This window comes from Oceanicola sp. D3, assembly GCF_006351965.1.
In the GTDB taxonomy this organism is placed as follows: Bacteria; Pseudomonadota; Alphaproteobacteria; order Rhodobacterales; family Rhodobacteraceae; genus Vannielia.
Genome location: NZ_CP040932.1, coordinates 1,497,391 through 1,720,670, shown reverse-complemented (window position 1 = coordinate 1,720,670; position 223,280 = coordinate 1,497,391). Strand labels below are relative to the sequence as shown.

The 223,280-nt window shown below is 65.0% G+C and carries 213 protein-coding genes and 1 tRNA gene (2 of these 214 only partly in view); 89 read left to right on the top strand and 125 right to left on the bottom strand.

Features of this window, described 5'->3' with window-relative positions; all coding sequences use genetic code 11:
• Both glp and lexA read left to right on the top strand, forming a co-directional pair.
• Positions 1-304, top strand: partial view of a gephyrin-like molybdotransferase Glp gene (glp, locus tag FHY55_RS08725; RefSeq protein ID WP_140013819.1) — the end only. The gene continues 866 nt to the left of window position 1, outside the view; 304 of the gene's 1,170 nt are visible here — the last part of the coding sequence; its start codon lies off the left edge, out of view; its stop codon occupies positions 302-304.
• A 96-nt stretch (positions 305-400) separates the two neighbouring features.
• Positions 401-1,096, top strand: coding sequence for a transcriptional repressor LexA (lexA, locus tag FHY55_RS08720; protein ID WP_140013818.1), 696 nt, complete (start codon positions 401-403; stop codon positions 1,094-1,096).
• Between the two features lie 63 nt (positions 1,097-1,159).
• On the opposite strand, the gene FHY55_RS08715 is transcribed toward lexA, so the two are convergent.
• A complete protein-coding gene (locus FHY55_RS08715) occupies positions 1,160-3,187 on the bottom strand; it encodes a ComEC/Rec2 family competence protein (RefSeq protein ID WP_140013817.1) in 2,028 nt (675 codons plus the stop codon).
• 99 nt (positions 3,188-3,286) lie between these two features.
• On the opposite strand from FHY55_RS08715, the gene gltX reads away from it, so the two are divergent.
• The 4 genes from gltX to FHY55_RS08695 all read left to right on the top strand — a co-directional run bounded on the left by gltX (position 3,287) and on the right by FHY55_RS08695 (position 8,480).
• Positions 3,287-4,687 carry a glutamate--tRNA ligase gene (gene gltX, locus FHY55_RS08710; RefSeq protein WP_140013816.1) on the top strand — a complete coding sequence of 467 codons (1,401 nt, stop codon included), beginning with the start codon at positions 3,287-3,289 and terminating at the stop codon, positions 4,685-4,687.
• 109 nt (positions 4,688-4,796) lie between these two features.
• The gene (gltA, locus tag FHY55_RS08705; protein WP_140013815.1) at positions 4,797-6,092 is read left to right on the top strand and encodes a citrate synthase; all 1,296 of its coding nucleotides are present in this window, start codon (positions 4,797-4,799) and stop codon (positions 6,090-6,092) included.
• 197 nt (positions 6,093-6,289) lie between these two features.
• On the top strand, positions 6,290-7,753 hold the full coding sequence (locus FHY55_RS20915) for a calcium-binding protein (protein WP_168222961.1): 1,464 nt from the start codon (positions 6,290-6,292) through the stop codon (positions 7,751-7,753).
• 172 nt (positions 7,754-7,925) lie between these two features.
• Complete coding sequence (locus FHY55_RS08695; RefSeq protein WP_140013813.1) at positions 7,926-8,480, top strand: hypothetical protein; 555 nt, start codon at positions 7,926-7,928, stop codon at positions 8,478-8,480.
• A gap of 5 nt (positions 8,481-8,485) precedes the next feature.
• Here the strand turns inward: FHY55_RS08695 and FHY55_RS08690 are convergent, their stop codons facing one another.
• The 3 genes from FHY55_RS08690 to FHY55_RS08680 all read right to left on the bottom strand — a co-directional run bounded on the left by FHY55_RS08690 (position 8,486) and on the right by FHY55_RS08680 (position 11,774).
• The gene (locus tag FHY55_RS08690; protein ID WP_140013812.1) at positions 8,486-9,262 is read right to left on the bottom strand and encodes an enoyl-CoA hydratase-related protein; all 777 of its coding nucleotides are present in this window, start codon (positions 9,260-9,262) and stop codon (positions 8,486-8,488) included.
• Positions 9,263-9,333: 71 nt separating this feature from the next.
• Positions 9,334-9,801 carry a cytochrome c-type biogenesis protein gene (locus FHY55_RS08685; RefSeq protein ID WP_140013811.1) on the bottom strand — a complete coding sequence of 156 codons (468 nt, stop codon included), beginning with the start codon at positions 9,799-9,801 and terminating at the stop codon, positions 9,334-9,336.
• On the bottom strand, positions 9,798-11,774 hold the full coding sequence (locus FHY55_RS08680; protein WP_140013810.1) for a heme lyase CcmF/NrfE family subunit: 1,977 nt from the start codon (positions 11,772-11,774) through the stop codon (positions 9,798-9,800). Before FHY55_RS08680 ends, FHY55_RS08685 begins: the two co-directional genes overlap by 4 nt.
• A 151-nt stretch (positions 11,775-11,925) precedes the next feature.
• Here FHY55_RS08680 and FHY55_RS08675 point away from each other — a divergent pair, with 151 nt between their 5' ends.
• The gene (locus tag FHY55_RS08675; protein WP_140013809.1) at positions 11,926-13,140 is read left to right on the top strand and encodes a GTP-binding protein; all 1,215 of its coding nucleotides are present in this window, start codon (positions 11,926-11,928) and stop codon (positions 13,138-13,140) included.
• A 59-nt stretch (positions 13,141-13,199) separates the two neighbouring features.
• Positions 13,200-13,394, top strand: a complete 195-nt coding sequence (locus FHY55_RS08670; RefSeq protein WP_140013808.1) for a DUF6525 family protein — start codon at positions 13,200-13,202, stop codon at positions 13,392-13,394.
• On the opposite strand, the gene FHY55_RS08665 is transcribed toward FHY55_RS08670, so the two are convergent.
• From FHY55_RS08665 to FHY55_RS08640, 7 genes are all read right to left on the bottom strand, one after another.
• Entirely contained in the window at positions 13,391-13,816 is a 426-nt protein-coding gene (locus tag FHY55_RS08665) for a hypothetical protein (RefSeq protein WP_140013807.1), read from the bottom strand. The two genes, FHY55_RS08670 and FHY55_RS08665, sit on opposite strands and share 4 nt — an antisense overlap.
• Positions 13,813-13,938: a hypothetical protein gene (locus tag FHY55_RS20875; protein ID WP_256377578.1), complete on the bottom strand. Its 126-nt coding sequence runs from the start codon at positions 13,936-13,938 to the stop codon at positions 13,813-13,815. Before FHY55_RS20875 ends, FHY55_RS08665 begins: the two co-directional genes overlap by 4 nt.
• Positions 13,935-14,144: a hypothetical protein gene (locus FHY55_RS08660; RefSeq protein ID WP_140013806.1), complete on the bottom strand. Its 210-nt coding sequence runs from the start codon at positions 14,142-14,144 to the stop codon at positions 13,935-13,937. Before FHY55_RS08660 ends, FHY55_RS20875 begins: the two co-directional genes overlap by 4 nt.
• Positions 14,144-14,710 (bottom strand): holin family protein, encoded by a 567-nt coding sequence (locus tag FHY55_RS08655; RefSeq protein ID WP_140013805.1) that lies wholly within the window; start codon positions 14,708-14,710, stop codon positions 14,144-14,146. Before FHY55_RS08655 ends, FHY55_RS08660 begins: the two co-directional genes overlap by 1 nt.
• Positions 14,701-15,312 carry a holin-associated N-acetylmuramidase gene (locus FHY55_RS08650; protein ID WP_140013804.1) on the bottom strand — a complete coding sequence of 204 codons (612 nt, stop codon included), beginning with the start codon at positions 15,310-15,312 and terminating at the stop codon, positions 14,701-14,703. The genes FHY55_RS08655 and FHY55_RS08650 overlap by 10 nt, the downstream gene beginning before the upstream one ends.
• A gap of 171 nt (positions 15,313-15,483) precedes the next feature.
• Positions 15,484-15,876: a cell division protein ZapA gene (locus FHY55_RS08645; protein ID WP_140013803.1), complete on the bottom strand. Its 393-nt coding sequence runs from the start codon at positions 15,874-15,876 to the stop codon at positions 15,484-15,486.
• Positions 15,869-16,231, bottom strand: coding sequence for a hypothetical protein (locus tag FHY55_RS08640; protein ID WP_140013802.1), 363 nt, complete (start codon positions 16,229-16,231; stop codon positions 15,869-15,871). The genes FHY55_RS08645 and FHY55_RS08640 overlap by 8 nt, the downstream gene beginning before the upstream one ends.
• A gap of 231 nt (positions 16,232-16,462) precedes the next feature.
• Here FHY55_RS08640 and tkt point away from each other — a divergent pair, with 231 nt between their 5' ends.
• Positions 16,463-18,478 (top strand): transketolase, encoded by a 2,016-nt coding sequence (gene tkt / locus FHY55_RS08635; RefSeq protein ID WP_140013801.1) that lies wholly within the window; start codon positions 16,463-16,465, stop codon positions 18,476-18,478.
• Positions 18,479-18,742: 264 nt separating this feature from the next.
• On the opposite strand, the gene FHY55_RS08630 is transcribed toward tkt, so the two are convergent.
• Together FHY55_RS08630 and FHY55_RS08625 are read right to left on the bottom strand one after the other, a co-directional pair.
• Positions 18,743-19,105, bottom strand: a complete 363-nt coding sequence (locus FHY55_RS08630) for a DoxX family protein (RefSeq protein WP_140013800.1) — start codon at positions 19,103-19,105, stop codon at positions 18,743-18,745.
• A 64-nt stretch (positions 19,106-19,169) separates the two neighbouring features.
• Entirely contained in the window at positions 19,170-20,123 is a 954-nt protein-coding gene (locus FHY55_RS08625) for a DUF808 domain-containing protein (RefSeq protein WP_140013799.1), read from the bottom strand.
• A gap of 197 nt (positions 20,124-20,320) precedes the next feature.
• On the opposite strand from FHY55_RS08625, the gene gap (FHY55_RS08620) reads away from it, so the two are divergent.
• The 5 genes from gap (FHY55_RS08620) (at position 20,321) to FHY55_RS08600 (ending at position 23,837) form a co-directional block, all read left to right on the top strand.
• On the top strand, positions 20,321-21,319 hold the full coding sequence (gap, locus tag FHY55_RS08620) for a type I glyceraldehyde-3-phosphate dehydrogenase (RefSeq protein WP_140013798.1): 999 nt from the start codon (positions 20,321-20,323) through the stop codon (positions 21,317-21,319).
• 111 nt (positions 21,320-21,430) lie between these two features.
• Positions 21,431-21,772, top strand: coding sequence for a hypothetical protein (locus FHY55_RS08615; protein ID WP_140013797.1), 342 nt, complete (start codon positions 21,431-21,433; stop codon positions 21,770-21,772).
• A 68-nt stretch (positions 21,773-21,840) separates the two neighbouring features.
• Positions 21,841-22,395, top strand: a complete 555-nt coding sequence (locus tag FHY55_RS08610) for a hypothetical protein (RefSeq protein WP_140013796.1) — start codon at positions 21,841-21,843, stop codon at positions 22,393-22,395.
• An 8-nt stretch (positions 22,396-22,403) separates the two neighbouring features.
• Entirely contained in the window at positions 22,404-23,651 is a 1,248-nt protein-coding gene (locus tag FHY55_RS08605) for a DUF2235 domain-containing protein (RefSeq protein ID WP_140013795.1), read from the top strand.
• 42 nt (positions 23,652-23,693) lie between these two features.
• Positions 23,694-23,837: a glyceraldehyde-3-phosphate dehydrogenase gene (locus FHY55_RS08600; protein WP_140013794.1), complete on the top strand. Its 144-nt coding sequence runs from the start codon at positions 23,694-23,696 to the stop codon at positions 23,835-23,837.
• A gap of 70 nt (positions 23,838-23,907) precedes the next feature.
• Here the strand turns inward: FHY55_RS08600 and FHY55_RS08595 are convergent, their stop codons facing one another.
• Positions 23,908-24,366 carry a hypothetical protein gene (locus FHY55_RS08595; protein ID WP_140013793.1) on the bottom strand — a complete coding sequence of 153 codons (459 nt, stop codon included), beginning with the start codon at positions 24,364-24,366 and terminating at the stop codon, positions 23,908-23,910.
• A 273-nt stretch (positions 24,367-24,639) separates the two neighbouring features.
• Between FHY55_RS08595 and gap (FHY55_RS08590) the strand changes: the two genes are divergently transcribed.
• The 3 genes from gap (FHY55_RS08590) to FHY55_RS20480 all read left to right on the top strand — a co-directional run bounded on the left by gap (FHY55_RS08590) (position 24,640) and on the right by FHY55_RS20480 (position 26,727).
• Positions 24,640-25,641 (top strand): type I glyceraldehyde-3-phosphate dehydrogenase, encoded by a 1,002-nt coding sequence (gap, locus tag FHY55_RS08590; RefSeq protein ID WP_140013792.1) that lies wholly within the window; start codon positions 24,640-24,642, stop codon positions 25,639-25,641.
• A gap of 118 nt (positions 25,642-25,759) precedes the next feature.
• Complete coding sequence (locus FHY55_RS08585; RefSeq protein ID WP_140013791.1) at positions 25,760-26,389, top strand: MarC family protein; 630 nt, start codon at positions 25,760-25,762, stop codon at positions 26,387-26,389.
• 179 nt (positions 26,390-26,568) lie between these two features.
• Positions 26,569-26,727, top strand: coding sequence for a hypothetical protein (locus FHY55_RS20480; RefSeq protein ID WP_168222959.1), 159 nt, complete (start codon positions 26,569-26,571; stop codon positions 26,725-26,727).
• A 263-nt stretch (positions 26,728-26,990) separates the two neighbouring features.
• Here the strand turns inward: FHY55_RS20480 and FHY55_RS08580 are convergent, their stop codons facing one another.
• Entirely contained in the window at positions 26,991-28,154 is a 1,164-nt protein-coding gene (locus FHY55_RS08580; RefSeq protein WP_140013790.1) for a M20 aminoacylase family protein, read from the bottom strand.
• Between the two features lie 6 nt (positions 28,155-28,160).
• Positions 28,161-29,324: an acetylornithine deacetylase gene (gene argE / locus FHY55_RS08575; RefSeq protein ID WP_140013789.1), complete on the bottom strand. Its 1,164-nt coding sequence runs from the start codon at positions 29,322-29,324 to the stop codon at positions 28,161-28,163.
• A 406-nt stretch (positions 29,325-29,730) separates the two neighbouring features.
• Here argE and FHY55_RS08570 point away from each other — a divergent pair, with 406 nt between their 5' ends.
• The 4 genes from FHY55_RS08570 to FHY55_RS08555 all read left to right on the top strand — a co-directional run bounded on the left by FHY55_RS08570 (position 29,731) and on the right by FHY55_RS08555 (position 34,794).
• A complete protein-coding gene (locus FHY55_RS08570; RefSeq protein ID WP_140013788.1) occupies positions 29,731-31,449 on the top strand; it encodes a peptide ABC transporter substrate-binding protein in 1,719 nt (572 codons plus the stop codon).
• A 71-nt stretch (positions 31,450-31,520) separates the two neighbouring features.
• Entirely contained in the window at positions 31,521-32,528 is a 1,008-nt protein-coding gene (locus FHY55_RS08565; RefSeq protein WP_140013787.1) for an ABC transporter permease, read from the top strand.
• Positions 32,521-33,522: an ABC transporter permease gene (locus FHY55_RS08560; RefSeq protein WP_140013786.1), complete on the top strand. Its 1,002-nt coding sequence runs from the start codon at positions 32,521-32,523 to the stop codon at positions 33,520-33,522. The genes FHY55_RS08565 and FHY55_RS08560 overlap by 8 nt, the downstream gene beginning before the upstream one ends.
• A gap of 195 nt (positions 33,523-33,717) precedes the next feature.
• A complete protein-coding gene (locus FHY55_RS08555) occupies positions 33,718-34,794 on the top strand; it encodes a YeeE/YedE family protein (RefSeq protein ID WP_140013785.1) in 1,077 nt (358 codons plus the stop codon).
• On the opposite strand, the gene FHY55_RS08550 is transcribed toward FHY55_RS08555, so the two are convergent.
• Positions 34,742-36,028 (bottom strand): DUF3422 family protein, encoded by a 1,287-nt coding sequence (locus tag FHY55_RS08550; protein ID WP_140013784.1) that lies wholly within the window; start codon positions 36,026-36,028, stop codon positions 34,742-34,744. The genes FHY55_RS08555 and FHY55_RS08550 overlap by 53 nt on opposite strands.
• Before the next feature lie 184 nt (positions 36,029-36,212).
• On the opposite strand from FHY55_RS08550, the gene FHY55_RS08545 reads away from it, so the two are divergent.
• From FHY55_RS08545 to FHY55_RS08520, 6 genes are all read left to right on the top strand, one after another.
• Entirely contained in the window at positions 36,213-36,527 is a 315-nt protein-coding gene (locus tag FHY55_RS08545; RefSeq protein WP_140013783.1) for an EF-hand domain-containing protein, read from the top strand.
• Positions 36,528-36,542: 15 nt separating this feature from the next.
• Positions 36,543-36,623, top strand: coding sequence for a hypothetical protein (locus tag FHY55_RS20965; RefSeq protein WP_140016056.1), 81 nt, complete (start codon positions 36,543-36,545; stop codon positions 36,621-36,623).
• Positions 36,624-36,662: 39 nt separating this feature from the next.
• A complete protein-coding gene (locus tag FHY55_RS08535) occupies positions 36,663-36,950 on the top strand; it encodes a hypothetical protein (RefSeq protein ID WP_140013782.1) in 288 nt (95 codons plus the stop codon).
• 83 nt (positions 36,951-37,033) lie between these two features.
• Complete coding sequence (locus FHY55_RS08530) at positions 37,034-37,591, top strand: RNA polymerase sigma factor (RefSeq protein WP_140013781.1); 558 nt, start codon at positions 37,034-37,036, stop codon at positions 37,589-37,591.
• Complete coding sequence (locus FHY55_RS08525; protein ID WP_140013780.1) at positions 37,584-37,859, top strand: hypothetical protein; 276 nt, start codon at positions 37,584-37,586, stop codon at positions 37,857-37,859. The genes FHY55_RS08530 and FHY55_RS08525 overlap by 8 nt, the downstream gene beginning before the upstream one ends.
• Entirely contained in the window at positions 37,859-38,248 is a 390-nt protein-coding gene (locus tag FHY55_RS08520; RefSeq protein ID WP_140013779.1) for a periplasmic heavy metal sensor, read from the top strand. Before FHY55_RS08525 ends, FHY55_RS08520 begins: the two co-directional genes overlap by 1 nt.
• Positions 38,249-38,253: 5 nt before the next feature.
• Here FHY55_RS08520 and FHY55_RS08515 read toward each other — a convergent pair whose 3' ends face one another.
• The 3 genes from FHY55_RS08515 to FHY55_RS08505 all read right to left on the bottom strand — a co-directional run bounded on the left by FHY55_RS08515 (position 38,254) and on the right by FHY55_RS08505 (position 40,673).
• Entirely contained in the window at positions 38,254-39,423 is a 1,170-nt protein-coding gene (locus FHY55_RS08515) for a type III PLP-dependent enzyme (RefSeq protein ID WP_140013778.1), read from the bottom strand.
• A gap of 229 nt (positions 39,424-39,652) precedes the next feature.
• Entirely contained in the window at positions 39,653-40,360 is a 708-nt protein-coding gene (locus FHY55_RS08510) for a helix-hairpin-helix domain-containing protein (RefSeq protein ID WP_140013777.1), read from the bottom strand.
• 130 nt (positions 40,361-40,490) lie between these two features.
• Complete coding sequence (locus FHY55_RS08505; protein ID WP_140013776.1) at positions 40,491-40,673, bottom strand: hypothetical protein; 183 nt, start codon at positions 40,671-40,673, stop codon at positions 40,491-40,493.
• A 129-nt stretch (positions 40,674-40,802) separates the two neighbouring features.
• Between FHY55_RS08505 and FHY55_RS08500 the strand changes: the two genes are divergently transcribed.
• Positions 40,803-41,312, top strand: a complete 510-nt coding sequence (locus tag FHY55_RS08500; RefSeq protein WP_140013775.1) for a pyridoxamine 5'-phosphate oxidase family protein — start codon at positions 40,803-40,805, stop codon at positions 41,310-41,312.
• Positions 41,313-41,355: 43 nt separating this feature from the next.
• Here FHY55_RS08500 and FHY55_RS08495 read toward each other — a convergent pair whose 3' ends face one another.
• From FHY55_RS08495 to FHY55_RS08475, 5 genes are all read right to left on the bottom strand, one after another.
• Entirely contained in the window at positions 41,356-42,231 is an 876-nt protein-coding gene (locus tag FHY55_RS08495) for an esterase family protein (protein ID WP_140013774.1), read from the bottom strand.
• Between the two features lie 170 nt (positions 42,232-42,401).
• Complete coding sequence (locus FHY55_RS08490; RefSeq protein WP_140013773.1) at positions 42,402-43,829, bottom strand: NAD(P)(+) transhydrogenase (Re/Si-specific) subunit beta; 1,428 nt, start codon at positions 43,827-43,829, stop codon at positions 42,402-42,404.
• 13 nt (positions 43,830-43,842) lie between these two features.
• Positions 43,843-45,414, bottom strand: a complete 1,572-nt coding sequence (locus FHY55_RS08485; protein WP_140013772.1) for a Re/Si-specific NAD(P)(+) transhydrogenase subunit alpha — start codon at positions 45,412-45,414, stop codon at positions 43,843-43,845.
• A gap of 116 nt (positions 45,415-45,530) precedes the next feature.
• Positions 45,531-46,019 carry an isoprenylcysteine carboxylmethyltransferase family protein gene (locus tag FHY55_RS08480; RefSeq protein ID WP_254695461.1) on the bottom strand — a complete coding sequence of 163 codons (489 nt, stop codon included), beginning with the start codon at positions 46,017-46,019 and terminating at the stop codon, positions 45,531-45,533.
• 71 nt (positions 46,020-46,090) lie between these two features.
• Complete coding sequence (locus FHY55_RS08475) at positions 46,091-46,870, bottom strand: gamma-glutamyl-gamma-aminobutyrate hydrolase family protein (protein WP_140013771.1); 780 nt, start codon at positions 46,868-46,870, stop codon at positions 46,091-46,093.
• Between the two features lie 594 nt (positions 46,871-47,464).
• Between FHY55_RS08475 and FHY55_RS08470 the strand changes: the two genes are divergently transcribed.
• Positions 47,465-48,025 (top strand): hypothetical protein, encoded by a 561-nt coding sequence (locus FHY55_RS08470; RefSeq protein WP_140013770.1) that lies wholly within the window; start codon positions 47,465-47,467, stop codon positions 48,023-48,025.
• A gap of 391 nt (positions 48,026-48,416) precedes the next feature.
• Here FHY55_RS08470 and FHY55_RS08465 read toward each other — a convergent pair whose 3' ends face one another.
• Both FHY55_RS08465 and FHY55_RS08460 read right to left on the bottom strand, forming a co-directional pair.
• A complete protein-coding gene (locus FHY55_RS08465) occupies positions 48,417-50,591 on the bottom strand; it encodes a malate synthase G (protein WP_140013769.1) in 2,175 nt (724 codons plus the stop codon).
• Positions 50,592-50,719: 128 nt separating this feature from the next.
• Complete coding sequence (locus FHY55_RS08460; RefSeq protein WP_140013768.1) at positions 50,720-50,908, bottom strand: hypothetical protein; 189 nt, start codon at positions 50,906-50,908, stop codon at positions 50,720-50,722.
• Between the two features lie 135 nt (positions 50,909-51,043).
• Here FHY55_RS08460 and pepN point away from each other — a divergent pair, with 135 nt between their 5' ends.
• The gene (gene pepN / locus FHY55_RS08455; protein ID WP_140013767.1) at positions 51,044-53,584 is read left to right on the top strand and encodes an aminopeptidase N; all 2,541 of its coding nucleotides are present in this window, start codon (positions 51,044-51,046) and stop codon (positions 53,582-53,584) included.
• A gap of 119 nt (positions 53,585-53,703) precedes the next feature.
• Here the strand turns inward: pepN and FHY55_RS08450 are convergent, their stop codons facing one another.
• Positions 53,704-54,429, bottom strand: a complete 726-nt coding sequence (locus FHY55_RS08450; RefSeq protein ID WP_254695460.1) for a transglycosylase SLT domain-containing protein — start codon at positions 54,427-54,429, stop codon at positions 53,704-53,706.
• Between the two features lie 251 nt (positions 54,430-54,680).
• Here FHY55_RS08450 and gatB point away from each other — a divergent pair, with 251 nt between their 5' ends.
• Complete coding sequence (gatB, locus tag FHY55_RS08445; RefSeq protein WP_140013766.1) at positions 54,681-56,192, top strand: Asp-tRNA(Asn)/Glu-tRNA(Gln) amidotransferase subunit GatB; 1,512 nt, start codon at positions 54,681-54,683, stop codon at positions 56,190-56,192.
• Positions 56,193-56,409: 217 nt separating this feature from the next.
• Complete coding sequence (locus tag FHY55_RS08440) at positions 56,410-56,907, top strand: DUF4177 domain-containing protein (protein ID WP_140013765.1); 498 nt, start codon at positions 56,410-56,412, stop codon at positions 56,905-56,907.
• A 97-nt stretch (positions 56,908-57,004) separates the two neighbouring features.
• On the opposite strand, the gene FHY55_RS08435 is transcribed toward FHY55_RS08440, so the two are convergent.
• Positions 57,005-57,250 (bottom strand): BolA family transcriptional regulator, encoded by a 246-nt coding sequence (locus tag FHY55_RS08435; protein ID WP_140013764.1) that lies wholly within the window; start codon positions 57,248-57,250, stop codon positions 57,005-57,007.
• Positions 57,251-57,342: 92 nt separating this feature from the next.
• Here FHY55_RS08435 and FHY55_RS08430 point away from each other — a divergent pair, with 92 nt between their 5' ends.
• Positions 57,343-57,972 carry a J domain-containing protein gene (locus FHY55_RS08430; protein WP_140013763.1) on the top strand — a complete coding sequence of 210 codons (630 nt, stop codon included), beginning with the start codon at positions 57,343-57,345 and terminating at the stop codon, positions 57,970-57,972.
• A 61-nt stretch (positions 57,973-58,033) separates the two neighbouring features.
• Here the strand turns inward: FHY55_RS08430 and FHY55_RS08425 are convergent, their stop codons facing one another.
• A complete protein-coding gene (locus FHY55_RS08425) occupies positions 58,034-58,534 on the bottom strand; it encodes a hypothetical protein (protein ID WP_140013762.1) in 501 nt (166 codons plus the stop codon).
• Positions 58,535-58,823: 289 nt separating this feature from the next.
• On the opposite strand from FHY55_RS08425, the gene cobS reads away from it, so the two are divergent.
• The 4 genes from cobS (at position 58,824) to FHY55_RS08405 (ending at position 61,121) form a co-directional block, all read left to right on the top strand.
• Entirely contained in the window at positions 58,824-59,795 is a 972-nt protein-coding gene (gene cobS, locus FHY55_RS08420; RefSeq protein WP_140013761.1) for a cobaltochelatase subunit CobS, read from the top strand.
• Positions 59,795-60,178: a hypothetical protein gene (locus FHY55_RS08415; protein ID WP_140013760.1), complete on the top strand. Its 384-nt coding sequence runs from the start codon at positions 59,795-59,797 to the stop codon at positions 60,176-60,178. Before cobS ends, FHY55_RS08415 begins: the two co-directional genes overlap by 1 nt.
• Before the next feature lie 175 nt (positions 60,179-60,353).
• A complete protein-coding gene (locus FHY55_RS08410) occupies positions 60,354-60,728 on the top strand; it encodes a hypothetical protein (RefSeq protein ID WP_140013759.1) in 375 nt (124 codons plus the stop codon).
• Positions 60,729-60,752: 24 nt separating this feature from the next.
• Entirely contained in the window at positions 60,753-61,121 is a 369-nt protein-coding gene (locus tag FHY55_RS08405; RefSeq protein WP_140013758.1) for a hypothetical protein, read from the top strand.
• Positions 61,122-61,287: 166 nt separating this feature from the next.
• Here the strand turns inward: FHY55_RS08405 and FHY55_RS08400 are convergent, their stop codons facing one another.
• Positions 61,288-61,872 carry an NADPH-dependent FMN reductase gene (locus tag FHY55_RS08400; RefSeq protein ID WP_140013757.1) on the bottom strand — a complete coding sequence of 195 codons (585 nt, stop codon included), beginning with the start codon at positions 61,870-61,872 and terminating at the stop codon, positions 61,288-61,290.
• Positions 61,873-62,029: 157 nt separating this feature from the next.
• Between FHY55_RS08400 and cobT the strand changes: the two genes are divergently transcribed.
• From cobT to FHY55_RS08385, 3 genes are all read left to right on the top strand, one after another.
• The gene (gene cobT, locus FHY55_RS08395) at positions 62,030-63,904 is read left to right on the top strand and encodes a cobaltochelatase subunit CobT (RefSeq protein ID WP_140013756.1); all 1,875 of its coding nucleotides are present in this window, start codon (positions 62,030-62,032) and stop codon (positions 63,902-63,904) included.
• Between the two features lie 68 nt (positions 63,905-63,972).
• Entirely contained in the window at positions 63,973-65,769 is a 1,797-nt protein-coding gene (locus FHY55_RS08390) for an aminopeptidase P family protein (RefSeq protein WP_140013755.1), read from the top strand.
• Between the two features lie 82 nt (positions 65,770-65,851).
• On the top strand, positions 65,852-66,193 hold the full coding sequence (locus tag FHY55_RS08385) for a DUF427 domain-containing protein (RefSeq protein WP_140013754.1): 342 nt from the start codon (positions 65,852-65,854) through the stop codon (positions 66,191-66,193).
• A 164-nt stretch (positions 66,194-66,357) separates the two neighbouring features.
• On the opposite strand, the gene FHY55_RS08380 is transcribed toward FHY55_RS08385, so the two are convergent.
• The gene (locus FHY55_RS08380) at positions 66,358-68,022 is read right to left on the bottom strand and encodes a chloride channel protein (protein WP_140016053.1); all 1,665 of its coding nucleotides are present in this window, start codon (positions 68,020-68,022) and stop codon (positions 66,358-66,360) included.
• Positions 68,023-68,172: 150 nt separating this feature from the next.
• Between FHY55_RS08380 and FHY55_RS08375 the strand changes: the two genes are divergently transcribed.
• The 3 genes from FHY55_RS08375 (at position 68,173) to FHY55_RS08365 (ending at position 70,414) form a co-directional block, all read left to right on the top strand.
• Complete coding sequence (locus FHY55_RS08375) at positions 68,173-69,576, top strand: FAD-binding oxidoreductase (protein WP_140013753.1); 1,404 nt, start codon at positions 68,173-68,175, stop codon at positions 69,574-69,576.
• A gap of 83 nt (positions 69,577-69,659) precedes the next feature.
• Positions 69,660-69,956, top strand: coding sequence for a hypothetical protein (locus FHY55_RS08370; RefSeq protein WP_140013752.1), 297 nt, complete (start codon positions 69,660-69,662; stop codon positions 69,954-69,956).
• Positions 69,957-70,123: 167 nt separating this feature from the next.
• On the top strand, positions 70,124-70,414 hold the full coding sequence (locus FHY55_RS08365) for a hypothetical protein (protein ID WP_140013751.1): 291 nt from the start codon (positions 70,124-70,126) through the stop codon (positions 70,412-70,414).
• Positions 70,415-70,454: 40 nt separating this feature from the next.
• Here the strand turns inward: FHY55_RS08365 and recN are convergent, their stop codons facing one another.
• The 16 genes from recN to ftsW all read right to left on the bottom strand — a co-directional run bounded on the left by recN (position 70,455) and on the right by ftsW (position 87,882).
• Entirely contained in the window at positions 70,455-72,098 is a 1,644-nt protein-coding gene (recN, locus tag FHY55_RS08360; RefSeq protein ID WP_140013750.1) for a DNA repair protein RecN, read from the bottom strand.
• 26 nt (positions 72,099-72,124) lie between these two features.
• Positions 72,125-72,967: an outer membrane protein assembly factor BamD gene (locus tag FHY55_RS08355; RefSeq protein WP_140013749.1), complete on the bottom strand. Its 843-nt coding sequence runs from the start codon at positions 72,965-72,967 to the stop codon at positions 72,125-72,127.
• A gap of 155 nt (positions 72,968-73,122) precedes the next feature.
• A complete protein-coding gene (gene lpxC, locus FHY55_RS08350; protein WP_140013748.1) occupies positions 73,123-74,046 on the bottom strand; it encodes a UDP-3-O-acyl-N-acetylglucosamine deacetylase in 924 nt (307 codons plus the stop codon).
• Between the two features lie 241 nt (positions 74,047-74,287).
• A complete protein-coding gene (gene ftsZ, locus FHY55_RS08345; protein WP_140013747.1) occupies positions 74,288-76,036 on the bottom strand; it encodes a cell division protein FtsZ in 1,749 nt (582 codons plus the stop codon).
• Between the two features lie 202 nt (positions 76,037-76,238).
• A complete protein-coding gene (gene ftsA, locus FHY55_RS08340) occupies positions 76,239-77,573 on the bottom strand; it encodes a cell division protein FtsA (protein WP_140013746.1) in 1,335 nt (444 codons plus the stop codon).
• Positions 77,573-78,472 carry a cell division protein FtsQ/DivIB gene (locus tag FHY55_RS08335; RefSeq protein ID WP_140013745.1) on the bottom strand — a complete coding sequence of 300 codons (900 nt, stop codon included), beginning with the start codon at positions 78,470-78,472 and terminating at the stop codon, positions 77,573-77,575. The genes ftsA and FHY55_RS08335 overlap by 1 nt, the downstream gene beginning before the upstream one ends.
• Positions 78,460-79,374 carry a D-alanine--D-alanine ligase gene (locus FHY55_RS08330; protein WP_140013744.1) on the bottom strand — a complete coding sequence of 305 codons (915 nt, stop codon included), beginning with the start codon at positions 79,372-79,374 and terminating at the stop codon, positions 78,460-78,462. The genes FHY55_RS08335 and FHY55_RS08330 overlap by 13 nt, the downstream gene beginning before the upstream one ends.
• 90 nt (positions 79,375-79,464) lie before the next feature.
• Positions 79,465-80,403: a UDP-N-acetylmuramate dehydrogenase gene (gene murB, locus FHY55_RS08325; protein WP_140013743.1), complete on the bottom strand. Its 939-nt coding sequence runs from the start codon at positions 80,401-80,403 to the stop codon at positions 79,465-79,467.
• Positions 80,404-80,474: 71 nt separating this feature from the next.
• Positions 80,475-81,917, bottom strand: coding sequence for a hypothetical protein (locus FHY55_RS20475; protein WP_168222897.1), 1,443 nt, complete (start codon positions 81,915-81,917; stop codon positions 80,475-80,477).
• Positions 81,918-81,985: 68 nt separating this feature from the next.
• The gene (locus tag FHY55_RS08310; RefSeq protein ID WP_140013740.1) at positions 81,986-82,255 is read right to left on the bottom strand and encodes a hypothetical protein; all 270 of its coding nucleotides are present in this window, start codon (positions 82,253-82,255) and stop codon (positions 81,986-81,988) included.
• 48 nt (positions 82,256-82,303) lie between these two features.
• Positions 82,304-82,561 carry a DUF2484 family protein gene (locus tag FHY55_RS08305; RefSeq protein WP_140013739.1) on the bottom strand — a complete coding sequence of 86 codons (258 nt, stop codon included), beginning with the start codon at positions 82,559-82,561 and terminating at the stop codon, positions 82,304-82,306.
• Positions 82,558-82,803, bottom strand: a complete 246-nt coding sequence (locus FHY55_RS08300) for a DUF2484 family protein (RefSeq protein WP_254695459.1) — start codon at positions 82,801-82,803, stop codon at positions 82,558-82,560. Before FHY55_RS08300 ends, FHY55_RS08305 begins: the two co-directional genes overlap by 4 nt.
• On the bottom strand, positions 82,800-83,996 hold the full coding sequence (locus FHY55_RS08295; protein ID WP_140013738.1) for an APC family permease: 1,197 nt from the start codon (positions 83,994-83,996) through the stop codon (positions 82,800-82,802). Before FHY55_RS08295 ends, FHY55_RS08300 begins: the two co-directional genes overlap by 4 nt.
• Positions 83,997-84,083: 87 nt before the next feature.
• Positions 84,084-85,481 carry a UDP-N-acetylmuramate--L-alanine ligase gene (murC, locus tag FHY55_RS08290; RefSeq protein WP_210410558.1) on the bottom strand — a complete coding sequence of 466 codons (1,398 nt, stop codon included), beginning with the start codon at positions 85,479-85,481 and terminating at the stop codon, positions 84,084-84,086.
• A 27-nt stretch (positions 85,482-85,508) separates the two neighbouring features.
• A complete protein-coding gene (locus FHY55_RS08285) occupies positions 85,509-86,639 on the bottom strand; it encodes a glycosyltransferase (RefSeq protein WP_140013736.1) in 1,131 nt (376 codons plus the stop codon).
• Between the two features lie 76 nt (positions 86,640-86,715).
• Entirely contained in the window at positions 86,716-87,882 is a 1,167-nt protein-coding gene (gene ftsW / locus FHY55_RS08280) for a putative lipid II flippase FtsW (protein ID WP_140013735.1), read from the bottom strand.
• A gap of 288 nt (positions 87,883-88,170) precedes the next feature.
• Here ftsW and FHY55_RS08275 point away from each other — a divergent pair, with 288 nt between their 5' ends.
• Both FHY55_RS08275 and FHY55_RS08270 read left to right on the top strand, forming a co-directional pair.
• Entirely contained in the window at positions 88,171-88,761 is a 591-nt protein-coding gene (locus tag FHY55_RS08275) for a DUF6151 family protein (RefSeq protein WP_140013734.1), read from the top strand.
• Positions 88,754-90,067: a cytochrome-c peroxidase gene (locus FHY55_RS08270; RefSeq protein ID WP_140013733.1), complete on the top strand. Its 1,314-nt coding sequence runs from the start codon at positions 88,754-88,756 to the stop codon at positions 90,065-90,067. Before FHY55_RS08275 ends, FHY55_RS08270 begins: the two co-directional genes overlap by 8 nt.
• 51 nt (positions 90,068-90,118) lie before the next feature.
• Here FHY55_RS08270 and FHY55_RS08265 read toward each other — a convergent pair whose 3' ends face one another.
• The 11 genes from FHY55_RS08265 to FHY55_RS08215 all read right to left on the bottom strand — a co-directional run bounded on the left by FHY55_RS08265 (position 90,119) and on the right by FHY55_RS08215 (position 103,779).
• Positions 90,119-91,177 (bottom strand): 2Fe-2S iron-sulfur cluster-binding protein, encoded by a 1,059-nt coding sequence (locus tag FHY55_RS08265; RefSeq protein ID WP_140013732.1) that lies wholly within the window; start codon positions 91,175-91,177, stop codon positions 90,119-90,121.
• 13 nt (positions 91,178-91,190) lie between these two features.
• Complete coding sequence (paaD, locus tag FHY55_RS08260; RefSeq protein ID WP_140013731.1) at positions 91,191-91,664, bottom strand: 1,2-phenylacetyl-CoA epoxidase subunit PaaD; 474 nt, start codon at positions 91,662-91,664, stop codon at positions 91,191-91,193.
• On the bottom strand, positions 91,661-92,422 hold the full coding sequence (paaC, locus tag FHY55_RS08255) for a 1,2-phenylacetyl-CoA epoxidase subunit PaaC (RefSeq protein ID WP_140013730.1): 762 nt from the start codon (positions 92,420-92,422) through the stop codon (positions 91,661-91,663). The genes paaD and paaC overlap by 4 nt, the downstream gene beginning before the upstream one ends.
• Positions 92,422-92,706 (bottom strand): 1,2-phenylacetyl-CoA epoxidase subunit PaaB, encoded by a 285-nt coding sequence (gene paaB / locus FHY55_RS08250; protein WP_074255158.1) that lies wholly within the window; start codon positions 92,704-92,706, stop codon positions 92,422-92,424. The genes paaC and paaB overlap by 1 nt, the downstream gene beginning before the upstream one ends.
• 87 nt (positions 92,707-92,793) lie before the next feature.
• Positions 92,794-93,780, bottom strand: coding sequence for a 1,2-phenylacetyl-CoA epoxidase subunit PaaA (paaA, locus tag FHY55_RS08245; protein WP_140013729.1), 987 nt, complete (start codon positions 93,778-93,780; stop codon positions 92,794-92,796).
• Between the two features lie 3 nt (positions 93,781-93,783).
• Positions 93,784-94,992: a 3-oxoadipyl-CoA thiolase gene (gene pcaF / locus FHY55_RS08240; RefSeq protein ID WP_140013728.1), complete on the bottom strand. Its 1,209-nt coding sequence runs from the start codon at positions 94,990-94,992 to the stop codon at positions 93,784-93,786.
• Positions 94,993-95,235: 243 nt separating this feature from the next.
• Positions 95,236-96,630, bottom strand: a complete 1,395-nt coding sequence (gene lpdA, locus FHY55_RS08235; protein ID WP_140013727.1) for a dihydrolipoyl dehydrogenase — start codon at positions 96,628-96,630, stop codon at positions 95,236-95,238.
• Positions 96,631-96,753: 123 nt separating this feature from the next.
• On the bottom strand, positions 96,754-97,350 hold the full coding sequence (locus FHY55_RS08230; RefSeq protein WP_140013726.1) for a DUF924 family protein: 597 nt from the start codon (positions 97,348-97,350) through the stop codon (positions 96,754-96,756).
• Between the two features lie 51 nt (positions 97,351-97,401).
• The gene (locus FHY55_RS08225; protein WP_140013725.1) at positions 97,402-98,691 is read right to left on the bottom strand and encodes an MFS transporter; all 1,290 of its coding nucleotides are present in this window, start codon (positions 98,689-98,691) and stop codon (positions 97,402-97,404) included.
• Positions 98,692-98,769: 78 nt separating this feature from the next.
• Positions 98,770-99,825, bottom strand: a complete 1,056-nt coding sequence (gene queA / locus FHY55_RS08220; protein ID WP_140013724.1) for a tRNA preQ1(34) S-adenosylmethionine ribosyltransferase-isomerase QueA — start codon at positions 99,823-99,825, stop codon at positions 98,770-98,772.
• Between the two features lie 264 nt (positions 99,826-100,089).
• Complete coding sequence (locus FHY55_RS08215; protein ID WP_140013723.1) at positions 100,090-103,779, bottom strand: AsmA-like C-terminal region-containing protein; 3,690 nt, start codon at positions 103,777-103,779, stop codon at positions 100,090-100,092.
• A 109-nt stretch (positions 103,780-103,888) separates the two neighbouring features.
• On the opposite strand from FHY55_RS08215, the gene FHY55_RS08210 reads away from it, so the two are divergent.
• From FHY55_RS08210 to FHY55_RS08190, 5 genes are all read left to right on the top strand, one after another.
• Complete coding sequence (locus FHY55_RS08210; RefSeq protein ID WP_140013722.1) at positions 103,889-104,350, top strand: peroxiredoxin; 462 nt, start codon at positions 103,889-103,891, stop codon at positions 104,348-104,350.
• A gap of 213 nt (positions 104,351-104,563) precedes the next feature.
• Positions 104,564-105,370, top strand: coding sequence for a ferritin-like domain-containing protein (locus FHY55_RS08205; protein ID WP_140013721.1), 807 nt, complete (start codon positions 104,564-104,566; stop codon positions 105,368-105,370).
• 232 nt (positions 105,371-105,602) lie between these two features.
• Positions 105,603-106,925: a M23 family metallopeptidase gene (locus FHY55_RS08200; protein WP_140013720.1), complete on the top strand. Its 1,323-nt coding sequence runs from the start codon at positions 105,603-105,605 to the stop codon at positions 106,923-106,925.
• Complete coding sequence (locus tag FHY55_RS08195; RefSeq protein WP_140013719.1) at positions 106,915-107,460, top strand: polymer-forming cytoskeletal protein; 546 nt, start codon at positions 106,915-106,917, stop codon at positions 107,458-107,460. Before FHY55_RS08200 ends, FHY55_RS08195 begins: the two co-directional genes overlap by 11 nt.
• 240 nt (positions 107,461-107,700) lie before the next feature.
• Positions 107,701-108,672 carry an AEC family transporter gene (locus FHY55_RS08190; protein WP_140013718.1) on the top strand — a complete coding sequence of 324 codons (972 nt, stop codon included), beginning with the start codon at positions 107,701-107,703 and terminating at the stop codon, positions 108,670-108,672.
• Here the strand turns inward: FHY55_RS08190 and FHY55_RS08185 are convergent.
• The 9 genes from FHY55_RS08185 to FHY55_RS08145 all read right to left on the bottom strand — a co-directional run bounded on the left by FHY55_RS08185 (position 108,620) and on the right by FHY55_RS08145 (position 120,670).
• Complete coding sequence (locus FHY55_RS08185) at positions 108,620-109,444, bottom strand: DUF2189 domain-containing protein (RefSeq protein ID WP_140013717.1); 825 nt, start codon at positions 109,442-109,444, stop codon at positions 108,620-108,622. The genes FHY55_RS08190 and FHY55_RS08185 overlap by 53 nt on opposite strands.
• Before the next feature lie 80 nt (positions 109,445-109,524).
• On the bottom strand, positions 109,525-110,118 hold the full coding sequence (locus tag FHY55_RS08180) for a hypothetical protein (RefSeq protein ID WP_140013716.1): 594 nt from the start codon (positions 110,116-110,118) through the stop codon (positions 109,525-109,527).
• A gap of 62 nt (positions 110,119-110,180) precedes the next feature.
• Positions 110,181-111,572, bottom strand: coding sequence for an amidase (locus FHY55_RS08175; protein WP_140013715.1), 1,392 nt, complete (start codon positions 111,570-111,572; stop codon positions 110,181-110,183).
• Positions 111,572-112,696 carry a peptide chain release factor 2 gene (prfB, locus tag FHY55_RS08170; RefSeq protein ID WP_140013714.1) on the bottom strand — a complete coding sequence of 375 codons (1,125 nt, stop codon included), beginning with the start codon at positions 112,694-112,696 and terminating at the stop codon, positions 111,572-111,574. The genes FHY55_RS08175 and prfB overlap by 1 nt, the downstream gene beginning before the upstream one ends.
• 241 nt (positions 112,697-112,937) lie before the next feature.
• Positions 112,938-115,457, bottom strand: a complete 2,520-nt coding sequence (locus tag FHY55_RS08165; RefSeq protein ID WP_371707558.1) for a penicillin-binding protein 1A — start codon at positions 115,455-115,457, stop codon at positions 112,938-112,940.
• A 209-nt stretch (positions 115,458-115,666) separates the two neighbouring features.
• Positions 115,667-116,899, bottom strand: a complete 1,233-nt coding sequence (locus FHY55_RS08160; protein WP_140013713.1) for an N-acetylmuramoyl-L-alanine amidase — start codon at positions 116,897-116,899, stop codon at positions 115,667-115,669.
• A 206-nt stretch (positions 116,900-117,105) separates the two neighbouring features.
• Positions 117,106-118,563 (bottom strand): ribosome biogenesis GTPase Der, encoded by a 1,458-nt coding sequence (der, locus tag FHY55_RS08155; RefSeq protein ID WP_140013712.1) that lies wholly within the window; start codon positions 118,561-118,563, stop codon positions 117,106-117,108.
• A 51-nt stretch (positions 118,564-118,614) separates the two neighbouring features.
• Positions 118,615-119,946, bottom strand: a complete 1,332-nt coding sequence (locus FHY55_RS08150) for a PQQ-like beta-propeller repeat protein (RefSeq protein WP_254695458.1) — start codon at positions 119,944-119,946, stop codon at positions 118,615-118,617.
• A gap of 70 nt (positions 119,947-120,016) precedes the next feature.
• Positions 120,017-120,670, bottom strand: coding sequence for a hypothetical protein (locus FHY55_RS08145; protein WP_140013711.1), 654 nt, complete (start codon positions 120,668-120,670; stop codon positions 120,017-120,019).
• Positions 120,671-120,963: 293 nt separating this feature from the next.
• On the opposite strand from FHY55_RS08145, the gene FHY55_RS08140 reads away from it, so the two are divergent.
• Both FHY55_RS08140 and FHY55_RS08135 read left to right on the top strand, forming a co-directional pair.
• Entirely contained in the window at positions 120,964-122,220 is a 1,257-nt protein-coding gene (locus FHY55_RS08140; RefSeq protein WP_140013710.1) for an efflux RND transporter periplasmic adaptor subunit, read from the top strand.
• Complete coding sequence (locus tag FHY55_RS08135) at positions 122,217-126,023, top strand: efflux RND transporter permease subunit (protein ID WP_140013709.1); 3,807 nt, start codon at positions 122,217-122,219, stop codon at positions 126,021-126,023. The genes FHY55_RS08140 and FHY55_RS08135 overlap by 4 nt, the downstream gene beginning before the upstream one ends.
• A 94-nt stretch (positions 126,024-126,117) precedes the next feature.
• Here the strand turns inward: FHY55_RS08135 and FHY55_RS08130 are convergent, their stop codons facing one another.
• Entirely contained in the window at positions 126,118-127,920 is a 1,803-nt protein-coding gene (locus FHY55_RS08130; RefSeq protein ID WP_140013708.1) for an ABC transporter ATP-binding protein/permease, read from the bottom strand.
• A 92-nt stretch (positions 127,921-128,012) separates the two neighbouring features.
• Positions 128,013-129,677 (bottom strand): LysM peptidoglycan-binding domain-containing protein, encoded by a 1,665-nt coding sequence (locus FHY55_RS08125; protein WP_168222958.1) that lies wholly within the window; start codon positions 129,675-129,677, stop codon positions 128,013-128,015.
• A 134-nt stretch (positions 129,678-129,811) separates the two neighbouring features.
• On the opposite strand from FHY55_RS08125, the gene FHY55_RS08120 reads away from it, so the two are divergent.
• Entirely contained in the window at positions 129,812-130,360 is a 549-nt protein-coding gene (locus FHY55_RS08120; protein ID WP_140013706.1) for a TIGR00730 family Rossman fold protein, read from the top strand.
• Here FHY55_RS08120 and FHY55_RS08115 read toward each other — a convergent pair.
• The 3 genes from FHY55_RS08115 to FHY55_RS08105 form a co-directional block, all read right to left on the bottom strand.
• The gene (locus FHY55_RS08115; RefSeq protein WP_140013705.1) at positions 130,357-130,812 is read right to left on the bottom strand and encodes a host attachment family protein; all 456 of its coding nucleotides are present in this window, start codon (positions 130,810-130,812) and stop codon (positions 130,357-130,359) included. The two genes, FHY55_RS08120 and FHY55_RS08115, sit on opposite strands and share 4 nt — an antisense overlap.
• Positions 130,809-131,015, bottom strand: coding sequence for a hypothetical protein (locus FHY55_RS08110; protein WP_140013704.1), 207 nt, complete (start codon positions 131,013-131,015; stop codon positions 130,809-130,811). Before FHY55_RS08110 ends, FHY55_RS08115 begins: the two co-directional genes overlap by 4 nt.
• A gap of 137 nt (positions 131,016-131,152) precedes the next feature.
• Positions 131,153-131,752 carry a superoxide dismutase gene (locus tag FHY55_RS08105; RefSeq protein WP_140013703.1) on the bottom strand — a complete coding sequence of 200 codons (600 nt, stop codon included), beginning with the start codon at positions 131,750-131,752 and terminating at the stop codon, positions 131,153-131,155.
• A 301-nt stretch (positions 131,753-132,053) separates the two neighbouring features.
• Between FHY55_RS08105 and FHY55_RS08100 the strand changes: the two genes are divergently transcribed.
• From FHY55_RS08100 to FHY55_RS08090, 3 genes are read left to right on the top strand one after another with little or no spacing between them, the layout of a single operon-like run.
• Positions 132,054-133,574: a glycosyltransferase family 2 protein gene (locus FHY55_RS08100; RefSeq protein ID WP_254695457.1), complete on the top strand. Its 1,521-nt coding sequence runs from the start codon at positions 132,054-132,056 to the stop codon at positions 133,572-133,574.
• 20 nt (positions 133,575-133,594) lie between these two features.
• A complete protein-coding gene (locus tag FHY55_RS08095; RefSeq protein ID WP_254695456.1) occupies positions 133,595-134,674 on the top strand; it encodes a glycosyltransferase family 2 protein in 1,080 nt (359 codons plus the stop codon).
• Positions 134,671-135,501 (top strand): sulfotransferase domain-containing protein, encoded by an 831-nt coding sequence (locus FHY55_RS08090; RefSeq protein WP_140013701.1) that lies wholly within the window; start codon positions 134,671-134,673, stop codon positions 135,499-135,501. Before FHY55_RS08095 ends, FHY55_RS08090 begins: the two co-directional genes overlap by 4 nt.
• Here FHY55_RS08090 and FHY55_RS08085 read toward each other — a convergent pair.
• The 6 genes from FHY55_RS08085 to FHY55_RS08060 all read right to left on the bottom strand — a co-directional run bounded on the left by FHY55_RS08085 (position 135,477) and on the right by FHY55_RS08060 (position 141,734).
• Positions 135,477-136,052: a sarcosine oxidase subunit gamma gene (locus FHY55_RS08085; RefSeq protein WP_140013700.1), complete on the bottom strand. Its 576-nt coding sequence runs from the start codon at positions 136,050-136,052 to the stop codon at positions 135,477-135,479. The two genes, FHY55_RS08090 and FHY55_RS08085, sit on opposite strands and share 25 nt — an antisense overlap.
• Positions 136,045-139,056: a sarcosine oxidase subunit alpha family protein gene (locus FHY55_RS08080; RefSeq protein WP_140013699.1), complete on the bottom strand. Its 3,012-nt coding sequence runs from the start codon at positions 139,054-139,056 to the stop codon at positions 136,045-136,047. The genes FHY55_RS08085 and FHY55_RS08080 overlap by 8 nt, the downstream gene beginning before the upstream one ends.
• The gene (locus FHY55_RS08075; RefSeq protein WP_140013698.1) at positions 139,053-139,370 is read right to left on the bottom strand and encodes a sarcosine oxidase subunit delta; all 318 of its coding nucleotides are present in this window, start codon (positions 139,368-139,370) and stop codon (positions 139,053-139,055) included. The genes FHY55_RS08080 and FHY55_RS08075 overlap by 4 nt, the downstream gene beginning before the upstream one ends.
• 258 nt (positions 139,371-139,628) lie before the next feature.
• On the bottom strand, positions 139,629-139,967 hold the full coding sequence (locus tag FHY55_RS08070; RefSeq protein WP_254695455.1) for a hypothetical protein: 339 nt from the start codon (positions 139,965-139,967) through the stop codon (positions 139,629-139,631).
• 136 nt (positions 139,968-140,103) lie between these two features.
• The gene (locus FHY55_RS08065) at positions 140,104-140,490 is read right to left on the bottom strand and encodes a hypothetical protein (protein ID WP_140013697.1); all 387 of its coding nucleotides are present in this window, start codon (positions 140,488-140,490) and stop codon (positions 140,104-140,106) included.
• Positions 140,490-141,734: a sarcosine oxidase subunit beta family protein gene (locus FHY55_RS08060; RefSeq protein WP_140013696.1), complete on the bottom strand. Its 1,245-nt coding sequence runs from the start codon at positions 141,732-141,734 to the stop codon at positions 140,490-140,492. The genes FHY55_RS08065 and FHY55_RS08060 overlap by 1 nt, the downstream gene beginning before the upstream one ends.
• 214 nt (positions 141,735-141,948) lie before the next feature.
• Between FHY55_RS08060 and ccmI the strand changes: the two genes are divergently transcribed.
• Genes ccmI through FHY55_RS08045 form a run of 3 tightly spaced genes read left to right on the top strand, consistent with a single transcriptional unit; the run spans position 141,949 to position 143,875 of the window.
• Positions 141,949-143,169 carry a c-type cytochrome biogenesis protein CcmI gene (gene ccmI, locus FHY55_RS08055; RefSeq protein ID WP_140013695.1) on the top strand — a complete coding sequence of 407 codons (1,221 nt, stop codon included), beginning with the start codon at positions 141,949-141,951 and terminating at the stop codon, positions 143,167-143,169.
• Positions 143,166-143,639, top strand: a complete 474-nt coding sequence (gene ruvX, locus FHY55_RS08050) for a Holliday junction resolvase RuvX (RefSeq protein ID WP_140013694.1) — start codon at positions 143,166-143,168, stop codon at positions 143,637-143,639. Before ccmI ends, ruvX begins: the two co-directional genes overlap by 4 nt.
• Complete coding sequence (locus FHY55_RS08045) at positions 143,639-143,875, top strand: DUF1289 domain-containing protein (RefSeq protein WP_140013693.1); 237 nt, start codon at positions 143,639-143,641, stop codon at positions 143,873-143,875. The genes ruvX and FHY55_RS08045 overlap by 1 nt, the downstream gene beginning before the upstream one ends.
• Positions 143,876-144,018: 143 nt before the next feature.
• Here the strand turns inward: FHY55_RS08045 and dusA are convergent, their stop codons facing one another.
• The 6 genes from dusA to dctP form a co-directional block, all read right to left on the bottom strand.
• On the bottom strand, positions 144,019-145,041 hold the full coding sequence (gene dusA, locus FHY55_RS08040) for a tRNA dihydrouridine(20/20a) synthase DusA (RefSeq protein WP_140013692.1): 1,023 nt from the start codon (positions 145,039-145,041) through the stop codon (positions 144,019-144,021).
• An 85-nt stretch (positions 145,042-145,126) separates the two neighbouring features.
• Complete coding sequence (locus tag FHY55_RS08035) at positions 145,127-146,644, bottom strand: malonyl-CoA synthase (RefSeq protein WP_140013691.1); 1,518 nt, start codon at positions 146,642-146,644, stop codon at positions 145,127-145,129.
• 14 nt (positions 146,645-146,658) lie between these two features.
• On the bottom strand, positions 146,659-147,906 hold the full coding sequence (locus FHY55_RS08030) for a malonyl-CoA decarboxylase (RefSeq protein WP_140013690.1): 1,248 nt from the start codon (positions 147,904-147,906) through the stop codon (positions 146,659-146,661).
• Positions 147,903-149,219 (bottom strand): TRAP transporter large permease, encoded by a 1,317-nt coding sequence (locus tag FHY55_RS08025; RefSeq protein ID WP_140013689.1) that lies wholly within the window; start codon positions 149,217-149,219, stop codon positions 147,903-147,905. Before FHY55_RS08025 ends, FHY55_RS08030 begins: the two co-directional genes overlap by 4 nt.
• On the bottom strand, positions 149,219-149,809 hold the full coding sequence (locus tag FHY55_RS08020) for a TRAP transporter small permease subunit (RefSeq protein WP_140013688.1): 591 nt from the start codon (positions 149,807-149,809) through the stop codon (positions 149,219-149,221). Before FHY55_RS08020 ends, FHY55_RS08025 begins: the two co-directional genes overlap by 1 nt.
• A 72-nt stretch (positions 149,810-149,881) precedes the next feature.
• Positions 149,882-150,865 (bottom strand): TRAP transporter substrate-binding protein DctP, encoded by a 984-nt coding sequence (gene dctP / locus FHY55_RS08015; RefSeq protein ID WP_140013687.1) that lies wholly within the window; start codon positions 150,863-150,865, stop codon positions 149,882-149,884.
• A gap of 138 nt (positions 150,866-151,003) precedes the next feature.
• Here dctP and FHY55_RS08010 point away from each other — a divergent pair, with 138 nt between their 5' ends.
• Positions 151,004-151,657, top strand: coding sequence for a GntR family transcriptional regulator (locus FHY55_RS08010; protein ID WP_140013686.1), 654 nt, complete (start codon positions 151,004-151,006; stop codon positions 151,655-151,657).
• Between the two features lie 23 nt (positions 151,658-151,680).
• Here FHY55_RS08010 and FHY55_RS08005 read toward each other — a convergent pair whose 3' ends face one another.
• From FHY55_RS08005 to FHY55_RS07960, 10 genes are all read right to left on the bottom strand, one after another.
• Positions 151,681-152,622, bottom strand: coding sequence for a DUF4123 domain-containing protein (locus FHY55_RS08005; RefSeq protein ID WP_210410547.1), 942 nt, complete (start codon positions 152,620-152,622; stop codon positions 151,681-151,683).
• Complete coding sequence (locus tag FHY55_RS08000) at positions 152,619-152,894, bottom strand: PAAR domain-containing protein (RefSeq protein ID WP_210410546.1); 276 nt, start codon at positions 152,892-152,894, stop codon at positions 152,619-152,621. The genes FHY55_RS08005 and FHY55_RS08000 overlap by 4 nt, the downstream gene beginning before the upstream one ends.
• A gap of 3 nt (positions 152,895-152,897) precedes the next feature.
• The gene (locus FHY55_RS07995; RefSeq protein WP_140013684.1) at positions 152,898-153,206 is read right to left on the bottom strand and encodes a hypothetical protein; all 309 of its coding nucleotides are present in this window, start codon (positions 153,204-153,206) and stop codon (positions 152,898-152,900) included.
• On the bottom strand, positions 153,203-155,287 hold the full coding sequence (locus FHY55_RS07990) for a type VI secretion system Vgr family protein (RefSeq protein ID WP_140013683.1): 2,085 nt from the start codon (positions 155,285-155,287) through the stop codon (positions 153,203-153,205). Before FHY55_RS07990 ends, FHY55_RS07995 begins: the two co-directional genes overlap by 4 nt.
• A gap of 193 nt (positions 155,288-155,480) precedes the next feature.
• Entirely contained in the window at positions 155,481-156,626 is a 1,146-nt protein-coding gene (locus FHY55_RS07985; RefSeq protein ID WP_140013682.1) for an acetate/propionate family kinase, read from the bottom strand.
• Positions 156,623-158,008 (bottom strand): bifunctional enoyl-CoA hydratase/phosphate acetyltransferase, encoded by a 1,386-nt coding sequence (locus tag FHY55_RS07980; protein WP_140013681.1) that lies wholly within the window; start codon positions 158,006-158,008, stop codon positions 156,623-156,625. Before FHY55_RS07980 ends, FHY55_RS07985 begins: the two co-directional genes overlap by 4 nt.
• 254 nt (positions 158,009-158,262) lie before the next feature.
• A complete protein-coding gene (locus tag FHY55_RS07975; protein WP_140013680.1) occupies positions 158,263-160,683 on the bottom strand; it encodes a peptidoglycan DD-metalloendopeptidase family protein in 2,421 nt (806 codons plus the stop codon).
• Between the two features lie 50 nt (positions 160,684-160,733).
• Positions 160,734-162,356, bottom strand: coding sequence for a caspase family protein (locus tag FHY55_RS07970; protein ID WP_168222956.1), 1,623 nt, complete (start codon positions 162,354-162,356; stop codon positions 160,734-160,736).
• 55 nt (positions 162,357-162,411) lie between these two features.
• A complete protein-coding gene (locus tag FHY55_RS07965) occupies positions 162,412-164,523 on the bottom strand; it encodes a caspase family protein (protein WP_140013678.1) in 2,112 nt (703 codons plus the stop codon).
• Between the two features lie 129 nt (positions 164,524-164,652).
• Positions 164,653-165,087, bottom strand: a complete 435-nt coding sequence (locus FHY55_RS07960) for a DUF1036 domain-containing protein (RefSeq protein WP_140013677.1) — start codon at positions 165,085-165,087, stop codon at positions 164,653-164,655.
• Positions 165,088-165,199: 112 nt separating this feature from the next.
• Here FHY55_RS07960 and FHY55_RS07955 point away from each other — a divergent pair, with 112 nt between their 5' ends.
• The 6 genes from FHY55_RS07955 to FHY55_RS07930 all read left to right on the top strand — a co-directional run bounded on the left by FHY55_RS07955 (position 165,200) and on the right by FHY55_RS07930 (position 169,768).
• Positions 165,200-165,724 (top strand): hypothetical protein, encoded by a 525-nt coding sequence (locus tag FHY55_RS07955; RefSeq protein WP_140013676.1) that lies wholly within the window; start codon positions 165,200-165,202, stop codon positions 165,722-165,724.
• 194 nt (positions 165,725-165,918) lie between these two features.
• Positions 165,919-166,362, top strand: coding sequence for a hypothetical protein (locus FHY55_RS07950; protein ID WP_254695454.1), 444 nt, complete (start codon positions 165,919-165,921; stop codon positions 166,360-166,362).
• 33 nt (positions 166,363-166,395) lie between these two features.
• On the top strand, positions 166,396-167,046 hold the full coding sequence (locus FHY55_RS07945) for a MotA/TolQ/ExbB proton channel family protein (RefSeq protein ID WP_140013675.1): 651 nt from the start codon (positions 166,396-166,398) through the stop codon (positions 167,044-167,046).
• Positions 167,047-167,062: 16 nt separating this feature from the next.
• On the top strand, positions 167,063-167,605 hold the full coding sequence (locus tag FHY55_RS07940) for a biopolymer transporter ExbD (protein WP_140013674.1): 543 nt from the start codon (positions 167,063-167,065) through the stop codon (positions 167,603-167,605).
• Between the two features lie 49 nt (positions 167,606-167,654).
• Positions 167,655-168,071 (top strand): biopolymer transporter ExbD, encoded by a 417-nt coding sequence (locus FHY55_RS07935; protein ID WP_140013673.1) that lies wholly within the window; start codon positions 167,655-167,657, stop codon positions 168,069-168,071.
• Complete coding sequence (locus FHY55_RS07930; protein WP_140013672.1) at positions 168,068-169,768, top strand: hypothetical protein; 1,701 nt, start codon at positions 168,068-168,070, stop codon at positions 169,766-169,768. The genes FHY55_RS07935 and FHY55_RS07930 overlap by 4 nt, the downstream gene beginning before the upstream one ends.
• A gap of 12 nt (positions 169,769-169,780) precedes the next feature.
• Here the strand turns inward: FHY55_RS07930 and FHY55_RS07925 are convergent, their stop codons facing one another.
• From FHY55_RS07925 to FHY55_RS07875, 11 genes are all read right to left on the bottom strand, one after another.
• The gene (locus FHY55_RS07925) at positions 169,781-171,250 is read right to left on the bottom strand and encodes a mannitol dehydrogenase family protein (protein ID WP_140013671.1); all 1,470 of its coding nucleotides are present in this window, start codon (positions 171,248-171,250) and stop codon (positions 169,781-169,783) included.
• 1 nt (position 171,251) lies between these two features.
• The gene (locus FHY55_RS07920) at positions 171,252-172,265 is read right to left on the bottom strand and encodes an ABC transporter ATP-binding protein (protein ID WP_140013670.1); all 1,014 of its coding nucleotides are present in this window, start codon (positions 172,263-172,265) and stop codon (positions 171,252-171,254) included.
• Positions 172,266-172,277: 12 nt separating this feature from the next.
• Entirely contained in the window at positions 172,278-173,108 is an 831-nt protein-coding gene (locus tag FHY55_RS07915) for a carbohydrate ABC transporter permease (protein ID WP_140013669.1), read from the bottom strand.
• A gap of 15 nt (positions 173,109-173,123) precedes the next feature.
• A complete protein-coding gene (locus FHY55_RS07910; RefSeq protein ID WP_140013668.1) occupies positions 173,124-173,990 on the bottom strand; it encodes a carbohydrate ABC transporter permease in 867 nt (288 codons plus the stop codon).
• A gap of 206 nt (positions 173,991-174,196) precedes the next feature.
• Positions 174,197-175,501 carry a sugar ABC transporter substrate-binding protein gene (locus FHY55_RS07905; RefSeq protein WP_140013667.1) on the bottom strand — a complete coding sequence of 435 codons (1,305 nt, stop codon included), beginning with the start codon at positions 175,499-175,501 and terminating at the stop codon, positions 174,197-174,199.
• A gap of 162 nt (positions 175,502-175,663) precedes the next feature.
• Positions 175,664-176,620 carry a sugar-binding transcriptional regulator gene (locus FHY55_RS07900; RefSeq protein WP_140013666.1) on the bottom strand — a complete coding sequence of 319 codons (957 nt, stop codon included), beginning with the start codon at positions 176,618-176,620 and terminating at the stop codon, positions 175,664-175,666.
• Positions 176,621-176,632: 12 nt separating this feature from the next.
• On the bottom strand, positions 176,633-177,304 hold the full coding sequence (locus tag FHY55_RS07895) for an HAD family phosphatase (protein ID WP_140013665.1): 672 nt from the start codon (positions 177,302-177,304) through the stop codon (positions 176,633-176,635).
• Between the two features lie 66 nt (positions 177,305-177,370).
• Positions 177,371-178,690: an aspartate aminotransferase family protein gene (locus tag FHY55_RS07890; RefSeq protein ID WP_140013664.1), complete on the bottom strand. Its 1,320-nt coding sequence runs from the start codon at positions 178,688-178,690 to the stop codon at positions 177,371-177,373.
• Positions 178,691-178,753: 63 nt separating this feature from the next.
• The gene (locus tag FHY55_RS07885; protein WP_140013663.1) at positions 178,754-179,662 is read right to left on the bottom strand and encodes an AEC family transporter; all 909 of its coding nucleotides are present in this window, start codon (positions 179,660-179,662) and stop codon (positions 178,754-178,756) included.
• Complete coding sequence (locus tag FHY55_RS07880) at positions 179,659-181,017, bottom strand: aminotransferase (protein ID WP_140013662.1); 1,359 nt, start codon at positions 181,015-181,017, stop codon at positions 179,659-179,661. The genes FHY55_RS07885 and FHY55_RS07880 overlap by 4 nt, the downstream gene beginning before the upstream one ends.
• Before the next feature lie 63 nt (positions 181,018-181,080).
• Positions 181,081-181,587, bottom strand: a complete 507-nt coding sequence (locus FHY55_RS07875) for a MarR family winged helix-turn-helix transcriptional regulator (RefSeq protein WP_140013661.1) — start codon at positions 181,585-181,587, stop codon at positions 181,081-181,083.
• 226 nt (positions 181,588-181,813) lie between these two features.
• Here FHY55_RS07875 and ectA point away from each other — a divergent pair, with 226 nt between their 5' ends.
• The 4 genes from ectA to FHY55_RS07855 are packed head-to-tail and all read left to right on the top strand — an operon-like array spanning position 181,814 to position 185,534.
• Positions 181,814-182,347 carry a diaminobutyrate acetyltransferase gene (gene ectA, locus FHY55_RS07870; RefSeq protein WP_140013660.1) on the top strand — a complete coding sequence of 178 codons (534 nt, stop codon included), beginning with the start codon at positions 181,814-181,816 and terminating at the stop codon, positions 182,345-182,347.
• A gap of 49 nt (positions 182,348-182,396) precedes the next feature.
• On the top strand, positions 182,397-183,689 hold the full coding sequence (gene ectB / locus FHY55_RS07865) for a diaminobutyrate--2-oxoglutarate transaminase (protein WP_140013659.1): 1,293 nt from the start codon (positions 182,397-182,399) through the stop codon (positions 183,687-183,689).
• 5 nt (positions 183,690-183,694) lie between these two features.
• The gene (locus FHY55_RS07860) at positions 183,695-184,099 is read left to right on the top strand and encodes an ectoine synthase (RefSeq protein WP_140013658.1); all 405 of its coding nucleotides are present in this window, start codon (positions 183,695-183,697) and stop codon (positions 184,097-184,099) included.
• A 1-nt stretch (position 184,100) separates the two neighbouring features.
• Positions 184,101-185,534 carry an aspartate kinase gene (locus FHY55_RS07855; RefSeq protein ID WP_140013657.1) on the top strand — a complete coding sequence of 478 codons (1,434 nt, stop codon included), beginning with the start codon at positions 184,101-184,103 and terminating at the stop codon, positions 185,532-185,534.
• 62 nt (positions 185,535-185,596) lie between these two features.
• Here the strand turns inward: FHY55_RS07855 and FHY55_RS07850 are convergent, their stop codons facing one another.
• Entirely contained in the window at positions 185,597-186,919 is a 1,323-nt protein-coding gene (locus tag FHY55_RS07850) for an aspartate aminotransferase family protein (RefSeq protein ID WP_140013656.1), read from the bottom strand.
• Between the two features lie 109 nt (positions 186,920-187,028).
• On the opposite strand from FHY55_RS07850, the gene FHY55_RS07845 reads away from it, so the two are divergent.
• The 4 genes from FHY55_RS07845 to FHY55_RS07830 all read left to right on the top strand — a co-directional run bounded on the left by FHY55_RS07845 (position 187,029) and on the right by FHY55_RS07830 (position 192,025).
• Positions 187,029-187,889 carry a MurR/RpiR family transcriptional regulator gene (locus tag FHY55_RS07845; RefSeq protein WP_254695453.1) on the top strand — a complete coding sequence of 287 codons (861 nt, stop codon included), beginning with the start codon at positions 187,029-187,031 and terminating at the stop codon, positions 187,887-187,889.
• Positions 187,890-187,923: 34 nt separating this feature from the next.
• Positions 187,924-188,889, top strand: a complete 966-nt coding sequence (locus FHY55_RS07840) for a TAXI family TRAP transporter solute-binding subunit (protein WP_140013655.1) — start codon at positions 187,924-187,926, stop codon at positions 188,887-188,889.
• 101 nt (positions 188,890-188,990) lie between these two features.
• Positions 188,991-191,597: a TRAP transporter permease gene (locus tag FHY55_RS07835; protein ID WP_140013654.1), complete on the top strand. Its 2,607-nt coding sequence runs from the start codon at positions 188,991-188,993 to the stop codon at positions 191,595-191,597.
• Positions 191,594-192,025 (top strand): universal stress protein, encoded by a 432-nt coding sequence (locus FHY55_RS07830; RefSeq protein ID WP_140013653.1) that lies wholly within the window; start codon positions 191,594-191,596, stop codon positions 192,023-192,025. The genes FHY55_RS07835 and FHY55_RS07830 overlap by 4 nt, the downstream gene beginning before the upstream one ends.
• A 103-nt stretch (positions 192,026-192,128) precedes the next feature.
• On the opposite strand, the gene FHY55_RS20870 is transcribed toward FHY55_RS07830, so the two are convergent.
• Positions 192,129-192,263 carry a hypothetical protein gene (locus FHY55_RS20870; protein WP_256377577.1) on the bottom strand — a complete coding sequence of 45 codons (135 nt, stop codon included), beginning with the start codon at positions 192,261-192,263 and terminating at the stop codon, positions 192,129-192,131.
• 2 nt (positions 192,264-192,265) lie between these two features.
• Positions 192,266-192,412, bottom strand: a complete 147-nt coding sequence (locus FHY55_RS20745; RefSeq protein ID WP_254695452.1) for a hypothetical protein — start codon at positions 192,410-192,412, stop codon at positions 192,266-192,268.
• Positions 192,413-192,625: 213 nt separating this feature from the next.
• Between FHY55_RS20745 and FHY55_RS07820 the strand changes: the two genes are divergently transcribed.
• Entirely contained in the window at positions 192,626-193,699 is a 1,074-nt protein-coding gene (locus tag FHY55_RS07820; RefSeq protein ID WP_140013652.1) for a DUF475 domain-containing protein, read from the top strand.
• A 214-nt stretch (positions 193,700-193,913) separates the two neighbouring features.
• On the opposite strand, the gene FHY55_RS07815 is transcribed toward FHY55_RS07820, so the two are convergent.
• A tRNA-Leu gene (locus tag FHY55_RS07815) sits at positions 193,914-194,000 on the bottom strand.
• Positions 194,001-194,122: 122 nt separating this feature from the next.
• On the opposite strand from FHY55_RS07815, the gene lipB reads away from it, so the two are divergent.
• Positions 194,123-194,773, top strand: coding sequence for a lipoyl(octanoyl) transferase LipB (gene lipB / locus FHY55_RS07810; protein WP_140013651.1), 651 nt, complete (start codon positions 194,123-194,125; stop codon positions 194,771-194,773).
• 4 nt (positions 194,774-194,777) lie between these two features.
• On the opposite strand, the gene FHY55_RS07805 is transcribed toward lipB, so the two are convergent.
• Positions 194,778-195,305 (bottom strand): hypothetical protein, encoded by a 528-nt coding sequence (locus tag FHY55_RS07805; RefSeq protein ID WP_140013650.1) that lies wholly within the window; start codon positions 195,303-195,305, stop codon positions 194,778-194,780.
• Positions 195,306-195,697: 392 nt separating this feature from the next.
• Between FHY55_RS07805 and FHY55_RS07800 the strand changes: the two genes are divergently transcribed.
• Entirely contained in the window at positions 195,698-197,596 is a 1,899-nt protein-coding gene (locus tag FHY55_RS07800) for a PhoX family phosphatase (RefSeq protein ID WP_140013649.1), read from the top strand.
• A gap of 81 nt (positions 197,597-197,677) precedes the next feature.
• Here the strand turns inward: FHY55_RS07800 and FHY55_RS07795 are convergent, their stop codons facing one another.
• A complete protein-coding gene (locus tag FHY55_RS07795) occupies positions 197,678-199,027 on the bottom strand; it encodes a helix-turn-helix transcriptional regulator (protein ID WP_140013648.1) in 1,350 nt (449 codons plus the stop codon).
• A 225-nt stretch (positions 199,028-199,252) separates the two neighbouring features.
• On the opposite strand from FHY55_RS07795, the gene FHY55_RS07790 reads away from it, so the two are divergent.
• The 7 genes from FHY55_RS07790 to FHY55_RS07760 all read left to right on the top strand — a co-directional run bounded on the left by FHY55_RS07790 (position 199,253) and on the right by FHY55_RS07760 (position 207,716).
• On the top strand, positions 199,253-200,641 hold the full coding sequence (locus FHY55_RS07790; protein ID WP_140013647.1) for a substrate-binding protein: 1,389 nt from the start codon (positions 199,253-199,255) through the stop codon (positions 200,639-200,641).
• 196 nt (positions 200,642-200,837) lie between these two features.
• Positions 200,838-201,848 carry a branched-chain amino acid ABC transporter permease gene (locus FHY55_RS07785; protein WP_140013646.1) on the top strand — a complete coding sequence of 337 codons (1,011 nt, stop codon included), beginning with the start codon at positions 200,838-200,840 and terminating at the stop codon, positions 201,846-201,848.
• A 4-nt stretch (positions 201,849-201,852) separates the two neighbouring features.
• A complete protein-coding gene (locus tag FHY55_RS07780; protein ID WP_140013645.1) occupies positions 201,853-203,064 on the top strand; it encodes a branched-chain amino acid ABC transporter permease in 1,212 nt (403 codons plus the stop codon).
• A gap of 12 nt (positions 203,065-203,076) precedes the next feature.
• A complete protein-coding gene (locus FHY55_RS07775; RefSeq protein WP_140013644.1) occupies positions 203,077-203,832 on the top strand; it encodes an ABC transporter ATP-binding protein in 756 nt (251 codons plus the stop codon).
• A gap of 17 nt (positions 203,833-203,849) precedes the next feature.
• Positions 203,850-204,605, top strand: coding sequence for an ABC transporter ATP-binding protein (locus FHY55_RS07770; RefSeq protein ID WP_140013643.1), 756 nt, complete (start codon positions 203,850-203,852; stop codon positions 204,603-204,605).
• A gap of 109 nt (positions 204,606-204,714) precedes the next feature.
• Positions 204,715-206,661: an acetate--CoA ligase gene (acs, locus tag FHY55_RS07765; protein ID WP_140013642.1), complete on the top strand. Its 1,947-nt coding sequence runs from the start codon at positions 204,715-204,717 to the stop codon at positions 206,659-206,661.
• Positions 206,662-206,891: 230 nt separating this feature from the next.
• Positions 206,892-207,716, top strand: a complete 825-nt coding sequence (locus FHY55_RS07760) for a hypothetical protein (protein ID WP_140013641.1) — start codon at positions 206,892-206,894, stop codon at positions 207,714-207,716.
• Positions 207,717-207,751: 35 nt separating this feature from the next.
• On the opposite strand, the gene FHY55_RS07755 is transcribed toward FHY55_RS07760, so the two are convergent.
• The 3 genes from FHY55_RS07755 to FHY55_RS07745 form a co-directional block, all read right to left on the bottom strand.
• Positions 207,752-208,201 (bottom strand): YtoQ family protein, encoded by a 450-nt coding sequence (locus FHY55_RS07755; protein ID WP_140013640.1) that lies wholly within the window; start codon positions 208,199-208,201, stop codon positions 207,752-207,754.
• Positions 208,202-208,211: 10 nt separating this feature from the next.
• Positions 208,212-209,696: an inorganic phosphate transporter gene (locus FHY55_RS07750; RefSeq protein WP_140013639.1), complete on the bottom strand. Its 1,485-nt coding sequence runs from the start codon at positions 209,694-209,696 to the stop codon at positions 208,212-208,214.
• Between the two features lie 76 nt (positions 209,697-209,772).
• A complete protein-coding gene (locus FHY55_RS07745) occupies positions 209,773-210,231 on the bottom strand; it encodes an NUDIX hydrolase (protein ID WP_140013638.1) in 459 nt (152 codons plus the stop codon).
• A gap of 161 nt (positions 210,232-210,392) precedes the next feature.
• Here FHY55_RS07745 and FHY55_RS07740 point away from each other — a divergent pair, with 161 nt between their 5' ends.
• From FHY55_RS07740 to FHY55_RS07725, 4 genes are all read left to right on the top strand, one after another.
• Complete coding sequence (locus FHY55_RS07740; protein WP_140013637.1) at positions 210,393-211,241, top strand: carbohydrate ABC transporter permease; 849 nt, start codon at positions 210,393-210,395, stop codon at positions 211,239-211,241.
• Entirely contained in the window at positions 211,238-212,026 is a 789-nt protein-coding gene (locus tag FHY55_RS07735) for a carbohydrate ABC transporter permease (protein ID WP_140013636.1), read from the top strand. Before FHY55_RS07740 ends, FHY55_RS07735 begins: the two co-directional genes overlap by 4 nt.
• A 203-nt stretch (positions 212,027-212,229) precedes the next feature.
• Positions 212,230-212,670 (top strand): hypothetical protein, encoded by a 441-nt coding sequence (locus FHY55_RS07730; RefSeq protein ID WP_140013635.1) that lies wholly within the window; start codon positions 212,230-212,232, stop codon positions 212,668-212,670.
• Between the two features lie 163 nt (positions 212,671-212,833).
• Positions 212,834-213,322 (top strand): hypothetical protein, encoded by a 489-nt coding sequence (locus FHY55_RS07725; protein ID WP_140013634.1) that lies wholly within the window; start codon positions 212,834-212,836, stop codon positions 213,320-213,322.
• A 78-nt stretch (positions 213,323-213,400) separates the two neighbouring features.
• Here the strand turns inward: FHY55_RS07725 and FHY55_RS07720 are convergent, their stop codons facing one another.
• From FHY55_RS07720 to FHY55_RS07685, 8 genes are all read right to left on the bottom strand, one after another.
• The gene (locus tag FHY55_RS07720) at positions 213,401-214,390 is read right to left on the bottom strand and encodes an ABC transporter substrate-binding protein (RefSeq protein WP_140013633.1); all 990 of its coding nucleotides are present in this window, start codon (positions 214,388-214,390) and stop codon (positions 213,401-213,403) included.
• Positions 214,391-214,446: 56 nt separating this feature from the next.
• A complete protein-coding gene (locus FHY55_RS07715) occupies positions 214,447-215,295 on the bottom strand; it encodes an ABC transporter permease (protein WP_140013632.1) in 849 nt (282 codons plus the stop codon).
• On the bottom strand, positions 215,292-216,170 hold the full coding sequence (locus FHY55_RS07710) for an ABC transporter permease (RefSeq protein ID WP_140013631.1): 879 nt from the start codon (positions 216,168-216,170) through the stop codon (positions 215,292-215,294). Before FHY55_RS07710 ends, FHY55_RS07715 begins: the two co-directional genes overlap by 4 nt.
• Positions 216,171-216,254: 84 nt before the next feature.
• A complete protein-coding gene (locus tag FHY55_RS07705; protein ID WP_371707533.1) occupies positions 216,255-217,076 on the bottom strand; it encodes an ABC transporter ATP-binding protein in 822 nt (273 codons plus the stop codon).
• Positions 217,076-218,530, bottom strand: coding sequence for a dihydropyrimidinase (hydA, locus tag FHY55_RS07700; protein WP_140013630.1), 1,455 nt, complete (start codon positions 218,528-218,530; stop codon positions 217,076-217,078). Before hydA ends, FHY55_RS07705 begins: the two co-directional genes overlap by 1 nt.
• Before the next feature lie 16 nt (positions 218,531-218,546).
• The gene (locus FHY55_RS07695; RefSeq protein WP_140013629.1) at positions 218,547-219,293 is read right to left on the bottom strand and encodes an endo alpha-1,4 polygalactosaminidase; all 747 of its coding nucleotides are present in this window, start codon (positions 219,291-219,293) and stop codon (positions 218,547-218,549) included.
• Between the two features lie 9 nt (positions 219,294-219,302).
• Positions 219,303-219,560: a hypothetical protein gene (locus FHY55_RS07690; RefSeq protein ID WP_140013628.1), complete on the bottom strand. Its 258-nt coding sequence runs from the start codon at positions 219,558-219,560 to the stop codon at positions 219,303-219,305.
• Positions 219,557-220,807 (bottom strand): Zn-dependent hydrolase, encoded by a 1,251-nt coding sequence (locus FHY55_RS07685; protein WP_140013627.1) that lies wholly within the window; start codon positions 220,805-220,807, stop codon positions 219,557-219,559. The genes FHY55_RS07690 and FHY55_RS07685 overlap by 4 nt, the downstream gene beginning before the upstream one ends.
• 221 nt (positions 220,808-221,028) lie before the next feature.
• On the opposite strand from FHY55_RS07685, the gene FHY55_RS07680 reads away from it, so the two are divergent.
• Positions 221,029-221,652 (top strand): TetR family transcriptional regulator C-terminal domain-containing protein, encoded by a 624-nt coding sequence (locus tag FHY55_RS07680; RefSeq protein ID WP_140013626.1) that lies wholly within the window; start codon positions 221,029-221,031, stop codon positions 221,650-221,652.
• Between the two features lie 9 nt (positions 221,653-221,661).
• Here FHY55_RS07680 and FHY55_RS07675 read toward each other — a convergent pair whose 3' ends face one another.
• Entirely contained in the window at positions 221,662-222,213 is a 552-nt protein-coding gene (locus FHY55_RS07675) for a hypothetical protein (RefSeq protein ID WP_140013625.1), read from the bottom strand.
• Between the two features lie 157 nt (positions 222,214-222,370).
• A protein-coding gene (gene preA / locus FHY55_RS07670) for an NAD-dependent dihydropyrimidine dehydrogenase subunit PreA (RefSeq protein WP_140013624.1) crosses the window boundary here: on the bottom strand, positions 222,371-223,280 show its 3' portion. 395 nt of this gene lie beyond the right edge of the window; the window shows 910 of its 1,305 coding nt (coding positions 396-1,305); its start codon lies off the right edge, out of view; the stop codon is at positions 222,371-222,373.

The following is a 223,280-nucleotide window of genomic DNA, read 5'->3' as shown; positions in this document are numbered from 1 at the left end:
CGGAAACCCCGTAAGTTCAATCGTCTGCGGCCATATTTTCATCCGCCCGATGATCCGCAAGATGCTGGGGCTTGGCGAGGCACCGGCCCCGCGCCGCAGCCTGCCGCTCAATGCGCCCCTGCCTGCCAATGGCCCGCGCGCCCACTACATGCGTGGCGTGATTTCCGAAGGCTCCATTTCGGCCTTCGAGCGGCAGGATTCCAGCCTGCTCAGCCTGCTCGACAGCGCCAATGCCCTCCTCCTCCGCCCGCCGAATGATGGCCCCCGCGCGCCGGGCGAGATGGTCGAGGTGATCGACCTCTGAAGCGCGGCACCCGGTGTCATCCCGTGTCAGGAGGGTTGACACAAAACGTGAACACTGCCAGAACATCTGCAACCGAGGCCGAGCATGGAGAGCCCGATGCTGACCAAGAAGCAGTTGGATTTGCTGAAATTCATTGACGCGCGCCTGCGCCGCGACGGTGTTCCTCCCTCTTTTGACGAGATGAAGGATGCACTCGATCTGCGCTCCAAGTCAGGCATCCATCGCCTGATCACGGCGCTGGAAGAGCGCGGCTTCATCCGGCGGCTCGCACACAAGGCCCGCGCCATCGAAATCGTCAAGCTGCCCGAGGCGCTCGACAGCAAACGCAGCACCGGCTTTCAGCCCCACGTGATCGACGGCAACCGCCCCGATGCCGCCCCACCCCCCGGCGCCATGCCGGTTGAGGCGGCAGCGATGGAACTGCCGGTAATGGGCCGCATCGCCGCCGGTGTGCCGATCGAGGCAATATCACAAGTCAGCCACACGGTTGCCGTTCCCGGTGCCATGGTGGGGCGTGGCAAGCACTATGCGCTTGAGGTCAAAGGCGATTCCATGATCGACGCCGGCATCAACAACGGCGATGTGGTGGTGATCCGTGAGACGAACACCGCTGACAACGGCGATATCGTGGTGGCGCTGGTCGAGGATCACGAGGCCACGCTCAAGCGCTTCCGCCGCAATGGCCAGTCTATCGCACTGGAGGCCGCCAACCCGGCCTATGAAACCCGCGTTTTCCGCGATGATCAGGTGAAGGTGCAGGGCCGTCTTGTCGGTCTGATCCGCATCTACTGAGACGCACGGTCATCCTCGGGCCTGACCCGAGGATCTCCTGCAAGCGAAACCCGCCGCCCCGCCCTACGGGCTCCACGGGCGGCGCCCGGCCACCTCTGCGGCGGTCACGAGCCGCCCGTCCTCCATCACCGCCAAAGCACCTGTGCGCCGCATCCGGGCAGGGCTCCACAGGTCACAAGCGCCCTGCGCCGCCGGTTTGGGCTCCACGCTGACAATCAGCAGCCCCTCCGCACAAAGCCCCGAGGCTTTCGCCGCCGCGCCACGGCCCGAAACATGGGTCACCGGCAGCCCGGCGACCTCAAACCGCAGCACCCCCGCGTCAGCCGCCCCCATCCGCGCTGCCGCCTGCACCTGCGTTGCACCGTCCCCGTCATTCTCCAGCCAGACCTCGGCGGTAAAGCTCTCTCCCCTGTCCTTTGAAAGCGCCCGCCCGTCTGGCCCCATGACGCCCACCAAGCCGCCCCGGTCCGAAACCAGCAGCACCGGGCGTTCTGCCTGTGTCCAGAGCCAGAGCGAGGCCGCAACGCCCGCCAGCCCCAGCCAGCGCCCGCCGCCGCGCCAAAGCACCAGCCACAGAGCCCCCAGCGCCAGCAGTGGCAGCACCCAGGGCCCCGGCCCCACCACATGCGTTACTGCGCCCTCCAGCCCAGCCACCCATGCCGCAACCCCGAGGATCCACGCGCAGCCCCAGCCCATGATGTTCAGCGGCAGCCAGCTCAGGCCCAGCGGCGCCAGCACCCCCGCCACCAGCGCCCATGGCATCACCCAAAGCCCCATCACCGGCACCGAGGCGAGGTTGGCGATCAACCCGTAATCCGCGATCCGGTTGAAATGCGCGGCGGCAAAAGGAGCCGTCGCCGCGCCCGCCACCGAAGAAGAGATCACCAACGCCGCCGCGCCCTTCAGCACCGCAGGCCAGCGCGCGCCGAAGCCGCCTGCCTCGCGCACCGCGCCAAACACCGCCACCAATGCCGTCGTCGCCGCAAAAGACATCTGGAACCCCGGCGAAAGCAGCGCCTCCGGGCGACGCACCAACACGATCATCGCCGCCAGCGCCACCGCCCTGAGCGATATCGCCCGCCGCCCGATCAGCACCGCCCCCAGCATCACCGCCACCATGATGAAGGCCCGCTCGGTGGCGATGTTGCCGCCCGAAAGCCCGAGGTATCCCGCGCCCGCCACCAGCGCCACCACCGCCGCCGCCTTGCGGGTGTCAAACCGCAGGGCGATCCATGGCAGCAACGCCAGGGCGGCGCGGATCGCGGCAAAGATCGTGCCGGTCAGAAGCCCCATGTGCAGGCCCGATATCGCCAGCAGATGCGCAAGGTTCGAGGCGCGCAGGTTGTCCAGCGTGCCCTGTGACACCGCCGAGCGATCCCCGGTCAGCAGCGCCGCCGCAAAGGCCCCCGGCTGGCCCGCAAGGCGCTCGCGGATCGCCGCCGAAAGCGCCACCCGCGCGCGAAACAGCGCCAGCCCGGCATGCCCCTCATCAGCCGGGGCCAGCGCAAACACCGGCGTCCGCGTATAGCCCACCGCACCGATCCGGTCGAACCAGGCTTGCCGGCGAAAGTCGTAGCCCCCCGGTTCCACCGGCCCCGGCGGGGGCGAGAGGTTGGCTGTCAGCATCACCTGCAGCCCCGGCTCCGGCGCCACCCAGCGCTGATCCCCGTGGAGAGACACCCGCACCCGCGCCGGAAGCCTTGCCGGGGCCATATCGCCCAGCCGCACTTGGTCGAGCGTCAGTCGCACAGCGTCGGATTGTGAGCGGTCAATGTCGATGATCCGCCCTTCCACCGGCCCGTAGTAGCGAAATTCCAGCACCGGTGCGGCCACCATCGCCGTGCGCAACCATCCCAGCGCCCCGCCGCAAAGCACCAGCGCGAGCGCCAGAAAGAGCGGCCCGGCCATCTCGCCCGCCAACCGCGCAAGGATCAGCGCGGCAAAAGCCGCAGCTACAGCAACAGAGATTTGCCCCCCCGTCGGCTCACTCAGCAGCGAGAAATAGCAGCCAATCCCCAGCCCGAGGCAAACCGGAGACCACAGCAGCAGGTGCCCCCTTTGGGCGAGGAACGGCAGGGCCAGCCTCCCCAAAAGTGGTGGCCTTGCCCTGCCTGAGCCGATTGCATACACGTCTCCCAACAGAGACAAATTATCCTTTACAAAAGGTTAACGCGCCCCATGCCCTCGGACATGCCATCTCAGGTCGTCACCCGCATCGCCCCCTCGCCCACCGGTTACATGCATATCGGCACCGCACGGACGGGGCTGTTCAACTGGATCTTCGCCCGCAAGATGGGGGGTAAGTTCCTGTTACGCATCGAAGATACAGACCGCGCCCGCTCCACCCCCGAGGCGACCGATGCCATCTTTCGCGGCATGCGCTGGCTCGGACTCGACTGGGATGATGAGCCAGTAAGCCAGTTTGAGCGGGTCGCGCGCCACGCCGAGGTGGCCCAGCAGATGCTCGAAGCCGGCACCGCTTATAAGTGCTTCGCCACACAGGAAGAAATCGCAGCCTTCCGCGAAGAAGCCAAGGCCGAGGGCCGCTCCACGCTCTACCTCTCCCCCTGGCGCGATGCCGATCCCTCAACCCATCCCGATGCCCCCTTCGTCATCCGTCTGAAGGCCCCGCGCGAAGGCGCGACGGTGATTGAAGATGTCGTGCAGGGCAACGTGACCTTCAAGAACTCCACGCTGGATGACATGATCCTCCTGCGCTCGGATGGCACGCCCACCTACATGCTCGCCGTGGTGGTGGATGATCACGACATGGGCGTCACCCATGTGATCCGGGGCGACGACCACCTCAACAACGCGGCGCGCCAGTGCCACATCTACACCGCCATGGGCTGGCCTCTGCCGGTCTACGCCCACCTGCCGCTGATCCTCGGGCCAGACGGCAAGAAGCTCTCCAAGCGGCACGGGGCGACCGGCGTGGAAGAGTATCAGAAGATGGGCTACCCGGCCCCGGCGATGCGCAACTACCTCGCCCGCCTCGGCTGGAGCCACGGCGATGACGAGTTTTTCTCCGATGCGCAGGCCCGCGAGTGGTTTTCGCTGGAAGGTATCAACAAGGCCGCCGCACGTTTCGACTTCAAGAAGCTCGACAATCTGTCCGGCCAGCACATCGCCGCGATGGATGACATGGGCCTGATGGGCGAGATCGAGGCCTACCTCACCGCCATCGACGCGCAGGAACTTACCGAAACCCAAAAGGACGGGCTGCTGCGGGCCATGTATTGCCTCAAAGGGTCAGCCCGAACGCTTCCGCAACTGCTCGAAAAAGCGGCTTTCGTTCTGGGCGAAAGGCCCTTTGTGCCCGATGAAAAGGCAGCGAAGAACCTCGATACGGTATCCCGTGGTATGCTGAACGAATTGACGCCGCACCTGCAAAGTGTTAGCTGGAACCGCGAAGCGCTGGAGGCTACTCTGGGTGAATTCGCAGAGAGTAAGAACAGCAAGTTCGGACAGCTTGCAGGGCCACTCCGCGCAGCGCTTTCCGGCCGCGCGGCCACCCCGAGTGTGTTTGACATGATGCTGGTGATCGGCCGTTCCGAAACTTTGGCACGGCTGCAAGACGCGGCGACTTGAGATCGGTTTACCCAACCCTAACTCTGTCGCCGGTATGAGAGGAACAAACTCCCGCACCGGCCTTTGTAACAAGGGCCCTACGTGCGCGTGACCACTGAAAGGGACGTTCATGGCAGAGACCTCCAAGACGGCGACACTGACGTTCGACAACAAGTCGATCGAGCTACCGATCCACTCGCCCACCGCCGGTCCGGATGTGATCGACATCCGCAAACTCTACGGCCAGGGAGATGTGTTCACCTACGACCCGGGCTTCACCTCCACCGCCGCTTGCGAAAGCACGATCACCTTCATCGACGGCGAAAAGGGCGAATTGCTGCACCGCGGCTATCCGATCGACCAGCTCGCCTCCAAATCGCATTACCTTGAGGTCTGCTACCTGCTGCTCTACGGCGAACTGCCCTCCGCCGAGCAGCTCGAAACCTTCGAAACCACGATCACCCATCACACCATGCTGCACGAGCAGATGCAGTATTTCTTCCGTGGTTTCCGGCGTGACGCGCACCCGATGGCGATCATGGTTGGCGTAGTCGGCGCAATGGCCGCCTTCTACCACGACAGCACCGACATCTCCGATCCGCACCAGCGCGAGGTCGCCTCGCACCGGCTGATCGCCAAGATGCCCACCATCGCCGCATGGGCCTACAAATATTCCATCGGTCAGCCCTTCGTCTATCCGCGCAACGATCTGACCTATGCAGAGAACTTCCTGCACATGTGCTTCGCGGTGCCTGCCGAAGAGTATAAGGTAGACCCGATCCTGTCGCGCGCGATGGACCGGATCTTCACCCTCCACGCCGACCACGAGCAAAACGCCTCCACCTCCACGGTGCGGCTGGCCTCGTCCTCGGGCGCCAACCCCTTTGCCTGCATCGCCGCCGGCATCGCCTGCCTCTGGGGTCCGGCCCACGGCGGCGCGAACCAGGCTTGCCTGGAGATGCTCAAGGAAATCGGCTCGCCCGAAAACATCCCCGAGTACATCGCCCGCGCCAAAGACAAGGAAGACCCGTTCCGCCTCATGGGCTTTGGCCACCGCGTCTACAAAAACTTCGATCCCCGCGCGACGGTGATGAAGCAATCCGCCGACGAGGTGCTCGACCTGCTGGGCGTCGAGAACAACCCGATCCTGGCCACCGCCAAGGAGCTGGAAAAGCAGGCGCTCGACGATCCCTATTTCGCCGAGAAAAAGCTGTTCCCGAACGTCGACTTCTATTCCGGCATCATCCTCGAGGCGATGGGCTTCCCCACCTCGATGTTCACGCCGATCTTCGCACTCTCGCGCACCGTCGGCTGGGTCAGCCAGTGGAAAGAGCAGCTCGGTGATCCGACCATGCGCATCGGTCGCCCGCGCCAGCTCTACACCGGGGCCCCCTGCCGCGATTACGTCGAGGTCGAAAAGCGCTAACGCCAGCGCCTCCTACAGAACAGAAAAGGGCCGCCACGTGCGGCCCTTGTCATTGGGTCTCGGCGCACAGCCGGTTGTTACCCAACTGGAAACAATGGATTTCCAAACTTCCAACTCCGTAGACTCACCCCCTTCACCTGTTAACCTAAGGTCATGGGTTTCGCCGGATTCGGCGGATATTACTGGGGGAAATGGTGATGTGGATTTACATCCTACCAGCACTGCTGGGCTTCGGCCTTATCGCAGCGTTGATCAACGACGATGACGACAACAGCAACGATACGGGCGAGCCTGAGCCGAATCCCAACGAGGGAACGGACGGCCCCGATGACGTGACGCTCACCGACGGCGCCGATATCTTTGACGCGCTCGGCGGCAACGACCGGGTCGATGGCGGCGACGGGTTTGACAATCTCTCCGGCGGTGACGGCAACGACATCCTGATCGGCGGCAACGGGCAAGATACCCTGAACGGCAATGCCGGAAACGACCTCCTGCAGGGCGGCGACTGGAACGATACGCTGGATGGCGGAGAAGGCGACGACACCCTCGAAGGCAACAACGGGGCCGACACCCTGCTGGGTGGCGACGGCGCCGATAGCCTGAGCGGCGGCCTCGGCGGCGACTTCCTCAATGGCGGCGCGGGCTTTGACACCCTGCTCGGCGGCGAAGGCGACGACGAGCTTTATGGCGGCGAGGGCAAGGATTCGCTCGAAGGCGGCGTTGGGGCCGACTATCTCGACGGCGGCGTTTGGGACGATACCCTCGACGGCGGCCCGGGCCAGGATACCCTCATCGGCGGCGGCGGGCAGGATACCCTGCTTGGCGGCGATGGCCCCGACATGATCGACGGCGGCGACTGGCACGACACCATTGATGGTGGCGCGGGCTTTGACACCATCCTCGGCGGTGCTGGCAATGACATCATCACCGGCGGCCTCGGCAAGGATGAGATCGACGGTGGCTTGGGCGATGATACCATCTCCGGCGGCATCTGGGATGACACCATCTCCGGTGGCGATGGGTCCGATACCATCACCGGCGACGAAGGCAACGATGTGATCGACGGCGGCACAGGCGCCGACACCATCGACGGCGGCAGCGGTGCCGATATCGTCACCGGCGGCGCGGGCAACGACATGCTCGAAGGCGGCGAGAACACCGACCTGCTGTTCGACACCGAGGGCAACAACACCCTCTCGGGCGGCGACGGCAACGATGTGCTCTTCTCCGAGGCCGGCATGGTCACCACCCTGCCCTCCGCCAGCAATGTCGACACCCGCGACGCGCTGGTTGACGGTCTGGTCGACGGGCTCATCACCTCCGGCGGCAACGGTCTGGCCGATACGCTGGATGGCGGCGAAGGCGATGACACGCTCTTCATCGGCGAAAACGACGTCGCCACCGGCGGCGCCGGGGACGACAGCTTCATGGTTGGCGACTGGCAGGACGGCGCGGCAGAGATCGCCGATTTCGACCCGTCAGACGATGAGATCGTGGTGCATTACGATGCCGACGCAGCCGCCGCGCCCACGGTGACCACCGCACTCACGGCAACCGGTGGCACCGTCTCGCTCGACGGCACGGTGATCGCCACCGTCACCTCCCCCGGCCTCACCCAGGCCGAGCTGGATGCAGCGGTGTCTCTCGTCGCCGTCTGACCCTAAGCAATTCGGACCGCCCCGCAGAGGGCGGTCTGTTACCGGTACATCACATCGCTCTGCTGCAGTCATCTTGAGGTTGGAGACGACCAAGAATTGACCGATTGCAACCGGTACGCGAAGAGACAGCGGCACTCTTTTCTTAATTCCGGGAAAGCCCTAGCATCGCGTCATGTTGAAATATATCCGCGCGCTTGCACCCGCTCTTCTCAGTCTCACCCTCTCTGCGGCTCCTTCAAGCGCGCAAGATGGCCCCCCCGTGGATGCTACATTCCAGCACCACATCGTAACCACAAATACCTTCACGCCCCGAGGCATCCTGCGAGACGTACCAGTGGGAATCTTCTATGGCAGGTTGTTCAAATCCGGCAACAACACGGCGTTATGCGGTGCCTTCTCCAGCCCAGCATTTCACGAAAGGCGCAACAAAATCTATCTGCGCGGTAGCAAGGTCTTGTTTGCCGCGCATTCCGTGAATGACCTTCGATTCTTCGAAGATCTGATCTCACGCCAACCTTCTCTTGCCGCGCGTTGGCAAGGCCACGCGCAGGCGCTGCTCAGCGGGCGCAAGCCCGACCTCGCTAGCCTCACAAAGGCCGCTTATGGCTTGCCTACAACGTGCAAGCTCGTCCGCGGAGGCGGCAAGATGGCATGGCGAGACAGCTCCGCACGGACCACCCTGTACTTTCAAATCTCATTGACGCGTTCGGTCCGCCGAAAATACTAGCTCCGTCACCGCCCCTCGTACTTCGCCGGACGCTTCTCCAGAAAGGCAATCACCCCCTCCTGAAAGTCCCGGCTCTTGCCGCAGTCGCCCTGAAACTTCGCCTCCAGCGCCAGCTGGTCGTCCAGCGTATTCTCGAAGCTCGCGCGCATCGCCCGCTTGATCCGGCGGTAGGTATAGGTCGGCCCCTGCGCGAGGTGCTGCGCACGGTTCCACCAGTGGTCGGCAAAGCCCTCATCCGGCACCGCCTCCCAGATCATGCCCCACTCTGCCGCATCCTTCGCGCTGACCGGCTCGGCGAATAGGGCCGCGCCCATCGCACGCGGGAAGCCAACCTGACGCGGCAGCCACCACGTCCCGCCCGCGTCGGGGATCAGGCCGATCCGGGCGAAGGCCTGCAGGAACACGGCGCTTTCGGCGGCGATCACCACATCGGCGGCCAGCGCAAGGTTCGCCCCGGCCCCCGCCGCATGGCCGTTCACCGCCGCGATGGTGGGAACGCGGCACTCGTAGATGGCCTTCAGCATCGGCTCGTATTCGTCGATGAGCATCCGCTCCATGTCGGCCTCGCTTACCGAGGCCCCCTCGCCAAGGTCTTGCCCCGAGCAAAAGGCAGGGCCCGCGCCTGTCATCACCACAACCCGCGCCTCCGCCTCCGCAGCCTTCACGGCATGGAGGATCTCGGCCCGCATCTGGGTGTCGAGGCAGTTCATCTTCTTGGGATTGTTGAGCGTGATCACCGCCACGTGGTCGCGCACGGAATAGCGGATCGCTTCATAAATCATCTGTCGGGCTCCCTGACTTGGTCAGGCACAAGATACTGAACTTCCCGGTTCAGAAAAGCCCAAACGGCACGTCAATCCTGCTCGCCCAAAAGCTCCTTCAACCGGGCTTCCTCGTCAGGTGCCAAGGCATCCGGCCCCCGCCGTGCGTTGCGCTGGCGTTGGGCGGCCACGGCCACCCCGATCCCCGCCAGCAACAGCGCCGGGCCAGCGAGCCACAGCGCAAGGTTCCAGCCGGTGGCAGGCGGGTTCATCAGCACAAAGGGGCCGTAGTTTTCGAGGAAAGCCGCCTTCACCTCTTCATCCGTCGCGCCACCGGCGATCATCTCGCGCACCTGCCTGCGGGCGTCCTTCGCCCAGTCGGCATTGGAAGAGGCGATGGATTCGGCCTGGCATTTCACGCAGCGCAGCTCATGGTCCAGCGCACGGGCGCGCGCCTCCAGCGCCGGGTCGTCCAGCATCTCTGATGGGTCCAGCGCAAGGGCCGGGAGCGCGAGGGCGAAGGCGAAGAGCGCCGCGATGAACCATCTCGCCCGCTTCATTCCGCCGCCACCGCCGCCTTGCCGGGCGCACGCCGCGCGCCCGCCGCCAGCCGAAAGCGCCGGTCGGAGAGTGACAGGAAGCCGCCGAACGCCATCAAAATGGCCCCGCCCCAGATCCAGTTGGCGAAGGGCTTGATATAGGTCCGCAAGGCCCATCCCCCGCCCGCCTGCTCATCGCCCACCGCAAGGTAGATGTCACGCCACAGCCCATTGCGAATGGCCGCTTCCGTCGTCGGCATCGCCTGCACCGGATACACCCGCTTTTCCGGGCGCAGCACCGCAATCTGCTGCCCATCCTGCGAAACGGCCACCGCTGCCATGGTGCTGAAGTAGTTCGGCCCCTGCACCCGCTCGACGCCCTGCAACTCAATGGTGAAACCGGCCACCTCATAGGGCTCGCCGGGCTTGGCCACGCGAATATCCTCCACCTGCCACGCCGTGATGGCGGCCACCCCAAGGATCGTTATCCCAAGGCCCGAATGGGCAACAAACTTGCCCCAGTCGGCGCGCGGCAGCCGGGTAAGCCGCCCCAAGCGGCTGCCAAGGCTCCCACGCCCGGTGCGACTGAGCAGGTCGATGATGCCACCGGCCACAATCCACACCGCAAGCCCAATGCCAACCGGCGCCAACAGGCTCCGCCCGCTCTGCACCGCCCAGACAAGGCCCAGCACCGCCAGCGCCAGCACCGCCGCGGGCCAAACACTGCGCAGCGCCCGCCCCACCTTCGCCCGCTTCCACGGCAGCATCGCGCCCACCGGCAGGATCACCGCCAGCGCCACCATGAAGGGGGTAAAGGCGGTGTCGAAGAAGGGCGCCTGAACGCTCAGCTTCTCGCCCCAGATCAACTCCGCCACCAGCGGCCAGACGGTGCCGACGAACACCAGCAGCGAGGCCACCGAAAGGAGCACATTGTTCAGCACCAACGCCGTCTCGCGGCTCACGGTCGAAAACAGCCCCTTTGCCTCCATCGCCCCGGCCCGCACCGCAAACAGCAGGAAGGCCCCGCCAACGAAAAAGGCGAGGATGGCAAGGATATAAACACCCCGCTCCGGATCATTGGCAAAGGCATGCACCGAGGTGATGACGCCAGAGCGCACGATGAAGGTGCCGATGAGCGAAAAGCCAAAGGCGGTGATCGCCAGCAGGATCGTCCACGCCTTCAGCGCCTCGCGCTTTTCCACCACGATGGCAGAGTGCAACAGCGCGGCGGCAAAGAGCCACGGCATGAAGCTGGCGTTCTCCACCGGATCCCAAAACCAAAAACCGCCCCAGCCCAGCTCGTAATAGGCCCACCAAGAGCCCAGCGCGATGCCGATGGTGAGGAACACCCATGCCGCCAGCGTCCAAGGCCGCACCCAGCGCGCCCATGCGGCATCCACCCGGCCCTCGATCAGCGCTGCAACGGCGAAGGAAAAGGCCATCGAGAGGCCCACGTAGCCGAGGTAGAGAAATGGCGGATGAAAGGCGAGGCCCGGGTCTTGCAGGAGCGGGTTCAAATCCTGCCCGTCCAGCGGCGGATTGCCCAGCCGGGTGAAGGGGTTGGAGGTAAAGAGGATAAAGCCATAAAAGGCCACGCCCACGCTTGCCTGCACCGCCAGAACCCGCGCGCGGAAGGTGTCAGAAAGGTTGCTGCCAAAGACGGCGGCGGCAGCGCCAAAGCCCGCAAGGATCAGCACCCAGAGCAGCATGGAGCCCTCGTGGTTCCCCCAAACGCCGCTGATCTTGTAGATCATCGGCTTGAGCGTGTGCGAGTTGAGGGTGACGAGCCGCACCGAGAAATCCGAGGTGACGAATGCCCATGTGAGTGCCGCAAAGGAGAGGCCCACAAGGACAAATTGCATCACCGCCGCAGGCTCGGCCATGGCCATCCAGCCCGCCCATCGCTTCTGCGCACCGACCAGCGGCACAACGGTTTGCACAACCGCCAGAACGGCGGCGAGGATCAGGGCGAAATGGCCAAGCTCTGCTATCATGAGAGCCCTTGTATGCCATCCGCCCGCCGCCGCCAATTCCCTGCGCCCACCCGTCGCAGGGAGTTGACCGAGGCCACCTCGCCGCAGGCGGTTGCAACCCTCCGCCCGGGGGTGTAGCAACGTGTTATGTTATAACATACGCGAGGATCCCATGCCCGACACCCGCCTCCCCGTCACCGTTCTCTCCGGCTTCCTCGGCGCTGGCAAAACCACCCTGCTCAACGCGGTGCTCTCCAACCGCGAGGGCCTGCGCGTGGCGGTGATCGTCAACGACATGTCCGAGGTGAACATCGACGCCGACCTCATTCGCGACGGCGGCGCCAACCTCTCGCACACCGATGAAACGCTGGTCGAAATGACCAATGGCTGCATCTGCTGCACCCTGCGCGACGACCTGCTCACCGAGGTCCGCCGCCTCGCCGAGATGAACCGCTTCGATTATCTGCTGATCGAAAGCTCCGGCATTTCCGAGCCGCTCCCCGTGGCCACCACCTTCGAGTTCCGCGACGAGGCGGGCGCCAGCCTCTCCGATGTCGCCCGGCTCGATACCATGGTCACAGTGGTCGATGCCGCCAACCTGCTGCGCGACTACGCCAGCCACGATTTCCTGCGCGACCGGGGCGAAAGCCTCGGCCCCGAGGATGAGCGCACCCTTGTCGATCTGCTGGTCGAACAGATCGAGTTTGCCGATGTGGTCGTGCTCAACAAGGTCACCGCCGCCGGAGAAGACGCCCGCCTTGCCGCCCGCCTTATCATCACCTCCCTCAACCCCGATGCGAGGATTATCGAAGCCGACTACGGCCTCGTCGCCCCCTCCGCGATCCTCGGCACCGGGCTCTTTGACTTTGAAACCGCGCACGAGCACCCGCTCTGGGCCAAGGAGCTTTACGGTTTCGCCGACCATGTGCCGGAGACGGAGGAATACGGCGTCAGCGCCTTCACCTACCGCGCCCGCGCGCCCTTCCACCCCGAGAAGATCCATGCCGTGCTCAACGGCCCCCTGCCCGGCGTGATCCGCGCCAAGGGGCATTTCTGGATCGCCACGCGCCCCGACTGGCTGGCCGAGTTCTCCCTCGCCGGAGCGCTGAGCACGGTCAAGCCGATGGGCCGCTGGTGGGCCTCGGTGCCAGAAGAGCGCTGGCCGAACCACCCCGAGGCGCGCCGCTACATCGACCACCACTGGCAGGCGCCCTTCGGCGACCGGCGGCAGGAGCTGGTGTTCATCGGTGCGGGGCTGGATGAGGCCGGTATCACCGCCGCGCTCGATGCCGCCCTCATGCCCATGGCCCACGGCCTCGCAGACGCCTGGTCCACCCTGCCAGATCCCTTCCCCGGCTGGCGCATGGCGGCTCCGGAGGCCGCATGAGGCGGCGCAACGCAAGAAGCAGCCTGCCCCGCACCCGCAGAGGGCGCGGGGCCAGCCCGATGTCGGTCTATGATGGCCTGCCGGTCGAGTTGCGCCGCTGGCTTGCCTCCGCCGCTCTGCCGTGGTGCCCCCGCGCCGTTCACCGCGCGTTCCGCAAGGCGCTGGCGGCGGCGGGCGGCAACCCCGAAGCGGCACTGGCGCGGCTCGATGACATCGAAAGCCGCCTTCTCGCGCGCGACAGGCTCTCCGCCTAGCGCAGCAGCGAAAGCACCAGCACCACCGTGCCCAGCGTGCCGCCCAGCAGAAAGACGAGCGCAACCTGCCCCAGCCCGAAGGCGCGGCGGATTGCTTCCACATGCAGCAGCGTGCCGGTCAGGTAAACGCCGAGCACCCCCAGCAGCATCGGGCTTTCCTCCATCCACGCCGGACGGCCCAAAACATCCTGCGCCACGCGCCAGCCCATCAAGGCCGAGGCCCCCGCCCAGGAGAAGGTCATCGCCAGCGCCAGCGGCGTCGCCTTCTCGCGCCAGAGCCACAGGAAGGTGCCCGCCAGCGTGGCCGCCATCGTGGCCAGCGCCGCGCGGGCCAGATCCTGCGCAGTGACAAGGCCAAAGGGGCGGGCCAGCAGCCCGAGAACTAGCAGAATGGCGGCCAAAAGGCCCAATGCACGTATCATCTTCCCAGCATCTCCTTCAGCGTCGCATCGAGCGCGTCGGCAGCGGCGCGGTTTCGGTCGGTCTCCCGCTGCATCCGTCGGCCCAGCAGAAGCCGCGCCACGGCCCGGCGCAGCCAGTTCATTCGCCGCTCCCCCCGCCGCGCGTGTGGCCCTGCCCCGGCAGGCGCTCGCGGATCAGCGTGGTCAGCTCGATGATGATTTCGGTGTTGCGATGCAGGGCGGCGCGGGTGGTTTCGTCTTTCTTGTGGTCCTTGAAGAGCAGGAAGAAGACGAGCAGCACCCATGGCCCATGTTCCGTGAGCAGGCTGATCCAGACATTCGTGGGCATCAGTGCTTGCGCCCCTCACGCCAGGCCTCCAGCGCCGGGTTGTCACCCGTCTCCTCGGCGACGTCCCCTGCCGCTTCGCCGCCCGCGCCCGAGGCCCCCGCTTCCAGCGCCCTGAGGGCCGCCACATTGGCCTGCACCTGCGGCGCCAACGCCACCGTCGATGCGATCGAGCGCTGAAAGGCCTGCCCCTTCGCCTGATGGCGCGCCCCGAAGTAAAAGCTCACGATGGCCCCCATCAGCCACCACAGCGGCTCCGGCACCAGCGCAATCCCCTGCATCCGCGCCGAAAACCACAGCGGGTCCACCAGCGCGGTGACGAAAAGCCCGATGGTGCCCAGCGCCAGTGCGGGCCGCGGCAAACGGTTGAGCCCATCCATGAAACGGTCAAACCACCCCCGGCGCTCGATCATGAACTCCCGGCCAAACTGCTCCAGCGCCGCGCCCTGATAGGCGGAGGCGCGGGCCGAGGCGTTTTCGGCATTCTCACGAAACACCTCCACCGTCTCGGCAATCCCGTTCCGCCCGCCGCCGAAGAGCGCCGTAAGAACCGCGTTGATCAGCCCCATTTGGCCACCCGCGCACGGTGCTCGGCCTCCGTCAGATGATACTTCGGCGCAATGAACTCCTCTGCCCGCCGTATCCACCCGCCCTTCCCGCCATCACGGCGGCGCGCGTATTTGCGGCTGGAGGGACGGCGGTCGGCAAGGCTGTAGTAGTAGTTGCGCCGGGCGATCCCGTAGGCATCCGCCAAATGGCCCGGCGCCTCTTCAAAGGCAGCGCGGGCGGCAGCCACGGTCTGCGGCCCAATCGCCCCATCCACCGCGCAGCGCTGGCCCATTCGGGCAAGCAGGCGTTGCAGGATCTTCACCGCATTGCCGCCTGCGTTCACATACATGTCGAACACGCTGGCATGCAGCACCGCAGGCAATTCGTCGATGCGGGGGCGCTTGAAGTAATGCTCTATGAAGATCCCGCGCGCCTGCTCGGCGGTGAGGCGTTTGACGTCCCGCACCGTGGTGCGCCCGTCGCCATCAAGGTCCACCCCAAGTCGCCGCAGCGTGCCGATGGTCACCCCAAAATTCGTCGCGCCCCCCGGATCATCGGGGTCGTTCACATAGCCGCCCTCGCGGGCCACGATCTCGCGTGCAATCTCATCGACAGTGGGCATGAATGCCTCCAGGCGTTTCCTCGAACCGCCCAGAAGCATTCCGGATTTGCTTTAAGATTTATGAAGCGCTGCGTGCGCTACGCACCAATGACGAGCCGTCATCCTCGGGCCTGACCCGAGGATCTCTCGTTACATGGCCCTGGGGTCGAGCCCGAGGATGACCGCAAGCGCCTACCCCGCCTTTTCCTCGGCCTGCGCCGCAAGGCTCTCGGCCCTTGCGGCCAGCTCGGCCATGAACTCTTCCACCTCGCGCGGCACCACCGGCACCTCCACGCGGGCCGGTTCGGGGCGCGGCATCGCCTTCATTTCCTCGATGAGCTTTTCCTGCTCCGCCAGCTTCGCTTCCGCCGCAGCCGCCTTTTCCTCAAAGGCTGCGGTGCGGTCGGCCAGCATCAGCCCGGCCATCAGCAGCATCCGCGCTTCTGGCAGCCGCCCGATCTGGCTGACAAGCGCGCTCGCCTCCCGGTCCAGCATCTCCGCCGCGCCGGTGAGATAATGCTCCTCGCCCTCCTGACAGGCCACCTGAAAGGTCCGCCCGCCAACGTTGATTTCAACCTCAGCCATGTGCAGCCTCCCCCACCAGCGGTTCGAGCGCGGCAATCACCGCATCCAGCTCCTCACGATCCTCGGCCTGCTTGGCCTTCAGCGCGGCCTCAGCCTCCTCCAACTCGGCGATCCGCTGCTGCTGGCGCTCTTTCAGCGCCTTCATCGCGTCAATCCGCTCCCTGAGCTGGGTGTTCGCAGTCTGCTCCGCTTCCAGCGCCTGTTTGAGCTGAAGCACCTGTGCTTCAAGGCCCCGCAGCGCAGCCTCGTCTTCTTCGCTCGGCCCACCGGCCTTGGTATCGTAAGCCGCCACTGCCGCGCCGATCCTGTCCATCGCCGCCGTCAAACGCTGTTCCAGCGTCGGTATCTCACTCATTCTGACGTCCCCTGCAGCCTGCGTTGCTGCTCTTTTGTGGTTCACCTCATCAGCGCCCGCAGCGCAGCCCGAATCGAGCCACGCGCACCCGCTGGTGCGAGTGTAGCCAAAGGCAGCACCGATTGCGCCCCCTTTCCCGCCAAGCACTTACCCCCCGGCCTTGATGCTGGCTTGAACTCGGCCCCCAGCCTGCTATCAGAGCGCATCTTTGCCGAACCGAGGGGAATTTTCGTGGACATCGACGCGCTTCGCTCCGCAGATCCGGACCACTGGATGAAAGCCGCCTGCATCCGCACGCTCACGCTGGACGCGGTCGCCGCCGCCAATTCCGGTCACTCCGGCGCCCCGATGGGCATGGCCGACGTCGCCACCGTGCTCTTCGAAAAGCACATGAAGTTTGACGCCTCCGCCCCCAACTGGCCGGACCGTGACCGCTTCATCCTCTCCGCCGGCCACGGCTCGATGCTGGTCTACTCGCTCCTCTACCTCACCGGCGACGCGCAGATCACCCTCGACGAGATCAAGAATTTCCGCCAGCTCGGGGCCCGCACCGCAGGCCACCCCGAGAATTTCCTCGCGGACGGGATTGAAACCACCACCGGCCCGCTTGGCCAAGGCATCGCCAACGCGGTCGGCTTTGCCATCGCCGAAGAGAGCCAGCGCGCCCATTGGGGCTCCAAGATGGTGGATCACTACACCTACTGCATCGCCGGGGACGGCTGCCTGATGGAAGGCGTGAGCCAGGAGGCCATCGCGCTCGCCGGCCACCTCAAGCTCTCCCGCCTCATCGTGATGTGGGACAACAACGACATCACCATCGACGGCAAGGTTTCGCTCTCCGACAGCACCGATCAATGCGCCCGCTTCGAAGCCTCCGGCTGGAACGTGCTGCAATGTGACGGCCACGACCCCGAGGCGATCGACGCGGCGCTCACCGCCGCCAAATCGTCTGACAAGCCGACGATGATCGCCTGCAAAACCCACATCGCCCTCGGCCACGCCGCGCAGGACACCTCCAAGGGCCACGGCGCACTGACCGATGCCGACCAGAAAGCGGCGGCGAAAAAGGCCTACGGCTGGGATCACCCCGATTTCACCATCCCCGACGATCTCAAGTCGGCATGGGAAGCCATCGGCGCACGCGGCGAACAGGACCGCAAAGATTGGGAAGTCCGCCTCGGTGCCCTCTCCGAGCGCAAGCGCGCCGAGTGGGACCGCCAGCAAAGCGGCGAAGCACCCAAAAAGCTCACCTCCGTGGTCCGCGCCCTGAAAAAGCAGGTCTCCGACGAGCAGCCCAAGGTCGCCACCCGCAAGGCCTCCGAAATGGCGCTCGAGGTGATCAACCCGGTGATGGTCGAAACCATCGGCGGCTCGGCCGACCTGACCGGCTCCAACAACACCAAAACCGCCGATCTCGGCGTGTTCTCCGCCGAAAACCGCAAGGGCCGTTTCATCCACTACGGCATCCGCGAGCACGGCATGGCCGCCGCGATGAACGGCATGGCGCTGCACGGCGGGGCAAAGCCCTACAGCGGCACCTTCATGTGCTTCACCGACTACGCACGCCCCTCCATGCGCCTCTCCGCGCTGATGAAGGTCGCGCCGGTCTACGTGATGACCCATGACAGCATCGGCCTCGGCGAAGACGGGCCAACCCACCAGCCGGTCGAGCACCTCGCCATGCTGCGCGCCACGCCCAACACGCTGGTGTTTCGCCCTGCCGATGCGGTGGAAACCGCAGAGGCATGGGAGGTCGCTCTGAGCCAGACCGACAAGCCCTCCATCCTCGCCCTCTCCCGTCAGGGCCTGCCCACCGTGCGCACCGAACACAAATCCAAAAACCTCACCGAGCAAGGCGCCTATGTGCTGGCCGACGCCGAGAGCAAGCGGCAGGCGATCCTCATCGCCACCGGCTCCGAGGTCGCCATCGCGATGGAAGCCAAGGCCCTGCTCGAAGGCGAAGGCATCGGCACCCGCGTGGTCTCCATGCCCTCAATGGAGCTCTTCGCCGCGCAAGACGAGAAGTACCGCAAGCGCGTGCTCCCCGGCGGCCCGGTCCGCGTGGCCGTCGAGGCTGCCGTCCGTCAGGGCTGGGATCAGTGGCTGCTCGGTGAGCGCGGCCGCGATGCCAAAGCCAGTTTCGTCGGAATGGACAGCTTCGGCGCCTCCGCTCCCGCGGGTGAGCTCTACGAGAAGTTCGGCATCACCGCGCAGGGCGTGGCCGAGAAGGTCAAAAGCCTGCTCTAAGTCACAACGTTCCAAACAAGCGCTCTGCACGGAATCAAGCCGTAAGGCGCCGTGCAGCGCCGCCCCGCCCCCCGGGGCGGCGCTTCGGCAAGAGAAGCTCTGACCGCGGAGGTCGAGCTAACACGGCACAATAAAGTGCCCCACACCACTGTAGCATCCGCCACCCCGCGGGTCGGCGCTACACGGCGCTCGCTCCATCATCCTCGGGCCTGACCCGAGGACCTCGTTGGCGGGAGATCCTCGGGTCAGGCCCGAGGACGGCTCCTACCCGCCCAGCGCAAATTTCCCCGGCCCGGCCACCGCCAGCGCGAGGCACCCACCGGCAATCGCCCAGTTCTTCACGAAAATGGTCATCTGCCACGGGTCACTCGGGATGTAGTGGAACATGCTGGTAAAGGCGCAATAGGCCGCCAGCGCCAGCGCCACCGGCGTCACCCAGACGCCCAGCACCAAACACAGCGCCGCACCCGCATTGAACGCCAGCGCAGGCCAAACCAGCCATGTCGGCATCCCCTTCCCGGCCAGCAGGTCCATCACCGGGTTGGGGTTAAACTTCTGCACCGTCCCGCCAATGAAGAGCGCCGCGATCAGAAGCCGCGCCACGAGCAAGGCCACCGCCTGCCACATCACAAGACCCCCCGTAGGGTGGGCAATCTGCCCACCTCCGCCGCGCCCACCTGCGCCGCGCCCATCACCCGCGCACCGCCTTCCACACCGGCGCAATCACGAACTGCACCAGCGGGATCAGGACGAAGCCGAGCAGCAGCCCCAGCACCCCGGCCAGCCCGGCCCCGGCAACCCATTCCGCAACCGCATGCCAATTCTCCGGCACCCGATCCGCCGCTGCCACAGCAAGGTCATGCACCCAATGCTCCGGCCCATGCCAGCCCATCACCGCCAGCGAATGAATGATGATCTGCCCGCCAACCCAAAGCATCGCCGCCGTGCCCACGATCATCAGGAACTTGAGGAACCACGGCATCCCCACCACGATCCAGCGCCCCAGCGCCCGGGTCAGCCCCAGACGGCCCCGGTCGGCCATATGCAGCCCCACGTCGTCCGCCTTCACGATGATCGCCACGCTGCCATAGACGGCGGCGGTAATCATCACCCCGGCCAGCGCCAGCGCCGCGCCCTGAAACCAGATGTTCGCGTCTGCATCCAGATTAGACAGGATGATCGTCATGATCTCGGCGGAAAGGATGAAATCCGTCTTGATCGCGCCCTGAATCTTCTGCTCCTCCAAGTGCGCCTTGTCGCCCTCGATATGTATGTCCACATGGTGCGAGCTGGGGTGGATCAGATGCCATATCTTCTCCGCCCCCTCGAAACACAAGTAGGCCCCGCCCAGCATCAGCAGCGGATAAATGAGCCAGGGCGCAAAGGCCGAGAGCAGCAGCGCGGCGGGCAGCAGGATCACCAGCTTGTTGAAGATCGAGCCGCGCGCGATGCGCCATACGATCGGCAACTCCCGCTTCGGCTCAAACCCCTGCACATATTTCGGCGTCACCGCCGCATCGTCGATCACCGCGCCCGCCGCCTTGGCGCTCGCCTTCGCCGCCTGGCTGGCGATGTCGTCCACCGAGGCCGCCGCCAGCTTTGCAATCGCCGCAACGTCATCCAGAAGTGCCAGAAGTCCGCTCATACCCGTTCCCTTTGTTCGCCCTCCCAACCTAGGGATTCGGCCCGCATAGGCAAGCCGCGCCCCGCCCATGGCTCCGTTTGCGCAAACTGCTAACGCTAACAGCCGATGTTTACGCTAACACGCTGATTTCCTGCACTTTCCGCCCCATGCATCCCTATGCTACCCGCTCTCCAAGGGGCAAGTGCAGGAGTAGCAAGATGACAGTCACCATCGGGATCAACGGATTTGGCCGCATCGGGCGCTGCACACTGGCCCATATCGCCGAAAGCGCGCGCAATGATGTTCAGGTCGTCAAGATCAACGCCCCCGGCGATATCGAAACCCACGCCCACCTCCTGCGCTATGACTCCGTGCATGGTCGCTTTCCCGGCGAAGTCCGCGTCAAGGAAAACGCCATCGACTTGGGGCGCGGCCCGATTGATGTGATGAGCAGCTACGAGCCGGAAACCCTCGATTGGGAAGGCTGTGACGTGGTGCTGGAATGCACCGGCAAGTTCAACGACGGCGTGAAGTCCGCGATCCACCTTGAGCGTGGCGCAGGCAAAGTGCTCATCTCCGCCCCCGCCACCAACGTCGACCGCACGGTTGTGTATGGCGTCAACCACCGCGCCCTCCAGCCGACCGAACGCATGGTGTCCAACGGCTCCTGCACCACCAACGGTCTCGCCCCGCTGGCCAAGGTGCTCAACGATGCCATCGGCATCGAGCGCGGCATCATGACGACGATCCACAGCTACACCGGCGACCAGCCCACGCTCGACCGCCGCCACAAGGATCTCTACCGCGCCCGCGCCGCCGCGATGGCGATGATCCCCACCTCCACCGGCGCCGCCAAGGCGCTCGGCGAGGTGCTGCCCGAACTCGCCGGCAAGCTCGACGGCACCGCCATGCGCGTGCCCACTCCCAACGTCTCCGCCGTCGATCTCACCTTCGAGGCGGGCCGCGACGTGACGGTGGCCGATGTCAACGAAGTGGTGGCCGAGGCCTGCGCCGGGCACATGGGCATGGTCATGGCCTACGACCCCGAGGCCAAGGTCTCGATCGACTTCAACCACACGCCCCAAAGCTCCATCTTCGCCCCCGACCAAACCAAGGTCGTCGGCCGCACCGTGCGCGTGCTGGCCTGGTACGACAACGAATGGGGCTTCTCCGCCCGCATGGCCGATGTCGCGGGCCACATGGGGCGGTTGAACTGAGCGCGAGAGGCAACACTCGGCCATCGAGCGCAGCTGCCAGCTTGCATCTCCCCGCAATCCCATCACTCTGCTCCATGAGGGGTGTGTGTTGCGTGTGACGGAACTGTGATATTGAGCGGCAGCGAAATCGAAGGGCTACGGCAGGTCCGGCGCAAGACCCGGCTCACGGAGATCGTGCAGGAGCTGGCGGAGGGCCCCTGCCGCGACCTCTCCCCCGGCCAGATCCGCAATGCATTGAACCGCACGCTTGAAGAAGTCCAACCGCTGGGCATCCTGCGAGTCAAATACCTGAAGATTCTCACGCTCTGGGTGCTGTGCCCGGCCGCCGCGCCGGAGCCCGCGGCACTGGCACGGGTGTTGCGCGGGCCGGGCACCCAGGACGACCGGATGCAGGCCGCCCTCGCTCTGCCCCCCGCGCCCGAACCAGCACCCCTGTCGGCAGCGGCCCGATGAGCCGCAGCCGCGCCCTTCCTCTTAGCCTCATCGCCCTGGCTTGCGCCGCACTCGCAGGCCTGTGGGCAATGAGTGACCGGCTCTGGCCCGGCACGGGCGAGTCCTATTTCTACAGCTATTCCGCCGGCGCGCTGCCCGGCTGGGCCGTCATTTTCACTGCCGCCTTCGACGGCGAAGTGCTCTCACCCGATCGCCACGAAGCCGTCTGGTTCAGCGACGCCCAGTCGCCGAATGGCACCGGGCACCAGGCATTGGCCTTCACGCCCGCCCCTGCGCACCCCGACCGGGTGCGCGTCGATGTGACCTGGATCGAATGGCACACCGGCAGGGCTTGGACAGCCACCCTCGACGACGACGCACCGCGCGAGCACACCATCCTCTTCTTCGCACCCGGCGGCGAAATCCGCCTCTACCAGCGCGGCGCTGCCCTGCGCGAGGGCAGCCTCGGCCGCGCCGCCACCTTCGCCGACTTCGAGGTCACCGCCCGCCTCTGCGCCACGCCGCTCCCCGAAACCGACCCACGCCACGCCGAGCTCGAAAGCCTGCGCGCCCGCAACTACGGCTTCGCCCCCGATGAGCTGCCGCCGTTGCCCGATCCCCTCCCCGACGACTGCGGAGCCTGACACTCGCCATGACACCCGACGAAGTCACCACAGCCGTCCAGCAACTCGCCTCCGATGACGGCGCGGGCGAAAACGCCAACCTGGACGCCGAAACCAGCACATGCCCCAAGGTGAAGCTGGAGATCGGAATCTTTTTCGACGGCACCTTCAACGATGCGCTCGACCCCAGCCGCGCCCATACCAACGTCTTCCGGCTCCAGAAGGTCTACAAGGGGGCGCCCGACACCGAGTATTCCGACTGCGGCGCACCCGGCACCCGCTTCCTCAACCTCTACGTCCAAGGCGTCGGGCCTGGGGGCGACCGTTTCGCCTCGCGCCCGCAGGCCGGGGCCACCGGCTTCGGTCCAGCGGGCATCCTCGCACGTATGGCCTACGCCACCGAGCAGTTGCGCGGCTTCGTCGACCAGAACGGCGGGTTCGCCGCGATCGACAACCTCACCGTCGATATCTTCGGATTCTCCCGCGGTGCCACCACCGCGCGGATCTACGCCAATGCCCTCGCCGCGGCCGGCATCGAAAAGCTGCGCATCCGCTTCATGGGCATCTTCGACACCGTTGCCTCGCTGGGCCTTCCCGGCAATAGCGACGAGCGCTTTGCGGCCGACGAGGTGCAGGACGCGCTCTGCCGCCTGACCTTCGTCATCATGCCCACCTGCGTCCTCGTCCCCGATTCCGGCCCGACCTTCGATTTGAACATCCGCGCTTCCAGCGCCGAGACGGTGTTTCACATCACCGCGCAGGACGAGTATCGCGCCTTCTTCCCCCTCTCACGGGCGCTGCCGGGCCACGCCACCGAGGTGAGCTGCCCGGGCTGCCACGGCGATATCGGCGGCAGTACCGCCCACGACGCCCCGACCGAGGAGTATTCCTTCATGTCTCCGCCCGGCCCGTTGCGCACCAACGGCTGGTTCGACAATGCAAGCCGCAGCGAGGAGTGGCGCGGCAACAGTGCGACTTATCATTGGAGGCGCCCCGTTGCACCCGGCCTCGCCTTCGCCCCGCTCCAGGCGATGCACACCCAGGCTCTGGCCGCAGGCGTCCCCTTCCTGCCGCTCACGCACGCCCGGATGCGCGAAGATGTCAGCGTGCCCGACGACCTTCGCACCCTCGCCTCGCTTCTCTCCGCCGGTGTGCAGCCGAGCGAGGCCATCTGCCGCCCGGCCCGCGCCGCATTCGCCCACCGCGCATGGGACGGTATGCTCGACAACCGCGTAGAGCTCGATTTCACCCGTGACATCTATCCCAACCGGCCCTGACCCAGCCTTTTCGCCGCCACAGTCCCCGGCTAAAACCGCCCCATGACAAACCGTCTCGCCATCATCCTCTTCGTTCTCGTCGTCGTCGCCATTCTGGCCGACGGGCTGCTGAACAGCGGTGCGGCAACGCTTTTCATGCTGAAAAAGTTCTCCGACCTTACGGAATGGCTGGCGATCTGGCGCTAGGCCGCCCCCCGCACACGCAAAGGGCCGCCCCGAAGGACGGCCCCGCTACATCTGGTAGCTCGCAGTGGTCTTACGATTCGAACGCGGCTTTCACCGAAGCGTCGATCTCGGCAGGCGAGTCACCGTTGTTGAACGCGCCAGCAAGGGCGGCAACTTCTTCGTCGCTCAGCTCGGAGACGTCGTAGTCGAAGCCACGGACATCAAGCTTGGCTTGAAGGATCTCGCGCATGTTGTTCACTTCGAGGTTCAGGTCGATCTCACCATCAGCCATCTCTGCGTAACGCTCGGCGTCGGTGCCTTCGATGATCTCCTGAATGGAGCCGGACTTGTCGGCAGCCGAGGTGCCGGAGTCGGCCACAACCATGTAGATCTGCACGATCTGATCGTCGGTCAGGGTCTCAACTTGCACTTCCGGCGCATATTCCACCAGCTGGGCTTTAACGTTGTCACGCAGCTGCTCGGAGGTCGCGGCAAAGGCGCTACCAGCAGTAATTGCAACGGCGGCTACGGTCATCATGATGCGTTTCATTATCTTCAAACTCCTTATCGTCTCTTGATCCCTGCGCATGTCGCGCAAGGTCGGCGCCTCGCGTGGCCTTCATTGGCCTATCGCTGCGCCGTCATTGCCCACACAACACCGCCCCGCCGCAGATCGTTCCAAAAAATATTTGCCCCTCGGTCACGCCACCGTGATCTGACCCTCGCGCTTTCGCGCAGCGGGTGTATGGTTAAGGCACTGCGTTGGGTTGACATGCAGCGTCCAATCGCAATGTTAGCGTTAACACCCACCAAGGAGGTTCTCATGGCCGTCAAAGTCGCCATCAACGGGTTCGGTCGGATCGGCCGCAACGTGCTCCGCGCCATCATCGAGTCGGGCCGCACCGATATCGAGGTTGTCGCCATCAACGATCTGGGCCCGGTCGAGACCAATGCCCACCTGCTGCGCTTTGACTCCGTCCACGGGCGCTTCCCCGCCGAGGTGACGACGAGCGAAACCACCATGGACGTGGGCCGCGGCCCGATGGAAGTCACCGCCATCCGCAACCCCGCCGAGCTGCCCTGGGCCGATGTCGATGTCGTGCTCGAATGCACCGGCATCTTCACCTCCAAGGAGGCCTGCGCCGCGCACCTCGAAAATGGCGCCTCCCGCGTGCTCATCTCCGCACCGGGCAAAAACGCCGACGCCACCATCGTTTACGGCGTCAACCACGACAGCCTCACCAAAGATGCCATCGTCGTCTCCAACGCGTCATGCACCACCAATTGCCTCGCGCCGGTGGCCAAGGTGCTCAATGACAGCATCGGCATCGCCAAGGGCTTCATGACGACGATCCACAGCTACACCGGCGACCAGCCCACGCTGGACACCATGCACAAGGATCTCTACCGCGCCCGCGCCGCAGCCATGTCGATGATCCCCACCTCTACCGGGGCCGCCAAGGCCGTGGGCCTCGTGCTGCCGGAGCTGAACGGCAAGCTCGATGGCGTCGCCATCCGCGTGCCCACCCCCAACGTCTCGGTGGTGGACCTCACCTTCGAAGCCGCACGCGATACCACCGTGGAAGAGATCAACGAGGCCATGACAGCCGCCGCCAACGGCCCGCTCAAGGGCATCCTCGCGGTGACCGACAAGCCCAACGTCTCGATCGACTTCAACCACGATCCGCACAGCTCCACCTTCGCGCTCGATCAGACCAAGGTGATGGAAGGCCGCATGTGCCGCATCCTCAGCTGGTATGACAACGAGTGGGGCTTCTCCAACCGCATGTCCGATACCGCCGTGGCTATGGGCAAGCTGATCTGATCTTTCGCCGCATTGCGAAAACAGGGGGCTGTCGCTAAACCTGCGGCAGCCCCTTTTCTTTGCGCCTCAGCCCCTTGGGCGGGCGCCACGCCCCCGCCATCCCTAACCCGACCGGTCCATGCTCCCCTTCGAACAGCTCCTTCAGGAATTCATCACGCTTTGGGTCGTCATCGACCCGATCGGCACGGTGCCGGTGTTCCTCGCCGTCACAGCCGGGCTCACCACCCGCGCCCGCCGGAGCGTTGCCCTGAAGGCGGTGATCGTGGCCGGTGCCGTTTTGCTGGCCTTCATGATCGCAGGTCAGCTCATTCTCGAAGCCCTCGGCCTTGGCCTGCCTTCCTTCCAGATCGCGGGCGGCCTTGTGCTCTTCCTCTTCGCCATTTCCATGATCTTCGGGCCCGGCAAGCCGGAGGCAGAGATCGCCGAGGCAGAAGAGAGCACCACGCAAACCGCCATTCACCCGGTCGCCATCCCCTCCATCGCCTCCCCCGGTGCCATGCTCGCCGTGGTGGTGCTGACCGACAACGACCGGTTTTCCATCCCCCATCAGGCCCAAACAGCGGGTATCCTGCTGCTGATCCTCGGCATCACCCTCGCCTTCCTCTACCTCGCCAGCCCGATCCTCAAAATGATCGGCCCGGCAGGCGCCTCCATCATCAGCCGTGTGATGGGCATGATCCTCGCTGCCGTGGCGGTGGATGCGGTGCTGCGCGGCCTCGTCCAGATCGGTGCCCTCGCCCCGTTCTGAAGGCTGTAGGGTGGGCAATCTGCCCACCACACCTTCACCATCCCGCCCAGCGCATAACTTTCCGTTAATAGCCATGCACTCCGCGCAAAGCGGGTAGCCCGAACTGTCAATTGTGCTGCGCCGCAGCGTGCTTATCTCTGGTGCACAAGAGGACAACACGCAACCAAAGGACAGCACCGATGACCGTCTTGAACACCCTGCGCGCCGCCTATGCAAAGCACCGCGTCTACACCCGCACCCGCAACGAAATCGCCGCAATGCCGCGCGACGTTGCGCTTGATCTCGGCATCTTCCCCGAAGACGCCAGCAAGATCGCCCGCGCCGCCGTCTACGGCTAAGGCGTTTCCCACACCTGCAAACAAGCGTGGTCCTCGGGCACAATCCGAGGATCTCGTATCGTCGCAGACCCTCGGGCCAAGGCCCGGGGGCACCGCGCGCTTCGCGGCCTAGCCAGGATCACAACCGCGTAACCGCCCGCCCTGTTAACCTGCGCGCGCTATGTCATTTGACATGTGCATAGGTTGTGCATGGCCGGTGCATCACTTGTGGCTGTGAACTAAAAACCACTTAACGCCCCGGCGCACGCCCCGTTAACCCGGCCTCAGGCCGCCGGCATCCGCTTCTCCACGATCTCGGCCCACCAGCTGCAACCCGCTGGAATCGCTTCATCATTGAAGTTGTATTCCGGGTGATGCACCGCCGCCGTATCGCCATTGCCAACGAGTATATAAGCCCCCGGGCGCTCCTCCAGCATGAAGGCAAAATCCTCGCCCCCCATCACCAGCGGCGCCTCTGCACACTCCCCCGCAACCGAGCGGGCGACCTCGGCAGCAAACTCGGTTTGCTCCTCCGAGTTCACCATCACCGGATAGCCCTTCAGATACTGCACCTTCGCCACCGCCCCGAACACATCTGCCGTCTTCTCGGCAATCGCCGGAAGCCGCTGCTCCACCATCGAGCGGGTGTCTGCCGAAAGGGTCCGCACCGTTCCCTTGAGCTGCACCCGCTGGGGGATCACGTTGAACGCCTTTGAGCTTGTCTCGAAGCTGGTGACAGAAACCACCACCTCCTTGGTCGGGTCCGCGCTCCGGCTCACAATGGTCTGCAGCGCGAGCACCGTATGCGAGGCCACAACCGTGCTGTCGACCGTCTCCTGCGGCTTGGCGGCATGGCCACCTTTTCCTTCAATATCAATGATAAACTGGTCGGTCGCGGCAAAGAACGCCCCGGGGCGGATGGCAAACTGGCCGGTCGGAACGCCGGGCCAATTGTGCATTCCATAGACTTCCTGAATGCCCCAGCGCTCCATCATCCCGTCTTCGCACATCTCCCGGCCCCCGCCGCCGCCCTCTTCGGCGGGCTGGAAAATCACCACCACGGTGCCGTCAAAATTGCGGGTCTCGGCCAGGTATTTCGCCGCGCCCAGCAGCATAGCGGTGTGCCCGTCATGGCCACAGGCATGCATCGCGCCATCGGTTTTCGAGGCATAGTCGAGGCCGGTCTGCTCGTGGATCGGCAGCGCGTCCATGTCGGCACGCAGGCCAATCACCTTGCCCGAGCCATTCGCCTTGCCCTTGATCACCGCCACAACGCCCGTGCGCCCGATCCCCTCGGTAACCTCATCGCAACCGAAGTCGCGTAGCTTCTCCGCCACGATCTTCGAGGTCCGATGAGTCTCAAAGAGGATCTCCGGATGCATATGAAAGTCCCGCCGCCATTCGGCGATCTCGGACTGCATCTCGGAAAGACGATTCTTGATGGGCACTTCGGGTTACTCCTTGAGGTGGTCGAGAAGGCGCTCCATGAACCGGCGGCCTTCGTCAAATTGTGTCACGGTCATATATTCGTCTGCCTTGTGGGCCTGTGCAATGTCTCCCGGCCCGCAAATCACGGTAGAATAACGGGCATTCTGAAATTGCCCGGCCTCCGATGCAAAACTCACCACCCCGCCCGGCGCATTGTCGCCGGTGAGGCGGCGCACCAGAGGTTCGGCGCGGGCCTCGGTGCCTGATTCCGGGGCAAGGCCCGGCACGTCGAAAAGTTCATGAAGTGTAAAGCCAACGTCCGGATGCGTGGCCTTCATGCCCGCTTCGATCTCTGCCACCTTCTCCTCAAGCCGCGCCCGCCAATCCGCCGAGGCGTCCGTCGGCATCACCCTGAAATCAAACATCAATTCGCAGTGTTCGGCGGTGATGTTATGCGCCTCGCCGCCCTTGATCTTGCCCACATGCAATGTGGTGCAGGGCGGGTTGAACACCGCCTCCTCCGCGCTCGGCGTGCGCGCAAACTGCGCCGCGTTCACCTCATTGGCCCAGTCAATCAGCCGCGCCGCCTCCATGATCGCGCTGACGCCCTCATGCATCATCGAGCTGTGCACCGGAAAGCCCTTCACCTCGATCCGAAAGCCGAGGTTTCCCTTATGCCCCGTCACCGGCTTCATCACCGAAGGTTCGCCCACAATCACCGCTTCGGCACGTGGCAAACCACTGGCCTGCAACGCTTCGATCATCGGCGGCGCACCAAAGCAGCCGATCTCTTCATCGTAGCTCAAGCCAATCTGCAAAGGCCGCGCCACGCCCCGCTCCGCCGCCTGCCCCATCGCCCAAAGCGCCAGCGCGTCAAACCCCTTCATATCGGCCACGCCCCGGCCATAAAGCCGCCCGTCGCGCTCCTCTACCTGCCAAGGGTCACTGGCCCAGTTCTGCCCCGCCACCGGCACCACATCGGTATGCCCCGAAAGCAGCACGCCGCCCGGTGCATCGGGACCAACGGAGGCAAACAAGGCGGCCTTCTGCCCGGTGGAATCCGGCACCCGGGTCGAGGCAATGCCGCGCTCCGCCAGCCAGCCCTCCACCCAGTCGATCAGGTCAAGATTGCTCTCCGAGGAAACCGTCGGAAAAGACACGAGTTTTTCGAGGATATCGCGTGGGGTCACAGCTAGGGAAAAGCCTTTCTCGCCGCCCGCACACCGGGCGCGTTCAAAGGGTGGTGCCCTACCGCGCAGAGGTCAAGGCCCGCTGCCCAATCGGCAGGCACTTGCTCAATTGCATCGCAGGGTCAAGCGATCAGACCATTGCGCCGCCCGGGTTTCATGTTACCGTCACAATCAGGGGATGTCGTGGCCGCTGGGGCGGTGACGCAAAAACACCCATAAAAGCAAGGTTGGACAGGGAGAGAGGATGGCCCGTGACGGCATCTGCTCTACTCATAGAGACAAGCGCATCTTCGGTGCCGGTTTGCCGTGCGCCCTGCTCGCTTTCTCACCATCCAGCATACCAAAAAGAAGCAGAACACCAGCCCATGCGGGCAAAAGGTGTCATGTATCCAACAAGGAGAACTCCATGAAACTGAAGACAGCTCTACTCGGAGCCGCCGCAAGCTGTGCATTGGCCCCAATGGCCTTTGCCGAGGCCCATGAGGGCGAGCGCGGCCGCGACGGCAATGTCGGTATCATCTACTGGCAGGCTCCGTCGATCCTGAACCCCTATCTTTCGGGCGGCACCAAGGACATCGAGAGCGCCAGCCTCGTGCTCGAACCGCTGGCCCGCTACGACGAAACCGGCACCCTCGTGCCTTGGCTGGTCGAAGAGATCCCCACCGTCGAAAACGGCGGCGTGAGCGAAGATCTCACCACCATCACCTGGAAGATCAGCCCCGGCATCACCTGGTCCGATGGCACGCCCTTCACCTCGGCGGATGCAAAATTCACCTACGAATACTGCACCCACCCCGAAGGCGGCTGCGCCCAGCTCACCAAGTTTAACGGCGTGACCTCGGTCGAAACCCCCGACGACATGACCGTGGTGGTGACCTTCGAAAAGCCCACCCCCTTCCCCTACGGCCCCTTCGTGGGCGGTGAAAGCCCGGTCCTTCAGGCCGCGCAATTTGCCGATTGCCTTGGCGCCAAGGCGCCCGAGTGCACCGAAGCCAACTTCAACCCGATCGGCACCGGCGGCTTCAAGGTTGTGGAGTTCAAGCCGAACGACGTCATCACCTTCGAGGCCAATGACAACTACCGCGAAGAGGGCAAGCCCGCCTTCGCCTCGATCACCTTCAAAGGCGGCGGCGATGCCACGGCAGCTGGCCGTGCGGTGATGGAGACCGGCGAGTTCGACTACGCCTGGAACCTCCAGCTCGCCCCCGATGTGATCGCCGAGATGGAAGCCGCAGGCAAAGGCACCCCCGTTGCCGGCTTCGGCCCGCTGCTTGAGCGGATCATGATCAACCAGACCAACCCCGATCCGGCCCTCGGCCCGGACGAGCGTTCGGTCATCAAACCCCACCCTTACCTCTCCGATCTTAACGTGGTGAAGGCGATGTCGATGGCCATCGACCGTCCGCTCCTCGTCGAAGTCGGCTACGGTCAGGCCGGCAAGGTCACCTGCAACTGGGTGCCAGCCCCGCCCGCCGTGGTGTCTGATACTTTCACCTGCGACACGCAGGATATTGAGGGTGCCAAGGCGCTGCTCGAAGAGAGCGGCTGGGTTGACACCAATGGCGACGGCATCCGCGAGAAGGACGGTGTGGAGCTGAAGATGCTCTACGCCACCTCCACCAACGCCGTGCGTCAGGATTTCCAGGCCCTGATCAAGGACTGGTGGGAGCAAATCGGCTTTGAAGTGGAACTGAAGAACGCCGACAGCTCGGTCTTCTTCGGCGGTGACCCGGGCTCGCCCGACACCTTCCAGAAGTTCTACGCCGACGTTGAGATGTATGCCAACACCTTCAACGGCACCGACCCGCAGACCTACCTCGGCAACGCGCTTTGCGATCACGCGCCTTCCCCGGCGACCCAGTGGCAGGGCGAGAACATCTCGCGCTGGTGCTCCGAGGAGTATGACGCGCTTCACGCCAAGCTGGCGGAAACCGCCGATACGGCTGAGCGGGCTGAAATTGCCAAGCAACTCAATGACATGGTCATTGAGGGCGGCGCAATGATCCCGCTGGTGCACCGCGGTCGTCTTTCGGCCCACGCCAACAGCCTCGGTGGCGTCAAGCTGAACGTCTGGGACAGCGAAATCTGGAACGCTGCCGACTGGTATCGGATCAAGACCAACTGATCCGCCGCAACTGAAACAGGGCCGCGCGGCATCCGCCCGCGCGGCCCCCTCTCCTTCTCGGGCTCCCCTGCATGATTACCTTCATCATCCGACGGCTGATCCTCGCGGTCCCCACGCTGCTCTTCATCTCGCTGGTGCTCTTCCTGCTGCTCGATCTCGCCCCAGGCGATCCGATGGCGCAGATGCCGCTCACCATCCCCGACGAGGTGAAGCAAAAGATGCGCGAGGCGCTTGGCCTCGGTGAACCGGTGCACATCCGATACCTGAAATGGCTTTACCAATTCTTCGTGGTCGAGCCCGGCTATTTCCTCGATTGGCTCTTCGGCACGAACATGATGGAAGGCACCCAGCGTGTCGTGTCCTGGCAGTTCCGCTCGCCGGTCTTCGACATCATCGTGCAGCGCCTGCCCCAAACCCTCTGGGTGGTGGCTCTGGCCTATGCGGTGGGCGTCATCATCGCCATCCCGATCGGCATCATCTCCGCCTACCGCCAGTATTCGGCCTTCGATCAGGTTGGTACGCTTGTCTCGATGATCGGCTTTTCCGTGCCGCCGTTCTTTTCCGGCGTGGTGGTGATCGTGATCTTCTCGGTCAAGCTCGAATGGCTGCCCTCGATCTATGACACCACCCACGTCGTCAACGACTGGGCCTCGATGAAGGTGCAGCTCAAGCAGATGATCATGCCGGTCATGGTGCTGGCCCTGCAAACCACCGCCCAGATCAGCCGCTACATGCGCTCTGCCATGCTCGACAACCTCAACCAGGACTACGTCCGCACCGCCCGCGCCAAGGGCCTTGGCGAGTGGTCCGTGGTCATGGTCCACGTCCTGCGCAACTCGATGATCCCGGTCGTCACCGTCATCGCGCTCGGCATCCCCTCCATCTTCGGCGGGGCGATCATCACCGAGCAGATCTTCAAGGTGAACGGGATCGGCCAGCTTCTGATCACCGCGATCTATGCCAACGATATCCCCATGGTGCAGACCATCACCTTCATCTTCGCCGTGCTGATCGTGCTCTTCAATCTCATCGCCGATGTGCTCTACGGCGTGCTCGACCCGAGGATCCGCTATGACTGATACCGCAAAGGAGGTGCTGGGCGAGAGCCAGCCGCGCGGCAAGGAACAGTCGCAATGGGCCGATGTCTGGCGCCAATTCCGCAGCCACAAGGGCGCGATGATGGGCGCCTTCGTGCTGCTCTTCATCACCTTCGGCGTGATCTTCGGGCCGTGGCTCTGGGATATCGAGCCCACCAAGCTCGACATCCGCAACAAGAACTGGCGGCCCATCTACATGCCGCTCTTCTCCTGCTCGTGGACAAGCCTCTGCATCCCGCCCGAGGCACTGGCGAGCATGAAATACGGCTGGGCTCACCCGCTCGGCACCGACAACCTCGGCCGCGATATTCTCTCCACGCTGATCCACGGCGGGCGCGTCTCTATCGCGGTGGGTTGGGTGGCCATGGTGCTGGCCATGCTGATCGGCACCGCCATCGGGGTCGCCTCGGGCTATGTGAAGTGGCTCGATGGGTTGCTGATGCGCTTCACCGATCTCGTGCTTGCCCTGCCCCTCCTGCCGCTGCTGCTGGTGATCATGCTGCTCTTCCGCGATACGCTCCGGGCCGCCTTCGGGACCGAGCTGGGGATCTTCATCCTGATTGTCTGCGTGATCGGCGCAACGTCATGGATGCAAACGGCGCGGATCGTGCGGGCCGACATTCTGGCGCTGAAAGAACGCGAGTTCATCCTCGCCGCCCGCTCCATCGGCACGCCGCCGCTGAAGATGGTCGGCCGCCACCTGCTGCCCAACGTGCTCTCGCCCATCATGGTCTCGGCCACGCTGGGGCTGGCCACGGCGATCATCACCGAAAGCGCGATCTCCTTCCTCGGCCTCGGCTTTCCTTCGGACTTCCCGACATGGGGCAAGCTGTTGTTCGACGCCACCGACCGGATCCAGAACTTCCCAGAACGTGCGCTCTGGCCGGGGCTGATGATCTCGCTGGTGGTGCTCTCGGTCAATTACATTGGCGACGGGCTGCGCGATGCGCTTGATCCGCGCATTCGCGGGCGCTGAACCTGCACATATGCAAATAAGACCATCCATCGCGCCCCACTCCCGGGGCGCGAACGGTCTTCGCCTCGCCCCCGTGCGCACAGAACACTGTTCCTCCCCATACGCGAGGACGAAATCCCCTCCCTGGCAAGCGGATTGCCGCGGCGGGCCAAGCGCGCTACCTGCTCGTTTCCGAACGCCACAGGAGTCGCCCGCATGTTCGAAACACTCGGTTTTGAAGACACAACCGCTCGCCAGGTCGCGGTCTGGTTTGCCCTCGCGCTGGGGCTTGCCTTTGGCTTTCTCGGCCAGCGCAGCCGCTTTTGCTTCCGCCGCGCAGTGGCGGGCGAGGCAGGCGAACGGCGCTCTGCCGGCGGGGTCTGGCTCACCGGCCTCGCCGTGGCGATCCTCGGAACGCAGGCGCTTGTCTCCACCGGTCTGATCTCTTTCGCAGAGCACCGTTACCTTGCCGCCGACCTTCCGTGGCTCGCCATCGTGATCGGCGGGCTGGCCTTCGGGGCCGGTATGGTGCTGACCCGCGGCTGCATCTCGCGCCTCACCGTTCTTACCGGCACCGGCAACCTGCGCGCCCTCACCGTGCTGGCCATCTTCGCCGTGGTCGCCCATGCCACCCTCAAGGGCGTTCTGGCCCCGCTGCGCACCACCCTCGGCTCCGTCACGGCGCCTCTGGGCGAGAGTGCCTCGTTGGCCGCCCTGCCGGGGGGCGCATGGGTCTGGGCGGGCCTCATTGCCGCCGCTGCCCTCCTTTACGCCGCCCGCTCCGGTGCCCGCCCCCTCACGCTGCTCATGGGCGGCCTGATCGGGGCACTGGTGCCGCTGGCCTGGGTCGGTACCGGCTACGTGCTCTATGACGAGTTCGACCCGATCGCGATGGAAAGCCTGTCCTTCACCCTTCCCTCTTCCGAAGCGCTGTTCTGGGCCATCGCCTCGTCGTCGATCCCGGCGGGCTTCGGTGTCGGCCTCCTGGGCGGTGTCATCGGCGGCGCACTTCTGGCCGCCCTCACCTTCCGTGACTTCAAATGGCAGAGCTTCGAAACACCCCGCCAGACCGGCCGCTACCTCGCTGGTGCTGTGCTGATGGGTGTGGGCGGTGTGCTGGCAGGTGGGTGCACCATCGGGGCTGGCCTCTCCGGCACCTCTACGCTCGGGGTCTCGGCCTTCCTCGCGCTCTTCGCGATGGCCGTTGGCGGGGCGGTGACCGTGCGGCTTCTGGGCGAGGCTAATGCAGCTTCTTCCGGATCCGCCGCACTGCAAGCCACACCAGCAGAATGACAATCGGGGTCAGCCCCGCCGTCAGCCAGCCCTTCTCGACGCCCACCGACTTGGCGAAGGGTGCCAGAAAATAGGCACCAAGGCTCACCGCGTAATAGCTGATCGCCACCACCGAGAGCCCTTCAACCGTCTGTTGCAGCCGCAGTTGCAGGTCTGCCCGCTTGTCCATTGAGGCCAGCAGGGCCTGGTTCTGCGCCTGTCGCTCCACGTCCACCCGCGTGCGCAGCAGGTCACTCGCCCGCGCCGCCCGTGCGGCCATCGCTTGCAGCCGCGCCTCGGTGCTCTTCACCGTGCGCATCGCCGGATCGTAGCGCCGGGTCATGAACTCCTTCATCGTCTGCCGCCCAAGGAACCGCTGCTCGCGCAGCACCTCGATCCGCTGCCAGACAATCGCCTCATAGGCCTGCGTTGCCCCAAAGCGAAAGCTCGCTTGCGTCAGCAGGCTCTCGATCTCAGAGGCGATGCGCAGGAGCTTTTTCAACTCGCCCTCCGCAGGCCGACCCCGCTCCGCCGTCATCGCCTCCATCAACTCCGAAAGCGCATTGTCCAGCCGCCCCATCGGCTCTGAAAGGCGCCGCGCACGGCCCAGCCCGAGGAGTGACATCGCCTTGTAGGTCTCGATTTCGGTCAGCCGCTGCACCACGCGCCCCACCCGCTGGCGGCCCACGCCCGGCTTCACGAAACAGGCAAAGCGCACATGGCCTGCCGGGTCGATCCGGTAATCGGTGCCTACCGTTACATCCCCGTCCACCACGTCGCTCACCGCGATGCTCTCGGCCACCATCCAACTGTCGATCTGCTCCGAAATCTCCTCACGATCCGTGGGCATTTCCTCCACCCGGATCAGCGCCGATGTCACCCGCGCGCCGGGTGCCTTGGCCAGCCAATCCGCCGGAAACATCTTGAAGGTCTCGCCATCAAACGGACGATCGGCCACGCCGGGGCCAAAGAGCGTGTAGGTGAAAAACTCGGTGTGGCTCTCCCATTTGATCTGGTAGCGGCCAAGTTGCGCCGAGTAATGGGTGGCATCCGGCTGCGGATGCGGCGCGCCATGCCGGTCCAGCAGGTCGATCAGATGCGCCCGCTCGGCCTCCCGGTCGCGCCCCGCCGCCCCCTGCGCCGGCTTCAACGCCAGATAGGCCGCCCGGCAGGGCACATCGAGCGCCGGAAAGGGCCGCGCGTGCAGCTCGTTGGCCAGTTGATAACGCAGCGGATGGTCTTCGATCTCGGCCATGATGCCCCCCGTTTTATCCCTGCTAGGGCCTGCCCCGCCGTCTGTAAAGAGAAAGAATGTCGCAATATCAGATGCTTATCTGCATACCGCGGTGCACCGACGGGTTTTTTGGCCCGCGCCGCGTAGGGCCGGGCCGTGGCCTGCGTAAAGCCCTGCACAAACCGCAACCCAAACGGAGCCTCCGATGACCCCACGCCTTCTCCTCCCCCTCGCCACCGCTCTGACCCTCGCCGCGCCGGTGCTGGCGCAGGATGGCCGCGCCTTCGAGCGGATCGACAGCAATAGCGATGGCCAGATCAGCCGCGCCGAAATCGACGCCCTGCGCGGCACCGTCTTTGACCTGATGGATTCCAACGGCAACGGCAGCCTCACCCGCGCCGAGGTGGAAGACGCGCAGGCCGCCGCCGAAGGGCGGATGAAGCAGGGGGCCCGGCGGTTGTGGCGCAGTGACGCCAACGGAGACGGCGCGGTGACACGGGTTGAGTTTCTGGCCCAGTAGCGCGGCTTCGACAAGCTGGACGAAAACGGCGACGGCACCATCAATCGCGCCGAGTTCGAGCGCGCGTCAAAGCTCATCCGCCGGTTCATGCAATAACTCAAGCCCCTCCCCCAAACCCCTGAAAGGAAATACACAATGAAAACCCTCATTCTCGCAACAGCCCTCCTGATGCCTGCCGCCGCCATGGCGCAGAGCGTCACCATCACCGGCCACAACGGCGGCACCATCCAGAAGGATCGCAGCTGCGCGCGCGGTGACGGCACGGCCAGTTGCGAGGTCGCCACCACACGCACCGGCCCCGGCGGCGCAACCGCAACCAAGCTGCGCAGCCGGACCACCACGGCAGGCGCGTCTGACACCACCATCACCCGCACCGGCCCGCGCGGCACGATCCGCACGCGCAGCCGCACGGTGCGCTGGTAACCCGGTAGACGCCGCAGCGGCCCGGCCTTTCCCGCCGGGCCGCCTGCCCCTATCCTCAACGGCGAGGCATCAGAGCGGAGCAGATGCAGGACAGGGCAGCGCAAGCCGAGGGCCTCATGGCGGCCATGGCAAGCGGCGACCGGCAAGCGCTGGCGCAGCTCATCACGCTCTATGGGGCCGGGCTGCAACGCTACATGGCACAAATGCTCCCCGAGGCCTCCGAAGCGGAAGATATGGCGCAGGAGGTTTTCCTGCGCGCCTGGCGCAATGCAGGGCGATATGATGCAAGCAAGGCCGCCGTGTCGACATGGCTCTACAGGATCGCCACCAACCTCTGCATCGACCGCGCCCGCCGCAGAGGCCTGCGCCGCTTTCTGGGGCTGGAGACCGCGCCGGAAGAGGCCGCAGATGCCCCGGGCCCGGAACAGGTGCTGGAAGGGCGCGAACGCCTCGCCGCCACCCGCGCCGCGCTCGCCCGCCTGCCCGTGCGGCAGCGGCAGGCGCTTTTGCTCAGGGCCGCCGGAGAGTTGAGCACAGGTGAAATTGCCGCCACGCTGGGCATAAGTCCGGGCGCGGCGGAGCAGCTTTTGGTCCGGGGAAGGGCCGCGCTGCGCAAGCTGCTGGAGACCGAGGATGACTGAGATGACAGATGATGAGATCGACCAGCGTGTGGAGTCGCTGCTGCAAGCCACCCCCGCCGATCCGGCCACGCTCTCGGCCCGCGTGCTCAGCCGGCTCGCCGCACCGCCCCGGCCCTCGCGGCTGGCCCGTCTCACCGCGCCGCTCCCGCTGGCGGGCGGCAGCCTCGCCGCGCTGGCCTGCGCCCTGGTGCTTGGCTACACCCTCGCGCCCACGGGCGACGACATCCTGACCATTCTCGCCCTTGGCGGGCTCACCGGAGGCTTTTGATGAAGACCAAGCGCAACTGGGGCCGCATGGCCCTGATCGCCGTGCTCGCCCTCTCGCTTTTTGGCAATGCGGTCACACTGGGCGCGGTGATGAAGATCCGGGCCAACCGGCAGGCGCTGACCGGCCCCGGGGTGGAAACTGTCCGCTTCCCTCGTCCGCTGCGCCGCACGCTCAATGCCGCCCTGCGTGATAACGCGGCCCAGCTTCGGCCCGCCCTGCAGCGCCTTGCCGCCGCGCGCAGGGCGATGGTTGAAAAAGGCACCGCCCGGCCTTTCGACCGGGCGGCGACAGAGGCAGCCATCCAAGCGTTCCGGGCAGAGGCCGCAGCGGTCATGACCGAGCTGCAGCCCATCCTCCTCGATACCCTCGAACGCGAGGCCGCCAATTAACCCCTTCAGATCACGGCAACATCCAGCGGCGGGAAGCCGTTGAAACCGACCGAGGAGTAAGACGAGGTGTAGGCCCCGCAGCTGCGGATCACCACCTTGTCACCCGCCTTCAGCGAGATCGGCAGTGGCATCGGGCGCTTCTCATAAAGCACATCGGCGCTGTCGCAGGACGGGCCGGCAAGGATGCAGGGGCCGGTCGCCTCGCCATCATGCGGGGTCATGATCTGGTAGCGGATCGCCTCGCCCTCGGTCTCCGCGAGCCCGGAGAACCGGCCAATGTCGAGATAGACCCAGCGGTGCATGTCGTTCTCCGACTTCCGGCTCACCAGTAGCACCTCGGCGGCAATCGCCCCGGCCTCGGCCACCATGCCCCGGCCCGGCTCGGCCATGATGCGGGCGCCCGGAAAACGCGCCTCAACCATGCGCCGCACGCCATCGGCATAGGCCGTCGGCGCCTCAATCTCTTCGCCATAGAACGCAGGAAAGCCGCCGCCGATGTTGATCAGGCTCAGCCCATGGCCCGCCGCCTGCGCATCCGCCCAGACGCCGCCCACAAAATCCAGCACGCCCTGCCACATGGTGGTCCGGCGGGTTTGCGAGCCAACGTGGAACGAGAAGCCAACCGGATCGAGGCCGAGCTTACGGGCGACGCCCAGCAGGTGCAGGGCGGTGTCACGGTCGCAGCCGAACTTGCGGCTGAGCGGCCAGTCGGCCTCGGGGTTGTCGACCAGCAGGCGGACATACACCTGTGCGCCGGGCGCGTGGGCCGCAATCTTCTCCAGCTCCTCCTCGCTGTCGGCAGCAAAGAGGGTGAGGCCCGCAGCATGGGCAAAAGCAATGTCGGAGGCACGCTTGATGGTGTTGCCAAAGCTGATCTGCTCGGGCCGTGCGCCGAGACTGAGGCACAGCTCGATCTCACCGCGCGAGGCCGCATCGAAGTTGGAGCCTTCATCCAAGAGCCGCGCCAGCACCTCACGCGCCGGGTTTGCCTTCACCGCGTAATGGATCGCCGCGCCGCCAAGGCCAGCCTTCAACGCATGAAACTGCCGCGCCACCGCATCGGTGTCGATCACCAGCGTCGGCTTGTCGAAGTCATTGGCGAGGATGAATGCCTCCACACGGGAAGGCACAGAAACGGGAGCAGACGCCAAGGCGCCGTCGAACATCATCGTCATGGTCATCTCCAATAGACCCGGCCATACATGACCGCTCACTTCCAAGGGAGACGTTACCGTCGCTACGTAAACACAGGCGATGATGTGCCGGCCAGAGGCGCGTGCGTTGGCGTCTATGGCCGCGCATTTGCGGCTTTTCCGGATTCGGATCAAGCGAAATTTCCGCCCCGGGCAAAGATTTTCGGGGGCGGGCAGTAACGGCATCAACCGCCCTGCCCGTCCCCTGGTGCTACGCCTTGTTTTTCTTGCATGATTTGGAGGATTTCGAAGCGGCCTTCTTTCTGGCCTTCTTCTTGGCAGCTTTCGCTTTCTCGGCCTTCTTCTTGGCCTTCGCCTTCTCGGCGGCCTTCTTCTCAGCCTTCTTGGCTTTCGCCTTTTCAGCAGCCTTCTTCTCGGCCTTCTTGGCAGCCGCCTTCTTGGCCTTCGCCTTAGCGGCTGCCTTCTTCGCAGCCTTCTTGGCCTCAGCCTTCTTTTTCGCCTTCCGCGCGGCTGCCTTCTTGGCCTCGGCCTTCTTCAGCTTGGCCTTGCTCTCAGCCTTCTTGGCAGCCGCCTTCTTCTTGGCCGCGACGTCCTTGGCCGTCTCTTTCGGCTTCGGCTCGGCCTCGGCGAGCTCTTCCTTCTTCTCGGCAACCGCCTCGGCCTGTGCGACCGTTCCGGCAGATGCCTTCTCCTTGATCGGCACCGCCTTGGCCGCTGGCGCCGCAACCGCGCGGCGTGGCGCTGGTGCCTTGGTCGCCGGCTTGGCTGGCGAAGTCGGCGCCGCAGGATCAGCCGCCGCTGCCTTCCACGCTCGCGCCCGCAGCGGTGAGATTCCCGGGATGGCCGTCAGCTTTGCAACCGGGGCCGCAGCCAAAGCGGCAGGGTCGGAAATGCCCGCCCCCGCCAGTTTGGCCGCCATGGCCGGGCCTATGCCCGCAATGTCGGTCAGGCGTGCCATCAGGCGGCCTTCTTCAGCGCCTTTTTGGCGACTTTCAGCTTTTTCTCCTGCTTGGCGATCTTCGCCTTGCGGGATTTCACTTCTTTCTTCAGGTCTTTGATCTTGGCTTTCTTGGCCATGCTCGGTCCTTTCAGTCAGTTTTGTCAGAGCCGTTTTCCTTCACGAATCCACGGATAAACCGGCGGATTTCGCGTGCGGCGCTGGTATCGAGCTCGTCGCAAAGTTCCACAAAGGCATCGCGCTCATCCTTCTTGATCCGAATGATGAGTTGGCTGTCTTTGCGGTCCTTCTTGGGCTTGCTGCTCTTGGCCACGCGGGTTGGCTCCCTCTCTTGCGTGGGAGCTTGTTACTACAATGTATCTCGATTGTATATACATTCTTTCCGCAGGCCCGTCAGGAACCGCCAGCCCCCTCCAAATGTTGACCACCAAAGGAGGATTACATGACCCACCACCAGAACGACCAAGACACCGAAGCCCTGCGCACCGCGCTCTTTGATGCGCTCAAGGATGAGCGCACCGGGATGCTCGCCATCACCGACCGCGCCTCACACGCGCAGCCGATGACCCACTACTTCGACAAGGAGGCCCGAGTGCTGCGCTTCATCACCGCCAGTGACACTGGCCTGGCCCGTGACATCGGCACCGGAGCGCAAGCGCACTTCACCCTCACCACCGCCGACCGCGAGGTTTATGCCTGCATGTCCGGCCCGATCACCGCAGCAGAAGATCGCGCGGTGCTGGAAGACATTTGGTCCCCCGCCGCCGCCATGTGGTTTGAGGGCGGGATCGAAGACCCCAAGGTGCTGCTGCTGGAAATGCCGCTGCACGAGGCCGCCGTTTGGACCGTTGATGCCAATGCCCTGCAATTCGGCATCGAGATGTTGCGCGCCAACCTCGGCGAGCACACGCCCGATCTGGGCGACCACGCAGTCATCTCGATGGCCGCCTGAGCCTTGTGGCGCGGCCCTGCCCCGGGCCGCGCCACTGTTCGCTTTATTGGCTGGCCGCCATCGGCAGCTCACCGCGCGGCAGGACGGTGTGCGAGAACACATAGTCCAGCGCCTCGGGCAGCGTGTCGATCCAGACCTGCCACTCGTGATCGCCGTCGATCACCCGGTATTCCACATCGTTCGGCTGATGCTCCCGCAGCTTCTGGTAGAGCACCGCACCGTGGTAGGCGATATCGAACACATCATGGTCGCCCGAGTTGATATACATCGGCACCACGACATCCCCCGCAAGGTAATCGTCGAGATAGGCAGTGTAATTCAGCTCGGTCCACTTCTCCGGGTCATAGTTGCCATCGGCGTCCAGATAGGCGGCATGGCGATTGGCCGAAGAGCTAGCTGGCGGCTGCGGCACATAAGCGGCGGGTGACATGGCGGCCCCGGCAGCGAACATCTCGGGGTGCTCCAGCACAAAGTTCACCGTGCCATAACCCCCGGCAGAGAGCCCGCCAACAACCCGACCTTCGCGCTCGGGGATCACCCGCCATGTGGCCTCGATGTGTGGGATGAGATCATCAAAAAATGCCGTCTCGGCACGCTCGTTATATCCATCAACCCACCAGCTCAGGCTGCCCGGCATGATCACCACGGCGGGCGGCATTGTGCCATCGGCAATCGCCTCGTCGATGATCTGCTTGGCGTTGCCATCCACTACCCAGCTCGTCTCATTCCCGCCCGAGCCGTGGAGCAGATACATATGCGGATAAGTCAGCCCGCTGTCGTCATACCCATCAGGCAGATAGACCGTGTAGGCATAGTCCCGCCCCAGCGTCTCGGACGCAAAGCTGTAGGTGGCGATCTCACCAGCGTAACTCGGAAATGCACAAGCGGCCGCAGCGGCGGCGTAAACGAATGTTCTCATGAAAACCTCCCATGCGGGCAAACCAGAGTGGCTGCCCTAGGGGGAAGCTCGCGCGGGGGAAATTGCATGTCAAGAGCACAGGTACAACCCGAGCGCGAGCGGCAAGGCCCCGCCAAAAGCAAAAGGCCCCCGGGGATGCCGGGGGCCTTCAATGGCTCGCTTCGCCGCGATCAGTCGATCATCGGCAGCAGCTTGTTCAGGCTGTCTTTTGCATCGCCGTAGAACATCCGCGTGTTGTCCTTGAAGAACAGCGGGTTCTCGATGCCCGAGTAGCCGGTGCCCTGCCCCCGCTTGGAGACGAACACCTGCTTGGCCTTCCACACCTCCAGCACGGGCATGCCCGCGATGGGGGAGTTCGGGTCATCCTGCGCGGCCGGGTTCACGATGTCATTGGAGCCAATGACAATCACCACGTCGGTATCGGGGAAATCATCGTTGATCTCGTCCATCTCCAGCACGATGTCATAAGGCACCTTGGCCTCGGCCAGCAGCACGTTCATGTGCCCAGGCAGACGGCCCGCAACCGGGTGGATCGCAAAGCGCACCTCCTTGCCGGCGGCGCGCAGCTTGCGGGTGAGTTCACTCACCGCCCCCTGCGCCTGTGCCACGGCCATGCCGTAGCCGGGAACGATTACCACCGAGTCCGCTTCGTTCAGCGCGTTTGCCACGCCGTCGGCCTCGATGGCCACCTGCTCGCCTTCCACGGCCATCTGCTCGCCGCTCGCGCCGCCGAAGCCGCCGAGGATCACGCTCACGAAATGCCGGTTCATGGCCTTGCACATGATGTAGCTCAGGATCGCACCCGAAGAGCCAACCAGCGCGCCAACCACGATCAACAGGTCGTTGCCGAGGCTGAAGCCGATCGCCGCCGCCGCCCAGCCCGAGTAGCTGTTGAGCATCGAGACGACCACCGGCATGTCGGCGCCGCCGATGCCCATGATGAGGTGATAGCCGATGAAGAGCGCGGCCAGCGTCATCAGGAACAGCGGGAAGAAACCGCCGGTGCTCATGTACCAGAACAGGCAGAGCAGCGAGATCGCCGCCGCTGCCGCGTTCAGCATGTGCCCGCCGGGCAGCTTGGTGGCCGCCGAGGTGACCTTGCCCGAGAGCTTGCCGAAGGCAATGACAGAGCCGGTGAAGGTAATCGCCCCGATGAACACGCCGAGGAAGAGCTCGACCGCGAGAATGTTAAGCTCCACCGGGGTCTTATGCGCCACGATGGAGGCGAAGTAGCCCAGCTCTTCACTCTGCGCGCCGTCCGCGACGAGGCGGATGGTGAAATGGGCATTGTACCCCACGAACACCGCCGCAAGCCCGACGAGCGAGTGCATGGCCGCCACGAGCTGCGGCATCTCCGTCATCTGCACCTTGGTGGCCACCATGTAGCCGATCACCCCGCCGCCCGCGATGAGCAGCAGCGTCAGCAGCCAGAGGCCCGAGCCGGGGCCGATGAGCGTGGCCAGCACCGCCAGCCCCATGCCCACGATCCCGTACCAGACAGCCCGCTTGGCGCTTTCCTGCCCCGAAAGGCCGCCCAGCGAGAGGATGAAGAGAACAGCGGCAACAACATAGGCCGCAGTGGTAAATCCGTAATCCATTGCTCCGGCCCCCTTACGATTTCTGGAACATGGCGAGCATGCGCCGGGTGACGAGGAAGCCGCCGAAGATGTTGATCCCGGCCATGAAGACCGAGAGCGCGGCAAGCAGAACCACGAGGAACGAGCTGGAGCCCATCTGCAACAGCGCCCCGACGATGATGATCGACGAGATCGCGTTGGTCACCGCCATCAGCGGCGTGTGCAGCGAGTGCGAGACATTCCAGATCACCTGGAAGCCCACGAAGACCGAGAGTACGAAGACGATGAAGTGCTGCATGAAGCTCGCCGGGGCCACCAGACCCACGGCCAGAAGCAGCACCGCGCCTACGGTGATCAGCGTGACCTGTTGCTTGGTCTGCGCCTTGAAGGCCTCGGCCTCCTGCGCCTTCTTCTCTTCGGGCGTCAGCTCCTTGGGCTTTTCCTTCTTCACAGCCGCAATCGCCTGAACCTTCGGCGGTGGCGGCGGGAAGGTGACTTCGCCGTCATGCGTTACCGTCGCGCCCCGGATCACGTCATCTTCCATGTTGTGGTTGATGACGCCGTCCTTCTCAGGTGTCAGATCCGTCATCATGTGGCGGATGTTGGTGGCGTAGAGCGTGGAGGACTGGGTGGCCATCCGGCTCGGGAAGTCGGTGTAGCCAACGATGGTCACGCCATTGTCGGTCACGATCTTTTCGTCGGCCTTGGTCAGCTCGCAGTTGCCGCCGCGCTCTGCGGCGAGATCGACGATCACCGAGCCCGGCTTCATCATCTCGACCATATCCTTGGTCCAGAGCACCGGGGCGGGCCGGTTCGGGATCAGCGCGGTGCAGATCACGATGTCCATCTCGGGGGCCAGCTCGCGGAATTTCTCCAGCTGCTTTTCCCGGAACTCGGGGCTGGAGGGGGCCGCGTAGCCGCCCGTTGCCGCACCGTCCTGTGCCTCTTCGTCGAAATCAAGGAAGACGAACTCCGCGCCCATCGATTCGATCTGCTCGGCCACTTCGGGCCGCACGTCGAAGGCGTAGGTGATCGCGCCGAGGCTGGTGGAGGTGCCAATCGCGGCCAGACCGGCCACGCCAGCCCCAACTACGAGCACCTTCGCCGGGGGCACCTTGCCCGCCGCCGTGACCTGCCCGGTAAAGAAGCGGCCAAAGTTGTTGCCCGCTTCGATCACCGCGCGGTAGCCCGCGATATTGGCCATCGAGCTGAGCGCATCCATCTTCTGGGCGCGGCTGATGCGGGGCACCATCTCCATCGCCACAACGGTTGCGCCCTTATCGGCGAGCGCAGCCATCTGAAGCTCGTTTTCGGCCGGGGCGAAGAAGCTGATCAGCGTCTGGCCCTTCTTCAGCCGTTTGGCCTCGGCATCGGTGGGCACGCGGACCTTGGCGATCACATCGGCCTCTTTCCACAGCGCAGCAGCGGTTTTCACCACCGTCACGCCGGCCGCTTCATAGGCTTGGTCCGAGAAGCCCGCAGCGGCACCGGCGCCGGCTTCGATCAGGCAATCATGCCCGAGTTTTTGCAATTGAGTGGCCGAATCCGGCGTCATGGCCACACGGTTCTCGCCTTTGAGAACTTCCTTGGGCGTTCCGATTTTCAACGGATGGTCCCCCTTCCCTTTGTGTTCCGCGCGTTCGGCGCAGGCTGGCAGCGGCTCCTACCTATCACCTTGCGTAATTTTGTTACAACCAGAACCGGAACAGGCCACACAAAAGTCTAGGCCCAGCGCCTCACCCGCGCGGCCCAGGCCTCGAATTGCGGGCCAAACGCGCGGCGCAGCCGGGCCTCCTCCGGGGCAATGAACCTGTCGGTGATGACCCAGACGAACAGCGGCAAGAGCACCACGAGGGCAAGCCAGGCCCCCCAAAAGGCGCAGAACCCAGAAAGGATCATTGCGTCGCCAAGGTAGATAGGGTTGCGCGAGCGCCCGTAGACGCCACTGGTGATCAGCGCCTCAGCCTCGCGGTGGGGGATGATCGAGGTCTTTGCGCGGCGAAACTCCATGGAGGACAGCGCCAGCAACAAAAGCCCGCCGCCCACAAGCAGCCCGCCCAGCAGGTCGGTGACCGGGTGCGACCATGTAAGCCCCGGAAAGCGGCTGGCCTGAACCCACGCGAGCGCGATGAAGAGCGCCAGCCAAAGAGGCGGCATGTCGAGCCAACTCAGCGCCGCGCGCCAGCCAGTCTTTCCTGATGGTCCTTGCATCACGTTTGCCCTTTTAGGTGGCCGTTCGCCGGGTGGGCCAAACTCCGGCCCCCGGCAGATCGGCGAAAAGCTCAGCCCACGCTCTTCAGCCCGGGCCGCGCACCACGGGCCTTCCATTCGCGCACCGCGACGCCGAAGGCCTCAAAGAGCGGGCGGCTCACCGGGTCTTCGGCGGCGTTGTATTCGGGGTGCCACTGGACCGACAGCGTGAAGCCCGGCGCATCGCGCACGGTGATCGCCTCGGGCGTGCCATCGGGTGCGGTGCCTTCAATCTGGATGCGCGGGCCGGGGTTTTTGATGCCCTGCCCGTGGAGCGTGTTGGTCATCACCTCGGTCGCGCCGAATACCTCGTGAAACTGGCTGCCCTCGGTGAGCGTCACCTTGTGGCGGAGGGCAAACTTCTCTTCCAGCGTGCCATCGGGCGGCATCCGGTGGTTCATCCGGCCCGGCAACTCACGAATCTCGGGGTGCAACGTGCTGCCCATGGCCACCGCCACCTCCTGAAATCCACGGCAGATGCCGAGGAAGGGCTGGCCGTTTTCAACGCAGGCGCGGATCAGCGGCAGGGCAATTGCATCGCGGGCCCGGTCAAACGCGCCATGCGCCTCTGTCTCCGCCTCGCCGTATTCTTCCGGGTGCACATTGGGCCGCCCGCCGGGAAAGACGAAGCCATCGCACATCTCCATCAGCTCGGGCACGCTCACGAAGCGCGGATCGGCGGGGATCAGCACGGGCATCGCACCTGTCACCTGCGCCACGGCAGCGGAGTTCATCGTGCCGCCCGCATGAACCGGGTATTGGTCGTTCAAGAGATGCGAGTTGCAGATGATACCGACGATGGGACGTTTCATGAGCGTGATCCTGCCATAAGCCTTGCCGCGATCATAGCTTTGCACGATCGGAGCTTAAAGCCGTGTATATGACTCAGCCGCGCACAGCCCCTCTGCCCCAACCTGCATAAGCGCGCGGCAGATTTTGGCCCCGGTGCCCGCTAATCCTGCAACATTCCCCACAGCGCCGTGACGCAAAAGGCGCCGGAAACTCACGCCCGCGCGACGGGGCTGAAACCTTCGCACACACGCCCGCGTGAACGGCGGTGAACGCGTTTTGCCGCAAGGTGCACCGGCTGACACAAGGGCAACCTCGCTCCGGCTATGTCACAGGACAATCGCCAATCTGCTCAGGCCCAGCGCCTCTGCGTTGCCCCCCACCCAAGACAAGAGCCGCTCAAACTCTTGTGATGCGCAGATGTGCACAGGGAGGGCGGCATCTTTTGCCGTTCTTCCAGCGGCTTGGATGACCCATCTCATAACCACCGCCAGCGAGCATCGGCGCTTTCAAACAGAGGGCGCTTCGCCGGCACCACCGCAACCGCCCCTCGGGGCCGCAACCATAACCGCCCGAGAACGGGCAATCACCTACGTGATATCCTAAGGAGACACATCATGACTTTTACCAAAACTTCCATCCTCGCCCTGGCCGCAGCTGCCATCACTGCCCCCGCCTTTGCCGACAACGCCTCGCTCTCCGGCTCGGTCGGTGTTGAGCCCGGCGTTTACTCCATCGAGCAGCTGATCCAGCTGAAAGGCCTTGATGAAGGCGACAACGCGCAGCGTCAGTACATCCTCGACAACCCCGAAGGCGCGAGCGCTGGCGTTTCGTCCAAATCCGTCGTCGGTGGCGGCGCTGGTGCAGACAAGCTGGCGGCTTCCGTTGGCGTCGAGCCGGGCCTCTACTCGGTGGACCAGCTGATCGGTCTGGCCGCTCTGGATGATGGCGACAACGCCCAGCGTCAGTACATCCTCGAAAACCCCGAGGGTGCCAGCGCTGGCCTGTCTTCCAAGTCGGTCGTCGAGGGCAGCGCTGCTGCGAGCAAGCTGGCAGCTTCGGTTGGCGTCGAGCCGGGCCTTTACTCGGTGGATCAGCTGATCGGTCTGGCCGCTCTGGATGATGGCGACCAAGCCCAGCGTGCCTACATCCTGAACAACCCGGCCTTCGGCAGCTAAGCGGCCCACCGGCCATTGAAGGTTCTCCCCGGGGGCGCACGGATCACCGCGATCCGTGCGCCTTTTTTCTCTGCGCTACGGCGCAGATGGCCCAAGCGCTACGCGGGTGAAAGCCATCAGCCCAAAAGGGGGCACGGTCATCCGTGGCCAGCACGCCCAGCCGCGCCCCGAGAAGCAGGCAGCCGCAATGGGCCCCGCGCCTCGCTCGGCCGGACGGCCTAATGCGTTGAAATAACTTAATTATAGAGATGCCTGCCGCGCGGCGGCCCGGCCCTTTTTGTCCCGAGCCACCCGGCAGGCTCGCACCCCCGACTCAACCTCTCCGGTTGTCTCCCAACTGGCGCGCGGCTTACCCCCGCGCGCCCTTTTTCGTGCCTTCGGCCTTAGCGCGTCAGCCCTTGGCCTTTGCCTCGATCCGGCGGGCCTGAAGGATGTTTTGGGTGTAGCCCGAGGGCTCGTCGCGGCCTTTGAACACAAGGTCGCAGGCAGCCTGAAAGGCCACGCCGTCAAACCCCGGTGCCATCGGCTGATAGGCCGGATCGCCCGCGTTTTGCTGATCGACCACCGCGGCCATCTTCTTGAGTGCCTCAAGCACCTGATCCTGGCTCACCACGTCATGCAGCATCCAATTGGCCAGGGCCTGCGCGGAAATGCGCAGAGTAGCTCGGTCTTCCATCAGCGGCACGTCATGCACATCGGGCACTTTCGAGCAGCCAACCCCCTGATCGACCCAACGTACAACATATCCCAATAGGCTCTGGCAGTTGTTCTCCAGCTCGGTCCGGATCTCGTCTCCCGGCAGCTCGCCCTCTTGCAGCGGAATTGTCAGCAGCTCGTCGAGCGGATTGCGAAGCTGCCCCTTAGACTGCTCGGAAATCTCATAAAGCCGGGTAAACACGTCGGTCTCGTGATAATGGGTCGCGTGCAGCACGGCGGCGGTGGGCGATGGCACCCAGGCGCAGGTGCCGCCCTGCATCAGGTGGCCCTTCTTCTGCTCCAGCATCCCGGCCATGTCGTCGGTCATGGCCCACATGCCCTTGCCGATCTGTGCCCGCCCCTTCAGCCCGCATTGCAGCGCGATGTCGACGTTGCGATCTTCATAGGCCTGAAGCCATGTGGCGGACTTCATCCGCCCCTTGGGCACCATCGGCCCGGCCTCGATGGAGGTGTGGATCTCGTCGCCGGTGCGATCAAGGAAGCCGGTGTTGACGAAGGCAATCCGGCCCGCCGCGGCGGCGATACAGGCCTTGAGGTTGGCCGAGGTGCGGCGCTCCTCGTCCATGATGCCGATCTTGATGGTGTTCTTGCGCAGGCCCAGCACGGTTTCGACCGCCTCGAAGGTCTGGCAGACGAAGGCCACCTCTTCGGGGCCGTGCATCTTGGGCTTCACGATATAGATCGAGCCCTTGGGCGAGTTGCGCGGGCGCTCCTTGTCGGCTCCCATGATGTCATGCATGGCGCAGAGCGGGGTGATGAGCGCATCGAGCAGCCCCTCGGGCACGCGGTTGCCCTCTGGGTCCAGCACCGCGTCGGTATACATCAGCAGATCGACATTGCGCACCAGCATCAGCGAGCGGCCCTTCAGCAGCGCGGGGCGGCCCGCCTTGCTTTCAAAGCCGATGTCGGGGTTCAGCTCGCGGATATAGGCGTTTTCGCCCTCGCCCACCGGCGCCGTCAGATCGCCCTTCATCAGGCCGAGCCAGTTGCGATAGGCCAGCAGCTTGTCATCTGCGTCCACCACGGCCACGGAATCTTCCATGTCCATGATCGTCGAGGCGGCGGCCTCAAGGAAGATATCGGCAATGCCCGCAGGGTCGGCCTTGCCGATGGGGTCGGCGCGGTCGATGAACATAACGATGTGCAGGCCGTTGGCGCGGAAGTAGATATCCGTCAGCTTGCCCTTCTCGTCGCGGTTGCAGCCTGCGTATTGGTCGGGGTCGGCCAGCTCGGTGGAGTTTTTGCCGGCAATCACCATCAGCTTGCCCTGCCCGCCCGGTGCCATGGTCGAGACCTCGGCCCAGCTGCCCTTTTTCAGCGGCAGCACCTTGTCGAGATGCGCCTTGGCCCAAGCCACAACCTCTTTGCCACGGGCCTCGTCATAGCCGCCAGCAGGCGGCAGCGAGCCCATCGCGTTGGTGCCGTAAAGCGCATCATAGAGCGAACCCCAGCGGGCGTTGGCGGCATTGAGCGCAAAGCGGGCGTTGGTGATTGGCACCACCAGTTGCGGGGCGCAGACCGACGAAATCTCGGGGTCGATCCCTTCGGGCTCCACCGAAACCTCCTCGGGCTCTTCCACGAGATAGCCGATCTCGGTGAGCATCGCCTTATAGGCCTCCATATCGGGCGCACCCCGATTGGCCATGTGGAAGGCGTCGATTTTCTCCTGAAGTTCCTGCCGCTTGGCCAGCAGCGCGGCGTTCTTGGGGCCAAAGGCCTTGACCAGCGCAGCCATCGCGGCCCAGACCGCCTCGGCCTCTACGCCTGTGCCCGGCACAGCCTCGTTTTCCACGAAAGCGGCCAGGTCTGCAGTCCACTGCAGCCCGGCTTTCTCAATGCGGTCGGTCATGTAATTGTCCCTGTTCTCAAATCTGCGGCTTCGGCTCTGCCGCGGATGTCAGACTAGGCCAAATGCGAGGGTGTCGCAATCTGGCCCAGCCCATTTCGCAGCGCGATCCGAGAACGGGACGGGCAGGGTCAGTCGGCTGCGGGTGCGACGACGCCGCCTTCGGGGGTGGCATTGCGCGGCGTGTTTCCTTCGTCGGCAGACCAGGTGAGCCAAGCTGCGATGGCCAGAACGCCCACCAGCACGGCAGCGCCGATGCCCAGCAGCGGGGCAGAATGGTTTTTGGTTTGCTTCTCGATGTTGGTGTCGGGAGCCGACATGGGGTTTCCTCTCTCGTTGCAGGTTGGTGCCGCCGTAGAGGCACCCTAGGGCTCGGGGTTAGACCGGTTGCTGAGCCCGCTTCAGGGGCATAACGTCCGGGCACCGAGTTTGGTTCATTTCCCCGCAGGAGCCCCATGAAAGACGCCGCCCCCCAGCCCGTTCGCCTTGCCGAATACACGCCCTTTCCCTTCCTCGTTGAGCAGGTTGAGCTCTGGTTCACCCTTGCGGGGGCCGAAACGCGGGTGCGCTCGAAGATCCGCTTTGCGCCCAACCCGGCGGCGGACCCGGCAAGCGAGATCTATTTGCACGGCAGGGAGCTTGAGCTGATTTCGGCGCGGATCGACGGGGCCGAGGTTGCGCCCGTGGTCACGCCGAAGGGCCTGACCTTCCCGGTGCCCTCCGGTGCCTTTACGTGGGAAGCGGAGGTGCAGATTGACCCGACGACAAACACCTCGCTCGACGGGCTTTACACCTCGGGCGGGATGTATTGCACCCAATGCGAGGCGGAGGGGTTTCGCAAGATCACCTTCTACCCCGACCGCCCCGATGTGATGGCCCCCTTCCGGGTGCATATCGAGAGCGACGCGCCGGTGCAGCTTTCCAACGGCAACCCGGTGGAGCCGGGCGTGTGGGACGACCCGTGGCCCAAACCCGCCTATCTCTTCGCGCTGGTGGCGGGCGATCTGCGTGCGTTTTCCGGCGATTTCAAAACCATGTCGGGCCGCGATGTGGAGTTGAACATCTGGGTGCGCCCCGGCGACGAATCCCGCGCCGAATATGCGATGGACGCGCTGAAACGCTCGATGACATGGGATGAAGAGGTCTATGGCCGCGAGTATGACCTCGACGTCTTCAACATCGTTGCGGTGGATGACTTCAACATGGGCGCGATGGAGAACAAGGGCCTCAACATCTTCAACTCAAAGTATGTTCTGGCCTCGCCCGAAACTGCGACCGACACGGATTACGACTTCATTGAAGGCATCATCGCCCACGAGTATTTCCACAACTGGACGGGCAACCGCATCACCTGCCGCGACTGGTTTCAGCTTTGCCTGAAGGAGGGGCTGACGGTGTTCCGCGACCAGCAGTTCAGCTCTGACATGCGCGGCGCGGCGGTGAAGCGGATCACCGAGGTGATGCAGCTGCGCGCCCGCCAGTTCCGCGAGGATCAGGGGCCGCTGGCGCATCCGGTGCGGCCGGAGGAATACATCGAGATCAACAACTTCTACACCGCGACCGTTTATGAAAAGGGCGCGGAGGTGATCCATATGCTGCGGGCCTTGGTGGGGGCCGAGGGCTACGCCAAGGCGCTTGATCTCTATTTTGAGCGGCACGATGGCGATGCGGCAACCATCGAGGATTGGCTGAAGGTGTTCGAGGATGCCACCGGGCGCGACCTCACGCAGTTTTCGCGCTGGTATTCGCAGGCGGGCACGCCCCGGCTCACGTTGAACGAAAGCTTCAAGGACGGCACGCTAACCCTTGATTTTACGCAAGAAACCAAGCCAACCCCGGGCCAGCCGGAGAAGAAGCCGCAGGTGATCCCGATTGCTGTGGGGCTCATCGGGCCAAATGGCGATGAGGTGGTGGAAACCCGCGTTTTGGAAATGAACGAAGCGCGGCAGAGCTTTGAGCTTACAGGACTTTCAGCCAAACCTGTTGCCTCGGTTCTGCGTGGCTTCTCCGCGCCCGTTGTGCTGGAACGCCAGCTTGATAATGCCACCCGCGCCTTCCTGCTCGCCCATGATACCGACCCGTTCAACCGCTGGGAGGCGGGCCGTGTGCTGGGCAAGGAAGTGCTTACCCGCATGGTCACCGAAGGTGCCGCCCCCTCGCCCGATCTGCTCAGCGGCCTGCACCGCGTTGTCTCGGACGATAGCCTTGATCCGGCCTATCGGGCGCTGATGCTGGGGCTGCCCTCGGAAGATGACCTTGCTCAAACGCTTTTCGATAGCGGCCATGTGCCCGACCCGACGATGATTCACGCCGCGCGTGAAAGGCTGATGGAGGCGATGGCGACCGAGATGGAGCCCACCCTCGCACGGCTTTATGAAGAAATGGAAACCCCCGCGCCCTACTCGCCCGCTGCGACGGATGCGGGCAAGCGCGCACTGCGCACCGCCTGCCTTGGGCTGCTCTCACGGCTGGATGGCTGCATGCGGGCGATGGCGCTCTTCGAGGCGGCCGACAACATGACCGAAGAGCTAGCGGCGCTGGCGGTGCTCACCCGCCACGGCAAGGGCGACGCGGCGCTGGCGGCCTTCTATGAAAAGTGGCGGGGCGACCGGCTGGTGATGGACAAGTGGTTCATGCTGCAGGTCATGCAGGCCCCGCCCGAGCGGATGGCAGAAGTTGCCAAGAGCCTGACGGAGCACGCGGATTTCGACTGGAAAAACCCCAACCGCTTCCGCTCTGTGCTGGGGGCGATGCAGGCCAACCCTGCGGGCTTTCACCGGCCTGACGGCGCAGCCTATCGGCTTTATGCCGACTGGCTGATCCGGCTCGATCCGCTGAACCCGCAAACCACCGCCCGGATGACCACGGCCTTTGAAACATGGGCCCGATACGACGAGGACCGCCAGCAGATGATCCGTGCCGAATTGGAGCGGATCGCGGCGCTGGAGGGGCTTTCGGAGAACACCGGCGAGATGGTGGGACGGATCCTCGGCTAGGATGTCATCCTCGGGCTTGACCCGAGGATCTCATGCGGTGGGAGATCCTCGGGTCCGGCCCGAGGATGACAGCCATAGGCGGGTGTGGAAACCCGCGGGTCCAACCCGAGGATGACGGCTCAGCTCTTTGTCGGGCGAGGCTTCGGGCGCATCGTCGACAGCGGGCGGCAGTAGCTTTGGCGGCGGGTATAGGCCGCTATGTCCGCCCGTTTCTTGCGGTAGACCATCGGCCCCCAATCCGCCGCGACGCCGCCCTTTCCATTTGCGCCCACCACGCCATCGCGCCGCACCGTCTTCGTCATGATCCGGATCGCGCAGCTGAGGTTGGTTGGCCCATGCAGCAGCGCAGCGCCGCTACGGGCGCGGCAGCCGTAGAGCCGGGCGGTGGAGGGGGTGATTTGCAGCAACCCGTGCCAGCGCCCACCGCCGCCGACCGCATGGGCGCGATAGGTGCTTTCGTGCTTGGCGAGGGCCGAGAGAAAGCCAACCCAAAATTCCGCCCGCTTCTCAACAGGATGTGCGGCGTAGCTCGGGCACCATGTTTCGATATCGCGGGGCACGAACTCCAGCAGTGGGCGGCCATGCGCCTTGAGCGCCGATATGGCTGCGCGGGTCCATATGGTGCTGCCGGGCACGCTCTCCCAGCGGGTGCGCGGGAGGGTTGCGGGCCGTGCCCGGGGGCGCAGGCGGGTGACACGGGGCACCGCGGGCGTGACCCCTTCGGGCAGCACCCCACCCATGGCCGAGATGCGCGGCAGGGGCCGCAGCGCGGGCGCTTCGGCCAGCGTGGCGCCGGGCAGCAGTGCGGCGAGCGCTGCGGCAAGGATTGGTAAAGAGCCCCTCATCACCGGCAATCAGTGCGCATTTGCAAGGGCTTAGCAAGGGCTCTGAAGGTCGATATCCGGCTGATTAATGCCGATGCGGAAACAGTTTTGCGCCCAACAGGCGGATTTTGCCCTTCCTATAGCACAATTCTATCACCCGGCCCTGCGCCGCACCCATCTTGCCGCGCTTGCCCTAAATCCGCGTAAACCCACCGCCTTGCCCCCTTCTGCGCAAGGGCCTAGAAGGGCCTGAAACAGCCGCGGAGTTCCCCATGCTCGACCTCACATATGAAGCCCCCAAGCCCAAAATCATCTCCGGCGCGACCGGCGACTGGGAGTTGGTGATCGGGATGGAAGTGCATGCGCAGGTCTCGACCAAGGCCAAGCTTTTCAGCGGGGCAAGCACGCAGTTTGGCGCCGAGCCCAACAGCAACGTCGCCTTCGTGGACGCCGGGATGCCCGGGATGCTGCCGGTCATCAACGAGGGCTGCGTGGCGCTAGCGGTGAAGACCGGGCTGGGGCTGAAGGCCGAGATCAACCTGCGCTCTGCTTTCGACCGGAAGAACTATTTTTATCCCGATCTTCCGCAGGGTTATCAGATCAGCCAGCTTTATCACCCGATCGTCGGTGAAGGCGAAGTGCTGGTGGAGATGGGCGAAGGCGTGGCCCGCAAGGTGCGCATTGAGCGTATCCATCTGGAGCAGGATGCGGGCAAGTCGATCCACGACATGGACCCGAACATGAGCTTCGTGGACCTCAACCGCACCGGCGTGGCGCTGATGGAGATCGTCAGCCGCCCCGACATTCGCGGCCCCGAAGAGGCCGCCGCCTATATCGCCAAGCTGCGCCAGATCCTGCGCTACCTCGGCACCTGCGACGGCAACATGCAAAACGGCAACCTGCGGGCCGATGTGAACGTGTCTGTCTGCAAGCCGGGGCAGTATGAAAAGTACATGGAAACGCAGGATTTCTCGCATCTCGGCACGCGCTGCGAGATCAAGAACATGAACTCCATGCGCTTTATTCAGGCCGCGATTGACCATGAGGCCAAGCGCCAGATCGCGATTCTGGAAGATGGCGGGAGCATTGATCAGGAGACGCGGCTTTACGACGCCGACAAGAACGAGACCCGCTCGATGCGCTCCAAGGAAGAGGCGCATGATTACCGCTACTTCCCCGATCCCGACCTGCTGCCGCTGGAGATTGAGCAGGGCTGGGTGGACGATATCGAGGCCTCCCTGCCCGAACTGCCGGATGCCAAGAAGGCGCGGTTTATCGGGGATTTCGGGCTGAGCGACTATGACGCGAGCGTTTTGACCGCCGAGGTGGAAGCTGCTGATTTCTTTGAGAAAGCCGCCGAGGGCCGTGACGGGAAGCTGGCCGCCAACTGGATCATCAACGAACTCTATGGCCGCCTCAAGAAAGACGAGAAGGAGCTGGTGGATAGCCCGGTGAGCCCGGCGCAGATCGGCCAGATCATCGACCTTATCAAATCCGATGCCATCAGCGGCAAGATCGCCAAGGATGTCTTTGAAATCTGCTACACCACGGGCCGCGAGCCGGAGGAGATTGTCGAGACCGAAGGCATGAAGCAGGTCACCGATACCGGCGCCATCGAGGCCGCCGTCGATGAGGTGATTGCCGCCAATCCGGGCCAGGTGGAGAAGGCCAAGGCCAACCCCAAGCTGGCGGGCTGGTTCGTTGGGCAGGTAATGAAGGCGACCGGCGGCAAGGCCAACCCGAAGGCGGTGAACCAGCTGGTTTCCGCCAAGCTGGGGCTATAACCGGCGTCAATCGGCGACTGCCTATAACAAAAGTTGATATGCACAACCCGTGCACATCCTATGCACAGGCCATACCTGCGATTCTGCCAAAGGTTGACAGGTAGTTAGGCAAAAGCGCCACAGCAATTTTGAATTGGACGGGCGCAGAGGGCGGTGTTTGGACTCATCGCATGGCGCGCGTTAGTCTGGTGCGCGTGACTGGAATCAGGGGGCAAAGATGCCGCGTTACGAATATCGTGTGGTGCCCGCGCCGGAGCGCGGCAAGAAGGCGAAGGGGGCCAAGGGCACCTCGGGCCGCTTTGCCGTGGCGCTGCAAGACGTGATGAACGAGATGGGCGCGGCGGGCTGGGAATATCAGCGCACCGACACCCTGCCCTGCCAAGAGCGCGTGGGCCTCACCGGCAAGCAGACGACCTTTCAGCACATGCTGGTGTTTCGCCGCGAGATGGCCGCTGAGGCTGTGAGCGACGAGGAGGTGGCCGGGCTGCTCACCGCACCGCAGCCCGAGGGTGCTGCGGATGAGGCGGTGCAGGCGGAGGAGCCCGCCGAAGACCCCGCCCCCGCCGAACCCAAGCGCGATGCCGTGGCCGCCGCCCGCGATGCCGCCGCCGCGCTTTCGGCCCGCGCCCGCGAAGGCAAGGCTCCCGCACTTGGCCCGGCCACATCGGGCCACGCGGAAAAGCCCGCCAGCAAGACGGATTTCGCGGCGGAGTAAGCCTCGCACCGATGCAAGCTCTGGCCCGTCCCGCTTGGGGCGGGTTTTTATGTTGTGGGAACCGTGCGCCGCGCCCGGCTAGTTGGCACGGCCCGCGCTACACCTCTATGGCGAGTGCGTGAATGCGCGGAAACAGGTCGGCCACTGCTGCGTTTACCGCGCGGTGTTTGGCCACCCGGTTCTTGCCCTCCAGCGCCTCGGCCACCATGCGCACACGAAAGTGGCTGCCGTCCGGCGAATATCCGCCATGCCCCCGGTGAGCCTCACTTTCATCCAGCACCTCTAGGCTTTGCGGCGCAAAGGCCTCGCGCAGGCGCGTCTCTATCTCGAATGCAAGCGTCATTTTTTCGTCTGCCCCCTTCTCACTCGGCACGAAAAGTCTAAACTTCATGGTCCGAGTCGAACAGGTTGCCAAGCAAGAATGGGGCTGCAGGCATGAATAGAGACGATCCGTTTGGTTTCGATATGTCCGTATCGTCGGACAAAAAGAAGCGCCAGCGCGGCCGTCGCGGCATGTCTGGCGCTTTCGAAACCTCCCAGCGCGTATGCGAGCATGAGGGATGCGAGGAGCCGGGCCAGTACCGCGCGCCGAAAAACCCCGACACGCTGGATGACTATTATTGGTTTTGCCGCGACCACGTGCGCGAATACAATCTGAAGTGGAATTTCTTCAACGGCGCGACCGAAGAAGAGATGGAAGCCCAGCTAGACCGCGACAGGGTGTGGGACCGCGAGACAAAGCCGTTCCGCCGCTCTGCCGAAGAGAAGGCATGGGCGCGGCTCGGCGTGGATGATCCGCATCAGGTGCTGGGCGAGAACGCCACCCAAAACCCGGGCCGCGCTGGCAACGGAGGCGGCCGTCGCCTGCCCCCCACCGAGCGCCGGGCGATCGAGATTCTCGAAGCCAAGGACAACATGACCAAGGCCGAGATCCGCAAGTGCTACAAATCGCTGATCAAGGTGCTCCACCCCGATATGAACGGCGGCGACCGGAGCCAGGAAGAGCAGCTGGGCGAGGTTGTCTGGGCGTGGGATCAGATCAAGGACAGCCGTAGCTTCAAGTGAGGTCTGCGGGGCTGGCCTGCCGAGGCCGGCCCAATTGCCGAGCGTCAAGTCAGGCCGCCACCTAGCTGCGCGGCGTGCAGCGGCGGACCATCCGATCAAGGCTGCCGGTTACCCCGCGCGCGGCAAACTCGAAGCGGGTTCCGAACGGGTCCACCACGGTGAACTTGGCGTTGCGGTCGGCGCGCTCCAGCGCGACCAGCCGGTTGAGCACCGCCTTGGCATCGCTCACATCCTCGACCTGCAGGTAGAACTGTGGCGAGGGGAAGGTGTTTTTCATCACAAACTCGCGGCCCGCGATGTTGAGCTTGGCCAAGCCACCCGGCGGCACCCGGCGCGGGGCGATGAACTCGGGGAAGATGCCGCGCCCGTCGCGGGCATCATAGAGCGAAAACTGCGTGCGCCCGCCCCGGCCCGTGCCGCAGGTGCCATCGACGCAGCTGACAACCTGACATGCGGCATAGCTCGCCCCCACACCCCGCTGGGTGTAAAAAAGCCAAGCGCCCAACCTGTCGATAAGGGTGAATTCAGCACGTGCGGGCTGCGGCAACAGCAGACCAAGCAATACGACAAAAAGGCAGGCGGCAGACTTAAACCGCAAAGCAATTCCTGAAAAAGGCATTTCGTTTTCTGACCTGTGGCAGCAAATCCCAACCAGCCTAGCCGCAAGGCCAAGCTGTGTCACGAGTGGGATTTCTTGCGGGGGTGGACCGGTGCTTTTTCGCCTGCCCGGGGGCCGGGGGGCGCGGCATCGCCTGCCCTTGCACCTGCCCGCGATATAAGGCACCACGCAAAAGACAGATAACGCGCGACCCCGCGCCCCGGGGTGCGCGCCAGCGGCGAAGGCAAGTGCGATGAGCGACGAGGCAATGAAACCCACCGAAGAAATCTCGGTCCGCGAGGTGTTCGGGATCGACAGCAACATGGTGGTGAAGGGTTTCGCCGAGGCGACAGACCGGGTGCCCGAGGTCGACAGCACCTACAAGTTTGACCCCGACACCACGCTCGCCATTCTCGCCGGCTTCTCCCACAACCGCCGGGTGATGATTCAGGGCTACCACGGCACAGGCAAGTCGACCCATATCGAACAGGTCGCCGCCCGCCTCAACTGGCCCGCCGTGCGTGTGAACCTCGACAGCCACATCAGCCGGATCGACCTGATCGGCAAGGATGCGATCAAGCTGCGCGACGGCAAGCAGGTGACCGAGTTTCACGAGGGCATCCTGCCCTGGGCGCTGCGCAACCCGGTGGCCATTGTCTTTGACGAGTATGACGCCGGCCGCGCCGACGTGATGTTCGTCATCCAGCGGGTTCTGGAACATGACGGCAAGCTCACCCTGCTCGACCAGAACGAGATCATCACGCCCAACAAGTATTTCCGCCTCTTCGCCACGTCGAACACCGTCGGCCTGGGCGATACCACCGGCCTCTACCACGGCACCCAGCAGATCAACCAGGCGCAGATGGACCGCTGGAACCTCGTCGCCACGCTGAACTACCTCAGCCATGACGCCGAAACCGCGATCGTTCTGGCCAAGTCGCCCCATTACAACACCGAAAAGGGCCGCAAGCAGATTTCCCAGATGGTGACGGTCGCCGACCTCACCCGGACGGCCTTCATGAACGGCGATCTCTCCACGGTGATGAGCCCGCGCACGGTGATCAACTGGGCCCAGAACGCCGAGATCTTCCGCAACATCGGCTATGCCTTCCGCCTGACCTTCCTGAACAAATGCGACGAACTGGAGCGCCAGACGGTGGCCGAGTTCTACCAGCGCTGCTTTGACGAAGAGCTGCCGGAGAGCGCTGTTTCGATGGCGATGTAATGCTGCGGGGCCTTACCGCCCTTGCTTTCGTGGCCCTCCTTGCCACGCCGCTGTCTGCTTGGCCCGCCAGCCCCACGGAACGCCTCGCCTGCGCGGCACATTTCGCAGCCCGCGCTCACTGGCTCACCGGGATGGACAAGAACCCGGTGACGGCATCGCTGATGCAGCGCCGAAGCGACATGCTTTTCGAGTCAGTGCGGCAGTTGGGATCGGTTGATTGGGGCATCCTTCGTGGCAGCCCCTCGCACAATGAGGCGTTGCGCGCGCGACTGGCGGAGTTCACCCACTACGTGCTGATCGGCTTTGCAAAGCGCGGAGAGGCCCGGCTTTGCATGGACGACCCGGCCTGCGTGAAATGCCTGCAAATTCTGCGGTTCCTCTAAGCCGCGCCACGCGCGCCGAGAAATGACGCAGCGCCACGCTGCTTCGGCCCCGCATCTAACCCCCAATTAACCTTGCCGTGCCAGGCTTCCCCCAAGGGCAGAGCCGTCGACACACACGATAAAGTTCTCAAACTGCCCGTTTGACAGGCGCACCCAAAGGCGCAATGGTCACTTCATGGGCAGAAAAAGAACAATGGCCCTCGCAGGGCTTCTGGCAGTTCTCTCCACATCGGCGCGCGCCGAACCGCTGGAGATGCAATTCGCCGCCTGCACCGGGCGCTTCTCCGCACTGATGGAGCACCAATGGCTCATCCCCACACCGGAGGTCGACACAACGACCCGCCGCCGCGCCGCGATGATCTCGCTGCTGGAGGCGGTGATGCCGGCAGGCCGGGGCCGCGAGGTGCTGGCCCGCCGGATCGAGGCCAAGCACGCCCAGGCGGTGCTGCTCACCCGCGCCACCTTCAACGACGACGCGGAAGATGCCCAATGGGCCGCCACCCGGGCCGAAGCCGAGATCGCCAGCTGCGCCGCGCTCTTGACGGGCTGAGGCGAGGCGGGGCCTGATGCGCCTATGCGCCACGCCCTCCTGATCCTCGCCCTGATTGCTGCCCCCGCCAGCGCCCATGACCTGTCAGAACATGACGATCTGCCCTATCTCGCTGCCGATTGCGCGGGATACTGGCGCGGGGTCGCTCGCGAGGGCGACACAGGCGACCCGATGGCCGCCGACCTCTCGGCCATGTATCTCGCCGCCGCCAAGGATCTCGCCCCGGCCCTTTCGCGCGACATCGACTACATCGCCGAAACCGCAACCACGCGTGCACGGCAGATGATCAGGGACGCCGCCAGCATCACCAGCGCCAAACGGCTGCTGCGCGAGCAGGAACAGTTTTGCCAGAACGTGGGCCTTGCCCTGCCCGCCAAATGGGGCTTCCACTAACGCGAAACGGGGGCCGCAAAGCCCCCGTCCCTGTTCATTTTCTTGCTGCAAATATTCCCGGGGGGTGTGGGGGGCTGGCCCCCCACTAAAGGTCGCGGTGTGGGGCGCTGGCCCCCCACTGAAGGTCGCGGTGTGGGGGGCTGCCCCCACTCCAACGCCGCGGCGATCAGGCCTCCCGCGCAACCTTCGTCGCATTGGCCCACCATGCCATATCGTCAAACAGGGCATCGGCAGAACCACCAATCACGTCTTCGATGGCTTCCATCTCGGCATTCTCGCCCATCGGAGAAACCTTCATGAAGCTGCCCGCGGCGATGTGCACGGCATTGCGCACCGGCACCATCTGAAGTTCCACGCCGATCCCGCGCAGGTGCTCCACCGCGCGGGCTGCACCAAGGCCGCCATAGCCCAGTGCACCCATCGGCTTGCGGACCCACTCCTTATAGGCTTGGTCCAGCGCGTTCTTCAGGGAGCCGGTGAGGGAGTGGTTGTATTCGGCGGTGACAAAGATGTAGCCGTCGAATTCGGCGATCTTCTCCTGCCAGGCAATTGCCGCCGGGTCTTCGGAAGGCATCCACAGGTTGGAGGCTTTCTCGTTGAAGAGCGGCAGATCGAAGTCTTTGAGGTCCACCAGCTCCACGTCGAAGTCGTCGCGCTGTTGTGCGCGCTCCAGCAGCCATTTGGCGGGCTTTTCGCCAAAGCGTGCGTCGCGGGTGGAGCCGATGATGATGGCAATCTTGGGGGTGGTCATGGGTGCCTCCTTAGGTCGGGCGGTGTCTGGGTCTGATGTCTATTTATTTACCAACCAACCCAGCAATCAACGGGGAGTTCCGTGCGAAATTGCACAAGGCGCAACTCCGCTTCGCGCGGCTCTTGCGCAAGGCGCTGCCCGGTGGTTTACCGATCCCATGGCTAAACCGACCGATAACCCGGCAGACCCGTTCAAGAAGGCCCTCGCAGAGGCCACCAAGGTCATGGCCGATGATCCCGAGCTGGGCGTCACCTATTCGGTGGACCCGCCGGGCACCACTGGCGACGGGCTGCGCCTGCCGCAGGTTTCCCGCCGGATGAGCGCCGAAGAGGTGCTGCTGGCCCGGGGCACCGCCGATGCGCTGGCGCTGCGTCACAAGTATCACGATGAGGGCACCGCCGCCCGCTATGCGCCGCAGGGCCAGCTGGCGCGCGATATCTACGCGGCGATGGAAACCGCCCGCTGCGAGGCGGTGGGCGCCCGCGTCATGCCCGGCACGGCCAAGAACATCGACGCCAAGATCGGCGCCGAGGCCGACCGGCGCGGCTATGGCAACCTCACCACCATGTCCGAGGCCCCGCTGGCCGAGGCGGCGGGCTACCTGGTGCGCAACCTCGCCACCGGGCGGCAGTTGCCCGACAGCGCCCAGAACGTGCTCGACCTCTGGCGCGATCACCTTGAGGGATCAGCCGCGGGCACGCTGGATGACCTTCAGGATGTGCTGGCCGATCAGCAGGCCTTTGCGCGCTTCACCCGGCAGGTGATCGAAGATCTCGGCTATGGCGACCAGCTCGGCGACGACCCGGACATGGAGGATGACGACGCCGAGGGCGATGAGGCCGAGCAGGACGAGGAAGAGGCCGACAGCACCGGGCAGGACGACAGCCAGGAAGACGAGGAGACCGAGGCCAACCCCGAGCAGGACCAGGAGCAGACGGACGATCCCTCCGAGGCCACCGTCAGCATGGATGACATGGCCGAAACCGAGGAGGGCGAAGAGGCCGAGATGCCTGAGGGCGAGGCCCCGCTGGAGCCCCCGCCCCCTGCCCCCGCCTCCGAGGCCGACCCGAACTACACCGTCTACGACGGCACCTTTGACGAGGAGATCCCCGCCGAAGAGCTGGCCCAGCCTGCCGAGCTGGAGCGGCTGCGCGACTATCTCGACCAGCAGCTCGAGCCACTGAAGGGCGCGGTGAGCCGCCTTGCCAACAAGCTGCAACGCCGCCTTCAGGCGCAACAGAACCGCTCTTGGGAGTTCGACCGCGAGGAAGGCATCCTCGACGCGGGCCGCCTCGCCCGCGTGGTTGCCAACCCGACGACGCCGCTCAGCTTCAAGGTCGAGAAGGACACCGAATTCCGCGACACCGTGGTGACGCTGCTGCTCGACAACTCGGGCTCCATGCGCGGCCGCCCGATCAGCATTGCCGCGATCTGCGCAGATGTGCTGGCGCGCACTCTTGAGCGCTGCCAGGTGAAGGTCGAGATCCTCGGCTTCACCACCCGCGCCTGGAAGGGTGGGCAGGCGCGCGAGAAATGGCTGGCCGAGGGCCGCCCGCAAACCCCGGGCCGCCTGAACGACCTGCGCCACATCATCTACAAGAGCGCCGACGCCCCGTGGCGCCGCGCCCGCGCCAACCTTGGCCTGATGATGAAAGAGGGCTTGCTGAAGGAAAACATCGACGGCGAGGCGCTGGAATGGGCGCACCGCCGCATGGCGGGCCGCCGCGAGGTGAGGAAGATTCTCATGGTCATTTCGGATGGCGCCCCGGTGGATGATTCCACCCTCTCGGTGAACCCGGCGAACTACCTCGAAAAGCACCTGCGTGACGTGATCGCGATGATCGAGAAGCGCCGCGCCGTGGAGCTTCTGGCCATCGGCATCGGCCATGACGTGACCCGCTATTACGACCGTGCGGTCACCATCACCGATGTCGAGCAGCTTGCCGGTGCGATGACCGAGCAACTGGCCTCGCTGTTTGATTCCGACCCGAGGGCGCGCGCGCGGGTGATGGGGATGAAGAAGGCGAGTTGAACCGTAGGGTGGGCAATCTGCCCACCTTCCGCGCGGTGGGCAGATTGCCCACCCTACGAGGATTTCTCATGTTTCAAACCTTCGACGCCCCCACCAATCCCGCTGATGGCCCGCCCCGCCTGAAGGCCCTGCGCGCGCGGCTTGCCGCCGAGGGCCTTACCGGCTTCCTCGTGCCCCGCGCCGACCGGCATCAGGGCGAATACGTGGCGCATTGCGACGAGCGGCTGGCTTGGCTTACCGGCTTTTCCGGCTCCGCAGGCTTTGCCGCCGTGCTGCCCGACATTGCCGGCGTCTTCATCGACGGGCGCTATCGGGTGCAGGTGAAGGCGCAGGTCGACACCGCCCATTTCACCCCCGTCCCTTGGCCCGAAACCCGGCTGGCCGATTGGCTGATCGCACAGGCCCCGGCAGGCGCGCGGATCGGGTTTGATCCGTGGTTGCATAGCGTCAAGGAAGTGGCCGGACTGGAAAAGGCGCTGACGGCCAAGGGTCTTGCACTGGTGCCGGTGGAGGCCAACCCGGTGGATGCCATCTGGGACGACCGCCCGGCAGAACCCTCCGAGCCGATCCTCCCTCACCCGCTTCAATTTGCCGGTGAGAGCAGCGCCGACAAACGCGCGCGGCTCGGGGCGGACCTGGCCAAGGCGAAGGTGGGCGCGGCGGTGCTTACCCTGCCGGATTCGGTCTGCTGGCTCTTGAACATCCGCGGCTCCGACATCGCCCGCAACCCGATTGCACGGGTGAACGCCGTGCTGGAAGCCTCTGGCAAGGTTGATCTTTTCTGCGACCCGGCACAGGCCGAAGGGCTGGAGCTTTGGCCTGACGTGGCGGTGCTGCCGCGCGAGAGCTTCGCCGCCGCGCTGGCCGAACTGGGCGGGCGCGTGCAGATTGACCCGGAAAGCGCGCCCGAGGCGGTGGCCGCGATTCTGCGCGGCAAGGCAGAGGTGGTGGAGGGGCCAGACCCTTGCCTGCTGCCGAAGGCCAAGAAGAACACCGCCGAGCTGGACGGGATGCGCGCGGCGCATCTGCGCGATGCGGTGGCGATGGTGAAGTTTCTCGCATGGCTGGATGATGAGGCCGAGAACGGCGGGCTGACCGAGATTTCGGTGGTGGAGCGTCTGGAAGGCTTCCGCCGCGAGGCCAATGAGCTGCGGGAGATCAGCTTTGACACCATCAGCGGCGCCGGGCCGAACGGCGCCATCGTGCACTACCGCGTGACCCATGAGACCAACCGCCCGGTGAAGCCCGGCGAACTGCTGCTGGTGGACTCCGGCGGGCAATATCTTGACGGCACCACCGATATCACCCGCACCGTCACCGTCGGCCCCCCGCCAGAGGGCGCGGCAGAGGCCTTCACCCGCGTGCTGCAGGGCATGATCGCCGTGTCGCGGCTGGTCTGGCCGCGCGGCCGTGCCGGGCGCGATCTGGAGGCGGTGGCCCGCTATCCGCTGTGGGTGGTGGGCAAGGATTTTGACCACGGCACCGGCCACGGCGTGGGCGCTTACCTCAGCGTGCATGAGGGGCCGCAGCGGCTGAGCCGGGTCTCCGAGGTGCCGCTGGAGCCGGGGATGATCCTCTCCAACGAGCCGGGATATTACCGCGAGGGAGAGTGGGGCATCCGCATCGAAAACCTTGTTGCCGTCGAAGAGGCCCCGCCCATGCCGGATGGCGATGGCCGCGACATGCTGGCCTTCCAGACCCTTACCTATGTGCCGATTGACCGGCACCTGATCGAGGTAGAGATGCTCTCGCGCGCGGAACGCGAATGGATTGACGGCTATCACCGCTCCGTCTGGGCGCTGATCTCAGACCGGGTGAGCGGCGAGGTGAAGGACTGGCTCCGGCAGGCCTGCGCTGCGCTATAGCAGCGCGGGGCACCCCATGACATTTACCTGTCATGCGTTCCACCTATATAACCCCACCAAAGAACATAACAGGAGGTGAGGGATGGCCGACCATATCAAGATACGCAACGCGGATGGAACCTGGGTGGTGCGGGCCGGCGGCGCCGTGCTGGGCGAGAGCGCAAATGCCCTTGAGCTGACCGAGGGTGACATGCCCTTTGTCATCTATTTCCCCCGCACTGATATCGCCATGGCCTTCCTCGACAAGTCCGAAACCGTCACCCACTGCCCGCATAAGGGCGATGCGCAGCACTACGACATCGAGATCAAGTCGGGCACGATCCGGGATGCGGCATGGTCTTACGAAGATCCGAAGGCCGGGATGGAGCGGATCGAGGGCTACCTCGCCTTCTATGCCGAGAAGGTGACCGTGGAGCAGGTTTGAGCCTCCCGGCCCTTGCCGCCGGGCTGAACCGTAACACCAGTGGGGGCGCTGCCCCCACACCCCCGGGATTTTCGCAGGACCAATGAGGAGGCGGAACAGCCCTCCCCTCATTGGTCCGGAAAATATCCCCGCCGGAGGCTTCAAATCTCTTTTGGCCCGCCCTCTCAGCTATGTTCCTCGGCCGCCGTTTCGGCCAGTGCGCGGTTGTAGGCCCGCAGCGCGTCGAGGTGGAACAGCGCCCCCATCAGCTCTCCCTTGCCGCCGTCGCCCACTGGCGCGACCACGGGGATGAAGCTGTGGCCGCTGGTTTCAAACATCGGCAGGGCTGTTTCCAGCGTGGTGTCTGGGGCGAGCATGATGCCCGACGAGATCATCTCTTCGCAGGTGTCGCGCGAGGCGGCGCGGGGGCTGTCGACGCCGCGCATCACCGCTGCGGCGGAGTGCACCGAGAGCAGGTAGGCCTGTGGCCCGGCGGCCATGCGGATGCCCCGGCGCTCCAGTTGGGTGAGGAAGAAGCTGCGGTCGACAAGGCGGGAGGAGATGGCGGTGGAAAGCGAGACGGCGACCATCACCGCGAGGCCGGTCTGCCAGTCGCCCGTCAGTTCGAAAACGATGAGTGTGGTGGAAATCGGCGCGCCCAGCACCGCGGCCGCCAGCGCCCCCATGCCCGCCAGCGCGTAGAGCGTTGGTGTGCCGGAGACCTCGGGAAACACCCCGGTAGCCACCACCCCGAAGGCCAGCCCGGTGAGCGCACCCACCATAAGCGAGGGCGAGAACATGCCGCCACCCATCCGCCCGGCCATGGTGATGGCCACGGCGGCGACCTTCAGCACGACGAAAACGATTGCCTCGCGAAACACCAACTCGCCGGTGAGCGCGGCGGAGGTCGTTTCGTAGCCGACGCCGATGATATGCGGATAGAAAATCGCCAGCCCGCCCAGCAGCGCCCCGGCCATCGCCGGGCGCAGAAAGCGCGGCAGGCGGGTGGCCTGCATGACGCCGTTGCCGATGGAATCGGCCAGAAACACCGCCCGCATCAGCACCACGGCCACCAGCCCGCAGGTGATGCCGAGCAACAGGAAGGCCGGCAGCTCGACGTAAAAGCTCAGCACCCCGTCGCCGCCGAGGGTAAACTCGGCCACATCGCCGAAGAAGGAGCGGCTCACCACTGTGCCCGCGACCGAAGCGATGACGATGGGGGCGAAGGCGTGCACCGCGAAATGCCGCAGCACCACCTCCAGCGCGAAGAGCGCCCCGGCGATGGGTGCGTTGAAGGAGGCAGAGACAGCGGCGGCCACGGCGCAGCCCATCAGGTCGCGCCCGGTGACCCCATTGGCGTTGATCCGCTCGCTGACCCAGGAGGAAATGACAGCGGCAAGGTGCACCACCGGCCCCTCACGGCCCGTCGAGCCGCCCGAGGAGAGTGTGATGAGCGAGGCCAGCGCCGAGGCGAGGCCAGCGCGTTGCTCCACCCGGCCCCGGTTGAGCGCGGCGCCGTGGATCACATCGGCCACCGAGCGCACCCGCGCACCGGGCGCGAAGCGATCGAGGATCACCCCCACCGCCAGCCCGCCGAGGATGGGCAGCGCCAGCACCCACCACCAGGGCAGAGAGGCGGCGAAAGAGTGGATCAGCCGGGTGTCATCGGTGCCGTAGAGCGCGCCTTGCAGCCAGTCGATCCCGAGGCGGAAGAGGCAGGCGGCATAGCCAGAGGCGACCCCGAGGGCCAGCGCGATGAACCAGAATTGCACCTGGCTTGGCCCGCGCTGGCGCAGGATGCGGATCAGCGTATCGGCCACCTCGCGCAGCTCGGACAGGCGTTGGCGCAGCGGCCCTGCCGCCTTCGCTTCGCTCCCCTGCCCTTCGCTCTCGCTCACCCACGCCCCCGTTCTGCCGCACCGGGCCCTGCACGCGTGCCGCTCTTCCCCGGGCGGCCCGTATCGCCTAGGGTGGCGTCCGGTGTAGCGCGAGGAGGAGTGATGCCTTTCAACGAGGCGCAGACCGGCCTTAGGGCCGTTCTAGGCGATCGGCTGAGCCGCTCCAAGAGTGATCTGGAGCAGCACGGCCGAAGTGAGACGCATTTTCCGCTGACCCCGCCCGAGGCCGTGGCCTATCCGGAGAGCACCGCGGAGGTGGCGCAGATCGTGAAGGCCTGCGCCGCGGCCCATTGCCCGGTGGTGGGCTGGGGCGCGGGCACCTCGCTGGAGGGGCACGGGCTGGCGGTGCAGGGCGGCGTAGCGGTGGACTTCAGCCGCATGGACAAGGTGCTGGAGGTGCGCCCCGAAGACATGGTGGCCGTGGTTCAGCCCGGCGTGACCCGCGAGGCGCTGAACCATGAGCTACGGGCCACGGGCCTGTTCTTTCCGGTCGATCCGGGGGCCAATGCCACGCTGGGCGGCATGGCCGGCACGCGGGCCAGCGGCACCACCGCCGTGCGCTACGGCACAATGGCCGAGAACGTGCTGGCGCTGGAGGTGGTGCTGGCCAGCGGCGAGGTGATCCGCACCGGCTCGGGCGCACGCAAGGCCTCCAATGGGTATGACCTGACCCGGCTGATGGTTGGCTCGGAGGGCACGCTGGGGCTGATCACCGAGTTGACGCTCAAGCTGCAGGGCCAGCCCGAAGCCACGGCGGCGGCCACCTGCGCCTTCGAAAAGATCGGCGACGCGGTGGATTGCGTGATCGCCACCATCCAGGCCGGGCTGCCGATGGCGCGAATCGAATTTGTCGACGGCCCTACGGTTGAGGCGGTAAATGCCTACTCAGGCGCGGATTTCCCTGCGAGCCCTCACCTTCTGGTAGAGTTCCACGGCTCGGAGACGTCAGTTGCCGCCGACGCGCAGTTTTTTGGCGAACTTGTGAATGACATGAACGGCCACAGCTTTCGGTGGGCCGAGCGAGCCGAAGACCGCACCGCGCTCTGGCACATGCGCCACCACGCCTATTGGGCAATCCTCGCCAGCCGCAAAGGCTCTACGGCGATTGTGACCGACATGTGCGTGCCGATCTCGCGGCTCGCAGATGCGGTGGAGGCCACGGCGACTGACATCGAAGCAGCCGGGTTGGAGGGGCCGATTCTGGGCCATGTGGGGGACGGTAACTTTCATGCCATCCTGTTGATCGACAAGGACAATCCGCAGCACTGGCAGAAGGCCAAACACATTGCCGATACCATGGCCGAGCGCGCCCTCGCCTTTGGCGGCACGATCACCGGCGAGCATGGGGTGGGCATGGGGAAGCTGCACATGATGGAGGCCGAGCACGGGGCTGCTTGGGGGCTGATGGCCGAGCTGAAGGCGGCGCTCGACCCGCTCGATATTCTCAATCCGGGGAAGGTCGTCCGACCGCGCGACACCACAGGAAACACACCGTTTCCAGTGTGAATTAACCATGCGGTAGCTAAGGCACTAGATTATAAAGACATTAAGACTAAATTGTGTCTAGTTGAAATTGGGATGTGTCACTCATGACTATCAAATCACTTACCACCGCTGCCGCCCTTGGGCTGAGCGCGATCTTCACCGCTCAGTCGGCCGATGCCAGGCTTGTTATTCACTGCAATCGCGGTCCGATTCCGTCGAACCCGATGATCAACGGCCACTACGATAACTTCGTCGCCAGCTTGATGGAGAACTTCGTGATGACCGAGCAGGAAGCAGAGCGCATTGCCAAGCAGGTTTGCGGCAACATGGGCGCCGTGGGCGACCTCGACTATCTCGTCGATCTCACCTTCGAAGCCACGGCTCCTTACGAGCGCCGCTAAAGCGGAGCGCTCGGCCCAGCCAAGAGACCTCTCCGGGGCAACGCCAAGTGGCCCCGGTTTCGTCTAAATTTGGGCAAAATTTTAAGACAGGTTGCGGAGAGTGAAGCCTAGAACGGGCTTCGCACCCCATTTTCCCATGTGTCGTCGTACAACCGCCGGAGCCTGTCATGAAACGTCATACCCTTCCGATCGCCGCCCTCGCGCTTGCCCTCACCGCCGTTTCGGCCTCCGCCGCCGGTGTGAAGATTTCCTGCGCCCGTGGCCCGCTGCCCAAGGTCTCGCTGATCAACGGCCCGAAACCGATCTTCGTCAAGAGCATCCAAGCCAATTACGCCGTGAGCCACGAAGAGGCGAAGGCTGCTGCGGCTTACGTGTGCGCCGATATGGCTGCCGTGGGCAATGCCGAGCTTCTGCGCGCCCGGACCCGCGCCGCGCTGGCCAACTACCGCCGCCGCTGAGGTTGCTGCGGGGCCATGCGCCCCGCGCTGCCCACCCGAGTTACCCGGCCAATAGGGCCCGTGCTGCGGCGCGGGCCTCTTCTGTTACGGTCTCGCCTGCCAGCATCCGCGCCAGCTCATCCACCCGCGCGGGCGCATCGAGCGGCGTGACGGTTGAGAGCGTTTGGCCCTTCGCCACCGACTTCTCCACCCGCCAGTGATGCGCGCCCATGGCGGCCACCTGCGGGCTGTGGGTGACGACAAGCACCTGCCCCGATGCCGCCAGCCCGGCAAGGCGGCGGCCCACGGCATCTGCAGTGGCCCCGCCCACGCCCCTGTCGATCTCGTCAAAGATCATCGTCAGGCCGGTGGTGTGGCGGGTCAGGCAAACCTTCAGCGCCAGCAAGAACCGGCTGAGCTCGCCGCCCGAGGCAATCTTGTTCAGCGGTCCGGCCGGGGCGCCCGGGTTTGTGGCCACGGTAAAGGTGACGGAATCGGCGCCCTCCGGCCCGGGCTCGGCGGGCTCGATCACGGTGGAAAACACCGCGCGCTCCATCTTCAGCGGCGCAAGCTCTGCGCTCATCGCCTTGTCGAGCTTGGCCGCGGCCTTGGAGCGCGCCTCGGTCAGCCGTCCGGCGGCGGCCTCGAAGGCGGCCTCGGCCTCGCGCGCCTCCTTCTCCAGCGCGGCAATTCCGCCCTCGCCCGCATCCAGCGTTTCCAGCTTGGCGACCAGGTCGGCGGTGAGCGCGGCCAGATCGTCGGGGGCAACGCCGTGCTTGCGGGCCAACCCACGAATGGCAAAGAGCCGCTCTTCGGTGGCCTCCAGCTCACGCGGATCGTGGCTGAGCGCATCCAGCGCCTCGCCCACGCCCTGCTCGGCCTCCCCCAGCGCATCCACCGCGCGAGAGAGCGCCTCCAGCGCGCCATCCAGATGGCCCTCGGCGGCTTCAGCGGCCCCGTCGAGCCAGCGCGTGGCATCCGAGAGCATGCCCTCTGCGCCGGATGGCCCGAGCGCCTGATGCGCTTTCTCGATATCTTCGCGGATGCGCCCGGCGGCCTGCATCTGGCGGCGGCGGGTGTCCAGCTCGGCCTCCTCGCCGGGCTGCGGATCGAGCGCGGAGAGCTCGCCTGCCGCGTGGCGCAAGAACTCCTCCTCCGCCGCCAGCGCCGCCTGCGCCGCGCGGGCCTGCTCCAGTGCCTGCACCGCTTCGCGGCGGGCGCGCCATGCGGCGCGGGTGGGGGCCAGATCGACGCCAGCAAACTCATCGAGCAGCGCCCGGTGGCCGCGCGGGTTGAGCAGGCCGCGATCATCCTGCTGGCCGTGCAACTCAACCAGCACATCCGAGAGCGCCCGCAGCACCTCGCCGGAGACGCGCCTGTCGTTCACCCAAGCGGTTTTGCGGCCATCGGCGGTGTTGACCCGGCGCAGGATCAGTTCATCGCTTGCCGGCAGGCCCGCCTCCTCAAGCACGGCACGGGCGGCATGGCCCGGCTCCAGCGCAAACTCGGCCACCACCTCGCCCTGCTCGGCCCCGGCGCGCACCAGCTCGGCACGGCCACGCCAGCCCAGCACAAAGCCAAGCGCATCCAGCAGGATGGACTTGCCCGCCCCGGTCTCGCCGGTGAGCACATTGAGGCCGGGCGCGAAGCTGAGTTCGAGCCGGTCGATAATGAGCAAATCGCGTATGTCGAGCCCGCGCAGCATGGGCTGTTTTTACCCCCCGTGGCCGGTTAGAGCCACTCGCCCTTAACCATCTGGCGATAGATCTTCCGCAGCCAGTTGTCGCCCTTGGCCTGGGCCTGAAGGTTGCGGCGGGCCAGCAGAGTGTAGGTATCGTCATACCACTCGGAGGAGCGGTAGTTATAGGCAAGGATCGCCCCCGCCGTCTGCGCCTCGGCGGTCAGCCCAAGCGAAAGATAGGCCTCCACCAGACGGTGCAGCGCCTCGGGGGTTTGCGTGGTGGTCTGGAACTCCTCAACCACCACCCGGAAGCGGTTGATGGCCGCAAGATGGTGGCCGCGCCGCAGGTAGTACCGGCCGATCTCCATTTCCTTCGCCGCAAGGTGGTCGAAGGCGAGATCGAACTTGAGGATCGCGGAAGAGGCATATTCGCTGTCAGGATACTTCTCGATCACTTCGCGCAGCGCCTGAAGCGCCTGGAAGGTGAGGCCCTGATCGCGGCCAACCTCGTCGATCTGGTCATAGTAGGACAGCGCGAGGAGATATTGCGCGTAGGCGGCATCATCCTCGGCGGGGTAAAAATCGAGATAGCGCTGCGCGGTGGCGCGGCTGTTCTCATAGTCGCGAGCACGGTGGAAGGCGAAGGCCTGCATGATCAGCGCACGCTTGGCCCAGACCGAATAGGGATAGAGCCGCTCGACCTCGGAGAAGGTCTCGGCGGCATCCTCGGGCTTGCCGGTCTCAAGCGTGTATTCGCCCTGCTTGTAAATCTGTTCGGGGGTCAGGTCTTCAAGACTCTTGTCGGTCCTGGCCTGAAACGCGCCACAGCTCGACAGCAGAAGCACAAGCGCCACCGTCCCTGCCAGCCCTGCTCGCCCTTTCTGCGCCGCCATTCTTGCCTAACCCCGTGACTTTATTGCCCGCATAGCCCGTGGCCTGCGGAGATTACGAGGGGTGTAGCACAAGAAATTGCGGTGCAAAATGGCTTTGGCGCACATCGGATGTTCAAAAGCCTCGGCGGGGCCGGGTTGCAACGGGGTGGCCGGGCTCAGGCGACAAGCCGCAGGTCGCGGCTCTTGAGGCCGGTGCCGGGCAGCTGGCGGGCCATATCGCCGTCGCAGGTCACGATCTCAAAGGCCGAAGGGTCGGCAAAGAGCGCGTGAAGCAGGGCATTGGTCAGCGCGTGGCCAGCGCGGCGGCCGGTGTAGCGTGCCAGCAGCGGATGGCCGGCAAGGGCCAGATCGCCAAGCGCGTCGAGCATCTTGTGGCGCACCGGCTCGTCGCTGTGGCGCAGGCCACCGGGCGACAAGACCTTTTCGCCTTCGACCACAACCGCGTTTTCATAGGTGCCGCCAAGCGCCTTGCCCTCGGCGCGCATCGCCTCGACATCGGCGGCGCGGCAGAAGGTGCGGCTGTCGCAGAGCTCGCGAACGAAGGCACCGTTGGCCATGTTCATCGAGCGGGTCTGCGCGCCGATCGCGGCATCTTCAAAGTCGATCCCGAAGTCGATGTGCAGGCTGTCGTCCGAAGGCTCGAGCCGGGCCACAGCGTCGCCGCGGCGCACTTCAACGGGCTTGAGTACGCGGATCGCGCGGATCGGAGCGTCCAGCACGCGCAGGCCAGCCTTGAGGATGGCGCCGACGAAGGGCGCCGCGGAGCCATCGAGGATCGGCACTTCGGGGCCGGAAACCTCGATCAGCGCGTTGTGCACGCCGCAGCCCGCGAGCGCGGCCATCACGTGCTCTACCGTCGAGAGAGACACGCCGTCATCATTGGTCAGAAGGGTGCAGAGCGGGCTTTCCACCACCGCGTCCCAGCGGGCAGGCAGAAAGGCGTCGCCCTTCACAGCATCGGTGCGGCGGAACCAGATACCCTGGTCAGCCATCGCCGGCTTCAGCGTGATCCGCGCGGGGCGGCCTGAATGCAGGCCCACGCCCGAAAGCGTCACGTTTTTGTTCAGCGTCGTTTGCACCAAATGCCTCTTCGAGACTGCCTCAATTCCTGTCCCCAAGCACAATCGGCCCGGTTGCAAGGGAGATAGGCGGCTGGGCCGTGAGCCTCAACTCAATCTTTGCAACGGTCTGTAACATGGGCGGCGGAGGGTGTGGCGAGACTGTGCCGACAGCATGAAGCCCTGCCCTCAACCTCCTGCCCCACAACAAAAAAAGGGCCGGTCTCCCGGCCCTTTTTTTGACTGTATATCGTGACCCGGATCAGTTGGCCTGACGCCGCAGGAAGGCCGGAATTTCGATCCGCTCCTGCTCGGGATCCACCTCTTCCTCATGGTCGAGCTGCGGCTGGCGGTAGGCCGGGCGCTGCTGTTGGGCGGCGGCGGAGCTGACCGGCGGCTCGCGGTGTGCGGGCTGCTGGGGCTGGCCTTCGCTGCCATGTCCGGCCATCCGGGTGATCAGCGAGCCGATGCCGAAGCGGGCCTTGTGATCGGCGGCAGCGGCGGGCTGCTGACCCTGCGGCTCGGGAGCCGGTGCGGCGGCGGCAGGGCGCTGCTGGGGCTGGGCCTCGGCAGCGGGCTGACCGGCACCGGGCACCTTGCGCACGGCCTGATGCAGACGGGCAAGAGCCTCTGCCGACGGCGTGCCGGGTGCGCGGGCAACCTCGGGCTGCGGCGCGTAGTCGGCGGCAGGCTCGGCGGCTTCCAGCGGCTCGGCTTCAGCGGCGGGGCGGTAGGCCGGCGGCGGAAGATCGTCGCTGGCGGGGGCTTCTGCCTCTTCACGGGCCGGGGCGCGGAAGGCGGGGAAGAGCGAGGGCTCTTCCGCCTCGGCCTGCGGCGCGGGGGCCGGTTGCGGCTGACGCTCGGCAGAGGCCGGGCGGGCACCGGTGATCGAAACCTGCGGCGCAGCTGCGGGCGCGGCGGCCACGGGGGCCTCTTCAACCGGGCGCGGCGCGGCGGCGGGGGCTTCGGACTCGTCCTGCGCGGAGGGCTGAGCGAGCGGTGCGGCCATCGAGCGGCGCGGCACCGGAATTTCGCGCTCTTCGTCCATCACGTCGATGCCGGTGGCAACGACCGACACGCGCATGAAGCCTTCCAGCGAGGTGTCGAGCGTGGAGCCGACGATGATGTTGGCGTCGCTGTCCACCTTCTCGCGGATCTCGTTGGCGGCCTCGTCCAGTTCAAACAGGGTAAGGTCATGCCCGCCGGTGATGTTGATCAGCACGCCCTTGGCGCCGTTCAGGCTGATTTCGTCGAGCAGCGGGTTGGCGATGGCCTTCTGCGCGGCCTGCTTGGCGCGATCTTCGCCCTCGGCCTCGCCGGTGCCCATCATCGCCTTGCCCATCTCGTCCATCACCGCGCGGACGTCGGCGAAGTCGAGGTTGATCAGGCCGGGGCGAACCATCAGGTCGGTCACACCTTTGACGCCTTGGTAGAGAACGTCATCGGCCAGCGCGAAGGCTTCGGTGAAGGTGGTTTTCTCGTTCGCCAGCCGGAACAGGTTCTGGTTGGGGATGATGATCAGCGTGTCGACGACCTTTTGCAGGGCTTCAACGCCCTCCTCGGCCTGGCGCATCCGCTTGCCGCCTTCAAACTGGAACGGCTTGGTGACAACGCCCACGGTGAGCACGCCCAGCTCGCGGGCGGCCTGTGCGATGATCGGAGCAGCGCCGGTGCCGGTGCCGCCGCCCATGCCGGCGGTGATGAAGCACATATGTGCGCCTGCCAGATGGTCGATGATTTCTTCAATGGTCTCTTCGGCAGCAGCGGCGCCCACGGAGGGCCGCGCCCCGGCACCAAGGCCCTCGGTCGCCTTCACACCCATCTGGATGCGGGCCGCCGCGGCAGATTGCTGAAGCGCCTGCGCATCGGTGTTGGCCACCACGAACTCGACCCCGTCGAGCTCTTTTTCGATCATGTTGTTGACCGCGTTGCCCCCTGCCCCGCCGACACCGAACACGGTGATTCGCGGCTTGAGGTCCAATTCGGTTGGCATGGTGAGATTCAAAGTCATCTGATTTCCGCCTGTCTCTTTTTTGTTCAAGTCCCCGGGCGAGCCACTGACGGCGCCCCACCGCCTAAAATGACTCGAAATTTAAGGCACTTTATCGCTTTGGCCGCGATGCGTCACCCGAAAAACGCAAAAATGCCACAATTTGTAGTGGATTTCCTCCGGCCCTTCGGCGGGATTTTGCGTATGCCACTTCATATTGGGGTCACCAGTTATCGCGGAACCATTTCATTGCCCGTTTTAGCGATCGGGCCGGGTAGGTTTCGGCGGGAATGTCGAAGTCCCACCACTCGTCTTGCGGGTGCGCCGAATAGAGGCAAAGCCCCACCGCCGCCGAGAAGGCTGGGCCGGTGGCGGCCTGTGGCAGGCCCTGCACCCTCAGCGGGCGGCCAAGGCGCACCTGCTGGCCCAGAATGCGCGAAGCCAGCTCATCGAGGCCAAGGATCTGAGAGCCACCGCCGGTGAGCACGATGTTCTGCGAGGGCAGATGGTCAAACCCGGCGGCATCGAGGCGCACGCGCACCTCCTCCAGAATTTCCTCCACCCGGGGCCGCATTATGCCGATCAGCTCGCTGCGGGATACGGCGCGCTGGTCGTGGTCCCAATCGCCGGTATCGCCGCCCAGCGGGATCATCTCGCGGTCGTCCATGCCGGTGGCCACCACGCCGCCGTGGCGGGTTTTGATCCACTCGGCTTTCTGCGGGCTGACCTGAAGCCCCTGCGAGATGTCGCGGGTGATATGGTCACCGCCGAGCCGCACGCTATCGGCATAGATCATGTGCTTCTTGATGAAGACAGAAAGCGTGGTGGCACCGCCGCCCATGTCGATGCAGGCCGAGCCAAGCTCTTGCTCGTCTTCCACCAGCGCCGAAAGGCCGCTGACATAGGCGCTGGAGGCCAGCCCCGCCAGCTCAAGGTCGCAGCGTTTGATGCAATAGAGCAGGTTCTGCACCACCGATGTTTCGATGGTCAGCAGGTGCATGTCGGCGGCCAGCCGGTTGCCGATCTGGCCGCGCGGGTCCATCAGGCCAGAGCGGTGGTCGATGGCAAAGTTCACCGGATGGGCGTGCAGCGCCTGCCGCCCTGCCCCGAAATCGGGCACCACGCAGGAGGCCAGCACACGCGCCACATCCTGCTCGCTCACCACGCTGTCGGCCAGCTCGATCGCGCCATCCAGCCCGTAGCTGCGCGGGCGCGCCCCAGCGAAGGCGGCAATCACGTGATCCACCCGCACCCCGGCCATCTTTTGCGCCGCCTGTACCGCCGTGCGAATCGCCCGCTCGGTCTCTTGCATGGCGTCGATCTCGCCAAAGCTCACACCGCGCGAGCGGGTGGTGGCCGCGCCGATCACCCGGAAGCTGGATTGCCCGGCGAGGCTGCCCACCCCGTCGCTCTCGCGAAACCGGCCCGGCCCGTCAAACCGCAGCACGAGGCAGGCGATCTTGCTGGTGCCCACGTCGAGAATGGCGATGACCCCACGGTCCATCGCCTGTTTGCGCATCCGCCGCATGGCGCGCTGATTGTCATAGAGATCGGTCATCAGCCGTTCGAGCCTCCGATTTCGAGCGATTTGATCCGGCGGAACTCTTCCACCGCTCCGGGGGCCATCCGAAGGGTCGGACGGCCAGGAATGCGCATGTCGATGACAGCAAGGTCGCGGCCCAGCATGTCTTCGGCCTCATCTAGGGCAATCACCCGCTCCAGCGCGGCAACGGGGCCAGCCTCGGGCAGTTGGATCACCTGATCCCGGTCCAGCACCACATCCCAGCGGCGCTCGCCCCGGCGGATCAACCCGCGCAGACGGCCCGCCAGCGGCAGGGCGGCGGCATAGATGGCACGGGCCTCGGCCACGGCGGCGGGCGTATCGGCCCCACGTCCTACCACCAGCGGCAGATCGGGGCGCAGCCCGCGCGAGATCAGTGGCGCGACACGGTGGCCGGTTTCATCGAGCAACAGCAGCGAGCCATCGCGCTTGCGCCAGACCAGCGCCGGGATGCGCTCTTCGACCTCGACCAGCAGCACACCACCGGGGCGGATGCGCACATGGACGCCAGCCACGGCATCGAGCGCCTCAACCGTCTCGCGGGTGGCATCAAGATCCATATCGAAGCTGGAAAGCGGAAATTCATAGGGCACCAGCGCGCGAATATCGCCCGCAAGCTCTTCGGAGGCGCCTTCGACGGCGAGCATCTTCACCATGAACTCGGGGCGCTCCTCCACCGAGCGGCGAGCATCGCTGATCAGGTCCGTCACCTGCGTGCGCCGGCCCTCGTCGGAGAAATACCACGTCACCGCCAGCGCCACGGCGGCCAGCGGCAGGCCCACGCGCAAGAGGCGGCGGTAGAAGGGCGTCAGCCAGAGCCGCTCCAGCCGGTAGGCCACGCGCGAGGGCGCGGGGTCACGCCGGGGGGCATCGGCGGGGCGTTTCAGCGACCGCATGAGGCATCCTCCACGATCCAGCGACAGAAGGCGCCAAAGGAATATCCGGCGTGCTCGGCATGTTCGGGGGTGAGCGAGGTGGGCGTCATCCCGGGCTGGGTGTTGGTTTCCAGCAGCACGAGACCGTCGACGCCCTTGGCCTCATCCCAGCGAAAATCGGTGCGCGAAATGCCCCGGCAGCCCAGCGCCCGATGCGCCGTCAGCGCGTGGGTACGGCAGGCCTCGGTGATTTCTGCGGGCACATCGGCGGGGCAGATGTGGCGCGAGCCGCCCTCGGCGTATTTCGCTTCGTAGTCATACCAGCCGTCGGTGAGGATCTCGGTCACGCCCAGCGCCTCATCGCCCATCACGGTGCAGGTCAGCTCCCGTCCCGGCGCGAAGGCCTCGACCATCAGCACCGCAGCGGAATCGTCGGCCAGCTTGGGCGGGCTGTTGGCATCCTCATGGACGATATAGATGCCCACCGAGGAGCCCTCGTTATAGGGCTTCACCACATAGGGCGGGGGCAGCACATGCGCCGCCTCGATCTCGTCGCGGTCCGCCAGCTTGCTGGCCACCACCGGCAGGCCGTGGGCCCGGTAGAGCGCCTTGGTGCGCTCCTTGTCGATGGCGGTGGAGGAGGCCAGCACGCCGGAGTGGGTGTAGGGAATGCCGAGCCATTCGAGCAGGCCCTGAATGCAGCCATCCTCGCCCCAACGGCCATGCAGCGCGTTGAACACCGCGTCAGGCGCCAGTGCCTTCAGCCGCTCGGCCACGTCATCCCCTGCGTCGATTTCGGTCACGTCGAAGCCCTCCGACCGGAGCGCCTTTGCGCATTCCCTGCCGGTGGAGAGCGAAACCTCACGTTCCGCAGATGGGCCGCCCATAAGGACAGCAACATTCTGGACTGTCCTGCTCGACATGTCCGCCTCTGCCATCGGGCGATGGTTTTTGCGCGTGGTATTCGCGCTTCGCCCTTGTTTTGTTGATGCTTGAGCCGGTTCGTTGACCGCTCAGCCGCCTGCCTTTTCCGGGGCCGGTTCACCGACCCTCATGATTTCCCACTCTAGCGTTACACCGCTGGTTTCGTAAACCTTTTTTCGGATCCGCTCGCCGAGATTTTCCAGGTCGGCAGCACTGGCGTTATCGGCGTTCGTAAGGAAGTTGGAATGCTTCTCGCTCATCACCGCCCCGCCCTCGCGCGCGCCGCGCTGCCCGGCGTCGTCAATGAGCTTCCAGGCCTTCAACTCGTGAGTGTCATCGGCCTTGCCGGTCGAGGAAAATCCGGCGGGGTTGCGGAAGGTCGAGCCTGCCGTGCGGTCCTTCGTGGGTTGGGAGGCATCGCGCTTGGCCAGCTGCTCCTCCATCAGGCTCTCCAGCGTGGCAGGCTCGCGCTCTGCCCCCTCGAAGGTGGCCGAGACAATCACCGCGCCCTCGGGCAGGTCAGACTGGCGATAGCGCAGGTTCAGCTCCTCCGGTGAAAGCGTGGCGCGGCTGCCGTCGCGCAGCACCACATCCACCGATTGCAGGTGGTCGGCGACATAGGAGCCATAGCAGCCCGCGTTCATCCGCACCGCCCCGCCGATGGCGCCGGGAATGGTGCGCAGAAAGGTCAGGTCGACGCCAGCCGCCGCCGCCTTGCGCGCCACATGCGCATCCAGCGCCGCCGCCCCCGCCGTCACCCGGCGGCCCTCCACCTCGATCCCGTTGAACCCGCGCCCCAGCCGGATCACAACAGCCCGGATGCCGCCATCGCGCACGATCAGATTGGAGCCAACGCCCATCGGAAAGACCGGGATCGCCGGGTCGAGCGCCGCGAGAAAGGCCTGAAGATCGTCGAGATCAGCAGGCTGAAACAACCAGTCGGCAGGCCCGCCCACGCGAAGCCATGTGAGGTCATTCAGAGGACGGTCGGGCGTCAGCGTGCCACGGACGGGGGGAAGATCGGTCATGGGGTGGTTATTGCCGGGAGGCGCGTCAGAGGCAAGCCGTAGGGCGGGGTTTGGCACGTCGCTGGCTGATATCAAATGAACCAGCCCACGATCATGTCCCATATGTTCCCAACAGCGTCAGCTCCCCTGCCAACTTTGGCAATGTCCTCCGCACCTTTCACAGTGCCTTCTTTGAGTTCCTTCATCCGTAGAGCACGGCTCCCCGAGCGGAACCGGGCTTCGCGCCTGTCGTCCTCTTCCGCATCCGGGTCCGTCGCAACCCGTGCGTCGTCGCGCATTTCGTCCGCAGTCTTCGGCTCGGACTGCTTGGCCAGCAGTTCCATCAACGAGAGGTAGTGCTCCTTCTCGATCTCACTCAGACGATCAAACCGGCCAGAACTACGGTTGCGCACCGCTGTTCGCACCTTCTCGTCACCCTGAAGGATATCCAGTGCCGAATTGTCCAGCTCTTCGCGGAAGTCGTTCAGGTCTTCGCGTTCCGGAAGGTCGCCCTCTTTAACCTTTTCGTCAATGTGCCGGATGGTCCGCATCAGCACTTCGTAGATTCGCAGCGGCGTGTCCGCATGCCTGTCGAGATAGTCCTCAATCCGCGCAATATCGCGGTCGCAGGCGCCCTTCAGGTTGTCACCCTCTGGAAGCGCCTTGAACTCGGCGACTGCGTCTCTCACACGGTCCTTTGCAATCGCGAAAACGTCAGGAGGCAGTTCAAGCTCAGGCACCGCCTCGAACTCGTCGTCGTCATTGAGGATTATCCGCTCGGCATTGTAGGATCCTAAGCGCGCATACTTCGCCTCGATATCCGCAATCAGAGGGTTCACCACGCCCGGCCCCTTGTCCCAGGTCTCGGGCGGGATCAGGGCGATTTCTTCGAGCATGTCGAGGTTGAGCGGGCGGCCTTCGAGGGCGGCGTCGTACCAGCGGATCCAGAAGGACCAGTCTTCGGGCTTCGGAGCGCGGGCCGTTTCATCACGCTGGCCCGCGGGCGATTGAGGAAGGGTGTGCTTGAGGCTGCCCCACGCGTCGTGGAATGGGCCACGCTGGTCCGCCCAAAGCGGCGCAATGGGAAGGACGCCCTCTTCGGCAAGCGTCGTGCAGTCCCGTTGAACCATGTCCCAGAGGTGTGCGACGTCGTCGGCGTCGGCGGCGTCGGCGGCGAAGGCGGCGGCGCGGGCGGCGGCGGCGGCGGCGCGGGCGGCGGCGTCGGCGGCGTCGGCGGCGGCGGCGAAGGCGGCAAAAACGGCGCGGGCGGCGGCGGCGTCGACGGCGGCGGCGGCGGCGTCGGCGGCGCGGGCGGCGTCGTCGGCGGCGACCTTGATATCGGGGGTTGGTCGGACAGCCGCAACCCCCGATATCAAAAAGCATCGCAGAGACGGAAAGTCTGTCAAATCAAGCTTGCGCGCTTTGTCGGATCGGAACCAAGGCCAGCCAAGCGGCCAGATGCGCATCGCCGCCCGATGAGCGATCCAAATCCCCCACTCCTGCGGCTTGTCCTCAAGCCACTCTCCCAGCTTCACCGGCCCGTCAATCTCACTCACATCCACCACACCCGCACCCCTCTCCACCGTTCACCCGAACCAAGCCCCTATCCCCGCGCCCGCCACCAGGCCAGCGCGACGCCCAGCACCGCGCCGCCCAGCCCCGGCAGCAGCACGTAATAGAGCAGGAAGGCGTGGCCGACGTTGTCCCATCCCACCGGGCCGCGGCCGAGCCATAGCCAGAGGCCGAGGCAGATGGCCAGCATGCCGCCGAGGAGGATCGCGCCGCCGAGAGGGGACATCCAGCGCAGGCCGAAGCCGATCAGGGCGAAGATGACGACAGCGGTGGCGAGGACGGCGTGGAGTTCATGAAACATGGGCGCCACTCTTCCCTGCGGGCCGCCCTTCTGGCAAGGGGGTGCCGCTCAGCCGTCTGCCTTGCGCCGCGCGCCCTTGAGCCAGCGCCAGAGATACACCACCGGCCAGCGCAGCACCGAGACGCCTGCCGCCATGCAGGCCAGCCCGATGAACGGGCCGTTCTCATAGGTCACCCAGCCGAGCAGCGGGATGCCAAGAGCGATGAGCACATAGGCGCGTGTCCAGTGGTTGTCACGCGAGGGGATCATCGCGGCGAGGTTGGCGGCCAGGGCCCAGGCGAAGAAGCAGATGAGCGACGGGGTCATGCGCGGGTTTTCCCGGTGAATTTGCGGATCAGGTGCCCCAGCGGGCGGCGGAAGAAAGACACAAAAACGGCAATCGCGACGACGCCCGGAACCGGGCCGTATTCGGCGAACAGCAGGCCGATCAGCACAAAGGCCCCTGCAATCAGCGCCAGCCCGGGCACGAGTTGCCAGCGCATCGGCAGGAAGGCCGTGGCGCTGGCGGCAAACACCCAGAGGATCGCGGCGACCAGAAGCAGGCTCATGAGGCAATCCTTTCGGCCAGCGACAGGGCGAGCGCCGCCAGCGCCGCGACCAGCCCCAGCACGGGCACCGCCATCGGAACGCGGAAGGGCGCTGATGGCGACTGTAGCTTAATAAAGATGAGCGATGTGTTAACGGCGGCGAAAATGGCCAGCAGCACCATCGCGGCGATTTCGGCCAGATCGGCCACCGGCAGGGCCAGCGCCGCGCCGATCAGCGCCGCGCCGCAGGTGAGCGTTGCCAGAACAGGCGTGCCAAACCGCGGGTGGGCATGGGTGAAGGGCGCGAAGATACGGGCGCGGCGGCCAAGACCAAAGAGCACGCGGGCGGCCATGACAAGCTGTGCCAGAACGCCATTCAGCGCAGCAAGCACCGCGATGGCTGCCAGAAAGCCCGCGTTCTGGCCCGTCGCCCGCTCCCAGACCAGCGCAAGGGGGCGCGAGGAGGCGGCAAGATCGCCCGGCGGCACGGCGCGCAGGGCCGCGAAGCTGACCATTGCATAGAGCGCGGCGGTGATGAGCAGCGAGGCGATGATGGCGCGGGGCATGGTGCGGGTCGGGTCGCGCGCCTCCTCAGCCATGTTCACCACATCCTCGAAGCCGATGAAGGCAAAGAAGGCCAGCGCCGTGGCCGCGAGCACCGCCATCGAGCCCGGCGTCGTTTCGGCGGCGGTGACCACCACCGGCTCGGCCAGAAAGCCCGCACCGGAGACCAGCAGCAGCCCCGCCACTTCGATGACCGTGAAGAGCGCGGCCAGCGTGAGGCTTTCCAACACCCCCGCGATGGCCACCAGCGTCAGCGCCACACCAAGGCCGATGATCGCCCAGAGCGGGGTGACAGAGACAAGCGCCGTCAGGTAGCCGACCCCGCCGCGCAGCACCGCCGCGCCCGAGACCGTGCCCGCCAGCACAATCGCCAGCCCAATCGCCACCGGCAGCACTGTGGTGCCAAAGGCCCGCGCCACATAGGCCGCCTCGCCTGCCGCTTCGGGGATGCGCGCCGACAGCTCGGCATAGGTCAGCGCCGAGGGCGCGGCGACCAGCCCGGCCAGCAAAAAGGCCAGCGGCGCATAGCTGCCCGCCAGCCCGGCGACCGCGCCGATCAGCACGTAGATTCCCGCCCCCACCATGACGCCAACGCCATAGGCGGTCATCAGCCCCGGCCCGATCCGGCGTTTGAGCGCGGTTTCAGTCATCCGCCCGCTCCGCAGCGGGGGCAAAGCGGCAAAGCCTGTCGCCAGTCTGGGGAAAGGGAGGATGCGACGGGCATCAGAACGCCCCGATCAGCCCTTGAGCCTCTCAGGCAGGTTGTTCGCCCAAGCCGAGATCGTGCCCGCCCCGAGGCAGACAACCATATCGCCCTCGCGGCCCTGCTCGCGCACAAGCCGCACAAGGTCATCCTCGGAGAGGATCGCGCGGGCGTGGCGGTGGCCGTGGGCGATGAGCCCGTTCACAAGGTCATCGCGGGAGGCCCCGGGGATCGGATCTTCGCCAGCGGCATAGACCTCGGCAATCGCCACCACATCGGCCTCGTTGAAGCAGGCGCAAAAATCGTCGAACAGGCCCGACAGGCGCGAGTAGCGGTGCGGCTGGTGCACGGCAATCACCCGGCCCTCGGTGGCCTGACGCGCGGCCTTGAGCACGGCGGCGATCTCCACCGGGTGGTGGCCGTAATCATCGATGATGGTCACGCCATCGACCACGCCCACGCGGGTGAAGCGACGGTTCACCCCGCCGAAGTTGGCCAGTGCCGATTTGATCTCTTCGGCCTTCATGCCGAGGTGGCGGGCCACGGCCACCGCCGAGAGCGCGTTGGACACGTTATGGTCGCCCGGCATCGGCAGGGTGCAGCCCTCGATCACCGCATCCTCGGCTTGCAGCTTGATGTCAAAATGCGCCACGCCCGCCTTGTAGGTGAGGTTCACCGCGCGCACGTCGGCCTGGGCGTTGAAGCCATAGGTCACGACGCGGCGGTCGGTAACGCGGCCCACAAGAGCCTGCACATCGGCGTCATCGGTGCAGCAGACGGCGAGGCCGTAGAAGGGAATGTTCGACACGAAATCGAGAAAACCCTGATGCAGCGCCTCCTCGGTGCCCCAATGCTCCATGTGCTCGGGGTCGATGTTGGTGACGATGGCGATGGTGGCGGGCAGGCGGTTGAAGGTGCCGTCGCTCTCGTCGGCCTCCACCACCATCCACTCGCCCTGCCCCATCCGGGCGTTGGAGCCATAGGCATGGATGATGCCGCCGTTGATCACCGTCGGGTCGATCCCGCCCTCGTCGAGCAGGGCGGCGACCATCGTGGTTGTCGTCGTCTTGCCGTGGGTGCCGGCCACCGCGATGTTGGACTTCAGCCGCATCAGCTCGGCCAGCATCTCGGCGCGGCGCACCACCGGCAGGCCACGCGCGCGGGCGGCGTCAAGCTCTGGGTTGCCCGGCTTGATGGCCGATGAAATCACGATGACCTCGGCGTTTTCGAGGTTCTCGGCGGCCTGCCCCTCAAATATCGTCGCGCCAAGGCTTTCCAGCCGCGCGGTGATCTTGCTTTTCTTCAGGTCAGAGCCCTGCACCTGGTAGCCGAAATTCAGCAGCACCTCGGCAATGCCCGACATGCCGATGCCGCCGATGCCGACGAAGTGGATTGCCCCAAGCTGCGTCGGGAGTTTGGTTACACCCTGCATGATATTGCTTCCGTCCATGTCACTGCCTCATACCTGCTCGCCAGAGTTGTCTCCGGTCGGTTTCACCGTTCCTTGCTGCGCCAGTGCATCCACCAGCGCCACCAGCCGTTCCGTCGCATCCGGCTTGCCCGTGGAGAGCGCCGCGACAGACATCTGCGTTGCCCCTTCGGGGCTGTCGAGAATTGTGCGCATTTGCGCCGCGAGGGCTTCCGGGTCAAGCCGTTTCTCGGGGATCAGAATGGCCGCCCCCGCGTCAACTAGCCCGCGTGCGTTGGCCGTCTGGTGGTCGCCGGTTGCGGCGGCAAAGGGGATCAGGATGGCCGGGCGCCCGATAACCGAGAGGTCGGCCACCGAGGAGGCTCCGGCGCGGGTGATCACCAGCTGCGCCTCGGCCATGCGCTCGGGAACGTCCGAAAAGAACGGCTGCACCGTGGCATCGATTCCGGCGTTTGCGTAAAACTCGGTGACACGCGCCTCATCTTCGGGCCGCGCCTGATGGCTCACGCGGATGTGCTGGCGATGCGCCTCCGGCAGCGCGGCAATGGCGGCGGGCACCACATCCGAAAGGATGCGCGCACCCTGACTGCCGCCCATGACCAGCACCGACATCGGGTAATCGCCCGGCGGAATATAGGGCGCAGCGGCCCGTTCCAGAATGGCGGCGCGCACCGGGTTGCCAATGTCATGCCCCTCGGTGCCCTCGGGCAGTTCGGTGGGCCATGTGCCGCAGGCGATGGCATGAACGCGCTTGGCGAAAAGCTCGTTCACCCGGCCCAGCACGCCGTTTTGCTCATGGATCGCGCGCGGGCGATTCAGCAGCGTGGCCGCCGCCAGCGCCGGGATCGAGGGGTAGCCGCCAAAGCCCACCACCACGGCGGGCTTGTCGCGCATCATCTTGACCGCCGCCGAAATCGTGCCGCCCGCGATGCGGAAGGGCACCGCCAGCTTGGCCAGCACCCCGCCCCGGGCGAAGGTGGCCGAGGAAAGCACCTCGATCTCCACCGCCTCGGGAAAACCCCCGGTGTAGCGGCTGCCGCGCGCATCGGTCGAAAGTTTTACCCGCCAGCCCCGCGCCAGCATCGCCTCGGCCAGCGCCTGCGCCGGAAACATATGCCCGCCCGTGCCTCCGGCGGCGATGATGAGAAGGGGCTGCGTCATTTGTCTGCTCCGGCGTTGCTTTGGGTGGAGCCGGGGGCTTGAGTAGTTTCAGCAAGAAAATGAAGCAGGTTTCGCGTCACGCCGACCTCCGCAGCAGGATATCGCCGATCTGCCCTTGTGGGCGGGTGCGGGTGAAGGCCAGCAGCATGCCAACGAGAATGCCCCCGGCAATCATCGAGGAGCCGCCGTAGGAGACAAACGGCAAGGTCATGCCCTTGGCGGGCAAGAGCCGCACCGCAACGCCCATGTTGATCATCGCCTGCACGCCGAACATGCAGGCCAGCCCGGTGCCGGCAAGGCGGATGAAGGGATCACGCTCGCGCATCAGCCGCAGCAGCGAGCGCACGACGATGGTGGAGTAGAGCAGGATGATGAAGAGCACGAGCACCAGCCCGTATTCCTCCGCTGCAACGGCGATGATGAAGTCGGTATGCGCATCGGGGAGCGACCATTTCACCTGCCCCTCGCCCACGCCAACACCAAAGAAGCCGCCTTCGATGATGGCATTGGTGGCATAACCAAGCTGGGTGCGCGGATCGAGATCGGGGGAGAGGAAGCCGTCAATCCGGCGGGCAAAGTGCTCGGAGCCCTCATAGGCGGTGATCCCTCCAACCACGACGAGCCCAGCCACGACGACGAGGATGGTGATTGGCGCACCGGCCACAAAATACATCACCGCCCAAGCAAAGAGGATCAGGCAGGCCTGGCCAAAATCGGGCTGGAGCGCGAGCAGCATCACGATGGTGACCGCGAGGATAAAGGAGAAGCTCTTGCCCGGCGGCCCCGCCACCTGCTGGGAGGCGGCCATCAGCCATGCGGCGAGCACCACGAAGCCCGGCTTGAGAAATTCCGACGGCTGAAGCGAGGCAAAGCCAAGCGAGAACCAGCGGGTCGCCCCCTTGCCGAAGTCGGTGCCGAAGAACGGCAGCAGCAGGATCGCCACGAAGCTGACGAAAAAGCCAAGCACCGCAAGGCGGCGCACCAGCGAGGGGTTCATCATCGAGAAGGCGAACATCACCACCAGCGAGAGCCCGCCAAAGAAGGCCTGACGCTGCACGTAATAGAAGGGATCGAGCCCGTTGCGCGCCGCGAGCGGCGGCGAGGCCGCAAGGCCAAGCAACAGCCCCACGCCGAAGAGCAGCAGGATGCAGGACATCGACCACTTGTCGATCGTCCGCCACCACCGGGGAAGCACCGGCTCGCCCGTGCGAACGGGGGCCGTGCCAAAAACCATCTCTGTCATCAGACTGCCTGATCTGCCTCAAATCGCCCGGTTTTCCGGGTCTATCGCCACAGTAACGCAAGGTGATTCGCATGGGAAGGCATTTTCGAATCACATTTGGGATGGGGGGCTTTTCCACCCTTGAAATGGCACTCCGCCGCAGCGGAGGAGCCGGCCGCCACCGGCGGCCAGGGCTCATCCCGCCCCACCACGGGGCGGGCGCTGACCCTGCGCTCGGTGGTCCCAAAGCGCCCCCCTTCCCCCGCCGCCCGGCCTGTCTTACCTTCCCGCCCAAAGGAGATTGCCCCCATGCCCGACCCGATCCTGCTGAGTTGCGACTGCGGCAAGCTGAAGCTCGCCATTGCCGCCCGACCCGCCCGGCCGCAGGGCAACCGGGTGATCTGCCATTGCGACAGCTGCCGCGCCTTCCCCCGTGCCCTCGGGCGGGCGGATGTGCTGGGGCCGGGCGATGGCGCGGACATTCTGCAAATCCGCTGTGACCGGCTCTCGATCGTGGAGGGGCGCGAGCATATCGCCGCGCTGCGCCTCAGTCCCAAGGGCCTCGCCCGCTGGTATGCCGCCTGCTGCAACACCCCGCTGGGCAACACCGGCCCCTCCCCCGCCTACCCGTTCTTTGGCGCGCTGACCCATGGCATCGCCGACAAGGAGGCACTCGGGCCGGTGAAGGCGCGGGTGAACATCCCCAAGGAACGCACACTGCCCGACGATCTGCCAGCCACGAGCGGCAGCGCGCTTGGCGTGTTCCTTTCCATCGGGCGCATCATGTTTGGCGGCTGGCTGAAGGGTGCACACAAGCGGCATCCGTTGTTTCCTGGGGGCGAGCCGCTGGTGGAGCCGCGGGTGATTTCGCTGGAGGAGAAGGCCAAGGCCTATGCGTAGCCTTGCGCTCGCCCTCCTGCTGCCGATGGCCGCCACGGCGCAAGACTTCCCCTCGCCGCTCACCGATGCCGATTTCATCGCGGTGGACGAGGCCGAGGCGCGGCTCGGGCAGCTGCTGTTTTACGATCCGATCCTTTCAGGCAACCGCAACATCTCCTGCGCCACCTGCCACCACCCGCGCTTTGCCACCTCCGACGGGCTCAGCCTTGGCATGGGCGAGGGTGGCACCGGCCTTGGCCCCGAGCGGGTGGCGAACCCGGCGAATTACCCCGACGAGTTCATCCCCCGCAACGCCCCGGCCCTGTTCAACCTCGGTGCGCACCAGTTCACCGTGCTCTTCCACGATGGCCGGATCGAGGTGGACCCGGCCCGCAAATCCGGCTTCCGCACGCCGATGGGCGAAGACATGGAGGTGGGCTTTTCGGGGATCCTCTCGGCGCAAACCATGTTCCCGGTGCTCTCGGCTGACGAGATGGCGGGCCATGTGAAGGAGAACGACATCGCCAAGGCCACCCGCTCGGGGCGGATCACCGGGCCGGGCGGCGCGTGGGATATCATCGCCCGCCGGGTCGAGGGCGCGGGCGACTACCAGGCGCGGTTCGAGGCGGTCTACCCCGAGGTTGCCGCAGGCCGCCCGCTGCATTTCACCGATATCTCCAACGCCATCGCCGCCTTCATGGCCTTTGAGTGGCGGGCCGACAACGCGCCGTTTGATGCCTTCCTGCGCGGCGACGAGGCCGCACTCTCGGCAGAGGCGCTGGAAGGCGCGCGGCTGTTTTACGGCGAGGCGGGCTGCGCCACCTGCCACGCGGGCGCGCTGCAAACCGACCACGACTTCCACGCCATGGGCGTGCCCCAGATCGGCCCCGGCAAGCGGCTGGCATTTGAGACCCACCACCGCGACACGGGCCGCATGGGGGTAACGGGCCATGCCGAAGATGCCTATGCTTTCCGCACGCCTTCCCTGCGCAACGTGGTTGCCACCGCGCCCTACGGCCACTCCGGTGCCTATGCCGATCTGCGCGAATTTGTGCAGGCCCACGCCGCCCCCCGCGCCGCGCTCGCCGCCTATGACGGCACCCCCGCAAGGCTCGCCGCGCTGGAGCATGACGCCCTCGCCCCGCTGCAAGACGCCGCCGACCGCGCCGCGCTGAAAGCCGCGATTGAGGTGGAGGACGCACCGCTGTCAGACGCTGAGACAGATGCGATCATGGCCTTCCTCGAAAGCCTCACCGACCAGCCCGCCATTGATGGCCGCCTCGGCGTGCCCGAGACCGTTCCCAGCGGTTTGCCCGTCGACAAGTAGGGTGGGCAATCTGCCCACCGCACGGCGCGCTGCCTCACGGCACGGCGGGCGCTAGGCGTCGTAGCTCACCACCACACGATCAGAGATCACATGGCTCTGGCAGCTCAGCACATAGCCCTTGGCCACCTCGTCGTCCTCCAGCGCGTAATTCGCCGCCATCTCCACCTCGCCCTCCAGCACCCGGCAGCGGCAGGTGGAGCACACGCCCGCGCGGCAAGCGAACGGCACCTCCATTGAGGCCGCAAGCCCGGCTTCCAGCACCGTCTGCCCCGGCTCCACCGTCAGCGTCCGCGTCACGCCATCCAGCGTCACCTTCGCTTCCGCCCCGCTAGCCCCCGCCGCAACAGCCGCCGCCGCGCGTTGCGGCAACCGACCCGGCTGGTCGGATTTGAACAGCTCGAACCGGATCTGATCTTCACGCAGCCCCGCCGCCCGCAAGGCCTCCGAAATCGCCAGCATCATCGGCTCTGGCCCGCAGATGAAGGCCACATCCACGCCCTCCGGCTCGATCAGCCCGGCAAACAGCGCGCGCACCTTCTCGCCGTCAACCCGGCCCGAAAACAGTGGCACCTCCTGCCCGTCATGCTCCAGCACATGCACCACCTGAAGCCGTCCCATGTGCAGGTTTTTCAGGTCTTCCAGCTCCTCGCGGAACATCACCGTCGCCGCCGCTCGGTTGGCATAAACCAGCGTAAAGCGGCTCGCAGGCTCGGCGGCCAGCGTGGTGCGGATGAGCGACAGAACAGGGGTGATCCCCGAGCCGCCCGCGAAGGCAAGGTAATGCCGCGCCGCCTCGCCCAGCGGCACAAAAAACCGCCCCGCAGGCGGCATCGCCTCCAGCCGCATCCCCGGTTTCAAATTGTCATTCGCCCAGCTCGAAAACGCCCCGCCCTCGACCCGCTTGATCCCCACCTGCAACCCCTCGCCCACGCCACAGCAGATCGAATAGCTGCGCCGGATCTCGGTGCCGTCGATTTCTTGGCGAAAGGTCAGGTATTGCCCTTGGGTGAAGGCAAAGGCCTCCCAATCGTCGGGCTGGAGCGTCACCACCACCGCCTCGCGGGTGGTGGGGCGCACATCGGTCACGGTGAGGGGGAGGAATTGGGCCATATCCGGTGCCCTTTCAGATACATTTGAAGTAGTCGAAGGGTTCGAGGCAGTCGCCGCACCGCCACTGCGCCTTGCAGGGGGTGGAGCCGAACTGGCTGATCTTATGGAGGTTTTTGGAGGCACAACGCGGGCAGCGCTCCGGCCCACCCGCGGGCTGGGGCGGCGCGATGCCGTAGGTTTCCAGCTTGGCGCGACCCTCGGCACTGAGCCAATCGGTCGTCCACGGCGGCGCGAGTTGGCGGCGCAATTCGAGGTGTTCCACCCCTGCCGCCCGCAGCGCGGTTTCGATATCCATGTTGATAACGGCGGTCGCCGGGCAGCCCGAATAGGTCGGGGTGACACGCACAACGAGCGTATCGCCCTCGTAGCCCACGCCCCGGATCACCCCGAGGTCCACCAGTGAAATCACCGGGATCTCCGGGTCCGGCACGCCCGCCAGCACCTGCCAAGCCTCGGCCTCCGACAGCCGCGCTTTGGCCTCGCTCACCACGCCGCCCCCGGATAGGCGCGCTGGAGCCACTGCATCTCGCACAGCAAATGCCCCAAGGCCTCCGAATGTCGCTTGCCGTCCTTGCCGCCCCGATGGGCAAAGTCGCTCTCCGGCAGCGTGAGCGTCGCCTCGCCCAGCACCCGCCGAAGCGTCGCGTCCCAGGCCGGCCGCAGGGCCTCGGGCGCAGGCGCAATGCCGGCCTCCGCCAGCGCCGCATCCACCGGATCGGCCACCAGCGCCTCGCCCGCCCAGGGCCAGAGCCAATCCAGCGCCGCCTGCATCCGGGTGTGGCTTTCCTCGGTGCCATCGCCCAGCGCAACCACCTGCGCCGAGGACCGCTCAAGGTGATACTCCACCTCCCGCAGCGCCTTCTGTGCAATCTCCGAAACCCGTGGCTCCGACGAGCCGGAAAGCCCCCGCAGCATCTCCACATGCCACGCGTCGAACAGAAACTGCCGCATCACCGTGCGCCCGAAATCCCCGTTCGGCTGCTCCACCAGCAGCAGGCAGCGGAAGTCCCAGACGTCGCGCAAAAATGCCAGCTCATCCGCGCTCTTGCCCCTCGCCTCTCCCGCCAGCCCCAGCCAGAGCTGCGCCTGCCCGATCAGGTCGAGCGCGATGTTGGCCAGCGCAATATCCTCCTCCAGCACCGGCGCATGGCCGCACCACTCGGAGACGCGATGGCCGAGGATCAGCGCATTGTCTCCCATCCGCAGCGCCAGCGCCTCGACCGGATCAAAGCCCGCATCCAGCATCACATCGCCCCCACGTCGTCGGGGATGTCGAAGAAGCTGGGATGCCGATAAACCTTGCTTTGCGACGGCTCGTAGAACGGCCCCTTGTCATCGGGGTTCGACGCGGTGATCTGCACCGAGGGCACGACCCAGATCGAAACCCCCTCGTTGCGCCGCGTATAGACATCCCGTGCCGAAAGCAGCGCGTGCTCGGCATCCGCCGCGTGCAAGCTCCCCACATGCCGATGGCTCATCCCGTGGCTGCCCCGGATGAACACCTCCCATAACGGCCATTCCCTGCTCATCGCTCTCTCCCTTTCACCGTCATCCTCGGGCCTGACCCGAGGGCCTCATTCCAAGAGATCCTCGGGTCAGGCCCGAGGATGACGCAACTACTCCGCCGCTTCCCGCCGGGCCGCCTTTTTCGCCGCATGGGCGCTCATTGCATCGCGCACCCATTGCCCCTCATCCCACGCGTCCTGCCGTGCCTTCATCCGCTCGGCGCTCTCCGGGCCTGCGCCCTTCAGAACGGCAAAGAACTCCTCCCAATCCGGCTCGGAAAAGTCGTAGCCGCCCTTCTCCTCGTTCCACTTCAGGTGCTCGTCGGGCACCGTCAGCCCGAGGAATTCCGCCTGCGGCACCGTCTGGTCCACGAACTTCTGGCGCAGCTCGTCATTGCCGTTGATCTTGATCCGCCAAGCCATGTTCTGCGCCGAATGCACGCTCTCTGCATCGCTCGGCCCGAACATCATCAGCGAGGGATACCAGAATCGATCCAGCGCATCCTGCGCCATCCGGCGCTGCGCCTCCGTCCCCTTCGCCATCTTCATCATGATGTCGAACCCCTGCCGCTGGTGAAACGACTCCTCCTTGCAGATCCGGATCATCGCGCGGGAATAGGGGCCGTAGCTCGTGCGTTGCAGCGGCACCTGGTTCATGATCGCCGCACCATCCACCAGCCAGCCGACCGCGCCGATATCGGCCCAGCTCAGCGTCGGGTAGTTGAAGATGCTCGAATACTTCATCCGCCCCGAGAGCAGCTGCTCCGTCATGTCGTCGCGCGAAATCCCCAGCGTCTCCGCCGCGCAATACAAGTAAAGCCCATGCCCCGCCTCGTCCTGCACCTTGGCCAGCAGGATCGCCTTGCGCTCCAGCGTCGGCGCGCGGGTGATCCAGTTGCCCTCCGGCAATTGCCCCACGATCTCGGAATGCGCGTGCTGCCCGATCTGGCGGATCAGCGTTTTCCGGTAGCCCTCGGGCATCCAATCCATCGGCTCGATGGTTTCGCCCGCGTCGATCCGATCCTGAAACGCCGCCTCCTCGGGGCTCATCTCCTCGCGGCTCTTTCCGCCCTCAGATTTGATCATCTGTGCATACATCGGTCAGACCCTTTCAATGATCAGGGCAACCCCCTGCCCCACGCCCACGCACATGGTGCAGAGCGCATATTTGCCGCCGCGCCGCTGAAGCTCGCGGGCCGCTGTCAGCACGATCCGCGCACCGCTCATGCCGAGCGGGTGGCCGATGGCGATGGCCCCGCCGTTGGGGTTCACATGCGCCGCGTCATCGGCAACGCCGAGGTCGCGCAGCACGGCGAGGCCCTGCGCGGCGAAGGCCTCGTTCAGCTCGATTACATCCATCTGCTCGATGGAAAGCCCGGCCTTGGCCAGCGCCTTGCGCACCGCCGGCACCGGCCCCACGCCCATCACCCGTGGCGCCACGCCTGCCGACTGCATCGTTACAATCCGCGCCAGCGGCTTGAGCCCATGCACATGGGCCGCGCCCTCGCTCGCCACCAGCAGCGCCGCCGACCCGTCATTGACGCCAGAGGCATTGCCGGCCGTCACCGTCAGCTCCGGCCCGTTCACGCCCTTGAGCCGCCCGAGCTGCTCTGCCGTGGTGCCGGGGCGCGGGTGCTCGTCACGATCCACCACAACCGGCTCGCCCTTGCGCTGGGGCACCTCGACGGGAACGATCTCTTCCGCAAACACGCCCGCCGCATCCGCCCCGGCCCAACGGGCTTGGCTGCGGGCGGCAAAGGCATCCTGATCCTCGCGACTCACGCCCCAATCGGCGGCCACGTTGTCGGCGGTTTGGGGCATGGAATCCACGCCGTAGGCCGCCTTCATCGCCTTGTTCACAAAGCGCCAGCCAATGGTGGTGTCATACATCTCGGCGGCACGGGAAAACGCCGAGGTCGCCTTGCCCATGACGAAAGGCGCGCGGCTCATGCTCTCGACGCCGCCTGCAATGGCGAGGTCATAATCGCCCGCCTTGATCGCGCGGCTCACGGTGCCGATGGCATCCATCCCGCTGGCGCAAAGCCGGTTGATCGTCGCCCCCGGCACCGTCTCGGGCAGGCCCGCCAGCAGCAGCGCCATCCGCGCCACGTTGCGGTTGTCTTCCCCCGCTTGGTTGGCGCAGCCATAGATCACATCGTCAATCGCCGCAGGGTCGAGCCCGGTGTTGCGCGCCATCAGCGCCTTGATCGGCACCGCGGCAAGGTCATCCGCCCGCACGGAAGATAGCGCCCCGCCATAGCGGCCAATCGCCGTGCGCACCCCGTCACAAATGAAAGCCTCTCCGGCCATGGCTTGCTCCTCCCTGCTCGCTTGCGCCGAAACTACGCCCGCAGGGGATTCGGCGCAAGCAATACGTTACCGAAATCTTAGTTAGCTATGCTTTCGGTAACCAATGACCATTTGCGGCCACCCGCACCGCACAGCAAAAAGGGCGCCCCGCAGGACGCCCCTCATCTTCAACGGTATCGGCTTTCGCAGATCGCTGCGCGATCCACTGCCGCCCACCGTCGCAGAAAGCTCTCGCTTTCCGCGTTAAATGTGAATAGCCCGCCCGTAAGCCTCCAGCACGGACTCATGCATCATCTCGCTGAGCGTCGGATGCGGGAAGACCGTGTGCATCAGGTCTTCTTCGGTGGTCTCAAGCTGGCGGCCCACCACGTAGCCCTGGATCAGCTCGGTCACTTCTGCGCCGACCATGTGGGCGCCCAAGAGCTCGCCGGTCTTGGCGTCGAACACCGTCTTCACCATGCCCTCCGGCTCGCCCAGCGCCACAGCCTTGCCGTTGCCGATGAAGGGGAAGCGCCCCACCTTCAGCTCGTATCCGGCCTCCTTGGCCTTCTCCTCGGTCATGCCGACGCTCGCCACCTGCGGGTGGCAATAGGTGCAGCCCGCGATGCTGCCCGGCTTGATCGGATGCACATGCTGCCCGGCGATCTTCTCGGCCACCATCACGCCCTCATGGCTCGCCTTATGCGCCAGCCACGGAGCCCCGGCGATGTCGCCAATGGCGTAAACGCCCTCCACCCCGGTCTGGCAGTATTCATCGGTCACCACGTGGGTCCGGTCGATCTTCACGCCCAGCTCTTCCAGCCCGAGGCCTTCGACATTGCCGACGATCCCCACGGCGGAGATCACGGTGTCAAACTCATGCTTCTCCACCTTGCCGCCCACCTCGATATGGGCCGTGACCTTGCCTTTGGCGCGGTCAAGCTGCTTGACCATGGCCTTTTCCATGATCTTCATGCCCTGCTTGGTGAACTGCTTCTTGGCGAAGGCGGAAATATCCTTGTCTTCCACCGGCAGCACGCGGTCCATCACTTCCACCACGGTCGTGTCAGACCCGAGCGTGTTGTAGAAGCTGGCAAACTCGATGCCGATCGCGCCGGAGCCGATCACAAGCAGCTTCTTGGGCATCCGCTTGGGGGTCAGCGCGTGGCGGTAGGTCCAGACCAGATCACCATCGGCCTCCAGCCCGGGCAGCTCGCGGGCGCGGGCGCCGGTGGCCACCACGATATTCTTGGCGGTCAGCTCCTCGGTGCCCTTCTCGGTCTTGACCGAAACCTTGCCCTTCCCGGTGATCTTGGCCTCACCCATGATCGAGGTGACTTTGTTCTTCTTGAACAGGTGCTTGATGCCGCCTTCCATCTGCGCGGCCACGCCGCGCGAGCGCTTGACCACGGCGTCGAGGTCATAGTCGGCCTTCTCGACCTTCAGGCCAAAATCCTTGGCCCGGTGCATGAGGTGAAACACTTCGGACGAGCGCAGCAGCGCCTTGGTCGGGATGCAGCCCCAGTTGAGGCAGATGCCGCCAAGGTTCTCGCGCTCCACACAAACCACCTTCAGCCCGAGCTGGGCGGCGCGGATCGCGGCCACATAGCCGCCGGGGCCGGCGCCGATGACGATCAGGTCGAAGCTTTGCGAGGCCATGATTCTCTCCCGTTCTAAAACTAGTTTGGTATTAAACTATTTTCGCCACCCGGCGATAGCCCCTGCCCCGCACAGATATGCCGCACCCGCGCGGCTGCGCGAAACACAAGCGCAAACAGCACCTTACTCGTGCGAGCCCCAGCTTCCGCCGCCCGCGTCATCGACGTGGTTGAGCGACCACCGATAGCCCCCTGCCTCCAGATAGGCCAACTCGCGCGCGCTTGAGGGCCGCCCAAGCGCCGCGTTGCGATAGGGAAACTGGCCAAAGTCGCGGATCACCTGCCGATGCGCCCGCGCGTGGCGCAGATTGTCGGTCCCCGGCATCCGGGTCAGAAACAGCCGCACCGCCGCATCCTGATCGGCCAACACCTCCGAGTGCATCAGCGGCAGGTAGAAAAACTGCTGCGCCAGGCCCGTTACCCGGGCATCCTTGCGCTCGGCCACGGCCCATTTGGACCATTCGCGCGCCATCCCATCGGTGTCAAAGCTGCGCCCGTCCCCACGAAACATGTTGCGCGGGAACTGATCCACGAGGATCAGCCGGGCCAGCACCTCGCGCGCCGTCCAGCCCCAAGGCAGCCGCGCACCGGCGGCCACCGCTTCCCAGCTTTCCAGAAAGCGCGCGCGGATGTCCGCATCCAGCGCCTCATCCTGAACATACCAGCCGTCCGGGCCAATCTCATCGACCCAGAACCGGCAAATCTCTTCCGGCTCGACCATGCACAATCCTCCCACCTCCAGACTTGCATGCGACGGCGGGCCGCACAACTGTCAGGGGCGGGCTTCTGCGCCCTCTTCGGCAGATGCCTCCTCCTCGGCGTCCTCCTCAAGCCCTTCCACGAAGTATTCCTGGGCCATATCCACAGCCACCGCCGTGGACGAGGGCAAGACCGGTGCGTAGGAGCCTGTGTCTTCCACCGAAACACCCGGACGCCGGGTCATCCGCCAAAACGCATAGCCCGCCACCGCCGTCATCAGGAGAGCGATGTAGACGAAAAAGCCAAGCGGCCCGATCAGCCCCATGAACCAACCGGTCACGATTGGCCCCGCAATCGCCCCCACCCCGTTGATGAAGATCAGCCCGCCCGAGGCGGCGGCCATGTCATCAACCTCCAGAAAGTCGTTGGTATAGGCGATGAGCAGCGCATAGAGCGGGTTGCTCATGCCCCCGATCATGAAGCCCGCAACGAGCACGGCAACGAAGGCCCCGCCAAACACCAGCCCGAAGGCCCCGGCGAGCGCACCGCCAATGCCGAGCATGGCAATCAGCAACCGCCTGTCCATCCGGTCGCTGACCCAGCCGATGGGATATTGCATCAGTAGCCCGCCAACGTAGATCGAGGCCACGAAGGTGGAGGTTTCCACCACCGAAAAGCCAGCCTGCGTGGCAAAGACCGCCGACATGCCGAACATGGCGGCATAGACCCCGCCAAGCAGGAAGGCGCCCACCATGCCAAGCGGCGACACGTGGTAAAGCTCGATCAACGAGAGCGGCTTGGTGGTGTCAAACGCGGGCGTGGGCTGCACGCTCAGCAAAATCGGTGCGAAGGAGATCGAAACCAGCACGCTCGGGATCACGAAGAGCACAAAGCCGGTCGGGTCGCCCGCCACTAGCAGGAACTGCGCCGCCACGATCCCCACCATCTGCACGATCATGTAGAGCGAAAGCGCCTTGCCGCGGATGTCGTTGGTCACCGAGTTGTTCAGCCAGCTCTCGGCGGTCACGTAAACGCCCGAGAAGCAAAAACCGATGATCACCCGCCCCACCATCCAGGCCCAGGGGTTGGCCACCGTCGGGTAGAGGATCAGCACCGCGCTGATAAAGCTGCCAAGCGCCGCAAACACCCGCACATGGCCGACCCGGCGGATCATCTCCGGCGCCATCCGGCTGCCGCCAAGAAAGCCCACGAAATAGGCCGACATCACGAATGACATCTGCAGGGTCGAAAACCCCTCCAGCGAGCCGCGGATACCCAGCAGCGTGCCCTGCACACCGTTGCCCACCATCAGCAGCATCACGCCGATCAGCAGCGCCCAGGTACTTGCGATCACCTTAATCATTATCCGGCCTTTCCTTGCTTCGCCCCAGATGGCCCATCGGCTCCGGGGGTAACCGCTTCACAGCGACACGCCCTGTCGTTATTCGCCCGGCAGCAGCAGCGAGCTGTCGCCATAGCTGAAGAAGCGGTATCGCGCTTCTATGGCATGGCGGTAAATTTCGCCTATCCGCTCCTGCCCCATCAGCGCCGAGACCAGCATCATCAGCGTGCTCTTGGGCAGGTGGAAATTGGTCATCAGCGCGTCTGTCAGCGCAAACTGAAAGCCGGGGTAGATGAAGATATCGGTCTCCCCCTGCCACGGCGCAATCCGGCCCGGGCCCGCGGCCGCGCTCTCGATCAGCCGCAGCGCGGTGGTGCCCACGGGGATGATCCGCCCGCCCGCCGCCTTGGTGGCGTTGATCTCATCGGCCGCCTGCGCCGTAACCTCGCCACGCTCGGCGTGCATACGGTGGGTTGTCACATCCTCCACCGTCACTGGCAAGAAGGTGCCCGCCCCCACGTGCAGCGTCACCTCCGTCAGCCCCACGCCCATCGCCTCGATCCGCGCCAGCAATGCGGCGTCGAAATGCAGCGAGGCGGTCGGTGCGGCCACAGCGCCGGTATGTTTGGCAAAGACCGTCTGATAATCCTCGCGGTCGGCCTCATCGGCGACCCGCCGCGCGGCGATATAGGGCGGCAGCGGCATCGCGCCGACCTGCTCCAGCGCCGCGTCAAAGGCCTCGCCCTCGGCAGAAAACCGCAGCCGCACCTCGCCCCCGTCGCGGCTGAGCACCTCGGCCTTCAGCCCGGCGCCAAACTCCACCACTTCGCCCGGCTTCACCTTGCGGGCGGGCCGCGCCAGCGCCAGCCACTCGCCGCCCGTGCCCGGCTCCAGCAGCGTCACCTCCACCCGCGCCTCAACCATGCCTTGCGCCGAGTCGCGCCGCCGCACACCCGAAAGCCGCGCCGGGATCACCTTGGTGTTGTTCAGCACCAGCCGGTCGCCGGGCCGCAGGTAGTCGCAAATATCGCCCACCCCCCGGTCATCAATCCAATCGGCCCCGGCCACCAACAGCCGTGAGGCCCCGCGCGGATAGGCGGGGCGCACGGCGATCAGCTCTTCGGGCAGGTCAAAATCAAAATCATCCAGCTTCATGCCCGCGCCCTACAAGCGCCAGCCCCCCCGACACAAGCCCCAACCCGAGCCGCCTTGACCAAAAATCAAGGTTAACGCCCCCCTGCTCATTTTCTTGCTGAAAGTATCCCGGGGGGTGCGGGGGGCTGGCCCCCGCTGATCGTGTGGTGCGGGGGGCTGGCCCCCCGCTAATCGCTTGGTGCGGGGGGCTGGCCTCCCACCGGTGACACGCCCCACCGATGGCGCGGCGCAAAGCAGGAGGGCCGCCCGGATTGGCCCAGCCGCCTAATTCGCCAGCCTCGGCGGCGGCTGGCGGAAGATCTCGCGGAAGATCCCCGGAGTCAGCACCGACAGCGGGTTCACGCTCACCTTCGGGCCCGCCGCCGGGCCGGTCATCTTGTAGTTGAAGCCAAAGAACCCTTCGCCGCGCTTCGAGATGATCCGCCCGATCCCGTTGACCACGTAGATCGGCGAAAACACCCCCTGCACCGACATGTAATCGCGGTTCATGTCGTAAACCCCTGCCATCGAAATCCCCACCGAGGGGCCAACGGCGGAGCCGTGGTTGATCTGCACCGCATTGGGGGTGAGCCGGAAGTTGACTACCGTGTTCGCCAGCAGCAGGCCCGAGCCGTTGAGCTGCTCCACCAGCCCGACAACCGAGATCGCGTTGAGCAGCGCGGCGAGGCCGGGGGCGCTCTGGACCCGTACGTTCTGCACCTTCAGCTCGCCATTGTATTGCCCCGGTTCGGCGCGGGGCACCAAGGTCAGCTGCATCGCCCCACCCCGGCCCTTCCTGAACAGCCCGGCGGCCCGAAACACCCGCCCCGCATCCTGCGAAGAAATCCGCACCGCCGTCTTTCCGCGCGAGGGCACCAGCGTGCCCGAAACCGGCGCCGCGCCGTTGACGGTGCCGGTGAATTTGCCGTTCAGCCCGCCCCGTGTCTTCAGCTCGGCGCGAAAGCCGCGCAGCGAGATGCCGTCAGAAATGATCAGCCGGTCGAGCGAAAGGTTCATCGGTGCGCCCGCCGTGCCCCCGCCGCCGCCCTGGGCAAAGGAGGTGCGGCGGATGTCGACCCAGCCGCCGCGCACCGTCACTGCCGGGGTCACGCCCTTGCCGCGCCCGGTCAGCGTCACCGGCGCGTCAATCCAGCGACCCGCCTTCACCCGCGAAAATTCTGCCGTGCGCAGCCCGCCGCCCGGGTTCAGCCGCACCCGTCCCTCTGCCGAGAGGCCGGGTGCCGAGATCGACAGGCTGTCAATCGAGGGCGGCTCGCCAAGCTGGCCTGACACCTGAAGCGAGCCCTTCGTCGCCCGCCCCTTGCTCCACGCCAGCTCGCGGATCGTCAGCCCCATCCGGTTGAGATCGGAGTGCAGGCTGAAACGCGGCGCGCGGCCCCGCTCCAGATCAATGGTGAACTGCCCGGTGCCCGCGCCCGACACCATGCCCTTGGGCAACCCGATGTTGAACCTGTCCACAAAGGCCTGGCTGAGCTCGATCGTGCCTTCCACCCGGCTCGGCTGCGGCCCCGGCTTGTCGATGGGCTGCACCCAGGCGGCGGTGATCGGCAGGCCCTCGATCCGCCCCGGCCCCTCGATCACGATCTCCTCGCCGTGAGCCAGCACCTCCAGCCGCTCGGCGGTGAGCGTGCGCCCGGGCACCACCTTGGTCGAGCGCACCCCGGTCAGCACGCCGCCAACGCGAAAGTCGATCAGCTGCTGCGGCACGTCCTTGATCAGCGGAAAGCGGATCACCCCATCCAGCGCGGCGCGGCCCTCGGCCATGTCCACCGGCTGATCGGCCTTGGAGATAAACCGCCACGGCTCCTGATCGAGAATCGAGAGCACCGCCGTTGCACTGCTTTCCGAGAGCAGATGCACCTCCATATCGGCCGGCTCCTTGTGCACATCCGGCACCCGCAGCACCGTGCCCGCCACGTCGATCCGCCCGCCCTCCGGCGCGTCGATATGGCCCGCGTCCAGCGACATCGTATAGGCATCCTCGGAGATCGAGGAGTAGCCCGTCGCGCCCTGCACCGGCGGCAGCGTGGGCAGCACCAGAACCTCGCCGCCCTTGAACTCATAGACAAGGCTCACAACCGGGCGCGCCTCGCCCGGCTTGGCCCTGAGCGCGCCCTTCACGTTGAACAGCTCGCCCGCCTGCACCCGCTCGGAAATCCAGTCGCGGGTCTTGGTGGCCAGCCCCAGCGGCCAGAGCGAAAGCAGCCGCTCATGGCCGATCCGGTCCACCTCCACATCCACCGCCGCCTCCCAGCCTTCGGGCACCGGGCGGGCGCGGCCCCGGGCGCGGATCGTCACATCCTCGCCCTCCAGCACCATCTGGCCGATCCGCAGGTTGAACGGGTCGAGCGAGAGCTTTAGATCAAGCGCGCCAGAGGGAAAGCTGAGGCCCTCGGCAAAAATGCCTGTCGGGTCCAGCCGCACCTCCGAGAAGGCCAGCTGGCCCACAAGGTCGGTCGGCCAGCCGGTGGCCTCCATGCCCTCAAGATAGGCCTGCCCGCTGGCGGTGAAGGCCCCGTCAGGTGCCGCGAGGCGCAGCTCGTCAAACACCAGCCGGGCGGCGTCTGGCTGATAGCGAAAGTAGCTGCGCCCGCCGTCCAGCGCGATGGCCGCCTGCCCCTGCCCCGGCTCGATGCTGCCCGCCCCGATCTCCAGCTGCCCGGCCAGCTCGGCCAGCGTTCCAGCCTCATCCACCTTCGCCCGCATCGCCCCCGAGATCGGCGCATCGAGCAGCGCGAGGAACGCGGTGGCGGGGCTCAGCGTGCCCACGTCCTGCGCGCCCACGCCCTCGATGTTCGCGCCCAGCTCGGCAGCGGTGGAGCCCTTCTGCGAACTGAAGGTGAGTGCAACCGTGGCCGGGGCGACCTCAAACTCGGCCCGCTCCTCGGCCCCCTCCGGCACCTCCTCGCCCGCCAGTTGCAGCGCAAGCCGGGCCGAAACCTTCTCGGCATCCTGCGCAATCACCAGCTCGCCGTTGTAAAGCACCCACTCCCGCCCCGAGCGGGCATCGGCAAACTCCAGCACCAGCTGATCGGCGCGGATTTCCTCGATCGGCTGAAAGCTGGGCAGGGCCAGCATCGCATCCACCCGGGCCAGCAGTTCGGCAAGGTTGCCCGCGCCCTGCCAGTTCAACTCCGCGCTGCCGAGCCGCAGATCAAAGTTGCCCTCCCGGTCGCGCGAGGCCTGCATCGCCGCGCCACTGATGATCACCGCACGCGGCTGCACCTGCCCTTTCAGCAAGGCGCCCTTGTCAAGCGTCGCGCCCAGCGCGGGAACATGGGCAATATGGCTGCCATCGGCGGCGCGAATATCCACCTCGCGGAAGGTGACACGGGGCAGCGCGGTGCGCTGAAAGATCACGTAGAGCCCGCCCATCTCCACCGTGGCTCCGCCGAGCCCCTCATTCAGCCGTGCCTCCACCCGTTCGGCCAGCCACTCCGGCGCGGGCAGTTCCCGGCCAGCGGTGAGCAGAATGGCGAGGATCACGGCAACCACGCAGAGCACGGCCACGTCGAAGGCCCAGATCAGCGGCTTGGCCAGCAGTCGGCGTTTGCGGATGCGCCGCCGCGGGCGAATGGGGGCATCGTGGCTGTCTTCGCCGGTGTCGTCGGGCCGGTCCAGCGCCCCGTCCCGGCGCAGCGCGGCCACCACCTCGGCCCCGCCCGTCACCGGCACCTCCGCCGCACCGAGGGCGGGGGCGGCACTTTCGGCGGGCAGCTCTGCCTCCAGCCCAATCTTTTCCGGCGTCAGCAGGAGCGGCCCGCACAGCGTGCCCTCCGCCGGGTCTGCCGCGCCCAGTGGCTGCAACGGCGTGCCCTCGCAGGGGGCCGCAGGCCCCAGCCGCATGGCGGCCTCCTGCGCCGCTGCCAGCCGCTCGGCCTCGGCGGCGGCATCAAACCACCGCGCGCGCTCTTCGAGCGGTGCCTTTTCGGGCATGTCCTTCGGCGGGCTCATCGGCCTTCTTTGTCCTTGTGTCCCGGCGCTCTGGCCTGTCTGCTCTTAAGGCCCATATTCGCAGGAGCGGCGCGGTTTGAGAAGCGCCTTGAACAGGAGAGAAGACGCAATGGACCTCACTGGCCAGACAGCCCCCGATTTCACCCTGCCCCGCGACGGCGGCGGCGAGCTTGCCCTTTCTGCCCTGCGGCCCTCTGCCGTGGTGCTTTATTTTTACCCGCGTGACGATACGCCGGGCTGCACCACCGAGGCCATCGAGTTCACCGCCGCGCTGGAAGAGTTCGAGGCGGCAGGGGCCAAGATCGTCGGCGTCAGCCGCGACACCGTGGCCAAGCACGAAAAGTTCATCACCAAGCACGAGCTCGGCATTCCGCTGGTCGCCGATGAAGACGGCGCGGTTTGCGAGGCCTATGGCACATGGGTCGAGAAAAACATGTATGGCAAGAAAAGCATGGGCATAGAGCGCTCCACCTTCCTGATCGACGGCGAAGGCACGGTGGTGCGCGAGTGGCGCAAGGTGAAGGTCAAAGGCCACGTCGAAGAGGTGTTGGAGGCGGTGAAGGCGCTCTGAGCGTCGCGGCGCCACCCTGCACGGAATCAAGCCGAAGGCGCCGTGCAGCGCCGACCCGCCCCCCGGGGCGGCGCCTCCGCGAGGCAGGCGCGCCCCACGAAGGGAAGAAGACCACGGCACCATAAAGTGCCACGGACAGCCGTTGCATACGCCACCCCGCGGGTCGGCGCTGCACGGCTTCCCCCCGCCACCCACCTCCCCTAGAACCCCCGCATGACCCAGACCCTCGCTGCCCTCGCCACCGAAGTTCTCACCTGCCCCGAGGGGCGCGGCAAGGCCGAGCTGTCGCGCCGCAACGCCGCCCTCTGGCTGGCCTCCCGCGACGCCGATGCGCCGCTGCCGCTGGGCAAGGCCGCGCCGCCCGATGCCCCTGCCCGCCCCGCCAAGCCCGCCCTGCTCGACCCGCGCGACGTGCCCCGCCGCCGCCCCGGCACCGAGGCGGGCCGCAAGGCCATTCTTCACGCCGTCGCCCATATCGAGCTGAACGCCATCGACCTGCACTGGGATGTTGTCGCCCGCTTTACCGACACGCCGATGCCGCTCGGCTTTTATGACGATTGGGTGCGCGCCGCCGATGACGAGAGCCGCCATTTCATGCTGATGGACGATTGCCTGCGCGAGCTGGGCATGGGCTACGGCGACCTTGATGCCCACGCCGGCATGTGGCGCGCCGCCGCCGACACCGCCCATGATCTGCCCGCCCGCCTCGCCGTGGTGCCGATGGTGCTCGAGGCCCGTGGGCTCGATGTAACCCCCGGAATGATTGAACTTTTCTCCAAGGCCGGGGCCACATCCGCCGTCGCGGCGCTGAAGGTGATCTACGCCGAAGAGGTCAGCCACGTTGCCTATGGGGCCAAGTGGTTCAACTGGCTCTGCGGGCGCGACGGGCTGGACCCGAAAGAGGCGTTTCACACCCTTGTGCGCCGCTACTTTCCCGGCGGGCCCAAGCCGCCCTTCAACGAGGAAAAGCGCGCCGAGGCCGGGATGCCACCAGACTTTTACTGGCCGCTGGTCGAGTAACCCGCGCGCCCTGCACGGCGCCGCTCCGCGTCAGCCTGCCGCAGATGATATTTCACAGGGCAAATAATCGGCAAGAATTCGCCGAATCACACCCTCCTTTCCGGCGTTAACCCTCTTGTGCGGGCAGCAAAACTTGCCATCAGCAAGCCGGGTGGGGTAACAGGGCTGCAATTCGTTTGGGCGGCTGGGGGCCCGGCGGACGTATTTGGGGTACGGGAACAGGAACGGATCATTGAAAGCACGCGTCTTGCATCGCCTGCACAGCGCCCTTGAGCGCCACTTGCCCGAGCAGCGGCTCTTTCTGCGCTCGGACACCGAGACCCGGTTCATCCGGCTCAAGCCCGAGACGCAGCTGATTGCGCTCGCCGGCTCCGCGCTGGTTGTCGGCTGGGCGATCATCGCCACCGCAGTTCTGTTGATGGATTCGATCGGCTCCGGCTCGTTCCGCGAGCAGGCCAAGCGCGAACAGCGCAGCTACGAGATGCGCCTCAACGCCCTCTCCACCCAGCGCGACGCCCGCGCCGAAGAGGCCGCCGCCGCGCAGGAGCGTTTCAACGCCGCGCTGGCGCAGATCTCGGTGATGCAGTCGCAACTGCTCGCCTCCGAAGATCGCCGCCGCGAACTGGAAACCGGCATCGGCGTGGTGCAGGCCACCCTGCGCCGCACCATGAAAGAGCGTGACGCCGCGCTTGAGGGGCAGGCCGAAGCCATCGCCACGCTCGAAGGCGCCACCGGCTCTGCCAAAACCACCGACGGCCGCCTGACTGATGTGGAAGGCACCGTCGACTTCCTCACCGAGGCCCTGCAAAGCACCGCACGCGAGCGCGACGCGATGGCCGACACCGCCGCTGCCGCCCGCGAAGAAGCACAGGCCCTCGCCTTCGAGCGCGAGCTTATTCTGGACCGCAACGACCAGATCTTCTCTCAGCTCGAAGAGGCGCTCACCGTCTCCGTGGCGCCGCTCGACAAGATGTTCCGCGACGCCGGGCTGCCGCCCGACCAGCTGATCTCGACCGTCAAGCGCGGCTACTCGGGCCAGGGCGGCCCGCTGACCCCGCTGACCTTCTCGACCAAGGGCATGCCGCTCGACATGGGCCAGAGCCGGGCCAACCGCATCCTCAAGGGGCTCGAGCGGATGGACCTCTACCGCATCGCGGCCACCAAGGCCCCCTTCTCGATCCCGGTGAAAGATTCCTACCGCTTCACCTCCGGCTTCGGGCCGCGCTGGGGCCGGATGCACAACGGCACCGATTTCGCCGGGCCGAAGGGCACACCGATCTACGCTGGCGGCGATGGTGTCGTCACCTGGGCCGGGCGCCGCGGCAGCTGGGGCATCCTGGTGACGATCCAGCACGAATTCGGCATCGAAACGCGCTACGCACACATGAGCAAGGCTCGCGTAAAAGTGGGCCAAAGGATCTCGCGCGGCGATCGCATCGGTGATATGGGAACCACCGGTCGGTCCACCGGCAACCACCTCCACTACGAAGTCCGGGTCGGCGGCAAGCCGGTGAACCCGATGACCTACATCAAGGCAGGACAAGATGTTTTCTAAATCCAGGATCAACGAGCCTGGCTCCGGCGCAAGTGCCGAGCCCGGAAAATCCACCACAGCCGACAGCTCGGGCAGCAGCAAGCAGCCCACCACGCCGCCCAGCAGCGCGCCCGCATCGGGCAGCAGCAGCGCTGGCTCAAGCACGCCAAAAGCCAAGCCGCCCGCGTCGACCCTGTCGTCCGATCTCACCATCGTCGGCAACATCAAGACCACCGGCGACATCCAGATCGAGGGCACCGTGGAGGGCGACATTCGCGCCCACCTGCTGACCGTCGGCGAAGGTGCCACCGTGCGCGGCGAATGCCTCGCCGATGACGTTGTGGTCAACGGTCGCGTGGTTGGCCGTGTGCGCGGCCTCAAGGTGCGCCTCACCTCCACCGCCCGCGTGGAAGGCGACATCATCCACAAAACCATCGCCATAGAGAGCGGTGCCCACTTCGAGGGCTCGGTGCAACGGCAGGACGACCCGCTCGCCTCCGGCACCAACGCCGCCCCCAAGCCGCTCCCGACCCCGGAGGCCAAAGCCCAGGGCTGAGTGGTTTGAACCCCAAGATCGAAAGGGCGCCTTCGGGCGCCCTTTTTGCGTTCAGGGGCCTCGCTGCGCTCGGGGCCTTCGGTGGCCTCGCTGCGCTCGGGAGGCCACAGCCTTGCGACGGCAGCGCCACCTGATCGGCTGTAGCGCCCGTTGTGCCGATGGTCTTGGATATTTTCAGCAAGAAAATGAACATGTGTAGCGACTTGCAGCGGCGGGGTTCTGCGCTCATACCTCGGCGACATGGTTCAGGTTCTCTCCATCTCCGGCACCATCTTTGCCCTGATCGCCCTTGGCTGGCTGCTAGTGCGGCGCGGCGTGTTCAACACCTCCGCCCTCGACGTGCTGGGGGCCTATGTGGTCACCTGCGCCCTGCCCGCGCTGATCTTCCGCGCGGTCTCCTCCCGCCCCGTGGGGGAGACCTTTGACGCGGCCTACCTGCTGGTGCTGCTCCTCACCTCGCTGGGCCTCTTTGGCGGCGGATACTGGCTCTTGCGGCGGGCCTTTGGCTGCTCGCCCACTGCGGCGACCTTCGGGGCGATGGGGATGAGCTGCGCGAACTCCGGCTTCGTCGGCTACCCGATGCTGGGCCTTGCCCTGCCCGATCTGGCCGAGCATGCGCTGGCGCTGAACATGAGCTTCGAAAACCTCGTGATGATCCCGCTGGTGCTGGCGCTGGCCGAGGCCGAGAAGGCCCGCGCCGGGGGCAGCGGCACCGCGATTGCCCCGCTCATCGCCCGCCGCCTTGCTACCTCCCCGGTGATCCTCGCGCTCTTTGCCGGGCTCGCCGTGGCCGCGCTGCGCCTTCCCCTGCCGCAGGTGGTGACCGGGCCGGTGAACATCGTCGCCAACTCTTCGGCCGCCGTCTCGCTGGTGGTGATCGGCGGCGGGCTGGCGGCCCTCACCCTGCGCGACCTGGGCGCGCTGGCCTGGACGATCACCGCCGCCAAGCTGCTGGTGATGCCCGCCCTCGCCTACGCCCTGCTCGCCGCCCTCGCCGCGCTCGGCCTCACCCCGCAGCCCGCCGCCCTGGGCCCGGCCCTGCTGGTGATGACAGCCCTGCCCGCGATGTCGATCTACCCGGTGCTCGCCCGCCGCTACGGCGAGGTAACAACACCGGCCGCCGTGCTGCTGCTGCAAACGCTGGTCAGCTTCGTCACGCTCACAGCCCTTCTGGCGCTCCTGGGCTTGCCACAGACCCCGGCGGGTGGATGAGCGCCCGCTCGTAAAGGTGCCAGGTGGCGTGCCCCAGCACCGGCAGGGCGATGAGCAAGCCTAGGAACCACGGCAGCATGGCCGCAAAGAGCAGCCCCGCCAGCAGCGCCGCCCAGGCGAGCATCACCAGTTTGTTCTCGCGCACCACCGCGAGGCTCACCAGCATGGCGGTGATGAAATCGACCTCCCGGTCGAGCGCGAAGGGGATGGAAACGACGGTGAGCGCGTAGAGCAGCAGCGCCACCACCGCGCCAAAGAGGATCTGCACCGCGATCAGCCGGTAGCCTTCCGGCGTCATCAGCGCGCTCAAACCGTCGGTGATGTTGATCAGGGCCCGCGGGCCGAGGAAGACGGCAAAGAGCATATGGGCGAAGAAGGTGTAAAACAGGAAGTAGATCACGATGATCGCCCCGATCCACGGAATCTGCCGCGCCCGCTCGCGCCAGACCCTGAGCAGCACCCCGTTGCGCCCCCCAAAGGCCAGCCGCTCGCCCCGCGCAAGGCGGCGGGACACCACGTAAAGCCCGACAGCCGCGAAGGGCGCGATGAGCGGAAAGCCGAGGCTGAGGATCAGCACCGTGGCGACATGGCCGAGCGAGAGCTTGACCATGGCAAAGCCGCCCAGCGCGTAGACCAGCGCGAAGAACAGGCCAAACTGCGGTGCACGGGTAAAGTCCCGCCAGCCGGCGGCGAGGGCGGCGCGCAGGTCGGCAAAGCTCAGCCGGGCAACCTCCGGCTTTGGGGCGGCTTCGGCATATGTGGCGTCAAGCATGTATCCTCCATCCATGCTCGCGCGTTTCCGCCGGTATTTGCCCCCAAACCCCGGCCCGGTTCAAGGGGCTGGCTCCGGCTTCAGACGGTGACGAGAGGCGTGCTGCCCCCCGGACCCGCCAGCTGATCCTTCGGCACGACCGTCTGGAAGATCGGCAGGTCGGCGTTGCCCGGATTGGGCTTGCAGTAGACAAAGAGCGACCGCACCCCAACGTTTGCCGTGCCATGGCCGGTGCGATGGGCGAGGCCGTTGCCGATGGGCAGGTTGAAGTTGACGTTCACTTTCATGTCCGATCCGCCATCGAGCGTGGCGAGATGAGGCTGCATCTGGGCCGTGTTGAAGGCGCGCATGAGGGCTGTTGCCATGTCGAGGGCAGACATCGTCGAGTGGCGGCCCACCTCAGGCGAGGGCAGCGGATGCTGCTTACGCTGGCTGTTGCTGTGCACCCAAGTGCCATCGGGGTTTTTCTCATGGTAGCTGGCGTTGAGGTCGCTCTTCCTGCCGTCGTAAACATGCGCCTCTACCCGCGCTTTCTGAAACAGCGGGTGCGAAGCCAGCTCACCCTCGACCCCATGTTTGGCCGAATGAGCCGCAGGGCCGCTTGGCGCGCTCACCGGGTTTGAGAGCAAGCGGACCAGTTCATTGATGGTCCAGGTCCGTCGTGCGTATGGCATGGAAGTCCCCCCTAGGCATTTCAATTGCGGCAGGGTGGGGTGCGGTTGACCTTAAGTCAAGATCAGCCCGGAGCCTTCGCTGGCCAATCGGTAGCGGCGTGATAGGCCTCGGCCAGCGCCAGGAGCGCCCCATCAGCTCCGCGCGGCCCCATCAGCTGCACGCCTGCGGGCAGGCCGGCTGCGCCGAAGCCGGCGGGCAGGTTCACCACCGGCAGGCCGATGAGCGAGGCGGGAACCACGCATTCCATCCAGCGGTGGTAGGTGTCTGTGGCCACGCCCGCCACCTCGCGGGGCCAGTCGATCCCGGCGTCGAAGGGCCAGACCTGTGTGGAGGGCAGGATCACCGCGTCATAGCGGGCAAACATCCGGGCGGCTGCGCGATACCACTCCGAGCGGATGGCGCTGGCCGCCAGCACCTCCGCCGCCGAGAGCGCCCTGCCCTGCTCGATCTCCCAGATCAGCGCAGGCTTCAGCTTGCCTGCATTCGCCGCATCGTCCAGCAGCGCGCCCTGCTTGGCGGCCACCGCCCAGGCCCGCAGCGCCACCCAGCTCTCCCAGAGCTTCGCGGCGGGGAATGGCGGGGCCACCGGCTCCACCACAGCCCCCAAGCCCTCAAACAACGCTGCCGCCGCCTCCCCGCGCTCCAGCAGCCCCGGCTCCATCGGCCATGCGCCGCCCCAGTCACCCAGCCAGCCGATGCGTTTGCCGCGCGGGCCTTCGCCGCCGGGGGTGAACGCCGCGCCCGTCGGCTGCAACGGGTCTGGCCCGGCGATGACGCCGAGCAGCAGGGCGAGGTCTTGGGGTGTGCGTGCCATCGGGCCGAGGGTGGAGAGCGGGTGCAGCATCATCTCCCCCACCGGATCGCCCGGCACCAGCCCGTGGCTGGGCCGCATGCCATAGACATTGCACCAGGCCGCCGGGTTGCGCAGGCTTCCCATCATGTCGGAGCCATCTGCCAGCGCCACCATCCGCGCCGCCAACGCCGCCGCCGCCCCGCCGGAGGAGCCGCCCGCCGTGCGCGCGCCGTCATAGGGGTTGCGTGTCACCCCGAAGACCGGGTTGTAGCTGTGCGAGCCAAGCCCGAACTCGGGGACATTGGTCTTGCCGATAAAGATTGCCCCAGCCGCTCGCATGCGCGCGGCGATCAGGTCATCGGCCTTGGGCAGGTGATCGGCATAAACCGGGCTGCCCCATGTGGTGCGCAGGCCCTTCGTTGCAACGAGGTCTTTCACCGCCATCGGCAGGCCCCAGAGCGCGCCACCCGGCCCCGCCGCCTCCGCCGCCCGCGCCTCGGCCAGCAGCGCCTCCTCGTCTCGCAGGGAGACAATCGCGTTGATCGAGGGGTTCACCTCGGCCACGCGGGCCAGCGTGGCCTCCATCACCTCCACCGGCCCCACCTCGCGCCGCGCGAGCGCCCCTGCGAGCGCAACAGCGGAGAGGTCGGTGAGCGCCATCAGCCCTCGGCCTGCGCCTCGCTCCGGCTCTTGCCGGACACGTCCATCGCCAGCGTCGCGGCCATGAACTCGTCCAGATCGCCATCAAGCACGCCGGAGGTGTCGGAGGTTTCGTGGTTGGTGCGCAGATCCTTCACCATCTGGTAAGGCTGAAGCACGTAGCTGCGGATCTGGTTGCCCCAACCGGCGCTGCCCTTGCTCTCATGAGCGGCGTTGATCGCCTCGTTCCGCTTGTCGAGCTCCATCTGGTAGAGGCGGCTCTTCAGCGCCTTCATGGCGATGTCGCGGTTCTGGTGCTGCGATTTTTCCGAGCTGGTCACCACAATGCCGGTCGGCGCGTGGGTGATCCGCACGGCGGAGTCGGTGGTGTTCACGTGCTGGCCGCCCGCGCCGGAGGAGCGGTAGGTGTCGATCCGAATGTCGGCCGGGTTCACCTCGATCTCGATGTTGTCATCCACCACCGGGTAGACCCAGACGGAGGCAAAGGAGGTTTCCCGCGTGCCCTTGCCGAAGGGGCTGATGCGCACGAGGCGATGCACGCCGCTCTCCGACTTCAGCCAACCATAGGCATTGGTGCCGCTGATCTTGTAGGAGACCGATTTGATCCCCGCCTCGCTGCCTGCTTCCTCGGATTGCAGCTCCACCTTGAAGCCGCGCTTCTCGGCCCAGCGCACATACATCCGTTGCAGCATCTGCGCCCAATCGCAGGCCTCGGTGCCGCCCGCGCCCGCGTTGATCTCGAGGAAGGTATCGTTGCCATCGGCCTCGCCGTTCAGCAGCGCCTCCAACTCCTTGGCGGCGGCGCGCTTTTCCAGCGCGATCAGGGCGTTCTCGGCCTCGGTCACAACATCGGCGTCCTCTTCCGCCTCGCCCATCTCGACCAGCTCGACGTTATCTTCCAGCTCCTGAGAGATGCCGTTGTAGGTGTCCATCGCGTCCACCAGCATCTGCCGCTCGCGCATCAGCTTCTGCGCCTTGGCCGGGTCATTCCACAGGTCCGGGTCTTCGGTGCGGGCGTTGAACTCTTCCAGCCGGTGCTGGGCCGTTTCAAGGTCCATCCGCTGGCCCAGAAGCTCCAGCGATTTCTTTACCGCCTCTACCGCGTTTTGCGCCTCGGCCCGCATGGGGAAGTCCTTTCTGCTCGTTCGATCTGCCTGATACCGCGTGGGGCGGCCCGGGGCAAGAATGGTGGAAGGGGTTGTGGGCTGGGGGCCGTCGGGCGGGCGCCAGCCGCCTATAACACGCCTCCAGTGGGGCCAGCTCCCCACACCAAGCCTTTAAGCGGGGGGCCAGCCCCCCACACCCCCGGGGAATATTTCCAGCAAGAAAATGAGCAGGGGTGGTGCGGGCGGCGGCGCGCTGCCCTCAGTAGAGCCCGCCCGAACTCAGCGAGCCGAAGCTGGCCTTGGGCGCGATCCGGGCCTTCTTGCCGGTGGAGGTTGTCACCGTGCGAGCCTCGCCGCTGTCTTCCTCGCCCTGCGCGAACATCGGCAGGTTGGCCCCCATCGCAAAGCCCCCGTCGAGCATGGCGGCCATGCCGAAGATCGGCTCTTCGCCCTCGCGGAAGTACTCTGCCACCACGTTGGGGCCAGAGGCACCGTCAGACAGGCGGGCGCCGGTGAAACGGTCAATCTTCACAAAATAGCCGCCCGGCGGCACCTGAAACTTGCCGGCACCGTATTTGGCGATGGCACTCTTCATGAAGGCGTTGAACACCGGCGCGCACATGCCGCCGCCCGAGGCCCCCGGCATGGTGCGGGGCCGGTCATAGCCGATGTAGCAGCCCGCGGCGATGGTGTTGGTAAAGCCCACAAACCACACGTCCTTGGCGTCGTTGGTGGTGCCGGTCTTGCCCGCCACCGGCACGCCAAGGCTCACCGCACGCCGCGCGGTGCCGCGCTCGACCACGCCGCGCATCATCGAGGTGAGCTGATAGGCGGTGATCGCATCAATCGCCTGCTTGCGGTTGGCAGTGATCTTGGGCAGCTCGCCCGGCGCCAGCGAGGCCGTTTGGCAGCCATTGCAGATACGCTGATCGTGGCGATAGATGGTGCGGCCCCAACGGTCCTGCACCCGGTCCACCAGCGTCGGCTCCACCCGCTCGCCGCCATTGGCGAACATCGAATAGGCCGAGACCATCTTGAACAGCGTCGTCTCCTGCGCCCCCAGCGCATTGGCGAGGAAGGGATCGAGTCGGTCATAGACGCCGAAGCTCTCGGCATAGCTCGCCACGGTTTCCATCCCGACTTCCTGCGCAAGGCGAATGGTCATCAGGTTGCGCGATTGCTCGATACCGGTGCGCAGCGGCGTGGGGCCGTAGAACTTGTGGCTGGCGTTCTTGGGCCGCCACACGCCCTGCGGCGTGTTGATCTCGATCGGCGCGTCCACAACGATGGTGGCCGGGGTGTATCCCGAATCCAGCGCAGCGGCATAGACGAAGGGCTTGAACGACGAGCCGGGCTGGCGCGTGGCCTGCGTGGCGCGGTTGAACACCGAATGCTGGTAGGAGAACCCGCCCTGCATGGCGAGCACGCGGCCGTTTTCAACGTCCATCGCCATGAAGGCGCCCTGCACGGCAGGCACCTGCCGCAGCGTCCAGCGGATGAAGGCACCGTCCTGCGTCATCCGGCGCACATGCACCACGTCGCCGACCTCGAAGTTCTCGTGGAAGTTGCCCCGCATCCAGGCGATGTCCTTGCGCGGCACAACCGGCGGCTCCGGCCCGTCCATCGCCACCCCCTCGATCCCGAGGCCAAGCTCATTGTCGCCAACGCTGAGCACCACGGCGGGCAGCCACTCGCTTTCCAGCTCAACATCACGCGCGACTTCAACCGAGGCCAGCGCCTCGCGCCACTTGGCCTCATCCTCCAGCAGCGCGGTGTCTATGGTTTTGCCCGTGCCACGCCAGCGGCCAAGGCCACGGTCATAGCGCTCCAGCGCCCGCTGAAGCTCCATCGCCGCCTTCTTCTGCAACTCCGGGTCCACCGTGGCGCGGATCGTCAGGCCACCGCCAAAAAACTCGTCCTCGCCAAAGTTGCGGGAAAGCTGGCGGCGGATTTCATCGGTGAAGTAGTCGCGCGGCGGAAGCGCCTTCTTGAAGCTGTCGTAATCGCCGTTTTGCACCGATTTCAGCGGCATCAGCCGCTCGGATTGGTAGGTTTCGTAAGAGATGTAGCCGTTCTCATACATCTCCTTGAGCACGAAGTTGCGCCGGTTGGTCGCCAGCTCCTTGTCGCGCACCGGGTGGTAGTTGGAGGGCGCCTTGGGCAGTACCGCCAGATAGGCCGCCTCATGGGGCTCCAACTCGGCCAGCGTCTTGTTGAAGTAGGTCTGCGCGGCGGCGGCCACGCCAAAGCTGTTCTGCCCGAGGAAGATCTCGTTCATGTAGAGTTCGAGGATCTTTTCCTTGCTCAGCGCGGTCTCGACGCGGGAGGCGAGGATGATTTCCTTGATCTTGCGCTCGGCGGAGCGGTCGGACGACAGCAGGAAGTTCTTCATCACCTGCTGGGTGATCGTCGAGGCCCCGCGCAGCCGCCCGCCCTTGGCGGCGTCGACGGCGGCGGCGATCATGCCCATCGGGTCGTAACCCTTGTGGGTGTAGAAGTTCTTGTCTTCCGCCGAGATGAAGGCCTGTTTCACCAGATCGGGGATTTCGCTGGAGGGGGCATACAGCCGGCGCTCATGGGCAAATTCATCCATGATCCGGCCTTCACCCGAGTAGATGCGGCTGATGGTCGGCGGGGTGTATTGCGCAAGCTGCTCATGGTTCGGCAGATCGCGCCCATAAATCCAGAAAATCGCGCCAAGCATCAGCGCGCCAAAGGCGGCGCCTGTGGTGATCAGCGCGAAAAGCCCGCCGATGATGCCGGTAAAGAATCTGAGCACGTGCCCTGCTCCATGTCTGCTCCGAGGCCAAGTGTATAGGGCATGGGGGCCAGCGAAGCAAAAGAGATTGCATGACAAATTCGGCCATTTGCCGCGCAGCCGGTCACGGTTTTGCGAGCCTGTGCCTCCGCGCTGCAAGGCGCTTTCGTGGCGAGCGCTCTGCGGGCCACCCCGGGCGAAGAGGCCGCAGCGCGGGCAATGCGCCCGCGCTACTGCCGGATCAGCGCCCTCAGCCGCGCGTCTTCTGCCGCCCAATTCGCCACCGCTGCGGCAATCCCGTCGGCCGCCTGCTTGCGCCACGCGGCGCTTTGCAGCTTCTCCAGCTCACTCTCGGTCGAAAGGAAGGCCGCCTCCAGCAGCACCGCCGGAATGTCGGGCAGCTTCAGCACCGAAAAATCCGCCTGCCCCCGCGCATGCCGGTGCAGCCGCACGCCCTGCGCCCTGAACCCGGCCACCACCGCCTCGGCCAGCGCCTCGGTGCGGGGGGCGGTTTCGCGGCGGGCGATCTCCATCAGGGCCTGCGCCACCTGATCATCAGTGCCGCTCAGATCGGCCCCGCCAAGAATGTCCTCCCGGTCGTGCCGATACGCCAGCTTGGCCAGCGCCTCCGAGCTTGCCTCATCCGACAGGGTATAAACCTGCGCACCCCGCGCGATTCCCTCCTCCACCGCATCGGCGTGGAGCGAGATGAACAGATGCGCCCCGGCGCGGCGGGCGATGGTGAGGCGGGTTTCGAGGGAGACAAAACTGTCATCCTCCCGCGTCAAAACCACCTCGTAATCCCCTGAGCGCAAAAGGCTTTCGCGCACGTCGCGGGCAAAGGCGAGCATCAGGTCGGCCTCTGTTACCCCGCCGCGCGTGGCGCCCGGGTCCACCCCGCCGTGGCCGGGATCGAGCACCACCACCATGGGGCCGCCCGCCTCCGGGCGTTTCTTGGGCGGCGCGCTGGCCGAGGGGTTGGGGAACACATCACTCGGCCGCTCGCCGCGCTTCACCTGCCCGGCAAACTGCGCCTCGCTGACCGGCTCCAGCGCCACCTCTACACGGGCCGAGCCATCGGCAGCGCCCGTCACCATATGCACCGAGCCAAAGCCGAGCGGGCGCGAAAGTTCGGCCACGAGCCGGGTCCATCCGGGGCCAACGCGCCCGCTGCGCAGGGCCACCACCTGCTCCAGCGACGAAAGGTCTGGCTGACCCAGCGGCGCAAAATCCACCTCGCGGAAGTCCACCACCAGCCGGGGCGGATCGGCCAGCAGCCGCACGCGGTAGGGCACCGGCTGGCTGATCGTCAGTTTCAGCCGCACCCCCTGCCCGCTTTCCTCCACACCCGAGCGCGCAGGATCAATCCGCGCCAGCGCCGAGAAGTCCTGTGCCCGCGCCGGGCCAGAAGCCATCACCGCGCCCCAGAGCGCGAAAGCCATGAAAAGGAGTGCTGCCCGCATCCGCCCTGCCTGTTTTGCCCCGTTCTACACGAGCCACCTTGGCCAACCAAGGCCTGCCCGCTCACGGCTTGGGGAGGCCGCGCATCATGAGAGAGTGCGGCGGGTTAACCGCCCATTCTGTGCAAATAAGCCTATGTATGGGCTGTGCATAGGATGTGCATGGGTTGTGGGTCGCGGTATCATATGCCGCGTTAACCCTCTAACCCTCAGTCCCCAAACGATTTCTTGCCCAAGTGCTTCCGCAGCCGCGATGGCGTGGATTTGGTCTTGTTCTTGTAGGGGTTCGCGTCGCCCTGACCGCGGAAATACAGCCGGATCGGCGTGCCGGGCATGTCAAAGTCTTCGCGCAACCCGTTGACAAGATAGCGCTTGTAGCTCTCCGGCAGCTTGTCGGGATGCGAGCACATCACCACAAACCCCGGTGGCCGCGTCTTGGCCTGTGTCATATAGCGCAGCCGAATGCGCCGTCCCCCCGGAGCGGGCGGCGGATGCTGCTCCAACATATTGATAAGCCAGTCATTTAGCTTGGCCGTGGTGATCCGGCGGTTCCAAACCTCATGGGCCTTCACCACCGCCTGTTGCAGCCGGTCCAGCCCCCGGCCCGTCTTGGCCGAAACCGTCACCAGAGGGGCGCCCTTGAGCTGTGGCAGCAGCTTTTCAAACGCCACCCGCAAGCCCTTGAGCTTGGCCTGCTTTTCCGGCTCCAAGTCCCACTTGTTGACGGCCACCACCACGGCGCGGCCCTCGCGCTCGGCAAGGTCGGCAATGCGCAGATCTTGCTGCTCAAAGGGGATGGCCGCATCGAGCAGAACCACCACCACCTCGGCAAATTTCACCGCCCGGAGCCCATCGGAAACCGAGAGTTTTTCCAGCTTTTCCTGCACCTTGGCGCGTTTGCGCATCCCGGCGGTGTCAAACAGCCGGGTCGGGATTCCGTCCCAATCCAGCGCCAGTGAAATCGAGTCGCGGGTGATCCCGGCTTCGGGGCCGGTGAGCAGGCGGTCCTCGCCGATGATCGCATTGATCAGCGTCGATTTCCCGGCATTCGGGCGGCCCACAACGGCAACCTGAAGCGGCTTTTTCTTTGTCGGCGCCCAAGCCTCTGCCTCTTCGCCCTCTTCCACCGACACCTCGGTTTCGGGGCTCTCATCCGGCTTGTTAAGCGAAATTTCATCAACAACTGGCATCAAGGCTGCCAGGAGGTCTGACATGCCTTCACCATGTTCGGCACTCAGCCCAATAGGGTCGCCCAGCCCGAGGCCCCAGGCCTCGATCATGCCGCCCTCGCCCGCGCGGCCTTCGGCCTTGTTGCAGCCGAGGAGCACATGGGCGTTCTTGCGGCGCAGGATGTCGGCAAAGATTTCGTCGGTCGGCGTCACCCCGGTGCGCGCGTCGATCAGGAACAGGCAAACGTCGGCCATTTCCACCGCGCGCTCGGTGAGGCGGCGCATCCGGCCCTGCAGGCTCTCGTCGGTCGCTTCTTCCAGCCCGGCGGTGTCGATGACGGTAAAGCGCAGGTCGCCCAGCCGTGCCTCGCCCTCGCGCAGGTCACGCGTCACCCCTGGCTGGTCATCGACCAGCGCCAGCCGCTTGCCGACCAAGCGGTTGAAAAGAGTTGATTTTCCAACGTTGGGGCGTCCAACGATGGCGAGTGTGAAGCTCATGTTAATGGTCCGGTCCGAAGCGATAAGAGCGCCTCATACACCGCTTTCAGCTCAACGGAAAGCCACCAGTTGGCCCCGGGAGTTGACCACATAGAGCGTGCCCGCCACCACGATCGGGTTGGAACTGGCCCCACCGGGCAGCTCGACGGCAGAGACAAGCGCGCCCGACGTCGGCTCAAAGCTTCGCAGCAGCCCGTCATCGGAGGCCACCCGCAGCAGCCCTCCAGCCAGAACCGGGCCGTAATGGGCAAACACCGCCTTGCGACGCCGTGACTTTTTCTTGGTGTAGGCTGGCAGCTTGACCGACCAGATCGTTTTGCCGGTGGCAGCATCGAGCCGCAGCAACTGGCTGGCGTCCGACACCATGAACACCGATCCGCCCGCAGGCCAGACCGGCGAATAGGCCCCGTTGAGCGAGGTCCAGCGCCGCTCACCGCTGTTGATATCCAGCGCCACGGTGCGCCCGGACTGCGTGCCGATATACACCGTATCGCCCGCCACAACCGGATCGCCGGTCACGTCGGCATAGCCGGTATAGGCCCGCCCGCGCCGCTCGCCGGCGATGTTCTCGGACCATGTGCGCAGGCCTGATTGCTTCAGCGCGCCCATCACCTCGGCCGAGCCGAAGGGGAAGATCACATGCCGCGCAGAAAGCGCAGGCCCGGCCCCGCCGACCATCACCGAAGGCGTTGGCGTGCCCGGCATTTCCCATTTGAGCCGCCCGTTGGAGGCATCGACGGCCACCGCGCGGCTGTCGCGGCTGACAACGTAAACCGTGCCGCCCGAAACAGTGGGCGTGCCCTGCACCGGCCCGTCAAACTTTTGCCGCCAGCGCAGCCCGCCCGTGGCGGTGTCGAGGGCCAGCAACTCGCCGTAACCCGTTGCCACGTAAAGCGTATTTCCAGCAAGCGCGAGGCCGCCGCCCGAGGCATCCTGCGTGCGGTCGCGCGCCGGGGTCACATCGGTTGCCCAGATCAGCTCGCCCTGCGTCGAGACGGCAGAAACCTGCGCCCGGCTGTCCATCGTGAAGATGCGCCCGCCCGCGGCCACCGGGTCGGCGGTGATCCGGGCCTTGCGGCTGTCACCCTGACCGATGTCGGTGCGCCAGATCGCCTGCACGCTGCGCGCCAGTGCCGGATGCTGAATGCGGTGTTGCGGGGTGCCGTTGCGATGGGTCCACGCGCCGTGGTTCACCGGGCGGGGCAGCGAGATCGGGGCCGCGCCGCGATAGATCGGGGCCGTGGTGCCGCCAAGGTCATCAACGCCCACCGCCTCGCGCACGCCAATCCGCTTGCCCGGCAGAGGTTGGTCGCCTCCGGTACAGGCGGCGAGCAGGGCCACGATGGCACCCGTGGTGATCCACTTTGTTGCTGCTGCTCTCACGGCCTGCCTTCCTTGCCCGGTCTTCCCTTCGACACGCCGCGCGGGACTGGCCCGTTTGGCGCGGGGCGGATCAGCCCTCCCCGGGCTTTCCTCCCAATGCCACAATCACTTGCAGGAGGCGCTCTTGCAAGCCCCGGCTCAAGCCATCCTCCTCCACCAGCGCCTCTGCGGCCGCCAGAGCCCCTGCCCGGTCGTCGGCCTCGATCAGCGCGTAAACCTGCTGCTCGCGGGCCAGTCGGGCCAGCGGCGAGGCCGAACCGGCAAGCCGCTCCAGCTGTGCGCCGCGGGTCTCGGCGTCCATTGCATCCGGGCCCAGCATCACTGCCTTGAGCGCCGCCAGGTCACGCCATGGCTGCGGCAGGCTGGCGTCATCGGCAACGGTCAGCAGCATGTCGGCAGCGGCCTGCGGGTCTTCCCCGGCCTGTGCCTCTGCGGCCTGAAGCAGCTCGATGACGGCGGCAAATTCACCCGTGGCCTCCACATCGCCCAGCGCGGCCAAACGGGCTTCGCCCTCTTCGGCCTCCAGCGCCGCCAGCACGGCATCGCCCCGCGCTTCGGCTGCTGCCCGCTCGGAGGAGCGCTGCCACTCAAACCAAGCCGCGCCGCCCACCAGCACCACGATCACCACAACCGGGATCCAGCCATAGCGGCGCATCAGCGCAAACAGCCTGTCGCGCCGCAGCTCTTCGGTGACTTCCTCGATGAAGCTCTCGCTCTCGCTCATCTGCCTGCCTTCTGTCGTGCCAGCGGGGTCTCACGCCCCGCAAGATCGGTGCTTCTTACCCGGAAATGAGGCCAGATGCCAAGGGCATTGCAGCACCGCCGCTCCGGCGCGGGCCGGGGTTTGTCAGCAGGGCCCGGGGAGGCTGCAACTCTGGCTTGCGCGGGTGAGGCATTGCCTCTAAACTAAACCAAACGGTTCAGGACTTATCGGCCCCGAATTGGCCACCTTTGTTCTGCACCAGCGAAGTGTTGGTTGGGGCGCAATGCGCCCCATTGTTGCAAGGAAGCTCGGCCATGCGGCTGTTTTCGATCCTCATCGCGCTCTGCGTTGCAGCGGTGCTCTACCTCGTGATCATGCAGCGCGACCTGCTGCTGTCTTTCGCCGGCGGCGGAGATGACGCGCCCCCGGTTGAGCAGACCGAGGCAGAAGCAGAGCCGCGCTCGGTCGAGGCCGATGGCACCGGCGCAGGTGAAGCGCGAGTGGTGTCCGTCTTGGCGATCGAAAGCGAGGCGCGCGAGATCGACAGCGCCGTTGTCATCCGGGGCCGCACCGAAGCTGCGCGGCAGGTGGTTGTGCGGGCCGAAACTTCGGGCCAGATCATCTCGGAGCCGCTGCGCAAAGGGGCCTTCGTCGACGCCGGGCAGATGCTCTGCGAGATCGACCCGGGCACCCGCGAAACCCAGCTTGCCCAAGCCCGTGCCCAGCTTGCCTCTGCCCGCGCCGGGATTCCGGAAGCCGAAGCCCGCGTGGCCGAGGCACGGGCCGCGCTGGAAGAGGCCGAGATCAACGACCGAGCCGCAAGCCAGCTCTCGGAAGGCGGCTATGCTTCTGACACCCGCGTGGCAGCCACGCGCGCCGGCGTCTCCTCGGCCAAGGCCGCCGTGCAGGCCGCGCAATCGGGCGTAGAAGGGGCCAAGAGCCAGGTGCAAACCGCCGAAGCCGCCGTGGCCGCCGCCGAAAAAGAGATCGAGCGGCTCACCATCACAGCCCCCTTCTCCGGCCTGCTGGAAAGTGACAGCGCCGAGCTTGGCATGTTGCTTCAGGCCGGGTCCGACTGTGCCACCATCCTGCAGCTCGATCCGATCAAGCTGGTGGGCTTCCTCCCCGAAAATGAGGTGGATCGGGTTGAAACCGGCGCACAAGCCGGGGCGCGGCTGGCAACTGGCGATGAGGTCACGGGCAAGGTCACTTTCCTGTCCCGCTCCGCCGATGCCTCCACCCGCACCTTCCGCATCGAAGTGCAGGTGCCCAATCCCGACCTTGCAATCCGCGATGGCCAGACGGTGGAGATTGCCGTGTCCGCCGATGGGGCCAAGGCGCATCTGCTGCCGCAATCCTCGCTGACGCTGGATGACGACGGTGCCCTTGGGGTGCGCTGGGTGGATGACGAAAGCACCGCCCGTTTTGCCCCCGTGATCGTGCTGCGTGATACGGTGGACGGCGTTTGGGTCACCGGCCTGCCCGACCAGGTCAAGGTGATCACCCGCGGGCAGGAGTATGTTGTTGACGGTGTGCCGGTGAAGGTCACCCTCGAGGAGCTGACCCAATGACAGGCATTGTCGATTGGGCCGCCGCCCGCGCCCGGATGATCCTCGCCTTCGTGGCGATGTCGATCCTCGTGGGTTGGGCGACCTATCTGAGCCTGCCCAAGGAAGGCGAGCCGGATATCGAGATTCCGGCTGTTTTCGTGTCCGTCCCCTTCCCCGGGATTTCGGCGGCGGATGCCGAAAAGATGCTTGTGAAACCGATGGAAACCGAGCTTTCAGACCTCGACGGGCTGAAGACCATGACGGGCGTGGCCACCGAGGGCTATGCCAACGTGGTGCTGGAGTTCGAGTTTGGCTGGGACAAGTCCGCCACGCTGGCCGATGTGCGCGCCGCAATGAACACGGCCGGGGCGAATTTTCCCGATGGGGCAGATAATTACACCATCGGCGAGATCAACTTTTCCGAATTTCCGATCATCATCGTCAACCTCACCGGCGCCCTGCCAGAGCGCACGCTGGTGAAGGTGGCGAAAGACTTGCAGGATAGCCTCGAAGGGCTGGAGCCGGTGCTGGAGGCCACACTGGCCGGGCACCGCGACGAGATGCTCGAAGTGGTGATCGACCCGCTGAAGCTGGAAAGCTACAACGTCACCGCCGCCGAGCTGATCAACGTGGTGGTGAACAACAACCAGCTCATCGCTGCCGGCGAGGTGGAAACCCCCGGCGGCACCTTCTCGGTGAAGATTCCCGCCAGCTTCGAGAGCAGCCAAGACGTGCTGCAACTGCCGGTAAAGGTGAACGGCGACAGCATCGTCACCCTAGGCGACCTTGCCGACATTCGCCTGACCTTCGAAGACCGCTCCGGCACCGCCCGCTTCAACGGGGTCAACACGGTGGCGCTGCAGGTTTCCAAGAAGAAGGGCTACAACATCATCGACACCGCCGCCGCGATCCGCGAGGTGGTGGAGGCCGAGCGCGCCAAATGGCCGCCCGAGCTGCGCGATGCTATTCAGGTGGGCACCTCCAACGACCAGAGCCGGGTGGTGAAGTCGATGGTCAGCCAGCTTGAGGGCTCGGTGATGACGGCAATCGCGCTGGTGGCCATTGTCGTGCTGGCCGCGCTCGGCATCCGCCCCGCCATCCTTGTCGGCATCGCGATTCCGATCAGCTTTCTGCTGTGCTTCATCTTCCTGTCGATCATGGGCATCACCGTGTCCAACATCGTGATGTTCGGCCTGATCCTCGCGGTGGGCATGCTGGTGGACGGTGCCATCGTGGTGGTGGAATACGCCGACAAACGAATACGCGACGGCGTGGGGCCGATGCACGCCTATGTCGAGGCCGCCAAGCGGATGTTCTGGCCCATCGTCAGCTCCACCGCGACCACGCTCTGCGCTTTCCTGCCCATGCTCTTCTGGCCCGGTGTGGCCGGGCAGTTCATGGGGATGCTGCCCGTCACCCTGATCTTCGTCTTGTCTGCCTCGTTGCTGGTGGCGCTGGTCTACCTGCCGGTTCTCGGCGGCGTCTCGGGCCGGATGAGCCGGACGTTCCACAACGCCTCCGAGGCACTGCGCCGCTTCCCGTGGTGGGTGCGCGCGCTGCTGGTGGTGCCCTCGCTCTACCTGCTCTTCATTGCCGCGCTGCAATGCATCAACCCGGGCTATCTCTTCGGCGGCACCTCGCCCCTGCCCGGCGCGGCAGCCGTGGTGCCGGGGCTTTTGCTCTTCATCACCGCAGCCTTCCTGTCGACCATCACGCTTGACGCCGCCCGGCTGGAGCGCCGCGCCAAACGGGTGCAAGCCGGGCACCGCCGTTCGCCCTTTGGCTGGCTCATCACCGCGATCGCGGGCAACCCGATCATGCCGCTCGTCACCGTGGGCGCGGTGGGTTTCTTCGTTTTCTCGACGTTCATCTATTACGGCGCCAACAACAACGGCGTCGATTTCTTTGTCGAGAGCGAGCCGGAGCAGGCCATTGTTTATGTCCGAGCGCGCGGCAACCTCTCGCTGGAAGAGAAGGACGAGATGGTGCGCGAGGTCGAAGAGGCCATGGCGCATATCCCCGGCATCGAAAGCGCGTTTTCCTTTGCCGGTGAGGGTGGGCTGAACTCCAACACCGGCGGCAGCCAGTCGCCGCTGGATACGGTGGGCCAGATCCAGCTGGAGCTGATCCCCTGGGAGGACCGGCCCGAATACGCCCGCACCCATGATGTACCGCTGGCCGAGCTTGATGGCGACGTGATCCTTGAGAGGATCGAAGAGGCGGTGCTGGAAATTCCCGGCATCCAGCCGGAAATTCTCAACCTCGCCATGGGTCCGGGCGCGGGCAAGCCGATTCACCTGCGGCTCTCGGGCGATAACTTCGCGGCGCTGGAAGAGTCTGTTGCCACGGTGCGCAGCTACCTTGGCGACATGCCCGGCGTCATCGACCTTGAAGACACCACTCCCCTGCCCGGCATCGACTGGCAGATCGACGTGGATGTGGAAAAGGCCGGGCGCTACGGCGCTGATGTGGCCACAGTGGGCGCGATGGTGCAGCTTGTCACCCGCGGCATCCTGCTCGACACAATGCGCGTGGACAGCTCGGATGAGGAAATCGAAATCCGCGTGCGGCTTCCCTATGAAGACCGGGTGCTTTCCACGCTGGACGAGTTGAAGGTCCGCACCCCGGACGGGCAGGTGCCGCTCTCCAATTTCATCACCCGCAAGCCGGTGCCCAAGATCGGCCGGATCGACCGGGTGGACCAGCGCCGCATCTACGACGTGAAAGCCGATGTAGCCCCGGGCCTGTCCAAACTCGTGGGGGAGGATGGTGCCCTTCTGGCCGTCATGCCCACCGAAGAGGCCCGCGCCGCCGCAGAAGGCAGCGGTGAGTTCAGCGGTGCATCGGTTGTGGCCGTCAACGCCAACGAGCGCATCGGCGTGATCACCGAGTGGCTCACCGGCGAGCAAAGCCCCCTGCCCACCGGCATCGACTGGGAATGGACCGGCGATCAGGAAGACCAGGAAGAGAGCGGCCAGTTTCTGATGAGTGCCTTCGGCATGGCGCTTGGTATGATGTTCATCATCCTGCTGGCGCAGTTCAACAGCTTCTACAACGCGGTGCTGGTGCTTCTGGCCGTGGTTCTTTCAACCGCCGGTGTGCTTTGGGGCATGCTGCTGCTTGGCCAGCCGTTCTCGATCATCATGACCGGCACCGGCATCGTCGCGCTGGCGGGGATCGTGGTGAACAACAACATCGTCTTGATCGACACCTATCAGGAGTATTCCGCCTACATGCCCCGGCTCGAAGCGGTGATCCGCACCGCCGAGGCCCGGCTGCGCCCGGTTCTGCTGACGACCATCACCACAATGGCGGGCCTGACCCCGATGATGCTTGGCCTTTCGCTGGATTTCATCAACGGCGGCTACTCGCTCGACAGCCCCACCGCGCTTTGGTGGAAACAGCTCGCCACGGCGGTTGTGTTTGGCCTCGGCACGGCCACCGTGCTGACGCTGGTCTTCACGCCGTCCATGCTGGCCCTGCGTATCTGGGCCTCCAAGGGGGCCTACGTGGGCCTGCGCAGCATCGGCAAGGTCGCCCTTGGGCGCTCCAGCCGGGTGGCGCGTGACGCAGCGCTGAGCCGCGCGGCGAAGAAGGTGAAACGCCCCGAGATCATCTGGTCGGAAGAGGAAATGCCGGAAGAGACTGTCGAAGCCGAGGCGGTGCCGGAGGCTCAGGTGGTCCCTGAGGAAAGAGCGCCGGAGGCCAATCGAGCGGCTCCAGAGGCCACCGACAAGGCCGAGGACACGGGCGAGGACACGGGCGACGGTGCCGAGAAGGATGAGGACAAGCCCGGCGGATCCCACATCCGCGCGGCGGAGTAGGCCCCACTCACGGCTGCCACTCGAATGTGTCGCCCGCGGCTCTGCCCCTGCGAAGAGGGGCCGAGCCGAAGGCGAGCGCGGCGATGAGCCGCCCTCAGGCGGCCTCTTCGCGTTGTTGTTGTGACCAGAGGGCGGCGTATTTTCCGCCCCGCGCCAGAAGCTCGGTGTGGCTTCCTCGCTCCACCACCTCGCCCGCATCCAGCACGATGATCTCATCGGCTCCGGCCACGGTCGAGAGCCTGTGCGCGATGGTCAGCACCGTGCGCCCTTCCGCCGCCCGAGCCAGCGCGCCCTGAATCTGCTGCTCGGTCTCGGTATCCAGCGCCGAGGTCGCCTCGTCCAGCAGCAAGATCGGCGGGTTCTTCAGCATCGTGCGGGCAATCCCGACCCGCTGCTTCTCACCGCCCGAAAGCTTCAGCCCGCGCTCACCAACCGCCGTGTCATAGCCCTGCGGCAGGCTCTCGATGAAGGCATGGATACGCGCCGATTTGGCGACTTCGACGATCTCCTCAAAGCTCGCATCAGGTCGCCCATAGGCGATGTTGTAGCGGATCGAGTCGTTGAACAGCACGGTATCCTGCGGCACCACGCCGATGGCATCGTGCAGACTTTCCTGCGTCACCTCCCGAATGTCCTGCCCGTCGATCCTGATCGCGCCGCCCGTCACATCATAGAAGCGGAACAGGAGCCGCCCGATGGTGCTTTTGCCCGCCCCGGAGGCCCCGACAATGGCAAGGCTGCCGCCCGCAGGCACCGCAAAGCTGACGCCCTTCAGAATACCCCGCTCGGAATCGTAGCCAAAGCGCACATCATCAAAGCGCACCTCCGCCCCCGCCACCTGAAGGGCCCCTGCCCCTTCTGCATCCGTCACCTCGGCGGGCTGGCCCAACAGGGTGAACATCTCGCCCATATCGGTCAGCGCCTGCCGGATCTCGCGGTAGACCGAGCCGAGGAAGTTCAGCGGCACGGTGATCTGGATCATATAGGCGTTGACCATGACGAAATCGCCCACCGTCAGGCTGCCATTCTGCACGCCCATGGCCGCCATCACCATCACCGCCACCAGCCCGCCGGTGATCAGAACCGACTGGCCGAAGTTGAGGAAGCCGAGCGAATAGTTGGTGCGGATCGCCGCATCCTCATAGCCCGCCATCGCCGCATCATAACGCGATGCCTCCCGCCGCTCGGCCCCGAAGTATTTGACGGTTTCGAAGTTCAGCAGGCTGTCGATCGCCTTCTGGTTGGCGTCGGTGTCGCTGTCGTTCATCTGCTTGCGGATCCGCACGCGCCATTCGGTGACCTTGAAGGTGAAGGCGACGTAGAGCGCGATGGTGACGACCAGCACGCCGAGGTAGCGCATGTCGAAGACCCAGGCCAGCACCACGCAGACCATCACCAGCTCAAGGATCAGCGGGCCGATGGAAAACAGCATGAACCGCAGCAAGAATTCCACGCCCTTCACGCCGCGCTCGATGATCCGGCTCAGCCCGCCCGTGCGGCGGGTGATGTGGTAGCGCATCGAAAGCGCATGGATGTGGTTGAAGGTTTCCAGCGCCAGCCGCCGCAGCGCCCGCTGGCCGACGCGGGCGAAGAACGCATCGCGCAGCTGTTGGAAGCCCACGGTGAGCAGCCGGGCCATGCCATAGGCCACCGTCAGCGCAACCGCCGTCAGCCCGATCAGCAGGCCGGTGGAGGGCGTATCGCCCGCCAGTTGGTCCACCGCCGCCTTGTAAAAGAAGGGCGTGGCCACCGAAATCAGCTTGGACACCAGCAGCGCGGCGAGCGAGAGCACCACCTGTGCCTTCAGGCCCGGGTGCCCATCTGGCCAGAGATAGGGCAGAACGCGTTGGATGATGCCCCAGTTGGAGCCGGGGTCTTTTCGGGTTGGCTCGGCCATGGGCCTGGCGCACCTCTCAGGATCGTGAATGTTGCGGCGAACCTAAGGCGCTGTGCGGCGGCGTCCAGTGCGATCACGCCGCAGGGCAGCTTTCAATCCGGCAGATCGAAGATCTGGCCCGGATAAATCAGGTCCGGGTCGCGGATCTGGCCCCGGTTTGCTTCGAGCACCTTGTGATAGTCCATGCCGTCGCCGTAGCGGTCAGAGGCGATGGCCCAGAGCGAATAGCCCGGTTGCACGGTGATGACCGAAACGGCGAGCCCCTCGGCATCTGTCGGCGCGGGCGCGTTGCGGGCAAGTGCCGCCTCGCTTTCCCGCAGGAAGGGCGTCTCAAACCGTCCTGTTACCTTGCCGTTTTGCGCCAATTGGTCGACCCGCAGCGTGTAGGTGCCCGGGGTCACGCCGCTCAACTCGGCGGTCCATGTGCCATCGGTATCAAGCGGCGCCACGGCGACCGGGTCGTTATCGAGGTAGATCCGCAGGTCTGACGGCCCGCCGGTGCCCCGGCCCGAAAGGGTGACCGCGCCTTCACGGTAGCCGATGGTCTCAACCCGCAGCGGCACTTCTGCAGCCGTGGCGCTGGGTTGAAGCACCCGCAGCCCCTCGCCACTGGCCACCAGAAGCTGTGCGCCCTCGCCGGAGACAGCGGGGGCAGCAGCGCGGGCGGTTTTTGTGGCAGGCAGCGGCTCGGCTGCGGCGGTTTCCGGGGTTTCAGCCGAGGGGAGTTGTGGCGATGTGGCGGGCTCGCCGGGGCCGGTGACGGGCGCATTGCCTGGGTTGGCAGCCGTGGTGGCGGGCGCATCGGGCGTCGCGGGGCCCTCTGCGGGCCCTTCCGGCGCAGCTTCGGCCGCCTGCGGCGCATCGGCTTCGCCCGGCTCAGAAGACGGCTCCGCTGCCGCTTCGCTTTCCTCACCTGCCGGGCTGGCCGCGGCAGAGGCGATGGCAGGCGCATCGTCCATGTCCGGCGGCGTGGGGGCTTCGGGCGGGGAGGGTTGGGCCTCGGTTTCTGCGGGCGGGGTCTCGGCCAGTGACGCGGGCGCGCTATCTTCTCCGAGAGAGGCGGTTTCAAGCGGCGCGTCGCTTGGCTGTTCGTCGGCATTCGCCACGGTGACGGCAGGCGCAACAATCACACTGGCTTCCGATCGCCGCTCGCCCGCCTCGCCCTTGGCGAGAAGCGTCAGCACGCGCGGCACATCGCCGGGCTGGATGTTGGTGAGTGCTACGAAGGCCCCCGAGGCGTCGGCTGTTGCATCTGCGATGGGCGCGCCGTCGAGCAGGAGCCACACGGCATCGCCCGGCGCGGCATTGCCCGCAATGACCGCCGCGCCACCGGGTTCGATGCGGACGAGGTCAAAGCTGGGCAGGCGCGCCTCGCCCTGCGGCGGCGCATCACCAGCCGGTGTGCTCTGTGCCGCTTGGGCCTCGTCCATGGCATCGCTGGCTGCCGGGTCTGGTGGGCTTGCGGGCGCGGGCGTCTCTGCTGCTTGCTCCGGTTCGTCGGCAGCGCGCGGCTCGGGTGCGCCTTGCAGCTCCTCTGCCGCTCCGCTGCCAGCGACCGTTCCGCCCTTTTCTTCGGTGCTGCCCGCTTCAGCCTCAACAGCCCCGCTCGCATCCTCACCTGAGGACACTTCGGCACCCGGCTCCGCCTCCGGAGCAACACCGCCCTGCCACAGCCACAGGCCCGCACCGGCCAGCGCAAGCGCGCCCGCCGTCAAGCCGCCCCGCAGCACGGGGGAGAGGGAATTCCAAGCCGACATTGCCCTTCCTCGATAATGCCTCACCGCGCCAACTCTTGGCCCGGGTTGAGCAAGCATAGCCATGCCGCTATCACCGGTCAAAGCAAGCCGCCGAGATGACGGCTCTTTTCAGCATCAACCTCCGGAGCCCCGCCATGACAGCCCCCCTCTCCCTCTGTGTCTACTGCGGCTCGCGCGATGGCGCAGACCCGACCTATGCCGAAGCCGCCGAAGCGCTTGGAACGGCGATTGCAGACCACGGCTGGCGGCTGGTCTACGGCGCGGGCGATGTTGGGCTGATGGGGCGCGTGGCGCGAAAGGCGCAGGCCGGCGGGGCCGAAACCTTCGGGGTGATCCCCACCCACCTGCTGCAACGCGAGGTGGGCAAGCGCGATCTGACCAGCTTCATCGTCACCGAAACCATGCATGAGCGCAAAAAGGTGATGTTCATGAACGCCGATGCGGTGGCGGTTTTGCCCGGTGGCGCAGGCTCGCTGGATGAGCTTTTCGAGGTGCTGACATGGCGGCAGCTCGGGCTGCACGCCAAACCGATCTTTTTGCTGAACACCAACGGTTACTGGTCAAAACTGACCGATCTGATCGAGCATGTCGTCGCCAGCGGTTTTGCCGGCGACGACATTTTGGGCTTCTTCAAGACGGTGGACACGGTTGAAGAGCTGACCGAGGCACTGGAAGCGATTTAAGCCGCTTCCATCTCGCCCTTCACGATCTGCTCGATCTCTTCGACCGGGTGGTTCGTGAGGGTCTTGGGCACCTCGAAGATCACCTTGTCGGCCACTTCCTTGTGCAACTCCTTGCGCAGCGCACCAAGCACCTGCGGCGCACAGGCCAGCACGATGCGATCAAACTCGCCCTTGTGCGCTTTCTGGTAGAGCAACTCAGCGAGGTCGTGGGCAAAGCGCTCCTTCGCCAACTCGTGCCAATCGGTATCATCGAGCGCCGAGCGCTGGCCCTGCCCGGTGTCGGGCATCCGGCCGGGGCGATTTGCCCCCTGTTCGCGGTCGGAGGGGTTATCTTGGCTCTCCTTGCCCGACACCACCAGATACGGGTCTTCTCCGTCGGTAATGTTGTGCAAGAACAGCGCCTTCTCGCTGTCGGCGACCATCACCCAGGTGCCTTGGCTCAGCCCGCTCATTGGTCGGCCTCCTCTTCTTCCATGGATTTGGTGACACGCGTTGCGCCAGCGGGGCGCTCGTTTGCTCGCTTGAGTTCGTCCTTGCTGCCGACCTGACGGGCCAGCCTGCCGCCCTCGCGGCCACCGTGGGAGATTTCGCCTTCGGCACCCATGATCTTGTCGGTGTCGCGGCTCATGTCGTTGGATCGTTTGCGTTCTGCCATCCTGTGGTCCTCCTTTGAAAGATCAACGGATGGGTGGCCGCGCGGGTTCCGGCAAAAAGAAAGGCGCGACACCCGGTTAGAGCATCGCGCCTATTGGCTTTGTCACATGGCGGCGCGGGGTGCGCCGCCCGCCGGGATCACATCCGCGAGGCGACGTTTTCCCAGTTCACCAGCTTGTCGAGGAAGTTGCTGAGGTAGGCCGGGCGCTTGTTGCGGAAGTCGATGTAGTAGCTGTGCTCCCAGACGTCGCAGCCGAGCAGCGCGGTCTGGCCGAAGCAGAGCGGGTTCACGCCGTTTTCGGTTTTGGTCACCTTCAGGCCGCCATCGGTGTCTTTCACCAGCCAGCACCATCCCGAGCCGAACTGGCCCGCACCAGCGGCGGAGAATTCTTCTTTGAACTTGTCGACCGAACCGAAGCTCTCGGTGATCGCCTTTTCCAGCTCGCCGGGCATGGCGCTCTCGCCGGGGCCCATCATCTCCCAGAACTGGTTGTGATTCCAAAACTGCGAGGCGTTGTTGAAGATGCCGTTCTGGGCGACGGCGGAGGCATCATAGGTGCCTTTGATGATCTCTTCGACCGATTTGCCTTCCCACTCGGTGCCAGCAATCGCCTTGTTGCCGTTGTCGACATAGGCCTTGTGGTGAATGTCGTGGTGATACTCGAGCGTTTCCTTGGACATGCCAAGATCGGCGAGCGCATCGTGGGCATAGGGAAGATCGGGGAGTTCGAAAGCCATGGGAGGTTCCTCTCTGTCTGTTTGATTTCGTTACCGGGATAAAGAGTGCGCAGGCAGGCGAGGTCAAGGGTGGCAAAGAGCATACCGGCGGCAAAACGCTGTGGCGGCTGCGCAATTATTGTCGCCGATCAAGCAACGAAGCGGCCCAGAGGGGTGACTTCATTGCCCGGTTGCGTATGGTGGCACCGAACCGGCCGGGCGTGCCGGAGCAGAGCGTGACCCGGCCATTGAACGGGCGTTAACCCGCCACCGCTAGGCTCCCGCCAGGGGCTGCGGGTGCGAGGCAGATACAAGGCAGATCATGAACGACCAGAGCGCTCCCGCCGGTGAGGCGGACCAGACAGCGACAAAGGCAACCTACACCATCCTGTCGATGATGAAGGACGAGGGCCATTGCGTGCTCGAATGGGTGGCCTACCACCACCATATCGGCTTCGATAACATCTGCGTCTACACCAACAACTGCAACGACGGCACCGACGAAATCCTGATGCGGCTCGAAGAGATGGGCTATTGCCATCACTTCGAAAACGTTGTGCCCGAGGGCAAGAAACCACAGCCCAACGCACTCTCGCTGGCTCAGAAAAACCCCCAGATCCTCAATTCCGAGTGGATCATGGTGATGGATGCCGATGAGTTCGTTTCTATCAAATGCGGGCGAGGCAAGGTCTCGGACCTGATCGAGAACATTCCCGAGGATGCCGACGCCATCAACATCACCTGGCGGTTCTTCGGCTGCAACGACATCACCGAATGGAACCCCGGCCTCGTCACCGAGAGCTACACCCGCGCGGCGCCTGACCGGTTCCGCAAGGGCTGGGGCCTGAAAACCATGTTCAAGCCCTTCGAGGAGATGAAGTTTGGCATCCACCGCCCGCACATGAAGGGGGCCAAGCGCCTGCCCGAGCGGGCGCAGGAAATGCTGAAATACAAGTGGGTTAACGGCTCTGGCGAATATGTGCCAAGCGAGTTCAACCTTGCCGGTTGGCGCAGCTCAGGCCCGACGCTGGGCTACAATCTGGTTGAGCTCAATCACTACGGCGTCAAGAGCTACGAGGCCTATCTGCTGCGGCGGATGCGCGGCAATGTGAACAACAAGGCCGACAAGTATAACGCCGCCTATTTCTCGATCTTCGACCGCAACGAGATAGAGGCCACCAACGCCACCCGCCACGCCCGCGCCACCCGGCGGCTGATGAACGAGTTCCTGCAGGACGACAAGCTGCGCGCGTTGCAGGAGAAGGCACTGGAATATCACGCCCAGCGGGTTGAGGCACTTCGCGCGACCGGCGAATACGAAGCATGGCTCGAAGAGCTCAAACGCGCCTCTGCGCAGCCGATCGACAAGCTCGACGAGGTGCTCTTTACCCAGCACCTGCCCAAGCTCTGGCAGCAGAAGGTCCGCGAGATGCAGGAGGCCGGCGTGCCCGACCGCGAGATCGCCAAGATCGTCGCCGGCTCCAAACAGGCCAAGCTGCGCGCCAAGACAGAGCGGGCCGCCGCCATGGCCGCCGCCGAGGGCAAGACCACCGACGCCGGTGAGGATGTTGATGACCGGCTTGGCGATGAAGAGGTGATGCCCGCCGACATCGCAGCGGTGATCGAACAGAAGATCGCGGAAGGCTACGCCGAAATGGCCGCGCTCAAAAAAGCCGCCCCGCCCCTGCTGAAGGGAAATGCGCCCCCAAAGCCCCACCGCCCCGGGTCGGCGACCAAGAGCGCCGAGGCCGGGGCGACACCGCCAGCCAGCCAGAAACGCAAGAAGATTCGCATAAAAATCGCGGGGAACGTTCCGCAGAAGATCAGGTCATCCGCCGAATGAGATACGCGCCCAAACGCAAAATGGTCCTCACGACCATGAAGAACGAAGGCCCCTACCTGCTGGAGTGGATCGCCTACCACCGGCTGATCGGCTTCAACGAGTTCACCATTTTCTCCAACGATTGCACCGATGGCACCAATCTGATGCTCAATCGGCTCGATCAGATGGGGCTGGTGCGCCACTTCGACAATCCGCTCGGGCCAAGGATGGACCCGCAACGCGCCGCCTATTCCCGCGCGAACAAGCAAAAAGAAGTGAAAACCGCCGATTGGGTGCTGGTGATCGACGCCGATGAATTCTTGAACATTCACTGCGGTGACCGCAGCGTGGACGCGCTGATCGAGGCCTGCACGCCGGGGGCTGACGCGATCAGCCTCAACTGGAGGTTCATGGGCTCCGCAGGCCTTGCCGAGTGGGATCCCGAGGCGCTGGTGACGGAGCGTTTTGACCGCGCGTGCAGCATCGACGAGCCCGAGAGCGGCCTTGTCTGGGGCTTCAAGACACTGTGCAAACCCGACCGTTTCGACTTTTTCGGCGTCCACCGCCCCAAGTTCGACAAACGCACCGAGGTGTTGCCCGGCATGCGCTGTTGGTCCAACGGCAACGGACAGCGGATGCCCGATGACATCCTCCACAAGGGGTGGCGCTCCAACAAGCATACCGTTGGCTACGAGCTTGCGCAGATCAACCACTACGCGGTGAAGAGCCGTCAGGAATTCTTGCTCAAACGCCTGCGCGGCACGGCAAACTCCAAGAACAAGGACCGGATCGACCTTGATTACTTCACCCGGCTCGATCTGAACGCCCATGAGGACAAGTCGATTGTCACCGAGGGCGTGCGCGAGATCGTAAACGAGATGCTGGCCGACGATGATCTGGCCGCGCTGCACCGCGCCTGCCTTGAAACCTGTCGCCGCGCCATCGCCTACCAGATGCAGGACGAAAGGCTCGCCAAGTTCGTGGAAACTGGCGAAATGCCCGAAGAGCCGGAAGAGGAAACCAGAGAAGAGCGCAAGGCCCGAAAGGCCCGCGAAAAGGCCGAGGCTGAAGCGGCGACCGATCTGGAAAAAAAGGACAATCCGCCGGAGGCCGCCGAATGACCCAACCTCGCATTCTCTGCTTCGGCAGCCACCACAAGACCGGCACCATCTGGATGCGCGGCGTCTCAAAGGCGATCCGCGATGACCAGAATATCCCCTTCCTGCTGTGCTACCGCGCCGAGCGGCTGGCAGACATCGTGCCCGAGGGGCCGCAGATTATCGTCAACTGGAACTCCAGCTTCCCGCAGGAGCTTTTTGACATGGAGGAAGCGCGGTTTTTGCACATCATCCGCGACCCGCGCGACGTGCTGCTTTCGGGGATGCGCTACCACCGGATTGCACCGCTTGCGCGTGAGAAATTTCTGCGCATCCCGCGGCCCAAATGGGGTGGGATGAACTATCAGGACAAGCTGAATTCGTTGGACAATGACCACGAGCGGCTGATCTTCGAGATGGAAAACCGGCACCACCGGACGTTGCAGGAGATGCTGGACTGGCCCTACGATCATCCCAATGTGGTCGATCTGCGCTATGAAGACCTGATCAGCGATGAGGACTGCGTGATCTTCCGCGCCGCGATGGAGCGGATGGGCGTGGCGGGCATTGATGTGGACCGGGCCGTCAAAAGCTTTTGGGACAAAAGCCTTTTTGGCGGGCTGAAGAAGGAAGAGGACCGCACCGACAGGGTCGCCCTGCATGTCACCTCGGGCACGGGCAGCAAGAAGCAATGGCAAAACGCCCTGCCCCGGTCGATCGCCAAGATTTACGCCGAACGCTACAGCGATGCGTTGGCCAAACTTGGCTACGCGGAAGACGACAGCTGGGTTGATCTATGCCCTGAAGATGAGGCGCTGGCCGAAGCTCAGGAAGACGTGGGCGCGAAGTAACCCAGCTCGCTGCCCGGCTCGGCGGCCTTGCTCAACAAATCAAACATGTAGCCCGCCACGGACCGGAAACAGACCACCGTGGCGCGGCTCTCGTTTTCCAGCCAGAAGGCCGCTGCGACCTGCCCGATATGGCTGCGGCGAAACTCGCCATGGGGCAGTGCCTCGGGCGAGAGGTTGGCGGGGCAAAGTTTGGCGAGAAGGTCGCGGATGCCCGGCCCTTCCAGCGTGAACACCGCCCGCGCATCGGAGACGTCTGCGGCGAGAAAGTGCTTGCCCGCCAACGCCTTGCGCACCGCTTGGAGGGCTTCGCCACTCTGAGTGTATTCGCAGAAGAGCAACAGCTCATCCGGGGAGGCCCAGGCTGCACCGCCGCCAAGCCCGCCCTCGATGCGGCGTTGGGCAGGCACCCCCTGCCCCACGGCGGCCTTCACCGCGTCGGCAAGCTCGGCATGGTCGCCGCGCAGGGTGAGCATGCCATGTGCGCCCGCATCCTCAACGGTCACGTAACCTTGGTAAACAGCGCCGCCGAGGGCGCTTCGCGGGTCAGACATTCTGCTTCTCCCCGTCCTTGTCATAGAACACCGGATCGACGATTTTCGCCTCTACGCTGCTGCCATCAACCTTGCTGAACTTCAGCACCTCGCCCATCCGGTCAGGCCCGTGCAGCACCAGCCCAATGGCGATGCCACGGCCCAGCGTGGGCGAGTGGTAGGTAGAGGTTACGCGGCCCTGCGTGTTTTGCTGGCCGTTGTCGTTGGTGCCCTCAGCCAGCGCATATGCGCCATCGGGCAGCACCGAGCCATCCACGGTTTCAAGCCCCACGAGCTTCCACCGCTCGGCGCTTGCCATATGCACGCGCTCTTGTGCCCGTTTGCCGAGAAAATCCCCTTTCTTCTTCGAGATTGCCCAGGAAAGGTTAAGATCCTGTGGAATGACGGTGCCATCCGTCTCGTCGCCAATCATGATGAAGCCCTTCTCGGCCCGCATCACATGCAGCGCCTCGGTGCCGTAGGGCGTGATGTTCCACTCCGCCCCGGCCTCGACGATCTTTTCCCAAAGCTTCAGCCCGTGCCCCGCCGGCACGGCGATCTCGTAGCTGAGTTCACCCGAGAAGCTGATGCGAAAAACCCGCACCGGCAGCCCGGCCAGCTCGCCATCGGCGTGTTCCATGAAAGCCAGCGCCTCTTTGGACAGATCCATGCCGCCAAGTTTTTCCAGCAATTTCCGGGCGTTGGGGCCGACCACGGCAATCTGCGCGTATTGTTCGGTGAGGTTGGCGGTATAAACCTTCCAATCCCACCACTCGCATTGCAGCCAGTCTTCCATATGGGCGTGGATGTGATCGGCGCCGCCAGAGGTGGTGTGGACGAGGAAGCTGTTTTCATCCAGCCGGGCCACCACGCCATCGTCCATCAGGAAGCCGTTTTCGTTGCACATCAGCCCGTAGCGGCACTTGCCCGGCTTCAGCGTGCTCATCATGTTGGTGTAGAGCATGTCGAGGAACTTGCCCGCATCAGGGCCGGTGACGAGGATTTTGCCCAGCGTGCTGGCGTCCAGAAGCCCGAGCGAATCCCGGGTGTTACGGATCTCCCTTGAGACGGCGGCCTCGCGGCTCTCGCCCGGTTTCATGTAGCAATAGGGCCGCCGCCACTGGCCGACCGGCTCCCAATCGGCACCGTTGGCCTCGTGCCAGCTGTGCATCGGCGTTTTTCTGAGCGGTTGGAAGGTGTTACCCGTCCCCGGCCCGGCGATGACACCCATGGATATGGGCGTGTAAGGCGGGCGGAAGGTTGTGGTGCCGGTTTGTGGGATCGGCTGGTTCAGCGCACCGGAAAGAACGGCGAGGCCGTTGATGTTGCTCAATTTTCCCTGATCCGTGGCCATCCCGAGGGTGGTGTAGCGCTTGGTGTGCTCGACGGATTGGTAGCCCTCTTGCGCCGCAAGCTCGACATCGGAGACTTTAACGTCGTTCTGGAAGTCCAACCACATCTTGGATTTTTTCGCCCGGCTCGCGCCCTGTGGCATGACCCAGACAGGGGCCATCTTAGCTTCTTCGACTCCGGTGGCAGACGGGCGCCAGGCCTCTACCGGATGGCCAAGATCAGCGAGGGCGGAAACTGCGTTTTTCGACGCGTCTTCAAGAACTTGCTCGGTCAGCATCGCGCCGGAGGCGATGCCGGCGGTGCGGACGTATTGCGCGCCGTCATCACTGGTCGGGAAGCGGGCCACATCGGGATAGAAGTGAAAATTATCCTCTGACCACAACAGCTTACCGCCGCAATGGCTCCAGAGGTGCACCACAGGGGACCAGCCGCCGGACATGGCGACAGCTTCGCAGGGGATGGTCTCCAGCACGGCGCCCTCGCCCGCTTGGGCGCAAATATCTACGGATTTCAGAGCCTTGCCCTTCATTCCGACCCCGGCGATGGCCTTGCCGGTTTCTACCCTGATTCCCGCCTCGCGGCAGGCTTGCGGCAGCGGGCCGTCTGCGGTGGGGCGGGCGTCGATGATGCAGGGCACGGTGAGGCCGGAGTCGTTAACCGCCAGAGCGGTGCGATAGGCGTCGTCATTGTTGGTGACAACAACCACCCGGTCGCCGGGAGAGACGCCGTAGTTGACGATGTAGTCGCGCAGGGCGGAGGCCAGCATCACGCCGGGGCGGTCATTGCCGGAGAAGCTGAGCGGCCGCTCCAACGCGCCGGTGGCGGTGATGATCTGGCTCGCCCGAATGCGCCAGAGGCGGTGCCGGGGGCCTGCCGCGCCGGGCATATGATCGGTGCAGCGCTCATAGGCGAGCGCATAGCCGTGGTCGTAGACGCCGGAGCCCATGCAGCGGTTGCGCAGGGTGACATTGTGCGCGGCCTCAAGGGTTTCGACGGCACGGTTGACCCACGCCTGCGCCGGTTCGCCCTCGATCTCTGCCCCATCAACAGGGGCACGCCCGCCCCAATGGGCCTCCTGCTCCAGCAGCAGCACGTTGGCCCCGGTCTTGGCCGCTGTCAGCGCGGCCTGAAGCCCGGCGATGCCACCGCCTACGATCAGCAGATCGGTATGGACGAAGGCGTGCTCATATCGGTCCGGATCGCCCGGGTTGGAGGGTTTGCCGAGGCCTGCGGACTTGCGAATGAAGGGCTCGAACAGGTGCTTCCATGCGGCGCGGGGATGGATGAAGGTCTTGTAATAAAAGCCTGCGGGCAGGAAGCGCGAAAGGGCGGCGTTGACCGCGCCGACATCGTAATCCAGCGAGGGCCAGTGGTTTTGGCTGATCGCGGTGAGCCCGTCGAAAAGCTCGGTGGTGGTGGCGCGTTGATTGGGCTCAAACCGCCCGCCCTCGCCCAGCCCGACGAGCGCGTTGGGCTCCTCTGCGCCGGAAGCCACCACGCCGCGCGGGCGGTGGTATTTGAAGCTGCGGCCCATCACCAGCTGACCATTGGCCAGCAGGGCTGCGGCAAGGCTATCCCCTTGGAACCCTTGCATGTTCCGCCCATTGAAGCGGAAGGAGACGGGCTTGGAGCGGTCGATCAGGCGACCGCCGGTGGAAAGACGGGTGCTCATGCCTGCCACTCCGGAAACTTGGCGCGAATTTTCTCGATGATCTCTGCGGGCGGCTCTTGGGTTTGCGCCGGGTAGGTGCCGAACACTTCCAGCGTGGCGGTATGGCGCGCGGCGAGAAACCACTTGCCGCAGCCCATTGCATGACGCCAGCGCTCAAGGTGCACGCCCTTGGGGTTTTTGCGCAGGAAGAGGTAGCCCTCGAAATCCTCGTCAGAGGCCCCAGGGCCGTAGCGCTTGAGATGGGCTTCGCCGCCAGCAGTCAGCTCGGTTTCGCTGGCCTCGATACCGCAGTAGGGGCAGGTGAATTTCAGCATCGGCGTTAACCCTGATTGGGGAGAGTGTTGGAAAGGTTAATCGCCGGCTTGAGGGCGAAAATCGGGACAGCCACATCCCGTGCACAACCCATGCACAACCTATGCATACGAAAATTCACGGATCTGGCCGAAATCGGAGGTGTAAACGCGCCGTGCGATGCCCCTCCGAAAACAGCCATGGCCGCACCCCGAAAGCGGAGCACGGCCATGACATGAGTGGTGGCATCCACCCTCTGGAGGGTGGGCCGGTGGGTTCTATCAGTTTGCGGGTTCGTCCGCCGGGGCAGGCTCTTCAGCCGGAGCGGCTTCAGTGGCCGGGGCAGCAGCGTCGCCATCGGTTGCCGGAGCGCTTTCCATGGCTGCGCCATCGTCAGCGGGGGCCGGTGTGGATTCGATGGTGACGCTTGCGTCACCGCCATCCGCCGGAACGGTCGCGTTGCTGTTTTCAACATCGCCGCCCGAGAGGAACCACGCGATGACGGCAACGGCAACGACGAGGCCGCCGATGATGAAGGCCATTGTGCCGGTGCCGGAGCTTTCGCGCGGCGGCGGGGTGTGAGCGGAGGTATGGGTCGAATGATCTTCGTACTGGGCCATTTGAGGTCTCCTGTGCGGTCTGCTTCCAACCGGCGTGCAGCAGCGCACGCCGTGATTGGGGAGAGAACGTGACAGGAGGGCCGGTTGTTCCGGGCGGCGTTTTGGTTCGGCAGATGTTTGCTCATGAGCGTCACTGTCAGCATTCCAGAGCCCCGCAAGCGAAAAAGTCCACCGCAATAGATCCAAAGCCCCATTGAGCTGTCGCGACCAACAGCAGGACCACTTCCACCATGTCTAACTTCACTCTGCGGAGCCCGGCGTCGAAATCGCTACTAGGATCTTCACTGGGCAGAAGGATGAACAACTCGGCACCGACACGCCAAAGGCCAATCTCCGCCAGCACAATCATTATCAGCCACGCACCAAGCGCTGAAAAGAGAACAGCACTCTGAAGGTAAGCGGTAACGCACGATGGAATGAACCAAAGGAAAAACACGGCAAGACTTAGCGCTACGAATGGCGGGCGATACTTTGCTTTGCGCTCTTGGAGCTTCTTCAGGGCCTCATGGTCATCTTTAGTCATCAATGCGCGACCCCGGCTGCAACGCTTTCGTCGATGAAGCGGCCTTCGCGGAAGCGCTCCAGACCGAAGGCGGAGGTGAGGGGCGAGTGGCCCTTGGCCATCAGCTCGGCAAAGCCCCAGCCGGAGCCGGGGATGGCCTTGAAGCCGCCGGTGCCCCAACCGCAGTTGATGAAGACGCCATCCACCGGGGTTTTCGACAGGATCGGGGAGCGATCGCCGGTCATATCCACGATGCCGCCCCATTGGCGCAGCATCTTGAGGCGGGAGAGCATGGGGAAAGTCTCCACCAAGGCGCGGGTGGTTTCTTCGATATGGCTGAAGCTGCCGCGTTGGGTGAAGTTGTTATGGTTGTCGGCCCCGCCGCCGATGACCATCTCGCCCTTGTCGGACTGGCTGAGGTAGCCATGCACGGTGTTGGCCATGATGACGCAATCGAGCGCGGGCTTGATCGGCTCGGAGACATAGGCTTGCAGGGCGACGGCTTCGATCGGGAGGCGGAAGCCGGCCATTTCGGCGAGTTGTCCGGAGTGGCCGGCAACGACGATGCCGAGCTTGTTGCAGCCGATGTGGCCCTTGGAGGTTTCCACCCCGGTCACACGGTCGCCCTCACGGGTGACGCCGGTGACCTCACAGGTCTGGATGATGTCCATCCCCATGTCGGAGCAGGCGCGGGCGTAGCCCCAGGCCACCGCATCGTGCCGCGCGGTCCCGGCGCGGGCCTGCCAGAGGGCGCCGAGCACCGGGTAGCGCGGGCCGTCGATGTTGATGATCGGGGCGATCTGCTTCACCCGCTCCGGCCCGATGAACTCGGTGCTCACGCCTTGCAGCGCGTTGGCGTGGGCGGTGCGCAGGTAGCCGCGCTTCTCGTGCTCGGTCTGGGCGAGCATCATCACGCCGCGGGGAGAGAACATGACGTTGTAGTTGAGATCCTGGCTCATGGTCTCGTAGAGGCTGCGGGCCTTTTCGTAGATCGCCGCCGAAGGATCCTGCAGGTAGTTGGAGCGGATGATGGTGGTGTTGCGCCCGGTGTTGCCGCCACCGAGCCAGCCCTTTTCGATCACCGCGACATTGGTGATCCCGTGGTTCTTGCCGAGGTAATAGGCGGTGGCGAGGCCGTGCCCCCCTGCGCCAACGATCACCACGTCATAGCTTTTCTTTGGCTCCGGATTGCCCCATGCGCGGCCCCAGCCGGTGTGGTGGCGGAGCGCTTCACGAGCGATGGCAAAGGCGGAGTAGCGGCGCATCGGGGGGCCTTTCGGGCGTGGAATCCACCTTTGAGTTAATGCAACTCGGCGGGCCGGTGCAAACGCGTCGAAACGACGCCCTGCCCCCGGATTGCGACCCTCGCCCAATCTTTACCGCCCTGCCCCGCAACCATGTGACCGGGTGCGACGCTTCGAGGGGTGGCAGGGCGCGGCCCGGGGCGGTAAGGCAGGGGCTGACGAGCTTGGAGGGGCCATGGGGTTCTGGGTGATATCGGTCGGGCTGGCGCTGGTGGCGGTTGGCCTTTTGGCGCGGGCGCTGCTGGCGCGGCGGGCCGGGGCGGAGGCTGGCGCGGTGCCTGCGATCGGGCTTTATCGCGAGCAACTGGCCGCCGTGGCCGCCGATGCCGAGGCGGGCCGGATCGACGCGGGCGAGGCCGAGCGGCTGGAGCTGGAGATCAAGCGCCGGATCCTTGAGGCAGACAGGGCCGCTGCCGGCTCGGCGGATGCGGCAAAGGCACCGCGCGGTGTGAGCCTTGGGCTGGCGGCGGGGCTTGCGCTGCTGGTGCTGGCGCTCAGCTTTGGGCTCTACGTGGTGCTCGGAGCGCCGGGCTACCCCGATGCACCCATCGCCGCCCGGCTGGATGCGGCAGAGGCCTATCGCGTCAATCGCCCGCGACAGGAGGAGGCCGCGGCACGCTATGCCGAGAGCCTGCCAAACACGCCCGATCCGCAGGTGTCAGAAGAATTCAAGGCGCTGATGGCAAAGCTGCGTGAGGCGGTGGCAAGCCGCCCTGACGACCTGCAGGGCCATGTGCTGCTGGTGCGCAACGAGGCAGCGATGGGCAACCTTGGCGCGGCGGCAGAGGCGCAGGAGGCGGTGCTGCGGATCAAGGGGGCAGAGGCAACATCGCAGGATTTCGTGCTGCTGGCCGAGCTCTGGATCAGCGACGCCGGGGGCTATGTGTCGCCCGAGGCGGAGGCGGTGCTGGCCGAGGCGCTGCGGCGGGACGGCGAAAACATGAACGCCCGGTATTACTGGGGCCTGATGCGGGCGCAGACAGGCCGGGGCGACCTTGCCTTCAACGTCTGGCGCTCGGTGGAGGGGAATGTGCCCGAGGGCGCGCTCTGGGCCGAGGATCTGCCCCGGCAGTTGGCGGCAGCAGCGCAGGCGGCGGGGGTGGACTATACCCCGAAGGCCGAGGTGCGAGGCCCAAGCGCCGCCGATATGGAGGCCGCGCAGGACATGAGCGAAGAAGATCGCGCGGCGATGGTGCAGGGCATGGTCGAAGGGCTGGCCGAAGAGCTGGCCACAGAGGGCGGGCCGCCGGAGAAATGGGCGCAACTGGTGCGCGCGCTTGGCGTGCTTGGCCAGCGCGAGCGGCAGCAAGAGATCCTGAGCGAGGCGCGCGAGGTGTTTGCGGGCAATGCGGGGGCCATCGCGATGATCGAAGCCGCCGCCGGAGGGGGCGAATGATCTTTGACGTCTTCGAAGACTACGCCGCCGCCCTGCCCCGCGCCGGCGCATTGGCTGGCCTCGACCTTGGCACCAAGACCATCGGCGTGGCGGTTTCCGATGGGCTACGCTCCGTGGCCACGCCGCTGGAAACGGTGAAGCGCAAGAAGTTCACGCAAGATGCAGAGGCGCTTCTGGCCATTCTGAACGCGCGTTCAATTACCGGCCTCGTGCTTGGCCTGCCGCGCAACATGGACGGCTCCGAAGGCCCCCGCGCCCAAAGCACCCGCGCCTTCGCCCGCAACTTCTCGCGCCTCTGGGAGGGGCCGATCGGCTTTTGGGACGAGCGCCTTTCAACCGTCGCCGCAGAGCGTGCGCTGCTGGAGGCAGATACCTCCCGCGCCCGCCGGGCCGAGGTGATCGACCACGTGGCCGCCGGTTACATCCTGCAGGGCGCGCTCGACCGGCTCGCCTATATCAGGAGGGCCTGATGGACGAGCTCTGGCGCCGCGACGAAATCGAAAGCCCCTGCATCAAGATTTGCGTCATCCACCCCGAAACCCGGCTGTGCACCGGTTGCCTGCGCTCGATTGATGAAATCGCCGCTTGGGGCCGGATGAGCCCCGAAGAACGCCACGCGCTGATCGAGGAACTGCCCGAACGGGAGGGCCTTCACCGCAAACGGCGCGGCGGGCGCGCGGGCCGGGTCGCGCGGCGCGGCGGATAGGTTGGGCGCGAGCGCCAGCCCCACACACCATCCGGCCTACGCGCAGTCAGAAAACCCACAGAAACCGCGGCGAATTTGAATCAAATTTGCCCATTTTCTTGCAGGCAAATATCCACTGAATCTCTTTTGGCGCGCCCTTCCGCTCAGGCGGCAAGGGTGGCTTCCGGGAGCGCCGCAAGGGCTTGGTCGAGCACCTCAAGGCCAGCGCCTTCGCGGTGGGCATGCTCCGAGAGGATGCGGCGCCATGCGCGGGCGCCGGGGCGGCCCTGAAACAGCCCCAGCATGTGGCGGGTGATCTGGGCCAGCTTGCCGCCCGCGTCGAGATGGGCGGCGATATAGGGGCGCATGGCGTCAACAACATCGCGCCGAGTGCGCCCCGATGGCGGGGCGTGAAAGATCTGCGCATCCGCCGCGAGCAGCAGGCCCGGATCATGGTAGGCCGCGCGGCCGATCATCACCCCGTCCATCCCCGCCGCCAGATGTGCCTCTGCCTCGGCCAGGCTCGTCACCCCGCCGTTGATCGACAGGTGCAGCCCCGGAAAGGCGCGTTTCATGTCATGGACCAGAGGATAATCAAGCGGCGGAACCTCGCGGTTTTCCTTGGGGCTGAGGCCTTGGAGCCAAGCCTTCCGGGCGTGAACCGTGACCCGGGTGATGCCGGTTTTTTCCAGCATTTCAAGAAACTGCGGCAGCACCTCACGTGGCTCCTGCTCATCCACGCCGATCCGGCACTTGGCCGTCACCGGAACCGATACCGCCTCGCGCATGGCTGCGAGGCAGTCGGAGACCAGCTCGGGAGATTTCATCAGCACCGCGCCGAAACAGCCCGATTTCACCCGGTCGGACGGGCAGCCGATGTTCAGGTTCACCTCGCAATAGCCCGCCTCCTGCGCAAGCCGCGCCGCCTGCGCCAGTTCCTCCGGCTCCGAGCCGCCAAGCTGCACTGCCACCGGATGTTCGGCAGCGTCAAACGCCAGCAGGTGCACCGCCCCGCCCCGCACCAGAGCCGGGGCTGTGACCATTTCTGTATAGAGCAGCGCCTGCCCGGTGAGCTGGCGGTGGAAGAACCGGCAGTGGCGGTCTGTCCAATCCATCATGGGGGCCACGCTCAATCGCGCGGCGGGCAGCGGGTTTGGCACCTCTGTTTCTCTTGGCTCTGTGCTCATGGTCACCTTGGGGGCCGGACGGGGTATGCGGCCTTTTCGCCCCGATCCCGGTGCGAGTGCAACAGGCTGTTGCGCCGGCGCCGGGTCAAGCGGTGGTGAACAGGCCCTTGTACTGATCGCGAAGCAGGTTCTTTTGCACCTTGCCCATCGTATTGCGCGGCAGCGCCTCCACCAGCTTGATGGCGCGCGGATGTTTGAACCGGGCCAGCTTTTCGCGCAGTTCGGCGTCGATGGCGGCGGTGTCGGGGGTTGCGCCGGGCTCTGGCACGATCACGGCCACGGGGGTTTCCCCGAAATCCGCATGGGGCACGCCGATCACGGCGGATTCCAGCACGCCGGGCTGGTCATCGAGCATCAGCTCGATCTCCTTGGGGTAGATGTTGAAGCCCCCCGAGATGATCAGGTCTTTGCCGCGCCCGACGATATGCACGTAGCCGTCTGCGTCGATCATGCCGAGATCGCCGGTGATGAAGAAGCCATCTTCGCGCAATTCGGCGGCGGTCTTTTCGGGCATTTGCCAGTAGCCTTGAAACACGTTGGGCCCGCGCACCTCGATGTGGCCAACCTCGCCGTCTGGCAGGGTGGCGCCGGACTCGGGGTCGGTGATTTTCAGCTCCACGCCGGGCAGCGGGAAGCCGACGGTGCCGGGGCGGCGCTCGCCATCGTAGGGGTTGGAGGTGTTCATGTTGGTTTCGGTCATCCCGTAGCGCTCAAGGATGACGTGGCCGGTGCGGGCGTTGAAGGCCTTGTGGGTTTCCGCCAGCAGCGGCGCAGAGCCGGAGACGAAGAGGCGCATATGCGCGGTGGCCTCGCGGGTGAGGCGGGCATCGTCCAGCAGGCGGGTGTAGAAGGTGGGCACGCCCATCATGGTGGTGGCCTGCGGCATCCGCGCAAGGATCACCTCCGGGTCGAACTTGGGCAGGAAGATCATCGCCCCGCCCGCCGCCAGCGTCACATTGGTGGCCACGAAGAGCCCGTGGGTGTGGAAGATTGGCAGCGCGTGCAGCAGCACATCCTCCCCGGTGAAGCGCCAGTGCTCGGCCAGCGTGCGGGCGTTGGAGAGCAGGTTGCCGTGGCTCAGCATCGCGCCTTTGGAGCGCCCGGTGGTGCCGGAGGTGTAGAGGAAGGCGGCGAGGTCATCCGCGCCGCGCGGCACTGTCTGGAAGCTGTCGGGGCAGCCTGCGGCGGCTTCGGTCAGGCTGCCGCTGCCATCGGCGGCAAGGGTATGCAGCGCGGCCCCCTGCGCCTCGGTCAGCGCGTGCAGGGTATCGGCCTTGGCCGGGTCGCAGACCACCAGCTTGGCGCCGGAGTTCTCGATGAAATAGCTCAGCTCGTCCGCGGTATAGGCGGTGTTGAGCGGCAGGAAGATCACGCCGGACTGCACGCAGGCGGCATAGAGCATCAGCGCCTCGGGCGACTTTTCCACCTGCGCGGCCAGCCGGTCGCCCGGTTGCAGCCCTGCCCCGGTCAGCGCGTGTGCCAATTGGGCGGCGCGGGCGAGGAAGCTGGCGTAGGTTATGGTGCCGCCCTCAGGCAGCAGCAGAAAGGGCGCGTCGCGGCCCGCGTGCTGGCCGAAGAGGGCGTCGTAAAGTGTGTTGGTCATGCGCATGTCCTCCGTCAGCCAAGGGCCTTTTCGCCGGCGCTGGCGAGAGACCGGATCTCGGATGAGGCGGCGATCTCTTGCGTTGCGGCGAAGCGTTCGTGGTTTTGCGACACGCGGGAGAGATCGTAAAGGTAGTTGACCATCACCCCGCCCGATTGCGCCAGCCCGTTTTCAGATAGGTCCGCCCCCGCGTGCAGCCCGTGCACCGAGGCGCCGTTGCCGAGGTGGAAGCGGGCCACAGGGTCCTGCGGCTGATCATCGTCGCGTTTTGCCCGCGTCAGATACCACGCGGCAAGCGCACGCATCTGGGCGTCGTCCGACAAGTCCTGCTCGGGCGCGGCCTTTTGCATCCAGCGCATCAGCCCGGGGATCGGGGAAAGGGTGATGAAGGTTTTCACCCCCGGCAGCTCGATAGAGAGATCGGCGGCCACCTGTTTGATCAGCGAATTGCCAAAGCTGATGCCCGCCAGCCCGTTCTGGCAGTTGGAGATGGAGTAGAACACCGCCGTGTCGGCCTCTGCCTCATCGAGCTCTTCCCTGTCTTCTGCCAGCAGCGCTTGGACCGAGCCGGGGGTGCCGCGCGTGAGGGCGACTTCGACGAAGATCAGCGGTTCTTCGGGCATGGCCGGGTGGAAGAAGGCGAAGCAGCGCCTGTCAGGCGGCTCGACCCGGCGGCGCAGGTCTTCCCAGCTGTAGATCGCGTGCACCGCCTCATAGGCGATGATCTTTTCGAGGATCGTGGCCGGGCTGTTCCAGTTGATCGGGCGCAACACCAGAAAGCCGCGGTTGAACCAAGAGGCAAAGAGGTGGCGGAAATCGAGATCGAGCGCCATGAGGCTGTCATCGCCCCGGCCCAGCCGCAGCAGATCGGCGCGCATCTGCACCAGCGCATGGGTGGCGCCGGGCACCTGATTGAGCCGCCGGATCAGCTCTTGCCGGGGCGGCTCGCTTGCCTGCACGAAGGCGCGGTAGCTGGCCTTGGTCTGGCCCTCGTCATAGCCCGCCAGGGCATGGCGCACGGCATCTGCGTCCACCGCCATTTCTTGCGCGAGATGCTGAAAGAACGCCAGTTTGCCGTCATCGTCCAGCCCGGCGTAGCGCTCAAGGATGGTGCGGGCCAGCGCGATGCCCGAGACCTCGCCGCGTGCGCCGATCAGCTCGGCGGCCTGTTCGGGCAGCGGGCGGTCATCGGGCCGCGTGCCGCGCCAAGGCGCGTGGCGGCGCTCGAAGACGGTGGAGAGTACATCGGCCAGAAGGGTCATATCTCGGCCCCCATCACGAAGTCGGGCAGCCACACGGCCAGCCCCGGGAAGAGGCAGAGCAGCACGATGGCGATCACCATGCAGGCGACGTAGGGCAGCGAGCCCATGAGGATCGTCTTCAGCTTGATGTCGGGCGCGATGCCGTTGATGACGTAGAGGTTTAGCCCCACGGGCGGCGATATCAGCCCGATTTCCATGTTGATCGTCAGCACCACGGCAAACCAGATCGGATCGAACCCGGCGGTGGTGATGATCGGCAGCAGGATCGGCGCGGCCATCAAAATCACCGCAACCGGCGGCAGGAAGAAGCCTGCGACCAGCAGGAAGAGGTTGATCAGCGCCATCAGCACCCAGCGGTTCACCTCCAGCTCGCCGATCCATGCGGCGATGGACTGGGTGATGAAGAGCGAGGAGAGCATGTAGCTGAAGACGCCTGCCGCGGCGATGATGAAGAGGATCATCACCGACTCCCGCGTGCTGTCACGCAGCACCACCCAGAGCTGGCGCGGATCCCATAGCTTGTAGATCACCATGGCGATGAGGAGGCAGAGCAGCGCGCCGACGGCCGCCGTTTCCGACGGGGTCGCGATGCCGCCGTACATGGCGTAGAGCACGCCGAGGATGATGGCGATGAAGGGCAGGACGCGGGGCAGGATCTCCAGCTTCTGGCGCCAGGTGTAGGGTGTGGAGCGCAGCACGCGCGCATCGCCCGAGGCCCATGTGGAATAGAGCGACCAGCCCATGAAGAGCAGCACCAGCAGCAGGCCGGGGATGACCCCTGCGAGGAACAGTCGCCCGATCGAAGTTTCGGTGGCGATGCCATAGACGATCATGGTGACCGAGGGCGGAATGAGGATGCCCAGCGTGCCGCCTGCGGCAATGGAGCCCGCCGCGACCGCATCGGGGTAGCCGCGCTTGCGCATTTCGGGGATGCCCATCTTGCCGATGGCCGCGCAGGTGGCCGGGCTGGAGCCGCTCATCGCCGAGAACAGCGCGCAGGCCCCGAGGTTGGACACCACCAGCCCGCCCGGCATGCGGGTGAGCCAGCGCTCCAGCGCCTCGTAGAGGTCGGCCCCCGCACGGGTGGAGGCGATGGCCGCGCCCATGATGATGAACATCGGGATCGACAGCAGCGCGAAGTTGTCGAGCTTGCCGAAGAAGATTTCGGGCATGAGGCTGAGGGACGACATGCCGTCGAAGACAATCAGGAAGCCGGCGGAGACGACGAGCAGCCCGGCGGCTACGGATATGCCCGAGAGCAGCACGCCGACGGTGAACAGTGCGACCAGCAGGCCAAGTGTAAGCGGATCCATCAGTCGGCCCTTTCAGTGATCGGGTCGAGCACCAGCCCCGCCTCTGGCTCAAGGCCAAAGGGCTGCTCGATGCCGGTCAGCATTGCGACGGTGTCGGCTGTGAGTTGCAGCGCGTAGAGCCCGAAGCCCAGCGGCAGCGCGAGGTAGGGCACCCAGAGCCGGGGGTTCCACGGGCTGTTGGAGGTTTCGCCCCAGTCCCAGGCTTCGTGCCAGAAGTGGTAGCCGTGCCAGAGCATCACCCCGACCACGGCCAGCGTCAGCGCCAGCACGCCGAAGGCCAGCAGCTTGCGCGCGCCCGGCGGCAGCATCAGCGGCAACAGGTCCACGTTTACGTGGCCGCGCAGGAATTGCACGTAGGGCAGGCCCAGCATGGTGGCGGCGACCATCATGTAGGTGACGCCCTCGGTCTGCCAGACGGTGCTGCCGTTCAGCACGAAGCGGATGAAGATCATCTGACAGGTCACGCCGATGGAGGCGAGGATCAGAAGGGCGGCGACGACGCCTGAGATCTGCGACAGCATCCCGACGGCGCGAAGGAAGATATTGCCGCCGTGGCGCGCGGAGGCCACGGCATGGGGCGAACCGGACATGGTGTCCTCATGAGGCTTGTGGTCAAAAGTGGCACCGGGAGCGCGCGCGGCACGCTCCCGGTGGCGATGGCGTCACTCGACCTCGAGGGCGAGATCCAGCAGCTTCTGGCCTTCGGGCGAGCCTTCGAGGAAGGCGGCGTAGGAGGTTTCCTGCGCGATGGCGCGCCAGGCGTCGAACTGCTCCTGCGTCATCTCCGCGATCTCCACGCCGTTCTCGGCGAAGGTGTCACGGGCTTCGCCGTCCTGCTTTTTGGCCTCTTCGAGGTAGAAAGCCTCTGCCTTCTCGGCGGCGGCATCCAGCGCGGCGCGCTGCTCGTCGCTGAGACCGTCATAGACCGATTTGTTCATCATCAGCGGCTGATACATGAACCACAGCGCATATTCGCCCGCCGGGGTGAAGCAGGCGACCTGCTCGTAGATCCGGTAGCTGACGAAGGACGAGGACGAGGTGTTGGCCGCGTCCAGAACGCCGGTTTGCATGGCGTTGTAGATCTCCGCCGAAGACATCGAAGCGATCGAGGCCCCTGCCCCGGCCAGCATCTGCTCAAAGGCCTTGCCCGCGGCGCGGGTTTGCAGCCCCTGCACATCCTCCGGCGCGGTGATGCACTTTTCGGTGCCCGCAAAGCCACCGGCAAGGTAGCCGTGCACCAGCACCATCACGTCATCCTCGGCCATGATCTTTTCGATCTCGCCCATGAACGCAGAGTCGTTGAGGCGCGCGGCGTGGTCATGGTTTTTCACCAGCCCCGGCATCAGCGTGAGGTTATAGGCATTGCGCAGCCCGCCCGCGTAGGAGAGCGGGAAGACGATCATGTCGACCTGCCCGCGCGAGAGCGGCTTGTATTGCTCACGCGCCTTGAACAGCGACTGGCTGGGGAAAATCTGGATTTCGAGGCCCACATCTGCGGCGGCGACCTCATCGGCGACCATCTGCGCGACCTGATGGCGAACATCGCCCTCGGACCATTGGTGCGACAGGCGCAGTGTATCTTGGGCCTGAGCGAGGCCAGCCCAAGAGGCCAGCGCCGCAGCGGCGACGGTTGTGGTGAACTTCATGGTTTTCTCCTCCCGTAGCGGTCACCACATTTGGGGCGACCGAGTCGGATGGTCGCAGTCTTTGTCCCGCAGGTCAACATTCTTGTATACAATAATCTCATTCTTGTTTGGCAGCGATTTCGGCTGTAGGCTGGGCCTATGAACCAGAAGCGGGCAGATGGCATTGCAGAACAGCTTGAGGCGTTGATCCTCGAGGGCGCCTTTGCCGATGGCGACCGGCTGGACGAGGTGCAGCTTGCCGAGCGATTCGCCGTGTCGCGCACGCCGCTGCGCGAGGCGTTTCAGCGGCTCGCGCTCTCAGGGCTTGTCGAGCAGATCCCCCGCCGGGGTGTCTTTGTGCGCCAGCCCGGGCCGGTGGAGCTGATGGAGATGTTCGAGGTGATGGCAGAGCTGGAAGCCGCCTGCGCGCGTCTTGCCGCGAGCCGCATCAGCGATGCCGCGCTGGATGACATGCGCGCAGCCAATGCGAAGTGCCACCAGGCCGTAGAGGCGCAGGATACTGACGGCTACTACGTTGAAAACGAACGCTTCCACGCGATCCTATACCGGCAGTCGGGCAACGGGTTTCTGGAGCAGGAATGCCGGCGCCTGCACCGCAGGCTCACACCGTTCCGGCGGCGGCAGCTGCGCCTGCGGGGGCGGCTGGCGCAGTCGATGGGTGAGCATGAGGCGGTGGTTGCGGCCCTTGAGCGCGGCGATGCGGCGGCGGCGGCCGATGAAATCCGGCGGCACGTGGCGGTGCAGGGCGAGAAGTTTCACCACCTCATGGCGAGCCTAAAGGCGGCTGAATAGCAGGCCCCGCACGGGCCGCGCCCTCAGACCCGGCGAATGCCGCCTGCCCGGCCCTCGGCCGGATCAACCCAGATCAGCTGCGCCCAGTCCGGAAAGAACCGCGCGGCGTTTTCGGCCACGAGGATGTGCGGCAGAGCGCGCAGAACGCTGGGCTCCCAAAACCGCAGGAACAGCGACTTTCCATCATGGGTGCCAACCTTGGTGAACTTGCGAAAGTGTTTCCACACATCCTCCAACTCGGCGCGCCCGCGCAGCAGCATGCCCGGGGCCTTGTCCCAGAGATCGGCGGGCAGCTTGGAGCGCGAGAACAGGCGGCGGGTAAAGGTCGCCTCCTCTTCCAGCTCAACCACCCAGGGCGCGACATCGCCAAACCGCTCCAGCGCTTCGCCCTTGTAGAGGCAACGATGCGGCAGCCCGGATTGCTCCAGATAGAGTTGCATCATCGGCACCTTGGCGGCATCGAGGATGGCAAAGGTGCGGGCGGCGGGCACCTTGGCGGCGCTGCCGTGGCGGGCAACCTCGGCATCCGAGGGCGGGTGCATCGGCCCGAAGAGCGCCGCCTTCAGCGCCTTCGGCACGGTGGGCGGCGGGTCTTCGTCCATCATCATGCTGAGAGGCTCGATCTCTCCGAAATCCTGCAACTCCAGCAGGGCATCATCGCCCGTTCCTTCGCCGTCGCTGGCGGTGAGTTCGCCAAAGGCCACGGGCCGCGCCGCCCCCACCGACTCGGCAAGGCTGCCCGGATCCCATTCGCCAAAATCACCCGGCTGAAGCTGATCGGCGGGGATGAGCTTGTCGGTGCCCTTCACGGTGAGACCTTGCAGAGGCGCGGCGGCATCCAGCGCGGTGCGGAAGCCCTCGGCATCGGTGCAATACACGGCAACGAGGCCTTGGGCCGGCACGCCCGATGTGGTCACGAAATGGCAGTGACCGAGCCATGGGGCCGGCGCCGCCGCTTCGCTCACGGCTGAACCTTGGCCTTTGGTGAGCCCGAAACGATCTTGCCCACGAAGGGGCCGCATTGGGTGGCCGACCCGAGGTAGGCGACCGGTATCTGATTGTCTTTCGAGATCGAGGAGCCTTGGGTGATGACGGCCCCGCAGGCGCAGGCGTCTCCCACCCGGGCGATGGGCCGCCCGTCAACGATGGCCTGCCCGCCCGACACGATCACGTTTGGCGGGTGGTTGGGATTGCCGCAAATGTGCTGATCGCCCATCCGGGCCACGGGTTTCATCATGGGTCAGGCCCTCCTTTTCCTGTCATCGCCGCCCGCGCTGGCCATGGCCCAGCCCACGCCGCAGATGACTGCGGCGAAGAGCGCCCCGAGTGCAAACCACATCGCAAAAAGCGTCAAAACGGCGGAAGGGATCACCTCGCAATGCGACGTGGCAGCGGCCATCTGGCGGGTCTCGCAGATTTCACTCGCAAGCCCGGGCGCCATCGCCGCCACCACCAGTGCAACGCCGCCAAACACCAGCCCGGTTGCCACCATCACGGCGAGGGCGCAAAGGCGCGGGCCTGTGAGGGTGCGCCGAACCATCTGGCTCACTTGTCCTTCTCTGGGCATTCCTCGGCGAGGGGCAAAGCCTCGTTGGCCGCCAACTGCAAGGTGGGCACCTGAGCCGAGCCGGACCCGCCCATGTTGACCGCGCCCTTGAGGTTGATCACAGGCGCTTCCAGCGTAATGCCCGACCCGTCGATGGTGATCTTGCCCCCCGGCCCGGCGATCACAAACTTCTGCCCCGCCATCAGCGTGTGCTTGGTGGTGTTGGTGGTGATCGACTGACCCACATCCAGCGTCATCTTGCCCGCGATCTCGCCGGTGTAGTTGCGCCCCACGGTTTCCAGATGGTCGGCAAACACGCTCTGCTTGAGGATATTCCCGACCTTCTCGATGTGGTCCTTGCCAAAGGTGGTGAACTGGTTTTGCCCGACGGAATAATAGACATCGCGCGCGATGGTGTGGCGGGCGTCCTGACCAATGCTTTCGGTGTGGTCCTTGCCCACGCCGATCGTCTTGTTCACCCCGATGTTTTCAACCTGATTGTTGCCAACGGTCTTGGAGCGGTCATGCCCGATCCGGTGGCTCTCGTCGTTTTCGATAACAGTGTTGTGGTCTTTCTGCGCATGCATCCAGACCTCTTCACGGTCCTTCTCGTCTTCAAAGCGAAACTCGTTGTAGCCCGAGCCCTGATGGGTATCGGATTTGAAGGTGGAGACGGTCTTGTTGGCGGGCAGCGCGTAAGGCACGGTGTTGCGCCCGTTATACACGCACCCCGTCACCAGCGGTTTGTCGGGGTCGCCTTCGAGGAACTCCACCACCACTTCCATGCCGATGCGGGGGATCACCATGCCGCCCCAGCCTTTGGAGGCCCAGTTCTGGCTGACCCGGCAGCGCATGGAGTAGGCATCCGCCAGGTCCCAGTGGAAGCGCACGAGGATGCGGCCGTATTCGTCGCAGTCGATCTCGCCTTCGCCCACCACGCGTGCAGTCTGGGGGCCGTAGATCACCGGCGTGGCGGTGATCCGTTGCGGCGCAAACGGGCGGGAGATGGGGATCAGCGTGTAGCGGCCCTCATAGGCGCGCTCCTTGTCGGCGCCGCCATCGCTGCCCGAGCGGTAGGCCTCGGCGGTAAAGCTGTGGCTGGCTTCAAGGCAAAGGTGCTCCTCGCCCTTGGTGAACTGGGCGTAATGGCCGGTCGCCACGCAGCGCATGCCCGCCTTCAGGCTGAGCACATCGCCCTTGGCATGGGTGCGGTAATCGCCCGCGCGCTCCTGCGTGGTGCGCAGCCCGACCACGTCCCGCCCCTCGCCCGCGTCGGGGTAGACGCCGGGGTAATCGTAGCTCTCGATATCGGCATGGGCATGGGCCGCCTCGCCCACCTGCTCGGTCAGCATCGAGGCGACCGGGGTCTTGAAGTTGTAATCGGTCAGCTTGACCTTGCCGGTGGTCACGCCCCGCGCCTCGCGCCACTCCCAGAAGTGCTCCTCGTCCTTCTGATAGACCTCGCCGACCGGGCGATACTCGCGGCTGAGACCGGGCAGTTCATCCATGCTTTCATGGGCGTCGGTCAGCACCATGCAGTGGTTGCCGCGTGCGTGCGAGAAGTGGAAGGAGATGCCGAAGCGCTCCATCATGCGCCGGGCGAAGGCGAGGTCGGACTCGCCGTATTGCACGGTGTATTCCAGCTTGGGATAGCTACGAGTCAGGTCGATCCGGTGGGTCTGCGGGCCGGTGCCGGACCAGGCCGAGAACACCTCTTCGAGGATCTCATCCACGCTCTTTTCATGGAAGATCCGCTGCTGACGCCGCAGCCCGGCCAGCCAGAACCAGGGCCGCAGGGTCAGATCATATTCATCGCCCTCTTCCTGATGCTGGCGCCATTCCACCTCGGTGACGATCCCGTCAAAGGGGATTTCGCCGTGGTTGTTGGAGTTGAGGAAAACGCCGCAATGGGTGCCCATCAGCGCATCGGTATCCAGCCCATCGGGCGCAAAGACGCGCACCGTATACTCAAAGAGCTCATTCAGCCGGTCGGTGCCCGTGAATTTGCGGAGAAGCAGTTGGTCTTTCCCGAGATCGGTCTCAACCCAACCGAGGTTTCTGTCCTGCGTGTAAGCGCCGTCCATGCTGCAAGCCTTTGATACTCACGGCAGAAATTGCCGAAAAAAAATGACCGAAATCATGTTAATCAATGCAACCGAGAGGATGCATGATTTCTGGGCAGGTTCAAGACGGAAGCAGGGAAAAACGTGGAATATCCGGGCCCTGCGTCAAAGCAGCGACGTGGGCGCGAGCTCGGGCCTGCGGTGATGAACCCGCTCAAAGCGCGCCCTGCACCGCCCGGGCAATCACCAGCTCTTCGTTGGTGGGCAGCACCAGTGCCGCAAGGCCCGAGCTGATGCGCTCATTGCCCGCCTTATTGGCGCTTTCATCGAGGCTGAACCCGAGGAAGGCCAGCGCCGAAAGCACCCGGCTGCGGATCGGTGCGGCGTTTTCTCCGATCCCGCCGGTGAAGACGAGCGCGTCGATCCCTTCCATCGCCGCCGCCATAGCCGCCACCTCCTGCGCCACGCGGGACACGAAGTAATCCACCGCCTCCGCCGCTTCGGGCGCATCGGACTCCAGCAATCTGCGCATATCGTTCGTCAGGCCAGACAGGCCCTTGAGCCCGCTTTCCTTGTAGAGCACGCGGGTGATCTCCGCCGCGCTCATGTTCTGGTCGTCCAGCATCCAGAGCAGCACGCCGGCATCCATCTGGCCCGGGCGGGTGCCCATGCAAAGGCCCGAAAGCGCCGAAAAGCCCATCGTCGTGGCAATGGATTTGCCGCCCTCCATGGCGCAGAGCGAAGCCCCGTTGCCCAGATGCGCCACCACCACGCGGCCCTCGTGCAGCGCCGGATAAGCCTCTGCCAGCTTGCTTGAGATGTAATCGTAACTCAGGCCATGAAAGCCGTAACGCCTTACGCCCATGTCATAAAACCGGCGCGGCAGCCCGTAGGTATCATTCACAAAGGGGTGGCCGCGGTGAAAGGCGGTGTCAAAGCAGGCCACCTGCACCGTGCCCGGAAAGGCCTCGCGTGCGGCGCGGACGGCGGCGAGGTTGTGGGGCTGATGCAGGGGCGCGAGCGGCTCCAGCTGGGTGAGCGCGTCAATCGCGGCATCATCCAGCACCAGCGGCGCGCCATTGTCTGGCCCGCCATGCACAACCCGGTGACCCACGCCAACCACCGCGCGCCCATCGAGATAGGGCGCAACGGCGGCCAGAATCGCGGTAACCGCCTCGTGGTGATTGGCGACCGGCAGCCGGGTTTCCACCTTCGCGCGGCCCGGGATTTCGAGGTCGAGCTCGGCCTCGCCGCCGATCCGCTCCACCTGCCCGCCCGCCTCTTCTTCGAGGCTTTCGGCATCAAACAGGCCAAACTTGATCGAGCTGCTCCCCGCGTTCAGCGTCAAGATTGCACTCATGCCTGCCGTCCGTTCTGATAGAGCGCCGCCACCGCGCAGGAGGCAAGGCGCGCGGCGTCATCATCGGCGCGGCTGGTCAGGATCACCGGCACCTGCGCCCCGATCACGATGCCCCCGGCCTCGGCATGGGCCACAAAGGTCAGTTCCTTGGCGAGCATGTTGCCCGCCTCCATGTTGGGCGCGACGAGGATTTCCGCCCGCCCCGCCACAAGGCCCTTGATGCCCTTGGTCTTGGCCGCGTCCACATCAATCGCGTTGTCCATCGCCAGCGGCCCGTCGACCAGCCCGCCCTTGATCTGCCCCCGGTCGGCCATCTTGCTCAGCACGGCGGCGTCGATGGTGCTCGGGATCTTCGGGTTCACCGTTTCCACCGCGCTCAATATGCCCACCTTCGGCTCGGCAATGCCAAGCGTATGGGCAAGGTCGATGGCGTTTTGGACGATATCCACCTTGGTCTCCAGATCGGGCGCAATGTTGATCGCCGCATCGGTGATCAGCAGCAGATGCTCCAGCCCCGGCACATCCATCACGAACACATGAGAAATCTGCCGCCCGGTGCGCAACCCGCCCTCGCGGGCAAAGACCGCGCCCAAGAGCTGCCCGGTGTGCAAATGCCCCTTCATCACCGCCTGCGCCCGGCCCTCATGCACCAGTGCCACGCCCAGCTTCGCGGCCTTGGCATGGTCCGGCTCGGCGATGATCTCGAAGCCCGAGATATCGCGCCCGATCTCCTCGGCAGCGGCCATGATCTTCACCGGATCACCAATCAGGATCGGCACGATCAGCGTGTGATCAAAGCCCAGCAGCGCCCCGCCAAGGCTGTTGGCCTCTTCCGGCGCAACAACCGCGGTGGGGATCGCAGGCAAAGGCCCGGCGCGGTCGATCAACGCGTCAAAATGCTTGTGGCGGCGCACCGTGAGGCCCGGAATGTCATCAGCCCGAAAACTCTGCGGGCTCTCGGGCGCAAACACCGTGGCCTCGCCCCGCACAATCACCGCGCCGTCACTCACCCGCGTCACCGTGGTATGAAACCGCGCCACACGGTCGGCCTCCTTGGCCACCAGCACCACCTTTGTCACCACCTCATCGCCGGCAAAGGCGCGGCCGACAAACTCCAGGTCCTGGCTGCGATAGAGCGTGCCCGGCCCGGGCAACTGGTTGCCAAACACCGCAGAAATCTGCGCCGCCAACCACATCGAAGGCGTCACCGCCTCGGGCAGCCCGTCGCCATCGCCATCCTCGCGGGGCAGATGCATCGGGTTGAGGTTGCCCGAACTGTTGGCAAACACATAAAGATCATCGGCCAGCACCAACCGGGTGCGCTCGGCCTCCATGCCCACCTCAAGCTGGTCATAGGGCGTGTTGTGAAATTCCTGAATCATCAATGGCTCCCTCGAAATACCGCATCAGATTGGCCCATGCCGCGCCCCTTGGCCAGCCTTCCCGGCCTGCCATGGAGAGGTAACGCCGCCATGACGTGCACCGCGCCGGGCAATCGACCCCCTGCCCTATTTTCTTGCTGAAAATATCCCACCCCGCCCTCTCCCCATGCACAGCCGCCGAAAACCGGGCGCAGGCCGTGCAACAGGCGGACAATAAAAGGGAATGCGGCGCAAGCCGCGCAATTTTGCACCGGTCAGATGCGGGTGAGCAGGGTGTTGATGGTCTTGCGATAGTCGGGCAGGCCGCCGGGCTCGCGCACCACCGGGGCGGAGGTGACAACCACCGCGCCCTTGCGGCCTGACATCTTGCGCTCGGCCCAGGCCTTCACGTAGCCCACCGTCTTGCCGGTGAGGAAGGGGTTGGCGCGGATCACGCCAGCGCCGAGCACGTCGATCAGCAGCGCGTCATCGGGGTTGGAGAGCACCACGGATGCGCCCTGCGCCCCGAGGAAGTGGCAAAGGTAGAGCCGCCCGGCGGTGATGCCGTGGCCACGCGCGCGAAGGTAGCTTTCGCCTTCCATCGCGAGGCGTTTCACCATTTCGCGGCTGATCGTCGGGTCGTTGCGCAGCGCCAGCAGCTCGGCGCGTGAGAGGGTGGAGGCAAGATCGGGGCGATAGGTCTTCATCATCCGGATCCAAGTGCTCTCGATGAACTGGCCAAGGCCGGTGGCGGTGGAGAGCGGGTTTTTGGCGGTGGCATTGCCGCCCGATTCCACCCGGATGATCTGGTTCACCAGTTGCTCCACCGCGCCCGAGCCATCGCCCGCAATCGCCCCGCCGCCGCCCGAGGGCACTGAGGCGCCCAGCGGGTCAATCGCGGTGCCATTGAGGTAGAGCTCAAAGTGCAGGTGCGGCCCGGTGGAGCGGCCCGTGGTGCCGACATAGCCAATCACATCACCCGCCCGCACCCGCTGGCCGGGCTCGGAGCCGAACTTTGACAGGTGGGCGTAGCGGGTTTCCATTCCGCCCGCATGGCTCACCTTCAGCAGGTTGCCATAGCCGCCGCCCGGGCCGGCATAGGCGATGGTGCCATCGAAAGCGGCATAGATCGGGGTGCCTGTCGGCGCCGCCCAGTCGACGCCCTTATGCACCCGCACCGTCTTCAGAATGGGGTGGTGGCGCGGGCCGAAGCGCGAGGTGAGCACGCCCTTCACCGGCGTTACCATCCCGCCCACCAGCCCGCCGCCGGTGCCAGCCTTGGGCTTGAGGCCAAAGCAGCCCATGTCGCCTTCGGGGTTGGTAGCATAGACGAAGCACTCGATATCCACCGAGGCGCCCTGAATGGAGATGTAAAGAATACGCGCCGCCCCGTCGCCGCCCTCATGGCCCTCGGCGGGTGGCGCATAGAGAAAGCGCATTTTGTCGCCGGGGTTGGCGAAGGCAGAAAGGTCATGCTCCTTGGAGAGCAGGGCAATGGCCTCGCCCACGATCACCGAGGGGATGCCGTTGCGGATGGCCGCCGAGTAGAAGGCATCGAGCATCCGGTAGCGCTGCTCTGTTACCTGCTCCTCTTCGTCATCGCCCGCGTAATCGAAGAGCTCGTCAAAGACCCACGGGTCAGAGCCCGGCCCGATGTCGCCCTCATCGGTCAGCGCGAGCGTGCCGAAGTAGACTTCGTTGTCGTAGATCGACATCTGCCGAAAGCTCAGGGTGCCGCCCAGTTGGGGCTGGCCGCGCATGGCCACCACCTGCCCGGCCTTCAGCCCCTCCATCTCGAAGTATTCCTTGGCCGCCTCGGCCACCTTCTTGGCCTCGGTCTCGTAAAAGCCGTTGTCGACGAGCAGCTCATCAAGCGCCCTGTCGTGCTGGATCTTTACGAAGATATCGCGGTCGAGCTTGTCGCGCAGATCCTGCGGGCGGGTGTAGACGACCGATGTGGTGTTTTCGATCACCGTCTCGGTAAAGCCCGGCACGCCTGCCTCTTGCCCCTCCTCGCCCACGGCTTCGCCCCAGCCGCCGGTTTCATCATCAAGCGCGGCCTCTTGGTAGCCCTCGGTCTCGGCGGCTTCGCCCAATTCCTCGGCAAGCGCCTCTGCGCCTTCGTCCTCCAGCGCATCGGCCACTTCGCGGGTCTCCTCCGCCGTAGCGGCCTCGGCCTTTTGCGGGGCGCTTTTTTGCAGCTGGAAGAAGGCGAAGTCTTCCTGGCTGGAGGGCAGCGTGGTGACAAAGCGGGCCTCGGTCGAGACCATCACATCGCTCACCAGCAGCAGGTCGCCCCCCGGCGCACGGGCGTTTCCGATGGTCGAGGGAGCCTTGAGCTTTTTCTTGGTGTCCTCGCCGCTATCGGCAAAGCGGATGATGAGCGGATCGCCTGCAAGGTCGACGAAGGCGGCAACAAAGGCGGAGGAGGCGGCGGCGGTGTCTTCATCGGAAGAGACGGCGAATTGCTCTTCAACATCGCTGGTGGCCACGTCTTCGCCGCCATCAGCGCCACCGCCACCGCCGGAGTTGAATGTCCACTTGTCCCACGTCAGCCAGACGCCGAGGCCAAGCAGCACCACCGGCACCAGCGTTGCCAGAGAGAGCAACACACGCCCGCGAAACGCCGCCCGCTTGCGCCGTTTGGCGGCGCCGGCGGCCTGGGTAAAGCGAGGGTCGATCTGATCTTTCAGCACGGGGTCAGGATGACAGCTTCGGGTTTCAGATCAAGCACATCTGGCCCGCCTCATCCACGAATGGAGCCGGGCGAGAAGCGGTTGATCTTGGCGGGCACCTTGCGACCATTGTTGTTGGTCTTGGGCTGGGTCGAAATTTTGGGTTTGGTGGGTGTCTTGGGCTGGGTGCGGGGTGCGGGGGCCGAGGTTTTGCGGATCACGCGGGTCTTGGTGGTCGCCGATTTTGCGGCAACCCGGGCCGGGGGCGCCACGACGCCTTCGCACACAACACCGGGCTCCAGCGCAAGGCGGCGATAGGCGGCCTCGGAGGGCTCGGCCTTGGCCTCTTCGGCGGTGACCTTGCCCTTGGCGGTGTAATAACGCAGCAGCGAAATGCGGCTGACCCGGCCCCAGAGCCCATCCACGGCGGCGCGGTGGCAGCCCACGCGTGTCAGCTCCTGCTGCACGCCGAGCGCGAGGTTTTCGGGCAGATCGACGGCGGCCAGCTCTTGCTCGCCCGGGCCATCCTCGGCGCGGGCTTCGGCGGCGGCAACGATGGCCTCGGCGGCGGCGACCTTATCGGCAAGGGTCGGCTCCTTCGTCTCGCCGTCCTCTCCCTCGGTGACAGAGCGGGTGTCATCCAGCATGGCCACCTCCTCGCCCTCCTCAACCGGTTTCGCGGGCTCGCCCGCTTCTGGGACATCCTCGATGGCGACAATCGGCTTGGCTTCGACGCTGGCGATATCCACCGGCTCCTCTTCCTCCACCACGAGGATCTCCAGCGTCACCCCGTTGTCGGCCAGCGCGCCCACGACATTGCGGATGCTCTCCTCATCGAGCCCGCCGATGGCATCAAGGTCGGCGTCGGTGATGGTCGCGCCATCCTCTTCGACGGGCACAAAGTAGAACTGCGCGCGCAAGCTCGACTGATCCCACGGAACTTGCGTTTCATGGGTGGCCTCAACCACGTCGTTGCGCACGGCAATCATCAGGTCCGAGATCGAAATGCCGGGGGTTTCCATATGTTTGAGCAGGGCCAGCGTGAAGGGGCTGTTGCCGCCGATCCCATCGCGGGCCACCGCGCCGGGCTGGGTGGCGAAGGCCACGAAGCTGCCCGATCCGAGGCCGGTGCCGGTGTCGGGCTTGGTCAGCCCGTCGCCCGCCTCTCCGCGCAGCGAGAGCGGCAGCGGCGCGTTGCGGCAGGCATCGAGGAAAAAGAGCGTCTGCCGCCCCTCCCCCGCCAGCCGCGCCACGATATCATCGCTGAACGACCATGTTTCGCTGGCCAGTGCTGCGGAAGATTTCAGCGCGGCATCAGCAGGCACCAGCCGGTTTTGCCCGTCTTGCTGAAAAGCATGGCCGGAATAGTAGAACAGCACCGTGTCGGCGCTTTCGGCGCGGGCAACAAAAGCATCGAGGACCGGGGAGAGGCGATCTTGCGGGGCATCGGTGAGCAGGGTCACCTCGAAGCCCACACGCTCCAGCGCCTGAGAGATCCCCTCGGCATCGTTCACCGGATTGGCCAGAGGTTGCAGCCCTGTATAGGCGGCGTTGCCAATAACCAGCGCCACCTTGCCCTCAGCCAGCGCGGCGCTGCCCGGAGCCCATGCCATGAACACGGCGATAAGCGCGCCAGACAGGCGGCGCCTCCTATGTGCGCGGGAAGCGAGAAACACGCCGGTTGCTGAGAACATGGCGTTCTCCCCCATGATGGTCTGGCCCCTGCCCATCATGGGCTGGGGCGACGGATCAGCGGAACACGCCGGACCGCAGCTTCTTGGTCACGGTCTTTTTGGTGCCGCCAGACTTGGTGCGCTGGACCGTGACGTTAGATTTGATCCGCCGGTTCACGTTGCTCCGCGCCCCCGCGGGATTCTTCTTAGGGGCGGCCTTCTTATTGGCCGAAGCCGTCCGCACCTTCGAAATCGCCTTGGAGGCCTTCTTGGAGGCCACCTGCTGCACCGCTTTACAGGCCACTTCGTTATCGGACTTCAACCGGCGCAGAAGCGAGTTGCTGGGCTCCAGCTGGTCTGTGGCGATCTTGCGGGCGGCGAAGTAGCGGAAGAGCGACACGCGGGAGCCCTTGCCCCAGTCGCCGTCAATCCGCATCCGGTAGCAGCCAAGGCGGCTCAGCTCGGTTTGCACGGCGGAGGCAAGCTCTTTGCCTTCCAGTTCGGGCGCGGCTGGGGCAACCCCGGCCTGACGGGCTTCATCGCTGTCGCGGTCGATCTCTTGGCCAACCACGCGGCTGCGCGGCACTTCGGTAGAGGGGGCCAGCGAGCGCGTGGGGGCCAGACCGGCGAGGATCACGGCTTCACGCTCTTCACCATCCGGGCCAATCACCTTGGTGCGGCTCGCGTTGGGATCAGCGGGCACAACGCCGGCCACCTCGGTGCCGGTCGCGGGCTCAGCTCCGGTGACTTCGGTGCCCGTAACTTCGGTGCCGGTAACGCGCTCGGCGCTGGCCACCTCGGTGCCGGTAACCTCAGAGCCCGTCACGCGCTCAGCGCCCGCAACCTCGGTGCCGGTCACCTCAGAGCCCGTTACCCGCTCGGCGCCCGCAACCTCGGTGCCAGTCACACGCTCGGCACCCGTGGTGCCCTCGGTGCGCCGCGCCTCGTTGGAGGCCACCACCGTTTCGGCACCGGCGGCACCGGCTTTTTCGCCGCTTTCGCCTGCTGTCACGCGCTCGGGGGCTTGTTCGCCACCGATCACCACAACGGCGCTTTCGCCGCCCGTGGCCTTCTCGGCCTCGTTGGCGGCAGCAACCGTTTCGCCACCCGCCGTTCCCGGCGTTTCAACCGGTGTGTTTTCATCTGGCACGTCGATAATATCGACCCGGGCCACTGCCACGACGATCTCTTCAACCTCCTCCTCGACCTCTTCGATCACGATATTCGTGCCCGAGTTGCCCAGAGCCGCCAGCAGGCGCTTGCGGGTTTCAGGGTCGAGCGCGGCGATCAGCTCATAATCGGCATCGGTCAGCTCGGCGGTCTTTTCGACCTGCGGGTTGAAGTAGAACTGTGCGCGCAGAGAGGACTGATCCCACGGGGTTTGCCGCCCGAAGGTTTCGCTCTCTACATCGTTGCGCACGCGGATCATGAGGTCGGAGACCGAAATGCCCGGCTCTTCGATGTGGCCGAGCAGGGCTTGGGTGAAGGGCGAGTTTTCACCCGCGCCGTCGGAGGTGACGTTGTTGGGCTGGGTGGCGAAGGCCACGAAGGTGCCCGAGCCCTTCTCCATCTGCGCAAGGCCCTGGGTGCCCTCGGAGCGCATCGACTCCGGCAGCGGGTTGTTGCGGCAGGCGTCGAGGAAGATCAGCGTCTGGCGGTTTTTGTCGGAGAGGCGCTTGACGATCTCGTCGAGGCGCCAGGTTTCGTTCTCGATGGCTTCGCGGGAGGCCAGCGTGGCGTCCTTGGGCACAAGGTAGTTTGCGCCGCCAAGCTGGAAGGCATGGCCGGAGAAGAAGAACATCGCGCTCTCGGCCCCCTCGGCCTCGGCGGCGAATGTATCGAGCCGGGTCCAGAAATCGGCCTCGGTGGCATCGGTCAGCAGGGTGACTTCAAAGTCGAGCCGCTCCAGCGCGGAGGCAAGATCTGTGGCGTCATTGGTGGCGTTCTTCAGGGCATAGACGTTGTCATAGGCCGCGTTGCCCACCACCAGCGCCACGCGTTTGGCCTCTGCCGTCAACGTGGCGGCGGTGACAAAGATCAGCGCCAGCGGTGCCGTGCGGGCGGCCCTGCCCAGCCCGGCGCTTCGGGCCGCGCTGCCCACGAGTGCAGAGGCCGAGCGCAGCCCCATGCCTGCACGTGCGATCCTGCGGGTAAAGCTCTGGGGTGTGGGCGTTGTCGCCATGGTCATCCGCCAATCATCTCTGGGTCAAAAACTTTGCTGCACTCTAGCCGAAGGGGGCCAGAAATGCGACCCCGCGCCGTTCAAATCTTTATGTTCAAGTAGATGTGACTGCATCGCCGCCACGTCAACCCCTGCTCACCCGCCACCCGGGGGCGTTACGAAGAGCGTCCAGCGCACGGTGGCCTGTGTGTCGACCTCATGAAACATCGCCGCCTTGTGGCCGCGCTCCCAGCAGTTTTCGATCCCGTCGATCTCAAAGGCCTTCGCACCGATGCACATCGACACGGTGCCATCTAGGATCGGCTGGCCGAAAACATCGGTGGCATAGACATAGATGTAGCGATTACTGAGCTCGTTCTTGATGACGTTCGCGCATTGGTTGGTGCCGATCGTCCACCAGCCCTCGGTGTGAAACTGCCCCCCGACCGACTGGGCGATTGCGACGTTGATGACGTCAAAACTCTGGTTGCAAACAGCGAATTCAGCCCTTGCGGGCGTCGAAATCGTTGCGCCGGCGACACATATTGCCGCCGCGAAACTGGTGTTAATCAACGATAATCTGCCTGTCATGGCGTGACTTAAGCCGCTTTTGAGCAGAGGGGCAAGAAATCGCCTTTATTGTGCCGCAGATTGAAAACAATCCGGTGAGAACTTATATTCGTACCAAAGTTGGAGAAAGACCATGACTGTGAAGTTCGTGAAGCCGTTTGTGGCTGTGGCTGCCATGTCGATGGGTCTTGCCGCCCCCGCAACCGCCCAAATCGCAAAATTCCACGTAATGACCCCGACCGTGCCGGGCATGCTGAAGGTCGACAAAATCTCGGCAGGCGATGACGCGCTGGCGGATTTCGTTGGCTCCACCGGGCAGATGGCCGGGCAAAAATCGGCCTCGCTTGGCGACATGCGCGCAGCAGAGAGCATCATTGCCGGCACCGGTCAGGAGATCGAGCGCGACGATGAAGAGGGAACCGGCACGCTTGAGCAATTGGCTCAGGCCTTTGACGGCGGCAACGACAACGAAGAGACGCCTACGCGGCCTTCGCAGCCCGTTGCGCAGGAATCGTCCAACGATGAGCACCATGACATTCCGATCGTCAGCCGCCCCGAGATCGAGCGTCCGGTGATCGTGAGAACCCGCGCCAGCAGCCCGCGCGGCGGGGCGAAGATCAATTCGGGCGCAATGTGGAGCGTCGGCCAGTTCCGCTGAGCCCGGCGGCACCGCGCCGCAGATAGCAGACAGGATCAGCCCGGAGGCACCACGCCCGCCGGGCTTTTTCATGCCCGGCCCACAGCCTTCCCCCTTCGGTTCACACGATTTTCCCAAGCGAAGGCTTTGCGCCCGCGCGGGGGCGTGTTAGCACTTTTCTCACAAGAATTAACCGTAACGGGGGGAGGCGTGACGTGCCTGTTCTGAAAACCTTTTATTCCACGCTGATCGCAACGGCCGCTGCCGGTGTGATGGCCACTGGCCTCGCGCTTCCGGCCTTTGCCCAATCGGGCAACTTTGGCCTCGAGCTCAACGCCGCCCGCGATGTCGGCGAAGGCTGCCGGCTGACCTATGTGGCCACCAACAACACCGGCGAGGGGCTGGAAAAAGCCTCTTACGAGGTGGCCGTTTTCGATCAGGACGGGGTGGTTTCGCGGCTGCTGATCCTCGAGTTCGGCCAGCTTCAGGCCGATAAGACCAAGGTGGTGCAGTTCGACCTTTCCGACATGGCCTGCTCGGACATCTCGCGCCTGCTCGTCAACTCGGTCAGCGAATGCGTGGGCGCTGAGGGCACCTCGCCCGACTGCATGGAAGGCCTCACCACCTCTTCGCGCGCGGAGATCCAGTTCGGGCTCTGAGCGCGGGCTCGGGCCCGGCAACGGGAGTAACGGATGGATGCCTATTTGCCCGAAGGGCTGAACGGCTACGCCTGGGCGATTTTGGCCGTGCTGGCGGGTGCCTCGCTGGTGGCGCTCACGGTTGCGCTGTTCAAGATCTTCCAATTCATGCGGCTGGGGGTCGGGCGGCGTAAACTGCCCGGCCAGATCGTTGAAAAATACCTGCGCGGGGATGGCGACGGGGCGCTGGCGATGGCCGACAAGCGCAACACTTCCGCCGTCCGCGTGCTCTTTGCCGCCCTCTCGGCCCTGCGCCAGAACCGGGGCGACCGCGAGATTGCCCGCGAGCTCGCCACGCAGGTGGCGCTTGATGAGCTGGCGCTGATGGGCCGCCGGATGAATGCGCTGGAGGCCGTGGTGCAGGCCGCGCCAATGCTGGGCCTGCTCGGCACCGTGGTGGGCATGATCGAAGCCTTCGGCAAGCTCAGCCAGGCCGAGGGCGCGGTGGATCCAAGCGTGCTTGCGGGCGGCATCTGGACGGCGCTGATCACCACCGCCGTGGGCCTCGCCATCGCCATCTTCTTCTATTTCATCTCGCTCTGGCTCGAAGGGCGCATTGCCCGTGAGCGCGAGGCGCTGGAGCGGCTGATTTCGACCGTGTTGCACGGGCGGGTGGAGACCCGGCCGGGCAAGACGATCGTTTGAACGGGCGGGCGCGCCGGTGTCGGGCAAAACGGTCATCAGCGGGCCAATGCCCCACGCGGCGGGCCTGTCGGGCGGCGCGGGCCACACGGTTATCGGGGCGGCAATGCCCGCCGCCGGCACCCGGCCCGGCGATGTGCACCTCCCCGACCCGCGCGGCGACCGCAAGGCCCCCTTTGCCCTGACGCCGCTGGCTGACGTGATGTTTCAGCTGCTGATCTTCTTCATGCTCTCCACCACGCTGGCGCCCTACTCGCTCATCACCCTTGGCGCGCCCGCTGCGCCCACCGGCCAGAGCACCGCCGAGCCCGAGGCTCCGGGCGGCGGGGCGCAGAGCATTGTCATCTGGCACGTGGGCCGGGGCGAGCTACGCGCCGGGGCTGCTACCTTGCCGTTGGAGGCGCTGCCGCAGGTCATCCCGGCGCTGAAGGAGAAGGGGCTGGAAGAAATCCTGCTCTTCACCACCCCGGTCGCCACCACGCAGGATGTGGCCACCGTGATCGAGGCCATCCGCGTGGGCGAGGTGGCCAAGCTGCGCCTCATCGGAAGGCCGGGGCTATGAGCGCTGCGTTGATCGCCCCGCGCGCCCGCCTTGCCCGGAGGCGCGGCTGATGCTGGCCTCCAAGCTCGCCGCCCAACGCCACCGCCGCCGCGCCGACTTTGGGCTGGCACAGGTGAACATCGTGCTGCTGCTCGTGCTGTTCTTCCTCGTCGTCGGCACCATCGTCGAGAATGACGAACTCGCCGTCGACCTTTCCCAAACCACCGATCTGCCGCTGGAGCGCCTTCCCCGCCCCCTGCTGCTGATCGACGGCGAAGGGGGATGGTCGCTTGATGGGGCACCGATGGAGGAGGGGGCCGTGGTTGAGGCCCTGAGCGCGCCGCCGCCCGAGGGCCAGCCCAACGCGGTGTATATCCTCGCCCCGCGCGACATGCCCGCCGACCGGCTGCTGCGCGCCATGCAGGTGCTGCTGCCCGCGGGCCGCACGGTGAAGCTGGTGACGCTGAAGGCCGGGGACAGCGAATGAGCGACACCGCCGGCCCCGTTCGCTACATCGAGCCGCGCGGGCAGGCCGAGGTGGTGCTTTGGCTCGCCGCTCTGCTCATCGCCGTCGCCGCCCATCTTGCGGCGCTGACATGGGCCCGCGAGCAGATGCCCGAACCGACGCCGGATCAGGCCCCGGTGGAAACCGAAGTGACTGTCGAGATGATCGAAATGGCCACGCAGGCGGCCCAGCCAAGCGTAGCCGAGGCTGAGGCGGTAGAGGCCGCCGCGCCCCCTGCCCCGCTCGAGCCCGCCGCTTCGGTGGCGGCGGCAGACCGCGCCGAGCCTGCCTCGACCCCCGACAAGCCCGCGCCCGCCGAACGGGTGGAAACCGCGCCCAACCCGCCCGCCACCGAGCCGGTGAGCGAGGGGGCGACCCGGATCACCGGCGCGCCGGTTGCCGCCCAATCCGGTGCCGCCCCGGCAGAGCGCGCAGAGGCCGCGCAAACCGCACGCGCCGAAGAGGTGAGAGAGGCCCGCGAGGCCACCCCCGCCCGGATCACCGCCGCCCCGGTGGTGGCCGAAGAGGCCAGCCGCGCCGAGGTGGCCAGCGCCGAGCGCCCGCCCGAGGAGGTGCCCGAAACCGCCACCGCCCGCGTTGCGGATGACCGCATCAGGGCGGGCCAAGATGAAGGCCGCGAGCGTTTGCGCAGCGAGGCCGAGGTGGAAGCCCAGGAGGCTGTGCGCGACACTGGCGAGGCTCAGGCTGCCGCCGCGCCAGAGCCCGCGCCGGAGCCCAGCGCAGACCCGAGCGCGCAGCCCCCGGCAGATACGCTGGCCGCTGCCGCCCCCACCGCGCCTGCCGCCACGCCCACCGCCCCTGATACCATCGCCGCCCGCCCCGCGATCCCCGATGACATGGTGCCCGAACGCGTCACCCCGGTGTCACCCGTGGCCGGGGCTGGCATGCCCGCCATCCCCTCCAATCCGACGCCTGCCGAGCCTGCGCCTGCGCCTGCGCCCAAGCCCGAGCGCGACAGCGATCTGCCCGGCCCGGCAACAGAGGGTGGCGCGGCGGCCCCCGCCCCCGAAAGCGATATTTCCGAGGCCGACCGCACCCGCTACACCGCCATTCTCGACTATCTCAAAACCTATGATGGCGGTGCCTGCTTTGCCGCGCTGCCCGCGCTGGGAGAAGAGACCGCCCAGCTCACGCTTGATGCCTTCGGCCCCAGCTCGGCCTCGCTTGACGGCTTTCGTGCCGGGATGGAGGCCGAGACCGGCGAGATCCCGAACACCTTCCTCAAGCCGGTGAGCGAGGCCCAATGCGCCACCCTCACCTTCATCCGCGAGGCCAAGGCCTACCCCGCCTTCAACCTCTATTTCGACATGGAAAACCGGGTGATCGCCTCAGGCGACTACCTTGAGGGCCGCATCCTCAACGTCTCCGGGCAAGTGGTGCACTTCCTGCTGATCGACGATGAGGGCACGGTGCAGGCGCTCGACAGCTTCCTGCAGTTTACCCGGGGCGGGGCCAGCTTTTCGATCCCGATGAACCTCACCGCCGGGCCGGTTGTTACCCAGCAGCTCCTGCTCGCCGTGGGCACGCCTGCCCGGCTCGACGTGGTGAAGGATGAAAACGGCACCGAGGCCGCCAGCTTCTTTGCCGCGCTTGCCGCGGAACTGGAGGCGCGCGGCATCAGCGCAGACCTTTCGATGGTGGCCTTCTCGGTGGAGTAACCCGGCGCAGGCTCAGGCCTGCGCGGCCACATACTCCTGCAACACCGCGCGGGGGCCCTTCTCATCGAGATCGGCCAGAGCGGCGGCGAAGGCCTCCACAAAGCGGGGGGCCTCGCCCAAACGACCGAAGACATCGCTGAGCGCCAGAAAGGCAGACGGATCGGTTTGCGCTTTCAGCGCGGCGGCCTGCAAGGCCTCGGCCCGCTCGTCCTCCAGCGTGATCTCGCCCTTGGTGGTTTCGGCGCAGTAGCGGCACCAGAGCGCGACCTCCAGCGCAAGCCCCTGCACCGCAGAGCCCGCCTCCAGCGCTTCGCGCACCGTTGGCAGAACGAATTTGGGCTGGCGGTTGGAGCCATCGAGGCAAAGCCGGGCGATGGTGTCGCCCACTTCGGGGTTGGCGAAGCGCTCGGCGGATTTTTCGAGGTAGGCGTCAAAGTCGACGCCCGCGATCTCGGGCAGCACCGGGATGACCTCGGAGCGCATCAGCGCTTTGAGCCATGCGGTGATATCCGGGTCTTGCATGCCCTCGTGGACAAAGTGATGCCCGAGCAAAGCCGAGGGGTAGGCAATGGCGGCGTGGCCTGCATTGAGGATGCGCAGTTTCATGGTCTCATAAGGCGCGACATCGGGCACGAACTCCACGCCCACCTTCTCCAGCGCCGGGCGGCCTTGGGGGAAGGTATCTTCAAGCACCCATTGGCGGAACGGCTCGCAGACCACCGGGGCCTTGTCGTCCACGCCGAACTTGTCTTGCACGAGCGCAATCTCGCGCGGGCCGGTGGCGGGGGTGATGCAATCAACCATGCCGGAGGGGAAGGCGACATTGGCCCCGATCCATGCGGCAAGCTCGGGGTCGATCATTTCGGCCATGCCGACAACGGCCGCTTTGGCCACATGGCCATTTTCCGGCAGATTGTCGCAAGACATCACGGTGAAGGGCTCAAGCCCTGCGTCACGCCGCGCCTCCAAGCCTTTGACAAGAAGCCCAAAAACCGTTTCAGGGTCTTCCGGGTTTTGCGCGTCTGCGGCTATCTCAGTGTTCGATTTGTCAAAGCCGCCCGTTTCGGCATCCACGAAGTAGCCACCCTCGGTGATGGTCAGCGAGACGATGCGGATGGCCGGATCGACCATACGGGCCACCAGCGCCGCGCCGTCGATCTCGCAGAAGTCTACCATTGCGCCGGTGACGCGGGCAGTCAGCGCCGCCGGGTCCAGCTCGACCACGGTTGTCAGCCAGTCCTGCGCCTTCAGCGCCTCGCGGCGCGCGGCGTCGAACTGCTTGATCCCGGCGCCGACAATGGCCCAGTCATGCCCCTCGCCCTGCCCGAACAGCCGGTCAAGATACCAGGCCATATGCGCGCGGTGAAAGTTGCCCACACCGATGTGCAGGATGCCGGGCGTCAGGTCAGCGCGGTCATACTCCGGCGCGGCAACGCCCTCGGGCAGCGACGACAGGGCCGCGTTATCCAGTGTGATCGCCATCTCAACCAATCCGCAGCCCGGCGCCGTCAAAGCGGTGAATCTTGCCCGCCTGCGGCGTAAGCCAAACCTCATCGCCGTGGCGCAGCGCCATCTCGCCGTCGACCCGCACGGTCACGGTATCTTCCAATGTATCAACGCCCTCGGGGTGCACATATAGGAAAGTGTCGGAGCCAAGGTGCTCGGCCACGCCGACCTTGGCCTTCCACAGCCCTTCACTCGTGCTCACATCCAGATGCTCGGGGCGCACGCCGATGGTAGCAGCATCATGCTTGGCGGCCTCTTCGCCCGCGAAGAAGTTCATCTTCGGCGAGCCGATGAAGCCCGCCACGAAGAGGTTGCGCGGGGTCTGGTAAAGCTCCAGCGGCGAGCCGACCTGCTCGATGACACCGGCCTGCAGCACCACGATCTTGTCGGCCATTGTCATGGCTTCGACCTGATCGTGGGTGACGTAGATCATCGTTGTTTTCAGGTTGTTGTGCAGCTCGCTGATTTCGAGCCGCATGTTCACCCTGAGCGCCGCGTCGAGGTTGGAGAGCGGCTCGTCAAAGAGGAAGGCCGAGGGCTCGCGCACGATGGCGCGGCCGATGGCAACACGCTGGCGCTGACCGCCCGAAAGCTGGCCGGGGCGACGGTCGATGTAATCGGCAAGGTTCAGCACCTTGGCGGCGTAATCAACGCGCTTTTCCTGCTCGGCCTGATCCATCCCCGCCATCTTCAGCGGGAAGGCGATGTTCTTGCGCACCGACATATGCGGATAGAGCGCGTAGGACTGGAACACCATCGCCAGCCCGCGCTTGGCGGGGGGCGTGGTGGTGGCGTCCTTGCTGTCGATGCGGATCTGCCCGCCCGACACATCCTCAAGCCCGGCAATCAGCCGCAGCAGGGTGGATTTGCCGCAACCCGAAGGCCCGACGAACACCACAAACTCGCCGTCTTCGATGGTCAGATCCAGCGGCGGGATCACGTTGACCTCGCCAAAGCTCTTGGCGACCTTGTCCAGTGTAATGCGTCCCATGGTCTTTTTCCTTTACTTGACGGCGCCGAAGGTGAGGCCACGCACCAGTTGCTTCTGGCTGAACCACCCCATGATGAGGATGGGCGCGATGGCCATTGTCGAGGCGGCACTGAGCTTGGCGTAAAACAGGCCCTCGGGGCTGGAGTAGCTGGCAATGAAGGCGGTGAGCGGCGCGGCCTTGGTGGTGGTGAGGTTGAGCGTCCAGAAGGCCTCGTTCCACGCCAGAATGATGTTGAGCAGCATGGTCGAGGCGATGCCGGGCAGCGCCATGGGGGTGAGCACGTAGATGATCTCGGATTTCAGCGAGGCGCCGTCCATCCGCGCGGCCTCAAGAATATCCACCGGGATTTCCTTGAAGTAGGTGTAGAGCATCCAGATGATGATCGGCAGGTTCATCAGCATCAGCACCACGATCAGCAGGATGTGCGTGTCGTAGAGGTCTAGGAACCGGGCGATCAGCACGATCGGGAAGAGCACGCCGACGGCAGGCAGCATCTTGGTGGAAAGCATCCACAATAGCACGTCCTTGGTGCGTTTGCCGGGCACGAAGGCCATGGACCAAGCGGAGGGGATGGCGATGAGCAGGCCAAGTACGGTGGAGCCCACGGCGATGATCACCGAGTTCATCAGGAAGCGGAAGTAGTTGGAGCGCTCCTGCACCACCGAGTAGTTTTCCAGCGTCCAGTCAAAGCCGAGCCAGATCGGCGGGTCGGCAATGGCCTGGGCCTCTGTTTTGAAGCTGGTCAGAACCGTCCAGAGGATCGGGAAGAAAATCGCGATGCCGATGGTCCATGCGGCGGCGGTGGCGATGACCTTGCGTTGTGTTGTAACGGCGCGTGCCATGTGTTCAGCCCTCCCTCAGTTGTCCAGGTTCTTGCCGACGATCCGCATAAGGAAGATCGCGACTATGTTGGCGAGGATGACGGCAAGGATACCGCCGGCGGAGCCGAGCCCGATGTTCTGGCTTTCCAGAACCCGCTGGTAGACGAGGTAGGTGAGCGTCCGGGTGCCGAAGGCGCCGTTGGTGGTGACGAAGATTTCCGCAAAGATCGACAGCAGGAAGATCGTCTGGATCAGGATCACCACGGTGATTGCCCGGCCAAGGTGCGGCAGGATGATGTAATAGAAGCGGCTCAGCGCCCCTGCCCCATCCATCTCGGAGGCCTCAAGCTGCTCGGAGCTGAGCGACTGGACGGCGGTGAGCAAAATCAGCGTGGCGAAGGGCAGCCACTGCCAGCTGACGATCCAGATGATCGAGAACAGCGGCAGCTCCGAGAGCCAGTCGATTGGCGTCGCCCCGAAGAACTTCCAAAGGTAGGCGAAGAGCCCGTTGACCGGGTTCATGAACATGTTCTTCCAGACCAGCGCCGAGACGGTCGGCATGACGAAGAAGGGCGCGATGACGAGGATGCGCACAATCCCCTGCCCCCAGATCGGCTGGTCGAGCAGCAGCGCCAGCAACACGCCCCCGATCACGGTGATGGCAAGGATGCCGCCAACCATGATGAGCGTGGTGGCCACCGAGCTGAGGAAGGAAGATGAGCTGACGAAGCGCTCGTAATTCTGAAAGCCGACGCAGCAATCGAAAACGCCGCGCAACGGTCGGTAATCGGTGAAGGAAAAGTAGACCGTCATGCACAGCGGGATGAGCATCCACACCAGCAGCACAAAGACGGCGGGTGCGTTCATCAACCGGGCTGCAGCGCGGGCGTGCTGGGTCGCCATGGGTGTCTCCTCCTCTGGTGCCGCAGGCCGGGGTCAGGCGCGGCAGGCTCTTCTGCGCTTAAGGTCTCGGGTGGGCTCGGACGCGCCCGAGAAGATTGGCGTCCGGCAAGATCGCGCAAAGCAGCGCGGGCCGCCGGGGCCGGTGTCGGGCGCCACCTTGGCAAGGGCGCCCGACGGTTGCGGGAGGGCCCGCATTCCGTAATGGCTTACTTGTAGCCGGCGGCTTCCATTTCCTCGTTCACGAGGTCTTGGGCCTTTGCCAGCGCATCGTCAGCCGACTGCTGGCCAGCCAGAGCGGCAGAGAACTCCTGCCCAACCTGGGTGGCGAAACCGGCGAACTCGGGGATCGCGGCAAACTGCACGCCGATGTAGGGCACCGGGTCAACCGTCGGCTGGTTCGGGTTGGCGGTTTCGATGCTCTTCAGCGTCATGTCGGCAAACGGAACCTTCTGGTACTCGGGGTTCTCGTAGAGCGACTTGCGTGCGCCCGGGGGAACGTTGGCCCAGCCTTCCTTCTCGGCGACCATCTCTATGTAGTCCTTGCTGGTGGCCCACTCGATGAACTGCTTGGCAGCGTCCTCTTTCTGGGTGCCGGCAGGGATGCCGAGGGCCCAGGCCCAGAGCCAGTTGCCACGCGGGCCTTTGCCGGTGTCGGGCGCCAGCGCGAAGCCAACCTGGTCAGCAACGGTGCTGTCGTCGGGGTTGGTCACGAAGGAGGCTGCAACGGTGGCGTCGATCCACATGCCGCACTTGCCCTGCTGGAACAGTGCCAGGTTCTCGTTGAAGCCGTTGTTGGCTGCACCGGGAGGGCCGTAGTTGTTCATCAGGTCGAGGTAGAAGGTCAGGGTCTCTTTCCAGGCCTCGGTGTCGAACTGCGGGTTCCAGTCCTCGTCGAACCAGCGGGCGCCGAAGGAGTTGGACATGGCGGTGAGGAAGGCCATGTTCTCGCCCCAGCCGGCCTTGCCGCGCAGGCAGATGCCGTAGACTTCGTTGTCCTTGTCGGTCATCGCTTCGGCGGCGGCCTTGATGTCGTCCCAGGTGGGGGCTTCGGGCATTTCCATGCCGGCAGCTTCCATCAGGTCCTTGCGATACATGACCATCGAGCTCTCGCCGTAGAAAGGTGCGGCGTAGAGCGTGCCGTCGACCGAGAGGCCACCGGCCATGGCGGGCAGCAGATCACCGGTGTCATACTCGGCGCTGAGGTCGTCGAGCGGCACGAGCCAGCCCTGCTTGCCCCAGATCGGCGTCTCGTACATGCCGATGGTCATCAGGTCGAACTGGCCGCCCTTGGTGGAGATGTCGGTGGTCACGCGCTGGCGCAGCACGTTCTCTTCCAGTGTCACCCACTCAACTTCGTGGCCGGTCTTTTCGGTGAAATCGTCGGTGTAACCCTGCATGCGGATCATGTCGCCGTTGTTCACGGTGGCGATGGTCAGGGTTTCGGCGGCGGCAACGGAGCCAACCGCGCACAGAGCCGTGGCGCCCAGAAGGGCGCGAAGCGTGCAAGTCATTGATGTCCTCCCAATGCCCTTATCGGGCAAATGCTATCGTAGTGGGCAAATACTCACATTGAGGAGAGGAGTCTGTCAACACCCTCATCCTGCGGCTGCACAAATGCGCGCCGCCCCGCCTGTGAGGCAGGGGATTTCATTTAAAGTTTAGGGAGTTGCCGGTCAGGCGATGGAGAGGACTGCCTCGGCCGTCGCCTCATCGGTGATGAGCGCGTTGATGAGCTTGCCGCGCAACGCGCCGAGAATCGCCTTTTGCTTTGCATGCCCCAGCGCCAGCCCGCAGACCCGCCGCGAGGTGCCCGGATCGAGCGGGGCCGAGGACACTCGCGCGTTGGTCAGCCCCTCGATCGGGCGGCCTTCGCCGTCAAAAGCCCAGGCCACCATCTCGCCTACAGCGCCCTGCGCGATCAGTTCGGCGCTCTCCTCGGGGCTGATGAACCCATCAACAGCCAGCGGCGAGGTTTCATCAATATGGCCGAGACCGACAAAGGTCACATCGGCCCGCGCCGCCAGCGCCAGCGTGTTCTCCACAGGCTCCTGCGCGTGCATCAGCTTGAGGTCATCGGCGCAGCGCACCACGGCAATGAGCGGCATGGGGTTATGCGGCGCGCCAACCTTTTCGGCCAGCCGCACCACCACGTTGTAGGCGGTGGCCGAGCCATCCGGGCTCATGTTGCCGACGAGCGAAACAAGGTGATGCTGTGGGCAATCCATCCGCGGCAGCTGCTCCACACAGGCCCGCAGCATCCGCCCGGTGCCAAGGCCGATCACGCGCGGCTCCGGGTCGGCCAGCCAGCGCTCCATCTCCGCCGCCCCCGCCGCTGCAACGCCGGTGGCCAGCTCGGGCGCGGCCGGGTCGGTGGGCACCACGTCGCAAAACTGCAGATCGAAACGCTCGGTCAGGGCGGCGGCAAGGTCCATGCAGCGGGCAATCGGGTGATCGAGCCGAAACTTCACCAGCTTCTCGGCCACCGCGAGGCTGACCAGCCGCTGCGCCGACTGGCGCGACACCCCCAGCTTGCGGGCGATCTCATCCTGCGTGTTGCCAGCCACGTAGTAGAGCCAGCCCGCTCGGGCAGCATCATCCAGCCTTGCCGTCTCGCCCGCAGCCCGCGCCATCCGCTCTCCCCGCTATGCGTCTTTTTTAAACTCGGGGGCCATTTGATAGAAAGCGGACCAGTTGTCAAAGGTGCGGAGTCCGGCGGGCGTGTCGATATCTTCCGGCGTGAACCCGGCAAAATGCGCGCCGCCGATATAGCGCCAAACCTCCATCTCCGCCGCCTGCGCCGCGCGCAGACCGGCCTTGCTGTCTTCGATCACAAGGCAGGATTTTGGCCGCACGTTCAGGCACTTGGCCGCGTGGAGGAAGAGATCGGGCGCAGGCTTGCCCCGCGCGACCTCCGAGGCGGTGAACACCCGTTCAAAAAACCGCTCCATCTTCAGCAGCCCCAGCGTGCGCCCCACCCTTTGCGGAGAGGAGGAGGTGGCCACGCAGGCCCGCCGCCCCAGCGCCTCGAGCATCGCGCTCACCCCTTCGGTCTCGCGCAGCCCTGTGGCGAACTCCTCCACCAGCCGACTGCGATACTCCGTCTCGAAGCTATCGGGCAGGTCGAGCGCAAAATCGCGCCGGATCTTCTGCGCCACCTTCGGAAAGCTCTGGCCGACGAAGTTGCGAAACACATGCTCCATCGTCACCGAAAGCCCGTGGTGGGCCAGCGCCTCCACCAGCACCCGGGCCGAGATCACCTCGCTATCGGCCAGCACCCCATCACAATCGAAGATCACCAATTCGATGTGTTGCATGTGGTCTCCGTAGGGTGCAGCCATCCTCGGGTCGAGCCCGAGGATGACGGTGCGTTGGTGGCACTGTCAGGCGAGCGACTTCAGCACCTTGGCCAACACCTCGCCGATCCGGTCGATCTGAGCCTTCTCGATGATGAGCGGCGGCGAGAGGGCGATGATGTCGCCCGTGGTGCGGATCAGCACGCCCTCTTCGTAGGCCGCAAGGAACGCCTCGAAGGCGCGCTTGGTGGGGGCGCCCGCGATGGGCTCAAGTTCCACCGCGCCGACCAGCCCGAGATTGCGGATGTCGATGACGTGGGGCAGGCCCTTCAGCCCGTGCAGCATGTCTTCAAAGTAGGGCGCCAGCTCGGCGGCCCGCTCAAAGAGCCCCTCCTCGCGGTAGGTCTCCAGCGTTGCCAGCCCAGCGGCGGCGGCAATGGGGTGGCCCGAGTAAGTGTAGCCGTGGAAGAGTTCGATGGCGTTTTCCGGCCCATGCATGAAGGCATCGTGGATCGCGCCGGAGCAGAACACCGCGCCCATCGGGATCACCCCGTTGGTGATGCCCTTGGCGGTTGTCATCAGGTCGGGCGTGACGCCGAAGTAGTCGGCCCCGAATGGCGCGCCGAGGCGGCCGAAGCCGGTGATGACCTCGTCGAAGATCAGCAGGATGCCGTGCTTTTCGGTGATCGCCCGCAGCCGCTCAAGATAGCCTTTCGGCGGCAGGATCACGCCCGTCGAGCCGGCAAGCGGCTCCACGATCACGGCGGCAATCGTCTCTGGCCCGTGCAACGCCACGATGCGTTCCAGCTCGTCGGCCAGCTCTGCGCCGTGCTCGGGCACGCCGCGCGAATAGCTGTTCTTTTCCGGCAGATGGGTGTGCGGCAGGTGATCGACCCCGTTCAGCAGCGATCCGAAAAACTTGCGGTTGTTGACGATCCCGCCCACCGAGATGCCGCCGAAGCCCACGCCATGATAGCCGCGCTCGCGCCCGATCAGCCGGGTGCGCTGCCCCTCGCCCCGTGCGCGATGGTAGGCCAGCGCGATCTTCAGAGCGGTATCCACGCTCTCCGATCCGGAGTTGGTGTAAAACACATGGTCCATCCCCTCGGGCGCCATATCCACCAGCCGGTTGGCGAGTTCGAAGGCCTTGGGGTGGCCCATCTGGAAGGCGGGGGCATAATCCATCTCCGCCACCTGCGCCTGCACCGCCTCCACGATCTTGGGCCGCGCATGGCCCGCGTTGCAGCACCACAGCCCCGCCGTGCCATCCAGCACCTCGCGCCCGTCGGAGGTGGTGTAATGCATGTCTTTCGCACCCACGAACATGCGCGGGTTGTCCTTGAACTGGCGGTTGGCCGTGAAGGGCATCCAGAAGGCTCTGAGATCATTGGGGGACTGGACGTTCATGGCGGTCTCCGAAGGATGGGAATTGCGCGGCGAGCCTGCGCCCGGTGCCGGGCAAGGTCAAGACTAGGCCAGCACCGCGAGCGCAAAGAGGCTGAGGAAGGCGGTCCAGACCATCACCTGCGCCACCCGTGCGGCGGGTACGTCGTAGAGCAGGGCAAGGCTCATCGCCATGGCGCCCGTAGGCGGCGCGGCGGCAAAGACGAAGAGCCGGTTGGCCTCCCACCCGCCTGCGAACAGGGTGAGCAAGAGCGCGACGAGGGCGGGAAAGAGCACAAGCTTGATGGCACTCACCACCGCCACCGCCGTATCGAAGCGGAAGGCCACCGCGCTCAGCACCACGCCGAGCGAAAAGAGCGCCACCGGCGCGGCGGCCACGCCGTTGAAATCCAGAAAGGTCTGAAGCGGGGCAGGCACCGGCACGCCCGCGAGGCCCAGCGCCGTGCCGCCGAAGATCGCCAGCAGCGTGGGCGTGCGGGCGAAGATGGCCAGCACCGAGCCGGGAGACACCTTGCCCAGCTTGATCGCCTGCAAGACAAACATCGTGCCGCCAAAGCTTACGGTGGAGTCGAGCACCACAACCATGGTGATCGGCAGCACCCCGCCCTCTCCATAGAGCAGCACGCCGATGGGCAGCCCGTAGAACACGTTGTTGGCAAAAATGCCTGCGTAGCCGAGTACAACCGACTCCCCCGGCCCCGCCCCAAAGAGCCGCCGCGCAAGTTGATAGCCCAGTGCGAAGAGCCCGATCTGCGCTGCCGAGTAGAGAAGGATGGGCGTGAGGCGGAAGGTGTCGAAGGGGGCGTTCCACAGCAGGTCCAGCACCACGATGGGCACCAGCACCGTCATGGCGAAGCGGTTGATCGTGCGGGCAGACTCTTCGCTCAGCTGCCCGCCCTTGCCCAGCCCCCAGCCCAGCGCGAGGATGGCGAAAACCGGCAGGATCGGATTGACGAGAACCGTGAAAAAGCTCACGCCGCAAGCGCTTCTTCAAAGCCCAGCCGCAGGATGCGCACCATCTCGTCAATCTGGCTTTCGGTTATGGTGAGCGGCGGAGACATCACGCAGGCATTGTAAACCGGGCGCAGCAGCAGCCCGTGGCGCTGGCAGATCTCGTCGACCTTGGTGGCGAAGGCCATGTCCCTGTCTTCATCCGGGTTTGCCGGGTCCAGCTCGCATTCGATGCCCGCCATCAGGCCTTTCACCCGGATATCGGAGATCGCCGGGATGTCGGAGAGCGAGCGCAGCGCGGCCTCGAAGTGGGGCGCGATGCGCTGAACATGTTCCAGCAGGCCATCGCGCTCGAAAATGTCGAGGTTGGCCATCGCGGCGGCGCAGGCGACCGGGTGGCCGGAGTAGGTGAAGCCCGAGGTAAAGCCTTTGCCCTCGTTGGTGGCCGCGGTGATCTCGGCAATGAGCCGGTCGGAGAGGAAGAGCGCGCCGAGCGGCTGGTAGCCCGAGGTGAGGCCCTTGGCGGTGGTCAGCATGTCGGGTTGCACGCCGAACACGCTTTCACTGGCAAAGTAATGCCCGAGCCGCCCGAAGCTCGTCACCACCTCGTCGGCGATGAAGAGCACGTCATGCTTGCGGCAAACCTCGGCGCAGCCCGCAAGGTAGCCCTCCGGCTGCACAATCACCCCGCCCGAGGCCATGACCGGCTCTGCGATGAAGGCGGCGACCTTATCGGGGCCGACCGAGAGGATCATCGCCTCCAGCTCAGCCACTTTCTCGGCGGTGAAATCCTCCAGCGATTGCCCCTCGGGCCGGTCCTTCGGCTTGGGGCAGGAGAGGAAGTGGATGTGATCCTCGATCATGTCCATCTCCGCCTTCTCTCGCATCTTCCCCGAGCAGGAGCCGGTAAGGTAAGTGGAGCCGTGATAGGCGTTGACCCTTGATATGATGTGCTTTTTCTCAGGCCGCCCGAGGCAGTTGTTGTAGAAGAAGGCGAAGCGCAGGGCGCTATCCACCGCCGTAGAGCCGCCGGTGGTGAAGAACACGTTGTTCAAGTCACCCGGCGCGAGGGCGGCGAGGCGCTTGGCCAGCGCGGCGGCCACATCCGAGGCCATCGACCAGGGCGAAAAATACGACAGGCGGCGCATCTGGTCGGCGCAGGCCTCCACGATCTCCTCGCGCCCGTGGCCCACGTTCACGCACCACATGCCGCCGGGGCCGTCGATCATCCGCTTGCCGTTGCTGTCGGTCACATAGATGCCGTCGCTGTCGGTCAGCACCGTGCGATGCGTCTCGCCAATGGCGGTCACATCCTCCCACGGGTGCAGGAAGTGACGGTCGGCCTGATGGATGTCGCGGGTGCTTGGGGAATCAGTCATGCGGCGGAGTGTAGACCTGCGCGCAGCCGGGGGGCAGAGGCCTTCGCCGCCGCCTCGCCTGCCCTAGCGTGGCTTGTGCGGCGCATGAATCGCGCCTGCCGTCAGCAGCGGAGACGCGTCTATCTCTTCGGCATCCAGCATCGCCGCCACACGCTCCAGCGAGGCCACAAGCTGGGCCTGCTCCCAATCGGCCATCTGATCGAAGGCACGCACAAAGCGCTGCTGAAGCGCATCTGGCGCGTCCTTCACCACCTCCCGGCCACTGGCGGTGATGACAACATTGGTCTGCCGCCGGTCGGTCTCGGAGCGCTCGCGGGCCACGTGGCCGGTGGCTTGCAACTTGTCGATCAGCGCCGTCACCGTGGCCTGAACAACGCCCATCTGGTTGGCCAGCGCCTTGGGTGTGCTGGTGCCGCCGGGCTTGCCGTGCAGGATCTGCAACACCCGCAGCTGCACCGGGGTGACGCCGACGGTGTGGGCAAGGTCGCGGTCATAGAGCGCCGTGGCCCGAAGAATGCGCCGCAGCGCAATCAGGCTTTCGTCAACACGGTCGGCGGATGTTCCTGTCATGCCCAAACTGTTGCACGAGGCCGAAAATCTCTTCAATCCCCAAAGCATCCTGGGCGGATACTTCACAAAACAAAGGGCATTTGTTGCGGAACCTACACGGTTTTTAAGCATTTCCCTGCCAGATTTCTGCTTTTTTGTGAAATGACAATGAAACTTTCCTTCGCGTGTTGAATTACTCCTCCAACCGGATTAGTTAGCCTTACGAAGTAAATGAGGATAGATGACCATGCCAAGAGATCTCGCCGAACCCCGATCGCGCACGCCCCTTCTGCGCAAACCTGATGCGACGGACGGGGCTGACATCTGGGCGCTTGTCAAAAGCTGCAAGCCACTCGACGAGAACTCCATGTATGCCAACCTCATTCAGGCCGACCACTTTCGCGATACCTGCGTGGTGGCCGAGCTTGATGGCGAAATCGTCGGCTGGATCTCTGGCCACATCATCCCCGCCAAAAACGAGCTCTTCGTCTGGCAGGTCGCCGTCAGCGCCAAAGCGCGGGGCCTCGGCCTCGGCAAGCTGATGCTGGCCGAACTCATCGAGCGTGACGCCTGTGATGAGGCAGACCACCTGAAGACCACGATCACCAAGGATAACGCCGCCTCTTGGGGCCTCTTCCGCAGCTTCGCCCGCTCTATCGGCGGCGAGCTGAGCGACGAGCCGCACTTCGAGAGCGATGCCCATTTTGGCGGTCAACACGACACCGAACACATGGTGACGATCAGCCTGCCCTCCCCCGGTGCGCTGGCGCGCGCGGCCTGATCGACCTCTGACCCCCAACAGACCGGATTCAATCCTGAAAGGATTCCTCATGCCCAAGGACATGACCGATACCGCTGATATCTTTACCCGTCGCGAGAGCGAGGCCCGCTCCTATTGCCGTGGCATGCCCGCGATGTTTTCCAAGGGGCGCGGCTCCGAGCTGATCGACGCCGATGGCAACGCCTGGATCGACTTTCTCGCCGGCTGCTCTTCGCTGAACTACGGCCACAACGACCCCGATATGAAGACCGCATTGGTCGATCACATCACGGGTGACGGCATTGCGCACGGGCTCGACCTGCACACCGATGCCAAGGGCGCCTTCATCGACGCCTTCGAGCGCCACATCCTCGCGCCCCGCGACATGGATCACCGGCTGATGTTCACCGGCCCGACCGGCGCAAACGCCGTTGAGGCGGCGATGAAGATTGCCCGCAAGGTCACTGGCCGCACCAATATCATCGCCTTCACCAACGGCTTCCACGGCGTGACCATGGGCGCATTGGCAGCCACCGGCAACGGCTACCACCGGGGCGGCGCTGCGATGGCGACCTCGGGCGTGACCCGCATGCCCTATGACGCTTACTTCGGTGAAGATGTCGATACCGCCGCGCAGCTTGAGCAGATGCTCTCGGATGCCTCCGGCGGCGTGGACGCGCCCGCCGCAATCATTCTGGAGACCGTTCAGGGTGAAGGCGGCCTCAATGCCGCGCGGCCCGAATGGGTGCGCCACATCGCAGCGATCGCCAAGAAGCACGGTGCGCTGCTGATCATCGACGACATCCAGGCCGGTTGCGGGCGCTGCGGCACCTTCTTCTCCTTCGAGGAGATGGGCGTGACCCCGGATATCGTGACGATGGCCAAGAGCCTTTCGGGCTTCGGCCTGCCCTTCGCCATGCTGCTGGTGCGCCCCGAGCATGACGTGTTTGGCCCCGCCGAGCACAACGGCACCTTCCGTGGCAACACCCATGCCTTCGTGACCGCCCGCGTGGCGATCGAGAAGTTCTGGGCCGATGATGCCTTTCAGAAGGAGCTGGCAGAGAAGCAGCAGCTCATTCACGACCGGCTCGCCGATGTTGCCGCCCTCGTGCCCGGCGCACACCTCAAGGGCCGTGGCCTGATGCAGGGCGTCGATGTGGGCTCCGGCGAGCTGGCCGGTGCCATCTGCGCCCGCGCCTACGAGCTGGGCCTCGTCATCGAGACCTCTGGCAACGAAGACCAGGTGGTCAAGGTGCTCGCCCCCCTCACAACCCCCGTCGAGACCTTCTCGAAGGGGTTCGATATCCTGCTGACCGCCGCCCGTGGCGTGCTGGACAGCCAAGCCAAGATTGCAGCGGAGTAACCCCGATGATTGTCAGAGATTTCAACGAGATCGTCAAAAACGAGCGCGACCGTGTGGTCAGCGATGCCCAGTGGAGCTCCGTGCGGATGCTGCTGGCGCAGGATGGCATGGGCTTTTCGTTCCACATCACCTTCCTTGAAGCCGGTTCGGAGCACACCTTCGAATACAAGAACCACTTCGAGAGCGTCTATTGCATGGAAGGCAAGGGCTCGATCACCGATCTGGCGACCGGCGAGACCCACGCGATCAAGCCCGGCGTGATGTATGCGCTGAACGAGCATGACCGCCACGTGCTGCGGGCCGAAGAAGAGCTGGTGATGGCCTGCGTCTTCAACCCGCCCGTGACTGGCACCGAGGTGCACCGTGAAGACGGCTCCTATGCCGCCGCCGAAGAGGCCGTGGAGGCCTGAGATGACCCATACGGTTGAAAAAATCGGCGGCACCTCGATGGACCGCATTCATGACCTGCGCGACACGCTTATCCTGGGTGGGCGCGGCGCGGAGGAGCTTTATGGCCGGGTGTTCGTGGTGTCGGCTTTCGGCGGCATTACCAACCTGCTGCTGGAGCACAAGAAAACCGGCGAGCCCGGGGTCTATGCGGCCTATGCCATGGGCGACGATGCCGAAGGCGAGGGCTGGGAGGCCCGGCTGAACCGCGTGGCTGAGGCCATGCGCGCGGCCAACACCCGAGTGCTGGAGGCACCGGAAGATCTCGAAAAGGCCGAGACCTTTGTGGAAGAGCGCATTCAAGGTGCCCGCACCAGCCTGCTGAACCTGCGCCGCCTGTGCCGCCACGGCCACTTTCGCCTGTCCGAAAACCTGGCCCACACCCGCGAACTGCTCGCCGGTATGGGCGAGGCACATTCGGCCTACGTCACCACCCTGATGCTGAAGCGGGCGGGCGTAAAGGCGCGCTTCGTCGATCTTTCGGGCTGGCGTGACGAAGGCGGCCTCTCGCTGGGAGAGCGCATCACCGCCGCGCTGGATGGCATTGATATGATGACAGAAATGCCCATCGTCACCGGCTACGCGCAATGCGTCGAAGGGCTGATGGGTGAATTTGACCGTGGCTATTCCGAGGTCACCTTCTCGCGGCTCGCAGCCCTGACCGGCGCGCGTGAGGCGATCATCCACAAGGAGTTTCACCTCTCCTCCGCCGATCCCAAGCTGGTGGGCGACGGGGCGGTGCGCAAGCTCGGCCGCACCAACTACGACGTGGCCGATCAGCTCTCGAACCTCGGGATGGAGGCGATCCACCCCAAGGCCGCCAAAACCCTGCGCCAGGCCGAAGTGCCGCTGCGGGTGACCAACGCCTTCGAACCCGAAGATCCGGGCACCCTCATCGACGACCGCCCTGCCGACTCCCCGGCGGTGGAAATCGTCACCGGGCTCGATCTTTTTGCGCTGGAAGTCTTCGAGCAAGACATGGTGGGCGTTAAGGGCTATGACGCGGCCATTCTCGACGTGCTCAAGCGCCATAACGTGCGGATCGTGTCGAAGGTCTCCAACGCCAACACGATCACCCATTACGTCGATAGCTCGATGAAGGCGCTGCGGCGGGTCGAGAACGACCTGACGAAGCTTTACCCCTCCGCCGAAATCAGCGCCCGTGCCATTGCCATGGCCTCGGTGATCGGGCGTGACCTTTCGGGGCTTTCGGTGCTCACGCGCGGTTTGCAGGCCATCGCCTCTGCCGGGCTGGAGGCCATCGGCGCCAGTCAGGGCCCGCGCAATGTGGATGTGCAATTCATCCTCGACCGGGATGCGCTGAAGCCCGCAACAGCCGCGCTTCATGCGGCACTGGTAGAGGGCAAAACCCGCCCCTCGCTGGTCCGCGCTGCTTGAACACACTTTTTCACCCCGGCGCCGCAGTTCGCGCCGGGGTGCCCTGCCCTATCCCCACCAATTCAAGCCAATACGGCCCGCACGCTGGCCGAGAGCTTGCCCACCAACTCATCTATCTGCGCCTTGGTGCAAATGAACGGCGGGGCGAGCAGCACGTGGTCACCTGACTGCCCGTCAATCGTGCCATTCATCGGATAGCAGATCAGCCCGTTCTCCATGGCAGTCGCCTTCAGCCGGGCCGCGAGTTTGCGGCTTGGGTCGAACGGCGCTTTGGTGGCGCGATCTGCCACAAATTCCAGCCCACGGAACATGCCGCGCCCGCGAATGTCGCCCACATGCGCATGCTGGCCAAACTCCGCCTCCAGCGCCTCGCCCAGATAGTGCCCCATCTCGGCGGCCCGCGCGGTCATCCCGCCTGTTGTCAGCTTGGTCACCACCGCGAGTGCCGCGGCGCAGGCCACCGGATGGCCAAGGTAGGTGTGGCCATGCTGGAAAAACCCGCTGCCCTCCTCGATGGCGCGGTAGATTTCGCCCGAACAGAGCATTGCACCAATCGGCTGATAGCCCGCGCCCAAGCCCTTGGCGATGGTTATGATATCGGGGCGCACGCCGTCCTGCTCGCAAGCAAAGAAGCTGCCGGTGCGCCCCATGCCGCACATCACCTCGTCAAGGATCAGCAGCACGCCGTACTTGTCGCAAATCTCGCGGATGCGGCGGAAGTAGCCCGGCACCGCCGGCACCGCCCCCGCCGTGGCCCCCACCACCGGCTCGGCCAGAAAGCCGATCACCGTGTCCGGGCCGACGCGCAGCAGTTCGGCCTCCAGCTCATCGGCCACGCGCTGGCCGTATTGCTCCGCGCTCTCGCCCGCCTCGCGGCCCCGGTATTCGTAGCAGGGCGCAATGTGGCTGGCCGAAACCATCACCGGATCGAAGGGAGCGCGCCGCCACAGGTTGCCCCCTGTGCCCAGCGCGCCCAGCGTGTTGCCATGATAGCTTTGGCGGCGGGCGATGAAGCGGGTGCGCTCGGGCTGGCCGATCTCCAGCATGTACTGCCGCGCCAGCTTGAGCGCTGATTCCACCGCCTCCGAGCCGCCCGAAACCAGATAAACCCGCTCGATCCCCTCCGGCGCATGGGCAATCAGCGCATCGGCCAGCGCCTCCGCCGGGGGTGACGTAAGGAAACCCGTGTGCGCAAACTCCAGCGACTCAAGCTGCGCCCGGATCGCCGCGATAACGTCTTTGTCGCCATGCCCAAGGCAGGACACCGCCGCGCCGCCTGAGCCGTCCAGATAGGATTTTCCTCCCGAATCATACAGGTAGATACCTTCACCGCGCACTGCCATGGGCAGCTTGCCCTTGGTCTGCCGTCCAAACACGTGAGTCATGTGCTTTCCAGATTGTCAGAGAACCTGCCCCCACTGAAACAGGTGATTCAAACATTGACAACGATTGAAACAATGCGGACGGTCGAACCAACTGCAGCGGGGGAATGTTTTGCCAACATTCGAGATGCGCCTGAGCGAGAAATACGGGGAGCTGAGCGGCACCCTGCGGCAGGCGGCTGACTATCTCTCAGCCAACCCGGTGAATGCAGCCACCCGCACCCTGCGCACCGTATCGCGTGACAGCGGCGTATCTCCGGCCTCCTTTTCGCGGCTCGCCCGTGCGCTCGATTATGGCGGATTCGAAGAGCTGCGCGAGGAGATGCGCCGCAAGATCAACCGCCGCGTCAACGATTTTGCAGGCCGCGCCGAACAGCTTCAGCAGGCACACAGCGAAAACCGCGCGAGCTTTCTGGATGCCCACCTCGCCGCCTGTCAGGCCAACCTCAAGGAGTTTGCCGAAAGCGTTGACCGCGCAGCATTGGATGCTGCGGTCGACAAGATCGCGGCGGCCCGCAAGGTGCTGCTGCTGGGTGCGCTCGGCTCAACGGGCGTGGTGGAATACCTGTCTTACATGGCCAATTTCTGTGCCGACAACTGGGTCATGGCCGGGCGCATGGGCGCTTCCCTCGGGGGCGGGCTCACCGGGCTGGATGCACGCGATGTGCTTATCGTCGTCACCAAGCCGCCCTTCTCCGACAGGGCGATCCGCGCGGCAGAGCTGGCGCATAGCAAGGGTGTTCATGTGGTGCTGATCACCGACACCCACAAATGTCCGGCCTTGAAACATGCCGACGCAGGCTTCATCGTCGCAACCAACAGTCCGCATTTCTATTCCTCCTACGTCGTCACGATGTTCCTTGTGGAGACGCTTATCGGGATATTGGTAAGCCGTTCCGGGCCAGCAGCCCGCGCAAGAATCGCTGAGGTGGAGGGGGCAAACCGGGTCTTGGCAGAAGTCTGGGATCTATAAAAAACTTCGAACATCGAACCAAAGGGAGATGATAATGTTCAACAAACTGAAACTCACGGCCATTGCCGCGGCCACCACCGCGCTGATGGCCCCGGCCGCGCAGGCCGAGGAGTTCATCACCATCGGCACCGGCGGCGTGACCGGCGTGTATTACCCCACCGGCGGCGCAATCTGCCGCCTCGTGAACAAGGGTCGCCGCGACCACGGCATTCGCTGCTCGGTCGAGTCCACCGGCGGCTCGGTCTACAACGTGAACACCATTAAGGAAGGCGAGCTGGAATTCGGCGTTGCCCAGTCCGACATCCAGTACAACGCTTTCAACGGCGTGGTGCAGTTTGAGGATGGCGCCTTTGACGGCCTGCGCGCAGTGTTCTCCGTGCACCCCGAGCCCTTCACCGTGGTGGCCCGCGCCGATTCCGGGATTTCCACCTTTGAAGACCTCAAGGGCAAGCGCGTGAACATCGGCAACCCCGGCTCCGGCCAGCGGGCGACGATGGAAGTGTTGATGGAAAAGATGGGCTGGACGGCAGGCGACTTTGCTCTCGCCTCCGAGCTGAAGGCTGCCGAGCAGTCCGCCGCCCTCTGCGACAACCAGATCGACGCGATGGTTTACACCGTCGGCCACCCCTCCGGCTCCATCCAGGAAGCCACCACGGCCTGTGACTCGGTGCTGGTGGAAGTCTCTGGCGACGCGGTGAACGCGCTGGTCGAAGAGTTCCCCTTCTACTCCGTGGCCACCATCCCCGGCGGCATGTATCGCGGCAATGACGGCGACACGACCACCTTCGGTGTGCGTGCCACGCTGGTGACCTCCGACGCCGTGTCGGAAGATGCCGTGAAGGCGCTGACCGCTGCGGTCTTCGACAACTTCGAAGACTTCAAGGGCCTGCACCCCGCCTTCGCCAACCTGACGATGGAAGAGATGGCCACGCAGTCGCTCTCCGCCCCGCTGCACCCGGGCGCAGAGGCCTACTACAAGGAAAAGGGCCTGATCGAGTAATCGACCGGCACTGACACGATCCCGGGGGGCGGCGCGCCGCCCTCCGGACAACGGGGACCAAGAATGACAACAGGCCAGAATGGCCGACACGGGGGTGGACCATGTCCAAGGAAAATCGCGCGCTCAGTGAAGAAGAGCTACAGGAACTCGTTGCCGCCTCCGACAGTGGCGCACGCTCGGTTCCGGGCACATTGGGCACGGCGATTGCTGTTGTCGCCCTTGTCTGGTCGATCTTTCAGGTGCTGCTCGCCTCGCCATGGGCGCCCTACATCCTGCCCGGCGATCTGATCAACAATTCCCGCCAGATTCACCTCGCCTTCGCCATTTTCCTCTCCGCCATGGCCTACCCGCTCTGGAAGGGCGCATCGAAAACCTCGGTGCCCTGGTATGATTGGGTGCTGGCGCTCGGCGGCGCCGCGCTGGCGATGTATGGCTATATCTTTTACGACAAGATCGTCAGCAACGGGGGCCTCGCAGATGACACCGACGCCATCGCGGCGCTGCTCGGCCTGATCCTGCTCTTCATCGCCGCCTACCGCACGCTGGGCCCCGTCATGGTGGCCCTCGCGGTTGTGTTTTTGCTCTATGTCTTCTTCGGCTCGTCCGAGGTGGTGCCCGACCAGATCCGCTGGGCCGGTGCCTCGCTGCGCAAAGCCATGTCGCATATGTGGATCACCTCAGAGGGCGTGTTTGGCATCGCGCTCGGCGTGTCCACCAAGTTCGTCTTCCTCTTCGTGCTCTTCGGGGCGCTGCTGGATAAGGCGGGCGCGGGAAACTACTTCATCAAGATGGCCTTTGGCGCGCTTGGCCACCTGCGCGGCGGGCCTGCCAAAGCCGCCGTTGTGGGCTCGGCGGCCACCGGCCTCATCTCCGGCTCTTCCATCGCCAACGTGGTGACCACCGGCACCTTCACCATCCCGCTGATGAAGCGCGTCGGCTTCTCGGCCGAAAAGGCCGGCTCGGTCGAGGTGGCAAGCTCGGTGAACGGGCAGATCATGCCCCCGGTCATGGGCGCGGCGGCCTTTCTGATGGTCGAATACGTGGGCATCTCCTACGTCGAGGTCATCACCCACGCCTTCCTGCCTGCGATCATCAGCTACATCGCGCTGGTCTACATCGTTCACCTCGAAGCGGTGAAGAACAAGATGCCGACCATCGGCAACAAGGTGGTGAACCTCTTCAACACCATCCTCGGCATGTTTGCCTTCTTCGCCGGTTTCGCCATCCTCTGCTACGCCACCAAGTTTCCGGTGCAGGCGATCACCTCGATGTTCCCCGAAGGCTCGGGGCTGATCCTCGCGGCGCTGCTCGGCCTCGTCTACCTCGGCCTGATCTACCTCGCCTCCACCGTGCCGGACCTTGAGCCAGACGATCCCAACGCCGAAGTGGTGGAACTGCCGGACATCCCGAAAATCTACAAATCGGGCCTCTACTACCTGCTGCCGATCATCGTGCTCGTCTACTTCCTGATGATCGAGCGCAAATCCCCCGGCCTCTCGGCCTTCTGGGCCACCTTCCTGCTCTTCGGCATCCTGCTGACGCAAAAGGCGCTCAAGGCGATGTTCCGGGGCGAAAGCGCGGCGCTGAACCGGCTGAAGGACGGCCTCTTTGACCTTTACGAAGGCATGATCGACGGCGCCCGCAACATGATCGGCATCGGCCTTGCAACGGCCACCGCCGGTATCATCGTGGGCACCGTCTCGCTCACCGGCATCGGTCAGGTGATGGCCGATTTTGTTGAGTTCCTCTCCGGCGGCAACCTGATCCTGATGCTGATCTTCGTGGCGATCCTGTCGCTGATCCTCGGCATGGGCCTGCCAACCACGGCCAACTACATCGTGGTCAGCTCGCTGATGGTGGCCGTTGTGGTGGAGCTTGGCGCGCAGTCGGGCCTCGTGGTGCCGCTGATCGCGGTGCACCTCTTCGTCTTCTACTTCGGGATCATGGCAGATGTAACGCCACCCGTGGGGCTAGCGAGCTTTGCGGCGGCGGCTGTTTCGGGGGGCGATGCCATCCGCACCGGCTTTACCGCCTTCTTCTACAGCCTGCGCACGGTGGCCCTGCCCTTCGTCTTCATCTTCAACACCGACCTGCTGCTGATCGACGTGACATGGGTGCAGGGCATCATCGTCTTCATCGTCGCCACCATCGGCATCCTCGTGTTCACGGCGGCCACGATGAACTTCTTCCTCGTGCGCAACCGGATCTATGAAACCGTGGCCCTGCTGGTGATCGCCTTCGCCCTGTTCCGCCCCGGCTTCTTCATGGATCAGATCCAGCCACCCTTCGCCGATATCGAGCCTGCGGGCTTCGAGCAGGCGGTGGGCGAGGCAGACGTGGGCGATACCCTGCGCGTGGTGGTCTCCGGCCCCGATTTCGACACGCTGGAGATGAAGGATACCACGCTGGTGCTTCAGGTGCCCGAGGGCGATGACGCCGCCGCCCGTGTCGAGGCGATGGGCTTCCTGATGGTGCCCGAGGAGGGCCGGATGTATCTTGACGAACCCGCCTTTGGCTCGCCAATCGCCGAAGACCTCTCCAGCTTCGACTTCTACGGCGACGACCGGGTCGAGATCACCGCAGTGCGGGCACCGGTGCACGGCCTGCCCAAGGAGCTGATCTTTATCCCCGCGCTGCTGCTGTTGGGGCTGATCGCCTTCCTGCAACACCGCCGCAAAGAGCCCGAAATGGAAGGAGCCCCGGCATGACCGAAGTCGTTCTCTGCGCCGTCGACATCAACCGCCCCGAAGAAGAAGCCTCTGTTCTGCGCGAAGCCCAGAAACTGGCCGCCTTCTACGGTGCCACGCTTGATGTCATCACCGTTGTGCCAGATTTCGGCGCCTCGGTTGTCGGCTCCTACTTCGAGGCCCATCACGTCAAAACCGCCCGGGATGGCGCGGCCACCTTGCTCGACAAGATGGTGGAGGGCGTCATCGGGGATGAGGCCAACAAGCACGTCCGCCACGTTGTTGCGGTTGGCACGGTGTATGAGGAGGTGCTGAAGGCCGCACAGGTCACCGGCGCCGATCTGATCGTGATCGGGGCCCATGGGGAGGACTTCAAGGATTACCTCCTCGGCCCCAACGCCGCCCGCGTGGTGCGCCACTCCAAGTGCTCGGTGCTGGTCATCCGCTAGAGGCCGCCATAACGGACGAGCGCCCCTTGCAACAGGGGCGCTTGCACCTTTGCCAGCGCGGTGCCGCCCTCCAGCCCAGTCGTCCAAGGACGGGGCCGATTGGCTAGGCCTTCAACGTGACGAAGCAATCAAAGATCTCCGGCACATTGTCATCGCCCATCCCCGCCTCCACGGCGGCCATGAGGTTGTGCGATGTGCCCTCGGCAATCTCGGCGCGGGTGCCAAGGTCTTCGGCCATTTTCAGGAAGTAGCCGAGATCCTTGTTGGCGTTTTGATCGAAAAGCCAAGGTCGCTGACACCATCCACCGCGTAGTTCTTGCAGAACACCATGAACGGCGAGTTGGAGGGGCCGGTCGACATGATCTGATAGAGCTGCGCCCGGCCCACCCCCGTGGCTTAGCCCAAGACACGCCTGCCGGACCAGGCCCGAAAAACAGCAAAAGGCACCCCGATGACCCTGTGAAAGATCAACGCTCACCCTTACCTTCATTCCAACGCGCCCCTGCGCGACAAACCGGTGACCGGGCCCCTCTGGCGGAAGTGACGGCGCTTCCGTGATGTCGGCATCCAGATATTCCAGCCGCCTGCAAAGACGAGACCATGGCACAAGAGACCCTCCGCCCCGGCAAGGCTGCAACAGCACGCGGCCTGCTCTCCTACTTCAAATGGGCCTTCATCGTAACGGCCCTTGGCATCCTGCTTGGCGCATGGCTCGGCTGGGTCACGACGGGCACCCTCGCCGGCACCCTCGGCATCGTCTTCATCTGCTCGGTGCTCGCGGTCCTGGAAATTTCGCTGAGCTTCGACAACGCAATCGTAAACGCCAACAAGCTCAAGGACATGCGCCCGGAATGGCAGCGGCGCTTCCTGACGTGGGGCATCCTGATCGCGGTCTTCGGCATGCGGATCGTCTTTCCGCTGCTGATCGTGGTCGTGGCGGCCAAGATCGGCCCGTGGCAGGCCATCGTGCTCGCCGCCGCCCGGCCCGAGGACTACGCCACCATCATGCAGGACGCCCATCTGCCCATCGCGGCCTTCGGCGGCGCCTTCCTCATGATGGTCGGCCTCAGCTTCTTCTTCGACCGTGAGAAAGACATTCACTGGGTGCGCTGGCTGGAGCGGCGCATGGCCGATTACGCCACCATCCGCGGCATCGAGGTGGCCGTGGTTCTGCTCGTCACCATCGGCTTTTCACGGCTGCTCGACGGTGCGGACGTGCAGGTATTCTTCTCCGCCGCGATCTGGGGCCTGCTCACCTTCTTGCTGGTCGAAGTGGTGGGCGGCTTGCTCGACAGCAACCAGAAATCGGCGAATACCGCCGCAAAGGGCGGCATCGGCGCGTTTCTCTACCTTGAGGTTCTGGACGCCTCCTTCAGCTTCGACGGGGTGATCGGCGCCTTCGCCCTCACCCAGAACCTGCTGATCATCGCCATCGGCCTCGGCATCGGCGCGATGTATGTGCGCTCGATGACAATCATGCTGGTGGAGAAGGGCACGCTCAACGAATACCGCTTTCTCGAACATGGGGCCTTCTATGCGATCATCGCACTCTCGGTGGTGATGTTTGCCCAATCCGTCATCCACATCCCCGAAGTCATAACCGGCCTCGGCGGCGCGGCCCTGATCGGCATATCGCTCTGGTCGTCCATGCGCTGGAACCGGGCAAACCGCTGAGAGCAAAGGGTTTTGCCCGCCCAAGGCGCAAGCGCGATCGGCGCGAAGAATGTCAGAAGGTGAGTTGCGGGAAGGATGGCGCGCCCGTTGGAACGGAGCTCGAACTCAAATCAGGAATCGGCTGCGCCGCTCGAACTTGAGAGAATGGTGCGCCCGTTCGAACACAGTTCGAACTCACAACATGAATCGGCCGCGCCGTTCGAACTTGTGAGAATGGTGCGGTCGAGAAGACTCGAACTTCCACGGGTGTTACCCCACAGCGACCTCAACGCTGCGCGTCTACCAATTCCGCCACGACCGCAAATCTTGGCTTGGTGCAGGGCTTCTAGCGAAAGCCCGGGCCGATGAAAAGCGGTTTTTTCAACCTTTGTCTTTTGCAGCCGGGGGCTGGATTCTTTCGGCCCCAACGGCATATCTGACGCCATGGTCGAATGGATCACATCGCCGGGGCTCACCCCCTATGAAGAGGCCGTTTCCCGAATGGAGGAGCGGGCGGCGGCGATCCGTGCGGGCACGGCCTCCGAGGCGATCTGGCTGGTCGAGCACCCGCCGCTCTACACCGCCGGCACCTCCGCGCAAGAGGCCGATCTGCTCACCCCCAACCGCTTTCCTGTGCACGCCACCGGGCGCGGCGGGCAATACACCTATCACGGGCCGGGGCAGCGCGTGGCCTATGTCATGCTCGATCTGGCCGAGCGGGGCCGTGATGTGCGCGCCTTCGTCCACAAGCTGGAGGCCTGGATCATTGCCACGCTGGCCGAGTTTGGCCTTTCCGGCGAGCGCCGCGAGGGGCGCGTGGGCATCTGGATCCCTCGCCCCGACAAGCCCCCCCTGCCCGATGGCACGCCCCGCGAAGACAAGATCGCCGCCATCGGCATCCGCCTGCGCCGCTGGGTCAGCTTTCACGGCATTTCGATCAACCTCGAACCCGAGCTTGAGCACTTCTCCGGCATCACCCCCTGCGGCATCTCCGGCCACGGCGTCACCTCGCTTGTCGATCTCGGCCTGCCGGTCACGATGGACGATCTCGACCTCGCGCTGAAGCGCGCCTTCACCGCCACCTTCAGCGCGTGACCGGCTAGATCGCGTTGGGATAAACCGCTTTAAGCCCGGCAGGGTCCACATGGTTGTAAACCCGCGCATTCGCGGCCCCGTTGGCCATCGCACGATTGGCACCGACGACATTGGGGACACGGTTGGCATCATCCGCATCAACCGCATCATCCCAAGCGCGCGCCGTGATCGCGCAGGTCGTGTTGTTGATGTTGTGGAAGTTCACGTAGGACGACCCGGCTTGCGGCAGGCTCGCCCAATAGATCGGGCCGGTATAGTGGAGGTCGTTGGCGATATCGCGCAGCTCCGCGTAATCCGCGAGAAGCCCGGGCCCTGTAGACGCCGCGTAGAGCGCACGCAGAGCGCCCCCTCGGGCGTGGCCGTTGATAAACCCGACAAGGGCCGCCTTCTTGCCCGCGTTGAGGCTGCCGTTGAGGTGAAAGCCAAACAGGCCACCCGCCGTTACCGCCACGACGGCTCGACACCCCAGCACCGAGGGGAATCCGATTTCGGTGTCGTCAAATCCAATCTCGCGCTCACACAGATAAATCATTTCGGTATCTCCATTAGAAATTAAATAACTTCTCTCGCCCGGGAGGCGCGGCGCTTCAGACAATCCGGCCCGACACCGCCCAATGTGCCCCCCGGTTGCGCGGCCGGCGGCCCCCTGCGGCTCCGAGCAGCATCCGCAAAACCCATCGCGGCGGCAAGGCTGGCCATCTCATTTGGCGCGGTGCAATAGCACCACTCTCCCATAGCCTGCCTCCCTTGGCGCTTTTTCGCCTAAAACGTGTATCCACACAACCCGGCGGCAGGGGGCTTGTCATCTGCCCGTAACATCCCTGTCACAAAACCGATTCCGGCCCCGGTTACCTCCGGCCCGGAGCGAGAGCGCAGGCTTAACCGCGCCTCGAAGTCACACCACAGCCAGGGAGCCCCCACGCGATGACCGACCAGAAACACAACCTCTCCTTCGACGATTGGGATGAGGTCAACTTCCCCCGCCCCGAAGAAAACGACTTTGACCGCGTGGTCGAGCGCGCCGTATCCCGCCGCGGCTTCCTTTGCTCCGTGCTGGCCTTCGGCTCCGGCGCTGCTGTCATGGGCACCGGCCTGCTCAAAGGCACCACCGCGCTGGCCGAAGCCCACGCGATGAAAAACCGCTTCCCCTTCACCCCCATCGACATTGCCACCGACCACGAGGTGCATGTGCCGGAGGGCTATACCTCCAAGGTGCTGGTGAGCTGGGGCGACCCGCTCTTTTCCGACGCCGAGGGCTATGACGTGAACGCCGGTGGCGGTGCCGTTGAAGGCTCCGACCGGGTGTTTGGCGAAAACACCGACGGCATGGAGCTGTTCTCCTTCGAAGGCCACGAAATCATCGCGGTGAACTCCGAATACGTGAACCGTGACGAAAACCTCCCCGCCGAGCAGGAAGGCACCCCGGCCAACGCCGATGACGTGCTGAAGCTGCAAAACCTGCAAGGCGTGACGGTGATGGAAGTGGCCCCGGGCGACGATGGCTATTCGGTCGTGGTCGACAGCCCCTTCAACCGCCGCATCCACCACAACACGCCCATGACCATCGCCGGCCCCGCCGCCGGGCATGACCTGATGAAAACCGAGGCCGACCCGACCGGCACCGAAAGCCTCGGCACCATGAACAACTGCGGCTCGGGCCGCACGCCTTGGGGCACCTACCTGACCTGCGAAGAAAACTTCAACGGCTACTTCGGCTCCACCGATGCCGATGCGCCGCGCCCCGATGGCTACGACCGCTACGGCATCGGCGCCGATGGCTGGGGCTACGACTACCACAAGCACGACGCGCGCTTCGACTACTCGAAAAACCCCAACGAGCCGCATCGTGTGGGCTGGATCGTCGAGATCGACCCGACCGACCCGGAAAGCACCCCGGTCAAGCACACCGGCCTTGGCCGCTTCAAGCACGAGAACGCCGCCTGCGCCGTGGCCCCCGATGGCCGCGTGGTGGTGTATATGGGCGACGACGAGCGCGGCGAGTACATGTACAAGTTCGTCTCCAACGGCACCTGGGCGCCTGGTGCCTCCACCGAGGGCCTGCTGGATGACGGCACGCTCTACGCCGCCAAGTTCAACGACGATGGCACCGGCGAGTGGCTGGCGCTGACGCCCGAGAGCACCGGCATGGCCTCTCTGGCCGAAGTGCTGATCTTCGCCCGCATGGGTGCCTCCGCCGTGGGGGCCACCACGATGGACCGCCCCGAGTGGATCGCCGTGAACCCCCACGCCATTGAGGCCTACTGCTGCCTGACCAACAACAAGAACCGCGGCGTGAAAGCCAATGCCGGGGGCGACGAAACCCCGGTCAACGGCCCCAACCCGCGCGAAACCAACAACTTTGGTCAGATCGTCCGCTGGCGTCCCTCCGAGGACGACCACGCCGCCGATACCTTCGAGTGGGATCTCTACGTCATGGCGGGCAACCCCGAGGTCTACCCGAACAACGAGTATGGCGGGTCCGACAACGTGACGCCGGGCAACATGTTCAACTCGCCCGACGGCATGGCGTTTGACAGCAACGGCCTGCTCTGGATCCAGACCGATGGTGACTACAGCAACGAAGGCGAGTTCGAAGGCCACGGCAACAACCAGATGCTGGTTGGTGATCCGGTGACCGGCGAAATCGCCCGCTTCCTGACCGGCCCGAATGGCTCCGAAGTCACCGGCGTCTGCTGGTCGGCGGACCGCCGCACCATGTTTGTCGGCATCCAGCACCCCGGCGGCAGCTGGCCCACCGGCGAGGGCCTGCCGCGCTCCTCGGTGATCCAGGTCACCCGCGACGACGGCGCGCTGATCGGCTGAGGCTGGCACATACTCCGGGCGGGACATGTCCCGCCCCCTCCCCGGGGGGCCGCGCAACTGTGCGGCCCCTTCTCTTTTGCCCTACCCCTGTCGCCCGATGATTGAGGGCTCCCGCCGCGCCGGGCAGGCCTCGCGCGGACAAATCCGGCAGGAGGTGCCCAGCTCCAGCACCTGCTGCGCCTCCCGCGCGCCGCCAAAGCCCTCATCCAGCAGCAGCATATGCGCCTCAAACACCTGCGGCGCGCCGAAGGCGGTCTCCCCCACCGGGCGGCAGATTGCAAAGGCGGTAAACCTGCGTGGGCTGCGCCCGGCCATCTCCACCACCGCCCGCACCGGCAGCGTGGGGCGGGTGAGCGCGGCATAGAGCGGCCAGAGCGCACAGGCTGCGCCGAAGCGCGGCATCGGAAAGCCCGACACCGGCTTGCGAAAGGTGAGCGTGCCCGAGCCATCGCAGCCCACCAGCCCGATCTCGCCGGGCAGCCCGTCGCGCGGCAGGCTGGCGAGCCGCCGCAGCACGGCCTCCACCGGCTGCTGAAAACGGGCGGCCAGCGGCCCCGGATCATAGCCAAGCTCATGCGCCGCCTCGGCGAAGGTGCCCAGCGGCATCGCCTCGGCATCGGCGCGGTAGCGCTCCAGCTGCGCCGTCGCCATCGCCTGCGAGGCCTCCCCCCTCAGCTGCCCGGCGGCATGCGCCTCCTGCACCAGCCGTTCGGTGCGCCCCGCGCCGCCCACTTCCAGCGCCTCGATGTGAAAGCCCTGCCCCGCCAGCCAGCCTTCCACCTCCTCCTGCGGCGTGCCCGCGCCCGCATCAGCGCTGCCGCCGTCATCAAGGTAGCGCACCAGCCCCTCGGCGCTTTCCGCGAGCCTGGCACTGTCGTCATTGATGTTGCGGTGAAAGCGGTTCAGCCAGTCGCGGTCGAGGTCCGGCGTGTCGGCGAGGATCGCGGCCGTCGAGCGGATCGCGGTGACCGACGAGAGCATCTCGTGCAGGCTGGCGCTGAGATGCGGGTCATGGCTGAGCCGGTCCGAGAGCGCCTCCACGCTGCGCTCGGCCTCCCGCACCCGGGCGCGGGTTTCTGCCAGCAGCGCGGCCCAACCGGGAAAGCGGCCCGCAAACTCCTCCACCCGGTCCAGCTCTTCCGCTGTCATCGCAGGCTGCGCCGCCAGCCCCTCGCGCGGGCCTTCCACGGCTGCTTCGCGCAGCGCATCCACCAGCGCCGTTTCAGCGCCCTCTGATAGCGCTACCGGCTCGGTGTCGAGCGCCCGGGCGAGGCTGACAAGCAGTTTGCCGCCGATTCTGCGCCGGTTGTGCTCGATCAGGTTGAGGTATGAGGGCGAAATTCCGACCCGTTCGGCCAGCTCGCTCTGCTTGAGCCCAAGATCGGCCCGCCTTGCGCGGATCCGGCTGCCGGTGAGCACGCTCTTGGCCAAGGTATTTCTCCCGTGTTTTCAACGCGATTCTGCATCTGCGTGACAAGAACTTTACAACTTGGCTACACTGCCTGACAAAATCTTTACAGAAAAATCGTTTACGGCAAGGCGCTTGTTGCCACCTTTGCCCGAAACCCCTGATAATGAGGCAGCCCTTAAATGGGCCGTGGCGCATATCGGGGGAGGAGCCCCTTTGCCCCACATAAACTCAACGGGAGGACTTCCATGTCGACATCCAAGTTCACACGCCGTGGCGTGCTGAAAACCGGCGCCGTTGCCGGTGCGGGCCTCGCCCTGCCCACCATGTTTACCAGCCGGGCCAACGCCTACGTCAACGAGCCCACCGGCGACACCGTCACCCTCGGCTTCAACGTGCCCCAGTCCGGCCCCTACGCCGATGAGGGCGCCGACGAGCTGCGCGCCTTCGAACTGGCCGTCGAACACCTGAACGGTGAAGGCGACGGCGGCATGCTCAACACCTTCTCGTCCAAGGCGCTGAAGGGCAACGGCATCCTCGGCAAGAAGGTGGCCTACGTCACCGGCGACACCCAGACCAAGTCTGACGCCGCCCGCGCCTCCGCCAAGTCCATGATCGAGAAGGACGGCGCGGTGATGATCTCCGGCGGTTCGTCCTCGGGCGTGGCCGTGGCCGTGCAGGGCCTCTGCCAGGAAGCTGGCGTCATCTTCATGGCCGGTCTGACCCACTCCAACGACACCACCGGCAAGGACAAGAAGGCCAACGGCTTCCGCCACTTCTTCGATGCCTACATGTCCGGCGCCGCGCTGGCTCCGGTGCTGAAGAACGAGTACGGCTCCGACCGCCGCGCCTATCACCTGACCGCCGACTACACCTGGGGCTGGACCCAGCAGGAGTCGATCCAGGCCTCCACCGAGGCCCTCGGCTGGGAAACCGTCGAAAACGTGCTGACCCCGCTGGCGGCCACCGACTTCTCCTCCTACATCGCCCCGGTGCTGAACTCCGGCGCCGATGTGCTGGTGCTCAATCACTACGGCGGCAACATGGTGAACTCGCTCACCAACGCCGTGCAGTTCGGCCTGCGTGACAAGATGGTCAACGGCAAGCAGTTCGAGATCGTCGTGCCGCTCTACTCCGAGCTGATGGCCAAGGGTGCGGGCGAAAACATCAAGGGCATCCTCGGCTCGTGCAACTGGCAGTGGTCGCTGCAGGATGAGGGCACCAAGGCCTTCGTGAAGTCCTTCGGCACCAAATACGGCTTCCCGCCGAGCCAGGCTGCGCACACCTGCTACGTGCAGACCCTGCTCTATGCAGACGCCGTCGAACGCGCCGGCACCTTCGAGCCCTGCGCCGTTGTGGCCGCGCTCGAGGGCGACGGTTCTTCGCTCGACGGGATCGACAGCGAGAGCAACTCGGGCCTCGTCTTCGACGGTCTGGGCAACGGCAAAACGCTGTATCGCTCCGCCGACCACCAGTGCTTCAAGGACGTGCTCGTCACCAAAGGCAAAGAGAACCCGACCTCCGAGTTCGACCTGCTGGAAGTTGTCGAAGTCACGCCCGTCGATCAGGTCTACTACGAGCCCGATCACCCGATGTTCGCCGGTGGCGATCTCGGCCAGTGCAACAACGGCGCCTGATCGCGCCACGCACCACCGGGGGGCGGCCACGCGCCGCCTCCCACCTCCCCCGCTCCACGGGGCCCGGGGCACAGCCCGGCAAGACCTAGAAACTTAGAGACCTCCCAAACAGGGACCAGTCGAGGCCAAACGCGCGGGGCAACGCCACCGCGCGAACGGTCGCATTAAAACACAAGCCGCTCTCAAGGTGGGGACGATGGACGCAATCCTACTTCAAATCCTGAACGGGCTCGACAAGGGCAGCGCCTATGCGCTGATCGCCCTCGGTCTGACGCTCATCTTCGGCACGCTCGGCGTGGTCAACTTCGCGCATGGTGCCCTCTTCATGATCGGGGCCTTCTGCGCCGTCACGTTGCAGCGCCTGCTCTCGCTCAGCCATGAGGTCGAGGTGCCGGGCGAAGTCGACTTTCTGGGCAACCAGAGAATGGCCGACATTCCTTACGTCAATGACTGGTTCGGCGAAGCCACCGGCGGCGCGATCATAGACTGGTCGGTGCCGCTGGCGATCCTGCTGACGATCCCGGTCATGCTCTTCGTGGGCTACGTGATGGAGCGCGGGCTGATCAAGCACTTCTACAAGCGCCCCCACGCCGACCAGATCCTTGTGACCTTCGGCCTCGCCATCGTGCTTCAGGAGATCGTCAAGTATTACTACGGCGCCAACCCGATCCAGACCCCCGCGCCAGATGCCCTATCCGGCGTCGCTCAGGTGCTGCCCGGCGTGGTCTACCCGGTCTGGCGGATCGTCTACTTCTGCTTTGCTGCGCTGATCATCACCGGCGTCTTCGCCTTTCTCCAGTTCACCACCTTCGGCATGGTGGTCCGCGCCGGCATGGCCGACCGCGAAACCGTGGGGCTGCTGGGCATCGACATCGACAAGCGCTTTACCTTCATGTTCGGCCTCGCCGCCTCCGTGGCGGGCCTCGCGGGGGTGATGTACGGGCCGATCAACGCGCCCAATTATCATATGGGTATGGATTTCCTTGTGCTCAGCTTCGTCGTGGTCGTTGTCGGAGGAATGGGCAGCCTGCCCGGCGCCGTTCTCGCCGGCTTCCTGCTCGGCATCCTCGAAAGCTTCGCCTCCACCACCTGGGCCACCACCACCCTGCCCGGGATCAACCAGATCATCATCTACCTCGTTGCCATCATCGTCCTGCTGACGCGTCCGCGCGGTCTAATGGGGCGCAAAGGCGTGATGGAGGACTAAGAACATGCTCGGATTGAACAAGAAAGATACCAACCTGCTGCTGGTGGTCCTCGCACTCACCATGCTGGCCCCCTTCATCCTCAACCCCTTCCCGACGGGCAGCGCGATGGCGCAGTTCAACGCGGGCTACCCCGACCTGATGCAGCGTTTCGTGATCTTCGGGATCTTCGCCATCGGCTTCAACATCCTCTTCGGCCTCACCGGCTACCTCTCCTTCGGCCACGCGGCCTTCCTCGGGGTGGGCAGCTACTCGGCGGTCTGGATGTTCAAGCTGCTGTCGATGAACATCATCCCGGCGATCATCCTGTCGGTCATCATTGCGGGCCTCTTCGCCCTCGTGATCGGCTTCGTCTCGCTGCGGCGCTCGGGGATCTACTTCTCGATCCTCACGCTGGCCTTCGCGCAGATGTCTTTCGCGCTGGCCTACTCGGTGCTCACGCCCATCACCAACGGTGAAACCGGCCTGCAGCTCACCCTGAGCGATCCGCGCATCCTTGGTTCCTCCGCGGCCGCTGACGGCTCAATCCCGGTGACCAACCTCTTCGGGCTGGAAATGCGCGCCGCCTACGATCTGGCCGTCGGCCCGTGGACCTTCACCTTCTCGGCGGGCTACTACTTCTGCGCCGTGATGCTGCTGCTGGCCTTCTACCTCGCCATCCGCATCTTCCGCTCACCCTTCGGCATGATGCTGCGGGCGATCAAGTCCAACCAGACCCGGATGAACTACACCGGCCTCAACCCCAAGCCCTACACGCTGGCGGCCTTCGTGATCTCCGGCATGTATGCCGGCCTCGCCGGTGGCCTGATGGCAGCGATGGACCCACTGGCCGGGGCCGAGCGGATGCAGTGGACCGCCTCGGGCGAGGTGGTGCTGATGACCATCCTCGGCGGCGCTGGCACGCTGATCGGGCCGGTGCTGGGCGCCGGCATGATCAAGTATTTCGAGAACATCCTCTCGAAGATCAACGAAAGCGTCCTGCACACATGGTTCGGCTTCATGCCGGACGGGATGGAAGATTTCTTCGTCTCCATCGTCTACCCCTTCGTCGGCAAGGGCTGGCACCTCACGCTGGGCATCCTCTTCATGCTCGTCGTGATCTTCCTGCCCGGCGGCCTCGTCGAGGGCGGGCAGCGGATTGGCCGGATGTTCCGGCGCCGCGGGGCCAAGGCCTCGGGTGCCGAGGCCGAAGCCGCAAAACAGCAACCCGGCGAATAAGGAGAGAGACCCATGGGAATTCTCGAAGTCAAAGGCGTCAACAAGCGCTTCGGCGGTCTCCAGGCGCTGGGCGATGTGAACCTGAGCGTGGAAGAAAACACCGTCCACGCCATCATCGGCCCCAACGGCGCGGGCAAATCGACCCTGCTCAACTGCCTCGTCGGCAAGCTGATCCCCGATAGCGGCTCGGTCAGCTTCGACGGCAAGTCGGTGCTGGGCCGCTCCCCGCATGAAATCAACCAGATGGGCATTTCCCGGGTGTTTCAGACCCCCGAGATCTTTGGCGATCTGACGGTGTTCGAAAACACCATGATCCCCTGCTTCGCCAAGCGTGACGGCACCTTCAGGCTCAATGCCATCGGATCGGTGCTGAGCCAGCGCGACATGCGCGACATGGCCATGACAATGCTTGAAGACGTGAACATGGCCGACAAGGCCGATGTCCATGCCGCCTCGCTCTCGCGGGGCGACAAGCGGCGGCTCGAAATGGCGATGTGTCTGGCGCAGGAGCCCAAGATGCTGCTGCTCGACGAGCCAACAGCGGGCATGGCGCGGGCCGACACCAACAACACCATCGACCTGCTGCGCGAGATCAAGGAAAAGCGCGACATCACCATCGCCATCATCGAGCATGACATGCACGTGGTCTTCTCGCTGGCCGAGCGCATCACCGTGCTGGCGCAGGGCACCCCGCTGGTCGAGGACACGCCCGAAAACATCAAGGGCCACCCCAAGGTGCAGGAAGCCTATCTCGGAGGCCACGGCTGAGGCCGGAGGAGAAAGACATGAACGTCAAACCCGACTTTTCCAAAAACGCCAACCACGCCGCCACCGCCCCGGCCTTCTTTTCGGTCTGGGATCTGGAGGCCTATTATGGCGAGAGCTACATCGTGCAGGGCATCTCCTTCAACGTCCACGAAGGCGAGATCCTTGCGCTGCTGGGTCGCAACGGCGCGGGCAAAACCTCCACGCTGCGCGCCATCGCCCGGTTGGATGATCCGCAGGTGACCCACGGCGAAATCTGGCTCGACCATGAGCCGCTTCACCTGAAGCGCGCCCATGAGGCCAGCCAACTCGGCATGGGCCTCGTGCCCGAAGATCGCCGCATCATCCCCGGCCTGACCGTGGAAGAGAACATCAAGCTGGCACAGATCGCCCCGCCCATCGGCTGGTCGCTCTCGCGTCTCTACGAGTTGTTCCCGCGCCTCGGCGAGCGCAAAAACCAAGAGGGCGTGACCCTTTCGGGCGGCGAACAGCAAATGCTCGCCATCGCCCGCGCCCTCTCGCGTGACATCAAGGTGCTCCTGCTCGACGAACCCTACGAGGGCCTCGCCCCGGTGATCGTCGACGAGATCGAAAAGACCCTGCGCATCATCAAGGAGCAGGGCATCACCACGATCATCGTCGAGCAAAACGCGGTGCGCGCGCTTGAACTGGCCGATAGGGCGGTGATCCTCGACACCGGCAAAATCGTATTTGACGGCACCGCCGCAGAAGTGCTTGAGAACGAGAGCCTGCGCGCCGAGTATCTCGCCATCTGAGTGCGACCTTTCGGGGGCTGGCCCTTCTCCGGGGCCGCCCCTACCACTTTGCACAGAGGAAGACCGGACCGCGCGGCGCAGCAGATGCCCCGGTCCAGAGGAGGACATGATGACCGAAGCCAAAACCTATCCGCCCAGCGCCGAGTTTGCGGCCAATGCCAATGTCGATGCCGCCAAGTACGAAGAGATGTACGCCGCATCGGTGAATGACCCGGAGGGCTTCTGGCGCGATCAGGCCAAGCGCCTCGACTGGTTCACCTTCCCCGAAACCATCAAGAACACCTCCTTCAAGTCCGATGACGTGTCGATCAAGTGGTATGAGGACGGCGTGCTCAACGTCGCCGCCAACTGCATCGACCGCCACCTTGAAAAGCGCGCCGACCAGACGGCGATCATCTTCGAGCCCGACGACCCCGAGACGCCCGCGCAGCACATCACCTACCGCGAGCTGCACGAAAAGGTCTGCCGCATGGCCAACGTGCTGCTCTCGCAAGGCGTCATGCGCGGCGACCGGGTTGTGATCTACCTGCCGATGATCCCCGAGGCCGCCTATGCCATGCTGGCCTGTGCCCGCATCGGCGCGATCCACTCCATCGTCTTCGCCGGCTTCTCGCCCGACGCGCTGGCCAACCGGATCAACGACAGCGGCGCCAAATGCGTTATCACCGCCGACACCGCCCCCCGCGGTGGCCGGGTGACCGCGCTGAAGAGCAACACCGATGCGGCCCTGCTGCACTGCTCCGACAAGGTGCGCTGCCTTGTCGTCAAGCACACCGGCGACCAGACCACATGGATCGAAGATCGCGACGTGGACGTGAAGGCGCTGATGGAAACCGCCGCGCCCGAGTGCCCGCCCCGCCCGATGAACGCCGAAGATCCGCTCTTCATCCTCTACACCTCGGGGAGCACCGGCAAACCCAAGGGCGTGGTCCACACCACCGGCGGCTACCTCACCTACGCTGCCCTGACCCACGAGGTCAGCTTCGACTACCACGAGGGCGATGTGTATTGGTGCACCGCCGATGTCGGCTGGGTCACCGGCCACACCTATATCGTCTACGGCCCGCTGGCCAACGGTGCGACCACGCTGATGTTTGAAGGCGTGCCGACCTACCCCAACGCCTCCCGCTTCTGGCAGGTGGTCGAAAAGCACAAGGTTGCCCAGTTCTACACCGCCCCCACCGCCCTACGCGCGCTGATGGGCCAGGGCGACGACTACGTGAAGGGCGCCGACCTCTCCTCGCTCAAGGTGCTCGGCACCGTCGGCGAGCCGATCAACCCCGAGGCCTGGAACTGGTATCACAACGTGGTCGGCGGCGGCAAAACCCCGATCGTCGACACATGGTGGCAAACCGAAACCGGCGGCCACATGATGACCCCCCTGCCCGGCGCCCACGCCACAAAGCCGGGTGCGGCGATGAAACCCTTCTTCGGGGTGCAACCCGTCGTGCTGGAGCCGACCACCGGCGAAGAGATCCACGAAAGCCCCACCGAAGGCGTGCTGGCGATCAAGGATAGCTGGCCCGGCCAAATGCGCACCGTCTGGGGCGACCATGACCGCTTCGAGAAAACCTATTTCTCCGACTACAAGGGCTACTACTTCTCCGGCGACGGCTGCCGCCGCGACGAGGATGGCGACTACTGGATCACCGGCCGCGTCGATGACGTCATCAACGTCTCCGGTCACCGGATGGGCACCGCCGAGGTCGAAAGCGCATTGGTGGCCCACGCCAAGGTCGCCGAGGCCGCCGTGGTCGGCTACCCGCATGAGATCAAGGGTCAGGGCATCTACTGCTACGTCACCCTGATGAACGGCGAAGAGCCATCGGACGACCTGAAAAAGGAGCTGCGCACCTGGGTCCGCACCGAGATCGGCCCCATCGCCTCTCCCGATGTGATCCAATGGGCCCCCGGCCTGCCCAAAACCCGCTCCGGCAAGATCATGCGCCGCATCCTGCGCAAGATCGCCGAGAACGACTTTGGCACCCTCGGAGACACCTCCACACTGGCCGATCCTTCGGTGGTCGACGACCTCATCGAGAACCGCGCCAAGTAGGCTGGGCAATCTGCCCACCACCAAACACCAAAGGCCGGGCCCTGCGCCCGGCCTTCCCACCTCCGTAGGGTGGGCATTCTGCACACTATTCAGCAGTGGCTACCCAAATAGGGTGCGCTTTCACTACGTACCGCTCAAAGAACGCAGAAGGCCGGGCATGAAACCTGGCCTTCCTTTGGCTTTGCCCCGACAGTACGATGCCTACATCGAAAAAACCGGAGCTTGGCTCAATGCCCAGAATTACAATGCAATGGGTCACAGATTGTGTGTCTGCAATTCGAGATCTGAAAACGATGCCGGAAAGTAGCAGCACGCTCGACGTTGTAATGGCTGTGATTAATGCCCGGCTGAAACTTGATGACTTGTACCAAGGTAGCGTCTATGCGAGTTACCTAAAGGTCTCCGTTGGTGAAGCAAACAAGTTCAAGGCCAAACTCGACGATATCAACGAAAAGTACGTCAGAGACCTCAATCAAGAAATGGAGCGGGCGGACGTCATGTCCCTCCGAGGAAGTGCATCGACACTCCTTAGTATCCTTAGTTCGGAGCTTGGCGTCGCGCCCGTATTCTTACTTGAACGCAAGGAAGGATATGACACGGACACTCTATGTTCTGCTGGCCATCAACTTTTCCCCACGTCGATCATCGTGAAAGTCCCGGACGTTTGGGACGATATGCAAGAGGCTGGGAAGGCTTTAGCGTTCGACCTTCCAACTGCTTGCGGGTTCCATGTGTTCCGTGTCTTGGAGTCAACGCTCAGGGCATATTGGGACTGCGTTTCTGACAAAAAGAAGCGACCCAAGCCAGCAACAATCGGAAACTTCGCACGCGCCTTAAAAGAGGAAAATCTCGGCGAAGAGAAAATTTGGGAAACCCTTTCCCAAATTTCTCGTCTCCACAGAAACCCAATAATGCATCCTGAGGTCTTGCTCACCAATGAGGAAGCAATAGAAACGCTGGGTATAGCCCGGAGTGCGATCGGAGCAATGGCACGAGTGTTACCTGAAAGGCCTGACTTGCTAGCCCACTTTTCGTCAGACACCCCGTCCGTCTAGCATTGGGCCGAGAAACGCGCTCTCGTATGCCCGCCCTACCCCGGCAACACGCCTTCCAGCACGTAGCGCAACATCTGCGCCACCTGCTCCGAGGTTTCCGCCACCGCCAGTGCTGCCGCATCCACCTCTTTCAAGGCATGCTGATGCTCCGCGCCATGCATCACGATAAGCGACTTGCCCAGCGCGGCGGCCATGCCTGCGTCAAAGGCCGCGTTCCACTGCTTGTATTTCTCGCCAAAGCGCACCACCACCACATCGGCCTGCTCAATGCCGCGCCGCGTGCGGATGGCGTTCAGCTTGGCGCCCTTGTGGTCATGCCAAAACTTACTGTCCTCCGCCCCGAGGATCGCCACGCCGCAATCGTCACTCGCCGCGTGGTCGGTGACCGGGGCGCTGAAGGCCACATCAAGCCCCTTGCAGCCCTCGATGATCTCTTCACGCCACCCGGTGTGGATTTCGCCCGAAAGGTAAACCTGCAACGTCATCTCTTTCTCCTTATCCAGCAACCGTCACCATGCCCCAGAACAGCAGCGCCGAAAGCACGGCGGCGGCCGGGACGGTGATGATCCACGCGGCTATGATCGTCATGAAATGCGAGCGCCGCACCAGCTTGCGGCGGCGGCGCTCTTCTGCGCCATGCAGCGGGCGGTCGGGCAGCGAGCCGCGCGCCCGCCTCAGCCGCCGCTCATAATCCCACTCGCGGAAGAACCCCACGCCAAAGACCCCGCCCACCGCGATATGGGTCGACGACACCGGCAGCCCCAGCCAGCTGGCCACGATCACCGTGATGGCCGCCGAGAGCGCCACGCAATAGGCCCGCATCGGGTTCAGCTTGGTGATCTGGCTGCCCACCATCCGGATCAGCTTGGGGCCAAAGAGGAAGAGGCCAAAGCTGATGCCCAGCGCGCCGATCACCATCACCCAATAGGGAATGGCCACCGCATGGGTGAAATCCCCGGTGCCCAGCGCCTGCACAATCGCCGCCAGCGGGCCAACCGCATTGGCCACGTCATTGGCCCCGTGGGCAAAGCTGAGCAGCGCCGCAGAGACGATGAGCGGAATGCCAAAGAGCACCTTCAGCGAGCGGTTGCGGTTTTCCAGCCCTTCGGATTGGCGGCGGATCACCGGGATCATCACCAGCCAGATCAGCACCGCCACGGCAACGCCCGCGCCCAGTGCGGTCAGCATGTCGATCTTCACCAGCTTCTTGATGCCCTTCAGCGCGATATAGCTGGCAAAGGCCCCGCCCATGATGCCCACCAGCACCGGCACCCAGCGCCGCGCGGCGGCGATCTTGTCATCGACGTAAATGATGTTGGATTTGATGAACCACAGGAAGCCCGCAGCGATGATGCCGCCCAGCACCGGCGAAATCACCCAGCTCGCCGCAATCGCGCCCATGGTGCCCCAGCTCACGGCGGCAAAGCCCGCGGCGGCAATGCCCGCGCCCATCACCCCGCCCACAACGCTGTGGGTGGTCGAAACCGGCGCGCCGACCCATGTGGCAAGGTTCACCCAAAGCGCGGAAGAGAGCAGCGCCGCCATCATCGCCCAAACGAAGGTGTTGGCAGAGCCCATGCTATCGGGCGCGATGATCCCCTTGGCAATGGTGCTCACCACATCGCCGCCCGCAATCAGCGCACCCGCGCTCTCGAACACGGCGGCAATGGCAATCGCCCCGCCCATGGTCAGCGCATTCGCCCCCACCGCCGGGCCCATGTTGTTGGCCACGTCATTGGCACCGATGTTCAGCGCCATATAGGCCCCGAAGACGGCGGCGATGATCACGATGAAACTGCTGGTGGTTTGTCCGAAAATGAGCGCGGCCACGAGGCCCGCAAGCACCACGAAGACAAAGGCGATGCCATAGCCCACCATCGGCCGCGCCACGTATCCCGTGGCAAGCTCGAGGTTGGAGATGCGGCCTAGGTCACGGTCCAGCGTTTCCAGATGGCTGGCGTCATAGTCGGATTCTGACACAGTCGGCCTCTCTCCCCCAATTGCATTGGAGGGTGTTCTTCCCGCAGGCGCTCATGGTGTCAACCGGCCAGGCGGGTCAAAGCGCGCGCAAAATGTCCTGCAATTCCGGTTCCCGCACCATATTGGCCGCCTCATCGGGGCTCACCCACATGCGCTTGCGCTCGCTGGCCTCGGGGAAATCCGCGGCCAGTTCTTCCACCGCAACGGGGTAAACCAGCGTTTCCACCGGCACGCCCCAGCCGTCATCATGGGTCTTTTCGTAGGTGTAGCTGCCAATCGCCTTCTTGGACACCTTCCGGCTGCGCACCCCGGCCTCTTCCCAGGCTTCCTGAAGCGCCGCCCCGGCAGAGTCCTTGCCGCGCATCGGCCAGCCCTTGGGAATGATCCAGCGGCCCGTGCCCCGGCTGGTGACGAGCAAAACTTCTTTCTCGCCCTCGGTCCGACGATAGCACAGCGCTGCAACCTGCAAACGCGGCGGGCGCTGCAGCATAGGGCGCAAAAATTCGTCCCAAGCGAGACGGACGTGTCTGATCATCGTGAACCTGCCGATAGTCTTCTTTTTCCTTAAGATACTTAAATAGGGCATTCGTTAACAAATTGCAAAGTTTTGCCGGGTTCCCACCGCTCCGCTGGCTTGACAGGGGGTCGAGGCGGCCCTCTTTTGTGTCACATGTTAACCACCGACGCCCACCAAACATGAGCCCGCAGCGCAATCGCGCATGGTTCTTGGTGTTGCCCGCCGTCGCGGTCATGGGCTTTGTTGCGGTGCTGCCGCTGCTGACGGTGCTCAACTATTCCCTTCACGACATCTTCACCCTCGAAAGCCGCTACTGGATCGGGCTGGAATGGTATGAAGAGATCATCACCTCGCAGCGCTTCTGGGCCAGCCTTGCCCGCTCGGCGCTTTTTTCTGCCATCGTACTCTCGATCCAGATACCGCTGGGCATCGCCGTGGCCCTACTGCTGCGCTCCACCCGGCACCCCACGCTCTACCTCATGGCCCTCGCCCTGCCGCTGGTGGTGCCGTGGAACATGATCCCCGGCATGTGGCTTTCGCTCGTCTCCCCCGGCGGCCTCCTCTCCGGCCCGCTGGCCGCCATCGGCTTCGATTACAAGTTCACCGCGCTCCACACATGGGCGCTGATCGTGACGATGGACACATGGCACTGGCTCGGCCTCGTGGTCATCCTCTCCTACGCCGGGCTCTCCGCCATCCCCCGCCCCTATTACCAAGCCGCCGAGATAGACGGTGCCTCCCGCGCCGCCATCTTCCGCCATATCGAACTGCCCAAGATCGCCGGGGCGCTCACCATCGTGCTGCTGCTGCGCTTCGTCGACAGCTTCATGATCTATACCGAGGCTTTCCGCATCAACGCAGGCGGCCCGCAAGGGGCCACCACCTTCCTCTCGCTCGACCTCGGCGAAGAGATTAACGGCTTCTCCTACGGCTCCGCGGCAGCCCGGGCGATGACCTACTTCCTGATCGTCATCACCGTGGTCTGGGCCTTCGTGCAGGTCACCCGCCGCCGCGAGGCCAGCCCATGAGCCACGCCACCCGGATGCTCGCGCTTGCCGCGCTGCTGCTCTTCATCGCCCTGCCGCTGGTGCAAACCGTGATGCTCTCTTTCACCGCCACCCTGCCGCGTGACGGGGTGGAGCCCGGCCAGTTCACCCTGCGGAACTACATCCACATCTTCCAGTCGCCCGCGCTCGTGGCCTCCATCGGCAACAGCTTCCTCTACGTCTCGCTCAACGTCGCGCTCTGCCTCGCCGCCGGTCTGCCCGCGGCTTACGCCTTCTCGCGCTACCGTTTCACCGGCGACAGGCACCTGCTGTTTGCAATGCTTGCCTTCCGCGTCACCCCGCCCGTGGTGCTCTCGCTTCCGATCTTCATCCTGTTTTCAAAGGTCGGCCTGGTGAACTCGCCTGTCGGCATCGCGCTGGTGCACTGCGTCTTCAACCTGCCCGTGGCGATCTGGATATTGGAAAGCTTCATCTCCGCCGTGCCGCGCGAGTTTGACGAAACCGCCTTTCTCGACGGCCAGTCGCTGCGCGGCTTCTTTTTCACCAAGCTGATCCCGGCTATCGCCCCCGGCATCGGGGTGGCGGCCTTCTTCTGCTTCATCTTCTCATGGGTCGAAGTGGTGTTTGCCCGCATCCTCACCGGCACAGGCGGCAAACCGATCACCATGGCGATCAACGCGCTCTTCTCGTTCCGCACCGATACCGGCCTCGTCATGGCGATGACGGTGTTTTCGTTGCTGCCCGGCGTGCTGATGATCGTCTTCGTGCGCCGCCACATTGCGCGGGGCTTCGTGATCCGCACCTGAGCGAGGCATTAACCATCCCGTCACTTTTGCTGGCGGCGTTAACGTCTTGCCCACCCCTATGAATATATCGTGTCAGATATGGGGTCCGTTAACGCAGGAGCTTGAAAACAATGACTATGGTGAGGCTCGATACACAGGGTCAATCGTCGCAGTCCCTCGCCCTCCCGGCGCAGGTGCTGGCAGCACGGCACCGGCAAAATACGGTGTCTGCACAATCAACCGATATCCGGCCACCCGAACAGGCCGAAGCCGCCGCCAAGCCGGGGCTCGACACCGCGCGCGACGAGGCCCTTGGCCCGGATGGAGAGCGCCGCCCTCCCCCGCCGCTGAAGGAGTATGCCCGCATCCCCACCGCTATGACGGCAGAGATCCTCCGGCTGCAGGAGGAGGCGCTGGAAAAGGCGCAAGAGGCCACCGAGGCTGAAGGCCAGGCCGAAACCGCGCGTGCCGCCGCTGCTCAGGCCGAAAAGGCCGAAGAGGCCGCCCGCGCCGCCGAAGCCTCCGCCGCGCAGGTTGAAAGCGCAAGTGCCTCGGGCGCAGCCGCGTCACCATCGGCGCAAACGCCTGCCACCAGCTTTGCGGCGGATATCACCGCGCTGAACGACACCGGCAGCGCCGCCAGCCAGCTGGACCATCAGGCCTGACGCCCCCGCGCCCGGCCTGCCCCCACCCAGCCGCCAACGCCCGCCCCCACAGGGGCGGCGCGGGCCGCTGTTACGCTACATTCACTTTGCCCGGCCCCGGCCTCCTGCTAGGCTCGTCCTGCATTTGAGCACCTAAAACCTGATTCAATCGCAAGGAACGCCTATGTCCGCCCCTGACTGGCTGCAAAAAATCCAATGGAGCGCCCCCTACCGGCTCTCCGAACTTATCGCAGACCCCAAGAAGATCCCGACCTTCGAAGGCTTCTACGCCTTCAACCTCGATCCCGGCCCGCTGCAAATCGGCCGCGTGCTCTACATCGGCGAAACCGAGCGCACTGGCGGGTTGCGCGCACGCCTGCGCAGCTACCTTCCGGCTGACCCGACCAAAAGCAAAGAAGACCACTCCGGCGCACTCTGGATCCATTGGCACCGCATCAAAGACAGCCTCGGGCCGGATGCGCTCACAGAGCCTTGGGGCAAAATCTCGCACCGCGCCAAACCCACCAATGACAGCCGCATTTACCTGCGATGGTCCGGCTGGGAGAGCGACAAGAAGCAGCGGCAAGCAGTCGAAACCGGGCTGATGCAGTATTACCAAGCTTGGTACAACAAGCGGCAGATGAAGAAGGACATCGACCTCGAAACCATCTGATCAAGCAAAAGGCCCGCCCGGTCTCCCCGGCGGGCCAAGTCTTGTAGGGTGGGCAATCTGCCCACCACTCGCGCCAGCTTACTGAAGCGCCTCGTCGGTGATCTCCAGCGTATAGGCCATGCCTTCCGGCTCCTTGGTGATCGCCGGGTTGTCTTCCGACACCGCCGAAAGCAGCGTGGCCACCGTCTGCTCATAATCGGCAGGGGCGAGCGCGCCATTCGAGCCCGCCGTCAGCTTGGCCACTTCGCTCATCATGTATTTCTGATGGTCAAGCGTCTGTGCGCCGGTCTCGTCGTTGTCCACCACGATCTCCGCGGCTTCATCCGGGTTTTCCTCGGCGTATTTCCAGCCCTTCATCGAGGCCCGCACAAAGCGCACCATCTTCTCCTTGAAGGCATCGTCGCTCAGGTTTTCCTCCATCACGTAAAGGCCGTCTTCCATCATGCCGACGCCCTGCTCGAGGTAGTTGAAGGTCACCAGCTCATCTTCGGAAATGCCAGCATCCAGCACCTGGCCGTATTCGTTGTAGGTCATCACCGAGATGCAATCGGCCTGCTTTTGCAGCAGCGGATCCACGTTGAACGCCTGCTTCAGCACTTCCACACCATCTTCGCCGCCCTCGGTCGGCAGGCCCAGCTTGGCCATCCACGCATAGAACGGATACTCATTGCCGAAGAACCAGACGCCAAGCGTCTTGCCGGCAAAGTCCTCGGGGCTGGAGATGCCCGTTTCTTTCAGGCAGGTCAGCTGCAAGCCACCGCTCTTGAACGGCTGGGCAATGTTCACCAGCGGCACACCGCGCTCGCGCGCTGCAAGGCCCGCGGCCATCCACGTCACGATCACATCGGCGCCGCCGCCCGCAATCACCTGCTCGGGCGCAATATCCGGCCCGCCGGGCTTGATGGTGACGTTCAGGTCTTCCTCTTCATAAAAGCCCTTCTCCTGCGCCACGTAGTAGCCCGCGAATTGCGCCTGGGTGACCCACTTGAGTTGCAGCGTCACGTCATCCGCGGCCTGCGCGGCCCCCGCCGCCAGCGCCAGCCCGGCGCCCAATACAAACTTCTTCATTTTCACTCTCCTTGTTGGTCTTCGTTATGCGCTCCCCGGCGCGGTTTTCCTCCCAATCAGCCAACCCTCTGGCTCGGATGCCAGAAAGTGACGAACTTCTCGATCATCGCCACGATGCCATAAAAGGCCGTTCCCACAAGCGCGGCCACGGCGATCTCGGCCCAGACCAGATCAATCGCCAGCCGCCCCACCCCGGTCGAAATCCGAAAGCCCATGCCCTTCACCGGCGAGCCGAAGTACTCGGCCACAATCGCCCCGATCAGCGCCAGCGTGGTGGCAATCTTCAGCCCGTTGAACACAAAGGGCATGGCGGCGGGCAGCCGCAATTTCAGCATCGTCTGCCAATAGCTCGCCGCGTAGGTGCGCATCAGGTCGCGCTGCATGGCCTCGGTTTCCTTCAGCCCCTGCACCACGTTCACCAGCACCGGAAAGAACACCATCGCCACCACCACCGCGGCCTTGGAATGCCAGTCAAAGCCAAACCAGCTGACGAGGATGGGCGCGATCCCCACAATCGGCAGGGCGGCAACGAAATTGCCGATGGGCAGCAGCCCGGCTGTCAAAAAGGCGCTCCGGTCGATCAGGATGGCGGTCACAAAGGCCACCCCACAGCCGATCAGGTAGCCCGAAAGCGCGCCCTTCAGCACCGTTTGCACAAAGTCTTCCCAGAGCGTCTCGGTCGAGTTGGCAAAGGTCACGGCAATGTCGCTCGGCGCGGGCAGGATCACCGGGCTCACCTCCAGCCCCCGCACCAGCCCCTGCCACAGCACCAGCACCGCGAGGCCAAAGATCACCGGCACCGCGATCCGCACCGCGCGGGCCTTGCGCCAGCGCGAGCGGGCCAGTGCCACGTTCAACGCCCACGTCGCCAGCCAGAAGGCCAGAGCTGCGCCCACCGCCATCATCGCGCCATCCCCATCCGCTTCAGCACCACAGCCTGCACCCCGCCGATCACCGTCACCAGCACGCCCGCAAGGATCGCGGCGGCGAAGAGCGCCGCCCAAATCGCCAGCGGCGTGCCGAACTGATCACCGATCAAGATGCGCGCACCCAGCCCGCTGATTGCCCCGGTCGGCAATTCGCCAATGATGGTGCCCACCAATGCCGCGGCGATAGCCACCTTCATCGAGGTAAAGAAATACGGCATCGAGGCCGGCAGCCGCAGTTTGAAGAAGCTCTCCGCGCCGCTGGCGTTGTAGGTTTTGAGCAGGTCGAGCTGTTGATGCGAGGGCGAGTTCAACCCCTTCACCATGCCCACCATCACCGGAAAGTAGCACAGGTAGGCCGAGATAATCGCCTTGGGCACCCCCCGCCCCTCGATCCCCACCGCGTTGGAAAGGACCACGATCATCGGGGCCAGCGCCACAATCGGGATGGTCTGGCTGACGATGGCCCAAGGCATCAGGCTCATCTCGGCCACCCGGCTGTAGGTGATCGCCACCGCGCCGAGGATGCCCAGCGCAACCCCCAGCGCAAAACCCGTGAGCGTGGAGCCAAGGGTGATCGCACCGTGGTAGATGAGCGAACGCTTGGAAAGGGCCTTGCCGCGCAGCGCCATGTCGCCCGTGGTCTTCCACAGCTCGGTGGCCACCTGATGCGGCGCCGGAAGCCGGGGCCGGTCCTGGTTCATCGTCGCGGTAAAGAGCTCTCCGGCAGAAAGTTCCTGCCCGGCCCGCTCGGCCTGTGCCAGCGCCCAGGGCGTGTTCATCCGCCATGCGCCGAGGTACCAGACGGCGGTGAGCACGGCGAGCACCGCAAGGACGGGGAGCGCGCGGTGCATTAATTTACCAAGCCATGCGCTCTACGCATGCCTATGGGTTGTGCATGGGGTGTGCATCGGTTGTGCCCCCTTTGCATTTTAGGGTTAATCCTCATCCGAATGCCCCGCTCTCAGCCCCTCACGTACCCTGTGCGCCACTTCAATAAACTCCCGCGAGTCCCTGATATCCAACGGCCTTTCGGTCGGGAGCGGGCTGTCGATAACGTCCGAGATCCGCCCCGGGCGCGGCGACATGACGACAATCTTGGTTGAGAGATAGACCGCTTCGGGTATGGAATGGGTAACAAAGCCAATCGTCTTGCCCGTCCGGGCCCAAAGCGCCAGCAATTGCTCGTTCAGATGGTCGCGGACAATCTCGTCAAGCGCGCCAAAGGGTTCATCCATCAGCAGGATCTCGGCATCAAAGGCCAATGCCCGTGCAATCGAGGCCCGCTGCTGCATCCCGCCCGAAAGCTGCCAAGGGTATTTGCCGCCAAACCCTTCCAGATCAACCAGTTGCAGCACGTTTCTCACGCGCTCTTCCTGCTCGGCCTTGTCAAACCCCATGATCTCCAGCGGCAGCTTGATGTTGCCCGCAATGGTCCGCCACGGATAGAGCCCGGCGGCCTGAAAGACATAGCCGTAAGCCCTTGATTTGCGGGCCTGCTCCGGGGTCATCCCGTTCACGCTCAGGCTGCCGCCCGTTGGCGTTTCGAGCGCCGCGATGCAACGCAGAAAAGTTGTCTTCCCGCAGCCCGAAGGCCCGATAAAGCTGACGAACTCGCCCTTGCCGATATCGAGCGAAACGCCCTTCAGCGCATGCACCGGCCCGTCATTCGTTTTGAAGGTCAGGTCAAGATTTTCGGCGCGGATGACCGTTTCGCTCATGTCGTTTTCTTCCGGCTTTCCAGCGGCTTCGACCTGCATCAAACCCCCGTCGCCGGAATGCCGGAACGTTCCACCGGGCGGGGCGCCGTGAGGGCCTTCCAGGTCGAAAGCGCCTTGTTAACGGTTGCGTTAGGCTCTCGTGCTACAAACTGCCCGTGGCCTTCCTTGGTGCGGATCTCGCCGTCATGCACCGCCACATGGCCGCGCGTCAGGGTAAACCGGGGCAAGCCCTTCACGTGCTGGCCTTCGAACACGTTGTAATCGATGGAGGATTGTTGAGAGCCCGCAGTAATCGTCTTTTCCTTTTTCGGGTCCCAAACCACGATGTCGGCATCGGCGCCAACAAGGATCGCACCCTTTTTCGGGTAGCAATTCAGGATCTTGGCGATGTTGGTTGATGTAACGGCTACAAACTCGTTCGGCGTCAGCCGCCCGGTTTCCACGCCCTGGGTCCAGAGCATCGGCATCCGGTCTTCCAGCCCGCCGGTGCCATTCGGGATTTTCGAGAAGTCACCCACCCCATAGCGCTTTTGCTCCGTGGTGAAGGCACAGTGATCGGTCGCCACGACCGAGAGCGAGCCACTTTGCAGGCCCGCCCAAAGGCTGTCTTGGTGCTTCTTGTTGCGGAAGGGCGGCGACATCACCCGCCGTGCGGCATGATCCCAATCGGCGTTGAAATACTCGCTCTCATCCAGCGTCAGGTGCTGGATCAGCGGCTCGCCCCAAACCCGCTTGCCGTTCTGCTTGGCCCGTCGGATCGCCTCATGCGCCTCCTCGCAGGAGGTATGCACCACATAGAGCGGCACGCCCGCCATATCGGCGATCATGATGGCCCGGTTGGTCGCCTCGCCCTCCACCTGAGAGGGGCGCGAATAGGCATGGCCTTCCGGCCCGGTGTTGCCCTCGGCCAGCAGCTTGGCTGTCAGCTCGGCGACCACATCGCCGTTCTCGGCATGGACCATCGCCGTGGCCCCCAGTTCCGCCAGCCGCTGGAACGACGAATACATCTCGTCATCGTTCACCATCAGCGCGCCCTTATAGGCCATGAAATGCTTGAAGGTGTTGATTCCACGGTCTTTTACAACCGTCTCCATCTCGTTGAACACCTGCTCCCCCCACCATGTCACCGCCATGTGGAAGGAGTAATCGCAGTTCGCGCGGGTGCTCTTGTTGTCCCACCGCTTCAGCGCATCCAGCAGGCTCTCACCCGGGTTCGGCAGGGCAAAATCCACCACCATCGTGGTGCCCCCCGCCAGCGCTGCGCGGGTGCCGCTTTCAAAATCATCGCTGGAATAGGTGCCCATGAAGGGCATCTCAAGGTGGGTGTGCGGATCAATCCCGCCCGGCATCACGTAGCAGCCCGCAGCGTCCAGCACCTCGTCCCCCTTGAGGTCTTTCCCGATCTCCACGATCTGCCCGCCTTCGACCAGAACATCGGCCTCATAGCTCAGATCGGCGGTCACCACTGTGCCGCCCTTGATAACTGCGCTCATGGTCTAACTCCCCGTTTTAATTGCAGGACTTCCCGCCTGCTGTAATTTCGTGGCTCTTCAAGAGCAGCTTGATCCCCAGCGTTTTGCTCTCTTCACAAACCGCATCCCAATCCAAACCCGCATCGTCATATTCAACCGCCAGAACGTCCTTTCCGGCGTCGGTGTAGGGCTTCAGCTCATCACAGAAGTCGTAGGCAAAGCACTCCTCGACCATGATGAAATCCATCTGCCCAACCAGATCAGGCACCAGCTCTGGCGCGTTCTTCTGCGCAACTTCCAGCCCTTGCTCGTTGGCAAACATGGCCAGTTCCCGGATGTAGCCAAGCGCATCCTCGCGCGTCAGCTCGAAGCCGGAGTCATTGTCGTAGACATCCATGTTGTCCATCTCGACAGCCATGAACCCCCGCGCCGCACAATCCTCGATCCGCGCCTTCATGATCTGCGCAACAGCGGGTTTCCGAATGTCGACATAGCGCTCATCCGGCCAGTTCCCGAGCGGCTTGCCCAGCGTGTCTTCGGGAAAGCTGTCCTTGTCGTCGCGGTATTCTTCCCAGCTTCCGATCGAAACGTAGCACACCGGCTTCACGCCGCGCTCGCGCAGGGCCATCACCGTTTTGCGGTCGTGGTCATCCTTGTCGAGCGCGAGGACTTTGACATTGATATCAAGATCATAGGGGTGAGTGAGTTGCCAATCCCAATAGGCCGTTTCGCCGCCGCCGATGATGAAGATGCCAAGGGCCGTCAGTCCCGCCGTGAGTGTCATCGCGTCCTCCTAGCCGATGCAATAGGGCTGCCCGTCAAAGCCCGCGTCGCGCATGTCCTGCGTCGTGACCGGATAGATCGCGCCCTCGTAGAAGATGTAATAGCACGCATCCCGCACCACGATCTGATCAAGCCGCACGTCGGCAGGCACCGCCGCCATCACCTCCTCCGGAATTGGCCCATCCGCCACCGCGTAGCCCGCAGGCACAGCGCTGGGCGTCGGCTGGCAGGCCGCGAGAAACGGCAGCAATATCAGCGCCTTCCTCATTCCACGATCCCCGCCGTATCGACCACCGCATGAAACAGCACATCCGCCCCGGCGGTGGCCCATTCCTTGCTGATCTCCTCGGCCTCATTGTGGCTGAGGCCGTCCACGCAGGGGCACATGACCATCGCCGTTGGGTAAAGATCATTGATCCAGCAGGCGTCATGCCCGGCGCCGGAAACGATATCCATGTGAGAATATCCCAGCCGCTCCGCCGCATTGCGGACCGCCTTCACGCAGCCCTCGTCAAAGGCGGGCGGGTCAAACTGGCCGACGATCTCGGCGGAGAATTCCACCCCGATCTCTTCGCAAAGCTTGGGCGCCTTCTCCATCAGTTCGTCGACCATGGCGTTCAGCTTGTCGAGCAGATGAGTGCGCATATCGACGGTGAACACCGCCTTGCCGGGGATGATGTTGCGCGAGTTGGGGTAAATGTCGATATGCCCGATCGCGCCCACCGCGTTGGGCTGATTTTTCATTGCGATTTCATGCACAAGCTCGGTGACCAGCGCCAACCCGCGCCCGGCGTTCTTGCGCATGTGCATCGGGGTGGAGCCGGTGTGGCTCTCCTTGCCGGTCACCGTGCATTCGATCCAGCGCAGCCCCTGCCCGTGGGTCACAACGCCAATATCCTTGCCCTCGGCTTCAAGGATCGGGCCCTGCTCGATGTGCAGCTCGAAGAGCGCGTGCATCTTGCGGTCGCCCACCTTCTCATCACCCTTCCAGCCAATCCGCTCCAGCTCGTCACCAAAGCGCAAACCCTTGGCATCCACCCGATCATTGGCCCATTCAAGGTCATGCTTGCCGGCAAAAACGCCCGAAGCCAGCATCGCCGGGGCAAAGCGGGTGCCCTCCTCATTGGTCCAATTGACAACCACGATGGGGTGCTTCGTCTTGATATCCATGTCGTTGAGCGAGCGGATAATTTCGAGCCCGCCAAGCACGCCCAGCACGCCATCGTACTTGCCGCCCGTGGGCTGTGTATCGAGGTGGCTCCCAACGTAAACCGGCAGCGCCTCCGGGTCGGTGCCCTCGCGGCGGGCGAACATGTTGCCGATCTCATCGACCCCCATGGTCATCCCCGCGGCCTCGCACCAGCTCTGAAACAGCGCGCGCCCCTCGGCATCCTCATCGGTCAGCGTCTGGCGGTTGTTGCCGCCCGCAATGCCGGGGCCGATCTTGGCCATTTCCATCAGGCTGTCCCACAGCCTGTCACCATTGATCCTGAGATTTTCTCCTGGGGCGGCCATGGGCTCTCCTCGGGTCTTCCTGTCGGACGGCGGGGCCTTTCGGCTCAGCGCCCAGACGTTGTTGTTTGACCAATTGGTCAGGAAGACGCTACCACTCTCGCAACACGGGTCAAGAAAATGCGCCTGATCGGCCCTTCGGCCCCATGAGATTTTAGGCGCAGCCTGCCAAAAGCGGCTGCATTTTGAGCGCTCGGAAAACTGGCGCGAGAGAGGATACGGATTTGGCAGCAAACGGCACGCGGCCGCTCACGCGGATACAGCAGAAAAACACAATCGCCATCCTCGAAGCCGCGCTCGATGTCTTCTCGGCCAAGGGGTTTCGCGGGGCGACAGTTGACCAAATCGCAAAAGCTGCCGGGCTCTCAAAGCCCAATCTGCTCTACTACTTCCCCTCCAAGGAGGCGATCCACCAAACCCTTTTGGCGGGCCTGCTCGACACGTGGCTTGCTCCCCTTCGCGCGATCGACCCGCACGGCAACCCGACCGAAGAAATCCTCACCTACGCCCGCCGAAAGTTGGAGATGAGTCGCGAGATGCCGCGCGAAAGCCGCCTCTTTGCCAATGAGGTTTTGCAGGGCGCGTCCAACCTTGAAACCGTGCTGAAGGGCGAGTTGAAGCCGCTCGTGGATGAGAAGGCCGAGATCATCGCCGGCTGGGTCGCGGAGGGCAAACTGGCGCAGGTGCATCCTTATCACCTGATCTTTTCGATCTGGGCCCTCACACAGCATTACGCCGACTTCGATGTTCAGGTTCGCACCGTCCTGCCAGAAAGCGAAGCGGGTGACCCCTTTGAAGAAGCCACCCGCCATATTGATACGATGTTCCGCAAGCTGCTTGCGGTGTAGCCAAACCGACTAGCCGGAATAGCTCCACTGAAAGCCGTTGCCGACCTTCTTCAGCGGCAGCATCGGGAAGTAGAGCGACTCATAGGACTTGGGCCGATAGTCACAGACAAGGTGGCCCTTTGCATCGCGGATAAAGCAGTAAACGCCATTTTTCGCTTTCCACGCCACCCCGCCGGCGGCGGCGATGGTCATCGCGGTGATGTGGTTGTTGGAGGCCCAGTAACTATAGTCATCCGTGCCAAGGATCGCTTGGCGATACTTCTCCGGCTCTTCCTTGCGCACCTCGTCCACCAGCGTTGCCGTGTGGTCATCAACGGCGGCCTTGACCACGCCGGTGACCATGGCGGGCACGGCCAAGATGGCCCCGGCCACAACACCGGCAACGCCCGCGCCGTAGATCACGGTATCACCCGCATCCGGGCCAGAGCCGGTGGCAATCCAGACGGCGGGTTGCACCACGAGGCCGGCAACGCCGCCCCGAACGCCACTGCCGAGTGCGCGTGTCACCCCTTCAGAGGTAACGGTAACGAGGACGTTGGTGATGGAGTTCTTTGCGGTCATCTGTTCGATCTCCAATGATCTGATTATCAAAAAACGTCGGGCCGGAATAAAATTTGCCCGCTAGGAAATGGGCCGCGACCGGAAAAAAGTGGCGCAGCCCTGCGGCTTAGGTAATAGCGCGGCACGGGCGGATCAATAGGCCCGCCGCGATTTGCCACTATTCTGCGGCCTTCACTGCGCCGGGATTGTTCGGGTGGGTCGTCCAGTTCGCATAGTCTCCAACCGTCCGGCCTGTCCGTGGGTCGGTCGCGCCCTTGGGCAGTTGCTCCATGGTGATGCAATCTTCTACCGGGCAGACATTGACGCAAAGGTTACAGGCCACGCATTCTTCGTCGATCACCTCGAAGGTCCGGTCCTCGCTCATGCTGATCGCTTGGTGCGAGGTATCCTCGCAAGCGGCATAGCAGCGCCCGCATTTGATGCAATCGTCCTGGCTGATCCGGGCCTTGGTGACGTAGTTGAGGTTGAGGTGCTGCCAGTCGGTGACATTGGGCACCGCCATGCCGATGAAATCGGCGGTGGAGGCAAAGCCCTTTTCGTCCATCCAAGATGACAGGCCCGAGCACATCTCCTGCACCACCTTGAAGCCATAGGTCATTGCAGCAGTGCACACCTGCACGTTGCCACAGCCCAGCGCCATGAACTCCGCCGCATCGCGCCAGGTCGTGACCCCGCCGATGCCGCTGATCGGAAGGCCTTGGGTTTCGCGGTTGCGGGCGATCTCGCTAACCATCGACAGCGCAATCGGCTTCACCGCCGGGCCGCAGTAGCCGCCGTGGCTGCCCTTGCCGTCAATCGTGGGCTGCGGACACATCTGGTCAAGGTCAACCGAGGTGATCGAGTTGATGGTGTTGATGAGAGACACCGCATCTGCCCCGCCCAGCTTGGCCGCCGTGGCGGGCTTGCGGATATCGGTGATGTTGGGCGTCAGCTTCACGATCACGGGCTTGGAGTAGTATTTCTTGCACCACTCGGCGACCATCTGAATGTATTCCGGCACCTGCCCCACCGCAGATCCCATGCCGCGCTCGCTCATGCCATGCGGGCAGCCGAAGTTCAGCTCGATG

Excerpts from the sequence above, each read along its gene's own strand:
- lexA (WP_140013818.1), top strand. The coding sequence starts at position 401 with ATGCTGACCAAGAAGCAGTTGGATTTGCTGAAATTCATTGACGCGCGC.
- gltX (WP_140013816.1), top strand. The coding sequence starts at position 3,287 with ATGCCATCTCAGGTCGTCACCCGCATCGCCCCCTCGCCCACCGGTTAC.
- gltA (WP_140013815.1), top strand. The coding sequence starts at position 4,797 with ATGGCAGAGACCTCCAAGACGGCGACACTGACGTTCGACAACAAGTCG.
- FHY55_RS20915 (WP_168222961.1), top strand. The coding sequence starts at position 6,290 with ATGTGGATTTACATCCTACCAGCACTGCTGGGCTTCGGCCTTATCGCA.
- FHY55_RS08695 (WP_140013813.1), top strand. The coding sequence starts at position 7,926 with ATGTTGAAATATATCCGCGCGCTTGCACCCGCTCTTCTCAGTCTCACC.
- FHY55_RS08690 (WP_140013812.1), bottom strand. The coding sequence starts at position 9,262 with ATGATTTATGAAGCGATCCGCTATTCCGTGCGCGACCACGTGGCGGTG.
- FHY55_RS08685 (WP_140013811.1), bottom strand. The coding sequence starts at position 9,801 with ATGAAGCGGGCGAGATGGTTCATCGCGGCGCTCTTCGCCTTCGCCCTC.
- FHY55_RS08680 (WP_140013810.1), bottom strand. The coding sequence starts at position 11,774 with ATGATAGCAGAGCTTGGCCATTTCGCCCTGATCCTCGCCGCCGTTCTG.
- FHY55_RS08675 (WP_140013809.1), top strand. The coding sequence starts at position 11,926 with ATGCCCGACACCCGCCTCCCCGTCACCGTTCTCTCCGGCTTCCTCGGC.
- FHY55_RS08670 (WP_140013808.1), top strand. The coding sequence starts at position 13,200 with ATGTCGGTCTATGATGGCCTGCCGGTCGAGTTGCGCCGCTGGCTTGCC.
- FHY55_RS08665 (WP_140013807.1), bottom strand. The coding sequence starts at position 13,816 with ATGATACGTGCATTGGGCCTTTTGGCCGCCATTCTGCTAGTTCTCGGG.
- FHY55_RS20875 (WP_256377578.1), bottom strand. The coding sequence starts at position 13,938 with ATGAACTGGCTGCGCCGGGCCGTGGCGCGGCTTCTGCTGGGCCGACGG.
- FHY55_RS08660 (WP_140013806.1), bottom strand. The coding sequence starts at position 14,144 with ATGCCCACGAATGTCTGGATCAGCCTGCTCACGGAACATGGGCCATGG.
- FHY55_RS08655 (WP_140013805.1), bottom strand. The coding sequence starts at position 14,710 with ATGGGGCTGATCAACGCGGTTCTTACGGCGCTCTTCGGCGGCGGGCGG.
- FHY55_RS08650 (WP_140013804.1), bottom strand. The coding sequence starts at position 15,312 with ATGCCCACTGTCGATGAGATTGCACGCGAGATCGTGGCCCGCGAGGGC.
- FHY55_RS08645 (WP_140013803.1), bottom strand. The coding sequence starts at position 15,876 with ATGGCTGAGGTTGAAATCAACGTTGGCGGGCGGACCTTTCAGGTGGCC.
- FHY55_RS08640 (WP_140013802.1), bottom strand. The coding sequence starts at position 16,231 with ATGAGTGAGATACCGACGCTGGAACAGCGTTTGACGGCGGCGATGGAC.
- FHY55_RS08630 (WP_140013800.1), bottom strand. The coding sequence starts at position 19,105 with ATGTGGCAGGCGGTGGCCTTGCTCGTGGCGCGGCTTCTGATCGCGGCG.
- FHY55_RS08625 (WP_140013799.1), bottom strand. The coding sequence starts at position 20,123 with ATGAGCGGACTTCTGGCACTTCTGGATGACGTTGCGGCGATTGCAAAG.
- gap (WP_140013798.1), top strand. The coding sequence starts at position 20,321 with ATGACAGTCACCATCGGGATCAACGGATTTGGCCGCATCGGGCGCTGC.
- FHY55_RS08610 (WP_140013796.1), top strand. The coding sequence starts at position 21,841 with ATGAGTGACCGGCTCTGGCCCGGCACGGGCGAGTCCTATTTCTACAGC.
- FHY55_RS08605 (WP_140013795.1), top strand. The coding sequence starts at position 22,404 with ATGACACCCGACGAAGTCACCACAGCCGTCCAGCAACTCGCCTCCGAT.
- FHY55_RS08600 (WP_140013794.1), top strand. The coding sequence starts at position 23,694 with ATGACAAACCGTCTCGCCATCATCCTCTTCGTTCTCGTCGTCGTCGCC.
- FHY55_RS08595 (WP_140013793.1), bottom strand. The coding sequence starts at position 24,366 with ATGAAACGCATCATGATGACCGTAGCCGCCGTTGCAATTACTGCTGGT.
- gap (WP_140013792.1), top strand. The coding sequence starts at position 24,640 with ATGGCCGTCAAAGTCGCCATCAACGGGTTCGGTCGGATCGGCCGCAAC.
- FHY55_RS08585 (WP_140013791.1), top strand. The coding sequence starts at position 25,760 with ATGCTCCCCTTCGAACAGCTCCTTCAGGAATTCATCACGCTTTGGGTC.
- FHY55_RS20480 (WP_168222959.1), top strand. The coding sequence starts at position 26,569 with ATGACCGTCTTGAACACCCTGCGCGCCGCCTATGCAAAGCACCGCGTC.
- FHY55_RS08570 (WP_140013788.1), top strand. The coding sequence starts at position 29,731 with ATGAAACTGAAGACAGCTCTACTCGGAGCCGCCGCAAGCTGTGCATTG.
- FHY55_RS08565 (WP_140013787.1), top strand. The coding sequence starts at position 31,521 with ATGATTACCTTCATCATCCGACGGCTGATCCTCGCGGTCCCCACGCTG.
- FHY55_RS08560 (WP_140013786.1), top strand. The coding sequence starts at position 32,521 with ATGACTGATACCGCAAAGGAGGTGCTGGGCGAGAGCCAGCCGCGCGGC.
- FHY55_RS08555 (WP_140013785.1), top strand. The coding sequence starts at position 33,718 with ATGTTCGAAACACTCGGTTTTGAAGACACAACCGCTCGCCAGGTCGCG.
- FHY55_RS08550 (WP_140013784.1), bottom strand. The coding sequence starts at position 36,028 with ATGGCCGAGATCGAAGACCATCCGCTGCGTTATCAACTGGCCAACGAG.
- FHY55_RS08545 (WP_140013783.1), top strand. The coding sequence starts at position 36,213 with ATGACCCCACGCCTTCTCCTCCCCCTCGCCACCGCTCTGACCCTCGCC.
- FHY55_RS08535 (WP_140013782.1), top strand. The coding sequence starts at position 36,663 with ATGAAAACCCTCATTCTCGCAACAGCCCTCCTGATGCCTGCCGCCGCC.
- FHY55_RS08530 (WP_140013781.1), top strand. The coding sequence starts at position 37,034 with ATGCAGGACAGGGCAGCGCAAGCCGAGGGCCTCATGGCGGCCATGGCA.
- FHY55_RS08525 (WP_140013780.1), top strand. The coding sequence starts at position 37,584 with ATGACTGAGATGACAGATGATGAGATCGACCAGCGTGTGGAGTCGCTG.
- FHY55_RS08520 (WP_140013779.1), top strand. The coding sequence starts at position 37,859 with ATGAAGACCAAGCGCAACTGGGGCCGCATGGCCCTGATCGCCGTGCTC.
- FHY55_RS08515 (WP_140013778.1), bottom strand. The coding sequence starts at position 39,423 with ATGACGATGATGTTCGACGGCGCCTTGGCGTCTGCTCCCGTTTCTGTG.
- FHY55_RS08510 (WP_140013777.1), bottom strand. The coding sequence starts at position 40,360 with ATGGCACGCCTGACCGACATTGCGGGCATAGGCCCGGCCATGGCGGCC.
- FHY55_RS08500 (WP_140013775.1), top strand. The coding sequence starts at position 40,803 with ATGACCCACCACCAGAACGACCAAGACACCGAAGCCCTGCGCACCGCG.
- FHY55_RS08495 (WP_140013774.1), bottom strand. The coding sequence starts at position 42,231 with ATGAGAACATTCGTTTACGCCGCCGCTGCGGCCGCTTGTGCATTTCCG.
- FHY55_RS08490 (WP_140013773.1), bottom strand. The coding sequence starts at position 43,829 with ATGGATTACGGATTTACCACTGCGGCCTATGTTGTTGCCGCTGTTCTC.
- FHY55_RS08480 (WP_254695461.1), bottom strand. The coding sequence starts at position 46,019 with ATGCAAGGACCATCAGGAAAGACTGGCTGGCGCGCGGCGCTGAGTTGG.
- FHY55_RS08475 (WP_140013771.1), bottom strand. The coding sequence starts at position 46,870 with ATGAAACGTCCCATCGTCGGTATCATCTGCAACTCGCATCTCTTGAAC.
- FHY55_RS08470 (WP_140013770.1), top strand. The coding sequence starts at position 47,465 with ATGACTTTTACCAAAACTTCCATCCTCGCCCTGGCCGCAGCTGCCATC.
- FHY55_RS08465 (WP_140013769.1), bottom strand. The coding sequence starts at position 50,591 with ATGACCGACCGCATTGAGAAAGCCGGGCTGCAGTGGACTGCAGACCTG.
- FHY55_RS08460 (WP_140013768.1), bottom strand. The coding sequence starts at position 50,908 with ATGTCGGCTCCCGACACCAACATCGAGAAGCAAACCAAAAACCATTCT.
- pepN (WP_140013767.1), top strand. The coding sequence starts at position 51,044 with ATGAAAGACGCCGCCCCCCAGCCCGTTCGCCTTGCCGAATACACGCCC.
- FHY55_RS08450 (WP_254695460.1), bottom strand. The coding sequence starts at position 54,429 with ATGAGGGGCTCTTTACCAATCCTTGCCGCAGCGCTCGCCGCACTGCTG.
- gatB (WP_140013766.1), top strand. The coding sequence starts at position 54,681 with ATGCTCGACCTCACATATGAAGCCCCCAAGCCCAAAATCATCTCCGGC.
- FHY55_RS08440 (WP_140013765.1), top strand. The coding sequence starts at position 56,410 with ATGCCGCGTTACGAATATCGTGTGGTGCCCGCGCCGGAGCGCGGCAAG.
- FHY55_RS08435 (WP_140013764.1), bottom strand. The coding sequence starts at position 57,250 with ATGACGCTTGCATTCGAGATAGAGACGCGCCTGCGCGAGGCCTTTGCG.
- FHY55_RS08430 (WP_140013763.1), top strand. The coding sequence starts at position 57,343 with ATGAATAGAGACGATCCGTTTGGTTTCGATATGTCCGTATCGTCGGAC.
- cobS (WP_140013761.1), top strand. The coding sequence starts at position 58,824 with ATGAGCGACGAGGCAATGAAACCCACCGAAGAAATCTCGGTCCGCGAG.
- FHY55_RS08415 (WP_140013760.1), top strand. The coding sequence starts at position 59,795 with ATGCTGCGGGGCCTTACCGCCCTTGCTTTCGTGGCCCTCCTTGCCACG.
- FHY55_RS08410 (WP_140013759.1), top strand. The coding sequence starts at position 60,354 with ATGGGCAGAAAAAGAACAATGGCCCTCGCAGGGCTTCTGGCAGTTCTC.
- FHY55_RS08405 (WP_140013758.1), top strand. The coding sequence starts at position 60,753 with ATGCGCCACGCCCTCCTGATCCTCGCCCTGATTGCTGCCCCCGCCAGC.
- FHY55_RS08400 (WP_140013757.1), bottom strand. The coding sequence starts at position 61,872 with ATGACCACCCCCAAGATTGCCATCATCATCGGCTCCACCCGCGACGCA.
- cobT (WP_140013756.1), top strand. The coding sequence starts at position 62,030 with ATGGCTAAACCGACCGATAACCCGGCAGACCCGTTCAAGAAGGCCCTC.
- FHY55_RS08390 (WP_140013755.1), top strand. The coding sequence starts at position 63,973 with ATGTTTCAAACCTTCGACGCCCCCACCAATCCCGCTGATGGCCCGCCC.
- FHY55_RS08385 (WP_140013754.1), top strand. The coding sequence starts at position 65,852 with ATGGCCGACCATATCAAGATACGCAACGCGGATGGAACCTGGGTGGTG.
- FHY55_RS08375 (WP_140013753.1), top strand. The coding sequence starts at position 68,173 with ATGCCTTTCAACGAGGCGCAGACCGGCCTTAGGGCCGTTCTAGGCGAT.
- FHY55_RS08370 (WP_140013752.1), top strand. The coding sequence starts at position 69,660 with ATGACTATCAAATCACTTACCACCGCTGCCGCCCTTGGGCTGAGCGCG.
- FHY55_RS08365 (WP_140013751.1), top strand. The coding sequence starts at position 70,124 with ATGAAACGTCATACCCTTCCGATCGCCGCCCTCGCGCTTGCCCTCACC.
- recN (WP_140013750.1), bottom strand. The coding sequence starts at position 72,098 with ATGCTGCGCGGGCTCGACATACGCGATTTGCTCATTATCGACCGGCTC.
- FHY55_RS08355 (WP_140013749.1), bottom strand. The coding sequence starts at position 72,967 with ATGGCGGCGCAGAAAGGGCGAGCAGGGCTGGCAGGGACGGTGGCGCTT.
- ftsZ (WP_140013747.1), bottom strand. The coding sequence starts at position 76,036 with ATGACTTTGAATCTCACCATGCCAACCGAATTGGACCTCAAGCCGCGA.
- ftsA (WP_140013746.1), bottom strand. The coding sequence starts at position 77,573 with ATGACCGATCTCTATGACAATCAGCGCGCCATGCGGCGGATGCGCAAA.
- FHY55_RS08335 (WP_140013745.1), bottom strand. The coding sequence starts at position 78,472 with ATGCGGTCGCTGAAACGCCCCGCCGATGCCCCCCGGCGTGACCCCGCG.
- FHY55_RS08330 (WP_140013744.1), bottom strand. The coding sequence starts at position 79,374 with ATGTCGAGCAGGACAGTCCAGAATGTTGCTGTCCTTATGGGCGGCCCA.
- murB (WP_140013743.1), bottom strand. The coding sequence starts at position 80,403 with ATGACCGATCTTCCCCCCGTCCGTGGCACGCTGACGCCCGACCGTCCT.
- FHY55_RS08310 (WP_140013740.1), bottom strand. The coding sequence starts at position 82,255 with ATGTTTCATGAACTCCACGCCGTCCTCGCCACCGCTGTCGTCATCTTC.
- FHY55_RS08305 (WP_140013739.1), bottom strand. The coding sequence starts at position 82,561 with ATGACCCCGTCGCTCATCTGCTTCTTCGCCTGGGCCCTGGCCGCCAAC.
- FHY55_RS08300 (WP_254695459.1), bottom strand. The coding sequence starts at position 82,803 with ATGAGCCTGCTTCTGGTCGCCGCGATCCTCTGGGTGTTTGCCGCCAGC.
- FHY55_RS08295 (WP_140013738.1), bottom strand. The coding sequence starts at position 83,996 with ATGACTGAAACCGCGCTCAAACGCCGGATCGGGCCGGGGCTGATGACC.
- murC (WP_210410558.1), bottom strand. The coding sequence starts at position 85,481 with ATGCAGGGTGTAACCAAACTCCCGACGCAGCTTGGGGCAATCCACTTC.
- FHY55_RS08285 (WP_140013736.1), bottom strand. The coding sequence starts at position 86,639 with ATGACGCAGCCCCTTCTCATCATCGCCGCCGGAGGCACGGGCGGGCAT.
- ftsW (WP_140013735.1), bottom strand. The coding sequence starts at position 87,882 with ATGACAGAGATGGTTTTTGGCACGGCCCCCGTTCGCACGGGCGAGCCG.
- FHY55_RS08275 (WP_140013734.1), top strand. The coding sequence starts at position 88,171 with ATGCCCGACCCGATCCTGCTGAGTTGCGACTGCGGCAAGCTGAAGCTC.
- FHY55_RS08270 (WP_140013733.1), top strand. The coding sequence starts at position 88,754 with ATGCGTAGCCTTGCGCTCGCCCTCCTGCTGCCGATGGCCGCCACGGCG.
- FHY55_RS08265 (WP_140013732.1), bottom strand. The coding sequence starts at position 91,177 with ATGGCCCAATTCCTCCCCCTCACCGTGACCGATGTGCGCCCCACCACC.
- paaC (WP_140013730.1), bottom strand. The coding sequence starts at position 92,422 with ATGCTGGATGCGGGCTTTGATCCGGTCGAGGCGCTGGCGCTGCGGATG.
- paaB (WP_074255158.1), bottom strand. The coding sequence starts at position 92,706 with ATGAGCAGGGAATGGCCGTTATGGGAGGTGTTCATCCGGGGCAGCCAC.
- paaA (WP_140013729.1), bottom strand. The coding sequence starts at position 93,780 with ATGTATGCACAGATGATCAAATCTGAGGGCGGAAAGAGCCGCGAGGAG.
- pcaF (WP_140013728.1), bottom strand. The coding sequence starts at position 94,992 with ATGGCCGGAGAGGCTTTCATTTGTGACGGGGTGCGCACGGCGATTGGC.
- lpdA (WP_140013727.1), bottom strand. The coding sequence starts at position 96,630 with ATGGCCTCGCAAAGCTTCGACCTGATCGTCATCGGCGCCGGCCCCGGC.
- FHY55_RS08230 (WP_140013726.1), bottom strand. The coding sequence starts at position 97,350 with ATGGTCGAGCCGGAAGAGATTTGCCGGTTCTGGGTCGATGAGATTGGC.
- FHY55_RS08225 (WP_140013725.1), bottom strand. The coding sequence starts at position 98,691 with ATGATTAAGGTGATCGCAAGTACCTGGGCGCTGCTGATCGGCGTGATG.
- queA (WP_140013724.1), bottom strand. The coding sequence starts at position 99,825 with ATGAAGCTGGATGATTTTGATTTTGACCTGCCCGAAGAGCTGATCGCC.
- FHY55_RS08215 (WP_140013723.1), bottom strand. The coding sequence starts at position 103,779 with ATGAGCCCGCCGAAGGACATGCCCGAAAAGGCACCGCTCGAAGAGCGC.
- FHY55_RS08210 (WP_140013722.1), top strand. The coding sequence starts at position 103,889 with ATGGACCTCACTGGCCAGACAGCCCCCGATTTCACCCTGCCCCGCGAC.
- FHY55_RS08205 (WP_140013721.1), top strand. The coding sequence starts at position 104,564 with ATGACCCAGACCCTCGCTGCCCTCGCCACCGAAGTTCTCACCTGCCCC.
- FHY55_RS08195 (WP_140013719.1), top strand. The coding sequence starts at position 106,915 with ATGTTTTCTAAATCCAGGATCAACGAGCCTGGCTCCGGCGCAAGTGCC.
- FHY55_RS08190 (WP_140013718.1), top strand. The coding sequence starts at position 107,701 with ATGGTTCAGGTTCTCTCCATCTCCGGCACCATCTTTGCCCTGATCGCC.
- FHY55_RS08185 (WP_140013717.1), bottom strand. The coding sequence starts at position 109,444 with ATGCTTGACGCCACATATGCCGAAGCCGCCCCAAAGCCGGAGGTTGCC.
- FHY55_RS08180 (WP_140013716.1), bottom strand. The coding sequence starts at position 110,118 with ATGCCATACGCACGACGGACCTGGACCATCAATGAACTGGTCCGCTTG.
- FHY55_RS08175 (WP_140013715.1), bottom strand. The coding sequence starts at position 111,572 with ATGGCGCTCACCGACCTCTCCGCTGTTGCGCTCGCAGGGGCGCTCGCG.
- prfB (WP_140013714.1), bottom strand. The coding sequence starts at position 112,696 with ATGCGGGCCGAGGCGCAAAACGCGGTAGAGGCGGTAAAGAAATCGCTG.
- FHY55_RS08160 (WP_140013713.1), bottom strand. The coding sequence starts at position 116,899 with ATGCGGGCAGCACTCCTTTTCATGGCTTTCGCGCTCTGGGGCGCGGTG.
- der (WP_140013712.1), bottom strand. The coding sequence starts at position 118,563 with ATGAGCTTCACACTCGCCATCGTTGGACGCCCCAACGTTGGAAAATCA.
- FHY55_RS08145 (WP_140013711.1), bottom strand. The coding sequence starts at position 120,670 with ATGAGCGAGAGCGAGAGCTTCATCGAGGAAGTCACCGAAGAGCTGCGG.
- FHY55_RS08140 (WP_140013710.1), top strand. The coding sequence starts at position 120,964 with ATGCGGCTGTTTTCGATCCTCATCGCGCTCTGCGTTGCAGCGGTGCTC.
- FHY55_RS08135 (WP_140013709.1), top strand. The coding sequence starts at position 122,217 with ATGACAGGCATTGTCGATTGGGCCGCCGCCCGCGCCCGGATGATCCTC.
- FHY55_RS08130 (WP_140013708.1), bottom strand. The coding sequence starts at position 127,920 with ATGGCCGAGCCAACCCGAAAAGACCCCGGCTCCAACTGGGGCATCATC.
- FHY55_RS08125 (WP_168222958.1), bottom strand. The coding sequence starts at position 129,677 with ATGTCGGCTTGGAATTCCCTCTCCCCCGTGCTGCGGGGCGGCTTGACG.
- FHY55_RS08120 (WP_140013706.1), top strand. The coding sequence starts at position 129,812 with ATGACAGCCCCCCTCTCCCTCTGTGTCTACTGCGGCTCGCGCGATGGC.
- FHY55_RS08115 (WP_140013705.1), bottom strand. The coding sequence starts at position 130,812 with ATGAGCGGGCTGAGCCAAGGCACCTGGGTGATGGTCGCCGACAGCGAG.
- FHY55_RS08110 (WP_140013704.1), bottom strand. The coding sequence starts at position 131,015 with ATGGCAGAACGCAAACGATCCAACGACATGAGCCGCGACACCGACAAG.
- FHY55_RS08105 (WP_140013703.1), bottom strand. The coding sequence starts at position 131,752 with ATGGCTTTCGAACTCCCCGATCTTCCCTATGCCCACGATGCGCTCGCC.
- FHY55_RS08100 (WP_254695457.1), top strand. The coding sequence starts at position 132,054 with ATGAACGACCAGAGCGCTCCCGCCGGTGAGGCGGACCAGACAGCGACA.
- FHY55_RS08095 (WP_254695456.1), top strand. The coding sequence starts at position 133,595 with ATGGTCCTCACGACCATGAAGAACGAAGGCCCCTACCTGCTGGAGTGG.
- FHY55_RS08090 (WP_140013701.1), top strand. The coding sequence starts at position 134,671 with ATGACCCAACCTCGCATTCTCTGCTTCGGCAGCCACCACAAGACCGGC.
- FHY55_RS08085 (WP_140013700.1), bottom strand. The coding sequence starts at position 136,052 with ATGTCTGACCCGCGAAGCGCCCTCGGCGGCGCTGTTTACCAAGGTTAC.
- FHY55_RS08080 (WP_140013699.1), bottom strand. The coding sequence starts at position 139,056 with ATGAGCACCCGTCTTTCCACCGGCGGTCGCCTGATCGACCGCTCCAAG.
- FHY55_RS08075 (WP_140013698.1), bottom strand. The coding sequence starts at position 139,370 with ATGCTGAAATTCACCTGCCCCTACTGCGGTATCGAGGCCAGCGAAACC.
- FHY55_RS08070 (WP_254695455.1), bottom strand. The coding sequence starts at position 139,967 with ATGGCCCAGTACGAAGATCATTCGACCCATACCTCCGCTCACACCCCG.
- FHY55_RS08065 (WP_140013697.1), bottom strand. The coding sequence starts at position 140,490 with ATGACTAAAGATGACCATGAGGCCCTGAAGAAGCTCCAAGAGCGCAAA.
- FHY55_RS08060 (WP_140013696.1), bottom strand. The coding sequence starts at position 141,734 with ATGCGCCGCTACTCCGCCTTTGCCATCGCTCGTGAAGCGCTCCGCCAC.
- ccmI (WP_140013695.1), top strand. The coding sequence starts at position 141,949 with ATGGGGTTCTGGGTGATATCGGTCGGGCTGGCGCTGGTGGCGGTTGGC.
- ruvX (WP_140013694.1), top strand. The coding sequence starts at position 143,166 with ATGATCTTTGACGTCTTCGAAGACTACGCCGCCGCCCTGCCCCGCGCC.
- FHY55_RS08045 (WP_140013693.1), top strand. The coding sequence starts at position 143,639 with ATGGACGAGCTCTGGCGCCGCGACGAAATCGAAAGCCCCTGCATCAAG.
- dusA (WP_140013692.1), bottom strand. The coding sequence starts at position 145,041 with ATGAGCACAGAGCCAAGAGAAACAGAGGTGCCAAACCCGCTGCCCGCC.
- FHY55_RS08035 (WP_140013691.1), bottom strand. The coding sequence starts at position 146,644 with ATGACCAACACACTTTACGACGCCCTCTTCGGCCAGCACGCGGGCCGC.
- FHY55_RS08030 (WP_140013690.1), bottom strand. The coding sequence starts at position 147,906 with ATGACCCTTCTGGCCGATGTACTCTCCACCGTCTTCGAGCGCCGCCAC.
- FHY55_RS08025 (WP_140013689.1), bottom strand. The coding sequence starts at position 149,219 with ATGGATCCGCTTACACTTGGCCTGCTGGTCGCACTGTTCACCGTCGGC.
- FHY55_RS08020 (WP_140013688.1), bottom strand. The coding sequence starts at position 149,809 with ATGTCCGGTTCGCCCCATGCCGTGGCCTCCGCGCGCCACGGCGGCAAT.
- dctP (WP_140013687.1), bottom strand. The coding sequence starts at position 150,865 with ATGAAGTTCACCACAACCGTCGCCGCTGCGGCGCTGGCCTCTTGGGCT.
- FHY55_RS08010 (WP_140013686.1), top strand. The coding sequence starts at position 151,004 with ATGAACCAGAAGCGGGCAGATGGCATTGCAGAACAGCTTGAGGCGTTG.
- FHY55_RS08000 (WP_210410546.1), bottom strand. The coding sequence starts at position 152,894 with ATGATGAAACCCGTGGCCCGGATGGGCGATCAGCACATTTGCGGCAAT.
- FHY55_RS07990 (WP_140013683.1), bottom strand. The coding sequence starts at position 155,287 with ATGGACGGCGCTTACACGCAGGACAGAAACCTCGGTTGGGTTGAGACC.
- FHY55_RS07985 (WP_140013682.1), bottom strand. The coding sequence starts at position 156,626 with ATGAGTGCAATCTTGACGCTGAACGCGGGGAGCAGCTCGATCAAGTTT.
- FHY55_RS07980 (WP_140013681.1), bottom strand. The coding sequence starts at position 158,008 with ATGATTCAGGAATTTCACAACACGCCCTATGACCAGCTTGAGGTGGGC.
- FHY55_RS07970 (WP_168222956.1), bottom strand. The coding sequence starts at position 162,356 with ATGTTCTCAGCAACCGGCGTGTTTCTCGCTTCCCGCGCACATAGGAGG.
- FHY55_RS07965 (WP_140013678.1), bottom strand. The coding sequence starts at position 164,523 with ATGACCATGGCGACAACGCCCACACCCCAGAGCTTTACCCGCAGGATC.
- FHY55_RS07960 (WP_140013677.1), bottom strand. The coding sequence starts at position 165,087 with ATGACAGGCAGATTATCGTTGATTAACACCAGTTTCGCGGCGGCAATA.
- FHY55_RS07955 (WP_140013676.1), top strand. The coding sequence starts at position 165,200 with ATGACTGTGAAGTTCGTGAAGCCGTTTGTGGCTGTGGCTGCCATGTCG.
- FHY55_RS07945 (WP_140013675.1), top strand. The coding sequence starts at position 166,396 with ATGGATGCCTATTTGCCCGAAGGGCTGAACGGCTACGCCTGGGCGATT.
- FHY55_RS07935 (WP_140013673.1), top strand. The coding sequence starts at position 167,655 with ATGCTGGCCTCCAAGCTCGCCGCCCAACGCCACCGCCGCCGCGCCGAC.
- FHY55_RS07930 (WP_140013672.1), top strand. The coding sequence starts at position 168,068 with ATGAGCGACACCGCCGGCCCCGTTCGCTACATCGAGCCGCGCGGGCAG.
- FHY55_RS07925 (WP_140013671.1), bottom strand. The coding sequence starts at position 171,250 with ATGGCGATCACACTGGATAACGCGGCCCTGTCGTCGCTGCCCGAGGGC.
- FHY55_RS07920 (WP_140013670.1), bottom strand. The coding sequence starts at position 172,265 with ATGGGACGCATTACACTGGACAAGGTCGCCAAGAGCTTTGGCGAGGTC.
- FHY55_RS07915 (WP_140013669.1), bottom strand. The coding sequence starts at position 173,108 with ATGGCACGCGCCGTTACAACACAACGCAAGGTCATCGCCACCGCCGCC.
- FHY55_RS07910 (WP_140013668.1), bottom strand. The coding sequence starts at position 173,990 with ATGGCGACCCAGCACGCCCGCGCTGCAGCCCGGTTGATGAACGCACCC.
- FHY55_RS07905 (WP_140013667.1), bottom strand. The coding sequence starts at position 175,501 with ATGACTTGCACGCTTCGCGCCCTTCTGGGCGCCACGGCTCTGTGCGCG.
- FHY55_RS07900 (WP_140013666.1), bottom strand. The coding sequence starts at position 176,620 with ATGGCGCGGGCTGCGGGCGAGACGGCAAGGCTGGATGATGCTGCCCGA.
- FHY55_RS07895 (WP_140013665.1), bottom strand. The coding sequence starts at position 177,304 with ATGCAACACATCGAATTGGTGATCTTCGATTGTGATGGGGTGCTGGCC.
- FHY55_RS07890 (WP_140013664.1), bottom strand. The coding sequence starts at position 178,690 with ATGAACGTCCAGTCCCCCAATGATCTCAGAGCCTTCTGGATGCCCTTC.
- FHY55_RS07880 (WP_140013662.1), bottom strand. The coding sequence starts at position 181,017 with ATGACTGATTCCCCAAGCACCCGCGACATCCATCAGGCCGACCGTCAC.
- FHY55_RS07875 (WP_140013661.1), bottom strand. The coding sequence starts at position 181,587 with ATGACAGGAACATCCGCCGACCGTGTTGACGAAAGCCTGATTGCGCTG.
- ectA (WP_140013660.1), top strand. The coding sequence starts at position 181,814 with ATGCCAAGAGATCTCGCCGAACCCCGATCGCGCACGCCCCTTCTGCGC.
- ectB (WP_140013659.1), top strand. The coding sequence starts at position 182,397 with ATGCCCAAGGACATGACCGATACCGCTGATATCTTTACCCGTCGCGAG.
- FHY55_RS07860 (WP_140013658.1), top strand. The coding sequence starts at position 183,695 with ATGATTGTCAGAGATTTCAACGAGATCGTCAAAAACGAGCGCGACCGT.
- FHY55_RS07855 (WP_140013657.1), top strand. The coding sequence starts at position 184,101 with ATGACCCATACGGTTGAAAAAATCGGCGGCACCTCGATGGACCGCATT.
- FHY55_RS07850 (WP_140013656.1), bottom strand. The coding sequence starts at position 186,919 with ATGACTCACGTGTTTGGACGGCAGACCAAGGGCAAGCTGCCCATGGCA.
- FHY55_RS07840 (WP_140013655.1), top strand. The coding sequence starts at position 187,924 with ATGTTCAACAAACTGAAACTCACGGCCATTGCCGCGGCCACCACCGCG.
- FHY55_RS07835 (WP_140013654.1), top strand. The coding sequence starts at position 188,991 with ATGTCCAAGGAAAATCGCGCGCTCAGTGAAGAAGAGCTACAGGAACTC.
- FHY55_RS07830 (WP_140013653.1), top strand. The coding sequence starts at position 191,594 with ATGACCGAAGTCGTTCTCTGCGCCGTCGACATCAACCGCCCCGAAGAA.
- FHY55_RS20870 (WP_256377577.1), bottom strand. The coding sequence starts at position 192,263 with ATGGCCGAAGACCTTGGCACCCGCGCCGAGATTGCCGAGGGCACATCG.
- FHY55_RS07820 (WP_140013652.1), top strand. The coding sequence starts at position 192,626 with ATGGCACAAGAGACCCTCCGCCCCGGCAAGGCTGCAACAGCACGCGGC.
- lipB (WP_140013651.1), top strand. The coding sequence starts at position 194,123 with ATGGTCGAATGGATCACATCGCCGGGGCTCACCCCCTATGAAGAGGCC.
- FHY55_RS07805 (WP_140013650.1), bottom strand. The coding sequence starts at position 195,305 with ATGATTTATCTGTGTGAGCGCGAGATTGGATTTGACGACACCGAAATC.
- FHY55_RS07800 (WP_140013649.1), top strand. The coding sequence starts at position 195,698 with ATGACCGACCAGAAACACAACCTCTCCTTCGACGATTGGGATGAGGTC.
- FHY55_RS07790 (WP_140013647.1), top strand. The coding sequence starts at position 199,253 with ATGTCGACATCCAAGTTCACACGCCGTGGCGTGCTGAAAACCGGCGCC.
- FHY55_RS07785 (WP_140013646.1), top strand. The coding sequence starts at position 200,838 with ATGGACGCAATCCTACTTCAAATCCTGAACGGGCTCGACAAGGGCAGC.
- FHY55_RS07780 (WP_140013645.1), top strand. The coding sequence starts at position 201,853 with ATGCTCGGATTGAACAAGAAAGATACCAACCTGCTGCTGGTGGTCCTC.
- FHY55_RS07775 (WP_140013644.1), top strand. The coding sequence starts at position 203,077 with ATGGGAATTCTCGAAGTCAAAGGCGTCAACAAGCGCTTCGGCGGTCTC.
- FHY55_RS07770 (WP_140013643.1), top strand. The coding sequence starts at position 203,850 with ATGAACGTCAAACCCGACTTTTCCAAAAACGCCAACCACGCCGCCACC.
- acs (WP_140013642.1), top strand. The coding sequence starts at position 204,715 with ATGACCGAAGCCAAAACCTATCCGCCCAGCGCCGAGTTTGCGGCCAAT.
- FHY55_RS07760 (WP_140013641.1), top strand. The coding sequence starts at position 206,892 with ATGCCCAGAATTACAATGCAATGGGTCACAGATTGTGTGTCTGCAATT.
- FHY55_RS07755 (WP_140013640.1), bottom strand. The coding sequence starts at position 208,201 with ATGACGTTGCAGGTTTACCTTTCGGGCGAAATCCACACCGGGTGGCGT.
- FHY55_RS07745 (WP_140013638.1), bottom strand. The coding sequence starts at position 210,231 with ATGATCAGACACGTCCGTCTCGCTTGGGACGAATTTTTGCGCCCTATG.
- FHY55_RS07740 (WP_140013637.1), top strand. The coding sequence starts at position 210,393 with ATGAGCCCGCAGCGCAATCGCGCATGGTTCTTGGTGTTGCCCGCCGTC.
- FHY55_RS07735 (WP_140013636.1), top strand. The coding sequence starts at position 211,238 with ATGAGCCACGCCACCCGGATGCTCGCGCTTGCCGCGCTGCTGCTCTTC.
- FHY55_RS07725 (WP_140013634.1), top strand. The coding sequence starts at position 212,834 with ATGTCCGCCCCTGACTGGCTGCAAAAAATCCAATGGAGCGCCCCCTAC.
- FHY55_RS07720 (WP_140013633.1), bottom strand. The coding sequence starts at position 214,390 with ATGAAGAAGTTTGTATTGGGCGCCGGGCTGGCGCTGGCGGCGGGGGCC.
- FHY55_RS07715 (WP_140013632.1), bottom strand. The coding sequence starts at position 215,295 with ATGATGGCGGTGGGCGCAGCTCTGGCCTTCTGGCTGGCGACGTGGGCG.
- FHY55_RS07710 (WP_140013631.1), bottom strand. The coding sequence starts at position 216,170 with ATGCACCGCGCGCTCCCCGTCCTTGCGGTGCTCGCCGTGCTCACCGCC.
- FHY55_RS07705 (WP_371707533.1), bottom strand. The coding sequence starts at position 217,076 with ATGCAGGTCGAAGCCGCTGGAAAGCCGGAAGAAAACGACATGAGCGAA.
- hydA (WP_140013630.1), bottom strand. The coding sequence starts at position 218,530 with ATGAGCGCAGTTATCAAGGGCGGCACAGTGGTGACCGCCGATCTGAGC.
- FHY55_RS07695 (WP_140013629.1), bottom strand. The coding sequence starts at position 219,293 with ATGACACTCACGGCGGGACTGACGGCCCTTGGCATCTTCATCATCGGC.
- FHY55_RS07690 (WP_140013628.1), bottom strand. The coding sequence starts at position 219,560 with ATGAGGAAGGCGCTGATATTGCTGCCGTTTCTCGCGGCCTGCCAGCCG.
- FHY55_RS07685 (WP_140013627.1), bottom strand. The coding sequence starts at position 220,807 with ATGGCCGCCCCAGGAGAAAATCTCAGGATCAATGGTGACAGGCTGTGG.
- FHY55_RS07675 (WP_140013625.1), bottom strand. The coding sequence starts at position 222,213 with ATGACCGCAAAGAACTCCATCACCAACGTCCTCGTTACCGTTACCTCT.